Origin of the sequence: Streptomyces sp. MAR4 CNX-425 (genome assembly GCF_048656465.1) — a bacterium.
Classification (GTDB): Bacteria; Actinomycetota; Actinomycetes; order Streptomycetales; family Streptomycetaceae; genus Streptomyces.
Window position 1 is genome coordinate 230,687 of sequence record NZ_JBMDLF010000005.1, and the last position, 224,441, is coordinate 455,127.

General features: G+C 74.0%; 210 protein-coding genes, 5 tRNA genes, 1 other RNA gene and 5 pseudogenes (2 of these 221 running past the window's edge). 115 read left to right on the plus strand and 106 right to left on the minus strand.

Annotation, left to right across the window (positions count from 1 at the left end; all coding sequences use genetic code 11):
* A protein-coding gene (locus ACHZ99_RS16580) for an MFS transporter (protein WP_420305367.1) crosses the window boundary here: on the minus strand, positions 1–423 show its beginning. Its footprint begins 999 nt before the window's first position; only the first 423 of its 1,422 coding nucleotides appear in the window; the start codon lies at positions 421–423; its stop codon lies beyond the left edge, outside the window.
* 131 nt (positions 424–554) lie between these two features.
* Here ACHZ99_RS16580 and ACHZ99_RS16585 point away from each other — a divergent pair, with 131 nt between their 5' ends.
* The 3 genes from ACHZ99_RS16585 (at position 555) to ACHZ99_RS16595 (ending at position 2,919) form a co-directional block, all read left to right on the plus strand.
* Positions 555–1,016, plus strand: coding sequence for a MarR family winged helix-turn-helix transcriptional regulator (locus ACHZ99_RS16585; protein WP_420305368.1), 462 nt, complete (start codon positions 555–557; stop codon positions 1,014–1,016).
* Positions 1,017–1,159: 143 nt separating this feature from the next.
* A complete protein-coding gene (locus tag ACHZ99_RS16590; protein WP_420305369.1) occupies positions 1,160–1,612 on the plus strand; it encodes a GNAT family N-acetyltransferase in 453 nt (150 codons plus the stop codon).
* 152 nt (positions 1,613–1,764) lie between these two features.
* The gene (locus ACHZ99_RS16595) at positions 1,765–2,919 is read left to right on the plus strand and encodes a winged helix DNA-binding domain-containing protein (protein WP_420305370.1); all 1,155 of its coding nucleotides are present in this window, start codon (positions 1,765–1,767) and stop codon (positions 2,917–2,919) included.
* Between the two features lie 141 nt (positions 2,920–3,060).
* On the opposite strand, the gene ACHZ99_RS16600 is transcribed toward ACHZ99_RS16595, so the two are convergent.
* Together ACHZ99_RS16600 and ACHZ99_RS16605 are read right to left on the minus strand one after the other, a co-directional pair.
* Positions 3,061–4,431 carry a serine hydrolase domain-containing protein gene (locus ACHZ99_RS16600; RefSeq protein WP_420305371.1) on the minus strand — a complete coding sequence of 457 codons (1,371 nt, stop codon included), beginning with the start codon at positions 4,429–4,431 and terminating at the stop codon, positions 3,061–3,063.
* A 10-nt stretch (positions 4,432–4,441) separates the two neighbouring features.
* On the minus strand, positions 4,442–5,695 hold the full coding sequence (locus ACHZ99_RS16605) for a DMT family transporter (RefSeq protein ID WP_420305372.1): 1,254 nt from the start codon (positions 5,693–5,695) through the stop codon (positions 4,442–4,444).
* Positions 5,696–5,778: 83 nt separating this feature from the next.
* On the opposite strand from ACHZ99_RS16605, the gene ACHZ99_RS16610 reads away from it, so the two are divergent.
* Positions 5,779–6,711, plus strand: a complete 933-nt coding sequence (locus ACHZ99_RS16610) for a LysR family transcriptional regulator (protein ID WP_420305373.1) — start codon at positions 5,779–5,781, stop codon at positions 6,709–6,711.
* 64 nt (positions 6,712–6,775) lie between these two features.
* A complete protein-coding gene (locus ACHZ99_RS16615) occupies positions 6,776–7,333 on the plus strand; it encodes a GNAT family N-acetyltransferase (protein ID WP_420305374.1) in 558 nt (185 codons plus the stop codon).
* 84 nt (positions 7,334–7,417) lie between these two features.
* Here ACHZ99_RS16615 and ACHZ99_RS16620 read toward each other — a convergent pair whose 3' ends face one another.
* From ACHZ99_RS16620 to ACHZ99_RS16630, 3 genes are read right to left on the minus strand one after another with little or no spacing between them, the layout of a single operon-like run.
* Positions 7,418–8,077, minus strand: coding sequence for an HAD family hydrolase (locus ACHZ99_RS16620; protein WP_420305375.1), 660 nt, complete (start codon positions 8,075–8,077; stop codon positions 7,418–7,420).
* A 45-nt stretch (positions 8,078–8,122) separates the two neighbouring features.
* A complete protein-coding gene (locus ACHZ99_RS16625) occupies positions 8,123–8,848 on the minus strand; it encodes a response regulator (RefSeq protein ID WP_420305376.1) in 726 nt (241 codons plus the stop codon).
* Complete coding sequence (locus ACHZ99_RS16630; RefSeq protein ID WP_420305377.1) at positions 8,845–10,296, minus strand: sensor histidine kinase; 1,452 nt, start codon at positions 10,294–10,296, stop codon at positions 8,845–8,847. Before ACHZ99_RS16630 ends, ACHZ99_RS16625 begins: the two co-directional genes overlap by 4 nt.
* A 143-nt stretch (positions 10,297–10,439) precedes the next feature.
* Here ACHZ99_RS16630 and ACHZ99_RS16635 point away from each other — a divergent pair, with 143 nt between their 5' ends.
* The 3 genes from ACHZ99_RS16635 to ACHZ99_RS16645 all read left to right on the plus strand — a co-directional run bounded on the left by ACHZ99_RS16635 (position 10,440) and on the right by ACHZ99_RS16645 (position 13,898).
* A complete protein-coding gene (locus tag ACHZ99_RS16635; protein ID WP_420305378.1) occupies positions 10,440–11,381 on the plus strand; it encodes an ABC transporter ATP-binding protein in 942 nt (313 codons plus the stop codon).
* The gene (locus ACHZ99_RS16640) at positions 11,378–12,988 is read left to right on the plus strand and encodes an ABC transporter permease subunit (RefSeq protein ID WP_420305379.1); all 1,611 of its coding nucleotides are present in this window, start codon (positions 11,378–11,380) and stop codon (positions 12,986–12,988) included. Before ACHZ99_RS16635 ends, ACHZ99_RS16640 begins: the two co-directional genes overlap by 4 nt.
* Before the next feature lie 82 nt (positions 12,989–13,070).
* Positions 13,071–13,898 (plus strand): ABC transporter permease subunit, encoded by an 828-nt coding sequence (locus tag ACHZ99_RS16645; protein WP_420305380.1) that lies wholly within the window; start codon positions 13,071–13,073, stop codon positions 13,896–13,898.
* 336 nt (positions 13,899–14,234) lie between these two features.
* On the opposite strand, the gene ACHZ99_RS16650 is transcribed toward ACHZ99_RS16645, so the two are convergent.
* The 4 genes from ACHZ99_RS16650 to ACHZ99_RS16665 form a co-directional block, all read right to left on the minus strand.
* The gene (locus tag ACHZ99_RS16650) at positions 14,235–15,950 is read right to left on the minus strand and encodes a PLP-dependent aminotransferase family protein (RefSeq protein ID WP_420305381.1); all 1,716 of its coding nucleotides are present in this window, start codon (positions 15,948–15,950) and stop codon (positions 14,235–14,237) included.
* Positions 15,951–16,021: 71 nt separating this feature from the next.
* Complete coding sequence (locus ACHZ99_RS16655; RefSeq protein WP_420305382.1) at positions 16,022–16,786, minus strand: B3/4 domain-containing protein; 765 nt, start codon at positions 16,784–16,786, stop codon at positions 16,022–16,024.
* Between the two features lie 2 nt (positions 16,787–16,788).
* A complete protein-coding gene (locus tag ACHZ99_RS16660; protein ID WP_420305383.1) occupies positions 16,789–17,406 on the minus strand; it encodes a LysE family translocator in 618 nt (205 codons plus the stop codon).
* 124 nt (positions 17,407–17,530) lie between these two features.
* A complete protein-coding gene (locus ACHZ99_RS16665; protein WP_420305384.1) occupies positions 17,531–18,424 on the minus strand; it encodes a LysR family transcriptional regulator in 894 nt (297 codons plus the stop codon).
* A gap of 126 nt (positions 18,425–18,550) precedes the next feature.
* Here ACHZ99_RS16665 and ACHZ99_RS16670 point away from each other — a divergent pair, with 126 nt between their 5' ends.
* Positions 18,551–19,306 (plus strand): sulfite exporter TauE/SafE family protein, encoded by a 756-nt coding sequence (locus ACHZ99_RS16670; protein WP_420305668.1) that lies wholly within the window; start codon positions 18,551–18,553, stop codon positions 19,304–19,306.
* 4 nt (positions 19,307–19,310) lie between these two features.
* Here ACHZ99_RS16670 and ACHZ99_RS16675 read toward each other — a convergent pair whose 3' ends face one another.
* From ACHZ99_RS16675 to ACHZ99_RS16725, 11 genes are all read right to left on the minus strand, one after another.
* The gene (locus ACHZ99_RS16675; protein ID WP_420305385.1) at positions 19,311–19,688 is read right to left on the minus strand and encodes a hypothetical protein; all 378 of its coding nucleotides are present in this window, start codon (positions 19,686–19,688) and stop codon (positions 19,311–19,313) included.
* A gap of 520 nt (positions 19,689–20,208) precedes the next feature.
* Entirely contained in the window at positions 20,209–21,501 is a 1,293-nt protein-coding gene (locus ACHZ99_RS16680) for a serine/threonine-protein kinase (protein WP_420305386.1), read from the minus strand.
* Between the two features lie 180 nt (positions 21,502–21,681).
* Positions 21,682–22,491, minus strand: a complete 810-nt coding sequence (locus ACHZ99_RS16685; protein ID WP_420305387.1) for an HAD family hydrolase — start codon at positions 22,489–22,491, stop codon at positions 21,682–21,684.
* A complete protein-coding gene (gene serS / locus ACHZ99_RS16690) occupies positions 22,488–23,777 on the minus strand; it encodes a serine--tRNA ligase (RefSeq protein WP_420305388.1) in 1,290 nt (429 codons plus the stop codon). Before serS ends, ACHZ99_RS16685 begins: the two co-directional genes overlap by 4 nt.
* Positions 23,778–24,304: 527 nt before the next feature.
* Positions 24,305–25,240: a prephenate dehydratase gene (gene pheA / locus ACHZ99_RS16695; RefSeq protein ID WP_420305389.1), complete on the minus strand. Its 936-nt coding sequence runs from the start codon at positions 25,238–25,240 to the stop codon at positions 24,305–24,307.
* A 201-nt stretch (positions 25,241–25,441) separates the two neighbouring features.
* Entirely contained in the window at positions 25,442–26,782 is a 1,341-nt protein-coding gene (efeB, locus tag ACHZ99_RS16700; RefSeq protein ID WP_420305390.1) for an iron uptake transporter deferrochelatase/peroxidase subunit, read from the minus strand.
* Complete coding sequence (locus ACHZ99_RS16705; protein ID WP_420305391.1) at positions 26,779–28,902, minus strand: copper resistance CopC/CopD family protein; 2,124 nt, start codon at positions 28,900–28,902, stop codon at positions 26,779–26,781. The genes efeB and ACHZ99_RS16705 overlap by 4 nt, the downstream gene beginning before the upstream one ends.
* 10 nt (positions 28,903–28,912) lie before the next feature.
* On the minus strand, positions 28,913–29,428 hold the full coding sequence (locus tag ACHZ99_RS16710) for a copper chaperone PCu(A)C (protein WP_420305392.1): 516 nt from the start codon (positions 29,426–29,428) through the stop codon (positions 28,913–28,915).
* A complete protein-coding gene (locus ACHZ99_RS16715) occupies positions 29,425–30,096 on the minus strand; it encodes an SCO family protein (RefSeq protein WP_420305393.1) in 672 nt (223 codons plus the stop codon). Before ACHZ99_RS16715 ends, ACHZ99_RS16710 begins: the two co-directional genes overlap by 4 nt.
* Before the next feature lie 85 nt (positions 30,097–30,181).
* Positions 30,182–30,928: a YcnI family protein gene (locus ACHZ99_RS16720; RefSeq protein ID WP_420305669.1), complete on the minus strand. Its 747-nt coding sequence runs from the start codon at positions 30,926–30,928 to the stop codon at positions 30,182–30,184.
* Between the two features lie 185 nt (positions 30,929–31,113).
* Positions 31,114–31,953, minus strand: a complete 840-nt coding sequence (locus ACHZ99_RS16725; RefSeq protein ID WP_420305394.1) for a hypothetical protein — start codon at positions 31,951–31,953, stop codon at positions 31,114–31,116.
* 205 nt (positions 31,954–32,158) lie between these two features.
* Between ACHZ99_RS16725 and ACHZ99_RS16730 the strand changes: the two genes are divergently transcribed.
* A complete protein-coding gene (locus ACHZ99_RS16730; protein WP_420305395.1) occupies positions 32,159–32,623 on the plus strand; it encodes an ATP-binding protein in 465 nt (154 codons plus the stop codon).
* 156 nt (positions 32,624–32,779) lie between these two features.
* Here the strand turns inward: ACHZ99_RS16730 and metG are convergent, their stop codons facing one another.
* A complete protein-coding gene (metG, locus tag ACHZ99_RS16735; RefSeq protein ID WP_420305396.1) occupies positions 32,780–34,504 on the minus strand; it encodes a methionine--tRNA ligase in 1,725 nt (574 codons plus the stop codon).
* Between the two features lie 386 nt (positions 34,505–34,890).
* Here metG and ACHZ99_RS16740 point away from each other — a divergent pair, with 386 nt between their 5' ends.
* Positions 34,891–35,025, plus strand: a complete 135-nt coding sequence (locus tag ACHZ99_RS16740; RefSeq protein ID WP_420305397.1) for a hypothetical protein — start codon at positions 34,891–34,893, stop codon at positions 35,023–35,025.
* 123 nt (positions 35,026–35,148) lie between these two features.
* On the opposite strand, the gene ACHZ99_RS16745 is transcribed toward ACHZ99_RS16740, so the two are convergent.
* From ACHZ99_RS16745 to ACHZ99_RS16755, 3 genes are all read right to left on the minus strand, one after another.
* Complete coding sequence (locus ACHZ99_RS16745; protein ID WP_420305398.1) at positions 35,149–35,961, minus strand: SAM-dependent methyltransferase; 813 nt, start codon at positions 35,959–35,961, stop codon at positions 35,149–35,151.
* Positions 35,962–36,067: 106 nt separating this feature from the next.
* Positions 36,068–37,201 (minus strand): ACR3 family arsenite efflux transporter, encoded by a 1,134-nt coding sequence (gene arsB, locus ACHZ99_RS16750; protein WP_420305399.1) that lies wholly within the window; start codon positions 37,199–37,201, stop codon positions 36,068–36,070.
* Positions 37,198–37,512, minus strand: coding sequence for an ArsR/SmtB family transcription factor (locus ACHZ99_RS16755; protein ID WP_420305400.1), 315 nt, complete (start codon positions 37,510–37,512; stop codon positions 37,198–37,200). Before ACHZ99_RS16755 ends, arsB begins: the two co-directional genes overlap by 4 nt.
* 76 nt (positions 37,513–37,588) lie before the next feature.
* Between ACHZ99_RS16755 and ACHZ99_RS16760 the strand changes: the two genes are divergently transcribed.
* A complete protein-coding gene (locus tag ACHZ99_RS16760; protein WP_420305401.1) occupies positions 37,589–37,990 on the plus strand; it encodes an arsenate reductase ArsC in 402 nt (133 codons plus the stop codon).
* Between the two features lie 112 nt (positions 37,991–38,102).
* Here ACHZ99_RS16760 and ACHZ99_RS16765 read toward each other — a convergent pair whose 3' ends face one another.
* Positions 38,103–38,699: a TetR family transcriptional regulator gene (locus ACHZ99_RS16765; RefSeq protein ID WP_420305402.1), complete on the minus strand. Its 597-nt coding sequence runs from the start codon at positions 38,697–38,699 to the stop codon at positions 38,103–38,105.
* A 94-nt stretch (positions 38,700–38,793) separates the two neighbouring features.
* On the opposite strand from ACHZ99_RS16765, the gene ACHZ99_RS16770 reads away from it, so the two are divergent.
* The gene (locus ACHZ99_RS16770) at positions 38,794–39,837 is read left to right on the plus strand and encodes an NAD(P)-dependent alcohol dehydrogenase (protein ID WP_420305403.1); all 1,044 of its coding nucleotides are present in this window, start codon (positions 38,794–38,796) and stop codon (positions 39,835–39,837) included.
* 35 nt (positions 39,838–39,872) lie between these two features.
* Positions 39,873–39,983, plus strand: a pseudogene (locus tag ACHZ99_RS16775) (SAM-dependent methyltransferase); the annotation flags it as partial.
* Positions 39,984–40,068: 85 nt separating this feature from the next.
* Here ACHZ99_RS16775 and ACHZ99_RS16780 read toward each other — a convergent pair.
* Positions 40,069–41,046 carry a transporter substrate-binding domain-containing protein gene (locus tag ACHZ99_RS16780; protein ID WP_420305404.1) on the minus strand — a complete coding sequence of 326 codons (978 nt, stop codon included), beginning with the start codon at positions 41,044–41,046 and terminating at the stop codon, positions 40,069–40,071.
* Positions 41,047–41,153: 107 nt separating this feature from the next.
* Entirely contained in the window at positions 41,154–42,518 is a 1,365-nt protein-coding gene (locus ACHZ99_RS16785; RefSeq protein WP_420305405.1) for a hypothetical protein, read from the minus strand.
* A 180-nt stretch (positions 42,519–42,698) separates the two neighbouring features.
* Between ACHZ99_RS16785 and ACHZ99_RS16790 the strand changes: the two genes are divergently transcribed.
* The 4 genes from ACHZ99_RS16790 (at position 42,699) to ACHZ99_RS16805 (ending at position 47,184) form a co-directional block, all read left to right on the plus strand.
* A complete protein-coding gene (locus tag ACHZ99_RS16790; RefSeq protein ID WP_420305406.1) occupies positions 42,699–43,613 on the plus strand; it encodes a glycine betaine ABC transporter substrate-binding protein in 915 nt (304 codons plus the stop codon).
* 163 nt (positions 43,614–43,776) lie between these two features.
* The gene (locus ACHZ99_RS16795) at positions 43,777–44,520 is read left to right on the plus strand and encodes a hypothetical protein (protein ID WP_420305407.1); all 744 of its coding nucleotides are present in this window, start codon (positions 43,777–43,779) and stop codon (positions 44,518–44,520) included.
* A gap of 76 nt (positions 44,521–44,596) precedes the next feature.
* The gene (locus tag ACHZ99_RS16800) at positions 44,597–45,733 is read left to right on the plus strand and encodes a P1 family peptidase (RefSeq protein WP_420305408.1); all 1,137 of its coding nucleotides are present in this window, start codon (positions 44,597–44,599) and stop codon (positions 45,731–45,733) included.
* A 74-nt stretch (positions 45,734–45,807) separates the two neighbouring features.
* Positions 45,808–47,184 carry a glutamate decarboxylase gene (locus ACHZ99_RS16805; protein WP_420305409.1) on the plus strand — a complete coding sequence of 459 codons (1,377 nt, stop codon included), beginning with the start codon at positions 45,808–45,810 and terminating at the stop codon, positions 47,182–47,184.
* A gap of 80 nt (positions 47,185–47,264) precedes the next feature.
* On the opposite strand, the gene ACHZ99_RS16810 is transcribed toward ACHZ99_RS16805, so the two are convergent.
* A complete protein-coding gene (locus ACHZ99_RS16810; RefSeq protein ID WP_420305410.1) occupies positions 47,265–48,827 on the minus strand; it encodes an amidohydrolase family protein in 1,563 nt (520 codons plus the stop codon).
* An 86-nt stretch (positions 48,828–48,913) separates the two neighbouring features.
* Here ACHZ99_RS16810 and ACHZ99_RS16815 point away from each other — a divergent pair, with 86 nt between their 5' ends.
* Positions 48,914–49,375, plus strand: coding sequence for a MarR family winged helix-turn-helix transcriptional regulator (locus ACHZ99_RS16815; RefSeq protein ID WP_420305411.1), 462 nt, complete (start codon positions 48,914–48,916; stop codon positions 49,373–49,375).
* A gap of 33 nt (positions 49,376–49,408) precedes the next feature.
* On the opposite strand, the gene ACHZ99_RS16820 is transcribed toward ACHZ99_RS16815, so the two are convergent.
* Both ACHZ99_RS16820 and ACHZ99_RS16825 read right to left on the minus strand, forming a co-directional pair.
* The gene (locus ACHZ99_RS16820; protein WP_420305412.1) at positions 49,409–50,512 is read right to left on the minus strand and encodes a calcium:proton antiporter; all 1,104 of its coding nucleotides are present in this window, start codon (positions 50,510–50,512) and stop codon (positions 49,409–49,411) included.
* Positions 50,513–50,649: 137 nt separating this feature from the next.
* Positions 50,650–51,591, minus strand: coding sequence for an AraC family transcriptional regulator (locus ACHZ99_RS16825; protein WP_420305413.1), 942 nt, complete (start codon positions 51,589–51,591; stop codon positions 50,650–50,652).
* A gap of 81 nt (positions 51,592–51,672) precedes the next feature.
* On the opposite strand from ACHZ99_RS16825, the gene ACHZ99_RS16830 reads away from it, so the two are divergent.
* Complete coding sequence (locus tag ACHZ99_RS16830; RefSeq protein ID WP_420305414.1) at positions 51,673–52,524, plus strand: NmrA family NAD(P)-binding protein; 852 nt, start codon at positions 51,673–51,675, stop codon at positions 52,522–52,524.
* Positions 52,517–53,032, plus strand: a complete 516-nt coding sequence (locus ACHZ99_RS16835) for a DUF1772 domain-containing protein (RefSeq protein WP_420305415.1) — start codon at positions 52,517–52,519, stop codon at positions 53,030–53,032. The genes ACHZ99_RS16830 and ACHZ99_RS16835 overlap by 8 nt, the downstream gene beginning before the upstream one ends.
* 156 nt (positions 53,033–53,188) lie before the next feature.
* Here the strand turns inward: ACHZ99_RS16835 and ACHZ99_RS16840 are convergent, their stop codons facing one another.
* On the minus strand, positions 53,189–53,692 hold the full coding sequence (locus ACHZ99_RS16840) for a PepSY domain-containing protein (RefSeq protein ID WP_420305416.1): 504 nt from the start codon (positions 53,690–53,692) through the stop codon (positions 53,189–53,191).
* 130 nt (positions 53,693–53,822) lie between these two features.
* On the opposite strand from ACHZ99_RS16840, the gene ACHZ99_RS16845 reads away from it, so the two are divergent.
* Both ACHZ99_RS16845 and ACHZ99_RS16850 read left to right on the plus strand, forming a co-directional pair.
* Complete coding sequence (locus ACHZ99_RS16845; protein WP_420305417.1) at positions 53,823–54,515, plus strand: response regulator transcription factor; 693 nt, start codon at positions 53,823–53,825, stop codon at positions 54,513–54,515.
* On the plus strand, positions 54,508–56,109 hold the full coding sequence (locus tag ACHZ99_RS16850; RefSeq protein ID WP_420305418.1) for a sensor histidine kinase: 1,602 nt from the start codon (positions 54,508–54,510) through the stop codon (positions 56,107–56,109). The genes ACHZ99_RS16845 and ACHZ99_RS16850 overlap by 8 nt, the downstream gene beginning before the upstream one ends.
* A 128-nt stretch (positions 56,110–56,237) precedes the next feature.
* Here the strand turns inward: ACHZ99_RS16850 and ACHZ99_RS16855 are convergent, their stop codons facing one another.
* On the minus strand, positions 56,238–57,665 hold the full coding sequence (locus tag ACHZ99_RS16855; RefSeq protein WP_420305670.1) for an aminopeptidase P family protein: 1,428 nt from the start codon (positions 57,663–57,665) through the stop codon (positions 56,238–56,240).
* Positions 57,666–57,905: 240 nt separating this feature from the next.
* A complete protein-coding gene (locus ACHZ99_RS16860) occupies positions 57,906–59,384 on the minus strand; it encodes a PP2C family protein-serine/threonine phosphatase (RefSeq protein ID WP_420305419.1) in 1,479 nt (492 codons plus the stop codon).
* Between the two features lie 535 nt (positions 59,385–59,919).
* Between ACHZ99_RS16860 and ACHZ99_RS16865 the strand changes: the two genes are divergently transcribed.
* The gene (locus ACHZ99_RS16865) at positions 59,920–60,654 is read left to right on the plus strand and encodes a bifunctional DNA primase/polymerase (RefSeq protein WP_420305420.1); all 735 of its coding nucleotides are present in this window, start codon (positions 59,920–59,922) and stop codon (positions 60,652–60,654) included.
* A gap of 372 nt (positions 60,655–61,026) precedes the next feature.
* Here the strand turns inward: ACHZ99_RS16865 and ACHZ99_RS16870 are convergent, their stop codons facing one another.
* From ACHZ99_RS16870 to ACHZ99_RS16880, 3 genes are all read right to left on the minus strand, one after another.
* On the minus strand, positions 61,027–62,004 hold the full coding sequence (locus ACHZ99_RS16870; RefSeq protein ID WP_420305421.1) for a DUF5926 family protein: 978 nt from the start codon (positions 62,002–62,004) through the stop codon (positions 61,027–61,029).
* Positions 62,005–62,095: 91 nt separating this feature from the next.
* Positions 62,096–62,557, minus strand: coding sequence for an ATP-binding protein (locus tag ACHZ99_RS16875; RefSeq protein WP_420305422.1), 462 nt, complete (start codon positions 62,555–62,557; stop codon positions 62,096–62,098).
* A gap of 176 nt (positions 62,558–62,733) precedes the next feature.
* Positions 62,734–63,615: a glycerophosphodiester phosphodiesterase gene (locus ACHZ99_RS16880; RefSeq protein WP_420305423.1), complete on the minus strand. Its 882-nt coding sequence runs from the start codon at positions 63,613–63,615 to the stop codon at positions 62,734–62,736.
* A gap of 615 nt (positions 63,616–64,230) precedes the next feature.
* Between ACHZ99_RS16880 and ACHZ99_RS16885 the strand changes: the two genes are divergently transcribed.
* Positions 64,231–65,454 (plus strand): S1C family serine protease, encoded by a 1,224-nt coding sequence (locus tag ACHZ99_RS16885; RefSeq protein WP_420305424.1) that lies wholly within the window; start codon positions 64,231–64,233, stop codon positions 65,452–65,454.
* A gap of 337 nt (positions 65,455–65,791) precedes the next feature.
* On the opposite strand, the gene ACHZ99_RS16890 is transcribed toward ACHZ99_RS16885, so the two are convergent.
* The gene (locus ACHZ99_RS16890; RefSeq protein WP_420305425.1) at positions 65,792–66,046 is read right to left on the minus strand and encodes a hypothetical protein; all 255 of its coding nucleotides are present in this window, start codon (positions 66,044–66,046) and stop codon (positions 65,792–65,794) included.
* A gap of 4 nt (positions 66,047–66,050) precedes the next feature.
* Complete coding sequence (locus tag ACHZ99_RS16895; RefSeq protein WP_420305426.1) at positions 66,051–66,659, minus strand: GrpB family protein; 609 nt, start codon at positions 66,657–66,659, stop codon at positions 66,051–66,053.
* A 101-nt stretch (positions 66,660–66,760) separates the two neighbouring features.
* Here ACHZ99_RS16895 and ACHZ99_RS16900 point away from each other — a divergent pair, with 101 nt between their 5' ends.
* Together ACHZ99_RS16900 and ACHZ99_RS16905 are read left to right on the plus strand one after the other, a co-directional pair.
* On the plus strand, positions 66,761–67,669 hold the full coding sequence (locus ACHZ99_RS16900; protein WP_420305427.1) for an aminoglycoside phosphotransferase family protein: 909 nt from the start codon (positions 66,761–66,763) through the stop codon (positions 67,667–67,669).
* A gap of 20 nt (positions 67,670–67,689) precedes the next feature.
* Positions 67,690–68,145, plus strand: a complete 456-nt coding sequence (locus tag ACHZ99_RS16905) for a GNAT family N-acetyltransferase (protein ID WP_420305428.1) — start codon at positions 67,690–67,692, stop codon at positions 68,143–68,145.
* A 569-nt stretch (positions 68,146–68,714) separates the two neighbouring features.
* On the opposite strand, the gene ACHZ99_RS16910 is transcribed toward ACHZ99_RS16905, so the two are convergent.
* The 3 genes from ACHZ99_RS16910 to ACHZ99_RS16920 all read right to left on the minus strand — a co-directional run bounded on the left by ACHZ99_RS16910 (position 68,715) and on the right by ACHZ99_RS16920 (position 70,276).
* A tRNA-Ser gene (locus tag ACHZ99_RS16910) sits at positions 68,715–68,802 on the minus strand.
* A gap of 87 nt (positions 68,803–68,889) precedes the next feature.
* A complete protein-coding gene (locus ACHZ99_RS16915) occupies positions 68,890–69,294 on the minus strand; it encodes a VOC family protein (RefSeq protein WP_420305429.1) in 405 nt (134 codons plus the stop codon).
* A 127-nt stretch (positions 69,295–69,421) separates the two neighbouring features.
* Complete coding sequence (locus ACHZ99_RS16920; protein WP_420305430.1) at positions 69,422–70,276, minus strand: bifunctional DNA primase/polymerase; 855 nt, start codon at positions 70,274–70,276, stop codon at positions 69,422–69,424.
* 224 nt (positions 70,277–70,500) lie between these two features.
* Between ACHZ99_RS16920 and ACHZ99_RS16925 the strand changes: the two genes are divergently transcribed.
* The 4 genes from ACHZ99_RS16925 (at position 70,501) to ACHZ99_RS16940 (ending at position 74,410) form a co-directional block, all read left to right on the plus strand.
* Positions 70,501–70,806 (plus strand): hypothetical protein, encoded by a 306-nt coding sequence (locus ACHZ99_RS16925; RefSeq protein ID WP_420305431.1) that lies wholly within the window; start codon positions 70,501–70,503, stop codon positions 70,804–70,806.
* 182 nt (positions 70,807–70,988) lie between these two features.
* A complete protein-coding gene (locus tag ACHZ99_RS16930) occupies positions 70,989–71,909 on the plus strand; it encodes a glycoside hydrolase domain-containing protein (RefSeq protein ID WP_420305432.1) in 921 nt (306 codons plus the stop codon).
* Between the two features lie 135 nt (positions 71,910–72,044).
* Positions 72,045–72,602 carry a SigE family RNA polymerase sigma factor gene (locus ACHZ99_RS16935; RefSeq protein ID WP_420305433.1) on the plus strand — a complete coding sequence of 186 codons (558 nt, stop codon included), beginning with the start codon at positions 72,045–72,047 and terminating at the stop codon, positions 72,600–72,602.
* A gap of 155 nt (positions 72,603–72,757) precedes the next feature.
* A complete protein-coding gene (locus ACHZ99_RS16940; protein ID WP_420305434.1) occupies positions 72,758–74,410 on the plus strand; it encodes a long-chain fatty acid--CoA ligase in 1,653 nt (550 codons plus the stop codon).
* Between the two features lie 171 nt (positions 74,411–74,581).
* Here ACHZ99_RS16940 and ACHZ99_RS16945 read toward each other — a convergent pair whose 3' ends face one another.
* Positions 74,582–81,196 (minus strand): PAS domain-containing protein, encoded by a 6,615-nt coding sequence (locus tag ACHZ99_RS16945; protein ID WP_420305435.1) that lies wholly within the window; start codon positions 81,194–81,196, stop codon positions 74,582–74,584.
* 348 nt (positions 81,197–81,544) lie between these two features.
* On the opposite strand from ACHZ99_RS16945, the gene ACHZ99_RS16950 reads away from it, so the two are divergent.
* From ACHZ99_RS16950 to ACHZ99_RS16960, 3 genes are all read left to right on the plus strand, one after another.
* A complete protein-coding gene (locus ACHZ99_RS16950) occupies positions 81,545–82,813 on the plus strand; it encodes a low temperature requirement protein A (RefSeq protein ID WP_420305436.1) in 1,269 nt (422 codons plus the stop codon).
* Positions 82,814–82,910: 97 nt separating this feature from the next.
* Positions 82,911–83,612 carry a ClpP family protease gene (locus tag ACHZ99_RS16955; RefSeq protein WP_420305437.1) on the plus strand — a complete coding sequence of 234 codons (702 nt, stop codon included), beginning with the start codon at positions 82,911–82,913 and terminating at the stop codon, positions 83,610–83,612.
* Between the two features lie 2 nt (positions 83,613–83,614).
* Positions 83,615–84,211, plus strand: a complete 597-nt coding sequence (locus ACHZ99_RS16960; RefSeq protein ID WP_420305671.1) for a ClpP family protease — start codon at positions 83,615–83,617, stop codon at positions 84,209–84,211.
* A gap of 120 nt (positions 84,212–84,331) precedes the next feature.
* Here the strand turns inward: ACHZ99_RS16960 and ACHZ99_RS16965 are convergent, their stop codons facing one another.
* Positions 84,332–84,814 carry a helix-turn-helix domain-containing protein gene (locus ACHZ99_RS16965; protein WP_420305438.1) on the minus strand — a complete coding sequence of 161 codons (483 nt, stop codon included), beginning with the start codon at positions 84,812–84,814 and terminating at the stop codon, positions 84,332–84,334.
* Positions 84,815–84,936: 122 nt separating this feature from the next.
* On the minus strand, positions 84,937–85,536 hold the full coding sequence (locus ACHZ99_RS16970) for a DinB family protein (RefSeq protein ID WP_420305439.1): 600 nt from the start codon (positions 85,534–85,536) through the stop codon (positions 84,937–84,939).
* 165 nt (positions 85,537–85,701) lie between these two features.
* Between ACHZ99_RS16970 and ACHZ99_RS16975 the strand changes: the two genes are divergently transcribed.
* Genes ACHZ99_RS16975 through ACHZ99_RS16985 form a run of 3 tightly spaced genes read left to right on the plus strand, consistent with a single transcriptional unit; the run spans position 85,702 to position 91,691 of the window.
* Positions 85,702–86,937 (plus strand): methyltransferase domain-containing protein, encoded by a 1,236-nt coding sequence (locus ACHZ99_RS16975; protein WP_420305440.1) that lies wholly within the window; start codon positions 85,702–85,704, stop codon positions 86,935–86,937.
* 49 nt (positions 86,938–86,986) lie between these two features.
* Positions 86,987–91,408, plus strand: a complete 4,422-nt coding sequence (locus ACHZ99_RS16980; protein ID WP_420305441.1) for a DUF6531 domain-containing protein — start codon at positions 86,987–86,989, stop codon at positions 91,406–91,408.
* On the plus strand, positions 91,395–91,691 hold the full coding sequence (locus ACHZ99_RS16985) for an Imm53 family immunity protein (protein ID WP_420305442.1): 297 nt from the start codon (positions 91,395–91,397) through the stop codon (positions 91,689–91,691). The genes ACHZ99_RS16980 and ACHZ99_RS16985 overlap by 14 nt, the downstream gene beginning before the upstream one ends.
* 143 nt (positions 91,692–91,834) lie before the next feature.
* On the opposite strand, the gene ACHZ99_RS16990 is transcribed toward ACHZ99_RS16985, so the two are convergent.
* Positions 91,835–92,671, minus strand: a complete 837-nt coding sequence (locus ACHZ99_RS16990; RefSeq protein ID WP_420305443.1) for a protein-L-isoaspartate O-methyltransferase family protein — start codon at positions 92,669–92,671, stop codon at positions 91,835–91,837.
* Positions 92,672–92,686: 15 nt separating this feature from the next.
* Positions 92,687–92,857 (minus strand): lasso peptide biosynthesis B2 protein, encoded by a 171-nt coding sequence (locus tag ACHZ99_RS16995; protein ID WP_420305444.1) that lies wholly within the window; start codon positions 92,855–92,857, stop codon positions 92,687–92,689.
* Between the two features lie 368 nt (positions 92,858–93,225).
* Here ACHZ99_RS16995 and ACHZ99_RS17000 point away from each other — a divergent pair, with 368 nt between their 5' ends.
* On the plus strand, positions 93,226–93,594 hold the full coding sequence (locus tag ACHZ99_RS17000; RefSeq protein ID WP_420305445.1) for a hypothetical protein: 369 nt from the start codon (positions 93,226–93,228) through the stop codon (positions 93,592–93,594).
* A 39-nt stretch (positions 93,595–93,633) separates the two neighbouring features.
* Here ACHZ99_RS17000 and ACHZ99_RS17005 read toward each other — a convergent pair whose 3' ends face one another.
* Entirely contained in the window at positions 93,634–93,783 is a 150-nt protein-coding gene (locus ACHZ99_RS17005; protein ID WP_420305446.1) for a hypothetical protein, read from the minus strand.
* A 941-nt stretch (positions 93,784–94,724) separates the two neighbouring features.
* Here ACHZ99_RS17005 and ACHZ99_RS17010 point away from each other — a divergent pair.
* Complete coding sequence (locus tag ACHZ99_RS17010) at positions 94,725–96,422, plus strand: AIPR family protein (protein WP_420305447.1); 1,698 nt, start codon at positions 94,725–94,727, stop codon at positions 96,420–96,422.
* 356 nt (positions 96,423–96,778) lie between these two features.
* Here ACHZ99_RS17010 and ACHZ99_RS17015 read toward each other — a convergent pair whose 3' ends face one another.
* The 3 genes from ACHZ99_RS17015 to ACHZ99_RS17025 all read right to left on the minus strand — a co-directional run bounded on the left by ACHZ99_RS17015 (position 96,779) and on the right by ACHZ99_RS17025 (position 98,019).
* Complete coding sequence (locus tag ACHZ99_RS17015; RefSeq protein WP_420305448.1) at positions 96,779–96,982, minus strand: hypothetical protein; 204 nt, start codon at positions 96,980–96,982, stop codon at positions 96,779–96,781.
* 122 nt (positions 96,983–97,104) lie between these two features.
* Positions 97,105–97,539: an ATP-binding protein gene (locus tag ACHZ99_RS17020; RefSeq protein WP_420305672.1), complete on the minus strand. Its 435-nt coding sequence runs from the start codon at positions 97,537–97,539 to the stop codon at positions 97,105–97,107.
* A gap of 72 nt (positions 97,540–97,611) precedes the next feature.
* Entirely contained in the window at positions 97,612–98,019 is a 408-nt protein-coding gene (locus tag ACHZ99_RS17025; protein ID WP_420305673.1) for an NUDIX hydrolase, read from the minus strand.
* A 112-nt stretch (positions 98,020–98,131) separates the two neighbouring features.
* Between ACHZ99_RS17025 and ACHZ99_RS17030 the strand changes: the two are divergent.
* Positions 98,132–98,455, plus strand: a pseudogene (locus ACHZ99_RS17030) (GntR family transcriptional regulator); the annotation flags it as partial.
* Between the two features lie 333 nt (positions 98,456–98,788).
* Here ACHZ99_RS17030 and ACHZ99_RS17035 read toward each other — a convergent pair.
* Positions 98,789–98,861, minus strand: a tRNA-Arg gene (locus ACHZ99_RS17035).
* A gap of 164 nt (positions 98,862–99,025) precedes the next feature.
* A tRNA-Ser gene (locus tag ACHZ99_RS17040) sits at positions 99,026–99,119 on the minus strand.
* A 278-nt stretch (positions 99,120–99,397) separates the two neighbouring features.
* Between ACHZ99_RS17040 and ACHZ99_RS17045 the strand changes: the two genes are divergently transcribed.
* Positions 99,398–100,243 carry a TetR/AcrR family transcriptional regulator gene (locus ACHZ99_RS17045; protein WP_420305449.1) on the plus strand — a complete coding sequence of 282 codons (846 nt, stop codon included), beginning with the start codon at positions 99,398–99,400 and terminating at the stop codon, positions 100,241–100,243.
* A 4-nt stretch (positions 100,244–100,247) separates the two neighbouring features.
* Here ACHZ99_RS17045 and ACHZ99_RS17050 read toward each other — a convergent pair whose 3' ends face one another.
* Positions 100,248–101,825 (minus strand): MDR family MFS transporter, encoded by a 1,578-nt coding sequence (locus ACHZ99_RS17050; RefSeq protein WP_420305450.1) that lies wholly within the window; start codon positions 101,823–101,825, stop codon positions 100,248–100,250.
* Between the two features lie 142 nt (positions 101,826–101,967).
* Here ACHZ99_RS17050 and ACHZ99_RS17055 point away from each other — a divergent pair, with 142 nt between their 5' ends.
* A complete protein-coding gene (locus ACHZ99_RS17055; RefSeq protein WP_420305451.1) occupies positions 101,968–102,192 on the plus strand; it encodes a hypothetical protein in 225 nt (74 codons plus the stop codon).
* A gap of 143 nt (positions 102,193–102,335) precedes the next feature.
* Here ACHZ99_RS17055 and ACHZ99_RS17060 read toward each other — a convergent pair whose 3' ends face one another.
* The 3 genes from ACHZ99_RS17060 to ACHZ99_RS17070 all read right to left on the minus strand — a co-directional run bounded on the left by ACHZ99_RS17060 (position 102,336) and on the right by ACHZ99_RS17070 (position 105,131).
* Entirely contained in the window at positions 102,336–103,487 is a 1,152-nt protein-coding gene (locus tag ACHZ99_RS17060) for an RNA polymerase sigma factor SigF (RefSeq protein WP_420305452.1), read from the minus strand.
* 245 nt (positions 103,488–103,732) lie between these two features.
* Positions 103,733–104,536 carry an RNA polymerase sigma factor SigF gene (locus tag ACHZ99_RS17065; RefSeq protein WP_420305674.1) on the minus strand — a complete coding sequence of 268 codons (804 nt, stop codon included), beginning with the start codon at positions 104,534–104,536 and terminating at the stop codon, positions 103,733–103,735.
* Between the two features lie 415 nt (positions 104,537–104,951).
* Positions 104,952–105,131, minus strand: coding sequence for a hypothetical protein (locus ACHZ99_RS17070; RefSeq protein WP_420305453.1), 180 nt, complete (start codon positions 105,129–105,131; stop codon positions 104,952–104,954).
* Between the two features lie 410 nt (positions 105,132–105,541).
* On the opposite strand from ACHZ99_RS17070, the gene ACHZ99_RS17075 reads away from it, so the two are divergent.
* From ACHZ99_RS17075 to ACHZ99_RS17085, 3 genes are all read left to right on the plus strand, one after another.
* Positions 105,542–106,366 carry an SAM-dependent methyltransferase gene (locus ACHZ99_RS17075; RefSeq protein WP_420305454.1) on the plus strand — a complete coding sequence of 275 codons (825 nt, stop codon included), beginning with the start codon at positions 105,542–105,544 and terminating at the stop codon, positions 106,364–106,366.
* 89 nt (positions 106,367–106,455) lie between these two features.
* Positions 106,456–107,328 (plus strand): alpha/beta fold hydrolase, encoded by an 873-nt coding sequence (locus tag ACHZ99_RS17080; protein WP_420305455.1) that lies wholly within the window; start codon positions 106,456–106,458, stop codon positions 107,326–107,328.
* A 235-nt stretch (positions 107,329–107,563) separates the two neighbouring features.
* Positions 107,564–108,496: a YihY/virulence factor BrkB family protein gene (locus ACHZ99_RS17085; RefSeq protein ID WP_420305456.1), complete on the plus strand. Its 933-nt coding sequence runs from the start codon at positions 107,564–107,566 to the stop codon at positions 108,494–108,496.
* Positions 108,497–108,566: 70 nt separating this feature from the next.
* Here the strand turns inward: ACHZ99_RS17085 and ACHZ99_RS17090 are convergent, their stop codons facing one another.
* The 6 genes and pseudogenes from ACHZ99_RS17090 to ACHZ99_RS17115 all read right to left on the minus strand — a co-directional run bounded on the left by ACHZ99_RS17090 (position 108,567) and on the right by ACHZ99_RS17115 (position 113,141).
* Entirely contained in the window at positions 108,567–108,923 is a 357-nt protein-coding gene (locus tag ACHZ99_RS17090) for a PRC-barrel domain-containing protein (RefSeq protein ID WP_420305457.1), read from the minus strand.
* A gap of 20 nt (positions 108,924–108,943) precedes the next feature.
* A pseudogene (locus ACHZ99_RS17095) lies at positions 108,944–110,558 on the minus strand (bifunctional phosphatase PAP2/diacylglycerol kinase family protein).
* Between the two features lie 272 nt (positions 110,559–110,830).
* Positions 110,831–111,697, minus strand: a complete 867-nt coding sequence (locus ACHZ99_RS17100) for a SigB/SigF/SigG family RNA polymerase sigma factor (RefSeq protein ID WP_420305458.1) — start codon at positions 111,695–111,697, stop codon at positions 110,831–110,833.
* Between the two features lie 183 nt (positions 111,698–111,880).
* Positions 111,881–112,297, minus strand: coding sequence for an STAS domain-containing protein (locus tag ACHZ99_RS17105; protein ID WP_420305459.1), 417 nt, complete (start codon positions 112,295–112,297; stop codon positions 111,881–111,883).
* A 34-nt stretch (positions 112,298–112,331) separates the two neighbouring features.
* Positions 112,332–112,616, minus strand: coding sequence for a hypothetical protein (locus ACHZ99_RS17110; RefSeq protein WP_420305460.1), 285 nt, complete (start codon positions 112,614–112,616; stop codon positions 112,332–112,334).
* Between the two features lie 87 nt (positions 112,617–112,703).
* A complete protein-coding gene (locus tag ACHZ99_RS17115; RefSeq protein WP_420305461.1) occupies positions 112,704–113,141 on the minus strand; it encodes a YdeI/OmpD-associated family protein in 438 nt (145 codons plus the stop codon).
* A 109-nt stretch (positions 113,142–113,250) separates the two neighbouring features.
* Here ACHZ99_RS17115 and ACHZ99_RS17120 point away from each other — a divergent pair, with 109 nt between their 5' ends.
* The 3 genes from ACHZ99_RS17120 to ACHZ99_RS17130 all read left to right on the plus strand — a co-directional run bounded on the left by ACHZ99_RS17120 (position 113,251) and on the right by ACHZ99_RS17130 (position 115,899).
* A complete protein-coding gene (locus tag ACHZ99_RS17120) occupies positions 113,251–113,622 on the plus strand; it encodes an ArsR/SmtB family transcription factor (RefSeq protein WP_420305462.1) in 372 nt (123 codons plus the stop codon).
* A gap of 114 nt (positions 113,623–113,736) precedes the next feature.
* Entirely contained in the window at positions 113,737–115,011 is a 1,275-nt protein-coding gene (locus ACHZ99_RS17125; RefSeq protein WP_420305463.1) for an MFS transporter, read from the plus strand.
* A gap of 84 nt (positions 115,012–115,095) precedes the next feature.
* Positions 115,096–115,899, plus strand: coding sequence for a hypothetical protein (locus ACHZ99_RS17130; protein ID WP_420305464.1), 804 nt, complete (start codon positions 115,096–115,098; stop codon positions 115,897–115,899).
* A 6-nt stretch (positions 115,900–115,905) separates the two neighbouring features.
* Here ACHZ99_RS17130 and ACHZ99_RS17135 read toward each other — a convergent pair whose 3' ends face one another.
* Positions 115,906–117,225, minus strand: a complete 1,320-nt coding sequence (locus ACHZ99_RS17135; protein WP_420305465.1) for an FAD-binding oxidoreductase — start codon at positions 117,223–117,225, stop codon at positions 115,906–115,908.
* A 353-nt stretch (positions 117,226–117,578) separates the two neighbouring features.
* On the opposite strand from ACHZ99_RS17135, the gene ACHZ99_RS17140 reads away from it, so the two are divergent.
* The gene (locus ACHZ99_RS17140) at positions 117,579–118,454 is read left to right on the plus strand and encodes a hypothetical protein (protein ID WP_420305466.1); all 876 of its coding nucleotides are present in this window, start codon (positions 117,579–117,581) and stop codon (positions 118,452–118,454) included.
* Positions 118,455–118,652: 198 nt separating this feature from the next.
* Here ACHZ99_RS17140 and crcB (ACHZ99_RS17145) read toward each other — a convergent pair whose 3' ends face one another.
* A complete protein-coding gene (gene crcB / locus ACHZ99_RS17145; protein WP_420305467.1) occupies positions 118,653–119,027 on the minus strand; it encodes a fluoride efflux transporter CrcB in 375 nt (124 codons plus the stop codon).
* A complete protein-coding gene (gene crcB, locus ACHZ99_RS17150; RefSeq protein WP_420305468.1) occupies positions 119,024–119,587 on the minus strand; it encodes a fluoride efflux transporter CrcB in 564 nt (187 codons plus the stop codon). Before crcB (ACHZ99_RS17150) ends, crcB (ACHZ99_RS17145) begins: the two co-directional genes overlap by 4 nt.
* 439 nt (positions 119,588–120,026) lie before the next feature.
* On the opposite strand from crcB (ACHZ99_RS17150), the gene kdpF reads away from it, so the two are divergent.
* From kdpF to ACHZ99_RS17190, 8 genes are all read left to right on the plus strand, one after another.
* On the plus strand, positions 120,027–120,116 hold the full coding sequence (kdpF, locus tag ACHZ99_RS17155) for a K(+)-transporting ATPase subunit F (RefSeq protein WP_420305469.1): 90 nt from the start codon (positions 120,027–120,029) through the stop codon (positions 120,114–120,116).
* 9 nt (positions 120,117–120,125) lie between these two features.
* Positions 120,126–121,790: a potassium-transporting ATPase subunit KdpA gene (kdpA, locus tag ACHZ99_RS17160; protein ID WP_420305470.1), complete on the plus strand. Its 1,665-nt coding sequence runs from the start codon at positions 120,126–120,128 to the stop codon at positions 121,788–121,790.
* Complete coding sequence (gene kdpB, locus ACHZ99_RS17165) at positions 121,787–123,913, plus strand: potassium-transporting ATPase subunit KdpB (RefSeq protein ID WP_420305471.1); 2,127 nt, start codon at positions 121,787–121,789, stop codon at positions 123,911–123,913. Before kdpA ends, kdpB begins: the two co-directional genes overlap by 4 nt.
* A gap of 15 nt (positions 123,914–123,928) precedes the next feature.
* On the plus strand, positions 123,929–124,528 hold the full coding sequence (kdpC, locus tag ACHZ99_RS17170) for a potassium-transporting ATPase subunit KdpC (RefSeq protein WP_420305472.1): 600 nt from the start codon (positions 123,929–123,931) through the stop codon (positions 124,526–124,528).
* 99 nt (positions 124,529–124,627) lie between these two features.
* Complete coding sequence (locus ACHZ99_RS17175) at positions 124,628–126,040, plus strand: AAA family ATPase (RefSeq protein ID WP_420305473.1); 1,413 nt, start codon at positions 124,628–124,630, stop codon at positions 126,038–126,040.
* Positions 126,037–127,017 carry a DUF7192 family protein gene (locus ACHZ99_RS17180; RefSeq protein ID WP_420305474.1) on the plus strand — a complete coding sequence of 327 codons (981 nt, stop codon included), beginning with the start codon at positions 126,037–126,039 and terminating at the stop codon, positions 127,015–127,017. Before ACHZ99_RS17175 ends, ACHZ99_RS17180 begins: the two co-directional genes overlap by 4 nt.
* A 237-nt stretch (positions 127,018–127,254) precedes the next feature.
* A complete protein-coding gene (locus tag ACHZ99_RS17185) occupies positions 127,255–127,542 on the plus strand; it encodes a hypothetical protein (protein ID WP_420305475.1) in 288 nt (95 codons plus the stop codon).
* A gap of 18 nt (positions 127,543–127,560) precedes the next feature.
* The gene (locus ACHZ99_RS17190; RefSeq protein ID WP_420305476.1) at positions 127,561–127,815 is read left to right on the plus strand and encodes a hypothetical protein; all 255 of its coding nucleotides are present in this window, start codon (positions 127,561–127,563) and stop codon (positions 127,813–127,815) included.
* A gap of 17 nt (positions 127,816–127,832) precedes the next feature.
* On the opposite strand, the gene ACHZ99_RS17195 is transcribed toward ACHZ99_RS17190, so the two are convergent.
* Together ACHZ99_RS17195 and ACHZ99_RS17200 are read right to left on the minus strand one after the other, a co-directional pair.
* Positions 127,833–128,324, minus strand: a complete 492-nt coding sequence (locus ACHZ99_RS17195) for a GNAT family N-acetyltransferase (protein ID WP_420305477.1) — start codon at positions 128,322–128,324, stop codon at positions 127,833–127,835.
* Positions 128,325–128,381: 57 nt separating this feature from the next.
* Positions 128,382–129,821, minus strand: a complete 1,440-nt coding sequence (locus ACHZ99_RS17200) for an ATP-binding protein (protein WP_420305478.1) — start codon at positions 129,819–129,821, stop codon at positions 128,382–128,384.
* 173 nt (positions 129,822–129,994) lie between these two features.
* On the opposite strand from ACHZ99_RS17200, the gene ACHZ99_RS17205 reads away from it, so the two are divergent.
* Positions 129,995–130,753, plus strand: coding sequence for a metallophosphoesterase (locus ACHZ99_RS17205; RefSeq protein WP_420305479.1), 759 nt, complete (start codon positions 129,995–129,997; stop codon positions 130,751–130,753).
* A 33-nt stretch (positions 130,754–130,786) separates the two neighbouring features.
* Positions 130,787–131,530 (plus strand): Clp protease N-terminal domain-containing protein, encoded by a 744-nt coding sequence (locus ACHZ99_RS17210; protein ID WP_420305480.1) that lies wholly within the window; start codon positions 130,787–130,789, stop codon positions 131,528–131,530.
* Between the two features lie 16 nt (positions 131,531–131,546).
* Here ACHZ99_RS17210 and ACHZ99_RS17215 read toward each other — a convergent pair whose 3' ends face one another.
* A complete protein-coding gene (locus ACHZ99_RS17215) occupies positions 131,547–132,959 on the minus strand; it encodes an MFS transporter (RefSeq protein WP_420305481.1) in 1,413 nt (470 codons plus the stop codon).
* Between the two features lie 80 nt (positions 132,960–133,039).
* Between ACHZ99_RS17215 and ACHZ99_RS17220 the strand changes: the two genes are divergently transcribed.
* Positions 133,040–133,924: a LysR family transcriptional regulator gene (locus tag ACHZ99_RS17220; RefSeq protein WP_420305675.1), complete on the plus strand. Its 885-nt coding sequence runs from the start codon at positions 133,040–133,042 to the stop codon at positions 133,922–133,924.
* 72 nt (positions 133,925–133,996) lie between these two features.
* On the opposite strand, the gene ACHZ99_RS17225 is transcribed toward ACHZ99_RS17220, so the two are convergent.
* Positions 133,997–135,475 carry an MFS transporter gene (locus ACHZ99_RS17225; RefSeq protein ID WP_420305482.1) on the minus strand — a complete coding sequence of 493 codons (1,479 nt, stop codon included), beginning with the start codon at positions 135,473–135,475 and terminating at the stop codon, positions 133,997–133,999.
* A 93-nt stretch (positions 135,476–135,568) separates the two neighbouring features.
* Between ACHZ99_RS17225 and ACHZ99_RS17230 the strand changes: the two genes are divergently transcribed.
* Complete coding sequence (locus ACHZ99_RS17230; RefSeq protein WP_420305676.1) at positions 135,569–136,015, plus strand: MarR family winged helix-turn-helix transcriptional regulator; 447 nt, start codon at positions 135,569–135,571, stop codon at positions 136,013–136,015.
* A gap of 5 nt (positions 136,016–136,020) precedes the next feature.
* Here the strand turns inward: ACHZ99_RS17230 and ACHZ99_RS17235 are convergent, their stop codons facing one another.
* Positions 136,021–137,052: a LuxR C-terminal-related transcriptional regulator gene (locus ACHZ99_RS17235; protein ID WP_420305483.1), complete on the minus strand. Its 1,032-nt coding sequence runs from the start codon at positions 137,050–137,052 to the stop codon at positions 136,021–136,023.
* A 75-nt stretch (positions 137,053–137,127) separates the two neighbouring features.
* Here ACHZ99_RS17235 and ACHZ99_RS17240 point away from each other — a divergent pair, with 75 nt between their 5' ends.
* Complete coding sequence (locus ACHZ99_RS17240; RefSeq protein WP_420305484.1) at positions 137,128–138,420, plus strand: hypothetical protein; 1,293 nt, start codon at positions 137,128–137,130, stop codon at positions 138,418–138,420.
* A gap of 84 nt (positions 138,421–138,504) precedes the next feature.
* Here the strand turns inward: ACHZ99_RS17240 and ACHZ99_RS17245 are convergent, their stop codons facing one another.
* Together ACHZ99_RS17245 and ACHZ99_RS17250 are read right to left on the minus strand one after the other, a co-directional pair.
* Positions 138,505–139,872 (minus strand): MFS transporter, encoded by a 1,368-nt coding sequence (locus ACHZ99_RS17245; RefSeq protein ID WP_420305677.1) that lies wholly within the window; start codon positions 139,870–139,872, stop codon positions 138,505–138,507.
* A 57-nt stretch (positions 139,873–139,929) separates the two neighbouring features.
* Positions 139,930–140,823, minus strand: a complete 894-nt coding sequence (locus ACHZ99_RS17250; RefSeq protein ID WP_420305678.1) for an aminoglycoside phosphotransferase family protein — start codon at positions 140,821–140,823, stop codon at positions 139,930–139,932.
* A 68-nt stretch (positions 140,824–140,891) separates the two neighbouring features.
* On the opposite strand from ACHZ99_RS17250, the gene ACHZ99_RS17255 reads away from it, so the two are divergent.
* The gene (locus ACHZ99_RS17255; RefSeq protein ID WP_420305485.1) at positions 140,892–141,023 is read left to right on the plus strand and encodes a hypothetical protein; all 132 of its coding nucleotides are present in this window, start codon (positions 140,892–140,894) and stop codon (positions 141,021–141,023) included.
* Entirely contained in the window at positions 141,005–141,538 is a 534-nt protein-coding gene (locus ACHZ99_RS17260) for a GNAT family N-acetyltransferase (protein WP_420305486.1), read from the plus strand. Before ACHZ99_RS17255 ends, ACHZ99_RS17260 begins: the two co-directional genes overlap by 19 nt.
* A 3-nt stretch (positions 141,539–141,541) precedes the next feature.
* Here the strand turns inward: ACHZ99_RS17260 and ACHZ99_RS17265 are convergent, their stop codons facing one another.
* From ACHZ99_RS17265 to ACHZ99_RS17280, 4 genes are all read right to left on the minus strand, one after another.
* Entirely contained in the window at positions 141,542–142,453 is a 912-nt protein-coding gene (locus ACHZ99_RS17265) for a GNAT family N-acetyltransferase (RefSeq protein ID WP_420305487.1), read from the minus strand.
* Positions 142,454–142,522: 69 nt separating this feature from the next.
* Positions 142,523–142,735 (minus strand): hypothetical protein, encoded by a 213-nt coding sequence (locus ACHZ99_RS17270; RefSeq protein ID WP_420305488.1) that lies wholly within the window; start codon positions 142,733–142,735, stop codon positions 142,523–142,525.
* Positions 142,736–142,802: 67 nt separating this feature from the next.
* The gene (locus ACHZ99_RS17275) at positions 142,803–143,042 is read right to left on the minus strand and encodes a hypothetical protein (RefSeq protein ID WP_420305489.1); all 240 of its coding nucleotides are present in this window, start codon (positions 143,040–143,042) and stop codon (positions 142,803–142,805) included.
* The gene (locus ACHZ99_RS17280) at positions 143,042–143,365 is read right to left on the minus strand and encodes a DUF6247 family protein (protein WP_420305490.1); all 324 of its coding nucleotides are present in this window, start codon (positions 143,363–143,365) and stop codon (positions 143,042–143,044) included. Before ACHZ99_RS17280 ends, ACHZ99_RS17275 begins: the two co-directional genes overlap by 1 nt.
* 187 nt (positions 143,366–143,552) lie before the next feature.
* Here ACHZ99_RS17280 and ACHZ99_RS17285 point away from each other — a divergent pair, with 187 nt between their 5' ends.
* The 8 genes from ACHZ99_RS17285 to ACHZ99_RS17320 all read left to right on the plus strand — a co-directional run bounded on the left by ACHZ99_RS17285 (position 143,553) and on the right by ACHZ99_RS17320 (position 152,018).
* On the plus strand, positions 143,553–145,478 hold the full coding sequence (locus tag ACHZ99_RS17285) for an SPFH domain-containing protein (RefSeq protein WP_420305491.1): 1,926 nt from the start codon (positions 143,553–143,555) through the stop codon (positions 145,476–145,478).
* A complete protein-coding gene (locus ACHZ99_RS17290) occupies positions 145,475–146,827 on the plus strand; it encodes an SPFH domain-containing protein (RefSeq protein ID WP_420305492.1) in 1,353 nt (450 codons plus the stop codon). The genes ACHZ99_RS17285 and ACHZ99_RS17290 overlap by 4 nt, the downstream gene beginning before the upstream one ends.
* 52 nt (positions 146,828–146,879) lie before the next feature.
* On the plus strand, positions 146,880–147,248 hold the full coding sequence (locus ACHZ99_RS17295) for a DUF488 domain-containing protein (RefSeq protein ID WP_420305493.1): 369 nt from the start codon (positions 146,880–146,882) through the stop codon (positions 147,246–147,248).
* A gap of 346 nt (positions 147,249–147,594) precedes the next feature.
* Positions 147,595–148,311 (plus strand): HdeD family acid-resistance protein, encoded by a 717-nt coding sequence (locus ACHZ99_RS17300; protein ID WP_420305494.1) that lies wholly within the window; start codon positions 147,595–147,597, stop codon positions 148,309–148,311.
* 78 nt (positions 148,312–148,389) lie between these two features.
* A complete protein-coding gene (locus ACHZ99_RS17305; protein ID WP_420305495.1) occupies positions 148,390–149,043 on the plus strand; it encodes an HhH-GPD-type base excision DNA repair protein in 654 nt (217 codons plus the stop codon).
* A gap of 135 nt (positions 149,044–149,178) precedes the next feature.
* Positions 149,179–150,711, plus strand: coding sequence for a M28 family metallopeptidase (locus ACHZ99_RS17310; protein ID WP_420305496.1), 1,533 nt, complete (start codon positions 149,179–149,181; stop codon positions 150,709–150,711).
* A 244-nt stretch (positions 150,712–150,955) separates the two neighbouring features.
* Positions 150,956–151,252, plus strand: a complete 297-nt coding sequence (locus ACHZ99_RS17315; protein ID WP_018836497.1) for a type II toxin-antitoxin system VapB family antitoxin — start codon at positions 150,956–150,958, stop codon at positions 151,250–151,252.
* A gap of 94 nt (positions 151,253–151,346) precedes the next feature.
* Positions 151,347–152,018, plus strand: a complete 672-nt coding sequence (locus tag ACHZ99_RS17320) for a LytR C-terminal domain-containing protein (RefSeq protein WP_420305679.1) — start codon at positions 151,347–151,349, stop codon at positions 152,016–152,018.
* Between the two features lie 652 nt (positions 152,019–152,670).
* On the opposite strand, the gene upp is transcribed toward ACHZ99_RS17320, so the two are convergent.
* A complete protein-coding gene (gene upp, locus ACHZ99_RS17325; RefSeq protein WP_420305497.1) occupies positions 152,671–153,303 on the minus strand; it encodes a uracil phosphoribosyltransferase in 633 nt (210 codons plus the stop codon).
* A 150-nt stretch (positions 153,304–153,453) separates the two neighbouring features.
* Here upp and ACHZ99_RS17330 point away from each other — a divergent pair, with 150 nt between their 5' ends.
* The 6 genes from ACHZ99_RS17330 (at position 153,454) to ACHZ99_RS17355 (ending at position 156,050) form a co-directional block, all read left to right on the plus strand.
* A complete protein-coding gene (locus ACHZ99_RS17330) occupies positions 153,454–153,639 on the plus strand; it encodes a hypothetical protein (RefSeq protein ID WP_420305498.1) in 186 nt (61 codons plus the stop codon).
* A gap of 192 nt (positions 153,640–153,831) precedes the next feature.
* Entirely contained in the window at positions 153,832–154,380 is a 549-nt protein-coding gene (locus tag ACHZ99_RS17335; protein WP_420305499.1) for a hypothetical protein, read from the plus strand.
* A 68-nt stretch (positions 154,381–154,448) separates the two neighbouring features.
* Complete coding sequence (locus tag ACHZ99_RS17340) at positions 154,449–154,946, plus strand: nucleoside deaminase (protein WP_420305500.1); 498 nt, start codon at positions 154,449–154,451, stop codon at positions 154,944–154,946.
* 41 nt (positions 154,947–154,987) lie between these two features.
* Positions 154,988–155,074 (plus strand) — tRNA-Ser (locus ACHZ99_RS17345).
* Between the two features lie 137 nt (positions 155,075–155,211).
* Positions 155,212–155,721, plus strand: coding sequence for an ATPase (locus ACHZ99_RS17350; RefSeq protein ID WP_420305501.1), 510 nt, complete (start codon positions 155,212–155,214; stop codon positions 155,719–155,721).
* A complete protein-coding gene (locus ACHZ99_RS17355; RefSeq protein WP_420305502.1) occupies positions 155,718–156,050 on the plus strand; it encodes an ArsR/SmtB family transcription factor in 333 nt (110 codons plus the stop codon). Before ACHZ99_RS17350 ends, ACHZ99_RS17355 begins: the two co-directional genes overlap by 4 nt.
* 57 nt (positions 156,051–156,107) lie before the next feature.
* Here ACHZ99_RS17355 and ACHZ99_RS17360 read toward each other — a convergent pair whose 3' ends face one another.
* Genes ACHZ99_RS17360 through ACHZ99_RS17370 form a run of 3 tightly spaced genes read right to left on the minus strand, consistent with a single transcriptional unit; the run spans position 156,108 to position 160,060 of the window.
* Positions 156,108–158,192: an iron ABC transporter permease gene (locus ACHZ99_RS17360; protein ID WP_420305503.1), complete on the minus strand. Its 2,085-nt coding sequence runs from the start codon at positions 158,190–158,192 to the stop codon at positions 156,108–156,110.
* 3 nt (positions 158,193–158,195) lie between these two features.
* Positions 158,196–159,203, minus strand: coding sequence for an iron-siderophore ABC transporter substrate-binding protein (locus ACHZ99_RS17365; RefSeq protein WP_420305504.1), 1,008 nt, complete (start codon positions 159,201–159,203; stop codon positions 158,196–158,198).
* Positions 159,200–160,060, minus strand: a complete 861-nt coding sequence (locus tag ACHZ99_RS17370; protein ID WP_420305505.1) for an ABC transporter ATP-binding protein — start codon at positions 160,058–160,060, stop codon at positions 159,200–159,202. Before ACHZ99_RS17370 ends, ACHZ99_RS17365 begins: the two co-directional genes overlap by 4 nt.
* Positions 160,061–160,336: 276 nt before the next feature.
* Here ACHZ99_RS17370 and lnt point away from each other — a divergent pair, with 276 nt between their 5' ends.
* Both lnt and ACHZ99_RS17380 read left to right on the plus strand, forming a co-directional pair.
* Positions 160,337–162,100, plus strand: a complete 1,764-nt coding sequence (gene lnt / locus ACHZ99_RS17375; protein ID WP_420305506.1) for an apolipoprotein N-acyltransferase — start codon at positions 160,337–160,339, stop codon at positions 162,098–162,100.
* A 243-nt stretch (positions 162,101–162,343) separates the two neighbouring features.
* Entirely contained in the window at positions 162,344–162,808 is a 465-nt protein-coding gene (locus tag ACHZ99_RS17380) for a phospholipase (RefSeq protein ID WP_420305507.1), read from the plus strand.
* A 218-nt stretch (positions 162,809–163,026) separates the two neighbouring features.
* On the opposite strand, the gene ACHZ99_RS17385 is transcribed toward ACHZ99_RS17380, so the two are convergent.
* Together ACHZ99_RS17385 and ACHZ99_RS17390 are read right to left on the minus strand one after the other, a co-directional pair.
* Positions 163,027–163,326, minus strand: coding sequence for a hypothetical protein (locus ACHZ99_RS17385; protein WP_420305508.1), 300 nt, complete (start codon positions 163,324–163,326; stop codon positions 163,027–163,029).
* Positions 163,327–164,134: 808 nt separating this feature from the next.
* Positions 164,135–164,569 (minus strand): ATP-binding protein, encoded by a 435-nt coding sequence (locus ACHZ99_RS17390; protein ID WP_420305509.1) that lies wholly within the window; start codon positions 164,567–164,569, stop codon positions 164,135–164,137.
* Between the two features lie 241 nt (positions 164,570–164,810).
* Here ACHZ99_RS17390 and ACHZ99_RS17395 point away from each other — a divergent pair, with 241 nt between their 5' ends.
* The 5 genes from ACHZ99_RS17395 to ACHZ99_RS17415 all read left to right on the plus strand — a co-directional run bounded on the left by ACHZ99_RS17395 (position 164,811) and on the right by ACHZ99_RS17415 (position 168,656).
* Positions 164,811–165,662 (plus strand): helix-turn-helix domain-containing protein, encoded by an 852-nt coding sequence (locus ACHZ99_RS17395; protein WP_420305510.1) that lies wholly within the window; start codon positions 164,811–164,813, stop codon positions 165,660–165,662.
* Between the two features lie 10 nt (positions 165,663–165,672).
* Complete coding sequence (locus ACHZ99_RS17400; RefSeq protein ID WP_420305511.1) at positions 165,673–165,864, plus strand: hypothetical protein; 192 nt, start codon at positions 165,673–165,675, stop codon at positions 165,862–165,864.
* A gap of 74 nt (positions 165,865–165,938) precedes the next feature.
* The gene (locus ACHZ99_RS17405; protein WP_420305512.1) at positions 165,939–167,201 is read left to right on the plus strand and encodes an MFS transporter; all 1,263 of its coding nucleotides are present in this window, start codon (positions 165,939–165,941) and stop codon (positions 167,199–167,201) included.
* A 365-nt stretch (positions 167,202–167,566) separates the two neighbouring features.
* Entirely contained in the window at positions 167,567–167,866 is a 300-nt protein-coding gene (locus ACHZ99_RS17410) for a DUF6153 family protein (RefSeq protein WP_420305513.1), read from the plus strand.
* A gap of 124 nt (positions 167,867–167,990) precedes the next feature.
* Positions 167,991–168,656: a DUF305 domain-containing protein gene (locus ACHZ99_RS17415; protein WP_420305514.1), complete on the plus strand. Its 666-nt coding sequence runs from the start codon at positions 167,991–167,993 to the stop codon at positions 168,654–168,656.
* 43 nt (positions 168,657–168,699) lie between these two features.
* On the opposite strand, the gene ACHZ99_RS17420 is transcribed toward ACHZ99_RS17415, so the two are convergent.
* Together ACHZ99_RS17420 and ACHZ99_RS17425 are read right to left on the minus strand one after the other, a co-directional pair.
* The gene (locus tag ACHZ99_RS17420) at positions 168,700–169,284 is read right to left on the minus strand and encodes a hypothetical protein (RefSeq protein WP_420305515.1); all 585 of its coding nucleotides are present in this window, start codon (positions 169,282–169,284) and stop codon (positions 168,700–168,702) included.
* A 133-nt stretch (positions 169,285–169,417) separates the two neighbouring features.
* On the minus strand, positions 169,418–170,503 hold the full coding sequence (locus ACHZ99_RS17425; protein WP_420305516.1) for a DUF5685 family protein: 1,086 nt from the start codon (positions 170,501–170,503) through the stop codon (positions 169,418–169,420).
* Positions 170,504–170,975: 472 nt separating this feature from the next.
* Between ACHZ99_RS17425 and ACHZ99_RS17430 the strand changes: the two genes are divergently transcribed.
* Together ACHZ99_RS17430 and ACHZ99_RS17435 are read left to right on the plus strand one after the other, a co-directional pair.
* A complete protein-coding gene (locus ACHZ99_RS17430) occupies positions 170,976–171,881 on the plus strand; it encodes a nitroreductase/quinone reductase family protein (RefSeq protein ID WP_420305517.1) in 906 nt (301 codons plus the stop codon).
* 319 nt (positions 171,882–172,200) lie between these two features.
* Positions 172,201–172,422, plus strand: coding sequence for a hypothetical protein (locus ACHZ99_RS17435; protein ID WP_420305518.1), 222 nt, complete (start codon positions 172,201–172,203; stop codon positions 172,420–172,422).
* Positions 172,423–172,449: 27 nt separating this feature from the next.
* On the opposite strand, the gene ACHZ99_RS17440 is transcribed toward ACHZ99_RS17435, so the two are convergent.
* Positions 172,450–172,836: an ArsR/SmtB family transcription factor gene (locus ACHZ99_RS17440; RefSeq protein WP_420305519.1), complete on the minus strand. Its 387-nt coding sequence runs from the start codon at positions 172,834–172,836 to the stop codon at positions 172,450–172,452.
* A gap of 117 nt (positions 172,837–172,953) precedes the next feature.
* Between ACHZ99_RS17440 and ACHZ99_RS17445 the strand changes: the two genes are divergently transcribed.
* On the plus strand, positions 172,954–174,327 hold the full coding sequence (locus ACHZ99_RS17445; RefSeq protein ID WP_420305520.1) for an NAD(P)-binding domain-containing protein: 1,374 nt from the start codon (positions 172,954–172,956) through the stop codon (positions 174,325–174,327).
* Here ACHZ99_RS17445 and vanX read toward each other — a convergent pair.
* From vanX to ACHZ99_RS17460, 3 genes are read right to left on the minus strand one after another with little or no spacing between them, the layout of a single operon-like run.
* Positions 174,290–174,985, minus strand: a complete 696-nt coding sequence (gene vanX / locus ACHZ99_RS17450; protein ID WP_420305521.1) for a D-Ala-D-Ala dipeptidase VanX — start codon at positions 174,983–174,985, stop codon at positions 174,290–174,292. The genes ACHZ99_RS17445 and vanX overlap by 38 nt on opposite strands.
* Positions 174,982–176,022, minus strand: coding sequence for a D-alanine--(R)-lactate ligase (gene vanA / locus ACHZ99_RS17455; RefSeq protein WP_420305522.1), 1,041 nt, complete (start codon positions 176,020–176,022; stop codon positions 174,982–174,984). Before vanA ends, vanX begins: the two co-directional genes overlap by 4 nt.
* The gene (locus ACHZ99_RS17460) at positions 176,015–177,022 is read right to left on the minus strand and encodes a D-isomer specific 2-hydroxyacid dehydrogenase family protein (protein ID WP_420305523.1); all 1,008 of its coding nucleotides are present in this window, start codon (positions 177,020–177,022) and stop codon (positions 176,015–176,017) included. The genes vanA and ACHZ99_RS17460 overlap by 8 nt, the downstream gene beginning before the upstream one ends.
* Before the next feature lie 221 nt (positions 177,023–177,243).
* On the opposite strand from ACHZ99_RS17460, the gene ACHZ99_RS17465 reads away from it, so the two are divergent.
* A complete protein-coding gene (locus ACHZ99_RS17465) occupies positions 177,244–178,587 on the plus strand; it encodes a UDP-N-acetylmuramoyl-tripeptide--D-alanyl-D-alanine ligase (protein WP_420305680.1) in 1,344 nt (447 codons plus the stop codon).
* A 199-nt stretch (positions 178,588–178,786) separates the two neighbouring features.
* Here the strand turns inward: ACHZ99_RS17465 and ACHZ99_RS17470 are convergent, their stop codons facing one another.
* A complete protein-coding gene (locus ACHZ99_RS17470) occupies positions 178,787–179,944 on the minus strand; it encodes a lipid II:glycine glycyltransferase FemX (protein WP_420305524.1) in 1,158 nt (385 codons plus the stop codon).
* Positions 179,945–180,083: 139 nt separating this feature from the next.
* Here ACHZ99_RS17470 and ACHZ99_RS17475 point away from each other — a divergent pair, with 139 nt between their 5' ends.
* From ACHZ99_RS17475 to ACHZ99_RS17485, 3 genes are all read left to right on the plus strand, one after another.
* The gene (locus tag ACHZ99_RS17475) at positions 180,084–181,193 is read left to right on the plus strand and encodes a sensor histidine kinase (protein ID WP_420305525.1); all 1,110 of its coding nucleotides are present in this window, start codon (positions 180,084–180,086) and stop codon (positions 181,191–181,193) included.
* 260 nt (positions 181,194–181,453) lie between these two features.
* Positions 181,454–183,043 carry a peptide chain release factor 3 gene (locus ACHZ99_RS17480; protein ID WP_420305526.1) on the plus strand — a complete coding sequence of 530 codons (1,590 nt, stop codon included), beginning with the start codon at positions 181,454–181,456 and terminating at the stop codon, positions 183,041–183,043.
* Between the two features lie 401 nt (positions 183,044–183,444).
* A complete protein-coding gene (locus ACHZ99_RS17485; protein ID WP_420305527.1) occupies positions 183,445–184,200 on the plus strand; it encodes a spermidine synthase in 756 nt (251 codons plus the stop codon).
* A gap of 6 nt (positions 184,201–184,206) precedes the next feature.
* On the opposite strand, the gene ACHZ99_RS17490 is transcribed toward ACHZ99_RS17485, so the two are convergent.
* Positions 184,207–184,608 (minus strand): MerR family transcriptional regulator, encoded by a 402-nt coding sequence (locus tag ACHZ99_RS17490; protein WP_420305528.1) that lies wholly within the window; start codon positions 184,606–184,608, stop codon positions 184,207–184,209.
* Positions 184,609–184,952: 344 nt separating this feature from the next.
* Between ACHZ99_RS17490 and ACHZ99_RS17495 the strand changes: the two genes are divergently transcribed.
* The 3 genes from ACHZ99_RS17495 (at position 184,953) to ACHZ99_RS17505 (ending at position 189,518) form a co-directional block, all read left to right on the plus strand.
* Positions 184,953–186,452 carry a SulP family inorganic anion transporter gene (locus ACHZ99_RS17495; RefSeq protein ID WP_420305529.1) on the plus strand — a complete coding sequence of 500 codons (1,500 nt, stop codon included), beginning with the start codon at positions 184,953–184,955 and terminating at the stop codon, positions 186,450–186,452.
* A gap of 212 nt (positions 186,453–186,664) precedes the next feature.
* The gene (locus ACHZ99_RS17500) at positions 186,665–187,849 is read left to right on the plus strand and encodes an MFS transporter (RefSeq protein WP_420305530.1); all 1,185 of its coding nucleotides are present in this window, start codon (positions 186,665–186,667) and stop codon (positions 187,847–187,849) included.
* Between the two features lie 376 nt (positions 187,850–188,225).
* The gene (locus ACHZ99_RS17505) at positions 188,226–189,518 is read left to right on the plus strand and encodes a cation:proton antiporter (RefSeq protein ID WP_420305531.1); all 1,293 of its coding nucleotides are present in this window, start codon (positions 188,226–188,228) and stop codon (positions 189,516–189,518) included.
* A 6-nt stretch (positions 189,519–189,524) separates the two neighbouring features.
* On the opposite strand, the gene ACHZ99_RS17510 is transcribed toward ACHZ99_RS17505, so the two are convergent.
* From ACHZ99_RS17510 to ACHZ99_RS17540, 7 genes are all read right to left on the minus strand, one after another.
* Positions 189,525–190,250, minus strand: a complete 726-nt coding sequence (locus ACHZ99_RS17510; RefSeq protein WP_420305532.1) for a potassium channel family protein — start codon at positions 190,248–190,250, stop codon at positions 189,525–189,527.
* Entirely contained in the window at positions 190,247–191,620 is a 1,374-nt protein-coding gene (locus ACHZ99_RS17515) for a TrkH family potassium uptake protein (protein ID WP_420305533.1), read from the minus strand. Before ACHZ99_RS17515 ends, ACHZ99_RS17510 begins: the two co-directional genes overlap by 4 nt.
* Positions 191,621–191,754: 134 nt before the next feature.
* The gene (locus tag ACHZ99_RS17520; protein WP_420305534.1) at positions 191,755–192,192 is read right to left on the minus strand and encodes a glutaredoxin domain-containing protein; all 438 of its coding nucleotides are present in this window, start codon (positions 192,190–192,192) and stop codon (positions 191,755–191,757) included.
* Positions 192,193–192,261: 69 nt separating this feature from the next.
* Positions 192,262–193,068: a class I SAM-dependent methyltransferase gene (locus tag ACHZ99_RS17525; RefSeq protein WP_420305535.1), complete on the minus strand. Its 807-nt coding sequence runs from the start codon at positions 193,066–193,068 to the stop codon at positions 192,262–192,264.
* Complete coding sequence (locus ACHZ99_RS17530; RefSeq protein WP_420305536.1) at positions 193,065–194,657, minus strand: radical SAM protein; 1,593 nt, start codon at positions 194,655–194,657, stop codon at positions 193,065–193,067. The genes ACHZ99_RS17525 and ACHZ99_RS17530 overlap by 4 nt, the downstream gene beginning before the upstream one ends.
* A gap of 2 nt (positions 194,658–194,659) precedes the next feature.
* Positions 194,660–195,136, minus strand: a complete 477-nt coding sequence (locus ACHZ99_RS17535) for a MauE/DoxX family redox-associated membrane protein (RefSeq protein WP_420305537.1) — start codon at positions 195,134–195,136, stop codon at positions 194,660–194,662.
* Positions 195,137–195,240: 104 nt separating this feature from the next.
* Positions 195,241–195,828: an SRPBCC family protein gene (locus tag ACHZ99_RS17540; RefSeq protein WP_420305538.1), complete on the minus strand. Its 588-nt coding sequence runs from the start codon at positions 195,826–195,828 to the stop codon at positions 195,241–195,243.
* 201 nt (positions 195,829–196,029) lie between these two features.
* On the opposite strand from ACHZ99_RS17540, the gene ACHZ99_RS17545 reads away from it, so the two are divergent.
* Both ACHZ99_RS17545 and ACHZ99_RS17550 read left to right on the plus strand, forming a co-directional pair.
* Positions 196,030–197,316, plus strand: a complete 1,287-nt coding sequence (locus ACHZ99_RS17545; protein ID WP_420305539.1) for an APC family permease — start codon at positions 196,030–196,032, stop codon at positions 197,314–197,316.
* Between the two features lie 22 nt (positions 197,317–197,338).
* The gene (locus tag ACHZ99_RS17550; protein WP_420305540.1) at positions 197,339–197,725 is read left to right on the plus strand and encodes a VOC family protein; all 387 of its coding nucleotides are present in this window, start codon (positions 197,339–197,341) and stop codon (positions 197,723–197,725) included.
* A 20-nt stretch (positions 197,726–197,745) separates the two neighbouring features.
* On the opposite strand, the gene ACHZ99_RS17555 is transcribed toward ACHZ99_RS17550, so the two are convergent.
* Entirely contained in the window at positions 197,746–198,051 is a 306-nt protein-coding gene (locus ACHZ99_RS17555; protein ID WP_420305541.1) for a PadR family transcriptional regulator, read from the minus strand.
* Between the two features lie 266 nt (positions 198,052–198,317).
* Between ACHZ99_RS17555 and ACHZ99_RS17560 the strand changes: the two genes are divergently transcribed.
* Positions 198,318–199,736: a hypothetical protein gene (locus tag ACHZ99_RS17560; protein WP_420305542.1), complete on the plus strand. Its 1,419-nt coding sequence runs from the start codon at positions 198,318–198,320 to the stop codon at positions 199,734–199,736.
* A 75-nt stretch (positions 199,737–199,811) separates the two neighbouring features.
* Here the strand turns inward: ACHZ99_RS17560 and ACHZ99_RS17565 are convergent, their stop codons facing one another.
* The 4 genes from ACHZ99_RS17565 to ACHZ99_RS17580 all read right to left on the minus strand — a co-directional run bounded on the left by ACHZ99_RS17565 (position 199,812) and on the right by ACHZ99_RS17580 (position 204,320).
* Positions 199,812–200,759, minus strand: coding sequence for a hypothetical protein (locus tag ACHZ99_RS17565; protein WP_420305543.1), 948 nt, complete (start codon positions 200,757–200,759; stop codon positions 199,812–199,814).
* Between the two features lie 149 nt (positions 200,760–200,908).
* Positions 200,909–201,625: an ABC transporter ATP-binding protein gene (locus ACHZ99_RS17570; protein ID WP_420305544.1), complete on the minus strand. Its 717-nt coding sequence runs from the start codon at positions 201,623–201,625 to the stop codon at positions 200,909–200,911.
* A 6-nt stretch (positions 201,626–201,631) separates the two neighbouring features.
* Positions 201,632–203,005, minus strand: coding sequence for an ABC transporter permease (locus tag ACHZ99_RS17575; RefSeq protein WP_420305545.1), 1,374 nt, complete (start codon positions 203,003–203,005; stop codon positions 201,632–201,634).
* A 46-nt stretch (positions 203,006–203,051) separates the two neighbouring features.
* On the minus strand, positions 203,052–204,320 hold the full coding sequence (locus ACHZ99_RS17580) for an ABC transporter permease (RefSeq protein WP_420305546.1): 1,269 nt from the start codon (positions 204,318–204,320) through the stop codon (positions 203,052–203,054).
* A gap of 129 nt (positions 204,321–204,449) precedes the next feature.
* On the opposite strand from ACHZ99_RS17580, the gene ACHZ99_RS17585 reads away from it, so the two are divergent.
* Positions 204,450–205,112, plus strand: coding sequence for a response regulator transcription factor (locus tag ACHZ99_RS17585; RefSeq protein WP_420305547.1), 663 nt, complete (start codon positions 204,450–204,452; stop codon positions 205,110–205,112).
* A complete protein-coding gene (locus tag ACHZ99_RS17590; protein WP_420305548.1) occupies positions 205,103–206,308 on the plus strand; it encodes a sensor histidine kinase in 1,206 nt (401 codons plus the stop codon). Before ACHZ99_RS17585 ends, ACHZ99_RS17590 begins: the two co-directional genes overlap by 10 nt.
* Before the next feature lie 244 nt (positions 206,309–206,552).
* On the opposite strand, the gene ACHZ99_RS17595 is transcribed toward ACHZ99_RS17590, so the two are convergent.
* Positions 206,553–207,794: an MFS transporter gene (locus tag ACHZ99_RS17595; RefSeq protein WP_420305549.1), complete on the minus strand. Its 1,242-nt coding sequence runs from the start codon at positions 207,792–207,794 to the stop codon at positions 206,553–206,555.
* 83 nt (positions 207,795–207,877) lie between these two features.
* Between ACHZ99_RS17595 and ACHZ99_RS17600 the strand changes: the two genes are divergently transcribed.
* From ACHZ99_RS17600 to ACHZ99_RS17610, 3 genes and pseudogenes are all read left to right on the plus strand, one after another.
* Complete coding sequence (locus ACHZ99_RS17600) at positions 207,878–208,420, plus strand: CGNR zinc finger domain-containing protein (protein WP_420305550.1); 543 nt, start codon at positions 207,878–207,880, stop codon at positions 208,418–208,420.
* 1,096 nt (positions 208,421–209,516) lie between these two features.
* Positions 209,517–210,527 (plus strand): Shedu anti-phage system protein SduA domain-containing protein, encoded by a 1,011-nt coding sequence (locus tag ACHZ99_RS17605; RefSeq protein WP_420305551.1) that lies wholly within the window; start codon positions 209,517–209,519, stop codon positions 210,525–210,527.
* Between the two features lie 308 nt (positions 210,528–210,835).
* A pseudogene (locus ACHZ99_RS17610) lies at positions 210,836–211,006 on the plus strand (AraC family transcriptional regulator); the annotation flags it as partial.
* 174 nt (positions 211,007–211,180) lie between these two features.
* Here the strand turns inward: ACHZ99_RS17610 and ACHZ99_RS17615 are convergent.
* Positions 211,181–211,903 (minus strand): NUDIX hydrolase, encoded by a 723-nt coding sequence (locus tag ACHZ99_RS17615; RefSeq protein WP_420305552.1) that lies wholly within the window; start codon positions 211,901–211,903, stop codon positions 211,181–211,183.
* An 86-nt stretch (positions 211,904–211,989) separates the two neighbouring features.
* Between ACHZ99_RS17615 and ACHZ99_RS17620 the strand changes: the two genes are divergently transcribed.
* The 4 genes and pseudogenes from ACHZ99_RS17620 to ACHZ99_RS17635 form a co-directional block, all read left to right on the plus strand.
* Complete coding sequence (locus ACHZ99_RS17620) at positions 211,990–213,735, plus strand: hypothetical protein (RefSeq protein WP_420305553.1); 1,746 nt, start codon at positions 211,990–211,992, stop codon at positions 213,733–213,735.
* Positions 213,732–214,664 carry a hypothetical protein gene (locus ACHZ99_RS17625; protein WP_420305554.1) on the plus strand — a complete coding sequence of 311 codons (933 nt, stop codon included), beginning with the start codon at positions 213,732–213,734 and terminating at the stop codon, positions 214,662–214,664. The genes ACHZ99_RS17620 and ACHZ99_RS17625 overlap by 4 nt, the downstream gene beginning before the upstream one ends.
* A 35-nt stretch (positions 214,665–214,699) precedes the next feature.
* Positions 214,700–215,362 (plus strand): hypothetical protein, encoded by a 663-nt coding sequence (locus ACHZ99_RS17630; RefSeq protein ID WP_420305555.1) that lies wholly within the window; start codon positions 214,700–214,702, stop codon positions 215,360–215,362.
* A gap of 343 nt (positions 215,363–215,705) precedes the next feature.
* A pseudogene (locus ACHZ99_RS17635) lies at positions 215,706–215,902 on the plus strand (site-specific integrase); the annotation flags it as partial.
* Positions 215,903–216,019: 117 nt separating this feature from the next.
* Here ACHZ99_RS17635 and ACHZ99_RS17640 read toward each other — a convergent pair.
* Positions 216,020–216,104 (minus strand) — tRNA-Ser (locus tag ACHZ99_RS17640).
* 71 nt (positions 216,105–216,175) lie between these two features.
* On the opposite strand from ACHZ99_RS17640, the gene ffs reads away from it, so the two are divergent.
* The 8 genes from ffs to ACHZ99_RS17680 all read left to right on the plus strand — a co-directional run.
* Positions 216,176–216,272: signal recognition particle sRNA small type (gene ffs / locus ACHZ99_RS17645), an RNA gene on the plus strand.
* 90 nt (positions 216,273–216,362) lie between these two features.
* On the plus strand, positions 216,363–218,750 hold the full coding sequence (locus ACHZ99_RS17650; RefSeq protein ID WP_420305556.1) for a DNA polymerase III subunit gamma and tau: 2,388 nt from the start codon (positions 216,363–216,365) through the stop codon (positions 218,748–218,750).
* A gap of 201 nt (positions 218,751–218,951) precedes the next feature.
* On the plus strand, positions 218,952–219,287 hold the full coding sequence (locus tag ACHZ99_RS17655) for a YbaB/EbfC family nucleoid-associated protein (protein ID WP_420305557.1): 336 nt from the start codon (positions 218,952–218,954) through the stop codon (positions 219,285–219,287).
* A gap of 158 nt (positions 219,288–219,445) precedes the next feature.
* Positions 219,446–220,045, plus strand: coding sequence for a recombination mediator RecR (recR, locus tag ACHZ99_RS17660; protein WP_420305558.1), 600 nt, complete (start codon positions 219,446–219,448; stop codon positions 220,043–220,045).
* A gap of 110 nt (positions 220,046–220,155) precedes the next feature.
* A complete protein-coding gene (locus tag ACHZ99_RS17665; protein ID WP_420305559.1) occupies positions 220,156–220,818 on the plus strand; it encodes a DUF5063 domain-containing protein in 663 nt (220 codons plus the stop codon).
* 258 nt (positions 220,819–221,076) lie between these two features.
* Positions 221,077–222,348 carry an aspartate kinase gene (locus tag ACHZ99_RS17670; protein WP_420305560.1) on the plus strand — a complete coding sequence of 424 codons (1,272 nt, stop codon included), beginning with the start codon at positions 221,077–221,079 and terminating at the stop codon, positions 222,346–222,348.
* Positions 222,349–222,725: 377 nt separating this feature from the next.
* On the plus strand, positions 222,726–223,289 hold the full coding sequence (locus tag ACHZ99_RS17675) for a SigE family RNA polymerase sigma factor (RefSeq protein WP_420305681.1): 564 nt from the start codon (positions 222,726–222,728) through the stop codon (positions 223,287–223,289).
* On the plus strand, positions 223,286–224,441 hold the 5' portion of the coding sequence (locus ACHZ99_RS17680; protein ID WP_420305561.1) for a hypothetical protein. Its footprint extends 323 nt past the window's final position; 1,156 of the gene's 1,479 nt are visible here — the first part of the coding sequence; it begins with the start codon at positions 223,286–223,288; its stop codon lies off the right edge, out of view. The genes ACHZ99_RS17675 and ACHZ99_RS17680 overlap by 4 nt, the downstream gene beginning before the upstream one ends.

The following is a 224,441-nucleotide window of genomic DNA, read 5'->3' on the forward strand; positions in this document are numbered from 1 at the left end:
GACGTTGGCCACGGTCAGCCCGGTGAACATCATGGCGATGGCCCCGGCCCGCTTGTCCTTGGCGACCAGTCCGGCGGCGACGACCGCGCCGATGCCGAAGAACGCGCCGTGCGCGAACGACGCGACGATCCGGCCGACGAGCAGGATGCCGAAGGCGGGCGCGAGCGCGGAGATGACGTTGCCGATGACGAACAGGCCCATGAGGCCCATCAGCATCCGTTTGCGCGGGACGCGGGTGCCGAGCGCGGTGAGGAGCGGGGCGCCGCCGAAGACGCCGAGGGCGTAGCCGGTGGTGAGCCAGCCGGCGGCCGGGACGGAGACGGAGAACTCGTCGGCGACCTCGGGCAGCAGGCCCATGACGACGAACTCCGTGGTGCCGATCCCGAACGCGCCGATGGCCAGCGCGAGCAGCGCGAGAGGCATGCGGGGACTCCTGGGGTGCGGGGCTTTAACAAGCGCCCACAATAATTGCGTACGCTGGTCATTGCAAACGCTGGCTATTGCGGTGGGGGAGTAAACTCGAAGTCACCTACTCACGGGACGCGGAGGCGCTCATGGCGGCCACGGCCGAGCAGCTCGACGAACTGGCCCGGGGCTGGTCCGCCCTGGCATCCCTGCACGCCCGGATCGAGACCCACGTGGAGCGCGCACTCCAGCGCGCGCACCGGCTGAGCGCCCGCGAATACTCCGTACTGGACGCCCTCAGCCGCCAGGACGACTTCCACCTCCGCATGAACCAGCTCGCCGACACCGTCGTCCTCAGCCAGAGCGCCACCACCCGCCTCGTCACCCGCCTCGAAGACCGCGGCCTGCTCAGCCGCTACCTCTGCCCCGACGACCGCCGCGGCATCTACACCGAGGTCACCGAGGCCGGCCGGCGCCTCCTCGCCGAAGCCAGGCCCGGCTACGAGACCGCGCTGCGCGCCGCGCTGGACGAGGCCGCCAAGCGGCCCGAACTGGCGCCGCTGGTGGCCGCGGTGGAGGCGCTGGAGACCCCGCCGGCGTACACGACGTAGCAGCGCACGCACGGACGGCGGAGACCCGGCGGCGGCGCAAAGCGGGCAGCGGGCGGCGGCACAACTGGCAGCGGCGCAACGGGCGGACAGGGGGCGCGTACGGGATGAGAGCGCGCCCGCGGCGCGCGCGTAGGGTCGACGGCATGAGCGACCTGCACATCCGGCGCGCGACGGCCGCCGACATCCCCGCCGTCGTGGCGATGCTCGCCGACGACCCCCTGGGCGCCACCCGCGAAACCCCCGACGACCCCGCCCCGTACGCGCACGCCTTCGCCCGGATCGACGCCGACCCCGGCCACCACCTCGCCGTCGCCGAACGCGACGGCCGCGTCGTCGGCACCCTGCAACTCTCCGTCATCCCCGGGCTGTCGCGGCGGGGCGCGACCCGCGCGCTCATCGAGTCGGTGCGCGTGCACCGCGACGAGCGCGGCGGCGGGCTGGGGACGCAGCTCATCGAGTGGGCGGTCGAAGAGGCGCGCCGGCAGGGGTGCGCGATCGTCCAGCTGACCTCGGACGCGACCCGCACGGACGCGCACCGCTTCTACGAGCGGCTGGGGTTCGCGGCGACGCACGTGGGCTTCAAGCGCACGCTGTAACGGCGGCGGAGAAGCCGGGCGGCCCGGGGGCCGGGGGGAAACCGGTCGCCCCTTGCGCTGAATACCCGCAGGTCACAGGAGTGCGGGTGGGGCGGGTCCGAAGTTATCCACAGGCCTCAGCGGGCCGGCCCGGGCTTCGGCATACTGCCACTATGCAGATCACCACCGAGCAGCGACGAGCCCGGATCGGCGTGCGGCACGCCCTCGCGGCGACCGCCCGTGCGGCCTCCCCCGTCGACGCGGCGGACGCGGTCGTCGCGCTGCACGCGACGGACGCGGCGACCGTCTATCTCTCCGCCTGCGCGCGCATGCGGGAGCCCGGCGTCACCCCCGTCGAGCACGCGCTGTACGAAGACGTGTCGCTGGTGAAGCTGCTGTCCATGCGGCGCACGATCTTCGCCGTCAGCCGCGAGCTGGCGCCCGCCGTGGACGCGGCGGCGGCGCGCGCCATCGCGGAGCGCGAGCGCGCCACGTTCCTCAAGCACCTCAAGGACTGGAACGGCCTCGACGAGGCGTGGCTGGAGCGCGCCGAGGCCGCCGTGCTGGCCGTGCTCGCAGACAAGGGGGAGGCGACCGGCAGCGAGATATCCGCCGCCGAGCCGCTGCTGCGCACGAAGATCACGGTCTTCCCCGGCACCCGGCAGGAGACGCGGCAGGGCGTGGCGACGCGTGTGCTGCGGATGCTCGCCTGCGACGGGCACATACGGCGCGGGTACCCGCGCGGTTCGTGGACGTCGAGCCAGTTCCGGTGGGCGCCGGGCGAGGACTTCGGCGGGATGGACGTCGCCGTCGCGCAGGCGGAGCTGACCAGACGCTGGCTGTACGCGTACGGGCCGGCCACCGAGGCGGACCTCGTCTGGTGGACCGGCTGGACCAAGACCGCCGCGCGCAAGGCGCTGGCCGCGACCGGCGCGGTGGCCGTGGACCTGGACGAGGGCACGGGGTACGTGCTCCCGGACGACACCGGGCCGGTCGCGGCGCCGGAGCCGTGGGCGGCGCTGCTGCCGGGGCTCGACCCGACACCGATGGGCTGGAAGGAACGCGACTGGTATCTCGACGCCGGGTACCGCAAGGCGCTGTTCGACGGCAGCGGCAACGTGGGACCGACGGTGTGGTGGAACGGGGAAGTCGTCGGCGGCTGGGCACAGCGGCAGGACGGAGAGGTGGTGTGGCGGATGCTGACGGACGCGGGTGGCGAAGCGGAACGCGCGGTGGCCGCGGAGGCCGAGCGGCTTGCGGCATGGGTCGGCGACGCCCGAATAACGCCGAGGTTCCGTACCCCGCTGGAGAAGGAGCTGACGGGGTAGAGCGGACGGGGTAGCCGACGGGGTAGGAGCTGACGGAAGAGGAACTGGCGGGACAGGCGCCGGCCGGGCAAGGGCCGTCGGCGCAAGGGCAGTCGGCGCAGGGGCCACCCGCGTAGGAGCCGCCCGCGCCGGACGACGGGCCTACGTCCAGCCGCGGGTGCCGCCGGGTACCGGGGCGGCCCGGTCGTACGGCTCCCGGGTGAAGACGAAGGTGCCCAGGTCGAGGTGCGAGACCTCGCCGTCCGCCGTCCGCTCCACCCGCAGCGTCTCGCCGGCGCAGTAGCCGTCGACCGCCGTCCACGTGCCGTCCCCCTCCGGGCGGAGCAGCGACGCATAGCCCGCGCCGTTCAGCGGGCTCAGGTCCAGCCAGCGGTCCTCCTTCAACCGCAGCACGTGCGGGTTCGCGCCCCAGTACCACGGCCCCGTCAGCGCGAGCAGCTCCGGATCCACCGCGTCCGCGGCCAGCGGGCGCCACGGCTCGGGGATGCGCGGTTCGTGCCGCAGGACGGTGCCGATCAGATCGGTGGCGAGCCCGGACACGGACACGCCGGACGTGGCGTTCGTGAGGGCGACCGCGCTCACGCCCTCGTCGACATCGGAGAGGAGGCAGGCGAGGAACCCGGGCATGGAGCCGGTGTGGCCGGCGAGCAGCGTGCCGTCGTGGCGGAAGAGCTGGGTCCCCAGCCCGTACGCGACGTCCCAGGACGTGGCCTCGGGCGCCACGGCGGGGGTGCGCATCTCCGCCAGCGAGCCGGCGGACAGCACCCGGTCGTCGCCACGTACGAGGAACGCCGCGAACCGGGCCAGGTCGCCGGCCGTGGACCACAACTGGCCCGCCGGGCCCATCCGGCCGGTGTCGTGCAGCGGCTCGGGCTGCATGACGTCGGCCCACGGGTGGACGGCGAAGCCGCCGGCGTGCGGGGACTCGGGCAGCAGCGTCGTACGCCGCAGCCCCAGCGGGTCCAGCAGCTCGCGCCGCAGCACCTCGCCCCACGGTGCGCCGCGCAGCGCCTCGACGAGCGCGCCGAGGTAGGCGAAGCCGGGGTTGGAGTAGTGGTGCCGTCGCCCCGCGGGGTGGCGGGCGGGGTCGCCGTCGAAGAGTTCGCCGAGGTCGGGGCGCAGGGTGCCCGGGGTCCGCTCCCACCAGGGACCGCGGGGTTCGGCCCCGATACCGGACGTGTGCGAGAGGAGTTGAGCGAGGGTCGCCGCGGGGGCCTGAGTGCCGGAGAGGTGCTTCTCCAGCGGATCGGCGAGGTCGACGAGGCCCTCGTCACGCAGCCGGAGCACCAGCACCGCGACGAACGTCTTGGTGATCGAGCCGATGCGGTACTGGGTGTCGGACGTCGGCGCGTGCCCGTCGATCATCGAGCGGGCACCGGACCAGACGGTCTCCCCGTCCCGTACGACGGCCGCGACGAGCGAAGGGGTACGGCCCTCGCGCTGCGCGACGGCGATCCGGTGGTCCAGCGCGCGGGCGGTGGCGGGAAGGAGGGCGTCGTCATACGGCGGCATGCGCCGCAGCCTAGCCGCGGGCCGCGGAGCGGGGCGACGGGGTTTTGGCGCCGCGGTCGCCGCCGACGCGCGTGGCGTACCAGACGGTGGCGATGACCAGGGCGCAGCCGGCGTACTGCGTCGCCGTGGGGCGCTCGCCGAGGAACGCCACGGCGGTGGCGATGGCGAGCACCGGCTGCAACAGGAGCAGCGCCGCCCCGGTGGCCGGGGCGAGCCGAGGCAGGGCGGGGGTGATGAGGAGCAGGGCGAGGACCTGGCCGAGCGCGGCCATCGCCGCCAGCCAGCCGAGGGCGGCGGGCTCGGGGGTGGCGTCGATGCCGGTCCACAGCGCGCCGAGGACCCCGGAGGCGATGCCGGCGGAGAACGTCGCGGTGCACACGGGGACGGCGATGTGCGCCCGGTGCGGGGGTGGGGTGGGCGAGGAGGCGGTGGGGAGGGGCGAGGGGTGGGGGGAAGGGGGGTGGGGGCCCAGGGAGGGCGCCCCCGGGGAAGGCGCGCCGGGGGAGGGCGGGCCCGGGAAGTGCGGGTCCGGGGAGGGCGGGGTGGTGGTGGGCCGGGGGCGGGGGCGGGTGCCGCCCAGGCGGGTGAGGAAAAGGTAGCCGGCGAAGGCGACGCCGGCGGCGGTGCCGTAGAGGATGCCGGTCACGGGGCTGCTGCCCGGTTCCGGGTCGCCGATCGCGCCGCCCGCGAGCGCCACCCCGGCGAGCAGCACCGGGGCGGTCAGCCAGAAGCCGCGCGGCAGGGGCGTGCGGGTCAGCAGCCGTGCCAGCAGCGGAAAGACGATCACCTGGATGTTGAGCAGCACGGTGGCGATGGAGGCGCCGACGTCCCGGATGCTGGCCGCCCAGAAGACGAAGTCGACGCCGAGCAGCAGCCCGGCCGCCAGGTCCGTGAGCACCGGGCGCCGGGCGCGCGGCCCGAGGCGGCGGAGTTCGGCGGCGGCGAGGGGGACGAGCAGCAGCAGCGCGAGTGCGCAGCGCAGGAAGGCGGCGGTGCCGGCGTTCACGTCGGAGAGCTTCACGAACATCGCCGACAGGGAGATGCAGGCCGAGCCGCCGACGACCATCGCGACCGGGCCGGTGACGAGCCGGTTCAGGGGGTTTTCCCCGTGGGACGACCCGGGTGGCCCGGGCGGGGCGGACAGCCCGGGCGGGGCGGACAGCCCGGGCGGGGCGGACGGTCCGGGCGCGTCGGCCGACGTGGCCGCCCGTGCGCCTATGCCGCTGCCCTCGCCGCCGCTCCGGCCGTCCCCGTCGACTCCCATGCCCCTTACTCTGCCTGACTCTGCCTGCCCTCTCCCCCAAGAAAAAGCGATGATTCGTTAGTCGAAAGCATTAGCATCACTTGATGTTCAGTCTGGAGAGGCTCCGCGCCCTCGACGCCGTCGCCGTCCACGGCACCCTCGCCCGCGCCGCCGAGTCGCTGCACGTCACCGCCTCCGGCGTCTCGCAGCAGCTCGCCAAGCTGGAGCGCGAGTCCGGGCACCGGCTGCTGGAGCCGTACGGGCGCAGCGTCCGTCTCACCCACGCCGGCCGGGTGCTCGCCGCGCACGCGGCGCGCGTGTGCGCGCAGGTCGCCGAGGCGGAGGCGGACCTCGCCGACCTGCAGGACGAGATCCTCGGCCCGTTGCGTCTCGGTGGCGTCGGCAGTTCGCTGCGCGCGCTGCTGCCGGAGGCGCTGACGGCCCTCACCGCCGCGCATCCGCGGCTGGCCCCCACGGTCGTCGACGGCGAGGTCGTCGAGCTGGTGCCGGGGCTGGTCGGCGGCGAGCTGGACCTGTTGCTCATCGAGAGCTGGAGCAGCCGCCCCATCCGGCTGCCGCAGGGGCTGGCGGTGCGGACGCTGGTGGTGGAGGACGTCCAGCTGGCGGTGGCGGACGGCCATCCGCTCGCCGGCCGGGACCGCGTCGGCCTCGCCGAGCTGGGCGGTCCCGCGGGGCCGACCGGGGCGGCGGTGTGGGCGAGCTGCCCGGTCGGCACCGAGCCGTACGAGGGGCTGACGCAGGCGTTGCGGGAGGTGGGTGTGGAGCCGGAGGTGCGGTATCTGGTGACGGAGTACGCCACGCAGCTGGCGCTCGTGCGCGGCGGGTTGTGCGTGTCGCTCGTACCGGAGATGGCGCAGCGGCCGTGCCCGCCGGGGGTGCGGTTCGTGCCGGTGCGGCCGGCGGTGCGGCGTACGGTGCAGGCCGCGTGGCGGTCCCGGGCGGAGAGCCCCGCGGTGCGGGCGTGCGTGGCGGTGCTGGCGGACGCGGCCCGGGCCGGTCTCCCCGCACGTGGGTGACCTGCGGGGTTCTTCCGGCGCCGTGCGAGGATCACGGTGTCGGGCAGAGCGATAGGAGGGCCGGATGTTCGCGATATCCCTGGGTGACGACGGCGCCGAGCTGCGGCCGCTGGAGCCGTGGCAGGCGGAGGAGTTCCTCGCCCACATGGACCGCGGCCGGGACTTCATCGGCCGGCACATCGGCCTCCCCGACATCGCCGCCGACCTCGACTCCGCCCGCGCCTGGCTCCAGTCGTACGCCGACAAGGCCGCCGCGGACACCGGCCGCCTCTACGGCATCTGGCTCGACGGCCTCCTCGTCGGCGGCGTCCTCTTCCGCGTCTTCGACGCGGAGCAGCGCACGTGCGAGGCCGGGTGCTGGCTGGAGCCCGCGGCGGCGGGCCGCGGGCTGGTCACGCGCGCGGTACGGGTGATCGTCGACTGGGCGGTGCGCGTGCGGGGGGTGGAGCGCGTCGAGTGGCAGGTGTCCGCGGAGAACACGCCGAGCATCAGGGTCGCGCAGCGCCTCGGCATGAGCCGGGACGGCGTGCTGCGCGCGGAGTACCTGTACCGGGGGGTGCGGCGGGACACCGAGGTGTGGTCGGTGCTGGCGTCGGAGTGGCTGGCGGGGCCGGGGGCGTAGGGGGGTCTTCGGCTCGTACGAAACGTCGGCGGCCCCGCGCCGCCCCCCGACGCCTCCGCCTGGGCCCGCCCCGCCGTCCCGCCGTCAGTCGGCGCGCAGCAGCTCCGGGAGCTTGCGCATGTCGTCGAACAGCACGGTGCCCGGCCCGGCCAGCCACTCGGCCGGTGACAGCCCGCCGGTGAAGCCGTACGCGCGCATGCCCGCGGCGCGCGCCGCCTGGACGCCGTAGCGGCTGTCCTCCACCACCGCGCACGCCTGCGGCGCGTAGCCCGACTCGCGCGCCGCGTGCAGGAAGAGGTCGGGCGCCGGTTTGCCCCGCCCGCCGACGTCGGCGGCGGAGTAGATGCGTCCGGCGAAGCGGTCGTACAGCCCGGTGCGGCCGAGGGTGCGGCGCATCCGCTCGTGGCCGCCGCTGGACGCGACGCAGGTGGGCAGGCCGGCGGCGGCGATGGCGTCGAGGGCTTCGACGACGCCGGGTACGGCTTCGAGGCGGTCGAGGCCGGCGAAGAACTCCTCGTAGTAGCGGGTGCGCCAGGTGTCGTCCGCGCCCGGGCCGAGGCGTTCGACGACCATGGCGCCCACGGACTCCTGGGACTTGCCCATGAACAGTTCCACGGCGTCGGCCTCGGTGAGCGGCCAGCCGAGCTCCGCCCCGACGGTGACCTGCGCGGCGGCGGCGATGCGCTCGGAGTCGACGAGGACTCCGTCGCAGTCGAAGATGACGAGTTCGATGGCTCCGGGCATGGTCACGAGGCTAACCGAACACGTGCCCGTACGGCCCGGGGGCGGTCAGCGGGCGCCGGGGACGACGAGGCCCGTCTCGTACGCCATGACCACCGCCTGCGTACGGTCCCGCAGCCCCAGCTTGGCGAGGAGGCGGCTGACGTGCGTCTTCACCGTCTCCTCGCCGACGTGCAGGCGGGCAGCCAGCTCGGGGTTGGACAGGCCCTCGGCGAGGAGCCGCAGCACCTCCGTCTCGCGCGGCGTCAGCGCCGCCAGCGGCGCCGACCGGTCCCCGTCCGGCTCCGGCTGCGCCGAGCGCAGCCGCGCGAACTCGGCGATGAGCCGCCGCGTGACCGCCGGCGCGAGCAGCGCCTCGCCCGCCGCGACGACGCGCACGGCGTCGAAGAGCTGCTCCGCGGTGACGTCCTTCAGCAGGAAGCCGCTGGCGCCGGCGGCGAGCGCGTCGTACACGTAGGCGTCGAGGTCGAAGGTGGTGAGGATCAGCACCCGGGGCGCCGGGGCGTCGGCGGCGGTGAGCCGGGCGGTGGCCTCGATGCCGTCGACGCCGGGCATGCGGACGTCCATGAGGACGACGTCGGGCCGCCGTGCCCGGCAGACGCGGACGGCTTCGGCGCCGTCGCGGGCGGTGCCGACGACGTCGAAGTCGGGCTGGGTGGCGAGGAGTCCGGCGAAGCCGGCGCGTACGACCTCGTGGTCGTCGGCGACGACGACCCGCACGGGGGCGGGGACGGCGGGCTCGGAGCGCACGGGGGGCTGCGGGTCGGCGGTCATGCCGCGGTTCCCGACGCGCTCGGGTCCGTGTCCGCGCTCGGGTCCGGGGTCGCGTCCGGGCTCGCGGGGGTCTGCACGGGCAGGGTCGCCTCCAGCAGGAACCCGCCGCCCACGGCGGGGCCGCTGCGCAGCCTCCCGCCGACGGCCGCCGCGCGTTCGCGCATGCCCGGCAGCCCGTGCCCACCGGACCCGGGCCGGACGGGGGCCGCGGGCCCCGGGCCGTTGTCGCGGATGCGGAGGAGGAGGGCGGTGTCGGCATAGTGCACCTCCACGTCCACGGCGGCGCCGGGGGCGTGCCGGCGGGCGTTGGTGAGGGCTTCCTGCACGATGCGGTACGCGGTGAGTTCGACGCCGGTGCCGAGGGGGCGGACGGAGCCGCTGACGATGAGGCGTACGGCGGCGCCGGCGGCGTCCCGGGCGTCGTCGAGGAGTTCGTTCAGCTCGGCGAGTCCGGGCGGGGGGCGGCGGGCCGCGGGGGCGGCGCCGGCGTCGTCGCGCAGGACGCCGAGGAGGCGGCGCATCTCGGTGAGGGCGGTGCGGGCGGTGTCGCCGATGTCGCGGAAGTGGCGGGCGCCGTCGGCGGGGAGGCCGGGGGTGGTCAGGCGGGCGGTTTCGGCCTGCACGGAGATCATCGAGATGTGGTGGGCGACGACGTCGTGGAGTTCGCGGGCGATGCGGGCGCGTTCGCCGCGGGCGGCGTGTTCGTAGAGGGCGTGCGCGATGGCGCGTTCGGTGGCGTCGTGGGCGGCGGCGGCGCTGCGGGCGCGGTGGGCGAGCCCGGTGGCGGTCGCGGCGGAGAGGAGGACGGCGGCGGCTACGGCCAGGAGCCGCCCGGCGTCGTCGAGCCGGCCGCCGTCGGCGGTGCCGGGGTCGCCGACGGCGTACCCCGCGAGCGGCAGCACCAGCAGCACGGCGACGGCGCGTACGCGGCGGGTGCCGTGGCGGGCGAGGCGGTGCAGGAGCAGCGCCTGGGCGGCGGCACCGGCGGCGACGGGGGCGCCGAGGAGGGCGAGGAGCGGGGTGTTCGCGGCGGTGACGAGGACCGCGGCGGGGACGGGGTGGGTGCGGAGCAGCGCGACGGGGGCGGTGGCGCCGAAGGCGAGGAGGAGGGCGGCGGTGAGGCGGTCGCCGGAGTCGGCGCGGAGCACGGTGTCGACGGCGGCGAGGAGGGCGAGGAGCGCGGCGGCGACGACGGGCCCGTCGGGCGAGGCGGCAAGGCGCGCCGCGCGCGCCCTTGTCGTACGGGCCGCGCTTTCGGTGTCGTACGACCGGTCCTGCGCCGTGCTCGGCGTGCGGGCCGTGCTTTCGAGCGGCCGGTCCTGCCGCGTGCTCGTCGTACGTGCCGCGTTCTCGGTGTCGTACGGTCCGTCCCGCCCCGTGCTCGTCGTACGGGCCGCGGTCTCCGCGTCGTACGGCCCGTCCCCCCGCGCCCTCCGTGCTCCCGTCACGCCGCCATTCTCCTCGCGCCCGCCCCTCCCGGCGTCCCTCCCGCTCCGGACACCCGCCTCCCCCGCACGAGCTACTCGCCCGCCCGCAAGACTCCTCCCCCGCGTGACGACCCGCCTGCCGCCCGCTTCGTAGCCTCCTCGTCATGGCAGCGTCAGAAGCAACCATCGAGGTCCGGGAGCTGCGCAAGCGCTTCGGGCCGGTCGCCGCCGTGGACGGGCTGTCGTTCACGGTCGTCCCGGGGCAGGTCACCGGGTTCGTCGGCCCGAACGGGGCCGGCAAGTCCACCACCATGCGGATCGTCCTGGGCCTCGACGCCCCCGACGCGGGCAGCGCGCTGGTCGGCGGCCTCCCGTACGCGGCGCTGCGCCGCCCGATGCAGCACGTGGGCGCCGCGCTGGACGCGGCGGCCGTGCACCCGAGCCGGCGCGGGCGCGACCACCTGCTGTGGCTGGCGCACTCGCACGGCCTGCCGGCCCGCCGCGTCGACGAGCTCCTGGAGCAGGTCGGCCTCGGTGCGGCGGCGCGGCGGCGGGCCGGCGGCTACTCGCTCGGGATGCGCCAGCGCCTCGGCATCGCCGCCGCGCTCCTCGGTGACCCGCCGGTGCTGCTCTTCGACGAACCGGTCAACGGCCTCGACCCGGAGGGCATCCGCTGGATCCGCGGCTTTCTGCGGCGGCTGGCGGCGGAGGGGCGGGCGGTGCTCGTCTCCAGCCACCTGATGAGCGAACTGGAGGACACCGCCGATCACCTGGTGGTCGTCGGCCGCGGCCGGCTCGTCGCGGACACGTCGGTGGCGGAGCTGCTGGCCGCCGCGTCCGACAGCCGGGTCGCGCTGCACACGGGGGCGCGGGAGCGGGCGATGACGGTGCTGTCGGCGGCGGGGGCGACGGTGGCGGCGACGGGGCGGGAGTCGCTGACGGTGTCGGGGCTGCCGGCGGAGCGGGTGGCGGAGCTGCTGGGGGCGGGGGCGGTGCCGTTCTCGGGGCTGGCGGCGCACCGGGCGTCGCTGGAGGAGGCGTACATGGAGCTGACGCGCGGCGAGGCGGAGTTCGCGGCCGAGGCGGAGGGGGAGGGCCCGCGATGAGCGCGGATACGGGTACGGGCACGGGTGCCGCGGCGGCGGCGCGTACGGGTACGGAGGGCGGGGGCGTGGCCCCGTACCGGTCGCAGCTGCCGCCCGCGCGCGACGGGTTCCGGCAGCTGCTGCGCGCCGAGTTCACCAAGCTGCGCAGCGTCGGCCGGTGGCTGCTGACGCTGCTGGCGGGGGTGGTGGTGACGGTGCTGGTGTCGCTGGTGTCGGCGGGCGGCAGCAGCGTGGCGACGTCCGACGACGGGGGCGGCGGCGCTGCGGAGGCGGCGGGGGCGGCGGGCGCGCGGGTGGCGGACTCGTTCCGCTTCGTGCACCGGCCGCTGGCCGGGGACGGGTCGATCACGGCGCGCGTGACGGAGCTGACGACGGGACAGGGCACGGACGCGCCGTGGGCGAAGGCCGGCGTGCTCGTGAAGGCGGGTACGGAGCCGGGGAGCCCGTACGTCGCGCTGATGCGCACGGCGGAGCACGGGGTGCGGTTGCAGTACGGGTTCGAGCACGACATCGCCGGCCGCGACGTGGCCGGCGACGCTCCGGTGTGGCTGCGGCTGACGCGCGAGGGCGACCGGCTGACCGGCTACGAGTCTGCGGACGGCGAACGCTGGGACGAGGTCGGGAGCGTCCCGGCGGCCGGGCTGCCGGAGACGGCGCGGGCGGGGCTGTTCGTGGCGGCGCCGGAGACGGTGCGGGTGGAGCGGTCGTTCGGGTCGCTGAGCATCGGGGCGGGGCCGAGCGAGGCGACGGGGGTCTTCGACCACGTACGGCTCGAAGGCGGCGCCGGTTCCGGCGGCGCCGGTGACCGTCGTACGGCGTGGCGGGACGAGGCCGTGGGGCCCGCGTCCGGTCCGGCGGCGGCGAACGGCCCGGCCGGCGGCGCCGAACGCGCCGGCGGCACGTTCACCGTCACCGGCTCCGGCGACATCGGCCCGCTCCCGCCCGCGGGCGACCTGACGTGGATGAGCCTGGCGGGGGCGCAGGTCGGGCTGATCGCGTTCGCGGCGCTGGGCGTGCTGTTCATCACCGCCGAGTACCGGCGCGGCATGATCCGTACGACGTTCACGGCCGCACCGCGGCGCGGACGGGTGCTGGCGGCGAAGGCGGCGGTGCTGGCGGCGGTGGCGTTCGCGGCGGGGCTGGCGGGCGCGGTGGTGTCGTTCCTGGTCGGGCAGGGGGCGCTGCGCGCGGCCGGGCACCGGCCGCCGCAGTTCCCCGAGGTGTCGCTGGCCGACGGGCCGGCGCTGCGGGCGGTGGTGGGGACGGGGCTGCTGCTGGCGCTGGTGGCGTTGTTCGCGCTGGGGCTGGGGGCGCTGCTGCGGCACACGGCGGCGGCGGTGACGATCGTGGTGGTGCTGTTCGTGCTGCCGCTGGTGCTGGGCGGAGGGCTGCCGCTGGGGGCGGTGGAGTGGCTGTTCCGGGTGACGCCGGTCGCGGGGTTCGGGGTGCAGAGCACGACGCCGCGGTATGAGCAGGTGGAGACGGTGTGCCTGCCGGAGGACGGGTGCATGCCGCAGGGGCCGTGGGCGGGGCTTGCGGTGCTGGCGGCGTGGGCGGCGGTGGCGCTGGCGCTGGCGGCGTGGCGGCTGCGGCGGCGCGATGCGTGAGCGGCGGGGCGCGGCGGCGGTCGGGGCGGGTCGTGCGGAGGGGGCGGCGCAAGGGCTTCGGCAGGGGCTTGGCAAGGAGCGTGTGGAAGGGGCGGCGAAGGGGCCTCCGGCCGGGCGCGGGGCGGGCTTCGACGGGGTACGGGCCGCGGGGCGGGCGGCGCGGGCGGAGTGGACCAAGCTGCGTACCGTACCCGGCACCTGGTGGCTCCTCCTCGCCGTCGCCGCCGTCACCGCGGCGGTCGGGGCGGGCGCGGTCAGCGGGCTGTCCACGGCGCACTGCCCGCCCGCCGGCTGCCGCGAGGACGTGGTGCGGACCAGCCTGACCGGCGTGTGGGCCGGGCAGGCGGCGGTCGCGGTGCTCGCGTCGCTGGCGGTCACGTCGGAGTACGGCACGGGCACGATCCGTACGACGCTGACCGCCGTGCCCGGGCGGCTGCGGGTGCTGGCCGCGAAGGCCGCGGTGGTGGCCGCGGCGGTGCTGGTGGCGGGCGGCGCCGGGGTGTGGGGGGCGCTGCTCGCGGGGCGGGCGCTGGTGCCGGCCGGCTTCACCCCGTACGACCTGGGGGCGGGGCCGGTGCTGCGGGCCGGATTCGGGACGGTGCTGTACCTGGCGCTGGTGGCGCTGCTGGCGCTGGGCGTGGGCGCGGCGCTGCGCGACACGGCCGGGTCGGTCGCGGCGTGCCTGGCGGTGCTGTACGCGTCGCCGCTGGTGGCGGGGATGCTGTCGGATCCGGAGTGGGTGGAGCGGCTCCAGCGGTACGGGCCGGCGTCGGCGGGTCTCGCGGTGCAGTCGACGGTGGACACGGGGGAGTTGCCGATCGGGCCGTGGGCGGGGCTGGGCGTGCTGGCGGTGTGGGCCGTGGCGGCGCTGGCGGTGGGCGGCACGGCGCTGCGGCGCCGGGACGCGTGAGGCCGCGGACCGGGGTGCGGGGGTCGCCCCCCCCCGGGGCCGTGACCTGGGGCGGCGGTCCGGAGCCGCGCGGCGGAGCCCGGCCCGGGCGGGGCGCGTGGCGGGCAGGGCCCGCGGCGGGACGCCCCGGGGCCCGACGCCCGATGCGTGGGCCCCGCGGTGCGCACCGCCGGGCGGGCGCGGTCCCGGCCGCGGAGGGCCGCCCCGCGTGGACGGCAGCGGGTCTGTGCCGCCACCCCCGGTCGAATCACTTGCAGCGAGGCCCCCAGCCGGGTCACCCCCTCCGCCGGGCCTCGGCCCCCGCGGGGGCACCACCGGCCGGGTCCCCCGCCCGGGTCACCCCCGCAGTGCCCGCCCCAGCAGCCGCACCCCCTCCGTCACCGCGTCGGGGTGGCTCGCCGCGTACCCGAGGACCAGGCCCGGCGGTCCCGGGCCGAGCCGGTGCCAGGACAGCGGCTGCACCTTCACCCCGCAGCTCAGCGCCGCCGCCGCCAACTCCGTGTCGGTCACCCCCGCCAGCCCCGCACCGTACGGACCGGCGGCGCGCCCGTCGCCGAACGTCACCGTCAGGTGCAGCCCCGCCGCCGCGCCGTGCACCACCGCGCCCGGCAGGTGCGCCGCGACCGCCGCGATCATCGCGTCCCGCCGCCGCCGGTGCCGGCCCCGCAGCAGCCGCAGGTGCCGCTCCAGCTCCCCCGACTCCATCAGCCGCGCCAGCACGAGCTGCGGCAGCACCGCGTTGCCCAGGTCGGTGAACCGCTTGGCGTTCACCAGCGCGTCCCGGTACCCGGGCGGCGGCACCACCCACCCCACCCGCAGCGCCGGCGCCAGCAGCTTCGACACGCTGCCCAGGTAGCAGACCCGCTCCGCGAGCATCGCGCGCAGCGCGGGCACCGGCGGGCGGTCGTAGCGGTGCTCGGCGTCGTAGTCGTCCTCCAGCACGAGGCCGCCGCCGTCCTCCGCCCAGCGCAGCAGCTCGCGGCGGCGCTCGCCGCTGAGCACCGCGCCGGTCGGGAACTGGTGCGCCGGGGTGAGAAGCACGGCGCGCGCCCCGGTGGCGCGCAGCGCGTCGACACGTATGCCGTCGGCGTCCACCGGCACCGGGAGGATGCCCAGCCCGCCGTTCTCCAGATGCTGCCGCGCACCGAGCGAACCGGGGTCCTCCAGCGCCACCGCCTCCACCCCGTCGGCGCGCAGCACGGGGTGCAGCAGGGTGAGCGCCTGGGCGGTGCCGGCGACGATGAGGACGTCGTCGGGGCCGGCGCGGATGCCGCGGTTGCGGGCGAGCCAGCCGGCGACCGCGCGGCGCAGGGCGGGGGCGCCGTGCGGTTCGCCGTAGCCGAGGTCGGCGGCGGACAGCTCGGCGAGGACGGCCCGCTCGGCGCGGAGCCAGGCGGCGCGGGGGAACGCGGCGAGGTCCGGCACCCCCGGGGTGAGGTCGAACCGGGCGGGGGCGCCGCGCAGGGCGTCGAAGGCCCCCGGCCCGGGAGCGTCCGGGAAGAACACGGCCGCGGTCCCGGCAGCCCCCGCCCCCGCGGCGGAGCCGGAGGCCCGGGCGGCCCCGTTTCCCGGAGCGGCGGCCGCGCCCGGGGCCGCGGATCCCGTACCGGCGGCGGAGCCCGGGACCCCGGAGCCCGGGACCCCGGAGTCCGAGCCCCCGGGACCCGCAGCCCCGGACCCCGGGCCCGCGGAACCCGCGGCCGCGGGAGACGAGGACGCGCCAGGCCGCCGCGGGCCCGCCGTCCCGGCCCCCGCCGGCGCCGCGACCACCACCGTCCCCCCGCGCCGCCGCCCCTCGACGTGCCCGTCCTCCGTCAGCCGCCGGTACGCCTCCGTGACCACCCCGCGCGACACCCGCAGCTCCGCCGCCAGCACCCGCGTCGGCGGCAGGCGGCTGCCCACCGGCACCCGCCCGTCCGCGATCCCCTCCCGCAGCCGCCACGCCAGCCAGTCCGCCATCCCGCCCGCCGGCGCCTCCCCGACGTCGAGCTGGAGGAAATCCGACCCGAACGCTTTGGACCCCTCAGAGTCTCCTTCTTTCACCCCGTTCATGGATCCATCGTGGCACGCGCCACTGACAACGCCCCCCGGACGCCCCAGCACCCGCCCCGGCCCCCGCACCCTCACTCCCCGAACACGAACTCCGCCCCCGCCCCCGCCAGCACCGCCGCCTTCGGCGCCACCCCCCACAGCCGCGCCAGCTCCCCCTCCACCGCGGCCGTCAGCTCCCCCACGTCCGCCGCGGCCGTCTCGTGCACGCCCTCCGCCACCACCAGCACCCTGCGCGTCTTGGCCCCCACCGCCGAATACCCGCTCTGCCGGTTCGTCCAGCGCCGCGCGTGCGCGCGCCCCGCCGAGTCGGCGAACGTCACCTCCCCCGCCGCCGGGTGCTCGGTCCCGCCGCCGAACGCCGTGTACGTCTCGTCGCCGGCGGCGCGCCGCACCTGAAGCCACGGCTCCGCGATCCGGTCCACGTCCAGCACCGCGACCGGGATCGCGTACGCCACCGAGACCGCGTTGCACAGGTCCACCACCGGGTGAATCCGCGGCAGCGACCCCTCCCGCCGCAGCCGCCGCAGCAGCGACTCCGACGCGCACCGGTACTGCGTCGGCCGCAGCCCCAGCCGGGTGTACGTCCGCCGCCACGCCCGCACCTCGGGGAACTCCCCCTCCGTGCCCGCCGTCAGCCGCCGCCGCGCGATGTCCGTGTACGCCGCGATCCGCGCCGCCAGCTCCGCGCCCGCGCCGTCCCCCGCGCCTACGCCCACGCCCGCGCCGTCACCCCCGCCGTCACCACGCCCGAACCCGCCGGCCACGGCCCCGTACACCACCCCCGCCACCAGCTCCGGAAACTCCGCCCGCAGCTCCTCCGCATGCCCGAACCGCATCGTCACGCCACCGCCAGCTTCGCGCCCAGCCCCACGAACGACGCCGCGAACACCCGCCGGATCCCCGCCATCACCCGCGGCCGCCCCAGCACATGCCCCCGTACGGCCGCCGCGCACATCCCGTACGCGACGAACACCACGAACGTCATCCCCGTGAACACCGCGCTCAGCCGCAGCATCGCCGCCACCGACCCCGGGTCGCCCGCCGGCACGAACTGCGGCAGGAACGCCACGAAGAACATGGTCAGCTTCGGGTTGAGCAGGTTCAGCAGCACGCCGGAGAGGATCACCCGCGACGCCGGCGGCGGCCCGTCCGCCGCCGCGCCGTCGTCGCCGACCACCAGGGCCCGCTTGTCGCGCAGCGTCGACCACGCCATGTACAGCAGGTACGCGACCCCCAGATACCTGACCACCTCGAACGCCACCGCGCTGGTGTGCAGCAGCGCCGCGAGCCCGGTGACGGTGGCGAGGGCGTGCGGGACGGTGCCGAGCGTGCAGCCGAACGCCGCCACCACGCTCGCGCGCCGGCCGTGGGACAGCCCGGCGGCCAGGGTGTAGACCACGCCGGTGCCCGGCGTGAGGACCACGACGAGCGTGGTCAGGAGAAAGGCGGTGCTCACGGAAGCCCTCCGACGGTGGGGAAACGGTGCCGACGCCGTCCACCCTCGCCCACCGATGGCCCCTTGGGCAGGACCAAAGAAGGGTGAGATCACCGGTCCATAACAGCCGACCGGTTCACCGCGGCTACGAAGCGGCCGCCTCCGCCGCCACCATGTCCGCGAACGCCCGCGCCAGCGGCGACAGCGCCGCCCACCGCCGCACCGCCCACCCCGCCCACAGCGGCGGCAGCTCCGGTACGGGCACCAGCCGCACCCCCGGATGCCGCCCGTGCCGCCACCCGGGCAGCTCCGGTACGACGGCGTAGCCGAGCCCCAGCTCCGCGAGGAGGATCGCCGTGTCCCAGTCCGCGACCGACGTGTCGAACGCCGGCAGCGGCACCCCCGACTCCGCGAACCACGCCTCCAGATGCGCCCGCGAACTGGAGTTGCCCGGCAGCCCTATGAGCCGCACCGCCGCCAGGTCCGCCGCCCCCACCGCCGGCCGCGCCGCCAGCGGGTCGCCCTCCCGTACCGCCAGCACCCACGGCAGCTCCGCCGCGCGCCGCAGCTCCACGCCCCGCACCGGCGCGGAGATCGTGATCCACGCCAGGTCGGCGCCGCCCGCGGCCAGCGCCGCCACGCAGCCGCGGCTGGAGTTCTCCGTCTGGAACTCCAGGCTCACCTGCGGATACCGCTCGCGGAACGCGACGACCGCCGCCGACATGAAGTGCCGTACGGTCGTCGCCCCCGTCGTGACCCGCACCGACCCGCCGTCCCCGCGCGCCAGGTCGCCGAGCCGCCGCAGCGCGTGGTCCACGCCGCCGATGCCCTCGGCGGCGGCGGCGCGCAGCAGCTCCCCGGCGTGCGTGGGGACGACGCCGCGCGGATGCCGCTCCACCAGGCTGAGCCCGACCTCCCGCTCCAGCCGCTTGACGTGCTGGCTGACGGCCGACTGCGTACAGCCCAGCTCCCGCGCCACCGCGCTCAGGCTCCCCGCCCGGCACACGGCGACGAACACCCGCAGGTCGTCCAGAGTCATGCGCCTCAAGCTAGCCCTTGGGAATGCCCAAGAACACCCGAGGATTGACTTGGGCGGAGCGCCGCGCCCACGATGACCACGATCTTCGCCGCGCCCGGCACCGACGCAGGCAACGAGGAGGACCCCGTGGAACCGCTCGAAGCCGCCGCGCTCGCCGGCGCCGGCCTCGCCGCCGGCGGCATGAACGCGGTCGTCGGCTCCGGCACCCTCATCACGTTCCCCACCCTCCTCGCCCTCGGCTACCCCCCGGTCCTCGCCAACGTCTCCAACACCGTCGGCCTCGTCCCGGGCGTCGCCGGCGCCGTCTACGGCTACCGCCGCGAGCTGCGCGGCCAGCGCCGCCGCATACTCCGCTTCGGCACCGCCTCCCTCCTCGGCGGCCTGACCGGCGCGCTGCTGCTTCTGCAACTGCCGGCGGAGACGTTCCAGGCCGTGGTCCCCGTCCTCATCCTCACCGCCTGCGCCCTGGTCCTCCTCCAGCCCGTCCTCAGCCGCCGCCTCGCCGCCCGCGACGACGACGGCGACACGGACGGCGGCGCCCCGATGTGGGTCGGCGTCCTCGGCACGGGCGTCTACGGCGGCTACTTCGGAGCCGCGCAGGGCGTCATCCTCATGGGCCTGTTCGGCACGTTCGTCCGCGACGACCTCCAGCGCCTCAACGCCGCCAAGAACGTCCTCGCCGCCCTCGTCAACGGCGTCGCCTCGATCGTCTTCGTCCTCGTCACCGACGTCGACTGGACCGCGGCCGGCGTCATCGCCGCCGGCTCCACCGTCGGCGGCTTCCTCGGCGCCCACCTGGGCCGCAAGCTCACGCCGGCCCTGATGCGGACCATCATCGTCGCCGTCGGCACCACCGCCGCCCTCACGATGCTCATCAGCTGACGGGTTACGGCTGCGCGGTGGTGGCGTTCCGCCAGACGGTGATGTCGAGGGCGATGTAGCTGCTCGGGTCGCTCTGCGGCGAGACTCCCTGGTAGGTGATCAGGGCGATGTGCCCGGCCGTGGTCTCCAGGCAGATGTTCGCCCCCTCTGCGACATCCTCCAGGTAGATCGATTCGGCGTAGCGGGTGACCTCGCGGCAGGTGCCGAGCGTGGGCTCCTCGTTGGGCTGGAGAAGGACGAACCGGCCGTTGTCGGTTTCCAGATATGGCCCGCTGACGTACTCGATGTCGCCATCGCCGTCCGACTCCGGGCGGGGCGGTTCGTCCTTGAGGTTGAGGTGGTATGACGCGGGCAGTTCGATGCCCTCGTACGTCTCCGGCACCGGGTCCGCCGGCGGCTCGGTCGTGGGCGGGTCCTCGGCGGGCTGCCCGTCGCCGGTGTCCTGCTGCTTGTCGTCCTGCTTGCTGTCCTGCCTGCCGTCGCCCTTCGCCTGGGGCGAGCTGCCCGACGAACGGTCCTGGCGGCCCGTACCGCCGTCGCCGTCGTCGTCCTGGAGGGTGCTGACGAGGTACGCGCCCCCGGCGGCGCCCAGCAGCAGCGCGCCGGCCAGCAGCCCGGCGATCAGCCCGGTGCGCCGCTTGCGGGGCCGGGGCGCGGGCTGCTCCTGTGCGCGCGCCCGCGGCCGGGGGTGCGGCCGGGGCGGGCCGGGCTGCGCCGGGGCGGGTGCGCCGGCGGGGCCCGCGGCCCCGGTGGGCGGGTGGTACGGGCCCGCGGCGGCGGGCCGGGTCGGCTGGTCCGCCCGGGCGTACAGGTCCGGCGCGGCCGGCGGAGCGGGCGTGTCCGGGGCCGTCGGCGCGGGTGGCGTGGTCGCGGCGGACGGACTCGCCGCCGGTACGGACGACTCAGGCGGTCCGGATGAGGCGGCGGTCGGCGCCGGCGGGCCGGACTCCGGCGACGCCGCGGGCGCCGGCGACGCGGCCGCCGCAGGCGACCCGCCCGACGCCGGTGGGCCGGCGGGCGGCGACGGCGGGTTGGCGGCCGCCGCCTGCGCACCGGCGGGCGGCGTCGGCGGCGCGGCCGGCGTGGCCGGTGCCGGTGACGTGCTCGGCGCGGGCGGGACCGCCGGGGCCGCCGGGGTCGGGGAGCCGCCGGCGTCGGCGGCGCGGCGGGGGCGGGCGGCGGCGCGGCGCTGCCGGGGCCGGTGGCGTGCCCGGGGCCGGGGCCGTGACCGGCGGTGCCGGGGCCGTGGCCGGCGGCGGGGCCGCGGCGGGCGGCGGGGGCGCCGAGATCCGGCGCGTACGCTCCGTGATCGCCGCCGCGACCGGCCCCGGCAGCCAACCCTCCCCGATCCGCAGCTGCGTCTGGCTGCCCGCCGCCTCACACGCCCTGATGACCTCCGTGAGCGCCCCGCGCTCCGCCGGGTCCTTGGCCAGGCACAGGTCCACCACCGGCCGCAGCGCGTCCGGCACCCCGGTCAGGTCGGGCTCCTCGTGGACGATCCGGTAGACCACCGCGTGCGAGGGCCCCTCGCCGTGCGCCGGCCGCCCGGTGGTGGCGAAGACGGCGACCTGCCCGAGGGCGAAGACGTCGGTGGCCGGGGTGAGCTTGCGGCCCGCCGCCTGCTCGGGCGACATGAACGCCGGGGTGCCGATCAGCAGCCCGCTGCCGGTCAGCGCGGTGGCGTCGGCGGCGCGGGCGATGCCGAAGTCGATGACGCGCGGGCCGTCGGCGGCCAGCAGCACGTTCGACGGCTTGAGGTCCCGGTGCACCACGCCCGCGCCGTGGATCGCGGTCAGCGCCTCCGCCACCCCGGCGATGAGCAGCAGCGCGCTCTCCAGCGGCAGCGGCCGCTCCTCCGACACCACGTCGGCCAGCGCGGGCCCGGTCACGTACGCCGTGGCCAGCCAGGGCTGCTCGCCCTCGGTGTCGAAGTCCACGACCGGCGCGGTGTAGAGGCCCTGGACGCGCTGCGCCGCGTGCACCTCCTGGGCGAAGCGGCGGCGGAACTCCGGGTCGTCGGCGAACTCCGGCCGGATCACCTTGATCGCCACGGGTCGGCCGCCGGGGGTGTACGAGAGGTAGACCTTGCCCATGCCGCCCGCGCCGAGGCGGCCGGCCAGCCGGTACGCGGCCACCGTCGCCGGGTCCTCCGGGCCCAGCGGCCTCAGGATCCGGTCGAGCCCGCCCACGTCCATCCCGCCGTCCCCCTCGCTGGATCCCGGTGTCCCCCGCCCTTCACAAGGGCGGTTCCGCATCCTACTCAGGGACCGACTGCCCGGTGGCGCCGCCCGGTTGATTCCCCGTCACCCCGCGGCCCGTACCCCCGCCCGGCCGACCCCCGCCCGGCGGTACCCCCGCCCGGCCGCGGACGGGCCCTACCCGAACACCCGGTCCAGCACCGCCGCGATGCCGTCCCCGTCGTTCGACCCGGTCACCTCGTCCGCCACCGCGGCCAGCTCCGGGTGCGCCCCCGCCATCGCCACCCCGTGCCCGGCCCAGCGGAACATGGGTATGTCGTTCGGCATGTCCCCGAACGCGATCGTCTCGGCCCCCTTGACCCCGAGCCGGCGCGCCGCGAGCGACAGCCCCGTCGCCTTGGTCAGCCCGTGCGGCAGCATCTCGACGGTGTCGGCGCCGGCGAGGACCACCCCGACGAGGTCGCCGGCGGTCTCCCGGGCGGCGGCCGTGAGCGCGTCGTCGTCCAGCTCGGGGTGCTGGAGGTAGAGCTTGCCGACCGGCTGCGCCAGCAGCTCGTCCCGGTCCGCCACCCGGCGGACCGGCAGGTCCCGCTCCGCCACCGCGCGGAAGCCGGGGCCGAAGAGCACCTCGCCGTCGAGCCCGTCCGTGCTGGCGGCCACCGCGACCTCGCCGACCTCGGCCTCCAGCTTCGCCACGGCGTCGGCGGCGAGGCGCCGGTCGAGGGTCACGGAGGTCAGCAGCCGGTCCTCGCCGGCGTGGTACACCTGCGCGCCCTGGCCGCAGACGGCCAGTCCCGCGTAGCCCAGCTCGTCGAGGATGTGCCGGGTCCAGGCCACGGCGCGGCCGGTGACGACGATGTGGGCCGCGCCCCGGGCGCACGCCGCCTCGATGGCCGCGCGGGTCCGCGGCGAGACCGTCTCGTCGCTGCGCAGCAGCGTGCCGTCGAGGTCGGTGGCGATGAGCCGGTACGGCAGCGGGCGGCTCACTTCGCCACCGGCTGAAGCACCTCGCGCCCGCCCAGGTACGGCCGCAGCACCTCCGGTACCGCCACCGAGCCGTCCGGCTGCTGGTGCGTCTCCAGCAGCGCCACGATCGTCCGCGGCACCGCGCACAGCGTGCCGTTCAGCGTGGCCAGCGGGCGGGCCGCCTTCTTCTGGCCCTGCCCGTCGCGCATCCGCACCGACAGCCGCCGCGCCTGGAACTCCCCGCAGTTCGACGTCGACGTCAGCTCGCGGTACCTGCCCTGGGTCGGGATCCACGCCTCGCAGTCGTACTTCCGCGCCGCCGACGCGCCCAGGTCGCCCGAGGCCACGTCGATGACCCGGTACGCCAGGCCGAGCGCCGAGAGCCACTGCTTCTCCCACTCCAGCAGCCGCTCGTGCTCCGCCTCCGCTTCCTCGGGGGCGACATACGAGAACATCTCGACCTTGTCGAACTGGTGCACCCGGATGATGCCGCGGGTGTCCTTGCCGTGCGAGCCGGCCTCGCGGCGGAAGCAGGGCGAGAACCCGGCGTAGCGCAGGGGGAGCCGGTCGGCCTCGATGATCTCGTCCATGTGGTACGCGGCGAGCGTGACCTCGGAGGTGCCGACGAGGTAGAAGTCGTCGCGCTCCAGGTAGTACACGTCCTCGGCGGCCTGGCCGAGGAAGCCGGTGCCCTCCATGGCGCGCGGCTTGACCAGCGCGGGGGTGAGCATCGGGGTGAAGCCTGCGGCCGTGGCCTGCGCGATCGCGGCGTTCACCAGCGCCAGCTCCAGCAGGGCGCCGACGCCCGTCAGGTAGTAGAAGCGCGAGCCGGAGACCTTGGCGGCGCGTTCGGTGTCGATGGCGCCGAGGATGCGGCCCAGCTCCAGGTGGTCCCGCGGCTCGAAGCCCTCGGCGGCGAAGTCGCGCGGGGCGCCGACGGTCTCCAGCAGCGTGAAGTCGTCCTCGCCGCCGACGGGCACGGCGGGGTGCACCACGTTCCCCAGGCGCAGCAGCAGCCGCTGCGTCTCGGCCGCGGCCTCGTCCTGCTCGGCGTCCGCGGCCTTGACGGCGGCGGACAGCTCGCCGGTGCGCCGCAGCAGCTCCTGCTTCTCCTCGCCCTGCGCGCGCGGGATGAGCTTGCCGAGCTGCTTCTGCTCGGCCCGCAGCTCGTCGAAGCGGGTACTGGACGACCTGCGCCGCTCGTCGGCGGAGAGCAGCGCGTCGACGAGGCCGACATCCTCTCCACGGGCGCGCTGCGACGCGCGCACTCGGTCGGGGTCCTCACGGAGCTGGCGAAGGTCAATCACGGAGCCAGGTTACCGGGGTTCGCGGACCGCCTCGCAGCCGATTTCCACCGCTGTGGATTTCCCGGCGCTTTGCGGCGAATAGACCGTTTTACGGGCCCCACTTCCCGGCGACCGAAGAAAAGGTGCGGGATGGTGCAATCGGGACATAAAGCCGGGCTAAGTCCGTGGCGCGCAGGGCAGTTGGGGCACGCTTTTCCACAGGTGGCCGGGGATCCGCAAAGTTATCCACAGGTGGGGAGGGCGGCCTGTGGAAGCCGGGGAAGATCGTTCCATGCGGCCGGTGCTGGCGCAGGAATTCCCCGATGTCGCCCCGGCTACACACCCTTTGGAGCGGAATTGCCTACCGCCTTGGAGTGGATCAAGAGAATTGCCGTGACGAGTAACCATCTCAGCTGCTGTATGCCGATAATCGGTCACCGTCGGTCACTAGACAGATTTGTCGACATTGCCCGTCCGGGCGCCGAAGTTATGCACAGCCAGGGCCCGCGCCCTGTGGATAACTCCGCGAACTGTGCACAGACCCCAGGTCAGGCGCGGCCGTCCAGACACCGCGTCAGCCAGTCCGAGGCCGCCGCGAAGGCCGTGTCCGACGTCCCCGCCCGCAGCGGCTGCACGTCCGCCTGCGCCAGCCCCGCGCGCGGGTACGAGCCGAGGAACCGCACCTGCGGGCAGACCCGCTTCAGCCCCATCAGCGCCTCGCCCACCCGGCGGTCCGTGATGTGCCCCTCGCAGTCCACCGAGAAGCAGTACCGCCCGATGCCCTCACCCGTCGGCCGCGACTCGATGCGCAGCAGGTTGACGCCCCGCACCGCGTACTCCTGCAACAGCTCCATCAGCGCGCCCGGGTGGTCCTCGCCGAGCCAGATGACGACCGACGTCTTGTCCGCACCCGTCGGCGCCGCCGGCCGCGCCGGGCGGCCGACGAGCACGAACCGGGTCTCGGCGTTCTCCGCGTCGTGGATGTCCGAGACCAGCGGCTCCAGCCCGTACACCGCCGCGGCGAACTCGCCCGCGAACGCCCCGTCCACCCGCCCCTCCTGCACCTGCCGCGCCCCGTCGGCGTTCGACGCCGACGACTCCCACACCGCGTCCGGCAGGTGCGCGGCCAGCCAGCGCCGCACCTGCGGCTGCGCCACCGGGTGCCCGGTGACGGTCTTGAGGTCCGCGAGCCGCGTCCCCGGCCGCACGAGCAGCGCGAACGCGATCGGCAGCAGCACCTCGCGGTAGATCATCAGCGGCTCGCCCAGCGCCAGCTCGTCCAGCGTGGCGGTGACGCCGCCCTCGACGGAGTTCTCGATCGGCACCAGCGCGCCCGCGGCCTCCCCGCCGCGCACCGAGTCCAGCACCGCGGGCACCGAGACCATCGGCACCAGCTCGCGCGTCGCCGCCTCGGGGAGGGTGCGCAGCGCGGCCTCGGTGAAGGTGCCTTCGGGGCCGAGATAGGTGAAGCGGCTGGCGGACATGGCGGCGGCTCCTCGTGCACGGTCGGGGGGACGGCCACGATACCCACGGGACGGGAGCGCGGGGTGCCCGTCCGGGTTACGGACGATCATGGACAGGCCCGTACGGTACGGACCGGGGCGGGCCCGCACCGTACGCACGGACAGCACCGGGCACACCCGTTCCGTACGGGATCCTTCTCTTTAAGGAGAAGGCCCGCCCGCTCAGCCCTCCAGCAGCCGCTGGCCCACGTACTCGCCCTCCCCGGCCCCGCCCGGCACCGCGAACAGCCCGCTCGCCTCGTGCCGCAGGAAGCGCGACAGCCCGTCGCCCCGGTCCAGCTTGCGCTGGACGGGCACGAAGCCGGTCAGCGGATCCGACTGCCAGGCGACGAACAGCAGCCCCGCGTCCGGCACCGGCCCGTCCCGGGTGTCCAGATAGCCGTCGTGGTACGAGAACGAGCGGCGCAGCATCGTCGCCCCGCCGTTCGACTCCGGCGCCGCCACCCGTACGTGCGCGTCCCCGGGGATGGCCAGCGATCCGTCCGCGCGTTGTTTGTTCATGTCGACCGGCGTCGACTCCTCCCCGCCCGACAGCGGGGCGCCGTCCGACTTGCGGCGGCCGATGACCCGCTCCTGCCGCTCCAGCGACAGGTGGTCCCAGGCGTCGAGCAGCATCCGGATCCGGCGGAAGACGGCGTACGAGCCGCCCGCCAGCCACTCCGGATTACTGTCCGCGGCGGCAAAGACGTGCCCGGCGAAGTCCGGGTCCCCGGGCTTGGGGTTGTTGGTGCCGTCGACCTGTCCCATGAGGTTGCGCGCGGTACGGGGCCGGTCGGTGGCGCCGGGGGTGCGGTTGAAGCCGCTCATCTGCCAGCGCAGCACCGCCGCGTCGCCGGCCCGGCGCTGGAGCGTACGCAGCGCGTCGAACGCCACGAGCCCGTCGTCGGCGCCGATCTGGAGCCACAGGTCGCCGTCGCTGCGCCTCTTGTCCAGCGCGTCGGCGGAGAACGGCGGCAGCGGGTCGAGCCCGGCGGGGCGCAGGGCGGCCAGGCCGGTGCGGTCGAAGAACGTGCGCCCGAAGCCGAACGTCACGGTCAGCGCCGCCGGCCCGGCGTCGAGCGCGCTGCCCGTGCCGTCCGCCGCCGCCCTGTCCCGGCCCTCGGCCAGCGCGCGGGCCGTCGCCGACCAGCGCTTGAGCAGCGCCGCCGCCTCCTTGCGGCCGGCGCCCGGGGCGAGGTCGAAGGCGGCGAAGTGGCCCGCGGCCTGCACCGGGGTGGTGATGCCCGCCTGGTGCGGGCCGTGGAACGGCACCCCGGTCACGCCGACCGCCGTCAGCGGCGTGGGCGGCTCGTCGCGCAGCGCCTCGGCGCCGGCGGCGCCGGAGGCCCCGCCGGCGAGGAGCCCCGCCGCACCGGCGGCGCCCGCGGCGCCGACGAGGCGGCGGCGGGAGACCGGGTACCGGGGGGCGGCGGTGCCGGTGTCTGTGTCTGTGTCCGTGCCGGTGCGGGGACCGGTGTCCGGGTCGGTGTTCGGTTTCGTACGGGAGGGGCGTGTCGAACTCACGGGATCGTCATTCTCTTCTCTTCCGTCACCTGGTCGATGGGCGACGTACGCACGGTCAGCTGCACGGTCCACTCCCCGGCCATCGGGAGCTGGACGGCGGTGGCGGCCCAGTGCCCCTTCTCGACGGGGACGACGGCGACGTCGAGGGGGCCGAGGTTCTTCTCTTCGAGGGTGAAGGCGAGTTTCAACTCGGGGACGTTCAGAAGCTGATTGTTCGCGTCGGTGACATAGATGTGCAGTTGATTCTCGCCCGCCCGCCCCGGGTCGACGGTGATCTCCGCGGTTCCGGCGCCGCCCTGCCCGCCGGTGTCGTACGGGATCCGCACCTTCACCGGCCCGGCCGGCTGCGCTTGCGCCTGCTCGGCCGCGGCCTGCTCGGTCTCGGCCCGGCCGGGCTGGGTGCCCGTCAGCAGGGTGACCACGGAGAGCAGTACGACGGCGAGGAAGGTCTCGACCAGGACGGACTGGCGCAGGCCGCGGCGCACGGGGTCGGAGTCGCGCTCCTTGCGCGCGCGGTTCGCGGCGACGGCGGCCCGCTGGCGGGCGAGCTGGGCGGCCCGGTCCGGGTCGTCGGCGGCCGCGCCGCCGCCCGCCTCCGCGCCGCCGCCCGCCTCCGCGCCGCCGCCCGCCTCCGCGGCGGCCGCGGCGGGCACGAGCGGCGCCTTCGCCGCCTCGTCGGCCTCCTGGGCGTCATCGGTCGCCGCCAGGCCCGTACCGGCGAGCTGCTGCGTCCAGCGCCGCGACGTCCACCCCGCGGTGACCAGCACCGCGACCAGCCCCAGCTTCACCAGCAGCAGCTGCCCGTATCCCGTGTCCGTCAGCGCGCCCCAGCTGCCGAGCCCGCGCCACGCCTGGTACAGCCCGGTCCCGGCGAGCACGGTCACCGACGTCAGCGCCAGCCGCGAGAAGCGGCGTATGACGTACGACGGGACCCGCGGGCCGAGGCGCAGGCTCAGCGCCAGCGAGGCCAGGCCGCCGAGCCAGACCGCGACGGCCAGCAGGTGAACCATCGTCATCGGCACGGCCAGCCACGGCTGGATGCCGGTGGAGGCGTGTTCGGCCATGCCCCAGGTCGCGGCGAGACCGACGGCGACCACGCCGCCGCCGATCCCGAGGCCGATGGCCAGGTCGCGGTCGCGGGCGGAGCCGGGACCGGCGCCGGTGCCGGTGTCGTCGGGGGTGTCGGCGTCGTCGGTGTCGTCCGCGGCGGGCTCGTCGTCCGTACCGGATTCCGCGTCCGCGCCCGTATCCGTTTCCCCGGCCCTCTCCGCGCCGGCCGCCGCCTCGCTCTCCCGCCCGTACATCCCGAACAGCACCGCCAGCACCACCGACGCCGCCCCCAGCAGCAGAAGGCGCGACAGCAGCGCCGTCCCCGGCCGGGTCTCCAGCACGTCGCGCACCGAGTCGAGCCCGAAGTCCGCGCCCGTGTACGGGCCGCGCAGCAGCAGCAGCGCCACGGTGGCGGCGAACAGCAGCACCCACCCCCCGCTCGCCACCCGCCGCACGACCCGGTAGCGCCCGCCGCACACGCCCGCGAAAACGGCGCCGCCGACGAGCAGCACGAAGCCCGCGTACGCGACGTAGCGCCCGGTGTCGTAGAGCGCCTGGGCGCTGCCGTTGTCCTCGCCCGCCTCGGACACCTCCACCGCCGTCTTCGACGGCTTGCCGACGGAGAAGGTGAACGCGCCGGAGATGGGGTGGCTGTCGGCCGAGACGGTCTTCCAGACCACGGTGTACGTGCCGTCCGGCAGCCCGGAGCGCAGCGCGGTCGTCGCCGTCGCGGCGTCGCCGTCGACGTGGCCGGCGGTGCCCTTGGTGACGTTGTCGCCGCCCGGGTCGAGGACGCGGATGGCGTCGTCGGCCAGCTGCACGGACTCGGAGAACGTCAGCGAGACGGCCGCCGGCGCCTCCTGCACCACCGAGCCCTCGGCGGGGTCGGTGCCGGTCAGCGCGGCGTGCGCCGCGGCGGGGGTGGCGCCGGGCACGAGGACGCACAGCACGGCGGCGACGGCGGCGCACAGCACGCCGGCCAGCCGCCCGCGGCGGGCCCGGCGTACGACGCGGGCCCGCCCGGACGGGGACGGGGACGAGGGCTGGGACGGGGGCTGGGACGGGGTCATGACACGCCTCTCACTTCGCGGGGCGGTACGTCGTCGGCCGCACCGGAACCTCGACCTCGATCGGCTCCGACGTGGCGAAGTGCAGCACGGAGGACACCTTCTCGCCCACCTCCGGTCTGCGGTCCAGCTTCTCCAGCATCAGATGCGCGCCCCCGCGGGCGAGGGTCAGCTCGCCTCCCCCGCCGACTACGCCCTCATTGGCGGGGGTACCCCCACTCGCGGGCACGTCGAGGCCGTCGACGGCGCGCATCCGCTCGCCCTCGCTGGTGTGCAGGGTGACGTCGGCGGCCAGGTCGGTGCTGACGGCGGTGAGCCGGTCGTCGGCGGCACCGTCGTTGCGTACGGTCAGATAGCCCGCGGCGAGGTCCTTCAGCACCGGCCGCGGCACGAAGCCGCCCTCGGCGCGCAGCCGCGGGCCGTCCCCGGACCGCGAACCGGAGTCGTCGCCGGCGGAACACGCGCTCAGGCCCAGCGCCAGCGCCAGTGCGACCGCCGCGACGGGTGCCGTGGAGCGCGTACTGCTCACGGGATCTGTCCCTTGACCAGCTTCGGCATGTCCTTGGTGTACTGCTGGGGCGTCACCCCGGCGAGATACACGACGTGCGCCTTGTCGTCCTTCGGCGAGAACGCCAGCACCGACGCGCCGTGGCTGACGGTGATGCTGCCGTCCTTCTCCTTGACGGGCTTCTCCAGGTGCACGCCGACGCTCCGCGCGGCCTTCGCGATCGTCTCGTAGTCGCCGGTGAGGCCGATGAAGTCCTTGTCCATGGCGTCGAGCCACTTGCGCATCCGGCTCGGGGTGTCGCGCTTCGGGTCGCTGCTGACCATGACGACCCGGAGCTTCTCCTGCTCGGCCTCGGGCAGCTTTTGCTTGGCGATGGCGAGGTCGCTCATCGTCGTGGGGCAGACGTCGGGGCAGTTGGTGTAGCCGAAGAAGAGGAGGGTGGGCCGGCCGGCGGTCTCGGCGACGAGGTCGAACTTCTCGCCCTCGGTGTCGGTGAGGACGAGCTCCGGCTTCTTCTTGGGAACGTCGAGGACGACGCCGGGCTTGGAGCTGCCGCCGGAGACCTCGAAGGCGGACTTGGCGGCGCCGTCGCCGGAGCCGGAGTCGGAGCCGCAGGCGGTGAGGGTGAGGGCCGCGGCGGCGGTGAGGGCCGCGGCGGCGTAGGCGGTGCGGGTACGGGTTGTGCGCATGCTGTGTCCCTTGAGGGGTCGGGCGGCCCGGCCGGGGTCGCCGGCCGGGCCACCTGCGTATCGCGAAGGTGGTGCGGAGGTGCTGCTACTGCGCCGCGGACGAACCGCCCGCGCCGCCGCGCCGCCGCGACAGCGCGCCGAACGCGACGCCGGCGGCGCCGAGCGCGATACCGACGACGGCCAGCGTGCGGGCCGTCGTGTCGGAGGAGCCGTCGTCGTCGGCGGCCGTGTCGTCGGTGCCGGAGCCGGCCTCGTCGGCGTCGGTGGCGGCGGGCTCGGTGTCGTCGCCGTTCCCGGCGTCGCCGGCCGCCTCGGCCGGCTCCAGGGCCAGCACGGGCGCCGGGCTCTCCGGCTCCTCGGCGCCCTCCTCGGGCACCTCGATCCAGCGCACGACCTCGCCGCTGTCGTACGTCTGGATGGCCTTGAACACCAGCCGGTCGGCGTCCTCGGGGAGGGCGCCCATGGAGACCGGGAACTGCTGGAACGTGCCCGGCTCGACCTTCCCGCCGGACCAGGTGACCTTGCTGGGCGCCTCGGTGATCTTCTCGCCGTGCGACTCGATCGGGGTGTCCAGCTCGGCCTGCTCCACCTTCACGTCCCAGCCGGGCACCGGCTGGGGCATGACGGACGTCAGCGGGTGGTCGGTCGGGAGGGTGACCTCCAGCTTGACGGTGGACGCGTCGTCGCGCTCGTTGGGCACCTTGAAGTTGACGGTGGCGTACCCGCCCTGCTCGGCCTCGCCGGGGTCGATGCTGACGTGCGCGGCGGCCGGTCCGGCGGCGACGAGGACGGCGCCGGCGGCGAGGGCCGTACCGACGGACATACGCCGCATACGGGATGACTTCATGAGTGACACACTCCGGTTGCTCTGGATGGATGAGGTGGGGTGGCGCGTGCGGCGGTGCCGCGACCACCCGCTCATCCGGGACCGGCGGGCCGCGCCCGCGCCCGCCCGTGTCGACGTCCGTACGGGGGGTGTGGCGGGGCGTGCACCGGAACCGGAGAGGTGCCGTCGCGTCAGGCCGCGAGGGCGAGCGCCGGGGGCCCGCGCCGTACGACGGCGTGCTGCAGGGCGCGTACGGTACGGGCCGTCTGCCCGTCGTACGCCGTCGCCGCCCCTGGGCGCACGGCCGGGCGGCCGGCGTCGTCGAGCCCGGTGGCGAGCACGCGCGCGTAACGCACGGCGGCGCGGAGCGGCGCGAGGCCGACGCGGGTGGCGGCGGCGAGGCGCAGGAGGGTGGTGACGGCGGCGTCGCCGCGGCGCAGCAGCCAGCCGGCGAGGAGGGCGGCGAGAAAGTGCCCGATGATCATCGACGGGGAGTACGTGGAGATGTGGAACGCGGCGCCGAGGCCCTCGCCTATCCCGCCGCCGTGCCCGACGTGCGCGCCGGCGCCCCCGGCAAGGCCGGAGTCCGGGTCGAGGCCGGCGCCGGCGACGATCTCGCGGGCCCGGCCCTCGGTGAGGTTCATGGCGGCGTCGTTGCACAGCACCCGGCGGGCCAGCTCGACGGCGGCGTCGCCGCCCCCGCCACCGCCCCCGGACACCCCCGCGCCGGAGCCCGCAACCGCCCCCGCGGCACCGGCGGCGCAGTGCTGCCCGAGCCCGTAGACCCCGTGCAGCCCGGTCTGCCCCACCGCCAGCAGCGCCGCGATCCCGGACAGCGACCGCTCCCGCCCGGCCAGCGGCGCGGCCACCGCGAACACCAGCGCCGCCGCGACCCCGAGCGCCCACAGCGGCACCGTCTGATCCGACGCCAGCAGGTGCCCCCCGGCGGACAGCACGACGCAGACCGCGGTGAACACCGCGGCCCGCAGAAGACGCAGCTCCGTACCGGCGGAGGCGTGAGGGGCAGCCATGGCGGCCGCCATCATCTCACCGCGGGGCCGCACCGGCCCGGCGGGGGCGCCGAAAAGCGCCATCCGCGCGTTGTCATGTCCCACCCCCAGGTGCGGAAGAAACCACTCCGCCGAATGAGGGTTCTCACGCAACTCGCGTGCTTACGGTGCCGACACAAGGGTTATACGTACCGTATGTCGGGGTGGCGGCCAGGAGGCTGAACGCATGAGCATGTGGTGGTCCCTGCGACTGCGCCGGGAGGCGGCCAGCGTCCCGCTCGCCCGCCGCCTGCTGGTCGGCGCGATGGAGACGGCCGGGGTGGACCCCGACGTCGCCTTCGACCTCGCCCTGGCCCTCACCGAGGCGTGCGCCAACGCCGTCGAACACGGCGGCACCGCCGCCGGCGAGGACTACCGCGTCACCGCCTACTTCGACGGCGACCGCTGCCACATCGAGGTCATCGACTCCGGCCCCGGCTTCGCCGCCCCCACCCCACCCCCCGAAACCCCCGCCACCCGCCCCACGGTCCCACCCCCCACCGACACCGGCGCGGAGGGCGGCCGGGGCCTGTTCCTGATCGCCGAGCTGAGCGACCACGTCGACATCCGCGACCGCCCGGGCAGCGGCGCGGTGGTGAGCTTCGACAAGATCCTCAAATGGCGCGAGGACGCCCCGCTCCAGGCGGCGTGACCGGCTCTCTGGTGATCAACGACGGGACCACCACCGGCCCCGGCCGAGTGGCGCCCTGCCCGTCGATCCGAGTGCTCTCCGCTCCGGCTGCCAGGGCAGCCTCGACACCCCGGCGGGGCGGCGAAAGCCGGGATCATGGCATCGCAGGCAGTCCGGTCAGGCGTCCGGAGCTCCGCCGAAGCGCTCACGGTAGGACTCCAGGTCCTCCTCCGTGATCTTCGTGAAGAGCACCGGCGGCACCGTGAACGCGGTGCCGGCCGGGACGGCGTCCAGTACCGTGGCCTGCTCGGCGGTCACCCAGGTCGCGGTGTCGTTCTCCAGGCCGAAGGCCCCGCGCATGGCGGCGGCCGTGGCCGGAATGAACGGCTCGGAGACGACCGCGTACAGGTGGATCAGGTTCATCGCGGTGCGCAGGGTCAGCGCGGCACCGTCGGCGTCTGCCTTGATCTCCAGCCAGGGAGCCTTCTCCTCCAGGTACGAGTTGCCCGCGGACCACAGGGCACGCAGGGCGGCAGCGGCCCTCCGGAACTGGAGCGCCTCCATCTGCTCCTCGTACTCGGCCAGCAGCCGCGCGATCTCCTCGCCCAGCTTCGCCTCCGCCTCGCCGGCGGCGCGACCGGCCGGGACCTCGTCGCCGAAGCGCTTCCGGGAGAAGGACAGCACGCGGTTGACGAAGTTGCCGAGGGTGTCGGCCAGGTCCTTGTTCACCGTGGCGGTGAAGTGCTCCCAGGTGAACGACGAGTCATCCGACTCGGGGGCGTTGGCGATCAGGAAGTAGCGCCAGTAGTCACCGGGCAGGATCTCCAGGGCCGCGTCCGTGAAGACGCCGCGCTTCTGTGAGGTGGAGAACTTGCCTCCGTAGTAGGTCAGCCAGTTGAAGCCCTTGACGACGTCGACCTTCTTCCACGGCTCCCGCACACCGAGTTCGGTGGCCGGGAACATCACGGTGTGGAACGGGACGTTGTCCTTGGCCATGAACTGCGTGTACCGGACGGTGTCGTCGGCCTCGTACCACCAGGACTTCCAGTCGCGGATCTCGCCGTCCGGCGCGGCGTCCGCCCACTCCTTCGTCGCGCCGATGTACTCGATCGGGGCGTCGAACCAGACGTAGAAGACCTTGCCCTCGGCCGCGAGCCCAGGCCAGGTGTCGGCCGGGACGGGCACGCCCCAGTCCAGGTCGCGGGTGATGGAGCGGTCGTTCAGGCCCTCGGTCAGCCACTTCCGGGCGATGGACGTGGACAGATGCGGCCACGCGTCGCTGACGGTGGCGATCCACTCCTCGACCTCGTGCTGGAGCTTGGACTGCAGCAGGAAGAGGTGCTTGGTCTCGCGGACCTCCAGGTCAGTGGAGCCGCTGACCGCCGAGTGCGGGTTGATCAGATCGGTCGGGTCGAGCACACGGGTGCAGTTCTCGCACTGGTCGCCGCGGGCCTTGTCGTAGCCGCAGTGCGGGCAGGTGCCCTCGACGTAGCGGTCCGGCAGGAAACGGCCGTCGACGGGCGAGTACACCTGGTGCACCGCGCGCTCCTCGATGAAGCCGTTCTCGTTCAGCTTGCGCGCGAAGTGCTGCGTGATCTCGGCGTTCTGCTGTGAGGAACTGCGCCCGAAGTGGTCGAAGGCCAGCTCGAACCCGTCGTACACGGCCCTCTGCGCGTCGTGGGCCTGGGCGGAGAACTCGGCGACAGACAGCCCGGCCTCCTTGGCGGCCAGCTCGGCCGGCGTGCCGTGCTCGTCGGTGGCGCAGATGTACAGGACGTCATGACCGCGCTGACGGAGGTACCGGGAGTACACATCCGCCGGAAGCATCGACCCGACCATGTTGCCCAGGTGCTTGATCCCGTTGATGTAGGGAAGCGCGCTGGTTACCAGGTGTCGAGCCATCCTCGGATGCTCCATTTCGTGCGTATGGCGCCGGCGACAGTGCCACGGCGGGCCCAAGTCGGGAGGCTGCAGCCGATGCGATGCGAGCACTCAGATCGCCCACTGATGTCACACACCGTGACGAAACGGGTCTGCAAGCCGCCGTCATCGTATCGAACCGGAGGTCTGCTCAGCCCGTGGGTTTTCCGGTCGGCGCGAGCCGCGTTCGCAAAACGCTCGGCCGTCCGAGACAGGCGGCCAAGCGAGTCCCGTACGGCCGAGGCGCCACCCATCTTAGAGCCACCGCTGACGCTCATCCCGGTGCGGCATGTGCGTGCCTCGGGGTGCTGGTGTGGTCGGCGGGCAGATGACGACGAGGGGCCGCAAGCTTTATGGGATCTGTACGGATGCCGCCTCGTACTTCGTACAGCTCGCGTTCCTACCTTGGCCCCGGCAAGACCAAGACCGTCGACGCCGAGATCGAGAACGGCCCCATGGGCGCCATCACGGCCGTCCAGGTCACCCGGGTGAACCTGACCTGACCGGTCTCCACACCTCCGTGGCCGTCCCGCCTCGTCCCAGCCGCGGCGGGGTCCCCCGCGCCGGACCATGGCGTTCGGCAGCCGCGCGTGCCCGCTCCTCAGGGGCCGGGCCGCTCCCGCGTGTCACGCCGGCGGTTTGCGGGCCACGGCGCCGAACTGCGGGACCACGGCGGGCTCGCCGAAGGCGTTGGGCTCCGGGCGCCACTGGGCACACGAGACGATCCCCGGCTCCAGCAGGTCGAGGCCGTCGAAGAACCGCGTGACCTCTTCGCGGCTCCTGGCGGTGATCGGCGGGGTGGCGTTCTCGTTCCAGAACTTCATCGCCGCCACGTTGCCCTCGCCGCCCAGTTCCACCGTGGGATGGGTGAGCACCAGGTAGCTGCCGGGCGGTGCCGCGTCCACCAGCTCCCGTACGACTCTTTGCGCGTCGTCGTTGTCGAGGATGAAGTTGAGGATCCCCAGCATCATGACCGCCACCGGCTGACCGAAGTCGAGGGTGCGCGCGGCCTCGCGCAGGATCACCTCGGGTTCGTGGGCGTCGGCGGCGAGGTAGTCGGTGGCCCCCTGCGGGGTGCTGGTGAGCAGGGCGCGGGCGTGGGTGAGGACGAGGGGGTCGTTGTCGACGTAGACGATCCGGGACGACGGCGCTACCTGCTGGGCGACCTCGTGGGTGTTGTTCGCGGTCGGCAGGCCGGTGCCGATGTCCAGGAACTGGCGTATCCCCGCCTCGCCGGCGAGGTATCGCACCGCGCGGCCGAGGAACACCCGGTCGGCGCGGGCCACGTCGCGGATGACGGGGAACATGCCCGCCACGTGGTCGCCCACCTGGCGGTCGACCGCGTAGTGGTCCTTGCCGTTCAGCCAGTGGTTCCAGACGCGGGCGTTGTGCGCCACGCTCGCGTCCACCGGACCGCTCGCTTCCGGGCCTTCCTCCATCGTCCGCCTCCCCTGGCCGAATCCGCCGACGCCATTGTGCTCCACGGGCCCGTGCGCCCGCTCCTCACCCTCACCGCGAGCCCGGTCGGGGTCCGAGGGCGTTCGGTCAGGCCGTACCCCGCGGTGCGGCCTCCGCGGACGTCGCGGCGGGGGTGAACTTCCGGCGCCAGGCGAGGGAGACGTAGACCAGGGCGACGAGGACGGGGACTTCGATGAGGGGGCCGACGACGCCGGCGAGGGCCTGGCCGGAGGTGACGCCGAAGGTGGCGATGGCGACGGCGATGGCGAGTTCGAAGTTGTTGCCCGCGGCGGTGAAGGCGAGGGTGGCGGTGCGGTCGTAGGCCAGGCCGATCGACTTGCCGAGGGCGAAGGTGCCGAACCACATCAGCGCGAAGTACGCCAGCAGCGGCAGCGCGATGCGGGCGACGTCGAGCGGCTGCGAGGTGATCGTCTCGCCCTGGAGGGCGAAGAGCAGCACGATTGTGAAGAGCAGCCCGTACAGCGCCCAGGGGCCGATACGGGGCAGGAACCGGGACTCGTAGCTCTGCCGCCCCAGCTTCCGCTCGCCGATGCGGCGGGTGAGGAAGCCGGCCAGCAGCGGGACTCCGAGGAAGATGACGACGTTGAGCGCGATCTTCCACATCGAGATGTCGAGGCTTTCGCCGTCGCCGAGGCCGAGCCAGCCGGGGAGGAGGTCGAGGTAGAACCAGCCGAGGAGGCCGAAGGCCAGGACCTGGAAGAGGGAGTTGAGGGCGACCAGGACGGCGGCGGCCTCGCGGTCGCCGCAGGCCAGGTCGTTCCAGATGATGACCATCGCGATGCAGCGGGCGAGGCCGACGATGATCAGTCCGGTGCGGTACTCGGGCAGGTCGGGCAGGAAGATCCAGGCGAGGGCGAACATCACCGCCGGGCCGGCGAGCCAGTTGACCACCAGGGAGGAGACCACGAGGCGCCGGTCGCCGGTGACGGCGTCGAGGCGGTCGTAGCGGACCTTGGCCAGCACCGGGTACATCATGATCAGCAGGCCGAGGGCGATGGGCAGCGAGATGCCGCCGATCTCCACCTTCGCCAGCGCGTCGTCCAGCCCGGGAACCGCCCGGCCCAGCCCGAGGCCGGCGGCCATGGCCAGCAGGATCCACACGGCCAGGAAGCGGTCCAGGGTGGACAGCCGGGCGACGACGCTCGCGCCGTCCTCCCGGGACGGCGCGCCGGCGGGGCCGGTGGCTCGGGCGGTGGTCACGGGCAGGCCCTCTTCCGGTCGGCGGCGGCGGTGGTGCGCGCGGTGGCGGCGAGCCGGGTGAACGCGCCGGCCATGCCTTCGATGACCTCCGGGCGCAGCTTGTAGTACGTGAAGCGCCCGCACGGCTCCGTCTCCACCACGCCGGCCTCGCGCAGCACCCGCAGGTGGTTGGACAGGTTCGTCTGCCGCGCGCCCGTCTCCTCGACCAGGTGCGTGGTGCACAGCGTCTCCACGGCCAGGAGCTCGACGATCCGGAGCCGGAGGGGGTCGGCCAGCGCCCTGATCACTTCAGTATCGACTGACGTCAGCATGGGCTGATACTGTCACATCAGGCGAAGCTGATGCCACCCCGCTCCGCCGTCGTGCGATGAGGGAGACGAGACCGCGATGCCCGACAAGCCCACCGTCCTGTTCGTCTGCGTCCACAACGCCGGCCGCTCCCAGATGGCCGCCGCCTGGCTCACCCACCTCGCCGGCGACCGCGTCGAGGTCCGCTCCGCGGGCTCCGCCCCCGCCGACAGCGTCAACCCCGCCGTGGTCGAGGCGATGCGCGAGGCCGGGATCGACATCGCCCACGAGCAGCCCAAGGTCCTCACCGTCGACGCCGTGCAAGCCTCCGACGTCGTCATCACCATGGGCTGCGGCGACGCCTGCCCGGTCTTCCCCGGCAAGACCTACCTCGACTGGAAGCTCGACGACCCGGCGGGCCAGGGCGTCGAGGCCGTACGTCCCATCCGCGACGAGATCCGCACCCGCGTCGAGGGCCTGATCGCCGACATCGCCCCGTGAGGGAGTGAGCGGGGGGCCGCGGACGCGGAGGTGGCCGGATCCGAGGCGGGGGGCCGTACGGCGCGGGCCCTCAGCCCGGGTTCGCGGGCCGCGCGCGGTCGCCTCGGTGTGCTCAGGCTCCCCGGTCCGGAGCGACGGCACGTCGTACGCAGTCGTGGAGCAGGGCGCGCCGCCGGTCGTGCGCGTCCGCGGGCTCGTCGGCGGAGGCGGCGTAGACGTTGCTCACGGGCGACCAGGCCATGGACATGGCGATGACCAGGGCCATCACGTCGAAGGGGTCTCCCTGCCTGACGCGCCCGGCGGCCTGGGCCTCCGCGATGGCGCGGAGTTTGTGGTCGTCGTAGCGGTCGTGGTCCGCCACGAGATTCCCGGTCGGGCGCCGCTCCAGGCGGGCCCAGGTTGCGAGCCGGATCAGATCCGGACGGCTGAGGTACTCGTCGTAGAGGCGCACCGCCCAGTCGGCGAGGTCCGTGGCGTCGATGGGGACGACATTGGTGATCCGCTCCAGTGAGGCGAAGAAGATCGCGTCGAAGAGCGCGTCCTTGTTGCCGAAGTAGCCGTAGAGCTGCGCCTTGTTGGTGCGCGCGGCGGCGATGATCCGCTCGATGCGCGCGCCGGCGATGCCGTGCTGGGCGAATTCCCGGGTGGCGGCGTCGACGATGCGCTGGTACGTCGCGGCTCCGCGGCTGCTGGATGGCTGGGCAGGCATGCCCCGAAGCCTACAGACCGACTCGTCTGTTTGCTTCTCGGCTCCCGTGCGCTTACGGTCAAACAGACCGAACAGTCTGTCTGAGGAGATCGTGATGCGCCCTACGACCGGATGGCGCGCGGACAGCGCGACGCGGACCCTGCGCCGGGCGCCGCTGGAGCGGCGGGACCTGCGGCCGGACGACATCGCGGTACGTGTCGAGTACTGCGGCGTCTGCCACACGGACCTCCACGCGCTGCAAGCGCACCGGAGCGACGCGAACGGCGTGCTCGTCCCCGGGCACGAGTTCACCGGGGTGGTCACCGATGCCGGCAGCGCCGTTTCCGGCTTCGCTCCGGGCGCCCCCGTGGCCGTCGGCAACATCGTCGACTCGTGCGGCGTCTGCCGCATGTGCCGGGCCGGGCAGGAGAACTTCTGCCGGAGCTTCCCGACGCTGACCTACGGCGGAGCCGACCGGCAGGACGGCACGACCACGCTGGGCGGGTACTCCCGCGAGTACGTCGTGAGCCATCGGTTCGCCCACCACCTCCCCGCGGGCCTCGACGCGGCCGCCGCGGCCCCCCTGCTCTGCGCCGGGGTCACCGTCTGGGAACCGTTGCGGGCGCTCGGAGTGGGGCCGGGCAGCACCGTCGCCGTGGCCGGACTGGGCGGCCTGGGGCACCTCGCGGTCAAGATGGCGACCGCGCTCGGCGCCACGACCACCGTCATCAGCCGGACCCCGGACAAGGCCGGCGAAGCGCGCGGCCTGGGGGCGCAGGAATTCGTCCTGTCCACCGACTCCGAGCAGACGGAGGCGAACCGCGACCGGTTCGACGTGGTCGTCGACACCATCTCCGCCCCCCACGACCCGGCCCCGTACCTGCGGATGACCGCCATGGACGGCACCCTCAGCCACCTCGGCCACCTCGGGCCGGTCACCGTGGACACCTTGGACCTGCTCATCGGCCGCAAGAAGCTCAGCTCCGCCGGCAGCGGCGGCCGCCCCTCCACCGCGGCCATGCTGCGCTTCTGCGCCGAACACGACATCACCGCGGACATCGAACTGCTGCCGTCGTCCCAGGTGAACAGCGCCCTCGAACGCCTGGAGCGCAACGACGTCCGCTACCGCTTCGTGCTCGACATGTCGGACCTGGATTGAACGACGTGCCCTGAGTCCCATCGACTAGGTTGTGGTTCCCGAGCATTGCCTCCATCGCCCGTCAGCAGCGGTCCTTCCTCGCCCGCGCGGTCTCCTTCCTGGTCCACGAGGCGGGCGTACGGCAGTTCCTGGACATCGGAACCGGACGGGCAGGCGTCCTTGAGCGCGGGCGGGACGGCCCGCGGGTACGGGGCCGGGCGGGGCCGGGTGTCGCGGGGGTGTGCGGCGGGGTCAGCCGTACTGGGGGGACGGGGGCTGGGCCGCGCCCAGCCAGTCCTTGAGCCACCGGTCGTAGCTCTCCTGCCACGCGCCCCCTCGGGCCTCTTCCAGGGCCGCGTTGACCACCCGCAGCAGGTCGTCCGACCCGTCCTTGACCGCGATGCCGTAGGAGACCTCGCCGACCTGCTGCCCGACCAGGCGGGTGCCGTCCTCCTGGGCGGCCATGCCCGCGGCGAGCCCGCTGTCGGTCAGGACCGCGTCCGCGCGGGAGAGCTGAAGCAGCATCAGGCAGTCCAGGGCGTTGGTCCGCCCCCGCATCCAGGCGCCGTGCTCCTCCTGGCCCGCGCCGCTCAGCAGCTCGTAGCCGCTGGAGCCGTAGGCGGTGCACACCGTCTTGCCCTTGAGGGTGTCGTTGAAGCCGGTGATGTCGGAGTGCTCGGGGACCAGGACGAGCTGCCCGGTCTCGAAGTAGGGGCTGGAGAAGTCCACGGCGGGCTCCTCCGGGGTGCCCTGGAGCGCCTGACAGGTGATCGGCATGGCCTGCACCAGGACGTCCACCTCGCCCTCCGCCAGGGCCTGCTGGCGGCGGTCGATCGGCACGGTGCGGAACTCCACCGCCCCGGGGTCGCCGAGCAGGGCACCGGCCAGCAGCTTGACCAGGTCGATGTCGAAGCCCTTCAGCTCGCCCTCGGCGTCGCGGTGGCTCCACAGGTAGCTGTTCTGCGCCACCCCGGCGATCAGCCTGCCCCGGTCCTTGATCTCCTGGACGGCGGGCCCGTTCTGGCTGCCGGTCTCCGGGTCCGGGCTCACCTGGAGGTCGCAGTCCTCCCCGGCGGGCGTCGCCTGCCCGGGGGCCTGCGCCGGCAGGCCCGCCTGCGCCGCGGACGGCGCTCCCGCCGCCGGTTCGCGCTGCGGTGCGGCGCCGCTGACCGCGGCGACGGCCACCAGCGACGCGGCGGCCAGCCACGCCGCGGCCCAGCCCCCGGCCACGCGGCGCCGGTCGCGCGGCGGCGGGGCGCCCGGTGCCGTACCGCCGGGCCCTGATACCGCGTTCCCCACTGCCGTCGCCTCCCTCGTCCCGACGCGGTCGCCGGCGGTCACCGGTACTCCGCCAGCCGCTTGCCGACGCCCAGGATCACGCCGGCCACCCCGAGCAGGCAGAGCGCCGCGCCGCCGACGGGCAGCCCGGTGAGCGCGCCGCGTGCGTTCTCGACCTGCTCCTGGAACTGCTTCCGCTCGTGGTCCACCGCCGCGGCGAGCTTGCCGTCCATAGCGGCGAAGCTGGCCTCGGTGGTGTCCTCGACGGTCTCGCCGCCGGACTCGCCGCCGATGGTGCGGGTCACGGCGTCCTCGTGGTGGCCCAGGTCGTCCTGCCTCCGGACCTGGTCGTGCAGCTTCTTCCAGTCCTTCAGCTCCGCCCAGGCGTCCGTCACCAGATCCTGCCCGGCCGCGTCCTCGGCCTGCCCCCTGGAGCGCTGCATGAGCCGCTGGCCCTTGTCCTTGTCGTCCATGGCGCCGGCCCAGTAGTCGAACTCCCGGGAGTACGCGGCGCCCTCTCCCCGCGCCACCAGGGCCATGTTCTCGCTCGCACGGGCCTTCAGACCGGCGATCCGGGACTGGGTCAGCAGCTGCACCGAGGCCGAGCCGTGGGTGTCGGAGTCCGCCAGCGAGGAACGGGTCACGGAGTGTCCCCCCGCCATCCAGACCAGCGAGACCAGCACCGCCGCGGCCGCCGCCACCAGGCCCAGGTTGAGCCGCCGGTTGGTGGCCAGATAGAGCCGGTACGAGTAGAAGCCGATCACCGCCAGGACGAGCAGCCCGGCGCCGTAGGCGGCCCAGGGCGGCGCGGAGGCGTCGGCGCGGATCGCGGCCATCCGCCGGGTCTCCGCGTGGTACATGTCCTCGGCCGCCGGGAGCATGGTGGAGCGCATCTGCTCCGAGGCGTAGCGCATGTAGGAGTTGGCGACCGGCTTGTTCTCCCGGTTGGCGGAGCGGGCCGCCTCCACCAGGGCGGTGTAGCCGGGCAGTTCCTTGTTCAGGATGGTGATCTGCCGCTGCGCGGCGAAGGAGTCACCGGTGCGTCCCGCCGCCTTGGAGAGCAGCCGGGAGGCGGTGCGGATGTTCGACTGGTAGGCGACGCGGTCCGCGTGGGACTCCTCGCTGCCCCGCAGGAAGCCCGCCGCGGCGGTGGCGTCCGCGTCCGCCAGCGAGCGGTATATCTCCCCCACGTCCGCGCTCAGCGGCGCGGACCGCTCCGCCAGCTCGCGGGCCGACGTCTGCCGCTCGTACACGGACGTGGCCAGCAGTGCTCCGAAGAGCACCGTCACCAGGGTCATGACCAGTGCCGCCAGCCGCAGCCGGGCGGGTGGCGTACCCGTCCCGACGACCTTCACCACGGCGGAGGCCGCGACCCGCGCCCTCCCGGTCCGCTCCTCCGGAACTGTCTGAACGGCCGCACTCATCGGTGCGGACACTTGCGCGGATGTATCTGATCCGGACGTGCCCCCGCCCCCCTCGGCGTCACCACACCGGCCCTCCCCCTCGAATTCGTTGCCCCGTAACGCTGTTGGGAACAGTAGTGCTTCCACCCCGAGGGGCACTAGGCTGACGAAATGTCCACCGGGGGAGAGGTTACGCGCGCGTTGGATCGACGCAGGTTCCTGGGAGCCGTGGCCGCGGGGGCGCTGGCGCCCACCGCCCTGGCCGCCTGCGGTGCCGATGAGGCACCGGGCCTGGCGAAGGCCCCGGCGCAGAAGGACCGGGGGACCGTCACCATCGGCTTCGTGGCCTGGGACGAGGACATCGCGGTCACGGAGCTGTGGAAGCAGCTGCTCGAATCCAAGGGGTACCGGGTCGAGGCCGTCCAGCAGGACGCCGTTCCCGACCTGTTCCGGGGGGTGGCCGAGGGCCGGTTCGACGTCTTCATGGACGCCTGGCTGCCGAGCACCCACACCGAGCCGTGGGCGCGGTACGGCGGCTCGGTCGTGGACATCGGCCCCTGGTACGAGCCCGGCGATCTGGGTCTGGCCGTGCCCCACTACGTCGACGAGGTCGAGTCCCTGGTCGATCTGCCGGAGCACGCCGACCTCTTCGACGGGACGATCGTCGGGATCGAGCCGACCGCGGGCCTGACCAGGACCATCGACAAGTCGGTGATCCCGGAGTACGGCCTGGCCGACACGTACCGCCAGCAGGCCGAGGACACCGGCACCATGCTGGCGGCCCTGGACAGCGCCTACGCCGAGGAGCGCCCCGTCCTGGTGGGCATGTGGCGCCCCCACTGGGCGTTCTCCAAGTACGACATCCGCTACCTCGACGACCCCGCCGACGCCTTCGGCGACCCGGACAAGCTGCACACGATCGTCTCCCGGGACTTCCACGGCCGGGGCGACAACGAGGCCCTGGAGTGGCTGCGGAACTTCCGGGTGACGCCGAACCAGCTGCAGGGCCTGGAGGCCGCGATCCAGGAGGCCGGCGGCGCGGAGCGCAAGACCGGCGCGGTGGAGAGCTGGATCGGCGACAACGAGCCCCTCGTCCGGCAGTGGCTGCCGATCTGACCCTCCCGTAGGCGGTGGCGGGTGGCGCGGGCCGCCTCCGGACCGGGGGTGTGGGCGCCGCCCGGGGCCGGGCCGACCGCCGCCCGCTGCTCCGCCCATGCGGGTGCTTTGCCCTGAATGTACGATTTTGGCGTTGCCCTTTCCTCCCAAGGAAGGAAGTCCGATGCCCCGTACGCGGAAAGCGACCCTCGGCGCCCTGGGCGCCGCCGCGCTCTGCGCGACCGCCCTGGTCGGCACCGCAGGCGCCGCCCCGGCACAGGACGACAACGGCGTCGCCGACCAGAGCGCCGCGGACATAGCCGCCCAGGCCCGGGACGCCTTCGCCGGCGCCCGGTCCATGCACCTCACCATGGAAACGCAGGGCTCGGGCCTGGAGAGCGACGACCCGACCCGCCTCGACCTCTCGGCCGACCGCTCGGAGAACTGCGTCGGCACCGTCGACTACGCCGCCGGTGGCGGGAGCCTGGAGCTGATCCGGCACGGCAACGACGTGTGGGTGAAGCCCGACGCCGCCTGGCTGGAGACCAACCTGCCGTCCGGCCGTTCGGAGGACGTCCAGCGGCTCGCGGGCAATTACCTCCAGGGCACGGTCCAGGACCGGGGTCTGGGCGACATTGCGGAGCTGTGCGGCATCGACGAGCTGGACGACGCCGTGGAGGACGCCACCACCGCGGACAACCTCCAGAAGGGCGCCGAGACGACCGTCAACGGCACGCCCGTCATCGAGGTCACCGGGCAGCACGACGGGGCGGACGTGACCGTCTCCGTCGCCACCCGGGGCACGCCGTACCCGGTGCAGGCCACGTCGCGGGGCGACGGCGAGGAGACCACGGCGAACTTCGCCTTCGACCAGCCGGTTCCGAACAGGACCCCGGCGCCCGGCGACACGGTCCCCTGGGGCGGCTGACGCCCGCCGGGCCCCGTTCGCCCGCCCGCTTCCCCGCTCTGCCGCGTTGTCGGTCCCGGGTGTGAGACTGGGGCGCATGAGCGAAGAGCGCGGGCGGGCGCGGGACATGGGCGTTCCGCTGGCCGGGGAGCCCGGGGAGTGGAACGCGGTCACGGACGTCCCCGGCGTCCACGTCGGGTACGTGACGCTGGTCGAGGGCGAGGACGTACGGACCGGGGTCACGGCCCTGCTGCCGCGCGGCCGCGACGGCGTCGGCACGCCGTGCGCGGCGGGGTGGCACTCGCTCAACGGCAACGGCGAGATGACCGGCACGGCGTGGCTGGAGGAGAGCGGCGCGCTCGCGACGCCGGTGCTCCTCACCAACACGTACGCGGTCGGGCCGGTGCACCGCGGCGTCGTGGAGTGGATGCGCGCGCACCGCGCGGACGCGGCGCCGGAGTGGCTGCTGCCGGTGGTCGCCGAGACGTGGGACGGGTATCTGCACGACATCCACGGCGACCACGTGGCGCCGGCGCACGCGGGCGCCGCCATCGACGCGGCGGCCGGCGGCCCGGTCGCGGAGGGCGGCGTCGGGGGCGGCACGGGCATGCGGTGCTACGGGTACAAGGGCGGCTCGGGGACGGCGTCCCGGATCGTGCGCTACGGGTCCGAGCGGTACACGGTCGGCGTGTTCGTGCAGGCCAACTTCGGGGCGCGGCGCGAGCTGGTGGTGGCGGGGGCGCCGCTGGGGCGGGAGCTGGCGGAGGCGGCGCGCCGCGGCGACCCGGGGCCGGGGGGCGGCGCCGGGCGGCCCGTGCCGCCGGGGGCCGGGTCCGTCATCGCCGTCGTCGCGACCGACGCGCCGCTGCTGCCCGGCCAGTGCAAGGCCCTCGCGCGGCGGGTGCCGCTGGGCCTCGCCCGTACGGGCACCACCGGCAGCCACTTCTCCGGCGACCTCTTCCTCGCCTTCTCCACCGCCAACCCCGGCGCTCTCACCAGCACGTTCCCCCCGCGCGTGGACCGGGACAGCGCCGACGACGCGCCGTACGAGACCCTGCGCTTCATACCCTGGGGCCGCGTCGACCCCTTCCACACCGCCGTCGTCGAGGCCGTCGAGGAGGCCGTGCTCAACGTGCTCACCGCCGCCGGGCCCATGACCGGCCGCGACGGGCACCACGTGCCCGCGTTCCCGCTCGCCGCCCTCGCGGGGCTGCCGCGGGCGCGTACGGGCTGAGCCCCGCGTGTCGGTCCGCGCCCCGCCGCGCCCGGCGCCCACGATGGGGGCGCCGAGGCGAGAGGAGCCGAACCGTGGCCCTGCACCAGACCGACCGCGCCGCCGCCGCGCCCTACGACGACGTCTACGCGACGCCCATCAGCGAGCACGCGCTGTCCCGGTACCGGATGCCGGAGGGGGTCTCCGACCCGCGCGCCGTCTACGCCCTCATCCACGACGAGCTTGCCCTCGACGGCAACGCCGCGCAGAACCTCGCGACGTTCTGCACCACCTGGGCCGAGCCCGAGGTGCACACGCTCATGGACGAGTGCCTCGACAAGAACATGGTCGACAAGGACGAGTACCCGCAGACCGCCGGCATCGAGAGCCGCTGCGTGCACATCCTCGCCGACCTGTGGCACTCCCCGCAGGGCGGAAGCACCATGGGCTGCTCCACGACCGGCTCCAGCGAGGCCGCGATGCTCGGCGGCCTGGCGCTCAAGTGGCGCTGGCGCAAGCGCCGCGAGGCCGCGGGCAAGCCGGCCGACCGGCCGAACCTGGTGTGCGGCCCGGTGCAGGTGTGCTGGGAGAAGTTCGCGCGCTACTTCGACGTGGAGCTGCGCCAGGTGCCGCTGGAGCCGGACGCCACCGGGCTGCGCCCGCACCAGCTGCGCGGATACGTGGACGAGAACACCATCGGCGTCGTCGCGATCCTCGGCGTCACGTACACCTGCGACTACGAGCCGGTGAAGGAGATCGCCGCCGAACTCGACGCGATCCAGGCCGACACCGGCCTCGACGTGCCCGTGCACGTGGACGCCGCCAGCGGCGGCTTCGTCGCGCCCTTCCTCCGCCCCGAGCTGGAGTGGGACTTCCGCGTGCCGCGGGTGGCCTCGATCAACGCCTCCGGCCACAAGTACGGCATGGCGCCCCTCGGGGTCGGCTGGGCGGTCTGGCGCTCCGCCGACCTGCTGCCGGAGGACCTGATCTTCCGCGTGAGCTATCTGGGCGGCGACATGCCCACCTTCGCGCTCAACTTCTCCCGGCCCGGCGGCGAGGTCGTCGCGCAGTACTTCAACCTGCTGCGCCTCGGCCGCGAGGGCTACCGCCGCGTCTACCGGGCGGCGGCCGGCAGCGCCGAGTGGCTGGGCGGGCAGATCGCCGCCATGGGCCCGTTCACGCTGCTGTACGACGGCCGCGGCGCGCTGCCGGCGGTGTCGTGGACGCTGACGGACCCGGCGCGCGCGGGCTTCACGCTGTACGACCTGACGGAGCAACTGCGGGTACGCGGCTGGCAGGTGCCGGCGTACCCGCTGCCGCCGCGGCGGCAGGAGACCGTCATCCAGCGGGTGCTGGTCAGGCACGGGATCAGCCACGACAAGGTCGAGCTGCTGGCGGCGGACGTCCGGGCGGCGCTGGCCCGGCTGGAGGGCGGCCCGGGCGCCCCGGCCCGCCCGGGCTTCCACCACTGAGACCGGGCCGGGCGCCGCCCGTCCGGTCCGCCCGCCCCGGGTCCGCCGGGCGCGGACCCGGCGGGCGGGGGCGCCGCGGCTCAGGCGAAGAGGTCCCGGTGGACGCCCACCGCGCGGAAGAGGCGGTCGCGGGACGCTTCGAGCTCGTGGCGCAGCCGGCCGGGGTGCGTGCCGAGGAGCCGGCCGCGCCACTTGCGGATCCGGCCGGCGACGATCACGGTCTCGACGTTGGTGCGGTCCATGAGCGAGACCACCGCGCCCGGCACGTGGTTGAGCGGGGCGACGTGGGGGGCGGTGGCGTCGAGCAGCACGATGTCGGCGTCCTTGCCGGGGGTGAGGGTGCCGGTGCGGCGGTCCAGCCCCAGGTGCGCGGCGCCGTTGACGGTCGCGTACCGCAGGACGTCCTGGACGGTGAGCAGCGGCGGGGTGCCCGGGGCGGGGACGGGGTAGGCGTTCGGGGGCGTGAAGTCGCCCTGTTCGAGGACCATCTGGTTGACGAGCATCCGCTGCATGGTCATCGCGGAGCGCATCAGCGTGAAGGGGTCGGCGGCCATGGTGGTCTCGACGTCGGAGCTGAGCGAGGGCTCCATGCCGAGCCGCTGCATCGTCAGGATGGGCGGTTCGCCGTGCCGCATGGACATCTCGATGGGGAACGCGACCGAGACCCGTACGCCGGCGTCGCGGGCGCGGCGCCAGGCGAGGTCGGACATGCCGGTCATGTGGATGAGCAGGACGTCGGGGCCGAGGCCGAGGTCGTTGCCGGTGCCGCCGGTGCCGCGGGCCAGGTCGTCGATGATCGGCCGGTATCCCGCGCTGGAGACGGCGTGCGCGGCGATCGGCAGGTCCAGCTCGCGGGCGATGCGCCAGGCGCGGGTGTAGACCTCCTCGGGCTGGTGGATCTCGCCGCCCATGACCATGGTCAGCAGCTGGTCCGCGGAGGAGAACCAGCGGTCCCGGAGGCGGTACGCGTCCTCGGGGTAGCGGGCTCCGGCGCGCCCGTCGCCCTCGAAGAAGCCGAACGCCGCGCGGCGCCCGGTGTCGGCGAGCGCCTGGACCGCGGCGTCGCTGTGCTCGGGGGAGTGGTGGATCTGGGAGACGTCGAGCACGGTGGTGACGCCGGCGTCGAGCTGGGACAGGCCCGCGGCGAGGGAGCTGAGGTAGACGTCCTGCGGCCGGTAGGCGGGCGCGAAGCGCTCCAGGACGTAGGCGACGTACGAGGGGTCGGCGCTGGGTGAGCCCGATCCGTCGTCCAGCAGCAGCCCGTTCGGGAGGAAGGCGCGCAGCGCGGTCTCGAACTGGTGGTGGTGCGTGTCGACGAAGCCCGGCATGACGATGCGCCCGCGGGCGTCGACGACTTCCGCGTCGCCGGCCTCGACGCGGGGCCGGACGGCGGCGATCTTCTCGCCCTCGACCAGGACGTCGGCGGTCTCGAAGTCGCCGACGCGGGGGTCCATCGACATCACGGCGCCGCCCCGGATGACGTACCGGCGGCCCCGGGGCGGCGCCCGGTGGCCGCGGTCCTCGCGGTCGCGGCCCGGTGCCGGCGCGGCCGGGCCCGCGGCGAACAGGCCGGTGCCCGCCGTGGCGGCGGCGGCCGTCGAGGCCCTGAGGAACGTACGGCGTCCGTGCCGGCGGCCGGTCATGCGGCTCTCTCCTCCATCGAGTTGATGTGTCACCTCGAAGCCTAGCCCGTTGAGTTGATTCGTCAACTCCCCGTAGGATGGCCCCCATGGCGGCGCACGCACTGACCGAACGCGAACTCCGCGCCTGGCGGACGTCCTTCCGGATGCTGGAGCTGCTGCGGACCCGGCTCGAACAGCAGCTCCAGGCCAGCAGCGGCCTCTCCAACGCCGACTACACCGTGCTCGCGCTGCTCTCCGAGGCGCCCGGCGGGCGGCTGCGCGTCTACGAGCTCGGCCGGGCGGCCGGCTGGGAGAAGAGCCGCCTGCACCACCAGCTGACCCGGATGGGGACGCGCGGGCTGGCCGCCCGGGAGCGCTGCGGCTCCCGCGGGATGTACGCGGTGATCACGGAGAAGGGCCGTACCGCCCTGGAGGAGGCCGCGCCCGGCCACGCCCGGGAGGTCCGGCGCCTGTTCGTCGACCGCCTCACGCCCGAGGAGCTGGACCGGTTCGCCGACCTCGCCGGCACGGTCCTCGACCACCTGCGGGCGGACGACCAGGCGCCGTGACGGCGCAGCGCTCGCGGGCGGGCCGCTACCCCGTCACGGCATCACGGCCAGCACGAGGTACGCGGCGAACAGCGCCAGGTGCACCCCGCCCTGCTGGAGCGTCGCCCGCCCGTGCGTCACCGTCAGCGTCCCCACCGCCACCGTCATCGTCAGCAGCACCAGCTGGTTCTCGCCCAGCCCCAGCTTCAGCGGCCCCTCCAGCCAGATCGACGCGACCGCGACCGTCGGGATCGTCAGCCCGATGCTCGCGATCGCCGAGCCGTACGCCAGGTTCAGGCTCGTCTGCACCCGGTCCCGCCCCGCCGCCCGCATCGCCGCGATCGACTCCGGCAGCAGCACCAGCAGCGCGATCGCCGCGCCCACCGCCGCCCGCGGCAGGTTCGCCGCGTCGAGGCCGTCCTCGATCGCCGGCTGTACGCCCTTCGCCAGCCCCACCACGCAGACCAGCGCGAGCAGCAGCAGCCCGAGGCTGAGCCGGGCCGCGCGCGGCGACGGGCGGTGCGCCGGGTCGTCCAGGTCGTCGATCACCTCGCCGCCGGGGGTCACGGGCAGGAACTTCTCCCGGTGCCGCACCGTCTGGGTCGCGACGAAGATCCCGTACAGCGCGATCGACGCGAGCGCGGCGAAGGCGAGCTGCGGCGCGGAGAAGACCGGGCCCGGCTCGCTCGTCGTGAACGTCGGCAGGACGAGGCTGAGGCCGGCCAGCGTCGCCACCGTCGCCAGCTGCGTGCCCGTGCCCTCGGCGCTGAAGAACGCCTCGCCGTGGCGCAGCGCGACCAGCAGCAGGCTGATGCCGACGATCCCGTTGCAGGTGATCATCACGGCGGCGAAGACGGTGTCGCGGGCCAGCGCGCTGGACTTGTCGCCGCCGTCGGCCATCATCGTGACGATCAGCGCCACCTCGATGACCGTCACCGCCACCGCCAGCACCAGCGCCCCGTACGGCTGGCCGATCCGCTCGGCGACCACCTCCGCGTGGTGGACGGCGGCGAGCACGGCGGCGATGAGGAAGAACGCGACGACGCCGGTGACGGCGCCGGAGAGCGAGCGCTGCCAGGTGAGGGCGAGCACCACGGCGGCGGCCACCGGCACGACGGCCGACCAGTGGAGGCGCCGGACAGCCGTGCGGACGGTCATGTTCCGACCCTGGCAGACGGCGGGTGCCGCTGCTCATCGTGAGCGGCCGGACGGCGGTCGTCCCGTACGCCCCCGGCGCGCCCCCGGTCCCGTACGCCCCGGTCCCGTACGCCCCCGGGCCGCGCCCGTACGTTCCCTCAGCCCGCCGCGCCCGCCAGCCGGTGCTCCTGCGGGCTCACCCCGTGCACCCGCTTGAACGCCGTGCTCAGCGCGAACGGGCTCCCGTACCCCACCCGCCGCGCCACCGCGCCCACCGTCGCGTCCGGCTCCCGCAGCAGGTCCGCCGCCAACGCCAGCCGCCACCCCGTCAGATACGCCATCGGCGGCTCCCCCACCAGCTCCGCGAACCGCCGCGCCAGCGCCGCCCGCGACACCCCCGCCCGCACCGCCAGCTCCGCCACCGTCCACGGGTGCGCGGGGTTGTTGTGCAGGAGCTTCAGCGCCCGCCCCACCACCGGGTCGCCCTGCGCCCGGTACCACCCCGGCGCCCGCGCCTCCGGCCGGGCGAACCACGCCCGCAGCGCCGCCACCAGCAGCAGGTCCAGCAGCCGGTCCAGCACCACCCGCTGCGCCGGCCCGTTCCGCGCGATCTCCTGCTCCAGCACCGGCAGCACCGGGCAGTCGCACATCTCCTTCGTCACCACCACCAGCCGCGGCAGCGCGGACAGCAGCCGCGCGCCGATCTCGCCGGTGTTCTCGTACGAGCCGATGAGCATCCGCGTCGTGCCGCCGCCGCCGTGCGCCCAGGTCCGTACGTCCGCGTCCAGCTCCGCGGCGAGGCTCTGCCCGTCCGGCGTCTCGCAGTGCCCGCCCGGGTGGATCACGGCCTGCGGCGCGGTGGCCGGGTCGTCGGCGAAGACGTACGGGTCCGGGCCGCGCATGATCGCGATCTCGCCCTCCCCCACCCGCACCGGCTCCGCGCCGTCGTACACCACCCAGGCCGTGCCGCTCGCCAGGGCCACGAGGGACAGCGGCGCGCGGTCCACGACCCGCACCGACCACGGCGGCTCCACGAGCGCGCGCAGCATCAGCGCCTCGTGCGCACGGGGGCTGTCGAGCAGTCCGGCAATCGAGTCCATACGCCTCAGGGTAGACGCTCGCGTATGCGATCGAGCCTGTGAACCATGGAGCGTCCAGCCCGCCGCGGCTTGACTGAGGACATGGCAAACCACAGCGAGCACAGCGACGCAACCGAGCGCAACGTCCACCTCGTCGTCGGCGGCACCGGCAAGACCGGCCGCCACGTCGCGGCGGCGCTGGCCGGGCGCGGCCACGCCGTCCGCGCCGTCTCCCGGCACAGCGAGACCCCCTTCGACTGGCACGACGCCGCCACCTGGGCGCCCGCCCTCCGCGACGTGCGCGCCGCCTACCTCACCTATCCGCCCGACCTCGCCGACCCCGCCGCGGCCGCCGCGATCCGCGCGTTCACCGGAACGGCCGTACGCGCCGGGGTGCGGCGGCTCGTCCTGCTCTCCGGGCGCGGCGAGCCCGAGTGCCACCCCAGCGAGGACGCCGTGAAGGAGTCCGGGGCCGAGTGGACCGTCGTCCGCTGCGCCTGGTTCATGCAGAACTTCGACGAGGACTTCCTCCTCGCCCCCGTCCTCGCCGGCGAACTCGTCCTGCCCGCCGCCGACGTCCCGGAGCCGTTCGTCGACACCCGCGACATCGCCGACGTGGTGGTCGCGGCCCTGACGGAGGACGGGCACGCTGGGAAGACGTACGAGCTGAGCGGCCCCCGGCTGCTCACCTTCGGCGAGGCCGCCGCCGAGATCAGCAAGGCCACCGGGCGGGAGGTGCGCTACGTGGCCGTCACCCCCGAGGAGTTCCGCGGCTTCGCCGCCGGGCACCTGCCGCCCGAGGTCGTCGGCATCTTCGCCGAGCTGTTCACGCGGATCCTCGACGGCCGCAACGCCCACCTGTCCGACGGCGTGCGGCAGGCCCTGGGGCGCGCGCCCCGCGACTTCGCCGACTTCGTGCGCGAGGCGGCCGGGAGAGGAGCCTGGAATGTCTGACTTCCGCACGGCGGTGCTGTTCGCGGCCGTCCTGACCACGGGGCTGAGCGCCGGGCTGTTCTACGTCTGGTCGTACTCGGTGATGCCCGGCCTCGCCCGCGCGAGCGACCGCAGCTTCGTCGAGACCTTCCAGCACATGAACCGGGCGATGATGAACGGCTGGTTCGCGCTCAGCTTCGGCGGCGCGATCGTCTTCCTGCTGCTGGCCGGCGGGCTGCTGCTCGGCGCGGACGGGGACCAGCGGTCGAAGGCGCTGCCGTGGGTGATCGCGGCGGTCGTGCTGTACGTGGCGATGCTGGTCATCACCTTCGCCGTCAACGTGCCGATGAACGACGAGCTGGACGCGGCAGGCACCGTGGACCGGATCAAGGACCTGGCGGCCGTGCGCGAGCGGATGGAGGACAGGTGGGTGCGGTGGAACAACGTCCGCTCCGTCGTCTCCGTGCTCTCCTTCGGCTGCGTGACCTGGGCGCTGCTGCAATACGGACGTGCCACCGGCAAGGGCTAGCGCCGGTGGCGGCCCCCGGCGGGTACGGGGGAGGGCCCCCGGCGGGGGCGCCGCGCGCGAAACGGGGAGTGGCGCGGGGCGGCCCGCCGGGGGCCCTGGGGGAGAGGGTCGGGGGTGCGGGGGTCGGGGACGGTGCGCGGCGGTGCGGCCGGGGGGTCAGTCGTCGCCGCGGTCGTCGTCCCGGTCGTCCCGGTCGTCCCGGTCGCCGTCGTCGTCACCGTCGTCACCGTCGCCGGTGCGGTCCGCGACGACCTCGCCGCTGTCGGCGTCGACGCCGACCTCGTACCAGGTCCCGTCGTCGCCCAGGATGTCGATCTCCCACCGGTGGGCCCCGCGGTCGTCGTCGTCGAACTCGGCCGACTCCACCGTGCCGGCCCGCTCCTGGAGCGCCGCCGCGACCGCGTCGTCGACGCTCACCTTCGCCGCCGCGAGCGCCTTGGCCTCGTCGCGGTCGTCGCGGGCGTCGTCGCGGTCGTCCCTGCCGTCGTCCCGGTCGTCGTCGCGCCCGTCGTCCCCGTCGTCGTCGGCCACCCGCACGTCCGCCGGCATCGCGGCGGCCTCCGCCCCGTCGTCGCCGTTCGAGACCGCGACCGCGGTCACCGTGCCGCCCGTGACCAGCGCGGCGGTGGCGACGGCGGCGATGACGATGTTGCGCTTCATGAGGGTTCCTCCCGCTTTCAGCGGCTCCTGCCGCTCTGTGCTGACGGAGACCAACGTGCCTGAGCGATCCTGAAGGCACCCTGAAGCCACCTGAAGAGCTCTTCAGCTTCGGTTTGCGACCCTGGTGGGCATGCGACTGCTGATCGTCGAGGACGAACGACGCCTCGCCACCTCCCTCGCCCGCGGGCTCGCCGCCGAGGGCTTCGCCGTGGACGTCGTGCACGACGGCGTGGAGGGCCTGCACCGGGCCACCGAGACCGACTACGACCTCGTCGTCCTCGACATCATGCTCCCCGGCATGAACGGCTACCGCGTCTGCTCCGCCCTCCGCGCCGCCGGCGACGAGACCCCGATCCTCATGCTCACCGCCAAGGACGGCGAGTACGACGAGGCCGAGGGCCTCGACACCGGCGCCGACGACTACCTCACCAAGCCCTTCAGCTACGTCGTCCTCCTCGCCCGGGTACGCGCCCTGCTGCGCCGCCGCGGCCGCACCGCCGCGCCCGTGCTGCGCGTCGGCGCCCTCGCCGTCGACCCGGCGGCCCGCCGGGTGCACGTCGGCGGGACGGAGGTGACGCTGACGACCAAGGAGTTCGCGGTCCTGGAGGTGCTGGCGCAGCGCGCCGGCGAGGTGGTCAGCAAGGCCGGGATCCTCGACCACGCCTGGGACTTCGCCTACGACGGCGACCCCAACATCGTCGAGGTCTACGTCAGCGCGCTGCGCCGCAAGCTCGGCGCCCGCACCATCCAGACCGTACGCGGCGCCGGCTACCGCCTCGCCGACCCCGAGCGGCACGGCGCCGGCGGCGGTTCCGGTGCGTAGTCCGTTCTCCTCGGTACGCGCCAAGGCCGCGGTCGGCGCGACCGCCGTCGTCGCGCTGGCGCTGGTCGCCGCGGGCGTCGCCGTGCTGCTGGTGCTCCGCTCCAACCTGCACGACCAGGCCGAGCTCCAGGCCGAGGTGAACGCCCGCCGGGTCGCCACCGACCTGAGCAACGGCATCCCGCTCGCCGACGCCGACCTCCCCGACGACAGCCCCATGGTCGTACGCGCCGACGACGGCGCCATCCTGAAGGTGAGCGACGACCTCACGCACCTCGACGGCGCCGGCGGCGGCGCCGTCGACCCCCCGCCCGAATCCCGCGCGGAGAGCGCCCCGGCCCCCACCCCCTCGCCCACCCCGTCGCCCACCGGCGACGACGACGCGGACGACGCGGACGACGACTCCGACGACACCGACTCGGATTCGGACTCGGACTCGGACTCGGATTCCGACGACGACGCGGACGGCTCCGACGGCTCCGGCGACTCCGGCGACGACCCCGGCGACCCCCGCCGCGGCGAGGTCTCCGACGAGCCGGAGCGCGACGAGGGCCGGGCCGTCCTCGACGGCGAGGTCGGCGACTACAGCTTCGCCGGCCTGAAGGTCACCACCCCCCGGGACCAGACCTACACCGTCTGGGCCGGCGTCCCCCTCGACACCGAGCAGAACGCCGTCGGCACCGTCGGCCGCGCCATGCTCGCCGGCCTCGTCCCCCTGCTCGCCGTCGTGGCCGCCGTGACCTGGCTGGTCACCCGGCGCGCGCTGCGCCCGGTCGAGGGCATCCGCGGCGAGATGGCCGCCATCACCGCCTCCACCGACCTCTCCCGCCGCGTCCCCGAGCCCGCCAGCCACGACGAGGTCGCCCGGCTGGCCCGTACGACCAACGAGACCCTCACCGCGCTGGAGGAGTCCGTCGAGCGCCAGCGCCGCTTCGTCGCCGACGCCTCCCACGAGCTGCGCAGCCCCATCGCCTCGCTGCGCACCCAGCTGGAGGTCGCCGCCGCCCACCCCGACCTCCTCGACCTCGACGGCGCGGTGGCCGACACCGTGCGGCTCCAGGGCCTCGCCGCCGACCTGCTGCTGCTGGCCCGGCTGGACGCCGGTGAGGAGCCGGCGGGCAAGCCGGTCGCGCTGGCCACGCTGGTCCGCGGGGAAGTGGAGCGGCGGCGGTCGGAGGACCGGGGCCGGGTGCCGGTCGTCGCCGGGGAGGTCGCCGACGCGACCGTGACCGGCTCGCGCGGCCAGCTGGCCCGCGTCCTCGGCAACCTGCTGGACAACGCCGTACGCCACGCCGCCGCCCGGGTCGAGGTGCGGCTGCGCCGCGAGGGCGCGTGGGCGGTGCTGGAGGTCGCGGACGACGGCGCGGGGGTGCCGGCGGCGGACCGGGAGCGGATCTTCGAGCGGTTCGTACGCCTCGACGACGCGCGCAGCCGCGACGACGGCGGCGCGGGCCTGGGGCTGGCGATCGTGCGGGACGTGGTCGTACGGCACGGCGGCTCGATCGGCGCCGGCGACGCCCCGGGCGGCGGGGCGCTGTTCACCGTACGCCTGCCGCGGACGGACGCGGACGCCGCTCCGGACGCCCCCGCCGACTGATCCTTGGCCGCCGCGCCAACCTTCCGCGGCCGTCCTGCGTCTACTCAGACGCACCGGCCGGTGTCCGCCCGTACGCACCGGCCGGTGCTCCGCGGCCGGTTTGCGCCCGGCCACGGCCACTCCGGTCGTCAGGCGCGCAGCCGCGCCATCCACGCCTCCACCTCGTCGGCCTGCCGCGGCAGGTGGTCCGACAGGTTCCGGCGGCCGTCCTCCGTCACCAGGATGTCGTCCTCGATCCGCACCCCGATGCCCCGGTACTCCTCGGGCACCGTCAGGTCGTCGGGCTGGAAGTACAGCCCGGGCTCCACCGTCAGGCACATCCCCGGCCGCAGCGTCCCGCCCACGTACTGCTCGGTGCGGGCGGCGGCGCAGTCGTGCACGTCGATGCCGAGCATGTGCCCGGTGCCGTGGAGCGTCCAGCGCCGCTGGAGCCCCAGCTCCAGCACCTTGTCGACGTCGTCGACCTGGAGCAGCCCCCACTCGACGAGCTTCGCGGCCAGCACCCGCTGCGCCGCGTCGTGGAAGTCGCGGTACGCCGCGCCCGGCCGGACGGCGGCGATGCCCGCCTCCTGCGCCTCGTACACGGCGTCGTAGATCCGCCGCTGGAGCGGCGTGAACGTGCCGTCGACGGGGAGGGTGCGGGTGACGTCGGCGGTGTAGAGGTTGCGGGTCTCGACGCCGGCGTCGAGGAGGAGCATCTCGCCGGCGCGGACCGCGCCGTCGTTGCGCACCCAGTGGAGCGTGGTGGCGTGCGGGCCGGCGGCGCAGATGGAGCTGTAGCCGACGTCGTTGCCCTCGACGCGGGCGCGGAGGAAGAACGTTCCCTCGATGTAGCGCTCGCCGGTGGCCTCGGCCCGGTCGAGGACCTTCACGACGTCCTCGAAGCCGCGCGCGGTCGACTCGCAGGCGTACTCCAGCTCCGCGATCTCGAACTCGTCCTTGACGAGCCGCATCTCGGAGAGGAAGACGCGGAACTCCTCGTCCCGCTCCTTGGTCACCTTGTCGGTCAGCGCCTTCTCGACGCCGGCGTCGTGGCCGCGCAGCAGCCGGACCGGCCCGGTGGCCTCCGCGAGGTGCTCGGTCAGCTTGCGGACGTCCTTGACGGGCAGGCCGAGGAGCTTCTCGTTCTCGGTGAGGCTGTTGCGCCGGCCCACCCACAGCTCGCCCTGGCCGGAGAGCCAGAACTCGCCGTTCTCGCGGTCGGAGCGGGGCAGCAGGTACGCGGTCGCCTCGTGCCCCGGCGCGCCGTCGGCGCCGGTCACCGGCTCCAGGACGAGGACGCCGTCCTCGGTCTGGTCGCCGGTGAGGTAGGCGTAGTCGGAGGAGGGGCGGAAGGGGTAGTCGGTGTCGTTGGCGCGGGTCTTGAGGTTGCCGGCGGGGACGACGAGGCGTTCGCCGGGGAAGCGGGCGGAGAGCGCGGCGCGGCGGCGGGCGGCGTACGGGGCCTGCGGGACGGGGCCGAGGTCGTGCCGTTCGGTGTCGGCCCAGCCGGACTTCATGTTCTCGGCGAGCTCGTCCGACAGGGCGCCGTAGAGGCCGTTCTTGCGCTGCTTCACGGCGGTCTGCTCCTCCCCGCCGTCCGCGCCGTCCGTGCCCTCCGCCCCGTCCGCGCCCTCCGTCGTCGCCGCGGTCTCCACGGGCTCCGCGGTCTCGGGCGTCCGGGTCTGCGGCTGCTCCTCGGTCACGGCTTCCTCCTCTGCGATGCGTCGGCCGCCTCCCAGCGTACGGCCGGGGGCGGGGCTCGTGGCCCCCGCGAGCAGTGACGTTTCGTACGCGGACGGGGAGCGGGCGCGGGCTCAGCCGGTGAGCTGGACGGCGAGCAGGACGACGTCCTCCGGGTGCCCGTCGCCGTTGCCGTCGCCGTCGCCGGGGCCCGCGGCGGGCAGGAGGCGGGCGAGGACGTGGTCGGTGAGGGCCTCGGGGTTGTCGCGTACGTCCGCGGGGGCGGTGGCGGCGGCGTGGGCCAGCCGGGTCATGGCCTGCTCGGCGGGCCGGCCGGTGCGGGTCAGCAGGCCGTCGGTGTACAGCAGGACGGTTTCTCCGGGAGCCGGGTCGATGGTGACGCTGGGCGCTTCCCAGCAGGTCAGCATGTTCAGCGGGGCGGACAGCGAGGTCTCCGCGTACTCCGTGCGCCAGGGGCCGGTGACCAGCGGCGGGCAGTGTCCGGCGCCGGCGACGACGATGCTGCGGCGGCCGGGCGGGGCGTAGGCGAAGAGGGCGGTGGCGCGGCGCGCGGGCTCGGTGAGCCGCATGAGCAGTTCGAGGTCGGAGAGGACGGCGACCGGGTCCTCGCCCTCCATCACCGCGTACGCGCGCAGCCCGGCCCGCAGCTGCCCCATCGCGGCGACGGCGGCGGGGCCGCCGCCCCCGGCGGAGCCGACGGCGAGGCCGAGGGCGCCGTCGGGGAGGGGGAGGACGTCGTAGAAGTCGCCGCCGCCGAGGGGCCCGGTGCGGTGCCGGACGGCGACGCGGGCGCCGGGGACGCGCGGGAGGCGGGCGGGGAGCAGGGCGGCGCGGACGCCGTCGGCGGCGGTGCGGGCGCGGGTGAGGTCGAGGAGGCGGGCGAGGTGCTCGCCGGCGTGGCGGGCGTAGAGGCCGGCGGTGCGGCGGCGGCGGTCGGTGGGGCGGGCGGGTTCGTCGTAGAGCCACTCGACGGCGCCGAGGAGGGTGGCCGCGGGCTCCGGCCGCCCGGCTGCCGGCCGGCCGGTTCCGGGCCGTCCGGCTCCCGGCTGGCCGGTTCCCGACTGGCCCGGCTGTGCCATACCGCCCTGGTCCGGCTGTCCCGGCCCCGGGGGCGCCGTCGCGGCGAGCGGCACCGCGTAGCCGGCGGCGTAGCCGAGGCGGCCGGCGACGTCCCGGTGGCGGGGGTGGAGGCCGTCCTCGGCGGTGAGGTCGGGGCGGCAGACGTCGGCGGGGCGGACGGCGGCGGGGGCGTCGAGGATCCGCCCGTACGACGTGGACGCGCGCGGCACCGTCTCCAGGGCGCCCAGCTCGGCGGCCCCGATGCCGTAGCCCACGCGGATGTCGGGGCCGCGGCCGTCGGCGGGCTGGAGCACGGCGAATCCCCGGCGGGCCCCGATCAGTTCCGCGCCGGCGCGCACGACCTCGTACAGCGCCTCCGTCAACTCGGTGGTGCGGGCGAGGCGTCCGGTCAGCGCGTGCAGCGCGGTGAGGTCGCCGGCCCATGCGGAGAGGCGGTCGTACGAGGCCGCGGAGGACTCGGAGGGGTGTGCGATCGCGGGTCGCAGCAGCCTCTGTAGCTCAATTCCAGCCACATTCGGGAACGGTGGGGTACTCAACGCCGACGGCCTTCGGGCAGCGGTCGCGCACCCGCGGCCCGCGCTCCGGCCCGGCCCGTCCGTACGGGCCTGACCGGCACACGCATCGCGCTCAACAGCATCGCAGACCCCCATCTCATGCTGTACCACTCGCAATAGATCCACATTTACACGGACTGGTGAGGCGATGTCCAGTGTTGTCGCCTTGGGCATGCTGGTGTCCGCGGGGCATGTGAGATTGGCTGAAAACCGATGGGTGCTCTGTTCAACTGCGGTCGACTGGATTTCGACACGGAGGTCCCCACACAAGCCGGCAACGGCAGGAACCCGCCCAGGCGGCAGTGCGTCCTACAGATACAGAGCCCGGGCTCCGCCCCGCGTGCCGCGGCATCGCGCACGCCCCGACGCACCGAAGCAGCGCACCGACGCAGAGACGACGCAGCAGAGACACCGCACCGAGAACGCAGTGACTGCATGACCCTCGCAAGGTGATCGGCCAGCAGACCCTGGTGCCACGGAAGGATGAGCGCTCATGCGCGAATATCCCGGAAAGCGGCGCAGGCGTAACGGGCAGCGGGAGCTGCCGGACGCGGCGCTGACGTTCGCTTCGCAGTGGCAGTGGCCCGTCGTGCCCGGAGCGGGCCTGGAATCCCCGCGGCGCGGCCGCAAGGACCGGACGCGGTGGCAGGGCCGGCCGCGGACCGGAACCGAGAACCCGGCCCCCCGGCCGCGTGGCCGGGCGTGCGCCTGCCCCTATCCGGAGTGCGCCGCACCCGGCGCCCATCCCCACGACCCCGGCGTGCTTGCCGCGACCACCGACCCGCGCATGGTGCGCTGGTGGTGGGAGCGGCGGCCGGACGCGCCGGTGCTGCTCGCCACCGGCGGCCGCGCGCCGAGCGCGGTCAGCCTGCCCGCCGTGACCGCCGCCCGGGCGCTGACCAGGCTGGACCGGCTCGGGGTGCGTACGGGCCCCGTGGTGGCCACGCCGGAGCGCTGGGCGCTGCTGGTGGCCCCGTACGACTACGACGAACTCGGCGAGCTGCTCGGCGAGCACGGCTGGGTGCCGGCCTCGCTGGGCTTCCATGGCGACGGCGGCTACCTGGCGCTGCCGCCCTCGGCGACCGGCGCCGGGCGGGTCCGGTGGGAGCGGGCGCCGCGGCCGGACGGCGGGGCGGCGCCGTGGCTGCCGCCGGTGGCGTCGGTGGTCGACGTGCTGGTGGAGGCGGTGGCGGCGGCCCCGGGCGGCGGCAGCAGACTCGCCGGCTGAGGAGCAGAGCGACCTGAGGATCGGAGCGATCGGAGCGACCTGAGCGGTCCGTACGGGCGGCGGGGGCGGCAGCGGCGGCTGCGCGGTCCCCGCCGCGCCGTATACCACTGGAATGGCCCCGTCCGCCGGGCGTCCTTACCGGCTTCCCCGGCATACCCCGGCGCCGCGCCCCGGTTCGCGGGCTTCGCGACAACCGGTGAAATTCCAAAAACCGCGCGTGGCCGGGCATATAAAGACCCGGCCGCTGGCGACGGGGGATGCACCAGCGACCGGGCTACAAGAGACGGTAACAACACTTTGGCGTTTCGCAAATTCGAACGCAGTAATTCCCGTCAAATGATGGACCCGTCATACCACTCGGTATGCAGTTGATCAGCTGAGCGTCACTTGGCGGTTCGCGAGCCCCCCGCGGGCCTTGCGCTCCGCGCCCGTCAGCGGCTCGGTCACGGCCAGCGCCTCCGCCAGCCGCTCCCCGAACTCCGCGGCCGGCTTCTCGCAGTCCGCCGCCGTCATCGCCGACGGCAGGTCCCACACCGGCACCACGAGGCCGTGCGCGCGGAACGACCCGACGAGCCGGGTCTCCTCCGCCAGCGCCGAGCTGCCGGCCGCGTGCAGCCGGGCGAGCGCGTCGAGCAGCCGCTCCTCGGGGTGCGGCATGACCCAGCGCAGGTGGTTCTTCTCCGGTGCCCGGCACCAGTACGCCGCCTCCACGCCCGCCAGGCGGGCGGTCGGAATGGCCGCCTCGTTGGCCCGTTCCAGCGAGGCGGCGACGTCGCCGGTGGCCGACTCCGCGTCGTCCAGCCAGAACTCGAACCCGTCGTGCACCACCGGCTCCAGCGGCACCGAGGTGTCGAGAAGGTCCTGCAACCGCGGCCCGTCCGAGCCGCCCGCCGGCGCGGCCGGCTCCACCGGGGAGCCGGGGGTGGCGGTCAGCGCCCGCTGGAGCACGTCGGCCAGGTCGCGGCTGACGTCGCCGGAGGCGGTGTCGTTCTGCAGCCCCAGGAGCACCGCGCCGTCGTCGCGGCGCAGCGCGGGCCAGGCCATGGGCAGCACGGTGGCGAGGGTGAGCGACGGTACGTCGTCGGGGAGGCCGGCGGCGAGCGTCAGCCCGGCGGTGCCGGCGGGCACCAGCTCGCGCAGCGCCACCCAGTCGCACTCGCCGGCCAGCCCCTCGAAGGGCCGGCGGACCAGCTCGGTGACGGCCTGCGCGGCGGCGCGCCCGTGGCACGCCTTGTACCGCCGGCCGGAGCCGCACGGGCAGGGCTCGCGGGCGCCGACGACGGGGATCTCGCCGGCGGGCACGGCGGCGGGCGGGGATGCCTTCGGGCGGGGGCGGCGCTTCTTCGCCATGGCTGGAATGCTCCGTTCGGGGCGCGGACGCTGTCACGTACCGCCGGAGCCTAGTCCCAGCTCCGGCGGGCCCGGCCCCGGGCCACCGGACTCAGTGCCCGCCCAAGGACGCCCAGACCGTGACCTCGCCGAGGGCGCCGGCGTCGTAGCGCACGCCCCACTCGCAGGCGAGGGAGGAGATGATGGCCAGCCCGCGGCCGCCCTTGGCGGTCACCGAGGGTGTGGCGGGAAGTGGCCGGGTGGGTCCGCCACCGTCCGTGACGGAGACCGTGACGCGGCCGTCCGGATCCAGGTGCCAGTCGGCCCGTACGCGCGTGTCCGCGGCACCGGCGGCCGGGGCGGCGTCCGGCCGGGCCCGTACGAGCACCTCGGCGTCCTCGGTCGCCGCGGCCGCGGCCAGCGGCCGGGCGTGCCGGCAGGCGTTGCTGAGCAGCTCGGACAGCACCAGCACGGCGTCGTCGACCGTCGCCTCCGACGCCCCCCGGGCGCGCAGGTCGGCGCGCAGCCGACGCCGCGCCAGCCCCACCCCGTCCGGTCCGTGGGGAACGGCCATGGACGAAGCCGGCGCCTGCCGTGCCACCACGAACATCACCACCCCCAGCGATCTCCTCGCCCCGCAACAGGGAGTCAATGCCCCCGCCGGGTGGATCGGAAACCGGCCAACCGCAGGCCGTTGACGCACTCGTTACGTAACCGGACGCAGTGCGCACGCCGGTGCACTACGCGTAGTCACGCACCCCCGGTCGGCGGAGTGTCGTAGCCGGTGCGGTCCAGCTGGGCCCGCACCTGGCGCGGGCGGTTGGTGATGACGGCCTCGACGCCGAGGCGCGCGCACAGGTCGACGTCGTCGGGCTCGTCGACGGTCCAGACGTGCGCGCGGTGGCCGGCGCGGTGGAGCCGGGCGACGTAGCCGGGGTTGCTCCGGACGATGCGGATACTCGGGCCGGCGATGCCGACGCCGCGCGGGAGGCGGCCGTCGCGGAAGCGGGGAAGGAGGAACTGCATGAGGAACACGGTCGGGACGTCGGGCGCGGCGGCGTGGACGCGGTGCAGCGAGCGGGCCGAGAAGCTCATCACCCGCACGAGGGAGGGCCCGCCGCCGGCCAGGCCGAACCGGCGCAGCAGCTCCACCAGCCTCTCCTCCACCTGCCCCGCCCAGCGGGTCGGGTGCTTGGTCTCGATGGCCAGCTCCACCCGCCGCCCCGCGTCGGTCACCAGCTCCAGCAGCCGCTCCAGGGTGAGGACCGAGGTGCGTTCCCAGTCCGGCTCCTCCGGCGTCTCGCGCTGCCGCCGGCCCACCTCGTCGCCGCGCTCCTCGCGCGCCTTCCACGAGCCGAAGTCGAGCGCGGCGAGGTCGGCGAGCTCCAGGGCGGAGACGGCGCCGCGGCCGTCGGAGGTACGGTTGACCCGCCGGTCGTGGACGCAGACGAGATGGCCGTCGGCGGTGAGCCGCACGTCGCACTCCAGGGCGTCGGCACCCTCCTCGATGGCCTTGCGGTACGCGGCCAGCGTGTGCTCCGGCGCGTCCTCGGACGCGCCCCGGTGCGCGACGACGGCGGGCGGGCCCGGCCCCGTACGCCCGGACGGCCGATCCGCTGGTGCTTGGCTCACCGGCTCATCGTCCCACCCGGTCCGGCCCGTAGCCCGGCGCTCGTCTGCCACCCAGGGGATGCGCCGGATATGCCCGAAGTAAAGGATGTCAGCGAAAGACTAGGTGCGGTTTACCGTCCGCTGACAACCGGTGCGCGAACCTGGTTGTGCGGGTAGGCGCAACCAGCACCTGGCGTGAGACGTGAAGGAGAGAGCTGTGAGCACCGAGAACGACGGCGCGACGCCTCCGCGGCCGGATTTTCCGCCGCCGGATGCGGGAGCGAGGTCTCCGGTCGAGTCTCCTGAGCGCGCGAGCGGCGGGGCCGGCGGAGCCTGGCCCGCGGGACCGGAGGGACCGGGTGGTTCGGACGCTGCCGCCCCTCCGGGCGGCCCGGGCACCGGGGGCCACGGTGGGGAGCGTACGGAGCAGTTCGCCGCGGTACCCCCCGCGGGCGGCACGGGCTCCGGCCACACCGGGCCCACCGGAGGTCAGACCGGGCCCACCGGCGCCGCCGGTCCCCCGGCGGCGCCGGCCCCCAGTGGCCCCCGCCGCCACACCCCGGGCAGCCGCACCCGGGGCAGCCGCACCCCGGACCGCCGGACCCCGGCGCCGCGGGCCCCGGGCCCGCCGGTCCGGTGCCCCCCACCCAGCCCGGCTGGGGCGGCGCCCCGCCCCCCGGCGGCGGCGGCTGGGACGCCGCCCCCCGCCCGTCCGGCAACGGCCGCCGGCGCATGGGCACCGTGCTCGCGGCCACCCTCGTCGCCGCGCTGCTCGGCGGCGGGATCGGCGGCGGCATCGGGTACTGGGCGGCCGAGAACGACGACTCCGACGACACGTCGACGACCGTCTCCGGCACCCAGGACGGCCAGAAGATCGAGAACCCGCCCGGCTCGGTCGCCGGCATCGCCGACAAGGCCCTGCCCAGCGTCGTGACCATCGAGGCCAGCGGCGACGGCGGCACCGGCGGGGAGGGCGCCGCCACCGGCACCGGCTTCGTCTACGACAAGCAGGGCCACATCCTCACCAACAACCACGTCGTCGCGGGCGCCGAGGGCGCCGGCTCGCTGACCGCGACGTTCTCCAACGGCAAGACGTACGACGCCGAGGTCGTCGGCCAGGCCAGCGGCTACGACGTGGCCGTCATCAAACTCGCCGACACCGCCGACGCCACGCTGACTCCCCTGCCCCTCGGCGACTCCGACAAGGTCGACGTCGGCGACCAGACCATCGCCATCGGCTCGCCGTTCGGCCTGTCGGGCACGGTCACCACCGGCATCGTCAGCGCCAAGAACCGCCCGGTCGCCTCCGGCGACGCGACCGGCCAGCAGGAGTCGTACATGAACGCCCTGCAGACCGACGCCTCCATCAACCCCGGCAACTCCGGCGGCCCCCTCCTGGACCACGCCGGCAACGTGATCGGCATCAACTCCGCGATCCGGCCGGCGGACAACGGCGGCCCGTTCGGCGGCGGGCAGGGCGGCAGCATCGGGCTGGGCTTCGCGATCCCCATCAACCAGGCCGACTGGGTCGCCGGCAAGCTCATCGAGACCGGCGAACCCGTCTACGCCATCATCGGCGTCTCCGTCGACAACTCGTACCAGGGCAAGGGCGCGAAGGTCAGCGAGACGGAGAGCGCGGCCGGCGCCCCGGTGACGCCCGGCGGGCCGGCGGACGAGGCCGGGCTGGAGGCCGGTGACGTGATCACCAAGCTGGACGACAACATCATCGACAGCGGGCCGACGCTGATCGCGCAGCTGTGGTCGCACAAGCCGGGCGACCAGGTGGAGATCACCTACGAGCGCGGCGGCGACGAGCAGACGACGGAGGTCACCCTCGGCGAGCGGGAGGGCGACCAGTAGGAGGCACGCGGCCGACACCGGCAGCAGCCCGGCAGACGCCCGGCAGAAGCCCGGCAGAAGCCCGGCAGCGGCGGCCGGTCACCGGAAGGGTGGCCGGCCGCCGCCGCGCGTCCAGGGGGAAGGCCCGGGCCGGGTGTTCAGGACCGTCCCTCACGCGGCCCCGCCCCGCACCCGGCCCGGACCGGCTCGCGGCCGGGGCCGTCACCGCCCCGCCCGGAACCTCCCACCGGACCCGTCCCCCGAGCGGGTCCGGCCGGCGCGGCGGCCCGCAGAGGAGACGAACCGCCGGCGCGGCGGCCCGCGGGGGAGACGAACCGCCGGCGCGACCGCCCGCCCGTCACCCCTCGCGGGCGCTCTCCGCCCGCACCTCCGCCCAGGCCGCCTCCTTGAGCGCCATCCGGGCCGCCGGCTGCCGGCCGCCCGCCGTCTGCCAGTACGGATGGGTGGACACCCGCACCGACAGCCGCAGCAATCGCCGCCGCAGGACCGCGGTTTCGCTGGCGCTGTGCCGCGGCTCCTCGGCGAGTCTGCGATACACCGCGTACCAGTCGCGCTGGGTCTGGACGAGGTCTTCGGGGAAGGTGTGGGTCACGGGTTTATTCTGACACGTGTTCGATTTTCGAGTCACGCGTCTTCCCCGGTTCCCACCCGGTCGCGGCCGCCCACCGCTCCGCCGCGATCATCAGCACCTCCGTCGCCGGCGCCTTGACCTGCCCGTACTCCCTCAGGTCCGGCCTCCCCTCCGCCAGCCGGGACTTGAACTCGCCCCACGCCCGGCGCGCCGCGCCGTCCGCGCGCAGATAGTCGCGGAAGAGCAGCGCGAAGCGGGCGTTCGGCCCGCCCTCCTCGCGTACGTGGACGTTGCACCGCCGCGCGCCCGCCGGCGGCGCGAACACCAGCTTCCGGCACTCCCGCCCCCCGGCGGCCTCGGTGCGGTTCCAGGGCTCGGGGCGGAGGCGGTAGCCGGCGGCGCCGAGGAGGCGGGCGGGCAGCGCCTCGTCCAGCGGCGCGGGCACACGCACCTGGACGTCCACGCAGTCCTTCGCGCGCAACCCCGGCACGGACGTGGCCCCGACATGGTCGACGGCCAGGGCGTACGGGCCGAGCACCGCGCGCAGCTCCGCGGCCAGCCGGGCGAACTCCCCCGGCCACGCGGGCCGGTACGCCACCACCTCCGCCGTCTGCGGTTCGTCGGGGAAAGGCATGCCGTCAGTGTGCGTCCCGCACGGCTCCGGAAAACCGTTCGACACCGCCCGCCTCCGGAAGATGGGATGAGGCGGAACGCGCGCGCCGGGAGGAGACACGTTTGTCGGCCGAGACCACCGGAACCACCGGGAGCGCAGTCGACGAGGCGCTCGCCCGCCGCCTGCTGGCAGCGCAGTTCCCGCGGTGGGCCCACCTGCCGCTGCGGCGCCTGCGCCCCGGCGGCTCGGACCACGTCATCTTCCGCCTCGGCGACGCCATGTCCGTACGCCTCCCGCGCGGCGACTGGGCCGCCGGCCAGGCCCAGAAAGAACACCTCTGGCTGCCCCGCCTCGCCCCCCACCTCCCCCTGGCCGTCCCGGCCCCGCTGGAGGTCGGCGAACCGGCCTTCGGCTACCCCTGGCACTGGTCCGTCTCACGGTGGCTCGACGGCGAGACCGCGACCCCCGACGGCCTGGCGGACCCCGAAGAGGCGGCGGCGGACATGGCGGCGTTCCTCGCCGCGCTGCACGGCCTCGCGCCGCCCGCCCCCACCCCGTACGGGCACCTCTCCCCCGCCGTACCGCTCCGGGACCGCGACCGTACGACGCGGGAGGCGATCGCCGCGGTGGGCGCGGCCGGGACGTTCGACGCCCGCGCGCTGACGGCGGTGTGGGAGGCGGCCCTCGCGGCGGGCGACCGCACCGGCCCCCCGCAGTGGTTCCACGGCGACATGCACAACGGCAACCTCCTCACCCGCTCCGGCCGGCTCAGCGCCGTCATCGACTTCGGCGGCCTCGGCACCGGCGACCCGGCCTGCGACCTGGTCGTCGCCTGGACCCTGCTGGACCCGGGCCCGCGCACCACGTTCCGCCGGACGCTGGGCGCCGACGACGCGGCGTGGGCGCGGGGCCGCGGCTGGGCACTGACGACGGCGCTCAGCGCCTACACGACGTACGCCGCCACCAACCCCCTCGTCGCCCGCAACACCACCCGCCAGATCACCGAGGCCCTGGCCGACGCCACGCCGTAGCCGCCGACCGTGGAGAGACAATGCCCAGCGACGACACCCCCCTCGAACCGGCGACCCCGGCCGACTTCCACCGCGTCCTCGCCGACCACCCCCGCTACTGGGGCGAACGCGACCTGCGCCCGCTCCACCTCCTCGCCCTGGTGCAGGAGTTCGGAGACACCTGCCTGGTAGCCCGCGCCCCCGACGGCATCCGCGGCTACGTCTTCGGCTTCGTCACCCCGTCCCGCACCGGATACGTCCACCTGATCGCCACCCGCGACGACACCCGCACCACGGGCCTGGGCCGCCGCCTCTACACCGCCTTCGCGGCGGCGGCGACCCGGCAGGGAGCGGAGCGGCTGAAGGCGATCACGTCGGTGTCGAACACGGGGTCGCGGGAGTTCCACCGCCGACTGGGATTCGAGGCCCGGGTGGTGGACGACTACGACGGGGAGGCCCGACCAATGGTGGTCTTCACCCGCCCCCTACCCCTCTGAGCCCCCGGCAGAGGCGCGTCCACCCCGCCCGCCGGAGCCCCGTAGTGAGCGCAGCGCCAAGTGCGGGATGGGGCCGTGGGATTCGAACCCACGGTGACGGGTCACGCCACGACGGCTGATCCCGCCGGGGCTGGTCGTGATTCTGCGGGCTCGCCTGGACGTCGGCGGCACCGCACCCGGTGGCCGGCTGTTCAGCGCCGTACGCGGTGGGCCGATCCGGTCGCAGGAGTACGGCGCCGTGTGGAAGGACGCACGGCGGAAGGCGCTGACGGCCGCGCAGGTCGCCTCGCCGCTGGCGGCCATCCCGTACGACCTGCGGCACGCCTGCGTCTCGGGCCGAGACCGCCCGCCGTGGGGGGCAGAGCGTCGCCGTACTCCAGCGCTCCTACGTCGAGGTGCTGGACGGCGAGGAAGCCAAGATGAACGCACTCATTGACCGGGGCTTGGCCGAGCACGGGGACGGCGCGGAGCGACCCTGAATCCTGGCCGTCAGGAGTGGGAAACCCGCGAGTCGGCGCCGTCCGGGCATGATGGCGCTGCTTCTGACCTGCAAGGATGAGGCTTCTCGGCGGAGAGTGTGGGATTCGAACCCACGGTGACGGATCACGCCACGACGGTTTTCAAGACCGTTCCCTTAGGCCACTCGGGCAACTCTCCCCGCCGCCGGCCCGCGGCGGCAGGGACCAAGGCTAGCGGTTCGGGCGGCGGCGTCGCGTGCGGGTGGGGAGTGTGACGGGGGCGGGGTCAGGAGGTGGCGGCGGCGGGGTCCATCCAGAAGATCTCCCACTGGTGGCCGTCCGGGTCGAGGAAGCTGCGGCCGTACATGAAGCCCTGGTCGTTGGGCTCGTTCGCGACGGCGCCGCCCGCGGTGAGGGCCTTGTCGACGATCTCGTCGACCGCCGCGCGGCTGTCCGCGCTCAGGGCGAGGATCGCCTCCGTGGTGGTGGTGGCGTCGGCGATCTCTTTCTTGGTGAAGCCCTTGAAGAAGGGCTCCGTGAGGAGCATCGCGTAGATGTCGTCCGTGATGACGAGGCAGGTGGCGTTCTCGTCGGTGAAGTTCTCGTTGAAGTTGTAGCCGAGGGCGGTGAAGAACGCCCGTGAGCGGTCCAGGTCCTTCACGGGCAGGTTGACGAAGATCTTGTGCGGCATCGTGGTGGCCCCTCTCCGGGCTGCGGCGTCGGCTTCTGGAGCGCGCTGTCTGGGGGGTAGACGGGGTGGGCGCGCGGAACTCATCGGTGTGGGGGAGGGGATTTCGCGGGCTGCCGGCGGCGGTCCGTTACGGGGGCGTGTGCCTTGCCGCCGATGCCACCGTCGCCGCCGCTTCCCGTTCCGGCAGGCCCGTGCCGATCGCCGCGTGGACCAGTGCCGTCGCCAGGTCCGGGCCCTGGCCCGTTTCGTACGCGCGGCAGGCGGCCCAGAACAGGCGGGCGTTGCGTTCGCCGGGGCGGGAGGCGGCGACGAAGCGGATGAGGGCGTCCGCGCGGCGCTCGGGGTGCGGGTGGCCGGGTGGTGGCGGGGGGTGGGGTGGGGGTGGGGTCAGGAGGCGGAGCAGGGCGCCGGGGGCGGGGGCCGGGGCGCGGGTGGCGCGGGGTGCCAGGCGGTACGTGCCGTGCAGGGTGCGGGAGCCGGGGCCGGCGAGGTAGCCGCCGGTGCCGCGGATGTCGACGCCGGGGGCGAGGCGGCCCGCGGAGTTGGGGACGGTGTGGCCGGGGCGGCCGGTGAGCCATATGTGCCGGCCGCCGCTCGGGGTGCGGACGACGACCGTGGGCGGCAGCACGATTCCGTGGGTGGCGAGCAGCGACTCGAACACCCCGAGGGTGTCCGTCCCCGACTTCACGTCGAGGTCCAGCCCGATCAGGTGATGCGGGGGGCGGCCGCACGCGATGCCGTAGCCCGTCGCCCAGGGTGCGGCGGCGAAGAGGGTGTGGACGGCGTCGGCGTCGGTGGTGGCGTCGTACACGCCGTGGCCGATGCGCCCGCACTCTCCGCGGCAGGGCACCCGGGGCCAGTCGGCGTGGTGCGGGGAGCGGACCGCGGGCTGCTTCGCGCGGGACAGCGGGAAGACGGGCAGGCCGCGGCGGGCGGCGGCCAGCGCGGCGGTGAGGGCGTGGCTGTGTACGGAGCTGTCCATGCCCCCAGTCTCGTACAAATGTTCGATAGCCGAAAGTGGCCCGCTGTACGGGTTTACCCGGCGCCGATCATGCCTGCGGGGGAAACGGGCACCGTTCGGCGATAGTCCCGGGATCCGCGGGCAACGATGCTCTCGCGACGTCGCACACCGCCGGTGAGCGGGCCGGAACCCCGGTCAACTCCCGGCCACGGAACCGTCTTTCCGTTACACAGGAGGAGAAGCAGATGGCACGCACTCGCACGGCCCGCATCCTTGCCGCGGCAGCTTCACTGCCGCTCGCTGTCGCGCTGTTCGGAGGGGTCGCGCACGCGGACAACGGGGCCGGGGCGTTCGCCAACGACGACTCCCACTCCGCGATCGTCGGCCAGCTCGGCGGCGTCGGTGACGACAACTTCGGCAACAGCGCCCAGACCCAGCAGGTCAACAACGGCGACGGCGGCTACAACGAGTCGAACACCGCCAACGTCCAGGGCTTCGGCAACGCCGTCGACCAGTCGGACACGGTGATCGCCTTCACCAACCTCTGGTAGGAGCCGGGTAGTTCGGGGTGCTCTTGGGGATGGCCGCGCGGCCGCACCGTCACGGTGCGGCCGCGCGGTCGTGTCCCGTGCCGTACGGCCGTCACGCCTGACGGGGCCCGTCGGCGGCCGTACGGCCCACCGGCGCGTGTCGTACCGGGTCTCCGGTCCGGTCCGGCCCTTCACTGCTCGGCATGCCCTCCGCACCTCCCCGCCACCTCGCCGGCCGCGTTACGAGCCGCGTCCCCAGCCGCGTCGCGAGCCGCGTCCCCGGCCGCGTCCTGCGCCGCGTCCTCGCCGGCCTCGTCGTCCCCCTCGCCCTGCTCGCCGCGGCGCCCCCCGCGGCCACCGCCGTCCCCGACGACCCCCGCGACCCCCGCGCCCACGGCGCCGAGGTCTTCCGCGGCCGCGCCTTCGACACCTGCCACACCCCCTCCCGCGCCACCATGGCCGCCTGGCGCTCCTCCCCCTACCGCGCCGTCGGCGTCTACTACGGCGGCCGCGGCCGCCACTGCGCCGAGCAGCCCCACCTGACCCCCGCCTGGCTCCGCGCCGTCGACCGCATGGGCTGGCGCGTCCTGCCGCTCTACGTCGGCTCCCAGTCCCCCTGCGTCACCGCCGCGAGCAATCGCGACGTACGTATCGACCCCGCCCGCCCCCGCGCGCAGGGGCGCGCCGAGGCGCGCGACGCCGTCCGCGGCGCCCGCGCGCTCGGCATGGCCGCACGGAGCGCGCTCTACCTCGACATCGAGCACTTCAAGGGCTCCGCCTGGTGCGTACGCACTACGCTCACGTACGTCCGCGCGTGGAGCAGGGAGGTGCGGCGGCACGGCTGGTTCCCCGGCCTCTACAGCAGCGCGAACTCCGGCATCCGTATGATCGAGAAGGCCCGCCGGGCCGGCCTCGACGGCATGCCGTCCGCGATCTGGGTGGCCCGCTGGCGCACCAGGCCCTCGCTGTACGGTGAGCCGCACGTCGACCCCGCCGCCTGGCGGCCGCACCGCCGCCTCCACCAGTACGCCGGTATGGTCGAGGAGCGGCACGGCGGCAGGCGGATGGTCATCGACCGCAACGTCGTGGACGCGCCGGTCGCGATCATCGGACCCGGGACGTAGTACCCCGAAGGGTCCCCCGGCCGCCCCTCCACCTACGGGAGGTCCGGCCGGCCGTGCACCTACTCCCTCGGGTGGAGCACGCATCGCGACTTACGGGCGATCCGCGGAGCCGGGTGCCGCTCCTAGCGTGGAGCCATGTCCACAGCCAGCAGTACCGACGCCCCCGCGGCGGACACCACGCGACCGCCCCTTCCGACCTTCGCGGCGTACGTGAACCTGCGGGGGCCGGTGCTGCTGCGCACGGCACGCTCCCTGACCACCAGCCCGTGGGACGCCGAGGACCTGCTGCAGACCGCGCTGGCGCAGACCTACCTGGCCTGGGACCGCATCGAGGACCCGCGCGCCCTCGACGGCTACGTACGCCGCGCGCTCCTCAACACCCGCACCTCGCAGTGGCGCAAGCGGCGCCTCGACGAGTACGCCGCGGGCGACGACCTCCCCGAGCCCGCCCCCGTCCCGGGCCCCGACCCGGCGGAGCACCAGGCGATGCGCGACGCGATGTGGCGCGCGGTGCTGCGGCTGCCGGAGCGGCAGCGGGCGATGGTGGTGCTGCGCTACTACGAGGACCTGAGCGAGGCGCAGACGGCGGCCGTGCTGGGGGTGTCGGTGGGGACGGTGAAGAGCGCGGTCTCGCGCGCGCTGGCGAAGCTCCGGGAGGACACGGGGCTGGGGGAGCTGGCGCAGGCGGCGTAGACACCCCTTCCCGAGGTAGTGACAAGGTGCCGGGCCACCAGCAGAATCAGCGCCACTGATTACTGGCGCGTTATTGCCGGGTGTCTCCGCGTGCCCGTGCGCGCCCGTACGCGCCCGTGCCTGTGTGTACGTGTCCTACCCCCGGGAGGCCCTCCGTGCTGAGCACGATGCAGGACGTACCGCTGACCATCTCGCGGATCGTGACCCACGGTTCGACCATCCACGGCGCCGCCAGGGTCCTCACCTGGACCGGCGCGAACGAGCCGCCGCAGACCCGGACCTACGCCGCCGTCGGCGCCCGCGCCGCGCAGCTCGCGCACGCGCTCCGCGACGAGCTGGGCGTACGGGAGCAGGAGCCGGTCGGCACCCTCATGTGGAACAACGCCGAGCACCTGGAGGCGTACCTCGCCCTCCCCGCCATGGGCTCCGTCCTGCACACCCTCAACCTGCGCCTCGACCCGCGCCAGCTCGTCTGGATCGTCAACCACGCCGGCGACCGCGTCGTCCTCACCAACGGCACCCTCCTCCCCCTCCTCGTGCCGCTGCTGCCGCAGCTGCCCGGCGTCGAGCACGTCGTCGTCGCCGGCCCCGGCGACCGCGCGCTCCTCGACGGCACCCACGTCGCCGTCCACGAGTACGAGGACCTGATCGCCGGCCGCCCCGAGTCGTACGACTGGCCCGTCCTCGACGAACGCGAGGCCGCCGCCCTCTGCTACACCTCCGGCACCACCGGCGACCCCAAGGGCACCCTCTACAGCCACCGCTCCGTCTACCTCCACTCCCTCGGCGTCCTCGCCGCCGAGTCCTTCGGCATCACGCCGCACGACCTCGCCCTGCCGATCGTGCCGATGTTCCACGTCAACGCCTGGGGCCTGCCGCACGCCGCCTTCATGGCCGGCACCTCCCTGCTGATGCCCGACCGCTTCCTCCAGCCCGGCCCGATCGCCGACATGATGGAGATCTGCCGGCCCACCATCAGCGGCGCCGTCCCCTCCATCTGGCAGGGCCTGCTGGCCGAACTCGACGCCAGGCCCCGCGACGTCTCCGCCATGCGCACCGCCATCATCGGCGGCTCCGCCTGCCCGCCCGAGCTGATGAAGGGCTTCCAGGAGCGGCACGGCATCCGCGTCGTGCAGGCGTGGGGCATGACGGAGACCTCGCCGCTCGGCTGCATCGCGCACCCGCCGCCCGGGCTGGAGCCGGCCGACGAGTACCCGTACCGGCTGATGCAGGGGCGCTTCCCGGCGAGCGTGGAGGCGCGGCTGCGCGGCCCGGACGGGAACCTGCTGCCGCACGACGGCGCGTCGGCGGGGGAGCTGGAGGTGCGCGGGCCGTGGATCACGGGCGCGTACTACGGGGGCGCGGACGGGGAGCCGTTCCGGCCGGAGGACAAGTTCAGCGAGGACGGCTGGCTGCGTACGGGCGACGTCGGCACGATCACGGCCGAGGGCTATCTGACGCTGACGGACCGGGCGAAGGACGTCATCAAGTCGGGCGGCGAGTGGATCTCGTCGATGGAGCTGGAGAACCACCTGATGGCCCACCCGGACGTGGAGGAGGCCGCGGTCATCGCGGTGCCGGACCAGAAGTGGGACGAGCGGCCGCTGGCGGCGGTGGTGGTGCGCGAGGGCGCGGAGGTCACGGACGAGGAGCTGCGGGCGCACCTGAGGGAGCGGATCGCGAAGTGGCAGGTGCCGGAGCGGTGGGTGCGGATCGGGGAGGTGCCGAAGACGAGCGTGGGGAAGTTCGACAAGAAGGTGCTGCGGAGGCGGTACGCGGACGGGGAGCTGACGGTCACGCGGCTGTGAGGCGGGGGCGGGGCCGGGTCCGGGGGCCGGGGCCGGGGGCTGGGGCCGGGCGGTCAGGCGGGGGCGGGGCCGGGGGTGTCGGCGGCCGGACGGGCGGCTGAGCGGCGGGGGTGCGCGGCCCGGCCGGGGGCTGTGACGTTTCTGCTGAGAAGGTCGGCGCGGGGGTGCCCGCTATGTCGTACCGATCTTGGCGAGGAGGTCGACGATCCGGTTCTGCACCTCCGCGCTCGTCGACCGCTCCGCCAGGAACAGCACCGTCTCGCCCGAACGCAGCCGCGGCAGCTCGGCACGGTTGATGTCGACGGCCGTGTAGACCACCATCGGCGTCCGGTTCAGCAGCCCGTTCGCGTTCAGCCAGTCCACGATGCCCGTACGCCTGCGGCGGATCCGCATCAGGTCCATCACGACCAGGTTCGGCCGGAAGCGCGTCGCCAGGTCCACCGCCTGCTCGTCCGACGCGGCGTGCATGACCTGCATCCCGCGCCGCTCCAGGGTCGCCGCGAGGGCGTCGGCGATGTCGGGGTTCTCCTCGAAGAGGAGCACCCGCGGCGGATGCTGCTCGCTGTCGCGCGGCGCGAGCGCCTTCAGCAGCACCGCCGGGTCCGCCCCGTACGCCGCCTCCCGCGTCGCCTGCCCCAGCCCGGCCGTGACCAGCACCGGCACGGACGCCGCCACCGCGGCGGTGCGCAGCGACTGGAGCGCGGTACGGGTGATCGGGCCGGTGAGCGGGTCCACGAACAGACCCGCGGGGGAGACGGAGATCTGCGCGTCCAGCTCCTCGCGGGAATGGACCACGACGGGACGGTAGTTGCGCGCCGTCAGCGCCTCCTGCGTGGCGGAGTCGGGCTCGGGCCAGACCAGAAGGCGGCGCGGGTTGTCCAGCGGCTCGGGCGGCAGCTCGTCGTCCAGGCGCAGCGGCGTCGTCTCGGGGTCCTGCGCGGCGACCTCCACGACGCCGTGGCGGCCGTCGAGCGGCTCGGGACCCTCGGCCGCGGAGGCGTCGGGGGCGCCGATCGCGAAGGCGCGGCCGATGGCGTCGCGCCGGGTGGACGAACCGGGGCGGGGCGGCGGACGGTGGCCGGGCTCGGGCGGAGGCTGCGCCTGGGGGCCGGGGGGCCCGGGGGTGTGCGCGTCCGGCGGCGGGCCGCCGTGCGGGGGTACGGCGTCCGGCGGGGCGCCGGCGCCGAGGCGGCGGCGGTGGCCGCCGGTGTGTTCGTCGGCGGGGTCGTAGGGGGCCGGGGTTTCGGGGTTCTCGCGAGTCCCGGGGTGCTCGGGGTGCTCAGGGTTCTCGGCGGGGTGGGCCGGGGTGCCGTGGTGCGGGCCACCACCCTGGCCGCCCTGACCGCCCTGACCGCCCTGGCCGCCCTGTGAGGGCGGGCCGGAGGGCTGGTCCACGTAGGCCACGCCCTGACCGAGGGTGCGCACGCTGATCGGGCCGGACTGCTGCGTGGGCAGGGCCGGCATCGCGGGCGTCGCGGCGGAGCGGGCGAAGCGGGTGGCGCCGCCGCGGGTGCCGGAGGCGTCGGCCTGGGCGGCGGCCGGGGCGGCCGAGGTGGCGCGGCGCGGGTCGACGCCGCGGGCGGGGGTCTGCATCTCGTGCCGCGGGTCCACGGGCGCGGGGGCGCCGCCGGTGCGGGGGTCGCGCTGGGCGGGGGTGCCGCCCCGGGGACGGGCGTCGGCGTCTTGTGCGCGGGTGTCGCCCTGCATGCGGGTGTCGCTGTGCGTGCGGGTGTCGCCGTGCGTGCGCGGGTCGTGCTGCGCGGGGACGCCCGGGGCGGGGGTGCCGTGGGCGGGGTGCGGGGTCTGCGAGGTGCGTACGGCGCGGACTTCGCCGGTGTCGCCGGTGACCTCGGCGGCGTCGGCGGTCTCGGGGGCATCGGTGCCGGTGGGAGCGCCGCGGGCGCCGTCGTGGGGGTAGGGGCCGGTGTCCGGCTCCGGTACGGGGCGGCCGGTGGGCCGGCGCGGGTCGCGGGTGGCGTAGGGGGGCGGGGCGTCGTCGTAGCCGCCGGGGTGCGGTGCGGGGCCGGCGCCTGGGGAGTGGGGGTACGGGCCGGTGTCCGGTTCCTGCGGCGCGGGGGCGGGACGGCGCCGGCGGCCGGTGGGGTGCTGCGGCCGGGCGGGGGCGTTCCGTACGGCCGGGTCGGTGGTGCCCTCGGGGAGCTGCGGCGCCGGTGCCTGCTGCGCCGCGGGGAGGGCGGCGGGCTGGTGCGGCGCGGCGGGGCGGTGCCCGGCGGGGTCGGCGGGCTCCAGCCGGTCGGCGGAGGCCCCGGCGGGTCCGGCGTGGGGGGAGGCGGGGTGTGCGGGGTCTGCGGTGTCCGCCGGGTTGGTGTAGTCGGTGGGCTGGGCCTGCCGCGGGGGGCCGTTGGGCCCGGTGCCGGGGGCCGGGGGGCTGGCGTGGTCGTCCCGCCGGGGCGGGCCGCCGCGGCGGCGGGCGGGCGCAGACGCGTCGTCGTACTCGCCGGGCCCCGGCGTGTACGAGGGTCCGGCCTGCGGGCCGTGGGGCGCGGCGTCTTCGTACGCGGCGGGGTCGATCGGCTCGACGCCGCCGGGCGCGTGGCCCGTACGAGCGGCGTGGCCGGCCGGGTCGACCGGGGCGCCGGGGCCCATGTGCGTGCCCGTACCGGCATGCGCGGTGGGGCCACCGGGCGCCACCGGGCCGCCGGGCCCGACCGGGCCCGCCGGACCCGGGCGCCCGCCCGGGCCCCCGGGCGCCGCCGGGCCGGAGGGACCCGGCGCACCGGGCCCGCGCGGTCCGGGCCGCCCGCCGGGGCCGCCGAGTCCGCCGGGCCCCGCAGGGCCGCCGGGCCCGCCCGGGCCCAGGGGACCGCCGGGTCCCGCGGGGTCGTCGTCCGGTCCGCCGGGCTCGCCGTGCTCGGCGGGGCCGTTGGGTCCGGGTTCTGTTCGGTCTGGGGTTGTTGTGCCGCCGGGTGTGCCGTACTCGGCGGGCCCGCCCGGACCGCCCGGTCCGCCGGGGCCACCGCGACCGGGCGCGCCGCGGTTGGGACCGGGTTCCGTTCCGCTTGGGGCTCCTGAACCGCCCGGTGCGCCGTACCCGGCGGGTCCACCTGGGCCGCCGTGACCGGGTCCGGCGGGGCCGTTGGGTCCGGGTCCCGTTTCGTCTGGGGTTGCTGTGCCGCCGGGTGCGCCGTACTCGGCGGGCCCGCCCGGACCGCCCGGACCGCCGCGGCCGGGCCCGCCGCGGTTGGGGCCAGGTCCCGTTCCGCTTGGGGCTCCTGGGCCGCCGGGAGTGCCGTACCCGGCGGGTCCACCTGGACCGGCCGGTCCGCCGTGACCGGGTCCGGCGGGGCCGTTGGGTCCGGGTTCCGTTCCGTCTGGGGTTGCTGTGCCGTACCCGGCGGGTCCGACCGGACCGCCCGGCCCGCTGGGACCACCGCGGCCGGGCGCGCCGCGGTTGGGGCCGGGTTCCGTTCCGCTTGGGGCTCCTGAGCCGCCGGGAGTGCCGTACCCGCCGGGCCCGACCGGACCGCCTGGCCCGGCGGAGCCACCGCGGCCGGGCGCGCCGCGGTTGGGACCGGGTTCCGTTCCGCTTGGGGCTCCTGAGCCGCCCGGTGTGCCGTACCCGGCGGGTCCACCTGGGCCGCCCGGCCCTCCGGGGCCGCCGCGACCGGGTCCCGCGGGGCCGTTGGGTCCGGATTCCGTTCCGTCTGGGGTTGCTGTGCCGCCCGGTGCGCCGTACCCGCCGGGGCTATCCGGACCGCCGGGGCCGGGTGCTCCGCCGTGTCCGCCCGGCCCGCCGGGACCGGCCTGGCCGCCATGTCCCTCCGGGCCACCTGCGCCGCCCGGCGCGCCGTACCCGCCGGGGTCATCCGGACCGCCGGGCCAGCCGGGTCCACCCGGATCCCCTTGCTCGCCCTCCCCGCTCTGTCCGTCCGGCCCGCCCGGGGCCCCGGGGGCTTCCGGTCCCGCCGGTCCACGGCCTACGGGCCGCCGCCGCGCCCCCGTCGCGGGCTCGCCCGGCTCCGTAAGGTCGCCCTGCTGCTGGCTGCCCGGGCCCTGGCCCACCGGCCGCCGCCGGCGGCCGCGACCCTGCGTCCCGTGGAGAGCGTGTCCGAGCGCCGCGGCGCCGGTCTCCACGGCGCCGGAGTCCCCGGCACCGCCGTCCGTACCGCCCATCGGCACACCCGCGCCGCCGGCCGTACCGCCTACCGCGCCACCGCCACCGTCACCGGCAGCGACGTCGCCCCGCGCACCGCCGGGCCCGCCGGGGACGCCCGTACCCGCGCCGCCACCCGGCGCCGGCACCCCGCCCCCACCGTCGTACGCGACCGGCTCCGCCTCCGGAGCCGCCCGCCGCCGGCGCCCGCCGGCCGTGCTCCCGCCGCCCGCCGGCGCCGGACCACCGCCGGGCGCCTGCCCCGCGCCGCCGCCGACCGACTCGGGCGCCACCGCGCCCTCCGGCGTACCCGGCCCCGGCGCGCGACCCGGCTCCGCGGCGCCCGCCGGCCCACCGGCCTCCGCCGCCACGGCCCCGTGGCCGCCTACCGCACCCGGCGCACCGCGCCCCGCACCGCCGTGCGCACCCTGCCCCGGCGGCAGCCCCGCCGCCGGAACGCCGTCCGCAGCCGCCCCGGCCCCGGGCACGGCCCCAGCCGCAGCCCTGCTCCCAGCCGTGGCCCCGGGCTCCGCCGGGACCCCGCCCTCGGGCCCAGCCTCCGCCGGCGCCCCCGCGCCGGACCCGCCACCGACCCCGGGGCCGCCTCCAGGCCCGACCCCGGGCCCGGCTCCCGCCGGCACCCCCGCCGCCGGTGTCGCTCCACGCCGCCGCCGGCCCGTGCCCGTACCGCCGACCCCGGTACCGCGCGCCGGCGTTCCCGCTCCGTCGCCCGGCTCCGCCGCGGGCGCGGCGCGTCGCCGCCGCCCACCGGCCGTACGCACACCACCGGCCGTACCGCCTTCGCCTCCACCAGACCCACCGGTCCCAGCAGGCCCACCAGCTCCGGCAGGGGCTCCCAGCCCGATCAGCTCCCCCGACTCCCCCGACTCCCCGGTCTCTCCCGGTACACCCGGCTCCCCGGGCTCCCCCGACCCGCCGGCCACGCCCGCCGACCCGACCGGCCCGCCCCGACCCGCCGCACTGCCCCGCGTCAACGCCTCCGCGCCGGGCATCACGGTCGTCTCGTTCCCCGTCTCCCGCCCGCGCCCGGAGGTCTCCCGGTTCCGCGCCGCCCGCGCGGCGGGTCCCGCGGCCTTCACCGGCACCTCCAGCAGGTACGCCCCGCTGTTCTGCCCCGGTACCTCGTGCGTTTGCAGGATCCCGCCGTGCAGCAGGGCAACGCCCCGCGCGAGCGGCTCGTGCACGGAACCCGGCCCCGGGACACCGGCCGCCCCCCTGGCACCGGCCCCGGAGCCGCCCGCGGAACCGGCCCCGGCACCGCCCCCGGCGGCCCCCGGCCCCCGCGGCCCCTGCACCTCTATCCGCACCACGTCCCCGCGCTGCGCCGCCGCCACCACGACCGGCGCGTCCGACGCGCCCGCCGTCCGCTGCCCCGTGGCGTCGACGCCCGCGACCTCCGCGATCAGGTGCGCCAGCGCCAGCGCCAGCCACCGCCCGTCCGCCTCGATCTCCAGCCGCGGCGCGTGCACCACGAACTGCGCCCGTCCCGGCCCGATCAGCTCGTCCGCGCCCTCGGTCGCGGCGTGCACCACGTCCTCGACGTTCACCGGCTCCACCGCCAGCCGCTCCCGGCCCGCGTCAAGCCGCTGGAAGTCGAGCACGCTGTCGATGAGCGCGGTCATCCGCCCGTACCCGGCCGAGAGGTGGCGCAGCGTCTGGTTGGCCTCCGGCCACAGCTGCCCGGCCGGGTCGTCGGCCAGGGTGTTGAGCTCCGCGCGCAGCGTGTTCAGCGGGCCGCGCAGCGCGGTGTCCAGCACCGCCTGGAGCTGCGCGAGCCGCGTCTCCAGCGCGTCGCGCCGGCGGCGGTCGGTGAAGGCGAGGACGGCGCCGACGAGTTGGTCGCCGTCGCGTACCGGGGCCGTGGTCATGTCCACGGGCACCGGCCGCCCGTCCCGCCCCCACAGCACCTGGCCGCGTACGCGGTGCTTGCGTCCGGAGCGGAGGGTGTCGGAGATCGGGGTCTCCTCGTACGGCAGGGGGGTGCCGTCCGGCCGCGAGTGGTGGATGAGGGGGTGGAGGTCGGCGCCGCCGAGTTCGCTGGCGCGGTAGCCGAGGATCTGCGCGGCGGAGGGGTTGACCAGGACGACCCGGCCGGTGGTGTCCGTACCGACGATGCCCTCGGCCGCGGCGCGCAGGATCATCTCGGTCTGCCGGCGCTGCCGCTGCAACTCGGCCTCGACCTCGGCCGTGCCGGTGAGGTCGCGTACGACGAGCATCAGCAGCTCGTCGCCGGTGTAGTGGTGGCCGGGGGCGTACGGGGACTCGCCGTTCGGGCCGTCCTCCAGGTCGGCGCTGGTGACCTCGGCGGGGAAGCCGCTGCCGTCGGTGCGGCGGGCGGCCATGCGCAGCGGCTTCGTACGCTCCTCCGCGCGCGTCTCCGCGTCGGGAGCGACGGAACCCGGCGCGACCGAACCCGGGGAGTCGCCGCGCGGGCGGCGCATGGAGCCGGGGATGAGCTGCGGGTCGAAGTCCGGCAGCAGGTCGAGCAGCCCGCGCCCGACGACGGCGGCGCCGGGCCGCTCGAAGGTCTCCAGCGCGACGCGGTTGGCGGCGACGACCGTGCCGTTGGTGTCGACGAGGAGCAGCGCGTCGGGGAGCGCGTCGAGTATGGCGGCGAGGCGAGCAGCGCCTCGGGATGGCCTGCTGCTCACGACGAACTTCCTCCTCGACTACCGTTCTTGCCGTGCTCCGCGGCCGGCCGTTCGTGCCGTCGCGCCCTCTCGTGCGCGTGCCGTACGCGCCCCCGTGCGCGCCGGTGGCCGTGCCACGAGAGGATTCTACGATCCCCCGTTGCCCGGGGGACGGCGGATGAGAATCGTCACGCCCCCGCCACAACTCCGCGGGGCGGCGTCCGGGCGGGCCGGGTATCGTGCGGTCCGCGGCGGTAGGGGGTACGTGGTGGGGCCCCGGCCGCGGCCGGGCACAGGTCGTGCGCCTGACCGGCACGTGCGGCAGGCTACGCGACGAACACGTGGCCGAATGTGGGGGGACGGGGCGGCATGACGACAGAACGCGACGCGACGAATGACACCGGAAAGACCCATCCCGCCGGCCGCGGCGGCCCGCGCCGCGGCGACGCCCGAAGCACCCCGCGCCGCCGCCTCGTCACCACCGGCGCCGACCACCGCGTCACGCCCGCCGAGCTGTTCTTCGACCTCGTCTTCGTCTACGCCTTCACGCAGGTCACCGTGCTCCTCGCCGCCGACCCCACCCCCATGCGGCTGCTCGGCGGCTGCGTGGTGCTCGCGCTGCTGTGGTGGTGCTGGTGCTGCTTCGCCTGGCTCGGCAACGTCGTACGCGCCGACACCGGCCCCCTCCTCGGCGTCCTGCTGACCGCGATGGCGGCGGTGCTCGTCGTGTCCCTGACCGTGCCGGAGGTCTTCGCCGGCGGGGACGGCGACGTCAACGCCCCGCTGATCTTCGTCCTCGGCTACGGCGCGCTGCGCGTCCTGCACCTCGTCGCGTACTGGATGGCACACCCCGGCGACGACCGGCTGCGCAGCACCATCCGCACCACCGCGCTGACGTCCGTCGCGCCGCCGTTCCTGCTGCTGGTCGTCGGCAGTTTCTTCACCGGCTGGGCACAGATCCTCATCTGGCTCGCCGCGGTCCTCATCGACTACGCCGCCATCTACGCCACCGGCGGCTCCGGCTGGCGCGTCGCCGCGCCGGGGCACTTCGCCGAGCGGCACGGGCTGATCGTGATGATCGCGCTGGGCGAGTCGATCATCGCCATCGGCGTGGCGGTACGGGGCTACTCGACGACGTACGGCGTGCTGGCCGCCTCGGTCGTCGGGCTGCTGGTCTCGGCGGCCCTGTGGCGGCTGTACTTCCACCGGGTCGCGGAGCCGGCGGAGGAGGAGCTGACCCGGGCCGTGGACGACGGGCGGACGCGGCTGGCGCGCGACGTGTACACCTTCCTCCACCTGCCGCTGGTCGGCGGCGTGGTGGTCTCCGCGCTGGGCGTGAAGGAACTGCTGCACCAGATCGCCGACACCGGGCACTACGACCTCTCCGAGCCGCTGCACGGCGTCGGCGCGTGGGCGCTGGCGGGCGGCGCCGGGCTGTTCCTGCTGGGCGCGGCGGCGATCCGGTGGCGTACGACGGGCGGCCGGGCACCGGCGGTGCCGGCGGCGGGCGGGGCGGTGTGCCTGGCGGCGGGCCCGGCCGTGGAGCACGTGCCGGGGCTGGCGGCGCTGGGGGCGCTGGCGGTGGTGACGGCGGCGGTGGTGTGGCTGTACGGCCGGGAGGCGGGGGCGACGGCGTAGCTCTGCCCAGGGCGAATCTGCCCCCGGCCAAGAACCCTCCCCCCGCGCCGCCTTCCCACCGACCGTGGAGGCAACGCACATCCACGAGGGAGGCACGATGACATCACCACCCCGCACCGGACCCGGAACCGGAATCGGAACCGGAACCCACGCGGCCTTCCGGGCCGCCGGCCCGGACCTGGCTCCCCGCGCCGAGGAGGGCGAGGCCGCCCCGTCGCGGTTCGACGACCACCTGTCCGCCCAGCTCCTCGGCCAGCGCATCGTCTTCCTCGGCACCGAGGTCACCGACGCCTCCGCGAACCGCGTCTGCGCGCAGCTCCTCCTCCTCTCCGCCGAGGACCCGCGCACCGACATCGCGCTCTACGTCAACAGCCCGGGCGGCTCCGTCCACGCCGGTCTCGCCATCTACGACACGATGCGGCTCATCCCCAACGACGTAGCCACGCTCGCCATGGGCTTCGCCGCCAGCATGGGGCAGTTCCTGCTCACCGTCGGCACGCAGGGCAAGCGCTTCGCGCTGCCGCACGCGCGGATCATGATGCACCAGCCCTCCGCGGGCATCGGCGGCAGCGCCGCCGACATCGAGATCCAGGCGGACAACCTCGAATACAGCAAGACGCTCATGGAGCGCCTCCTCGCCCAGCACACCGGCCAGGACCAGGAGACCATCTCGCGCGACGGCGACCGCGACCGGTGGTTCACGGCGGAGCAGGCGAAGGAGTACGGGATGGTCGACCATGTCGTCGAGTCGCTCGCCGACGTGCGCCCGGCCGGTTCGAAGCGACGGATGGGGCTGTGACGATGAGCCAGTACACGATTCCGAACGTCGTCGAGCGCACCGCGCACGGCGAGCGCGCGTACGACATCTACAGCCGGCTGCTCTCGGAGCGGATCATCTTCCTCGGTACGGAGATCGACGACGGCGTCGCGAACGTCGTCATCGCCCAGCTCCTCCACCTGGAGTCGGCGAGCCCCGGCAGCGAGATCTCCGTCTACATCAACTCGCCCGGCGGCTCGTACACCTCGCTGATGGCGATCTACGACACGATGACGTTCGTCGGCGCGCCCATCTCCACGTACTGCGTCGGCCAGGCGGCGTCGACGGCGGCGGTGCTGCTGGCCGGCGGGGAGAAGGGGCGCCGCTTCGTGCTGGAGCACGCGCGCGTGCTGCTGGGGCAGCCGGCGAGCGGCGTGCGGCGCGGGACGGTGTCGGACCTGAGCCTGGAGGCGAAGGAGATCCTGCGGATCCGGACGCAGATGGAGGAGGTGCTGTCGCGGCACACGGGCCACGAGGTCGCGACGCTGCGCGCGGACACGGACCGGGACAAGGTCTTCACGGCGCAGGAGGCGGTGGCGTACGGGCTGGCGGACCAGGTGATCAGCAAGCGCCACCTGTAACCGGCGGGACCTCCGGCCGGGACACGGGCCGGGGCGGCGGACGGCGGGGCGGGGGACGGCGGCCCCGCCGTCTGCCGTGCCGTGCGCGGCGCGGCGCGGCCGGCCCGCCCCCGGTTCGGGTCAGGCGGCGAGCCGTACGTCCCCGGGCCGGGAGGAGGCCCCCGGCCGGGAGCGGGTCCCGGGCCCGGGGCGGGCGGAGGGCAGCTCGGTGACGGACGAGACCGTGGAGGTCAGGCTGCCGGCGGCGCGGCGGCGGCGCTCGGCGGCGGCCTGCTCGCCGTCGCGTACGGCGGAGAGGCGGACGATCTCGCCGTGGACGAGCACGAGCAGGTCGGCGAGGCGCAGCCCGAGCGCCTGCGCGGCGGCGCCGAGGACCTCGGACGACGCCTCCTTGAGGCCGCGCTCGACCTCGGAGAGGTACGGCATGGAGATGCGCGCGGCGTCGGCGACGTCCTTCAACGTACGCTCCTGGGCCAGCCGCTCCCGCCGCAGCACGCCCCCGACGACCTGGCGCCACAGGGGCTCGCGCCCGTCACCGTCCGCGGGCGCGGGCGGGCGCAGGGGGAGGATACGGGCCTGGTGGTGGGGCGCGTCGTTGGTCACGGTCTCAGCGTAGGAGGGCGGCGGGCGGAGGGAAGGGGCGCGCGGTCTGCTGATGGCAGAAATCGCCGGTGGCGAACGCGCGGAGCGCCGCGCGCGGGAGCCCGCCGCCGCGGGCGGTGGCCCTACTCCCTCCCCTGGGCCTCCCGGGCGGCGTCCTCGACCCGCCGCCGGTAGGCCTCCCACCAGCCCCGGTCCCCGGGCGCCAGCCTGTTGCTGCCGGGCCGCAGGCCGGCGGCCCCGTCGACGAGTTCCCGGACGATGTCCGCGTGCCCGGCGTGCCGGTGGGTCTCGGCGTGCAGGTGGACGAGCGCCCGGTGCAGCGACACCTCGGCGCGCCCCTCCGGCCAGTGCGGTACGTGCCCGAGGTCGTCCAGCGCGAACGCCGCGACGGTGGCGTCGGAGTGCGCGCAGGCGCGCCCGTAGAGCCGGACGATGTCCTCGCGGGACTCGTCGGCCGTGGCCCACATGTCGGCGTTGGGTTCGGCGGCGGCGGGCCCCTCCAGCCAGGGCAGCGGTTCGGCGAAGGGCCGTCCGAAGGCGTCGCCGAGGTAGCGGGTCTCGCAGCCGATCAGGTGTTTGACGAGGCCGAGCAGGTTCGTGGCGGTCGGCGTCAGCGGCCGCCGTACCTCGTACTCGGACAGCCCGTCGAGCTTCCACAGCAGCGCGTCGCGGGCGGCCTGCAAGGAGAGCTGGAGGTCCGCCTTGGGATCGGTGTCGGCCATGCGGAACAGCATCGCACCGCGGCGCGGCGGCTCCCGTAAGATCGGCGGCATGTACTTCTTCCACCTGCGCTAGGCGCCGTCGGCGAGGCGAGGATCCCCCGTCGCCGACGAGGCGGGGCGGCGTGGCGCCGTCCCGGGCCTTGGCGTGGGAGAAGAAGAGCAATCATGCGCGACGACGCACATTTCGTCGCTCGGTGCGCGCGCGGTCTGGAACCGCAGCTGGCCGCCGAGATCCTGCAACTCGAACTGGGCGGCGTCACCGCCGTCGGACACCGCACCGTGCGCTTCCGGGCGTGGCGCCCGTACGACCCGGGGGTGACGGAGCTCCGTACGGCGGACGACGTGTTCCTGCTGGCCGCCGCGGACCGCGAAACCGGAACCGGAACCGGAAGGTCGACTCTGTCGGCCCTGCACCGACTCGCCACCAGGACGAACCCGGAACAGCTGCTCCGCCACCGCGACGCGCTCCTGCCCCACCCCACCGGGCGGACCGCCGGGGTGGAGGTCTCGGCGTCGCTGCTGGGCAGGCGGAGGTTCAACCGGTACGACGCGGAGGACGCGGTCGGCCACGCGCTGGCCGCCCGGCTCGGCGTGCCGTACCACCCGCGCCGCACCGAGGGCGCGCCCCCGCCCGGCTACGCGGCGTGGCGCCTCACCCTGGACGGCACCGGCGCGACGCTGCTGCTCCGCATCACCCCCCGCCCGCTCCACCGCCGCCCGTACAAGCAGCGGTCGGTGCCGGGCACCCTGCACCCGCCGCTGGCGGCGGCGATGACGACGCTGGCGGACATCGGCCCGGGCCACACGGTCCTCGACCCCTGCTGCGGCGCGGGCACCCTGCTCATCGAGGCGGCCCTCGCGCACCCGGAGGCGGCCCACTACCGCGGCTACGACATAGCCCGGACCGCCCTGGAAGCCGCCCGTGCCAACAAGAAGGAGGCCGCGACCGACCACATCCGCGTCCACCGGGGGGACGCCGGAAGACTCCCCCTGGCCTCCGCCACGGTCGACCGCGTCGTGTGCAACCCCCCGTGGGGCACCCAGGTCGACCCCCGGGCCCGGCTGGCCGAGTCCCCCGCCGCCTGGTGGCGGGAACTCCGCCGGGTCCTCACCCCCACCGGCAGCGCCGTCGTCCTCCTCCCCACCCCGGCCCCCCTGGCCGAGGCCCTCCGATCCGGCCTCCTCCCCACCCACATCCAACGCGTCCACCTGGCCGGCACGCCCACCTACCTGGTCAAACTGATCCCCACCCCCGGCCAGTCGCCGCCGCCGGGCCCGACCCCGCCCCCGGCCCCCGGCCACCTCGGCGATCGGACACCCCGGCCCACCGCACAAAGCCACAACCCTGCTACAGCTGGACACAGCAGTCGTTCACGCTTCTTGCGTGGTCTTAATAATTGATGTGAGCAGCGGCGCGGCACAGCCGACCGAGTGAATGGGGGACAGCACGGTGGGAAGTCGTCCGACGGACTGGCACGTACTGGACCTGGACGAGGATCCCACGCCGGGGGATCCGGACCGGGTCAAGCAACTCGCCCGTGAGCTGCATGACTTCGCCGACGACGTCGCGGACGCGCTGCGGCAGATCAAGGGGATGGCCGGTGAGGACGCCCTGCTGCGGTGGGCGGGGAAGACGGCGAAGGCGTTCCAGGACGAGTTCGACGAGGTTCCCAAGAACCTGAAGAAGCTTCAGCGTTCGTACGACCTCGCGGGCGACGCGCTGGCCGCGTACTGGCCGAAGCTGGAGCGTGCGCAGTCCCTCGCCGACAAGGCGCTCGCCAAGGGCCGCGAGGCCCGCAACGACCTGAGCGCCGCCAACGGCCGCCTGGACTCGGCGAACTCCTGGGTCGAGCGGGCGACGGAGAAGACGGAGAAGTACGACGAGGCGGAGGGCAAGGAGAAGCCCGACGACTCCGAGGTACGGGCCGCGACCCGTAACGCCACCGACGCCAAGTCCGCTCAGTCCAGTGCCCAGACGGCCGTCGACAACGCCCAGGGCGGCCTGGAAGCGGCCAAGAAGATGGCCGCGGACGCGAAGAAGATGCGTGAGGACGCCGCCTCTGAGGCCAAGGACAAACTGGAGGACGCCTCCGACGCGGGGATCCAGAACCGTAAGTGGTGGGAGAACGCGGTCGACTGGGTCAAGGACAACTGGGACACCATCGTCTCCGTCTGCAAGGTGATCGTCGCCGTCCTGGGCATCGTCGTGCTCATCATCGGCGGGCCGCTGGCCTGGGTGGTGCTGGCCGCCGCCCTCGTCGTCCTCGCCGACACCCTCTACAAGTACATGAACGGCCAAGCCTCCCTCTGGGACGTCGCCTTCGCCGCCCTCGACTGCATCCCCGGCATGAAGGGCATCACCTCCCTCGCCAAGCTCGGCAAGATGGCCGGCGGCATGAAAGCGCTCGCCAAGGGCGGCCTGAAGGCCATGTCCACGGGCGTGAAGGGCCTTGGCAAAACGTTCCGCCAGAAGGCCGTGCAGATGTTCAAGCGCAACTCCTGCGGTGACCCCGTGGACGTCGCCACCGGGGAGATGACCCTCTCGGCCACCGACCTGGAACTGCCCGGCGTGCTGCCGCTGGTCCTTGAGCGGCACCACATCACCACCTACGCCGACGGCCGCTGTTTCGGCAGCTCGTGGGCGTCCACCCTGGACCAGCGCCTGGTCCTCGCCGACGACGCGGTGCACCTCCACACCGCCGACGGGATGACCCTCGTCTACCCCACCCCCCTCGCGGACGGGGAGCACGCCGTCTTCCCCGTCACCGGCCCGCGCTGGGGCCTGACCTGGGACGGCCGGCCGGGCACCCCGCTCGTCGTCGAACAGCCCGAGACCGGGCGGGCGCTCCTCTTCGCCCCGGTGCCGAACCGGCCGGGGCACGAGCTGCCGATAGCCGCCGTCGTCGACCGCAACGGCAACCGCCTCGACTTCCGCTACCGCGACGACGGCGAGCTGCGCGAACTCGCCCACTCCGGCGGCTACCGCGTCGGCGTCGCCGTCTACGACGGGCGCGTCACCTCACTCCGCCTCCTGTCCGACCCCGCCGAACCGGTGCTGCTCACCTGCGACTACGACGACAACGGCCTGCTGGAGAAGGTCTTCAACTCCTCCGGCCTGCCCCTGCTCTTCTCCTACGACGAGGAGGCCAGGCTGACCCGCTGGGAGGACCGCAACGGGACCTGGTACCGCTACGAGTACGACGATGCCGGCCGCTGCGTCTTCTCCACCGGAACGGACCGCGCCCTGGAGTACACCTACCGCTACGAGCCCGAGCACCTGCGCACCACGGCGACCGACTCCCGCGGCCACGCCACCGTGTACGAGTTCAACGACGGCTTCCTGCTCGCCGCGCGGACCGACGCGGCCGGCCGTACCGTCCGGCACGAGTACGACCCCGACGAGCGGCTCAGCGCCCACATCGACCCCCTCGGCCGCACCACCCGCTACGAGTACGACGCCACCGGCAACCTGGCCGCCCTGGTCCTCCCCGACGGCAGCCGCAAGGAGGCCGTCTACAACGAGCTGCGCCTGCCGGTGGAGCTGGTGGAGGCCGACGGCTCGCGCTGGGAGTTCGCGTACGACGCCCGCGGCAACCGCGTCACCAGCCTCGACCCCGCGGGCCGGCGCACCCGCTTCGGCTACGACGCCCGCGGCGGGCTGACCTCCGTCACCGACCCCGCCGGCGGGCAGACCCGGGTCCGGTGCGACGCCGCCGGCCTGCCGCTCGCCGTCACCGACCCCGTCGGGGAGACCACCACCCTCACCCGGGACCCCTTCGGCCGGCCGGCCACCCAGACCGACCCGCTCGGCGCACGTACCAGCAGCCGATGGTCCGTCGAGGGACGCCTGCTGGAGCGCACCGACCCGCTCGGCGAGGTGGAAACCCTCGACTGGGACCCGGAGGGCAACCTGCTCGCCCGCCACGCGGCCGGCGGGGCCACCACCACGTACACGTACGGCGCCTTCGACCAGCTCACCTCCACCACCAACCCGGACGGCACCACCTACCGCTACACCCGCGACACCGAGCTGAACCTCCTCCAGGTCACCGACCCGGCCGGCCGCACCTGGGACTACACCTACGACGACGCGGGCCGGCTGGTCTCCGAATCCGACTTCGACGGCCGCGTCACCCGCTACACCTACGACGCCGCCGACCAGATACGTACCCGCACCAACGCCGTGGGCCAGCGGCTGTCCCACGACTACGACCTCCTCGGCCGCATGACGGCCACCACCTCGGAGCAGGGCGTCAGCCGCTACGAGCACGACGCGCTCGGCCGGGTGACCCGCGCCGTCACCCCCGGCGCCGACCTCGCCCGCACCTACGACCCGCTGGGCAACCTCCTCACCGAGACCGTCAACGGCCGCACCCTCACCTTCACCTACGACGCCGCCGACCGGCCGCTGACCCGCACCACACCCTCCGGGCACCACAGCGAGTGGACCTACACCGCCGACGGCCTCATCGCCACCCTCACCACCGACGGGCGCACCCTCGCCTTCGACCACGACCCCCTCGGCCGCGAGACCGCGCGCAGGGTCGGCGACCGGCTGACCTACACCCAGCAGTGGGACCCGGCCGGCCGCCTCACCCGCCAGACGGTGGGCGGCGCCACGGCCGGGGCGGCCGCCGCCGTACGCGCCTACCGCTACCGCCCCGACGGCCACCTCACCGCGCTCGACGACGGCCGCACGGAGCCCACGACGTACGACCTCGACATCATGGGCCGGGTCCTGGCCGCCACCGGCCAGGAGACGTACGCCTACGACGCCGCCGGCAACCAGACCGAAGCCCACTGGCAGACACCCGGCGACGACGCCGCGGGCGACCGGGAATTCCAGGGCACCCTCCTCACCCGCGCCGGACGCGTCCGCTACGAGTACGACGCCGCCGGCCGCGTCGTCCTGCGGCAGCGCCGCCGGCTGTCGAAGAAACCCGAGACGTGGCGCTACACCTGGGACGCCGAAAGCCGCCTCACCCACGTCGTCACCCCCGACGGCACCACCTGGCGCTACAGCTACGACGGCCTCGGCCGCCGCGTGGCGAAGGAACGCCTCGACACCACGGGCGCGGCCGCGGAACGTACCGACTTCACCTGGGACGGATCCACCCTCGTCGAACAGGCCACCACGGGCGGCGAATCCGCGGCCCCGGTCGTCCTGACCTGGACCCACCGCGCAGTCCAGCCGCTCACCCAGACCCGCCACACACCGGGCCAGGACGCGATCGACCGCGAGTTCTACGCCATCGTCACCGACCTCGTCGGCACCCCCACCGAACTCGTCGACGAGGACGGCACGACCGCCTGGCGCCAACGCTCAACGCTCTGGGGCCTGCCCCTCACCACGGACGGCGACATCCACGAGATGCCCCTCCGCTTCCCCGGCCAGTACGCGGACGCCGAAACCGGCTGGCACTACAACGTCCTCCGCCACTACGACCCCGCCACCGGCCGCTACACCACCCTCGACCCCCTGGGCCTGACCCCCGCCCCCAACCCGTACACGTACCCCCACAACCCCACCACCTTGACCGACCCCCTCGGCCTCGCCGCCCACAGCCCCCCGGCCGGCGGCGGAAAGGGCCGCAAAAAGGGCCTCCGCCCGGACCCCGACGCAACCGGCCCCCACACCACCTTCCGGCGCGACGCCTCAACCGGCCGCGTGGTTCACTACGCGGAGTGGGCCCCGCAGACCAACCCCAAGAACCCGGCACCGTGGGAGATGGTGAAACGCGCCGACATGCAGGGCCAGCCCCACTTCGACAAGAAGACGGGCCAGGTCATCCCCACACCCCACATCAACATGCCGGACGGCTCCGCCCGGCCGGCCGAACCCTGGGAGATAACCCCCGGTGGAAACCCCTGACCCACTCGGCGCACTGGCCGCCTGGTACGCAGAACAGTGCGACGGCGACTGGGAACACGAATACGGGGTGAAGATCCACACCCTGGACAACCCCGGCTGGCTCATCAAGGTCGACCTCCCCGGCACCAGCAAGGAAGGCGCCACCCTGCCCCCCGAGTCGGAGGAAGGCCCCGACGGCTCCTGGCTCCACACGTCCGCGGACGGCCGCCACCTGCAAGTAGCCTGCGGCCCAAAAGACCTCAAAAAAGCCCTCCAGTCCGCCCTCACCTTCCTCACCACCTGACCCCCCGCAGGGGGCGGCGGTCACCCCTCGGTGACGCGAACCCGCCAGGAGTCCCCTGCGCGCTCCAGTTCGGCGTGGAGTTCGTGCGTGCGCGGAGCGCCCCCGGCCCGCCATCGGCGGACGAGGGCCCGGCTCGTCGGTGATCAGGAGTCGGTCGGTGACGAGTGCGGCATGCGGTCTGCCGTTGTCGAAGGTGCCGAGACCGATGCCGGCACCGTCGGCGAGGGTGGCTTCGAGAAGGCCCTCGGGCGCGGCAGCCACGAGCCGCCGGGGGCCGTGGTGGGCTCGACGTGGGGCTTGCCGTCCAGTGCGGCGAGAAGCGCGGCGGCGCTGGCCCCGGAGCGGGCTCCGAGAAGGGCGATCGCACACGGGGGCTTCCCGGAACCGGTTGCCTGGGTGAGAGGAGCGGTCGCCCCGGGTGCGGACATAGGGGTGTAGCCGCCGTGGTGGATCCCGACGTGGGCTGGCCTGCGGTGAGCATCGACGGTGATGCGGGCAACGGCGTAGGCCCCGGGCAGGTCGCCGACGCGGACACCGGTGATCAGCACTCCGTCAGGAGCCAGTTGCCGCAGCCAGGCGCCGGGGACGTCCGGCGGAGTGGTCCCGACGAACATCCGGTCGTACGGACCGTCCCCCGGGCGGCCGACGAGGCCGTCGCCGACGACGACGTCCACGGGGAAGGCGTGTGCGGCGTAGAGCTGCTTGGCACGGCGGGCGAGGCGGGTGTCGATCTCGACGGTGGTGACGCTGCCGGAGGAGCCGACGAGGTGGGCCAGGAGAGCGGCGGAGTAGCCGGAACCGGTGCCGATCTCCAGGACGTTCATGCCGGGACGTACGTCGAGCATGCGCACGTGGCGACGGGTGACGGAAGCAGGGGTGCAGGGGCGTACGGCCTGACCGCCGGCGCCGTGGAAGATCGCGGCCGGCACGGCGTCGGTTGCGCGATCGAGGGCATCTGGTGTCGGGCTGGTGTCGGGCATCGGCGGGTCCTCGTATCAGACGCGGAGGGTGAGGTGAAACGGGCGGTCGGGGGGCTCGGGTTCGCCGACCGGCCGGTTGTCGGCTTCGATCCAGGCGTGCGACTCGCATGGGTCGAAGCGGCAGCCTATGCACCAGCCCACGGCACGACCGCGGAGGCAGACGGCGAGAAAGGCGGCCAGGGACATCTCCAGCTCCCCGGAAAGTCGTCGTGGTGGACGTTGAGTGCTGGAGCGGATCTGTCATGTCCTGCGGGCCTGGGCGATCACAGTTAGTAGCCGTCGGGATCGTGAGTCTGGGCGCGAACGGGGGGCCTGCCGTGTGCCTCCGGCGCGGGAGCGATGTCCCGCGAACAACCGTTGGGGCCCCCTCCCCGGCACGATCTGTTAGAACGGGCATTCCGGAAGAGTCGAGACAACTGGAGGTCCATTCACTCATGCGCATCCGACGGTGCAGTCGCTTATCCGTGCCCTTGGCCGCCTGTTGTGGTCTGCTACTTGCAGCATGCGGCTCCAGCGAATCCACTCAGGAGAAGATCGAGAGTTCTTGTTCCAGCGTGAGGAAGGAGGTGAAAGAGATTTCTCCCATAGCGAGGGACGATGCGATGCAATTTGAGATAGCCCGCAAGATTGACGCTCAGCACACCCTTGCTATGCGGGCCAGGGAAGAATTCTCGGAGCTTGACACGCCGGGTGATGGGAAGCTGCACGCCGAATTCGTGACCGCATGGGGCGAGTTCACCACGTCCCTCAGCAGTTTCCATCACACCCTGGTGAAGGGTTACGGGAACGTGTCCGCGACACTCCTAGCCATGCATTTTGCCGAGGAAAGAGGAAAGACTGTAGACGTCCAGAAGAAGATGGAACAAGCTGCGCGAGACTACGGTGTTACGAAGTGTGCGAAAATCCCATGGCGCATCAGATAGTCTCTAAATCCGGAGGGATTTCGCGCGATTCCGTGATCATTACTTCCCGGTGATCGGATTCCAGGTCTGTGGATCGACGAGTTCCACGCCGCCGCCACGCACGTTGATCGCGGCGTCGGCGCGGGCCTTGTCGTGGTGGTCGACCTGCCCGCCGAGGGCGATCGGTGTGCCGACCGATCCTGTGGTCACCGTCCCCATCGCCCGGCCGCCAGACCGACCTCCGCATGGCTTGCCGAGCGGAGTTGCAACTCGATCGGGGCTCTCCAGAGCGAGGGGCTGATCTCGGCTGCACGGGAACGGAGGACTCGGACGGCTTCCCGCCTCTGCCCGCGCTGTGCGTTAAGGCGCTGTGGATGCGCCACGTCCAGCAGGTCGGCGACCCGAAGGCGGGCGGAGAGTTTTGGTGGGGCAGCCACGGGCGCATCCTTACGACCAGGTACGGCACACCCAGCCTGGGGCCCCACTCGCATGTTCGCCCTCCGGGCTCGGTGCGCCGGCCTTCGCGTCATCCCGCTGCGGAACGCCCGGCACACGTGCAGCTCGCTCCTTGTCCCTCTCAAGGTGTACCCGAAGGTGGCGGGGCCGGTGGGAAAGCGGTACGGGTCGTGATCGGGCAGGTGTCGGACGGCTTGGGCGGTTCGGCTGACGGTGTTGCCGTGCTTCGCCGCTGTACGGGCATGCGAAAAGCCCCGCAGATGTCGTCTGCGGGGCTTCTACCTGCGCGCTCGGCAGGATTCGAACCTGCAACCTTCTGATCCGTAGCTCCAGCCAGATCGGTCAAGAGAGGCCACACAGGTCACCATGGATGGGCCGAAGGGTGCTGCGGGGTGGAGTCGGCTGCTGTGGCTACTGTACTCCGCTGCTGTCCAGCCACAACTGATCACGTGCGCACGGCCCTAGTTGTGCTGTCCCGGGAGGGCGTTCGCTTGTCGGTTGGTCTTCCCCTGCAGTTGGCCAACGGGACGAAGCGGGCTTCTCCGTTGCCGGGTAGCTCCGCGAGTGATGATCCGGACGGGAGAAAAATGCCCAACTGGACCGTATGGAAGTAGCTTTGCCCTACCCTTGAGTCCCAGTTCTCAAGGACCGACGGTGAGGCAGGTAGTCCTGTGCCAAGTAATGAGCTCGTGCTGTTGGACCAGATCATGCAGCAGCGACAGGCAGAGCGCGCTACTCCTCTGCCGGCAGATGAGGCATTCGAGATTTTTGCATGTGAGCAAGCCTTGCGAGATTTTGACTTGTCTGCAGATGAGGTGGTCACCGGTGTTGTGGGAGGCGGGAACGACGGCGCGATTGACGGCGTATATGTCTTCCTTGGCAGCTCTCTTCTTGAGGAAGATAGCGATGTATTTGACGCTGAATTCTCACCATCGAGTATTGCGGTAGGTACACGGCTCCTTCTCTGGCTTGTGCAGGCCAAGCAGGAAGACTCGTTTACTGAGACTGCAATCGATCTGGTATCTTCCTCGGCTTCCCGACTACTCAATTTGGGCGAACCTGAAGACGACCTCAAGCTTTTGTATTCCAATGCAGTGGTCGATAGAGTCGCTATTTTCAGGCGAGCGCTGCAGAAGCTGGCAATTCGACACCCTAGCGTCGAAGTGCGTTTTTCGTACGTAACGCGTGGCAAGAAGAGCGAAATTAACGCCAAAGTCGAAGCCAAGGCTAAGCAGCTCGAAAGTCAATTTACTGGTCTTGTTCCTAATGCCGTTGGGTACGCGGAATTTCTCGGCGCTGCAGAGCTCTGGGCGGCCGCCAGTCGCGTTCCTTCATATACCTTGAAGCTGACTTACTTGGAGAATGCCACGAGTGGGACCAGTCACGTAGCTTTGGTAACGCTAAAGGATTATCTGGGCTTCCTGAGCGATGACGCGGGATTGCTCCGGCGCCATATTTTCGACTGGAATGTCAGAGACTATCAAGGTGATGTCGAAGTAAACCAGGAGATCCGAGAGTCCCTACTAGACGAAAATGGCGCCGAATTTTGGTGGCTGAATAACGGAGTGACAATTATTTGCTCCAAGACTTCCATTGTGAGTAAGACCTATATCCTCGATGATGTACAGATCGTAAATGGTCTTCAGACTTCACATACGATCTACAGGGCCCTGACTGATCTGCAACAGCACCACCCTGCCTTCTCCCGCTCCGTCCTGGTCCGAATTCTCGTAACAGAAGATCCCGGAGAGAGGGATCGGGTTATCAGAGCAACTAATCGGCAGACGGCTGTGCCAGCCGCCTCGCTGAGGGCAACTGACGAGATTCAGCGTGAGATCGAGGCATACTTCCTGGCCAACGGTTGGTTTTACGACCGTCGCAAGAACTACTATCGCAATATTGGTAAAAGTGCTGAACGAATCGTGGGAATTCCTCTCCTCGCGCAATCGGTCATGGCTATGGGATTGAGTCAACCGCATAACTCCCGGGCTCGGCCGTCGAGCCTCTTGAAGCGAAACGACGAATATTCTCGTATTTTTTCGAAGAAGATTGATCTGCCTATCTACCTCTGGGTGGCTCAGCGGCAAAAGGAAATCGACCTATTTTTGCTTACCACTCATCAGCAGACTTCGGCGAGCGAGCGTACGAATCTCCGTTTTCACCTATCCATGGTGGCTGCGACCAGGCTGCTTGGCAAGCGCATTTATGCTCCGACGGAGCTCCGTGAATTGGCTGCAGCGCAGACAGATTTCAGCAGTTTGGATCTCAATAGCGTCTTGGGTGAACTTAGGGAACATTATAGCGAATATGCCAAGGTGAAGCCGGGTTCTATGGAGAAAAGCGCGAAGAGTGGAGATTTCGTTTCCTATATTTTCGCGCAGATCGAATTCTAAGGCTGCGGCGATTACTTAGGTCGGTGGAGCGGCTTTGGGCGGGAGCTGTCATGGGGTGGGAGATCATGGGGCCTTAAGCTGACCGGCGATCGGGCTGGCACCTGGCCTGCCCCGCAATGGACCGATGTGGCCCCATGATCTTAGGGCCCCGCCCCATGGTGGCTGCCTAAAGCCGCGGAGCCGACCGGACCCGGCCATGAGTCGTTTCTCCCGAGTGCGCTCGCCCTCTGTAGCGCGGGCCGGTGGACTGGGCCGGAACGGGGCGGAGACAGGAGCGGCGGCCCGGGGAGCCGGACCGCGCGGCGAGCGGTAGCGAGCCGCCTTGAAGTCGTAGAGAAAGTCGTTACGCATGGGGCTCACATGCTGGTGTCTGCCAGGTCCGGTGGTGGGAGGTAGGGCACTGGTGTGACTGTCCAAGTCGCGTGCGTCGTGCCCTGCTTCAGCATGAGCGTGTGGGCCTGGCCCTCCGACAGGTCGCGGGTCGCCTCGTCCTGGTCGTGGTCGATCCAGTCGCGGGCCTGGCAGTAGGGCTCCTCGTCCATGTTGATCGCGATCATCATCAGCGCCGCCTTGAACCAGCGCAGTGCCTCGCCTGTGCTCTATGCGTCGAAGGTGCCTAACCGGCGCTCGTTGACGTGGCACTCGCAGTGAAACCGGCGTGGCTCTGGGGGAGTTTGATGGTTCATCGGAGCCGCTCCCGCGCGGTGGGTCGCAAGCTGGCGGCCGGCTCCGGCTCTGTCGTGCCGGGGTCCAGTTCGACCGTGACCGTGTAGCCCTCGTCGTCTGTGCTTACCTCCATGCGTCGGCCGAGCGCCGAGACGAGAGTGAGTCCGCGGCCGTGGGCGTCTCCTTCTGCCGCAGCTACTGCATGGGGTTTCGTCCGGCCGCCGCCGACGTCGGTGACTGCCAGCACGACCGATCCCGATCTGTGGAAGAGCGAGATGCGCATGCTCCTGCTCGCTGTTCCGCTCGCGGAGTGCAGGAGGGCGTTCGTGCTGAGCTCGCTCACAATCAGTGCGGCCTCTTCCGCGCACGTGCTGTCGCCGAGTACGTCTCTCGTCCAGCGGCGGACACGGCCGACCTCTTCGGGAAGACCCGGGCAGGTGAGTTCCCAGATTCGACCTCCGCTCGTGTACTCGTCCGTACAAGTTCTTTTATGCTGGTGGCCGCCATGGGGCGTGGGTTCGAGCTAGACGAGTCTCACGCCGTCATGCGCGCGCACGGCCGGCGGGGATGCGGCGTCGAGTGCGTCCAGGACGCGGATTGCGTAAGCCTCGTCGGCGAGTTCGGTGACCTCTGCGCGGGTGGCCCAGCGGAGGGCGTAGGTTTCGTCGCCGGTGGTCGGTGTGCCGTCGATGGCCTTGCAGCGGAAGACGAGCGAGACGATCAGGCCCATCATGTTTTTGTACACGCCGGTGAGGGCGACGGGGAGAGCGATTTTGATGCCCGTCTCCTCCAGGACCTCGCGCTGAAGCGCTTCGAGGATCGTCTCCCCGGGCTCAAGGACTCCGCCGGGCGGCTCCCACTGGCCGTTGTCGCGGCGCTGGATGAGCAGGGCGCGGCCCTCGTCGTCGACGATGACTCCGGCGACGCTCACGGAGTGGGGGCGCTCTGCGGTACTCACGGTCCTCGGTCCCCTCGGCTGGCTAGGCTCTCCACCGTAGTAACAGCACTCAGCCTCTCGTCTCGAAATGCAGAGGGGTACGCGCCTGGTGCCCGTTCCGTCCGGTGTTCTCGGGGCTGTCGACCCCACCAGCGACCGTGCCGTCTTCCGGTAGGTCGCCGACCAGCTCCGGGAAGCCATCGACAGGGGCCGCTTTAAGGAGGGCTCCAGGCTGCCGTCCGAGGCGGAGCTTGTCGAGCACTTCGGTGTCTCGCGAATGACCGTTCGCAACTCGATCGGGGTTCTCCAGAGTGAGGGGCTGATCTCGGCTGAGCACGGGAAGGGCGTCTTCGTTCGGCCTCGGCCGCCTGTGCGGCGGCTGGCGTCCGACCGCTTCGCGCGTCGGCATCGTGATCAGGGCACGTCCGCGACGTACGGCGCACCCCCATTGAGCCCGGGAACCTCACCCGCACGTTCGCCCTTCGCGCTCGTCGTGCCAGCCTTCGCGTTATCCCGCTGCGGACGCCCGGCACACGGGCAGCTCGCTCCTGGCCTCCCTCAAGGTCCACCCGAAGGTGGCGCGGCGGATCCTCCGGCGCTCGCAGATCGCGGTGGCGATGGCGGTCCACGTCGAGGCGGGTGGGGAAGCGGTGTGGGCAGGTGTCGGACGGCTTGGGCGGGTCGGCTGACGGTGTTGCTGTGCTTCGCTGCTGTACGGGCATGAGGAAAGCCCCGCAGATGTTGTCTGCGGGGCTTCTACCTGCGCGCTCGGCAGGATTCGAACCTGCAACCTTCTGATCCGTAGTCAGATGCTCTATCCGTTAAGCTACGAGCGCCCGCTTTCGGGCATTAAGGGCCCTGCTGCGTTGCGGGAACTACCTTACATGACCCCCCGCGCCAGGTGAAATCCGATTCCCGCACCCCCTCCGACCTGCCCGGCAGCCTCGGCGGGCGACGCAGAGAGCCCGCGCCGCGGGTGCGGGCGGGCTCGCTGGTCGGGTGGCGGAGGCGGAGGGATTTGAACCCTCGATGGGGGGTAAACCCCAAACCGCATTAGCAGTGCGGCGCCATAGACCAGACTAGGCGACGCCTCCCGCACACCTGCCGGTCAAGCAGGTGTGTGCAGATGATGGCACAGGCGGCGGGGCCGCTGCCAATCGGACCCACCGTACCGGTCACCGGGGCGCCGGGGCAAAGGGCTTGTCGGGGTGGTGGGGGCTTGCCGGGGGTGGGTGGAGGGATGGGGGCGGTGGAGGGGGTAGGGGCGGTGGAGGGGAGGGGGTGGGGTGGAGCGGGCATAGCATCGGTGTACGGGCCGTTTCGGTTCGCAGGCCGAGTGTCACGAGGCGACAGCACCGCTGGGAGGCGCACGATGGCGTCCGTCCGCCGCAAGGCCCGCCGTGCCCGGGTGAGTGTCTGGTTCACCGGGCGGGCGGACCGCCGGGTGGCCGGGGGTGGTGCGGGTGAGGCGGGTGGGCTGGATCTGGGGAAGGTGGTCGCGGCCACCGTGCGGTTGCTCGACGCGGAGGGGCTGGGGCGGCTGTCGATGCGCCGGCTCGCGGCCGAGCTGGGGGTGACGGCGATGTCGGTGTACTGGTACGTCGATACCAAGGACGAGCTTCTGGAGCTGGCCCTGGACCGCGCGTACGCCGAGCTGGACCTCCCCGGTGACGACGGCGGCGACTGGGCCGCGCAGCTGCGGCAGCTCGCGCACGGGCACCGGCGCGTCCTTGCCGCGCACCCCTGGGTGTCCCGCCTCGCCGGGGAGTATCCGAATGTCGGGCCGCGCGCCATGGCGTGCGTCGCCGCCGCGCAGCGGGCGATGCGGCGGGCGGGGTTGCCGGAGGAGTGTCTGACGGGCGGGTTGTCGCTGCTGTTTCCGTTCTCGTACGGGTTCGGGGGCGCCGGCCTGCGCTGGGCGGAGCTGTGCCGGGCGGCCGGGGTGCCGGAGGAGGAGTGCTACCGGAGGTTCGTGGAGACGCTGCGGGAGCACCCCGAGGACGTGGTGCCGCCGGCCGCGGGCGGCGGCGGCCCCACGGCCGCACCGGTGCCGGAGGTGCCGGTCGACCCCGTGCCGGTCGCGCCCGTCGTGCTGCCCGGGGGGCAGGAGCAGCGTGATCGCGACTTCAACTTCGCCCTGGAGTGCGTCCTCGCCGGCATGGCCGCCATGCGCGACCGGGTCGCGGAGCAGGTGCGGCCCACGATCAGCCCCGCGTGAGCGGCTAGGCGCGGGCTTTCGTCGTCGGCTGCTCCTGGCGCGGGGCGCCGCCGCCGTCCGGCGGGCCGGCCTGTTGCAGGCCGCTGCGCGTCCGCAGCGCCACCTCCTTGATGCCCGCCACCGTCGCGAAGGCCAGCAGCGCGGCCGGTGCCGCGTACAGGAAGATGTCCGCGAGCCCGTGCCCGTACGCGCTCTCCACCACCGTCCGCACCGGCGGGGGCAGCTGGGCGAGGTCGGGGATCGACGAGCCGCCGCCCGCCTCGGCCGCGGTGCGTGCCGGGGGGATGCCGAGGTCGGTGAAGCCGTCGCGCAGGTAGCCGGAGACGCGGCCGCCGAGGGCGGCGCCGAGGGCGGAGACGCCGATCGCGCCGCCGAGTGAGCGGAAGAAGGTCACGGCCGAGCTGGCGGCGCCGAGGTCGGCGGGGTCGACCTGGTTCTGGGTGCAGAGGACGAGGTTCTGCATCATCATGCCGACGCCCGTGCCGAGTGCGGCCATGAAGAGGGCGATGTGCCAGTAGGGGGTGTCGTAGCGCATGGTGCCGAGGAGGGTGAGCCCGGTGGTGAGGAGCAGTCCGCCGGTGACCAGCCAGATCTTCCAGCGGCCGGTGCGGGTGATGACGCGGCCGGAGATCGTGGAGGCGAGGAAGATGCCCATGATCATGGGGATGGTCAGCAGGCCGGACGTGGTCGGGCTCTCGCCGCGCGCGAGCTGGAAGTACTGGCTGAGGAAGACGGTCGCGCCGAACATCGCGATGCCGACGAAGAGGGAGGCGAGGGAGGCGAGCGTGACGGTGCGGTTGCGGAAGAGGCGCAGCGGGAGCACCGGCTCCGGCACCCAGGTCTCGACCCAGACGAACGCCGCGCCGAGCGCCAGCGCGCCGCCGGTCATCAGGTAGGTCTGCCAGGACAGCCAGGCGTACGACTCGCCGGCCAGCGTCACCCAGATCAGCAGCAGCGAGACGGAGGCGCTCATGAGCATCGCGCCGCGCCAGTCGAGGGAGACCTGGCGGCGTACGACCGGCAGCCGCAGGGTCTTCTGGAGGACGACGAGCGCGAGGACGGCGAACGGCACGCCCACGTAGAAGCACCAGCGCCAGCCCAGCCAGCTCGTGTCGGTGATGACGCCGCCGAGGACCGGGCCGCCGACGGTGGCGACGGCGAAGGTGGCGCCGAGGTAGCCGCTGTAGCGGCCGCGTTCGCGGGGGGAGATCAGCGCGGCGAGGATGATCTGCGCGAGCGCGCTGAGGCCGCCGACGCCGATGCCCTGGACGACGCGGCAGGCGATGAGCATGCCGGTGGTCTGGCTGAGGCCGGCGACGACCGATCCGGCGACGTAGATCACGAGGGCGATCTGGACCAGCAGCTTCTTGCTGGCGAGGTCGGCGAGCTTGCCCCAGAGGGGGGTGGAGGCGGTCATCGCGAGCAGGGCGGCGGTGACGACCCAGCTGTACGCGCTCTGCGTGCCGCCGAGGTCCGCGATGATGCGGGGCAGCGCGTTGGTGACGATGGTCGAGGAGAGGATGGCCACGAACATGCCGAGCAGGAGGCCGGAGATGGCCTCAAGTATCTGCCGGTGGGTCATGCCGGAAGGCGCGGCTTTAGTTTGTTGCACTAAGCAACTGTATGTCGAATGGTTGCCGAAGGCAATCGACGGCCGTCGCGGTCCGGAAGGCGGGGTTCCCCCTGCTGACAGGCGTCCGGGGCGTTCGCTAGGGTCCTGCCCCATGGCTCACAATCCGCAAGGTCAACAGCCCGATCCCCACAACGACCCGGCCGGGAGCACGCAGATGTTCCGCGCCTTCGTGGACGAGGGTGGCGGCCCGCAGGCGGGGCGGCCGCAGCAGCCGGCGGCGTCGGCGGCGGGTGCGGGGCCGCGTATCGGGCTGATCGTCGGGATCGTCGTCGCGGCGGCGGTGCTGGCGGGGGTGGTGTGGCTCGCGGTCGGCTGAGCCGCGCGCGCCGGGGGCGGATCCGCCGCGGTTTCGCAGCGCCGCCCGCACTTCTCTAGACACGGCGTATCCGGCGTCTACGCCTGGCGCGCACGCCGTACGTCCGTTACGAACCGGGGCCGGCCCCGCGCCGGCCCCCGTCGTCAGTCCGCGATCAGCCCTGCCCGCAGCTGCGCCAGCGTGCGCGTCAGCAGCCGGGACACGTGCATCTGCGAGATGCCCACCTCGTCGCCGATCTGCGACTGCGTCATGTTCCCGAAGAACCGGAGCATGATGATCCGCCGCTCCCGCGCCGGGAGTTGGGCCAGCAGGGGCTTCAGCGACTCGCGGTACTCCACGCCCTCCAGCGCCGTGTCCTCGTACCCCAGGCGGTCCGCGAGCGAGCCCTCGCCGCCGTCCTCCTCCGGGGCGGGGGAGTCGAGGGAGCTGGCCGTGTACGCGTTGCCGACGGCGAGGCCGTCGACCACGTCCTCGTCGGACACCCCGAGGTACTGGGCGAGTTCCGGCACGGTCGGGGAGCGGTCGAGCCGCTGCGCGAGGTCGTCGCTGGCCTTGGTGAGCGCCAGGCGCAGCTCCTGGAGGCGGCGCGGGACGCGCACGGACCAGCTGGTGTCGCGGAAGTAGCGCTTGATCTCGCCGATGACCGTGGGCATGGCGAAGGTCGGGAACTCGGTGCCGCGGCGGCAGTCGAACCGGTCGATCGCCTTGATCAGGCCGATCGTGCCGACCTGGACGATGTCCTCCATGGGCTCGTTGCGGCTGCGGAAGCGGGCGGCGGCGTAGCGCACGAGGGGGAGGTTCAGCTCGATCAGGGTGTCGCGCACGTACGTCCGCTCGGGGCTGTCCCCGGGGGGCAGCTCGGCGAGGCGGAGGAAGAGGGCGCGGGAGAGGGTGCGGGTGTCGATGCTGCCGGACGAGACGGCGTCGGGCGCGGCGGCGCCGGGGTCGGCGGCGGCGTCGGGGTCCGGGGCGTCGGGGTCCGCGACCTCGTCGTCCAGCGGGCCGGCGGGGGCCGGGACGGCCGCGGCGAGGGCGGCGGCGGGGACCGGGACGGCCGCGGGGCCGCTGTCGCCCGGGTCGGCCGCGTCCGCGGAGGGCGGTACGGGGCCCGCGGCGGCCCGGCCGTCGGGCGCCGCGTCGGCCGGGTCGAGAGCCGCGTCGAGGGCCGGGTCGGGGGTCGGGTCCGGGGTGCGGCCCGGGCCCCGGGCCGTGCCCGGGGCGTCGGGGAACGCCGCTTGTGCGCCGAGCGGCGCGACTTCGGTGAGCATCTGCGAGCTGCCCAGTTCTGCGGACATGCCACCCCCTTGAGGTCGCGGACGGTTCCTGGCCGCCCCTCCCATTGAACCGGAAGAAGCCTCGGCTTCCACCGGACCGCTGAGAGAAGCAGCCTTCGACTCCATACCGGCTGCCGGGGCGCGCCAAACACGGTTCCAGCAGAATGTCACAAGTCGGCAACGCGCTGTAGCGCCAAGTCGACATATACGCGCAGATACGGAGCCTGCGCGTCAGGGACGGCCTCGAAGCGTCCTACCCGATCCGGTTAGGAATCGATCCGGTTTGCGGATCGCAGTCGCGCGAAGCTGCGCGACAGCAGCCGCGACACGTGCATCTGGGACAGCCCGAGCTCCGCGCTGATCTGCGACTGGGTCATGTTGCGGTAGTAGCGCAGCATGAGGATGCGCTGCTCGCGCTCCGGCAGTTGGACGAGGAGGTGGCGTACGAGGTCGCGGTGCTCGACGCCGGCCAGCGCCGGGTCCTCGTACCCGAGCCGGTCCAGCAGCCCGGGCATGCCGTCGCCCTCCTGGGCGGCCTCCAGGGAGGTGGCGTAGTACGAGCGGCCCGCCTCGCGGCAGGCGCGCACCTCGTCCTCCGCGACCCGCAGGTGCGCGGCGATCTCGGCGGTGGTGGGCGCGCGGCCGTGGCGTACGGTCAGGTCCTCGGTGGCGCCGCTGACCTGGGCCCACAGCTCGTGCAGCCGGCGGGGGACGTGGACGGTGCGGACGTTGTCCCTGAAGTAACGTTTGATCTCGCCGACCACGGTGGGCATGGCGAAGGTCGGGAACTGCACGCCGCGGGCCGGGTCGAAGCGGTCGATGGCGTGGATGAGGCCGATGGTGCCGACCTGGAGGACGTCCTCCATGGGCTCGTTGCGGCTGCGGAAGCGGGCGGCGGCGTAGCGGACGAGGGGCAGGTTGGCCTCGATGAGCGCGGTGCGGACGCGGGTGTGCTCGGGGGTGCCGGGGTCGAGGGCGGTGAGCTGCTCGAAGAGGGCGCGGGTGAGGGCGCGGGAGTCGGGTTTGCGCGGCTCCCCGGCGTCCGTCTCCACCTCCGCCTCGGTCTCGATCTCGGGTTCCCGCTCGGGCTCGGCCTTGGCCCTGGCCGCGTGCTCCGGCCCGGCCGCCCGCTCCGCGGCGGGCGGGGCGGTACGCGCGGACAACGGCTGCACCACACCACCACCCCTTCGCGACCACGTGACGTACGACCGGCGCCCGGCGCCCGGCGGCGCGCAGCACGACCCGGCAAATCCGGAAAAGCGGTCATAGCATCACAAGAGATGCGCACTCTGTGCAAGCACCGTAATTTGCCGTGTTGGCAGCCAGTTGGCCGCCCCCGCGGCCCCCGCGCGGGAGCCGTTCGGCCAGGCGGGAGCGCTGAGGGCGTACGGGGGTACGGGGCCGATCGCGTGGTCGGCGATCACCCGGGTGGCGAACCGCGGCGGAACGCCCCCCCGGCGCGCGGCCGCCCGCGTCACCCCGCCGTCACTCCGATGACGAGGCGTCGTCCAGCAGATCCGACATGACGTCGCCGATGCCCTTCGCCAGGTCCGAGATCCCCTCGAAGACGGTCTGCATGACGTCAGCCGACTGCGAGGGGGAGCTGATGATGGAGTAGATCGCGAAGAGCCCGAGGACCGCCAGCGCTATCTTCTTGTAGTCCACGTGCGTCGATGCCTCCCCTGTGCGGCACACGCCCGTTTCCCGCTCTCTCCCCAGGCGCAGTCGCACGATTCTATCCGCGCTGGGACTTGTACCCACGTTTTATGGACTAAAGGCCTGGCCGCAGGGGGCTTTTGCCGCACCGTGCCGCCGTGCGCGGGGGCGCACCATGGACGGTGAGCCCGCCGGGCCTGGCAGGACCCCGGCGGGCTCGGGGCGGGCTCACTGCGCGTCCGCCGCGGCTACTCCCCCCTCGCCGCGGCGTGTCGTACGGCCCGCCCTTCGCGGGGGGAGGCGGCCGGTTCCCCCCGGGGCCGCCTCCCCCTCCGCCGTCGTACGGGCCGGGTCCCACCGCCTGCTATAGGTTGGGACTCGATTCGCCCCCGACGCAGCCGACGAAGGATGGCCGGGCCATGCCAGCCGACGCACCTCCGCCCCGCAGGTCGTACGCCGACGTCATCGACACGACGGTGTCGCACTCGGCGCGCATCTGGAACTACTGGCTCGGCGGCAAGGACAACTACGACGTCGACCGGCGGGTCGGCGACGAGATCCTGGGCTTCGTCCCGGAGTTGGTGCGCTCCGCCCGCGCCGACCGCCAGTTCCTCACCCGGGCCGTCCGCTACCTGGCCGGCGAGGCGGGCATCCGGCAGTTCCTCGACGTCGGTACCGGGCTGCCCACCGTCGACAACACCCACGAGGTCGCGCAGCGCGTGGCGCCGGAGTCGCGCATCGTCTACGTGGACAACGACCCGCTCGTCCTCGCCCACGCCCACGCCCTCCTGACGAGCAGCGACGCCGGGGCCACCGCGTACATCGACGCCGACGTACGCGACCCGGACACCATCCTGCGCGAGGCCGCCCGCACCCTGGACTTCGACCGCCCCGTGGCGATCACCATGCTGGGCATCCTGAACTTCGTCCTCGACGACGACGAGGCCCGGAGCATCGTCCACCGCCTCCTCGACCGCGTACCCCCGGGCAGCTACCTGGTCATCTCGCACCCCACCACCGAGGTCGACGGGGAGGCCATGACCGGGGCGGTCGACTACTGGAACTCCCAGGGCACCGCGCAGATGCGGCTGCGCACCCGGGACGAGCTGGCGCGTCTCTTCGACCGCGTGACGCTGGTGGAGCCGGGCGTGGTGTCGTGCTCGCGCTGGCGGCCCGCGGAAGACGTCGAGCTGGGCCGGATCGTCGACGTGACGCACTTCTGCGGCGTCGGCGTGAAGCCCTGACCCGGGGCCCTTTTCGCCGACCTCTCCCCCGCGGGCGCCGCCGCCCCCGGGTGCGATGAGTTCTCGGCGTTCGAGGCGTCTGCACGGACATGGACACTCACACGCTGGAAACCCCCGACGCCGACCTCGTCTACGACGTGCGCGGCCCGCTTCCGCCCGCCGGCGGCCGGGAGCCGCTGATGCTGATCGGGCAGCCCATGGACGCCTCCGGCTTCCGCGCGCTCGCCGCCCAGTTCCCCGACCGGACCGTCGTCACGTACGACCCGCGCGGCCTCGGCCGCAGCGTCCGCAAGGACGGCCGGCACGACCACACCCCGCAGACGCAGGCCGCGGACGTGCACGCCGTGATCGCCGCGCTGGGCGCCGGGCCCGTCGAGCTGTTCGGCAGCAGCGGCGGGGCCGTGACGGCGCTGGCGCTGGTGGCCGCGTACCCCGGGGACGTGACCACGCTCGTCGCGCACGAGCCGCCGCTGATCGCGGCGCTGCCCGACGCGCCGGCCGCGGAGCGGGCGCGGCAGGGGGTGACGGACGCGTACAACGCCAAGGGCTGGGGCACCGGCATGGCGGCGTTCATGGCGCTGGGGGCGTGGCAGGGCGAGTTCACCGACGCCTACTTCGCGCAGCCCGCGGCCGACCCCGCGGCGTTCGGCATGCCCGCCGGGGACGACGGCACGCGCGACGACCCGCTGCTCTCCGACCGCTCCTGGGCGGTCAGCGGCTACCGGGCCGACCCGGCCGCGATCGCCGCCGCGCCGACCCGCGTGGTGGTGGCGGTGGGCGAGGAGTCGGGCGACACGTTCACGGCGCGTACGGCGCGCGGCACGGCGGCGCTGCTGGGGCAGGAGGCGACGGTGTTCCCGAGCCACCACGGCGGCTTCCTCGACGGGGAGTTCGGCTATCCGGGGCAGCCGGAGGCGTTCGGGGCGAAGCTCCGGGAGGTCCTCGACGCGGCGCGGGCCTGAGCCGGCCTCGTACGTCGGGCGCCCGCCGCGTCCCGGCGGCCGGGGCGCGGGCCGGACACGGGGCCGGTCCGCGCCCCGGCGTACGTTCGAATCTCCGCCTCCGTTTCGCCCGGCCTGTTACGGGCAACGGCCACCCACGCGATAGACAGGGGCAGGGACGGGCCACGGGGCCCGCCCGCGCCCCGGCCGCCGGGCGGGCGGGCGCGCGGTGCGAGCGAGGATCGGAGTCGGGCCGATGAAGCGTGGGGTGCACGCGCGGAGCGGGCGGACGGAGCGGGCGCGCTACCGCGCCGCCCTGCGCCGTACCCCGGTGGCCCTGTGGAACGACGACGTCACCGACTGGGCCGCCGCCCTCACGTACTACGCCATACTCACCGTCCTCCCCACCCTCTTCGTCACCCTCACCCTCATCAGCGTCGCCGACCCCTCCGGCACCGAGGCCCTCATCGCCTACGTCGCCGGCCTCGCCCCCGCCGGCTCCGGCGCCGCCCTCAACGACGCCCTGCACGACGTCTCCCGCGGCCACTCCGCCACCTGGATCCTCACCGCCGTCGGCGCCGCCAGCGCCCTCTGGTCCGCCTGCAGCTTCCTGTCCGTCTTCCGCCGCGCCCTGCACGCGATGTACGGCACCCCCGACAGCCGCCCCGTCCTGCGCCGCGCGCCCGCCATCCTGGCGACGGCGCTGCTGCTGCTGACGCTGCTGGTCGCGGCGGCGCTCACGCTCGTCGTCACCGGGCCGGTGGTGCAGGCGCTCGGGGGGCCGCTGGGGCTGGGCGCGCAGTCGGCGGCGGCGTGGGAGTTCCTGCGCTGGCCGTTCCTGGTGTTCGTGGCGGGGCTGCTGGTGCTGCTGCTCTTCCGCTCCGGCCCGCCGGAGTCGCGCGCGGTGTCGCACGCCGTGCCGGGCGGGCTGCTCGCGGGCGGGCTGTGGCTGCTGGCGTCGGCGGGCTTCGCGCTGTACGCCTCGTACGCGGCCGAGGCGTACAGCAGGCTGTACGGGTCGCTCGCGGGGGTCGTCGTCTTCCTGATCTGGCTGTGGTTCTCGAACCTGGCGCTGCTGGCGGGCGCGCAGTTCAACGCGCTGCTGGCGCGCAGCGCCGCGGCCGAGCCGGCGGCGGAGGAGCCGGCGCGGCCGTCGCGGCGGCGGGCGGTGCCGGCGGTGCCGCGGTAGCGGGCGGCAGCGGGACGGGGCGTCGGCCGCGTCGGGTGCGTCGGTCGTGTCGGGTGCGTCGCCGGGCGCGTCAGCGGCGGGCCAGGCGGCGTTCGCCGGCGGCGCCCGGCTCGTACGCCAGCTCGTAGTGCCCGAAGACCGCCGGCTCCTCCTCACTGGCCAGCTCGCCGTCCGTGTCGATCGACGGCGCGCCCTTGACCACGCCCTTGTCGTACGCGACCGTCAGGTGCTCCGGGCTGACGGAGGCGCCCGTCAGCGGCACGAACAGCAGCCGCTTCCGCCCCGGCACGCCGGCCTTGACGGTGGCGAAGGCGGGGACGTCGGTGCGGGTGTCGACGTAGACGGCCTCCAGCTCGCCGATCTTGCCGCCGTCCGCGCCGCGGACGGGGTAGCCGCGCCATTCACGGATGTCGTGTGCCTCGAACATCGGGCCTCCCGGGGGATGCGTCAGTCCTGGGCCGGCCGGTAGACGGTCAGCGCTCTTTCGAGCTTATCCAGCACGAACGCGGTCGGCGCGGGGACGACCTCCCCGTCGTAGGCCATCCGCGTGCCGTCCGGCAGGCCCGAGACGGCGACGCGGCGCAGCCGCCCGGTGGCGTAGAGCGGAGTATGAGCGAGCCCGCCGGCGAGCGCGGTGGCCAGCAGCCGGACGCGGCCGAGGCGCCCGGCGCGGGCGATGCGGACGTCGAGGACGCCGTCGGCGAGGTTGTCGCGGCGGACGGGCGCGAGGCCGACGCTGCGGTACGCGCCCGAGCCCGCGAACAGCAGCCACAGCTCCCCCCGCCGGCCGTTGACCCGCGCGCGGAGGGGCTGGGCCGGACGGGCGGGCCGCAGGACGCGCAGCACGGCGGCGGCGGTGCCGAGGGGGGCGCCGAGGCGGGGGGAGAAGTGCTCGCGCAGGCGGACCAGCTCGGGGTAGATGCCGAGGCTGAAGGTGTTGAGGAAGTACGTGGCCGGGGCGCCCGGCTCCGTACGCGGCCCCGGGCCCGCCGCCGCGCGGACGCGGCCGACGTCGACGGCGACCGCGCTGCCGGCCGCCACCGCCCGGCACGCCTCGGGGACGCTGCCGACGCCGAGGTCGGTGGCGAAGTGGTTGAACGTGCCGGCCGGGAGCACCGCCAGCGGCACCCCGTGCCGCAGGGCCGCCACCGCCGCCGCGGCCACCGTGCCGTCGCCGCCGCAGGCGCCGAGGGCGCCGCCGCGGCGGGCGGCCTCCGCGGCGGCGGTGTCGAGGAGCCCGGGCAGGCCGGGCGGCTCGGGCCGGTCGCGCGGCCCGGGGCCCTCCGGCGGCGGGCCCGCGGCGTCGCCGCCGGCCCCCACCACGGCCCCCACCACGGCGACCTTGGCCTCCGGCAGCACGGCCGCGAGCTGCCGCACGGGGTCGAGGAGCTGCGGCTGCGCGCCGGGGGCGGGGGTTGACCACGACGTACAGCCCGGCCCCGTCGGGCAGCGCCGGGGCCGCGGCCGGCGGCGGCGTCGGGTGCGGGGGCGGCCCGCCGCGGGAGCGGGGCGGCGCCAGGCGGCGGACGGCGAGCGCGGCCCCGAGGCCGAGGCCCATGCCGGCGAGGACGTCGCTGGGGTAGTGCACGCCGGTGTAGATCCGGGAGAACGCGACCGACCACGCGACCGGCGCCAGCACCACGCCCCACCGCGGCGACTCCATCGCCACGCCGCACACGAAGGCGGTGGCGGAGGCGGCGTGGCCGGAGGGGAAGGACGAGGTGACCGGCTGCCGGGCGAGGTGCCGGATGACGGGTACGGCGTCGAGGACGGGCCGGGCGCGCCGGAACGCGCCCTTGCCGACCGTGTTCACCGTCGCGGACGCCAGCGCCAGCGACCCGGCGCCGCGCACCGCGGCCCGCCGGCTGCGCGGCCCGCCCAGCGCCGCCAGCGCGGCGGCGGTGGCGAACCACAGCGCGCCGTGGTCGGCGCCGCGGCTGAGCCGCGGCAGCACGGGTTCGGCGCCGGGCCACCGGGTGTCGGCCACGCGCGCGAAGAGGACGCGGTCGGCCCGCCGCAGCCGCCCGGCGACGGCCCGCGCCCGGCCGCGCCGGGGGCCGATGAGGTCCTCGTACGCGCCCCGCACCCCCCGCGCCGCCGCGCGCACCCCCGCGCCGACCGGCACGGGGCGCCCTGCGGGCCCCGTGTGCCCCGGGAAGGCGTCCCCGGCCCCGGCGGCCCGGGTCGGCCCGGCCGCCCTCCCACGCCGGGCGCGGCCCGAACGCCCGCCGCTCCGGGACCGCGCGGAACGCGCCGAGCCCGCTGCGGCCCCGCCGGCCCCGGCGCCGAGCACGCCGCCGGCCCAGGCGGTCCGCGCTCCGCGCGCGAACGCGCTCACGCCGGTTCGGTCAGCCCCTCGCGCAGCCGCCGCAGGATCCCGCTCAGCAGCCGCGACACGTGCATCTGCGAGATGCCCAGCTCCGCGCCGATCTCGCTCTGCGTCATCTCGGCCCCGAACCGCAGGTCGAGCACCTTGCGGTCCCGCTCCGGCAGCGCCTCGACCAGCGGCTTCAGCGACACCAGGTTGTCGACCTTCTCCAGCTCCGGATCCGTCGCCCCGGTGCGCCGCGCCAGGAAGGACTCGCCCTCCTCGTCGGCGGCCTGGTAGTCCAGCGACGATGTCGTGTACGCGTTGGCGGCGACCAGCCCCTCCACGACCTCGTCCGCGTCCAGCCCGGTCTGCTCCGCCAGCTCGGCGACGCCCGGCCCGCGGCCGAGCGTCTGCTCCAGCCGCGCGCTCGCCTTCGCCAGCATCAGCCGCCGCTCCTGCATGCGGCGCGGCACCCGCACCGCCCAGGAGGTGTCGCGGAAGTGGCGCTTGATCTCGCCGACGATCGTGGGCAGCGCGAAGGTGGGGAACTCGGTGCCCTCGGCGAGGTCGTAGCGGTTGATCGCCTTGATGAGGCCGACGGTGCCGACCTGGACGACGTCCTCGCGGGACTCGCTGCGCAGCCGGAAGCGGCCGACGGCGTAGCGCACGAGCGCGAGGTTGAGTTCGACGAGGGTGTTGCGGACGTAGGAGTACGCGTACGTGCCCTCCTCCAGCTCCGCCAGCCGGGCGAAGAGGACGCGGGACAGGGCGCGGGCGTCGTCCGTACTCGCCTCGCGCAGCTCGGTCAGCGGCGGGAGGTCGAGTCCGGCGAGCGGGTCGGCGTCCAAGCCGGTGCCGGAGCCGCGGTCGCGCGTCACGAATGTCGTCATGGTGTCCCCCAGATGTGGACTTCTGCTCGACAGGCGTTGTGGTCAGCTACCCGTCATCACGGCGCCTATACCTGACCGTTACTTTGCCGCCGTAACCAGCTGGACCGAACATCCCCTCTTCCAGCTGGTGCTCCGGCCCTTCCCTGGGCCATTTGCAGCAAGCCGGAAGCGGCCGGACCGGTCCTAGGGAGCCGGGGGCCGCGCGGACCCCGGGACCGTGCCCGGCGGCCAGCCGGCCCGCAGCCTCTCCGGCACGTGGTCCAGCGCCTCCCGGACGCTGCGGTACGTGGCGATCATGTCGCTGCCGCCGGTCTGCTCCAGCAGGTACGTCAGCCGCCGGCCGACGGCGGCGAGGAGGAGTTCGCCGCCCTGGCGGCGCAGCAGCCAGCGCACGGCGAAGAGGCAGTTGAGGCCGCGGGAGTCGCAGAAGGTGAGCGTGGTCATGTCGAGGACGAGGTACCGGTGCCCGGTGTCCACGCTCTCCCCGAGGGTGTCGAGGAACAGCCGTTCGCCGCCGTGGTCCAGCTCGCCGCCGACGCGGATCACCGCGCAGTCCGCGCTGGAGCTGAGCACCCTCAGTGTCAGCCGGGGTCCCCTCATCGGCCCTCCCTGCGTCGGGGGCGTTCGGCTCAGGTCACCACCGTCTGACCGTCCTGGCCACCGTATGGCCGACCGCGAGGTACACGGTGGCCGCAATCCCGTAGTTGAGGGTGACGTTCCACCAGTCGGGGTCGACGGTGAACATGTCGCGGGACCAGCCGGCGAGCCAGCTCGCGAAGTCGTGCACGAAGTCGACGAAGTCGTTGGAGCGGTTCGCGTCGAGCACGTACAGGAGTATCCACAGTCCGATGACGATCGCGGCCAGATCCGCGATCGCGGCGAGCACCGCCGCCGCGCTGGGTCTGCTTCTGTTCGCCATGGACGGCGTCTTGCCGGGTAACGAATCGATAAACGCGCCGCCGTCGTGGACCGCCGCACGCGCCCCGCGGACCCGTCCGGGCGGTTCTCAGCCAGCCGTCAGCTCCGTCACCGCCTTGGCGATCCGCCGCTCCCGCGTCGCCTGCGCCTTCGCGCCCTCCACCGAGGTGACGTACGCCTTCTGCCGGCTCGGCGACAGCGCCCGGAACGCCTCCGCCGCGCCCGGCGCCGCGGCCAGCGCGGCGGCGAGGTCCGCCGGCGGCTCCACGGTGCGGGGCGCCGTGTCGAGGGTCAGCTCCACCTCGATGGGGTCGCCGCCGCCGATGCCCGTCTCCTCGCGCCGGTCCGCGCTGAACGGGATCAGGACCCGGCCGCCCATCGACGCGAGGGTCGAGCGGTACGTGTAGCCGTTCACGACCACCGTCACCGCCGCCCGGCGGCCGCCGCCGAGCCCCTCGACCACCTCCTCGGGCACCGGGATGCCGGTGTTGTTGCCGGTCTGGAGCATCTCCGTGGTGAACTTCACCGTTCTCGTCCTCTCCTCGGCTTCCCTCTGGCAGAGAAGACGGCGTCCGGGCCGTGAACTCATCGGCCGGCGCCACGCCGCGCGGCTCGCACGGCCATACGATGAGCGCATGCCGGAGCGCGACACCGCCCCCCAGCCAGCCGGGGCCCCCGTCCACCGCCACGAGTGGACCCCCGACCGGGAGCAGCTGGAAGCCGCCAGCTCGGTCTTCGCGCTGCTCGCCGACGCCACGCGGCTGCACCTGCTGTGGCTGCTCGCCGAGGGCGAGGCCGACGTCACCGAGCTGGCCACCGCCAGCGGCGCCGCCCGGCCGGCCGTCAGCCAGCACCTCGCCAAGCTGCGCCTCGCCCACCTGGTGCACGCCCGCAAGGAGGGGCGCCGCGTCGTGTACTCGCTGCGGGACGGGCACCTGCGCGGCCTCGTCGTCGAGGCGCTCAACCACGCCGACCACCTCATGACCGGCGAGCCCTGGCACTCCTGAGCCCGGGAAATCCTGACCCCGGGAGGTCCTGACCCCTCCGGGGAATAGCGTCCGCGCCCTCCTCTGTTCAACGTGTGCGTATATGCGCACACGAGCAAGGGAAGAGGCCCGGTCATGTTCTCCGTACTCCGCAACCGCACCTACCGCCACCTCTTCGCCGCCCAGGCCATCGCCCTCCTCGGCACCGGCCTCGCCACCGTGGCGCTCAGCCTCCTCGCGTACGACCTCGCCGGCGGCAACGCCTCCGCCGTCCTCGGCACCGCCCTGGCCGTCAAGATGGTCGCCTACGTCGGCATCGCCCCCGTCGTCGGCGCCCTCGCCGACCGCCTCCCGCGCCGCACCCTGCTGGTCGCCGCCGACCTGGTGCGCGGCACCGTCGCGCTCGCGCTGCCGTTCGTCACCGAGGTCTGGCAGGTCTACGTGCTGATCTTCCTGCTCCAGTCCGCCTCCGCCGCGTTCACCCCGACCTTCCAGGCCACCATCCCCGACGTGCTCCCCGCCGAGCGCGACTACACCCGCGCGCTGTCGCTGTCGCGGCTCGCGTACGACATGGAGAGCCTGTTCAGCCCCGTGCTCGCCGCCGGGCTGCTGACGCTGATCACGTACGACCGGCTCTTCCTCGGCACCGCCGCCGGCTTCGCCGCCTCCGCCGTGCTGGTCGTCTCCGTGGCGCTGCCGAAGCCGGCGCCCCGCGAGCGGGCCGCGGGCCAGGGGGCGCTCGCGGGGGCCGCGTACGGGATGAGGCTCCTCGGGTCCGCGCCCCGGCTCCGCGCCCTCCTCGCGCTCAACCTCGCGGTCGCCGCGGCCGGCGCCATGGTCGTCGTGAACACGGTCGTGCTCGTCCGGGACCACTTCGCCCGCTCGGTCGGCGACGTGTCGCTCGCCCTCGGCGCCTTCGGCGCCGGGTCGATGGCCGTCGCGCTGGCGCTCCCGCGGGTGCTGGAGCGGGTCGGCGACCGGGCGGTGATGCTCCCGGCGGCGTTCGTGCCGGCGCCGGTGCTGGCCGTCGTCGGCGCGGGCCTCGCGGCGGGCGTGCGGAGCTGGCCGGCGCTGCTCGGCGCGTGGGCCGTCCTGGGGGCGGCGACCTCGGCGATGGTGACGCCGACGGGTCGGCTGATCCGCGGCGCGGTGCCGGGGAAGGCGGACCTGCCGGCGGCGTTCGCGGCGCAGTTCTCGCTGTCGCACGTCGCGTGGCTGCTGACGTACCCGCTGGCCGGCTATCTGGCGGCGCGGGCCGGCACCGCCGCGGCGGCGGGCGCGCTGGCGGCCGTCGGGCTCGCGGCGGCGGTGGCGGCGGCGCTGCTGTGGCGGCCGGAGCGGGCGGCCGGCGCGTACCGGCCGGCCCGCCGGGCACGGCTGACCCGGGAGCGGGCGGCCACGGCGGCGTAGCATGTCGCTATACCCCTAGGGGGTATCTCTGTTACGCTTTCCCGCACAGAGCCGGAACCGGACACGAAGGGCAGGATCCGCATCATGAACACCACGCACCACCAGGACCACACCGGCCACGCCGGGCACGGCGGTCACCACGCAGGTCACGCGGGCCACGACGCCCACGCCGGGCCCGCCGGGCTGCAGAGCTCCCAGGACGGCTACACCCTGGCCCTGGAGACCACCGCCCTCCCCGAGGGCACCGCGACCGAGCTGCGCTTCCGCCTCCTCGGCAGCGACGGCCGCCCGGTCGCCGACCTCACCCCCCTCCACGACGAACTCGTCCACCTGATCGTCGTACGCCGCGACCTCACCCGCTTCCTCCACGTCCACCCCGTCCAGGCGGACGACGGCACCTGGTCGGTCCGCGTCACGCTGCCCGAGCCGGGCGCGTACCGCGTCTTCGCCGACTTCGCCCCCGCCGCCCTCGGCCGCACCCTCACCCTGGGCGCGGACCTCGCGGCCGGCGACGGCCCCGGCCCCGTGCGCGAACTCCCCGCGCCCGCCGCCGCGGTCGCCGTGGACGGCCGCGAGGTGACGCTCACCGGCGAGCCGGCGGCGGGCGAGGGGCGGCGGCTGGAGTTCGCGGTCGCGCGGGACGGGAGGCCGGTCACCGACCTGCAGCCCTACCTCGCCGCGTACGGTCACCTGGTGGCGCTGCGCCTCGACGACCTCGCCTACGTCCACGTCCACCCGGACGGCGCCCCCGGCGACGGCACGACCGGGCCCGGCCCCGTCGTGGCGTTCCACGCGCAGGTGCCGGGCCCGGGGACGTACCGGCTGTTCCTCGACTTCAAGCACGAGGACACGGTGCGCACCGCGGCGTTCACCCGGGTGGTGCGGTGACCCCGCTCAGTCCTTGCCGACGGGGAAGTTGCTGCGGAAGACGCCCTCGGGGTCGCGGGCCCGCTTGACGGCCCGCAGCCGGGCCAGGCTCTCGGCCCCGAAGGCGTCGGCCGCGCGCTCGCCCGCGCCGAGGAACGTGTACGGCTTGCGGCCCGCCACGTACGAACCGAGGGCCTCCAGCAGCGCCCCCCGGCGGGCGACGACACCCTCGGTGACCTCCGGCGAGACCGGCACGCCGAAGAAGTAGAGGATGTACGGCTCGGTCAGCGCGCCGTGCGGCGAGTCGGAGGGGCGGGCCAGCGCCCCGCCCGCGTGGCGCAGCTGGACGCCGAGCAGCGGGGCGATCGGCTCCGCGAGGAGCGTGTCGACCACGGTGTCGTCGAGCGCGGTGAGCAGCTCGCCGCGGGTCAGCCCGGGGCTGGGGTCGGTGGGCTCGTTGGTGATGGTGCCCAGCTCGTGCACCGGCAGCACGGCGCGGCTGTCGTCGAGCCGGCCCTCGATCGCGTCGAACGGCCGCAGCAGCCCGGGCCCCGCCTCGCCGGCGCCCTCGCCGAGATACGTGGCGTGGACGGCGATCACCGGGTCGGCCCCGGGGAAGCTCAGCAGCCCGGTCCAGACGGTGAGTTCGGCCGGCGCCCCGGCGGTCACCTCGCGGAAGACGTCGAGGACCTCCCGGGACCGCTCCATCGGCCACAGCATCTGGCCGCCGTAGAGGGCGGGCGCCGGGTGCAGCCGGAACTCCGTCGCCGTGACGAGCGCGTAGTCGCCGCCGCCGCCGCGCAGCGCCCAGAACAGCTCCGGGTCGGAGTCCGCCGTCACCCGGGCGGGCTCGCCGTCGCCGCCGACGACCTCGAAGGCGGTCACGGAGTCCGCCGCCCAGCCGTGGGCGCGGCTGAACCAGCCGACGCCGCCGCCCAGGGTGTACCCCGTGACGGAGACGACGGGCGAGCTGCCGGGCAGCCCCGTCAGCCCGTGCCGCGACGCCTCCTCCTGTACGCGCCCCCACGTCACCCCCGCGCCCACGCGCGCGATACGCGTCGCGGCGTCGACCCGCACCTCGTCGAGGCGGCCGGTGCGCAGCAGCACGGCGCCGTCCACGTCCCCCGAGGCGCCGTGCCCGCTGGGCTGGGCGGCTACGGGGACGCCGGCGCGGCGGGCGTAGCGGACCAGCGCGGCGACGTCGTCGGCGTCGGCCGCCGCCACGACGGCGGCGGCGGGCTGCGGCACGGCGGCGTTCCACGGCTGGACGGCGGGCTCGAACCCGTCGTCGCCGGGCAGGAGCACCCGGCCCCGGACGGCGGAGCGAAGCTCGTCGAGGTTGCTCATTCTGGGATCCTTACGGGTCTCGCGGAGAAGTGGTCGGAATTCGAGCATCGCGCGCGGGTCTGACATCGGGGGCACGGGGGGCCCGTGGCGCGGCGGAGGGGGACTCGCCGGCGCCGGGGCTGTCGCCGATCACGGACGCGAGCCGAACCGGTATCGGTGCGGTCTCGCAGCCGCACACGCGCGCGTGCGATGTCCAGGGGAGAGACGGTCTGTGCCGGTTCCCCGCGTGTGAGATGGGACACACCCCCGCAGTTCTTATGGGGATTCTTCGTGCTCCGCGGGATTCCTGCGCTGGCACATTGTTCGCTCGTCGAGCACCCCTGCCCCCAAGGCGACCGAAGGGACGGCGGAAAGTGACGACGATCTACTGCCCGCGTTGCGACAGCCGGCACGACCCGGCGGGGGCGCCCTGGTGCGCTCCGCCGCGCAGCGTTCCCGAGGCCGGTTCCGCCGACGTGTACGGGACGCTGGAGAGACCGGCGCTGCACCTGCCCGCGGCGGCCGCCCAGGGCGGGCCGGGGCCCGCGCCCGGGGACCTGGAGCTGTTCGCCGACCGCGCCAGATCGTCGGACGCCGACCGGGACGAAGCGGAGAGCGGTGCCGGCGGCGGCCGGGTCAGCGGCGTCGGGGCCGAACTGGTGCCCCTCCAGCCGCGGTCGCGGCACCGGCGGTACAAGCCGCGGAGCCGGCGGCTGGCCGGGCTCGCGGCGGCCGGGATGTCCGTGCTGTCCGGCGGCCTGCTCGCCGCGAACGCCATGGGCGGCGGGAGCGGCGGCGCCCGCACCGAGGGCGCCGTGGCCCGGGCCGACACCCCGGTGCAGCCGCTGCCCTCCAAGGAGCCCGGCGCCGGCGACGGCGCCACCCCGGACGGCGACCGGCGCTCGGACGCGGCGACGCGCGACGCGGAGCCCACCCCGGAGCCGACCCGGCCGGCGCAGCCGGACGGCGAGGCGGAGCGGCCGCAGGCGGAGAGCGCGGCGCCGACGACGGACAGCCCGGCGCCGTCGACCACGGTCCCCGAGGAGGGCCGCGTCACCACGCCGGACAGCTCCGAGACCGGATCGGCGTCCCCGTCCACCGGCACACCGACGCCCACGCCGAGCACCGAGGACGGTTCCGGCGGCGGCGACGGGTCGGGCGGCTCCGGTTCCGGCGGCGACTCGGACGACGGCTCCGACCGCGACCGCGGCGGCCTCGGCATCGACCTGCCCCTGCTCCCGGGCCTCTGACCCGACCGGGCCCGCCCACGGCGTACGTACGACAGGGCCCCCGGAGCCACGCGCTCCGGGGGCGTCGGCCGCGGGACCGGTTCGCGCGAACCGGCGGCGGCTCAGCGCCGCTCCGCCGCGTTCCCGGTCACGCGCCCCGTACGCGCGCCGCCCGTACGCCGTCGCCCCGCGGCCCGCGGTCCGTACCGCCCTGCGTCCTCAGCCCCGCACCTCAGCCCCCAGCCCCGCGCCCAGGACCGCCGCGCCCAGCCCCGCCGCCAGGCTCACCCCCACGTACGCCGCCGCCGCGCGCCCCCGCGCCGTCTCGGCCAGCCGCAGCGTCTCGTACGAGAGCGTCGAGTACGTCGTCAGCGCCCCGCACAGCCCCGTGCCCAGCAGCATCTGTACCGACTCCGGGGCCGCGCCGGCCAGCGTCGCCCCCGTGAGCGTGCCCAGGATCAGGCAGCCCGCGACGTTCACGGCCAGCGTGCCCCAGGGGAACGCCGAGCCGAGACGCAGCTGCACCGCCCGGTCGGCCACGTACCGCAGGGGCGCCCCGGCCATCCCCCCGGCGATCACGAGCAGCAGGTTCACGCGTCCCCCTCACCCGCGGCCGACAGCACCCGCGCGCCGCCCGACGACGACCGCCGCCGCACCGCCCACCGCGTCACCGCCTGCGCCGCCCACACCGCGCCCAGCGCCACCACCGGCGTCAGTGCCAGGTACGCGACCCCCGCGCCCACCCGGTCCTCCGCCACCAGCCGCCGCACGTCCACCGCGTACGTCGAGAACGTCGTGAACCCGCCCAGCACCCCCGCGCCCAGGAACGGCCGCACCAGCCGGTGCGCCGTCCGCGCCTCCGTCACCAGGACCATCAGCACCCCGATCGCCGCGCACCCGACGGCGTTCACCGCCAGCGTCGGCCACGGGAACGCCGCCGGCGCCGTGGGCCACGGCAGCCCCGCCCCGTAGCGCGCCGCGGCGCCCAGGCCGCCGCCCAGCGCCACCATCGCCACCGGCGCGCCCTGGCCGCGCCAGCGGTCGCCGGGCGGCGGCGCGGGGAGCGCCACCTCGACGTCGGGGTCGACCGGTTCGGCCGGGTGCTCCCGCCCGGCCGGGTTCCCGGGCCGCGAGCCGTCCTCTTCCCTCGTCACCCATCTCACCCACTCGCCGCGGCGCACGCGTACCGCGCGCGCCTTCCGTCGCAAGCAGGGACCGTTGGCGGCATCCGTCGCCGCGGTTCGGGTACGGCGGGCCCCACCGCCGTCCGGGACGGCCCGCCGGGCCCGCCGGCGGCCGTCTCGGTCACCCCCAGGCTACCCGCCGTACCCCCCGCGCCCGGCCCCGCGCCGCCTCTGTGCCCGCCCGGTGCCGCCCGCCCGCTCGTCCCCGTAAGCAACCCGTCAACACCGCCCCCCGCCTCGTCAGAGCCCCGTCAACGACCGTCCCGCCCGGCCCGCCGCGGGGTTTCGCTGGACCCGTCCGTTCCCTTCGCACCGTTCAGGAGCACCCGATGGCCGACGCGGCCTTCGTCGTCATCACCCTCGCGGTCTTCGCGCTGGTGGCGCTCATCGCCCGCGGGGTGGGCAAGCTGTGACCGCCGACAACGTCGCGGGCCTCACCGTGGCGGTCGCCCTGCTGGGCTACCTGGTCCTCGCCCTCCTCTTCCCCGAGAAGTTCTGAGGGCCCGCCGTGAACCCGACACTCGCCGCCGTGCTCCAGGTGACGGCGCTGGTGGCCGCCCTCGCGCTCGTCCACCGCCCCCTCGGCGACTACATGGCCGGGGTCTACTCCGGCACGCGGCACAGCCGCGTCGAGCGCGCCGTCTACCGCGCGATCGGCGCCGACCCCGACGCCGGGATGCGCTGGCCCGCGTACCTGCGCGCCGTCCTCGCGCTCTCCGCCGCCGGCGTGCTCCTCCTCTACCTGCTCCAGCGGCTCCAGGACCGGCTGCCGCTCTCCCTCGGCTTCGCCGCGATCAGCCCAGACCAGGCGTTCAACACCGCGGCCTCCTTCGTCTCGAACACCAACTGGCAGTCGTACGCGGGCGAGTCGGCGATGGGCCACCTCACCCAGACCGGCGGCCTGGCCGTGCAGAACTTCGTCTCGGCCGCCGTCGGCATGGCCGTCGCGGTGGCGCTGATCCGCGGCTTCGCGCGCTCGCGCGGCGGCGAGCTGGGCAACTTCTGGGCGGACCTGGTGCGCGGCACGCTGCGCGTCCTGCTGCCGGTCGCCGCCGTGGCGGCCGTGCTGCTCGTCGCGTGCGGCGCGATCCAGAACTTCTCCGCCCCGCAGTCCGTGACGACCGTGACCGGCGGGACGCAGCACCTCACCGGCGGCGCGGTCGCCTCCCAGGAGGCCATCAAGGACCTGGGCACCAACGGCGGCGGCTTCTACAACGCCAACTCCTCCCACCCCTTCGCGAACCCGACCGGCCTGTCCAACCTCCTCGAAATCTTCCTCCTGCTCGTCATCCCGTTCTCCCTGCCGCGTACGTTCGGCACGATGACCGGCAGCGTCCGGCAGGGGTACGCGGTCGTCGCCGCCATGGCCGCCGTCTGGTTCGCCGGCGTGGTCGCCGTGACCTGGCTGGAGGCCGCGCACCCGGGCACCGCCGCGCAGCTCGCGGGCGGCGCGATGGAGGGCAAGGAGCAGCGCTTCGGCGAGAGCGCGTCGTCGCTCTTCGCGGTGTCGACGACGATGACGTCGACCGGCTCGGTCAACTCCTTCCACGACTCCTACGGCGGCCTGTCGGGCGGCGTGCTGCTGTTCGGCATGATGATCGGCGAGATCGCCCCCGGCGGCGTCGGCTCCGGGCTGTACGGGATGCTGGTCATGGCGGTCGTCGCGGTGTTCCTCGCCGGGCTGATGGTGGGCCGCACGCCCGAGTACCTGGGCAGGAAGATCGGGCCCCGCGAGATCAAACTCGCGGCCTGCTCCCTCCTCGTCACCCCCGCGCTGGTCCTCACCGGCACGGCGCTGGCCATGGGCACCGGCACCGGCGAGTCGTCGATGACCAACACCGGACCGCACGGCTTCTCCGAGGTCCTCTACGCCTACACCTCCGCCGCCAACAACAACGGCAGCGCCTTCGCGGGCTTCGGCGCGGACACCGACTACCACAACACCGCACTCGGCCTGTGCATGCTGCTGGGCCGGTTCCTGCCGATGGTGTTCGTGCTGGCGCTGGCCGGGGCGCTCGCCCGGCAGCGGCCCGTACCGGCGTCGGCCGGGACGCTGCGTACCGACAAGCCGCTGTTCACCGGCGTGCTGGTGGCGTGCGTCGCCATCGTCGCCGGGCTCACCTTCTTCCCGTCGCTCGCGCTCGGGCCGCTCGCCGAAGGACTCGCCGCATGACCCCCCGAACCCCGACACCCGCTCCCGTACGGAACGGACCCGCCCCCCGCGTCGCGGCGGGCCCGTTCTCCGCCGGCCGGCTGGCCCGTTCCGTACCCGACGCGCTGCGCAAACTGGACCCGCGGGCCATGGCGAGGAACCCCGTCATGTTCGTGGTCGAGACCGGCTCCGTGCTGACCACGGTCCTCGCGCTCACCGACCCCGGCGACGGCTTCGGCTGGGTCATCGCCGCCTGGCTCTGGCTCACCGTCGTCTTCGCCAACCTCGCGGAGGCCGTCGCCGAGGGCCGCGGCAAGGCGCAGGCCGCCACCCTGCGCCGGGCGAAGACGGACACGTACGCCCGCCGCCGCACCCCCGCCGGGGAGGAACGCGTCCCCGCCGCCGACCTGCGGGTCGGCGACCGCGTCGCCTGCGAGGCCGGTGACGTCATCCCCGGCGACGGCGACGTCGTCGAGGGCGTCGCCTCCGTCGACGAGTCCGCGATCACCGGCGAGTCGGCGCCCGTGATCCGCGAGTCGGGCGGCGACCGCTCCGCGGTCACCGGCGGCACGAAAGTCCTCTCCGACCGCATCGTCGTCCGCATCACCGCCAAGCCCGGCGAGACGTTCCTCGACCGCATGATCGCCCTGGTCGAGGGCGCGGACCGGCAGAAGACCCCCAACGAGATCGCGCTGAACATCCTGCTCGCCTCCCTCACGGTCGTCTTCCTCCTCGCCGTCGTCACCCTCCAGCCGTTCGCGGTGTACGCGGGCGCGGAGCAGTCCCTCGTCGTGCTCACCGCGCTGCTCGTCTGCCTGATCCCGACGACCATCGGCGCGCTGCTGCCGGCGATCGGCATCGCGGGCATGGACCGGCTGGTGCAGCGCAACGTGCTCGCCATGTCCGGCCGCGCGGTCGAGGCCGCGGGCGACGTGTCGACGCTGCTCCTCGACAAGACCGGCACCGTCACCCTCGGTAACCGGCAGGCCGCCGCGTTCCGGCCGGTCGGCGCGACGGAGGCGGCCGAACTGGCCGACGCCGCGCAGCTGTCGTCCCTCGCCGACGAGACGCCCGAGGGCCGCTCCGTCGTCGTCCTGGCGAAGGAGAAGTACCGGCTGCGCGAACGCCCGCCGGGCGAGCTGGCGCACGCCGAGTGGGTGCCGTTCACCGCCCGGACCCGGATGTCCGGCGTGGACGTCGACGGCCGGCAGGTCCGCAAGGGCGCGGCCGCCGAGGTCACCGCCTGGGTCCGCGACCGCGGCGGCGAGGTCGCCGCCGAGGTGCACGAGGTCGTCGACGCCGTCGCCGGGACCGGCGGCACCCCGCTGGTCGTCGCCGTGGCCGACGCCCGCGGGGCGCGGATCCTCGGCGTCGTCCACCTCAAGGACGTCGTCAAGGACGGCATGCGCGCACGCTTCGCCGAACTGCGCCGGATGGGCGTACGAACCGTCATGATCACCGGCGACAACGCCAGGACCGCCGCGGCCATCGCCGCCGAGGCCGGCGTCGACGACTACCTCGCCGAGGCCACCCCCGAGGACAAGATGGCCCTCATCAAACGCGAGCAGGCCGGTGGGGGAGGGGATACCCCCGCCGGCGAGGGCGCAGCCGGCGGGGGAGGCAACCTCGTCGCCATGACCGGCGACGGCACCAACGACGCCCCGGCGCTCGCCCGGGCCGACGTCGGCGTCGCCATGAACACCGGCACCTCCGCCGCCAAGGAGGCCGGAAACATGGTCGACCTCGACTCCGACCCCACCAAGCTCATCGAGATCGTGGAGATCGGCAAGCAGCTCCTGATCACCCGCGGCGCGCTGACGACCTTCTCCCTCGCCAACGACGTCGCGAAGTACTTCGCGATCATCCCCGCGATGTTCGCCGCCGCCCACCCGGGCCTGGACCGGCTCAACATCATGCGGCTGTCCTCCCCCGAGTCGGCGATCCTCTCCGCGGTCGTCTTCAACGCGCTGGTCATCGTCGCGCTCGTGCCGCTGGCCCTGCGCGGCGTGCGCTACCGGCCGGTCAGCGCCGACCGGATGCTGCGGCGCAACCTCGCCGTCTACGGCCTCGGCGGGCTGGTGGCCCCGTTCGCCGGCATCAAGCTGATCGACCTCGTCGTCTCACTCATCCCCGGAATCGGCTGAGGAGGCCGCGTCCCCATGAACCCATCCGCCCGGCTGCTCCTCAGCGCGCTGCGCGCGCTCCTCGTCCTCACCGTGGTCACCGGCGTGCTCTACCCCCTGGCGATCACCGGGGTCGCGCAGGCCGCGTTCCCCGGCAGGGCGAACGGCTCGAAGGTCACGTACGAGGGCCGGGAGGCGGGCTCCAAGCTGATCGGCCAGACCTGGAACAAGCCGGGCACCGACACCCCCGACCCCCGCTGGTTCCAGCCCCGCCCCTCCCACAGCGGCTACGACCCGCTGGCCACGGGCTCCTCCCAGCTCGGCGCCTCGGACCCCACCCTGGTGACGACGGTGCGCGCGGCCCGGAAGCAGGTCGCCGCGTTCAACGGGGTCCCGCTCGCGGACGTCCCCAAGGACGCGGTCACCGGCTCGGCTTCGGCGATCGACCCGCACATCTCCCCGGCGTACGCGGCGATCCAGATCACCCGGGTGGCGAAGGCGAACGGCCTCACCGGGGCCCGGGTCGCGGCCCTGGTCGACGACCACACCGAGGGCCGCGACCTGGGCTTCCTGGGCAACGAGCGCGTCAACGTCCTGAAGCTGAACCTCGCCCTGGACCGCCTGACACGCACCTGACCCCGACCGAACCGGGAAAGGGCCCTCCGCGGCGGGCCGGAGCAGTGAACCGCCCGGGCACCGGGAGGGGTCCCCGCGCCGCCTGTCCAGAATTCCGGCATGCGTGAGACCAGCAAGGCGGAAGTCCGCCTGATCGCAGACGCCGTCGCGAGCGAGGCCATCATGCGCTACGCCGACGCCCTCGCCAGATCCCCGTACGCCCGGCAGACGACGGAGACGACGGCGCAGCGCGCGGCCACCGAGACGGCCCGCGCCATCGCCGACGAGCGCGTCGCGCACGCCGAGGAGATCGTCCGGGCCGCCGAGGAGGCGGCGGCGGCCTCGGCGACCCGGACGGCGGAGCGGGTCGCCGAGGCGACGGCCGCGGGCGTCGTGGCCGGGGCGCAGGCGGAGGCGCGCGAAGCGGCGGGGGAGGTGCTGGACAGGGGGCGGGGCGAGCTGGACGAGGCGGTCGGCAAGGCCCGCGCGGAGCTGGACGAGGCGCTGGGTACGGGGCGCGCGGAGCTGGACGAGGCGCTGGGCACGGGGCGCGCGGAGCTGGACGAGGCCCTGGGCACGGGCCGCGCGGAGCTGGACGAGGCGCTCGGCAAGGTCCGGACCGAACTGGCCGAGGCACAGACCGAGGCGAAGCAGTCCGCCTCCGCGTTCGTCCGGAAGGAGGCGGCCCGCGTCGTCGCCGAAGCCGTCGCCGAGGCCGTCGCCGACGTGCCGCACGTCGTGGACGTCAGGATCGGGAAGGCCGCCGACCCGGTCCGCGTCCGCGGACACACCCACGCGCTGCTGCCGGACGTGCTGCTCGCGCTCGGCGCCGGCTGCCACGTCCTGCTGGTGGGCCCGGCCGGCACCGGGAAGTCGATGATGGCGCAGCAGGCGGCGGAGGCGTTCGGGCGGGAGTTCCACGCCCTCTCCCTCGGGCCGACGACGCCGATGAGCAAGATATTCGGCTACTACGACGCGCACGGCCACTACCACGACACGCCGTTCCGCCGCGCCTTCGAGCACGGCGGCCTGATGCTGCTCGACGAGCTGGACAGCGGCCACCCGGGGCTGCTGGCGGAGCTGAACCAGGCCCTGTCCATCGGGTCCTGCGCCTTCGCCGACGGCATGGTCGAGGCACACCCGGACTTCCGCCTGATCGCCACGGGGAACACCTACGGCACCGGCGGCGACCGGCAGTACGTGGGCCGGCAGGCGCTGGACGCGGCGACGCTGGACCGGTACGTCGTCATCGACGTACCGGTGGACGAGAAACTGGAGGAGCGCGTCGCGCTGGCGTACGCGCCCTCGCGGAAGGCGGACGCCCGGCGGGTGATCAAGAACGTGCGGAAACTGCGCGCCACGGCGGCCGAGAAGCGGCTGCCGGTGATGTTCTCGCCCCGCGCCAGCATCGACGCGGCCCGGCTGCTGCAGGCGGGGGCGAGCGTCGAACAGGCCGTCCGGTGGCGGGTGGTGCGCGGGATGTCGGCGGCCCACCGCGCGGCTCTGGGGCTGGACGAGGGCGCCGGGACATGAGCCGGCGGCACCCGGGGCCGGAGGACACCGTCCACACCCTGCCGCCGATGTGGTCCTGGCAGGAGTTCGTGGACGCCGCCCGCGCGCCGGACACCATCGACGATGGGGAGGGCAGATGGAACGAGGGCGACTGGCCGGGCGCGACGTGGAGTGGAGCGCTGCGCCTTGCCGAGGACGGCTGGACCACCGTGCTGCCCGACGTGGACGCCGAGGTGGCCCAACTGCGCGAGCGGATCGGCGACGAGGTGCTGACGACCGCCCTGGTGCCGACGTGGGACGTCACCGGCAGCGAGGTCGACATCGGCGCCTACCTGAGCGGCGTGCCGGAGTGCATGGTGGACGCGGTGCCGCAGCGGATCTCCGCCCGCGGCCGCGTGGTGACGTTCCTCGTCCCCGCCGGGTACGTGAACACCACCACGCACTCGGCCATCCACAACCGCGGGGTGGCGCTGTCCGCCCTGTGCTCCTCCATCATCGCGGCGGGCCACAGCGTCGAGATCTGGTCCGGCTTCACCCCGTACGTCAGCGACACGGACCGGTTCGCGGCGGTGGCGCGGGTGATCTCGGCCGCGGAACCGCTGGACCTGGGGCGGCTGATGTTCGTCATGGCGCACCCGGCGATGCTGCGCCGCCTGTGGTTCGCGGTCTGGGACAGCGCCCCGACCACGGTGGCCCGCCGCATGTGCGACACCTCGTACGGCAGCGGGCCGTACGACTGTTACGCGGAGGACCTGCCCGAGGGCATCGTGGAGCCGTACCTCCTGCCGTACCTGTCGGACGGAGACCGGCAGTGGGAGACGGTGGAGAGCGCGCTGGAGTGGTGCTGGGACATGTTCACCAGCCTGGGCCTGCTGCGTGCCGCGCGAACCCCGGAGCACGCGGCGGCACCCCGCCGTAGTCCTCCCGCCCGCACACACCGCCGGCTCCTCCTGGAGGACCCCGGGCTCCAGAAGTACGCAAAAGGCTTCCGCGAGTGACACGGGCCCGGGTAGCCGACGTAGAAACCAGCCCGGACAGGACCCCGCATGACCGAATCCGAGCGGACCCGACTCCGCGAGGAGCCCGGGGGCCTCGCCCAGCCTCCGCGGATGGCCGTTCCCCAGCACGGCGGCCAAGTGGCCGCCCCCCTCGGCTAGACTCGTCGCACACGAAACCGTGACGCGCTGTCGGTGGGCGCGCAGGGCGCAGTGGATGTACTCAGTCGGGAGTCCAAAATGAGCACTGACACCCCGTGGACGATCGAACGGATCCGTGACGCCCTCGGCGCCCCCAGCCTCGTCCAGCGCTTCCTCGCCGAGATCAACACCACGCCGGCTCACCAGCTCCTCACCGTCTTCGCCAAGTGGGAGCGCATCGCCAAGAACACCGTTGCCGCCCTTGAGCGCGGCAAGGAGGTGATCGCCGCCGAAGGCCGCGGCGAAGCCCCCGCCGGCGAGTGGATCGACGGCAGCGAACGCCTCGACGCCATCGACGAGCGAATCCGCTCACGCGGCGCCGCCTGACCTGGCAACCTCTACGGGGTGTACAAGCTCCGCTACGAGGCGTCCGTCGAAGCCGTCTGGGACGCGCTCCCTGGTGACGCACGCAACGAGTTCGAACAAGCGCTCAGCAACGTCTGCCTGGACCCCTGGAACACCACCGAGGCCCACCCGGCAGCCGAGCACGAACAACAGCGGATCCTCGTGCTCCGGCACTCCACAGCGGTGCTGGTCATCATTGAAGGCCCGGAAGGCGTCCGGCGCGTCCGCGTACTTGAACTGCAGTTTTTCGGCTGACGGCAGATGGGTCCGGTCTACTGCTGGGCCGTCAGGTCGCGCTGATACCACAGGCCATCTTTTCCGCCGGAGACACCGGGGTCGGCCGGGGTGAACCCGGCCTTCGTCAGGACCCTTTGGGACGCGACGTTCTCGCGGGACGTGCCCGCGCGCAGCGTGCGCAGGCCGTGGCGCGTCGCCGCCAGGCGGCACAGCTCCCGCACCGTCGCGGTCGCCACGCCGCGGCCGGCGACGTGCTGCGCGACGCGGTAGCCGAGTTCGGCGGTGCCGTCTTCGAGGTCGTAGAGGTTGAACCGGCCGAGGACGGCGCCGTCTTCGGCGACGAGCAGGTAGAAGGCGGAGATTCCCGCCTCCTGCTCGGCCAGCAGGGCGCTGTACCTCTCGGTGAACTCCGCGAAGAACTCGTCGCCGCGGTCGGCGATCGAGGCGGCGAAGTAGGCGCGGTTCGCCCGTTCGAAGGCCAGGACCGCCGGGGCGTGGGCGGCGGTCAGCCGCTGGAGCTCGGGCACCGTCCGACCCTAGCCAGGCCGTACGTTGCCGGTCACCCGGGTTTTCCGGCGGCGGCCTCAGCCGGTACGGCTCTCGTCCCGCCGGTGCCAGGCGCTCAGCAGTTCCTCCGGGCCGTACGCCGCCTGAAGGCCGGGACAGCCGGCCCCGCTCCGGGAGACCGCCACGAGCGGTACCGGCTCGTCGGTGAGGGCCGCCCGGTGTTTCTGCAGCGTGGCGAGATCGTGGCTGTCGAACGCGGAGTTCTCCAGCCACTTGACCGAGCCGAGGAAGAGCAACTGCTTGGCCACCGGCTGCCGGTCGGCGCCCACCAGGTCGATTTCGACCTCGTTGCCGCGGGTCCAGTACCCGCCGATCGCCGGGGCTGCGGGCAGGTACTCGTCCGGCAGGAGGCGGGCGAGGGACTCCCGGACGAGGGGTTCGATCGCGCGGCCCCGCCAGCTCGTCCACTGTTGCTTGATCCGGCGCAGCGTGAGGTCTCCGCGTAGCCGCTCGATCTCCGCCATGTGCGGATCCAGAAACGCGAGCCAGAATCGCAGGTACGGGTCGGCCACCCGGTAGCGGCGTTCCTTGGAGGGCCGCTGGGAGAGCGGCAGCTCGGCGGCCACGGCTCGTTTGCCGGTCAGGACGTCGGTGGCTCTGGTGAGCGTGCTGTGGGAGATGCCGCCGGCCGCGCGCGCGATGTTGGTGAACGTCCGCTCGCCGGACCCGATGGCCCGCAGGACCTCCCTGCTCATCGCCTGCGGTGGAAACTCCGCGGCCAGTGAGCGTTCGGCGGAGACCAGCAGCGCCGAGATCGGGTTGTCCAGGGAATCGCGGAGGAACGTCCAGACGTCCGCTCCGGCCTCCCATTCGGCGCAGATCAGGGGGAGTCCGCCGGTGATCAGAGCGGCGTCGAACGCGGCTGCCGGGGACAGGCCGAGCATCTCGCCGATGTCGGCCGGGTTGAGAGGCCCCACGACCATTTCCCGGCCCCGTTGGTGAAAGGGGCGGTCGTAGCTGTTCAGCGCCTCCATCATCGACAGGTCGGACCCGACCAGGAGGAGAAGCACCGGCTTGCGGCTGAGCTGCCGGTCCCATGCCCGCTGGAGCATGCCTTCGAAGGCGTCGATACCGTCCATGAGATACGGAACCTCGTCGATGACGACGACGCTCGGGCTGTCGTCGGGCAGGATGTCCGCGAGCAGCCGCAAGGCCGCGTTCCACTGCCCCGGGGTCTCCTCCGAGAACAGTCCCCGATCCGGCAGGGTGGAGGTGGCGACGGCGTCGACGAGTTCTGACAGCTCGTCCTCCGCGGGGCCGCCCGCCGCGGTGAAGAAGAGGTTCGGCGTCCCGGAACGCCGGAGGAACTCCTCGACCAGGCTGGACTTGCCGACGCGCCTCCTCCCCCGCATCAGGACGCACCGTCCTGGCTTCGCCGACCCGACGGCGTCCTGCACCGCGTGCAGGGCGTCGCGGAGTACACGCAGCTCGTGGTTCCGCCCGATGAAACGGCGCATCAAGACTCCCGAATGGAATGGTATCGATAGAGATACTATTGCTGTCGATACTATCGCGCCCTGGGTCGCCGGGCCACCTGCGCGCCGGTGGCCGTTCTCCGGGGGCGGGGCGGGACGTAGCGTCGGCGTCGGCGGGGCGCCGACGGCGGCGGGCCCGGGGAGGGAACGACAGCATGGCCGTGATCGCGCATCTCAGTGACATCCACATCGACGACGAGCGCAGTGTCCAGCGCACCCGGGCGGTGACCGCGTATCTGGAGGACCTGCCGTACGACCTGGACCTCGTCCTCGTCACCGGCGACATCGCCGACCACGGCACACCGGAGGAGTACGCGACCGCCCGCGGGCTGCTCGCGTCGCGGCACCCCGTGCTGGTCTGTCCCGGCAACCACGACGACCGGGCCGCGTTCCGGCGCGGGCTGTTGGCGGAGCCGGGGTCCGAGGGGCCCGTCGACCAGGTGTACCGGGGGGCCGGGTTCACGGTGGTGGCGTGTGACTCGTCGGTGCCGGGCAAGCCGGAGGGGTGGCTCGGGGACGGGACGCTGGCGTGGCTGGAGGAGCAGGTGGCGGGGGCGCCGGAGGGGGACGCGGTGCTGGTGGCGTTCCACCATCCGCCGGTGGCGCTGCACGTTCCGTACGTGGACGGGATCCGGCAGTTCGGCGAGGGGCGGCTCGCGGAGCTGGCCGGGCGGCAGCCGCGGCTGACCGCCTTCCTCGCCGGGCACGCGCACACCGCGGCGGCCACGACCTTCGCGGGCCGCCCGCTGCTCGTCGGCCCCGGGGTCGTCAACACCATCCGGCTGCCCTGGGAGCGCCACACGCACGCGGACGACCACGCGCGGCTCGACCAGCCGCCGGGCGTCGCGTTCCACGTGCTGCACGAGGACCACCGGCTGACCACGCACTTCCGTACGGTGTCAACCGAAGGTTGACGCCGCCGCAAGTGTCAACCTACGGTTGTCAGCATGACGGAACCGACGCGCTCGACGCATCCCGTACGCCTCGACGACCTCATCGACGCCATCAAGAAGGTCCACACCGACGTCCTCGACCAGCTCACCGGAGCCGTCGTCGCCGCCGACCACCTCGGCGACGTCGCGGACCACCTCATCGGCCACTTCGTCGACCAGGCGCGGCGCTCCGGCGCCTCCTGGACCGACATCGGCAAGAGCATGGGCGTCACCCGGCAGGCCGCCCAGAAGCGGTTCGTGACCAAGGGCTCCGACGAGGGCCTGACCCTCGATCCGAGCGAGGGCTTCGCCCGCTTCACCGCCCGCGCGAAGAACGTCGTGATGGCGTCCCAGAACGAGGCGCGGGCCGCGGGCAACACCGAGATCACCCCCGCCCACCTCGTCCTCGGGCTGATCGCCGACCCCGGCGGCATCGGCGCGGCGGCCATCGCGGCGCAGGACATCCTGCTGGACACCGTGCGGCAGGAGGCCGCCGCCGCGCTGCCGCGGCCGGCGGAGGGGGAGGTCCCGGAGCTGATCCCGTACAACGCCGAGGGGAAGAAGGCGCTGGAGCTGACCTTCCGGGAGGCGCTGCGGCTGGGCCACAACTACATCGGTACGGAACACATCCTGCTGGCGCTGCTGGAGCAGGAGAACGGCGACGGCGTGCTGTCCCGGCTCGGCGTCGACCGGGCGGCGGCGGAGGACCACATCGCGGCGGCGCTGGCGCCGATGCAGTCCGGCGGGGGCGGGGCGTAGCGCCGCCCAGGGGGCGTCAGCCCCGGAGCCCGGTCCCGGCTCCGTGACCGGCCGCGCGCCCGCGCCCGTCCCCGGTCCCGGTCCCGGTCCCGGTTTCAGTCCCGCGCCCGGTCCCGCTCGCGGCCGGGGTCCCCTCCGGCTCCCGGGCCCCGGCCAGGTCCCGTACGGGCCCCCCGCCCGGCTCCGCCCCCGGCCCCGGCCCCGGCCCTGACCCCGGCGCCCGCGCGGGGTCCGGGGCCCTCCGCGCCTCCCGGGCCGCCGCCACCCGCTCCGCCACCCACAGCACCACCGTCCCGCCCGCCAGCACCGCGCCCAGCGCCGACACCGCCGGCCACCCGCCCCGCGCCCACACCACCGACGTCAGCGCCGACCCCACCGCGCCGCCGGCGAAGAAGCTGGTCATGAACGCAGAGTTGACGCGGTTCCGGGCGTCGGGGCGGATCGCGTAGACGACGGCCTGGTTGGCGTTGAGCACCGCCTGCTGCGCCACGTTCAGGCCGACGATGCCCGCGACCAGCCACGGCAGCGACTCGCCCGCCACGCCCAGCACCACCCACGAGCCGGTCAGCAGCACCACGCCCGCGCCGGTCACCGCCTGCACGTGCCCGCGGTCGTTGAGCCGCCCCGCGAACGTCATGGTCGCCACGCCCACCGCCCCGACCAGCCCGAACAGTCCGATCGCCGACTCCGACCAGCCGTAGGGCGCCCGCGCCAGCAGGAACGTCAGCGCCGTCAGCTGCACGCTGTACGAGGCCAGCGACAGCGCCGCGAGCGCCGACCGCCGCCGCAGCACCGGCTCCGCGCGCAGCAGCGCCACGGTGGAGCGGAGGAGCGTCCCGTACGGCATGCCCGGGGACGCGGCCGGCAGCCGCGGCAGGTGGCGGTGGAGCAGCGCCGCCATTCCGGCCATGAGCAGGGCGTTGACCCAGTAGACGGTGCGCCAGCCGCCGAGTTCGGAGAGCGCCCCCGACGCCGTACGGGCCAGCAGCCCGCCGAGCAGGATGCCGGACATCACGACGCCCACGACCCGCCCGCGCTCCGCCGGCGCCGCGAGCCCGGCCGCGTACGGCACGACGACCTGCGCGCCGACCGACGTCAGCGCGGTGAGCACCGTGCCGGCGAGCAGCACCGGGCCGTTGGGGGCGGCGGCGGTGAGGGCGAGGAAGGCGGCGGTGGCGGCGAAGAGGCCCACGGCCAGCCGCCGCCGGTCGGTGATGTCGCCGAGGGGGACGAGGAGGATGAGGCCCAGCGCGTAGCCGGTCTGGGCGGCGGTGACGACGAGGGCGGCGAGGGTGCTGCCGACGTGCAGGTCGCGGCCGATGAGGTCGAGGAGGGGCTGGGCGAAGTAGTTGCCGGCCACGGACAGGCCGGTGGCGGTCGCCATGAGCAGCAGCAGGCCGCGGCCGGGGGTGGAGGGCTGCGTTGTCATGGATCCAGGGTCGGGCCGGGACCATTGATGAGTCCAACACATAGTTGTCATCTGATCCATCTCGTATGACGATGGATCGCATGGAGTTGCAGCAGATGCGCTACGTCGTCGCCGTCGCGGACACCGGCGGGTTCACCCGCGCCGCCGAGCGCTGCCACGTCGTCCAGTCGGCGCTGAGCCACCAGATCGGCAAGCTGGAACGGGAGCTGGGCGCCCGGCTGTTCGACCGTACGAGCCGGAAGGTACGCCCCACGCGCGCCGGCGAGGCGTTCCTGCCGGCCGCCCGCGCGGCGCTCGCCGCGGCGGAGCGGGCGCGGGCGGAGGTCGCGGCGGCGACGGGGGAGGTGCGGGGGCGGCTGGCGATCGGGGCGATCCCGACGGTGGCGGCGGTGGACCTGCCGGGGGCGCTGCGGGCGTTCCACGACACGTACCCGCAGGTGCGGATCAGCCTGGCGACGGGGGCGAGCGAGCACCTGGTGCGGGCGGTCGCGGAGGGCACGTACGACCTGGCACTGCTCGGGGTGCCGGCGGGCTTCCGGGCGGACAAGGTGCGCGAACGGGTGCTGGTACGGGACCCCCACCTCGCCGTCGTGCCGCCGGAGCACCCGCTGGCGGGGGCGGCGGAGACGGATCTGGCGCGGCTGGCGGAGGAGACGTTCGTCGACTTCGCGGCGGGCACGGCGGCGCGGGCGCAGACGGAGGAGGCGTTCGTGGCGGCGGGGCTGCGGCGGACGGTGGGCTTCGAGGTGTCGTCGATGGACTTCCTGGCGGACCTGGTCCGAGCGGGGCTGGGGGTGGCGCTGCTCCCGAGCACGTTCGCGCCCCGGCTCGCGGGGCTTTCGACGGTGCCCATCGCGGGCGGCCCGTCGCGCGAGGAGCGGCTGGTGTGGCCGCTCACCCGGCCGTCGCCGGCGGCGGCGGCGTTTCTGCACAGCCTGGGGGTGGACCCGGACGGGGAGGAGTAGCGGACAGCGGACCCGGGCCTGGCCGGCCCGGGTCCGCTCACCCCCGATTCCCCGTGCTTGGGTGCGCGGCGGTCAGTCGGCCGCGTAGACGAACTCGCGCTCCTCCAGCGGCTTCTGCCCGTCGTCGTCCACAGCCGCCGCCCGCGGCCCGCGGATCCCCGTCAGCGCGATGACCAGGCCGATCACCGCCATGGCCGCGACCACGTACAGCGCCGGGTCGAAGCCGTTCAGCAGCGCGCCGGAGCCGGTGGCGCCCTCCGCGTTCGCGGTGAGCACCGCCGTCACGACGGCCAGCCCGATCGCCCCGCCCACCTGTAGCGAGGTGTTCAGCAGCCCGCCCGCGAGGCCCTGCTCGTGGTCCGGGATGCCCGCGGTGGCCTGGATGTTGAACGAGGCGAACGCCAGCGTGAAGCCGATGCCCAGCAGGATCATGCTGGGCAGGGTGCCGACCACGTACGGCGCGTCGCGGTCGATGGCGAGGAAGAGCACGTACGCCAGCAGGTGCGCCAGCACCCCGCCCGCGATGGTGCGCCCGGTGCCGAACCGCATGATCAGCGGGACCATCCGCGGCGAGCCGAACGCGACGATCAGCGCCGCCGGCAGGAAGCCCATCGCCGTCTCCAGCGCGGACCAGCCGAGCACCGCCTGGAGGTACTGCATGACGAGGAACTGGAAGCCGAGGTACCCGCCGAAGAACACGGCCGCGCCGAGGTTGGCGCGGGCCAGCGGGCCGGAGCGCAGGATGCCGAGGCGGATCAGCGGGTGCTTGCTGCGCCGCTCGATGGTGAGGAACGCGGCGAGCAGCACCGCGGCGGCCGCGAACTGGAGCAGCGTACGGGCCGCGCCCCAGCCCACCTCCGGCGCCTCGACGACGGTGTAGACGAGCAGCAGCATGGCGCCGACGCCGGTGACCGCGCCGGGGAGGTCGTAGCCGCCGTTGCGCTCCTGCGGCCCCTCCTTCGGCAGCACGCGGAAGGCGGCGATCAGCGCGATGACCGCGACGGGGAACGGCAGGAAGAAGGTCCAGCGCCAGCCGGCCTCGGTGAGCAGGCCGGAGAAGACGAGCCCGGCGCTGTAGCCGCTGGCGCCGAAGACGGCGAAGATCCCGAGCGCCTTGTTGCGGGCGGGGCCCTCGGCGAAGGTCGTGGTGATGATGGACAGCGCCGCGGGCGCGGTGAACGCGGCGGAGACGCCCTTCAGCAGCCGGGTCGCGATCAGCAGCCCGCCGTCGTCGACCAGCCCGCCGAGCAGCGAGGTGACGGCGAAGACCGCGACGGCGACGAGGAACACCCGCCGCCGGCCCAGGAGGTCGGCGGTGCGGCCGCCGAGGAGGAGCAGGCCGCCGTAGGTGAGGACGTAGCCGCTGACGACCCACTGGAGGGTGCTGGTGGAGAGCCCGAGGTCGGCCTGGATGGAGGGGAGTGCGACCCCCACCATCGACACGTCGAGGGCGTCGAGGCCGACCACGAGGGAGACGGTCAGCAGGATGCCCCAGAGGCGGGCGTCCCACTTGGTCGAGGTCGTGGACAGATGTGGTGCGGAAGAGCTCATGACCGAAGACACTACATGCGTGAGCATCTAATGCCAACGCATTTAATGAAGTCGCATTAGGTTCACGCGCATGTTACTTTGGCCTACGTGAGCGTGAGCGACGTCGGCGCCGAGCGCGCCCTGGTGGACCGCTGGCAGCGCCTCCTGGCCTGTCACGCGGCGGTCTGGGGGGCGCTGGAGCGCGAGCTGCAGAGCCGGCACGGGATCGGCGTCAGCGAGTTCGAGGCCCTGGAGGGCCTGGCGACCTGCGACCACGAGAAGTGCCGCGCGGCCGAGCTGGCCGACGCGGCGCACCTGAGCCAGAGCGCGACGTCGCGGCTCACGGCGCGGCTGGAGCGGGCCGGGCTCGTCCAGCGGGCGATGTGCGACATGGACCGGCGCGGCATCTTCGTCCTCCTGACGGAGAAGGGCCGCCGGCTGTACGAGGACGCCAGGCCGACGCACCGGGAGGTGCTGGCGCAGGTGCTCCCGGAGCCGCCGGAGCCGCGGCCGGGGCCGCAGCCGGGGCCGACGTCAGCGCCGGTGCCGGACGGCGGCTGAGGCGCTCACGCCTCCCACGCGCCGTCGCGGGCGGCCTGAAGGCCCGCCTGGAAGCGGGTACGGGCGCCGAGGCGCCGCATCAGGGCGCTGACCCGGCGGTTGAGGGTACGGGAACTCACCCCCAGGCGCCGCGCGACGGCCTCGTCCTTCAGCCCGGCGGCGAGGAGCGTGAGGAGCTGCCGCTCGGCCTCGGCCTCGGCGTCCGACTCGGCGGCGGCGGTGGCATCGGCGGCGCCGTCGGCCTCGGCCTCGGACGTTTCTCCGGCCCCGGCGGCGCGACGCGGCACCGGCACGGGCACGGCCGTCGTCCACAGCAGCTCGAAGAGCCGTACCAGCGCCTCCAGCAGCGCGCCCTCGTGGATGACGAACGCGCTGTCGACCATCTCGTGCGCCTCGCGGCTGAACGGCAGGATCGCCGTCGACGCGTCGGCCACCGCCAGCTTGAGCGGCACGTCCGTATGGACCCGGGCCTCCTCGCCCGCCGCGACGACCGCCTCGAAGACGTCGTACGCGCCCGGCACCGCCAGCGCCTCCGGCGCGTACAGCCCGCGCACGCGCACGCCGCGCGCCAGGATCTCCAGCTCCGCCCGGTTCGGCTCGGCCGGCTCCTGCGCGTACGGCGGCCGGTCCAGGACCAGCAACTCGCGCTCCACCGACCGCTGGAGCCGGTCGAAGCGCGCCGCGACCGAGCCGCGGCCGAAGAGGATCTCCACCTGGTCCTCGGGCCGGTGCCGGCGGTCGACCGGCAGCTCCGCGAGCAGCGCGGCGGCCGCCGTCCGGGCCCCGGCGACCCGGTCCTGCCAGCGCGCGGCGAGCTGGTCGACGGCGGCGTCCGGCCGGGTCGCGACCAGCCGGACCGGGGCGCCGGGCAGCAGCGTCAGCAGGCCCAGCTCCGTGAGCCGGTCGACCGCCGGGGCGATCCCGGCGACCGGGCGGCCGGCCGCCGCGGCCAACTGGGCGGCGTCGAGGGGCGGGTGCCGGAGCAGCAGGCGGTACAGGGCCTCGTCGGACGCGAGGACGCCGAACGGTTCGAACATACGGAGCGGCCCCCCTCGGGCACGTATCGGAAATGTCCCGTCTGGTGGGGGCAGAGCGAGCGGCGCATGGATGCCATGGCGTCCGTTCGCCAGCCGAAGGACGTGGACATCCCGACGATCACGGTACTTCCTGGTGAGGACATCGTCATCGAGGAGGAGATCCGGGTGAGACCTCGCCACCGTCCGCACCGCGTACCCCGCGTGCTCACCGCCGTGGCGGCCGGCGCGGCGCTCGTCGCCGGCCTGTTCACGGCCGCCGCCCCCGCACACGCCACCGGCCACCACCCCCGGCACTGGCAGCCGCCGAGCTGCGAACGGGTCGTCAGCGACGGCTCGCTCTCCCACACCCGCGACGGCGGCGCCACCTTCGCCCCGACCACCACCGCCGAACGCCCGCCCTACTACCAGCTGGTCACGGGCCTGGAAACGCTCGCCACCCCGAACCGGCTGCTGGCCACCGACATCAACGGCCGGGTCACCCGCTCGACCGACTCCGGCTGCCGCTGGCGCACCATCGCCTCCCTCGGGAACGGCCACTGGTACGTCACCCCGGCGCGCGACGGCAGCGCCTACGTGTGGGAGCTGCGCGGCGACCGGGTCTACCGGGTCTTCGGCAGCCGGGTCGTCGAGATGCCGGCCTTCGACGCCGAGAAGCTGGGCGGGCTCTCCGGCCTCGGCGCCCACCCGCGCAACCCCCGCCACCTCAGGGCCGTCACCGGGGACGGCCGGGTGCTGGAGTCCTGGAACGGCGGGCGCAGCTTCCGCGCCGTCGGCACCCCCGTCCCGCTGGAGTCGGTCGGGCCGTACACCTCGCTGTACGACGTGCAGGTCTCCACCCGGGACCTCGACCACATCGTCGTCGGCGTCAGCACGGCCGGCGGCTTCACCAGCGACGACGGCGGTCGCACCTGGCAGCGTTCCCGGCTCGGCGCCCCGGGCGACCGGGTCAACGGCTTCTCCGTGGCGATCTCGCCCGCCGACCCGCGCGTCGTCTACGCGAAGGCGCTGAACCTCACCGAGCTGGACGCCGGCGAGCACGGCCGCCACCTCTACCGCTCCACGGACGGCGGGCGCACCTTCCGGGCGGTGGTCGACCAGTTCCAGGACGGGCGGGACGTGGTGATCTACAACGGCGGCTGGATCCGCCCGGATCCGGACGACCCGGACGTCGCGTACTTCGAGTACGGCGACCCGTGGTCGGGCACCAACCTGTACCGCCACGACGCGGACAGCGGCAAGCTGACGATCCGCCACTCCGGCCACCACGGCATCGGCTCGCTGGCCGTCAACCCGGCGGACCCGGACGTGCTGCACGTGGGCCTGACCTCGGTGCCGGGCCACACGCCGGTGGCGGGGGACGACGGGTAGGGAGTCGAGTCCGCTGTACGGAACCGGGGCGGGGACGGCGCCGCGTTACGCCGCGCCCCCCGCCCCGCGCCGCCGGTGCCGCCCCTATCGCCCGCGCCGCCCGCCCCGCAGCAGCCACGGCACGGCGACGGCGACGGCCAGGTACGGGACGGCGCACACCGCGAACGCCGCCCCGTGCCCGAGCCCGGCCGCCGAGCCGAGCAGCCCGTACGCGCCGTACACGGCGACCGTCCCCAGGTCCGTACCGACCCCGGCGAGCGAGGTCAGGGTGGCCCGGCCCGGGCCGGTGATCCGCTCCTGCAACCGGGCGTCCGCGAGCACCGTCGCCACCTGGAACCCGCCGAAGGCGACGCCCACCAGCGCGATCCCCGCCCCCGTGCCCAGCAGCCCGCCCGCGGCCAGCGCGACCGCCGCCGCGGCGAGCAGCGCGGCGAGCGCCCCCGCCGGCGCCCGCCCGGCCCCGCCCCGCTCCTCGACCCGGCCGGCCAGCAGGCCGCCGGCGGCGGCGCCGGCCCAGACGAGCAGCAGGTAGAGGGGGACGGCGGGGTCGGGGGCGCCGGTTTCGCGGACGAGGTAGGGGGTGTACTCGTCGAGGGCGCCCCAGACGGCGGAGGCGGCGGGGACGAGGAGGAGGGCGCCGCGGACGGAGGGGTCGGCGCGGAGTTCGGCGAGGCCGGCGCGGAGGGTCGCGGCCCAGCCGAGGGAGTCGGGGTCGTCGTCGGAGCCGGAGCCGGAGTCACCGGAGCCGGGACCGGAGCCGGGGTCGTCGGCGCCGGAGTGACCGGAACCGGGACCGTGACCGGGGTCGTCGGCGCCGGAGGCGGGCCCGGCATCGGCGGCCACGTCGGCGACTTCGCCGTCGCCGTCCCGGCCGGTCGGCCCCCGGCCCCGTACCGTGTCGGCGGTGGCCGCCCGGCTCTCCGGGAACCGCGTCGCCACCCCCGCCCCCAGCAGGCACGCCGCCACGCTCGCCGCCCCCACCGCCGCGTACCCGCCCGCCGCGAACACCGGCGCCGCCACCGCCATGGACGCCATCACGCCGACCGTGCCCGCCGCCCGGGCCCGCCCCATCGTGCGCGCGTAGCGGTCCGCCGCGCCCGCCCGGCCCAGCTCGTCGTAGACCAGCGCCTCCAGCGCCCCGGACGCGAACGCGCCCTTCGCGCCCCACAGCACGAACCCCGCCGCGAACGCCCCGTACGACGGCGCCAGCACCCACAGCGCGAAGCCCGCGCCCGTCAGCAGCGGCCCGGCGCACAGCAGCAGGCGGCGGGAGAACGCGTCGGCCCAGGCCCCCGAGGGGATTTCGAGCAGGAGCGACGTCAGCGACCAGAGGACGAACAGCGAGGAGACCTGCCACAGCGACAGGCCGTGGTCGGCGAAGAGCAGCGCGTACACCGGGTAGAGCAGGACGAAGTCGTCCAGGAAGGTGTACGCGTAGAGGGAGGCGGCCAGCCGCCGCCCGCGCGGGGTCCCGCTTGTGAATCAATGTCGCCGGATCATGCCCCGACCCTACCGTTCCGCCAGCACCTCGTCGATGACGAACTTCGAGCTGGCGACCAGGAACGGGTTGGTGTGCCGGTAGTACGGGAGCTGGATCAGCGAGATCGACAGCGCCCAGCCGCGCCCGCGCGCCCACGCCGCGTCGTCGACGCCGCAGTCCGCCAGGGCGGCGCGGAAGGCCGCGCGCGCCGGGCCGGTGAACAGGTTCCAGCCGGCGATCAGGTCGACGGCGGGTTCGCCGAGGCCCATGCAGCCGAAGTCGAGGACGCCGCCGAGGTGGCCGCGGTCGATGACCAGGACGTTGCCGGGGGAGAGGTCGCCGTGGAGCCACACCGGCGGCCCGGTGTGCGCGGGCGCGCGCAGGGCGGTCTCCCAGGCGGCGGTGGCGGCGGGCACGTCCACGCCGTCCTCGGGGCGGAGCCGGGCGAGGGCGTCGCGGGTGCCGGCGTCGCGGTCGGCCAGGGTCTCGCTGCGGTACGAGGGCGGGGCGCCGGCCGGGTCGACGGCGCGTACGGCGGCGACGAAGGCGGCGAGTTCGCCGGCGAGCGGGCCGGGGGCGGCGACGCCGGCGTCGGGCGGCGGGGTCGTACCGTCCAGCCAGCGGCACACGCTCCACGGGTACGGGTAGCCCGCGCCGGGCTCGCCCTTGGCCAGCGGCTCGGGCACGGGCACGGGGACCGCGGCGGCGAGCCGGGGCAGCTGCCCGTACTCCAGGTCGACGTCCTGCGCGCCGGCGGCGGTCAGCGGCAGGCGCACGCTCAGCTCGTCGCCGAGCCGGAAGACGGCGTTGACGGCGCCGCCGGAGCGGACCCGCTCGACGGGCAGCCCGGCCCAGCGCGGGAACTGGGCGGCGATCAGCCGCCGCACCAGATCGGCGTCTATCTCCGCCTCGTCGGCGTGCATCCGGACTGCAGACATGGGCGCGACCCTACGCCGGTCGCTCCCCCGCGCCGCAACGTATATTCGGCGGGATGCGTACCGCCGACCCCGAGCAGCACGCGCGCAACCGGGCCCGCGTACCGGCGGCGGTGGACGACGGCCGCGACCCGCGGGGGCACGCGGCGGAGCTGCGGGAGGTGACGGCGTGGCCGACGGGACGGTAGCGGCCCCGGGCGGGTCCGGTGCCGCCTGGGTGATGCGCGCGGCGGGGCCCGAGGACGGCGACTTCCTGGCCGACATGCTCACCGAAGTCGTGAACTGGTCGCCCCGGTGGAAGCGGAAGAGCCGCAGGCGGGTGCTGTCCGCCCCGGGCACGGCGCGGTACGTCGCCGGCTGGCCGGGGGAGACCGATCTGGGAGTGGTCGCCGAGGCCGGCGGGCAGCCCGTCGGCGCGGCCTGGCTCCGCCGCTTCCCGGCGGCGCACCCGGGCTACGGCTTCGTGGCCGCCGACGTCCCGGAGCTGACGATCGGCGTGGCCCGGGACTGGCGCGGGAGAGGCGTGGGACGAGGGCTGCTGCGCGCCCTGGCCGCCCGCGCGGAGGCGGCGGGCATCACGAGGATCAGCCTCAGCGTCGAACGGGAGAACGTCGCGCGGAAGCTGTACCTGTCGGAGGGCTACCGGGTCGTCGGCGAGAGCTACCCCGGGGCCGACACCATGGTGGCCGACCTCACCCGCTGACCGTCAGCCGCCCTCCCGAGCAGCAGCGGCGGACGTGGCGCCGGCGGCGGTACGGCGAAGATCCACCATGTCCGGCAGCCGCCGGAGCCCGGCGGACTCGTACGTGGCGACGGCGGCGGAGTTGGCGGCGGCCGTGTCCACGATGACGCTGGAGGCACCCATCTCCCGGAGCGTACCGGCGGCGGCGACGGTGATCGCGCGGCCGTAGCCGTGCCCGCGGTGGTCGGCGTGGACGCCCATCGGCTCGATCAGGCCCGCCCGGCCCTCCCCCGCCGACCACACGGTCACGGTGGCGACGGGCTCGCCCCGGCCGTTGCGGGCGAGCAGGCAGCGGGCGTCGGCGTAGGCCGGGGCGGCGGCCATCGTGCGCCAGCGCTCCTCGGTGAACGTGGACCCGCTGCCGAACGCCGACCGCTGGACCGCGACCCGCTCCGCCACCTGCCCCGGCCCGGCCACCTCGACGTGCACCCCCGGATCCGGTACGGGCCCGGAGAGGTCGCGGCGCAGCGGCGTCCACGGCTCGTCCAGCGCCCAGCCGCCCCCCGCGAGCAGCAGCTCCGGCACGAGCGCGCCGGCGGGCGCGGCGACGTACACCTCACCCCCGGGCAGCACCCCCCGCTCCGGCGCGGCCACGTCCGCGGCGATCCGCCGCGCCAGCTCCTCGTCCCCCAGCGCCCAGGGCGCCACCCCGAGCCGCAGCAGCTCCGCCCCGTCCAGCAGCCCGACGGCCAGCGCCTCCCCGCCCCGGCTCCAGATCCGCACGGCGGCCGCCGTACGCTCCGCCCCGAACCGCCAGAACCACCCGAGGTCCCCGGGGTGCAGCTGCACGGGCCCGTCGTCGCGCTGCCAGGTGCCCAGCACCCGTACGGCGTCGTCGAGTTCCCCGACGTCCGGCGTACGCATAGTGATCGCCATCCCCCGATTGCACACCACCCCCGCCCCCGCGCGCACCCGAATTCGGCGGCGGCAGCGATGCGGGTGAGGTCACGCGGCGAGGCGTTCGCGGGCGTACTTGCGCAACTCGACGAGGGGGCGTTCGGTGCGCCCGTCCAGGCGGCTGATGAAGGTGGTGACGAGGTCGACGCAGCGGGCGGCTCCGGTGTCGAGCGCGGTGTCGAGGGCCGCGCGTGCGCCGTCGGCGGCGGCCGGGGCGTCACGGGTACGGAGCGCGGCCTCGGCGCGAGAGGTCGGGAACACGGCTCTGCGGCGGATCAAGAAAGCTCGTCAGCGTTGGACCCCGCGGCTCCGGAAGACGTGGGCCGAGTCAGTAGCCGACGACGGCGATCACGTTGATGACCAGGTGTCTGTTCGACACGATGTAGGTGATCACGCCGCCGGTGAAGGCCGCCGACCAGCTGTTGTCCCGGTTGCTCTGGGCGCCGTGTCCGTACGGGTTGCCCGCGAGCCGCTTCTCCAGCGCCTCTAACGACGTCCTCTGCTCCGCGGAGAGGCTCTGTTTCACCGACCGCGCCCGGTCCGCGTAGCGGATCGTGTACGTCGCCATCAGTGCGAGTCGTCCCTCTCGGGCACCCGCTCGTTGTCCGCCGTCCAGGCCCGGCCGGCGTCGTCGTAGAACACGATGCCCTCGGTGTCGCCGCTGCTCATCCGGCGCGCCATGTCCTCCACCTCGTCCATGTGCCCCGGGGTGGCGCACGCCACCGCGAACGGATGCCACCTGTCCAGCACCTCGTCCAGCGCCTGGCCGGAGAAATCCGTGGCCGCGGCCATCCACTCCTGCTGGAAACCTTGCAGCCACTCCGGCTTACGCTCCAGCGCACGACGGATGTCCTCCGGCGTGCGGGGGCACACCACCTGCTTCGTCGTCACCTCGCCCCTCCCTGCCCGCCGGGCACGCTTCGGCGTGTGGAACATCCTACGGGGACCGGGGTCCTCGCTGCCGGGATCGTGCAATGACCACGTACCCGTGTTGTCACGATCCGCAACTGTGATTGTGCACAACCGCGCGAAAGAGTTGTGATTGCGGAGGGTGATCGCACGACCGAAGGAGGGGGACATGGCACGATCGCGAGCGCAGACCATCAGGGGCGCCGCACAGGCCGTCATGCAGGGGACCGACCCCCGGCAGCTGGCCCAGAACGAGCTGCGCAGCCGCGGAGTGTTCACCGAAGGTGAGCACAACTCCGGGGCCGGGGCCGGGGCCGGGGGCGGAGAGGCCGGGCGCGGGCGGCCGGTGGCGCGGGAGGACGGGATGGACCCGGCCGACTTCCCCGCCGCCCGGGACCAGGGCGGCAGCCTCGACACCGTCATGACCCAGCAGTCCGTGCCGCTCGACGAGGCCGGGGAGGTGCTGAACCGCAGCGAGCTGAAGCGCGAGGGGCTGGAGCAGGTGCACGCCATCTGCCCGATGGTGCTGCCGCGCGGCCGCTCGTTCCTCAGCATGCTGCCGGTGTCGCTGCTCCTCGTCATCGGCGCGATCGGCACCATCGCGGTGGCCGCCGCCGGCGACGACGTGGTGACGAACCCGGTGTTCGGCGCGCACTACTGGGTGCTGGCGATCTTCGCGGTCGGGTTCGTGTGGTGGCGGCAGGGCATGGTGATGGTGCCCGACGGGTGTCATGCCCTGATCACCAAGTTCGGCAAGCTGGAGCAGGTCGTCGGCCCCGGCCGGGTCATCCTGCTGAACCCGTGGAAGCGGGTCTCGTACATCCTCAACACCACCCGCGAGTACCCCTTCAACGCGCCCGTGCGCGAGGCGCCGACGAAGGGCGGGGTGAAGGCGTCCATCGACCTGTTCATCCAGTTCCGGATCAGCGACCCGGTCGAGTTCGTCTACACCCTCGGCGCCGTCCGCGGCTTCCAGGAGAAGCTGAACAACGCCGTCAGCGAGACGATCCGCAGCCTCATCTACGAGCAGGAGGCCGCCGGCATCTACGACATGGTCGGCGAGGACACCACCCGGCTGCTGGACGCGCTCAACCACCAGTTCCGGCCCGCGGTCGAGCTGACCAACGCCAACATCACCCACGCCGAGCCCTCCTCCCAGCCGTACCGCATGGACCTCGCGGCGCCGGAGATGGTGCGGATGGCCAAGGAGGCGTACACCCACGAGTACGGGCTCCAGCTCCGCAAGGAGCAGGACGAGGGCGACCTCAGCAAGGAGCTGGCGAGCCGCGAGGAGGAGCTGTCCGCGATCCAGGCGGACATCGCCCAGTACCAGGCGCAGATGGACACCGCCGTGGAGCGCGAGACCAACCGGGCCGAGGCGCTGGCGCGGCAGCGGTACGTACAGGCCGAGTCGGAGGCGCGCGCGAACGCCGCCCTGCTGGAGGCGCAGGCGCTCGACATCCGCGCGGTGACGACCGCGGAGGCGCCGGAGATCCTGGAGTACCGCTACCAGCAGCAGGTGCTCGACACCCTGGAGGAGGTCGCCGACCACCTGCCGCAGCTGCTGCGCATCGGCGGCCCGGTGGACGGCGCGGACGGCGGCGGCGCCGGCGTCGACTTCCTGGCGCTCGCCCGCGAGCTGATCGGCGAGCACGGCGCGGACCTGTTCTCGGAGGCCGAGATGGCGGCCGTACGGGAGCGGCTGGTCGAGGTCGCGGCGCGGATCGCGGAGCGCGAGCCGGAGATCCGGGCACTGCGCGAGGCCGAGCGGCCGGCGCCGGTGCCCGCGCCCGCCCCGGCGGGCGGCGGCGCGGAGGGGGCGCCGTCGCCGGCCGGCGGCGGGACCCCGGCCGCGATCGCGGCCCCGGCCCCGGAGCCGGAGCCGGACCCGGGTCCGGTCGCGAACGGGGGCGGCGGACAGCAGGGGTTCGGCCCCGCGCATGAGAGCTACGGACACGAAGGCTACGGAACCGAGGGCTACGGAACCGAGGGCTACGGAACCGAGGGCTACGGAACCGAGGGCTACGGGCCCGAGGGCTACGGAAACGAGGGCTACGGGCCCGCGAACCACGGGCACGAGGAGGCGGGGGCATGAGCACGGCGGCCACGAAGCGCAGGTCGGTCATCTCCGAAGCCATCGCGGCCTGGGGCGACATCCCCCAGCTGCTCCGCGGCGGCGAGGCCGGCACCCTCATCCCCGTCATCATCCCGCGCCACCGCCGCCGCCTGTGGTGGATGGTGCCGCTGTGGCTGGCGCTGCTGGCGCTGGCGACGGGCGTGATGGCCGGGCTGCAGAGCGGCAGCGAGGACGGCTGGAGCGCCGGCGCCTACGACGCGCTGGCCGCCGCCTCGTACGTCACCGGCGTCCTCCTCCTCGTCGTCGGGGTGCTGTGGTGGTGGCGCTCCTCGATCGTGAAGATCGAGCAGGGCACGAACGGCGTCCTCACCCGCTACGGCGCCATCTCCCGCACGCTGGGCCCGGGCCGGCACTTCGTCTGGCACCCCTGGTCGCGGGTCGACTTCGTCGTCGACACCGCCACCGAGATCCCGTACTCGGCGCCGGTGATGGCCTGCCCGACGCAGGAGAACGTGCCGCTGCGCTCGATCGAGTTCTTCCTGAAGTTCCGGATCACCGACGCGGTGCTCTTCGTCCGCACCATCGGCGCCGGCAACTTCGACCTGGTGCTCTCCAGCGCCGTGCAGGACGCGATCCGCCAGCGGGCCCGCCGGGTGCGTACGGAGCGCGCGTACGACCTGCGCGGCTCGGACGTGGCCGACATGCAGGAACTCCTCACCCGCCAGCTCGCCCGCTACGGCGTCCGCATCACCGGCTCCAACATCCCCGACGTGCAGCTGCCCGCGCAGTACCAGCAGCACCTCGCCACCCGCGAGCGGGTGGCGAAGGAGCGGACCGCGTACGAGCAGGAGTGGGGCCTGACGCGCAAGCGCCGCATCGACAACCTCCAGATGGACATCGAGCGGGCGAAGAAGGCGCGCGACGCCCGGTTCGTCGAGGTCAAGGCCGCGCTGAACCGGGCCCGCGAAGAGGTCGCACGGCTGCTGGAGCAGCAGGAGACCGAGGCGCAGAAGGTCCGCTTCGAGATCGAGACCCGCGGGCGCAGCGGCCTCATCGCCGCCGAGAACGAGGCGAAGGCGCAGCGCCGCCTGGCGCAGGCGTACCGCGACAACCGCGCCGTGCTGCAATACGAGCTGGCCCGGCGGCGGCTGGAGGTCGGCGCGGTGCTCGCGGGCAGCGCGCCGCAGCCGACGGTCATCCGCACGGACGGCGGCGGAAGCGGCGACGTCTCCGCGCTCTCGACCCTCCTCACGGCACAGCTGCTCCCCCGGCTCACGGCCGGTTCGCAGACGGGCGGCCCCATGCCGCCGGCCGGCGGCCTGCTCCGGGCGGCGGGAGCGGAAGGACACGGGGCCGACGAGGAGTGAGCGGAGCCGTGCGGCGGGCGCGGGGGCCCGCCGCACGGCTACCGTGGAACGTATGGCGACAAAACACGCACCCCCGCGGATACGGCGGATCTACGACGCCCCCGACCCCGACGACGGCACCCGCGTCCTCGTCGACCGGATCTGGCCCCGCGGCATGGCCAAGGACCGGGCCCACCTCGACGAGTGGCTGAAGGCCGTCGCCCCCTCCGACGAACTCCGCCACTGGCTCCACGCCGACCTCGACCGCTACCCCGACTTCGCCAGGCGCTACCGCGCGGAGCTGGCGGAGGGCGAGCGGGCGGAGGCGCTGGCGCATCTGCGCGAGCTGTACGACAAGGGGCCGCTGACGCTGCTGACGAGCACGAAGGAAGTGGAGCGGAGCCACGTCCCGGTGCTCGCGAAGGAACTGGAGCGAGGCTGAGGCGCGACCGGCGCTGGAAGCGCGACCGGCGGAACGGCGGACCCGGCGCCGAAGCGTGACCGGCGCTGGAAGGCGACCGGCGGAACGGCGGAACCGGCGCACCTCCCGCAACTGTCACAACTCCCGCAACTGCCGGAACCGGCACCGAAGCCGACACCACCCCCAGCCCAACGTCCCCAGCACAACGCCCCCGCACCTTCCCCGCACTCCCGCCCCAGGGTAGGCCGCCCCGCTGACAACCGCGGGTCCCCGCCCTCACGCATGTTTCCCCTGGCCACACCCGCCGGAGTCACCCGTTCGGCCCACGCCGGTGGCCGCCGGACCCGCACTGCTCACAGCCTGGAGCATGAGCACCGACCCGGCATCCACCCCGTACGAGCGCCGCCTGACCGTCGTCGAAGGCGACGACCCCCGCGGCGACACGGAAGGCGCCCACCCGCCCCCGGACCGGGACCGGGACCGGGACCGGGAACGCGACTCCCTCCCCGAAGGCCCTCTCGCCCTCCTCGCCCGCGGCGCCTGGCAGACGGTCCTGCTCGCCGGCATCGCCGCCCTCGTCCTCGGCGTCCTCGCCCTCGCCTGGCCCGGCGAGACGCTCCTCGTCGTCGGCGTCCTCTTCGGCGTGTACCTCGTGGTGAGCGGCGTGATGCAGCTGGTCGCCGCGTTCGGTACGCACGCCGCCACCGGACTGCGCGTCATGGCCTTCATCAGCGGCGCCCTCTGCATCCTGCTGGGCCTGCTCTGCTTCCGCAGCGCGCTGCAATCCATCCTGCTGCTCGCCCTGTGGATCGGCATCGGCTGGCTGTTCCGCGGCATCACCCAGGCGGTGGCCGCGGCCTCCGACGAGGCCATGCCGGCGCGCGGCTGGCAGATCGCCCTCGGCGTGATCTCGGCGCTGGCCGGCATCGTGCTGATCGTCTCGCCGCTGGAGTCGATCGCGGTCCTCACCTACCTCGGCGGCGCGTGGCTGCTGGCGGTCGGGGTCATCGAGATCGCCACCGCGATCCGTATCCGCCACCGCGCGAAGCACCTCCGGGCCGGGCACCACCCCGCCGCCGCCTGAGCCCCCCTCGCGGCGCGCCCCGCGGGGGTCCGCGTGTTGCCGGGCGGGTGTGGGGAGACCGGCTGTCATGATGCTCGTATGAACGTCACCGTCCGTCTTGCGCAGCAGCCGGAGGCCGACGCGCTGCTCGGCCGCAGCCCGCTGGCCGCCCTGGTCGGCATGCTCCTCGACCAGCAGGTGCCTATGGAGTGGGCGTTCTCCGGCCCGTACACGATCGCTCACCGCATGGGCGGCGACGACCTCGACGCCCACGCGATCGCCGCCCAGGACCCCGAGGCGTTCGCGGCGCTGCTCTCCGAGAAGCCGGCCGTGCACCGCTACCCCGGCTCGATGGCCAAGCGGATCCAGCAGCTCTGCGCGTACCTCGTGCAGGAGTACGACGGCGACGCCGCCGCCGTCTGGCGCGACGTCGACAGCGGGCGGGAGTTGCTGCGCCGGCTGGAGGCGCTGCCCGGGTACGGGAAGCAGAAGGCGCAGATCTTCGTCGCGCTGCTGGGCAAGCAGTACGGTGTCGCGCCGGCCGGCTGGCGCGCGGCGGCGGGCGCGTACGGCGAGGAGGGCAGCCGGCGGTCGGTCGCGGACATCACCGGGCCGGAGTCGCTGGCCGAGGTACGGGCGTACAAGCAGGAGGCGAAGGCGGCGGCGAAGGCCGCGAAGGCGGGCCCCGCGGCGGGGAAGGCGGGGAAGGCGGGGAAGGCTGCCGAGTCGGCCGGGGCGAAGAAGAAGTCCTGAACCCGCGCGGGTTGTTCCCGGCCCATTCCGCAACGCCGTTCGAGTCGCTAGGTTGCTCGCACCCGTCCGCCTTGCGGACAGGAGACCCCACACGCCGGACAGGTACGCCCAACCTTTGACGTCGGAAGGACTCCTGTGTTCCCTCGAAGACTGACGGCTGCGCTGGGCGCGGCCGCCCTCGCACTCCCGCTGCTCCTCGCCAGCTCCGCCCCCGCCGGCGCCGCGCCGCCGGCGAAGGACGGCGCGAAGCTGGCCCGTGAGCTGGTGCGCAAGTCGAACGCCGCGGACGCGTACAAGCACCTCAAGCGCTTCCAGCGGCTCGCGGACCGCAACGGCGGCCACCGCGCCGCCGGTTCGCCGGGCTACGAGGCGTCCGCCGCGTACGTCTACAACCAGCTGCGGAAGGCCGGCTACGACGTCTCGTACGACTACTTCGACTTCACCTACTCGGAGACGCTGAAGGACGAGTTCGCGGTGGTCGCGCCGGAGGCGCGGGACATCGAGATCCACGCGATGACCTTCTCGAAGTCGACCCCCGAGGGCGGCCTCGACGCCCCGCTGGCCGCCGCGCCCGTGGACGCCGACAACACCTCCGGCTGCGAGCCCGGCGACTTCGCGGACGGCGACTACACCGGCACGGTCGCGCTCGTGCAGCGCGGCGGCTGCAACTTCTCGGTCAAGCAGGCCAACGCCGCGGACGCGGGCGCCGTCGCCACCGTCATCTACAACAACACCGAGGGCGCGCTCAGCGGCACCCTCGGCGACCCCGAGGCCGTCAAGGTGCCCACCGGCGGCATCTCCAAGGCCGAGGGCGAGGCGCTGGCCACGCTGCTGACGCAGGGCGAGGTCACCGTCCACGTCGACATCCGGATGCTCGTCGAGCCGCGCACGACGCGGAACGTCATCGCCGAGACGAAGCGCGGCGCCGAGGACCGTACCGTCATGCTCGGCGCGCACCTCGACTCGGTCCCCGAGGGCCCCGGCATCAACGACAACGCCTCGGGCTCGGCGGCGCTGCTGGAGGTCGCGAAGAAGCTGGCGAAGGCGGAGAAGAAGCCGCGCAACCAGGTGCGCTTCGCGTTCTGGTCGGCGGAGGAGCTGAGCCTCGTCGGCTCCACGGACTACGTGAACCGGCTGACCCCGCGCCAGCTCCGCGACATCGAGCTGTACCTGAACTTCGACATGGTCGCCTCGCCGAACTACGGCCTCTTCGTCTACGACGGCGACGACTCCGACGGCGTCGGCGAGGGCCCGGGCCCGGAGGGCTCGGCGCAGCTGGAGCGGCAGATGACCGACTTCATGGACCGCAGGGGCCTGCCGCACGAGGGCACGGACTTCACCGGCCGGTCGGACTACGGCCCGTTCATCGAGGTCGGCATCCCGTCCGGGGGTACGTTCACGGGCGCGGAGGGGATCAAGACGGAGGCGCAGGCCGTGAAGTTCGGCGGCACGGCGGGCGTGGCGTACGACCCGTGCTACCACGCGGCGTGCGACGACCTGGACAACATCAGCATGCCGGCGTTCGACGCGAACATCGACGTCATCGCGAACGCGGTCGGGACGTACGCGCACGACGTCAGCTCGCTGCGCGAGCCGGTGGCGTTCACGCCGACCGAGGGCGCCGAGGGCAGCGGCGGGGGCGCGCACGACGACCACGTGGCGCGGTGAGCGTGTGACGGCGCGGTAGGACGTACGCGGCGCACGCGGCGGATGTGACGTACGCGGCGGACGCGGCGCGTGCAGCGGACGCGGGGGAGCCCGGGCGGGCAGGCGGCCCGGGCTCCTCCGCGTCCCGTCCCGTGATCCTGTGCGCCGCTCGGCTTGCCCCCGTCTTGCCCCGCGCTTGCCGCTGACTTGCCGCTCCTGTGCATCACTGCTGCGCCCGGAGGCGCATCCCCGGTAGGCTTTCCGTGTGATCTTCAAGCGCATCGGAAACGGGAGGCCGTACCCCCACCACGGCCGGGAGTCCACCCGCCAGTGGGCTGACGTCGCGCCACGCCCGGTACGCCTCGACCAGTTGGTGACGACGAAGCAGCAGCTGGATCTGGAGACCCTCCTCGCGGAGGACTCGACCTTCTACGGAGACCTCTTCGCGCACGTCGTGAAGTGGCGCGGCGACCTCTATCTGGAGGACGGGCTGCACCGCGCGGTGCGGGCGGCGCTGCAACAGCGCCAGGTGCTGCACGCGCGGGTCCTTGAGCTGGACTGACCAGTCCGTTGCCCCTTTAGAGGGGACCCGGGGCCATCCCGTAGATCATTTAGTAGGCACGGCCCCTTCCGGCTACTACGCTGCCGCCATGAGCATGCTGACGCCTCCCGAGATGGGCGGGCCGTACCGCATCAAGGGCACGAAGTACCCGCGAATGCGGCGGAACCGCCGGCGCCGGAAGGTGCTGCCCCTGCTCGGTGCCGTGCTCGCGGTGGCGGTGGCCGGCTGGGGCACGGTGCAACTCGTCGACGTCTTCACGGGCGGCGAGGAGGAGAAGACGGTACGGGCCGGCAAGTCGGAGGACTGCGGCGCGCGGGACACGGGCGCGAAGTCGGGCGAGGGCCGGAAGCCGGGGGAGCCCGGGCGGCCGGAGAGGGCCGGGAAGCCGCTGGAGCTGCCGGCGCCCGCGCGCGTCGAGGTCAACGTACTGAACGCCACCACCAGGACCGGCCTGGCCCAGAAGACCGCCGACGAGCTGGAGAAGCGCGGCTTCAAGATCGGCAAGGTGGCGAACGCCCCGGCGCAGTACGACAAGAAGGTGCCCGGCGCCGGCGTGCTGCTCGGCGCCCCGGCGACGGTGAACGGCGAGCTGAAGGTGCTGGGCGCGCAGCTGGCGGAGGCGAAGCCGAAGGCGGTGGAGCGGAAGGGCGCGGTGGTGGACCTGATCATCGGGGACGGCTTCCGCGGGCTGACGAAGCCGGCGGAGGCGAAGGCGGCGCTGAAGGCGCTGGCGACGCCGTCGCCGAAGCCGGGCGCCTGCCGCTGAGGGCAGCCTGCGGCTGAGGGCAAGGGCAAGGGCAAGGGCGTGGGCGCCGGTGGCGCACGCGCCGCGGGCGTTCACACGCGGGTACGGCGTCCGCCCGGTACTGGTGCCGAGCCGGTGCCGGGCCGGTGCGGCCCGATCCGGCACGGGGTCGCGCCGGTGCCGCCCGCCGCCCGGGCGCCCCGGTACCGGTACCGCCGGACCCGAGACCGCCCGGCCGGCGGCGGTCTCGCCCGCGACCGCCGGCCCCGCGACGCCCCGGCCGACGCCCGTCCGCCCGCGCCCGCCACGCCCGTCCGCCCGCGCCCGCGCGCCCCGGCCGACGACCGTCTGCCGCGACCGCCATGCCCGACCGCCCGCGCCCGCGCGCCCCGGCCGACGACCGTCTCCCGCGACCGCCATGCCCGACCGCCCGCGCCCGCGCGCCCCGGCCGCCCGCCGCCGGGCGTCCCCGCGCCGCGCGCCCCGGCACTCGCCGCCGGACCGCCGGACGGACCCACCGTCCGCCGCGACGCGCCCCGGCGCCCGCCGCCAGGCGGGCCCGCGACCGCACGCCCCGGCCACTCGCCGCCGGACCGCCGGACGGACCCACCGCCCGCCGCTACGTGCCCCGGCGCCCGCCGCCAGGCGTCCCCGCGCCCCGCGGTGCCCGCCGCTAGGCGGTCCCGTACATCCGGTCCCCCGCGTCGCCCAGCCCCGGCACGATGTACCCGGCCTCGTTCAGCCGCTCGTCCATCGCCGCCGTGACCACCGTCACCGGCGCTCCCGCCAGCTCGTGCTCCACCGCTTCCGTGCCCTCCGGCGCCGCCAGCAGGCAGATCGCCGTCACGTCGTCCGCCCCGCGCCGGATCAGCTCGCGGATCGCCGCGACCAGCGTGCCGCCGGTGGCCAGCATCGGGTCCAGGACATACACCTGCCGCCCGGAGAGGTCCTCCGGCAGCCGGTTCGCGTACGTGCTGGGCTGCAGGGTCTCCTCGTCGCGGATGAGGCCCAGGAACCCCGCCTCCGCGGTCGGCAGCACCCGCATCATGCCGTCGAGCATGCCGAGCCCGGCGCGCAGGATCGGCACGATGAGGGGCTTGGGGCGGGCGAGGTGCACGCCGGTGGTCTGGGCGACGGGGGTGCGGACGTCGACCTGTTCGGTGCGGACGTCGCGGGTCGCCTCGTAGGCGAGGAGCGTCACCAGTTCGTCGGCGAGCCGACGGAAGGTGGGGGAGTCCGTGCGCTCGTCGCGCAGCGTGGTGAGCTTGTGTGCCACCAGGGGGTGGTCGACCACGTGAATCCGCATGCTTCCGAATCTATCCGAGACCCGGCCGCCGCCGGATACCCGTGTGGGCCAGGGGGTACGCGTGGAGGAACGGGCCGGGTTCGCACACAACCGCCAACCGGGTGCAAGGTGGATATGTCCCCCGGCTCGCCCGGACGCGGGAGGTGCCTGATGCCGGATCGTGACCTGCGCAGCGGCGAACCTCTGCCCGAGACCCCGGAAGCCCGCCGCCGGCGCCGCGCCGCGTTCCTCCGCGACCTGCACGAAGCCGAGGAGCTGCTCGCGCGCGTCCAGCCGCGGCGCGCCCGGGCCGCGCGCCGGCGGCACGTGCACCGTATGCGGATGTTCCGCTGGTAGACGGCGCACGGACGGCGGAACGGGGGCCTCGGGGCGGCCCAATTCACGACGCACAGCGGAAGACCCCGCAGACCGCGCGGGTTTCTGTCACGATTCCGGTGAGGGCGGGTCCCCCGCCCCAGGTCGGGGGGAGAGCGCAGGCACGGCTCGACCGCCCGGCCCGGCACACCTAGGACCAGTGGGAGAGTCACGGTGTACTTCGCCGCACTGCTCGCGCGCACCGAAGACGGGTGGGAAGCGAGCGATACAGAGCTCGACGACGTGGAGACGCTGGACGACCTGGCCGACTTCGCCCGCGGGGCGACGGCCGACGACGACGAGACCGTGCTGGTACTGCTCGAACAGGAGGACATCTGGTACGGGGTCGTCCGCATAGACGGCGAGGACGACCCGCGTGTCTTCGTCTCGAACGCCGCCGCGGCCGCCCGCAGCGCGTACGGGGAGCTCCTGCTCACCCCCGAGTTGCTCGGCCGCGAGCCCGAGGACGACAGCACGCTCGACAGCCTGACGGATCTGGACGGCACCGAGGACGGCGAGCCGGACGCCGACACCGGCCCGGACACGGACGCGGACGCCGGCCCCGAAGCCCCGGCCGGTACGCCGGCGGGCCCGGTGGGCGACACGGAGCTGCTGGACGACCTCGGCGTCTCGGAGAAGCAGCTGCTGGCGCTGAACGGCGACGCGGTCAACGAGATCGCGGAGATGCTCGGCGCGGCCGACGTGCTGGAGACGGTCCGCTGACGGAGCACGGCAGCGGAGAGGAGCCCGCCGGGGAGCGCGGCCCGTACGAAAAGCTGTGGGAGCCGCCGATGCGGCTGGCGCTGGCGGAGGCGGCACGCGCGCTGGAGGCGGGCGACGTCCCGGTCGGCGCGGTGGTGGTGGCCCCGGCGCGTACGGACGCGTCCCCCGGCTCGTACGAGGCCCTGATCGAAGCCCCGCCCCGGGGCCGGATCCTGGCCCGCGCCGGCAACGAACGCGAGGCGGCGGGCGACCCCACCGCCCACGCCGAGGTCCTCGCCCTCCGCGCCGCGGCGGCGGCGCTCGGCGGCTGGCGGCTGACGGGCTGCACCCTGGTCGTGACGCTGGAACCCTGCACGATGTGCGCCGGCGCCGCGGTCCTCGCCCGCGTCGACCGCGTCGTCTACGCCGCCCGCGACCCGAAGACCGGCGCGGCGGGCTCCCTGTGGGACGTCCTGCGCGACCGCCGCCTGAACCACCGCCCCGAGGTCATCCCCGACGTCCTGGCCCCGGAGTCCACCGCCCTCCTCACCGCCTTCTTCCGCGGGGGCCGGCGGCCGGGCCCGTAACGATTTCTGATCACGGCGGCGGGTGGGCTAAGCTGCGTGGCGGTAGCGTGTCCGAGCGGCCGAAGGAGCTCGCCTCGAAAGCGAGTGAGGGGGCAACTCCTCCGTGGGTTCAAATCCCACCGCTACCGCAGAGAGACGAAGGGCGGACCCGACCGGGTCCGCCCTTTCGCGTTGGTGGGCACCCACACGGATGTGCAATCGCAAGGTTGCAATAAGGTGGACTCGTGTGCAATGCTGTGGTTGCAGATCGACGTGAGGAGAAACCGTGAGCGACATCGCCTACACCGACGCGGAACTGGCCGAACTCGACCGGATCGCCCGGCAGATCGACATCGACGCCCCCGCCGACCGGGTCTGGGAGCTGGTCGTACGCCCCGGCTGGTACATCAACGACGGCGACGTCGACCCGGAGCCGGACCTCAGCTACGAGGGCGACGTGGCCGTCGTCCGCCACGAGTCGCTCGGCGAGTTCCGGTTCCGCACCGTGGAGCTGGACAAGCCGCGCTACGCGGCCTTCCGGTGGCTCTCCACCCCGTACCGGAACGGGTCCGGGGGCTCGACGCTGGTGGAGTTCTGGATCGACGAGCGCCCCGGCGGTGTGACGCTGCGCGTCGTTGAGAGCGGCTTCTCCGGGCTCTCCGACGACCCGGCGGTGTGGCTGAAGGAGCGCGAGGGCAACGACAAGGGCTGGCTGGAGGAGCTGGCGGCCGGCAAGGCGTACGTCGAGAAGGCCGGGGAGGCCGGCGAGTCCGGCGCCGCGGTGGCGCGTTCGTGACCGCCGCGCCCCTCCCCGTCGTGTGCGCGGCGCTCGGCGAGCCGACGCGCTGGACGGTCCTCACCCACCTCGGCGAGGGCCCGATGTCGGCGTCGGCGCTGGCCAAGGTCATGCCGGTGAGCCGGCAGGCCATCGGCAAGCATCTGGAGGTGCTGCGCGAGGTCGGGCTGGTGGTGTCCGAGCAGCGCGGACGGGAGGTCGTGTACGTGGCGGTGGGCGCCCGCCTCAACGCGCTCGCGCGCGAACTGGACCGGATCGGCCGCGCCTGGGACACCCGGTTGCAGCGGATCAAATCCCTGGCCGAAGAACCCGACGCGGACCCTGGCTGACCCCACGGCCCCGGCGGCCCCGGACCGGGGCCGCCGGAGCGGGGGCGGTGCCCGGGGCTACCGGGCCGTGCGGCTTCGTACCAGCAGGTACAGGAAGTACGGCGTGCCGATCACCGCCGTCATCAGGCCCGCGCCCAGCTGGGCCGGGGCGATCACCGAGCGGCCTATCACGTCCGCCGTGCACACCAGCACCGCGCCCAGCAGCACCGCCGCCGGCAGGACGCGGGCGTGCTGGCGGCCGACCAGGGCGCGGGCCGCGTGCGGGGCGACCAGGCCGACGAAGCCGATGGTGCCCGCCGCCGAGACCGCGGTGCCGGCGAGGACGACGCTGAGGACCAGCAGCCACAGCCGGCTGCGGCTCAGGTCCAGGCCCAGCAGCCGGGGGGTGTCCTCGTCCAGGGAGACGAGGTCCAGCTCCCGGCGGCGTACCGCCGTGATCGCCAGGCCGGCGGCCAGGACGACCGCCAGGGGTACGACGTCCGGCAGGGTGCGGCCGTACGTCGAGCCGGACAGCCAGGTCAGCGCCATCGTGGCGTTGAAGGGGTCGGTCAGGACGATCAGCAGGCTGATCAGCGCCGTCGAGGCGGTGGCGAAGCCCATGCCGACCAGGACGAGGCGGTTCTGCTGGAAGCCGCCGCGGGCGGCGAGGCCGAAGACGCCGATCGAGGTGATCGCCGCGCCGGCCAGGGCGGCGGCGGACAGGCCCCAGGAGGTCGGGACGTCGACCGTCGTGACCAGCAGGACCGCGCCGAGGGCGGCGCCGTTGGTGACGCCGAGGACGCCCGGTTCGGCGAGCGGGTTGCGGGTGACGGCCTGGACGATCGTGCCGGAGAGCGCGAGTGCGGCGCCGGCGGCGAGCGCGGCGAGGACCCGGGGCACGCGGGTGTCGAGGACGATGTCGGTGGTCGGGCCGGCGCGGCCCTGGAGCCAGTTGGCGACGTCGCCGAGGAGCAGTTTGGTGTCGCCGACCAGCAGCCCCGTCAGCGTCACGGCCACCAGCGCGGCCAGCAGCACCGCCGTGGTGACGACGAACCTCCGGTGGCTGCGGATACGCAGTGTGTCGGTGTCGGCGGCGCCCGCGCTGTCGCGCAGCCGGGTGGCCATCACCACGAGGAACACCGCGCCGACGAGGCTGGTGACCACGCCCGTCGGCACGGCGACCGCCGTGTCCGCCGGGACGAGGGCGCGCAGCAGCACGTCCGCGCCGAGCACCAGCCCCATGCCCAGCAGGGCCGCCAGCGGAATGCCCGCCCGTGCCTTCCCGTACGTACGGAACCGGACGGCGATCCCGCGCGCCAGCGCCGGCGCGCACAGCCCGACGAAGCCGATCGGCCCGGCGAGTGTCACCGACGCCGCGGACAGCAGCACCGCGAACAGCACCGCCGTGACCCGGGTCGGGCGCACCGGGACGCCGAGGCCGCGGGCGGCGTCGTCGCCGAGGGCGAGGGCGTCGATGCGGCGGGTGAGCAGCAGCAGCCCGGCGAGGCCGGCGAGGACGAGCGGGAGCATCGTCACGACGCCGTCCCAGCCGCTCTGCGCGATGCTGCCCTGCTGCCAGTCGTAGAGGCCCTCGGTCTCCTCGGGGAAGAGCAGCAGCATCCCCTCGGTGACGGCGAAGAGTCCGAGCGTCAGCGCGGTGCCCGCGAGCACCAGCCGTACGGTGCCGGAGCCGAGGCCGGACAGCCCCAGCACCACCGCCGCGGCGGCGAGCCCGCCGGTGAAGGCGACGCCGGAGGAGGCGAGCATCGGCAGCGACACCCCGGTGGCGGCGGCCAGCCCGAGGGCGGCGTACGCGCCGGCGTTGACGGCGAGGGTGTCGGGCGCGGCCAGCACGTTGCGGCTGACCTTTTGCAGGGCGGTGCCGGCGATCGCCAGCGCCGCGCCGACCATCAGCCCCGCGACCATCCGGGGCAGCCGGGAGGCGATGACGACGGAGGCGTCGCCGGAGTCTGCCCGGCCGGTGAGCGCCTTGACGACCTCGGCGGCGCCGACGTCGGAGGTGCCCTGGGTGAGGTCGATGACCGCGAGGACCGCGACGAGCAGCGCGAGCCCGGCGGCCACCGCGGCCGCGCCCGTCCGGGACCGCACGGTCGGCGGCGGGGCGGGCGCGGCTTTGGGCGTGGTCGGGGCGGTGACGGCCATCGGCTACTTGGTCAGCGCGCCGACGAGGGAGTCGACGTACGCGGTCATGGTCCCGGTGCCGCCGAACATCCAGATGCCGTCGTCCATCCGGTGGACGTCGCCCGCCTTGACGAACGGCAGGGACTTCCAGACCGAGTTGTCCGCCAGCTCGCCGCCCTTGGTGAACGGGGTGCTGGCGTCGTCCTCATCGTTGGCGATGTAGACGAACTGCACGTCGTCGGGGAGCTTCGTCAGCCCCTCGACGTCGGTGGAGCCGAGGCCGTAGTCCTTGTCGCCCTCGACGTCCCAGGCGTTCTTGAGGCCGAGCCGCTCGTTGACCCCGCCGATCAGGGAGCCGCCGGTGAAGGGGCGGACGGAGACCTGGTTGGAGACGACGTAGCCGTCGGCGAAGGCGATGTTCGCGCCGTCGAGGCCGGCGTCGGCGAGCGCCTGCTTGCCCTCTCGAAGCTTGGCGTCGAAGTCCTTCTTCAGCTTCTCGGCCTGCTCGGTGGTGCCCGTGGCCTTGGCGACCAGGTCGAGGTTCTCGATCATCTGGCCGACGGGGTCGGAGGCGTCGGCGGACCGGAGGGTGAGCACGGTGGTCTTGCTGCTCAGCTGCTTCACCGCGGACTTCGGCAGGTCGTTGGTGGCGATGACGAGGTCGGGGTTGAGCGAGGCGATGGTGTCGATGCTGGGCTCGCCGCGGGTGCCGATCTCCTTGGGCTCGTTGGTGAGCGGGACGGCGGAGTCCCAGGTGTTGTAGCCCTTCACGTCGGCGACGCCGACGGGGTCGACGCCGAGCGATATGAGGTGCTCGACGACGTTCCACTCGGTCGCGACGACCTTCTCGGCGGGGCCGTCCTCCAGCGTGACCTTCTTGCCGGTGTAGTCGGTGAGGGTGATCGGCTGCGCGGCGCCCTTGCCGGCGCCGCCCTTGTCGTCGTCGTCCGCGGCGTCCTCGGTGGTGCCGCAGGCGGCCAGGGTGAGCGTCGCGGCGGTGGTGACCGCCGCGGTCAGCAGGAGGCGTCTCATGAGGAAGTGCTGAGCCTTTCGCTTCGCTGGTGGTGTCGGCCGATGGCGCGGGTGCGCAGATGGCCCGTCAGGGGGTCGTCGTCGACGTCGATGCGGATGCCGTACGCCTTGCTGAGCAACTCGGGGCGCAGGACGTCCTCGGGCCGGCCGTCGGCGGCGACGCGGCCGTCGTCGAGCAGCACGATGCGGTCGGCGACGGCCGCCGCCTGGTCGAGGTCGTGCAGGACGGCGCCCACCGCGATGCGGTGGTCGTCGGCCAGGTCGCGTACCAGGTCGAGGAGCTCGACCTGGTAGCGGAGGTCGAGGTGGTTGGTCGGCTCGTCGAGGAGAAGCACGCCGGTGTCCTGGGCGAGGCAGCCGGCCAGCCAGACGCGCTGGAGCTGGCCGCCGGACAGGTGCTCGGCGCCGCGCTCGGCGAGCTCGGTGACGCCGGTCATGGCCAGGGCCTTCTCGACGGCGGCCCGCCCGCCGGGGTCGGAGGCGCCCCAGCGGCCGCGGTACGGGTAGCGCCCGAACTCGACGACGTCGCGGACCGTGAGCCCGCTGGGCGTGGGCCGGCCCTGGGTGAGCAGCGCGACGTGCCGGGCGAAGTGCCGGGTGGACAGCGCGAAGCCGTCGGTGTCCTCGTCGATGAGGAGGCTCGCGCGGCGGGCCCGCTGGAGCCGCGCGAGGGTGCGCAGGAGGGTCGACTTCCCGCTGCCGTTGGGCCCGACGAGGACGGTCACCTCGCCCGGGCGCAGCCGCAGGGAGGCGTCGTGGACGACGTCGACGCCGTCGTACGCCACGGTGACGTCGGCGGCGGACAGGGCGTGCCCGCGGGGTCCCGCGGCGGCTGGCGTGCTCTCTCCGGCTCTCACGGGAGCTTAGGCTAACCTAACCTCACCCGGTCCCGGCAGGGTGGTGGGCGAAGAAGCACCTCGCGGGCCGGACCGAGGCGTACGTCACTGGCGCGCGAGGGGGGTCGGGGGGCGAGAATACGGGTGGGCGGCGCGCGGCTGCCGGAACGCCGGCGGCGAGCGCCGCCCACGCCCGGCACCCGGCCGCGGGTGCCCGAAGCCCGGCACCAGGCCCCGGGCGTCCGAAACCCGGCCCCGGCCGCGGGCGCCCGACCACGAGCACAGCCAGGAGGCTCCGTGACCGCCGCACCACCGCGTACGACCGCCGCTCCCGCCGCCGGCGCCGCCGAGGGGCCGGGCGGGCCGTCGGACGGCGGCGCGCCGTGGGCCTCGGCCGGGCGGCTCCGGCCGCCGTGGCTGGCGGCGCTGAGCCGCCGGACGTGGTTCCGGCCGGCGCTCGCCGCCGTGGCCGGGGTGCTGCTCGCGATGGCCTTCCCGCCGTACGGGCTGTGGCCGCTGGCCGCCGTCGGGCCCGCGGCGCTGTTCGTGCTGCTGCGCGGCGCGCGCCGGAAGCGGGACGCGTTCTTCACCGGCACCGCCTTCGGCGTCGCGTTCTTCGTCCCCCTGCTGTGGTGGCTGTCCAACCTGGGCCTGCTGCCGTGGCTGCTGCTCAGCGTCATCCAGGCGCTCATCCTCGGCGCCCTCTGCCTCGCCGTGCCGCCGCTGCTCCGGCTGCCGGCGTGGTGGCTGTGGGCGGCGGCCTGGTGGGTGGCCGTCGAGGCGCTGCGCTCCCGGGCGCCGCTCGGCGGCTTCCCCTGGGGCCGGCTGGCCTTCAGCCAGGCCGACGCCCCGACGCTGGGCTGGGCCTCGGCCGGCGGCGCCCCGCTGGTCAGCGCCGTCGTCGCGCTCGCCGCCGGCTGCCTCGCAGCGCTCGTCACGGCCCCGGCCGCGCGCCGCCTGGTCCCGGCCGCCGCGCTGGCCGCGGCGGTGGCGCTGGGGGCGTGCGGCGCGCTGCTGGTGCCGAGCGCCGGCGGCGCGGGCGACGAGCGGGCGAACGTCGCCGTCGTGCAGGGCAACGTACCGCGGGCCCGCAGCCTGGAGGAGCAGGCCCGGGTCGAGATGGTCGCCGAGAACCACATCGCCGCCACCCGCGAACTGGTCGAGAACATCGAGGCGGGCCGCGCGGAACAGCCCGACCTCGTGCTGTGGCCCGAGAACGCCACCGACCGCGACCCGCGCAACGACCCCTACCTCAGCGCCGAGATCTCCAGCGTCGTGGACGACCTCGGCGCCCCGGTCGTCATCGGCGCCATCCTCGACGCCCCGGGCGACCGCATCCGCAACGCCGGGCTGCTGTGGCTGCCGGGCAGCGGCCCCGGCCCGTACTACGCGAAGCGGCAGCTCGTGCCCTTCGGCGAGTACATCCCCATGCGCTCGCTGCTCGGCGGCTTCGGCGACCTCCAGCTCATCCCGCGCGACTTCGAACCCGGCGACAAGGCGGTCCGGCTCGACGCCGGGAAGGTCCGGCTGGCGGAGTCGATCTGCTACGAGGTCGCCTACGACGGCCAGGTCCGCGACCAGGTGCGCACCGGCGCCAACCTCCTCGCCGTGCCGACCAACAACGCCACGTACATGCGCGACGGCAACCTCGGCGAGCCCGAGCAGCAGCTCGCGATGTCCCGGCTGCGCGCCGTCGAGCACAACCGCTCGACGCTGGTCGCCTCCACGACGGGCATCAGCGCGATCGTCACGCCGGACGGCGAGACGGTCGACGAGACGGGCCCGTGGCAGCGCGAGGTGCTGACCGCCCGGGTGCCGCTGCGGACGGACGAGACGCTGGCGACGCGGGTGGGGGCGGCGCCGGAGTGGGCGATCGTGGCACTGGCGGTGGGGGCGCTCGGCGCGTCGGTGTACTTGCGGCGGCGGGCGGTTGACGGCGGGGCGGGTGCCGGCGGGGCGGTTGGCGACGCGGGGGTTGGCGGCGCGGCCGATGCCGGTGACGGCGGCCGTGACGGTGAGGCGGCGGCCGGCGAGGGCCGTACGGCGTCGTCGGAGGGCTGAGCGGCTCCGGAGGCCGGTCCGCGGCAGTCCGTACGCAACCGGGGCAACGCGCCCCGGTTGCGCCGTGGTTGCGCGGCCCCAGGGCGTAGTCCGACTTCATGATTATGTCAGGAACATGACTTCCCGACGTCAATCTACGCGCATAGCCTGAGCGCCGGCACGGCCGACTGCCGCCACGTGGGCGGCAGTCGGCGCACCCCCCAGGCCGTGCGCCGAGCCAGGCGCACCGACACGAGGAGTCCCATGCGCCCCACCGCAACGAAGGGTCTGGTCGCCGCCGGCGTCACCGCGGCCGCCCTCCTGGCCACCGCCACGACCGCCGAGGCCGCCACCTCCGCCACCACCGCCAGCAAGGCCCAGGTGCTCGCGAACTTCACCCAGACCAGCGCGTCGAGTTACCAGGCGTGGGCGTCGGCCGAGGCCAACCGCGGCGCCTGGGCGTCGTACGGGTTCAACTGGTCGACCGACTACTGCAGCAGCTCTCCGGACAACCCCTTCGGCTTCCCCTTCCAGAAGTCCTGCCAGCGCCACGACTTCGGCTACCGCAACTACAAGGAGATGGGCGCCTTCTCCGCCAACAAGTCCCGCCTCGACAGCGCCTTCTACGCGGATCTCAAGCGCGTGTGCGACCGCTACTCGGGCGCCACCGAGGGCGCCTGCAACAGCACGGCCTGGGTCTACTACCAGGCCGTACGCGCCCTCGGCTGACCCCGCCGACCCCGGCCCCGGCGGTGACCCCCATGCCGCCGGGGCCGGACCCGCGCGGTGGTGGGGGCGGTGACGGGGGGGGCGGTGACGGGGGGTGCGATGACGGGGTGGGCGGGCGTGCGTGTGGCCGCTCACCCCGACGCCGCCCCCTCCCCCGACGCCGGGCCGCCCGCCGCCCCGGTCACCCCCGGCGCGGGCCCCGTCGGCGGCTCTCCGCGTCATCGGGCGTGGAGGCGGAGCCCGGCCACGACGGCCTTGCCGCAAGCGTGGCGGGGCACGACGGCCCACGCGGCGGCGAGTGAGTCGACGAGTCGGAGTCCCCGTCCGCCGCAGGCGTCGGCGTCGGGCGCGACGGGGGCGGGGGCAGGGGTGCCGGGGCCGGGGTCGGAGACGGCGAGCCAGTAGTGGCCGTCGGCGGGCCAGAGGAGGAGTTCGACGAGGTGGTCCTCGCGGGTGCCGTGGGCTGGGGCGATAGGGGCGGAGCTGGGCGGCGATCGGCCCTCGTATCGCGTCCGCACCGCAGGGCGCCCCACTGGCGCTGCCGCTCTGCGGCGATGCGCTTTCTGCGGCTCGCCGCCCCGGGAGGGGCGCGCCGCGTGTCACAACTTGCGGTAACCCCTCCCCGAACCCGGGCAAACCGCCCACCGAGGCCGAGTTTTGACCATCCACGTGCGTGCGGACGCTCGGGGTGCACGTGGCGGTGACGAACTCGCGGTAACCCACCCGTCAAACCGGCCCGAATCGCCCACCGAGGCCGAGTTTCGACCACCCGCGTGTGTGCGGGCGCTCGGGCGCACGCGGCGGTGACGAACCTGCGGTAACTCACCGTCGAAACCTGAGCAAATCGCCCACGGGGGCCGAGTTTCGCTCGCCGACGTGCGCCCCGGCGGGCCCTGGCCGCCCAGGGGCCCGTGTGGTCCCCGGAGGGCGGTGCGGGCGAGTGCCGCGGGGCAGGGTGCGGGCCCCGGGCAGCGGCGCGTTCCCTCCCGGGGGCGGCGAGCAGCCGCAGGCGCATCGCCGCAGAGCGCCAACGCCAGTGGGGCGCCCTGCGGTGCGGACGCGATACGAGGGCGTATCGCCGCCAGTTCCGTGCCAATCGCCGACCAGGCCCGACGCCCGCACTCCTGACACGCCGGGCAGCAGGGCCCCGGGGACAAATGCTCCACACCCCCGACGCCGCGCGCCCGTACGCCCGCCCGCCCACCCCGACGCCGCCCCTCCCCGACGCCGGGCCGCCCACCGTTCCCGGCTGCCCCGACGCCGCCCTCTCCCCCGACGCCGGACCACCAACCGCCCCCGACCGCCCCCGACACCGACCCCCGTCCGTCACCGGGCGGGGAGGCGGAGTCCGGCGACGACGGCTTTGCCGCGGGTGCGGCGGGGGACCACGGCCCAGGCGGCGGCGAGGGAGTCGACGAGCAGCAACCCGCGCCCGCCGCAGGCGACGGCTCCGGGCGCTCCGGGTGTGGCGGGTGTGGGGGTGCCGGGGCCGGGGTCGGAGACGGCGAGCCAGTAGTGGCCGTCGGCGGGCCAGAGGAGGAGTTCGACGAGGTGGTCCTCGGTGGGCCGGGTGCCGTGACGTACGGCGTTGGTGACGAGTTCGGAGGTGAGGAGTTGCAGGTCGTCGCCGAGGTGGGGGTGGTGGGTGCGGGGCAGGGCGTCGAGGACGGCGCGGCGGGCGCAGGCGACGGAGCGGGGGTGGGCGGGGAAGGCCCAGCGTGCGGGGAGGGCGGGGATGGGTGGGCAGGGGCGTGGGGGCATGGCGTGCTCCTGGGCGGGGGGTTGGTCGTTGACGCGCCGGTGGCCTGCCTCCCTGGGCGCGAGCACACCTGCCCCAGGGAAGGCGGGCATGCTCGCGCGGTGCGCTTCCGGCATTGCTGTGAGTACCTTGCGTGTTACTAACCGTAGAGCATCGGAATCACATGTGAAACCTCTTCGGGGGAAGGCTTGGCCCATGACGAGAGGCGAGGCAGACTGACTGCTGCATACGGAGAGGAAGCGGATGCCGCCAAGGAGTAACCCAACCGCTCGCCAACGGCGCCTCGGCGCCGAGCTACGCAAGCTGCGTGAAGCTGCCGGACTGTCCACCGAGCAGGCCGCTGCCGTCCTGGCGACGGACCGAACCGTCATCACCAGCACCGAGGCTGGCCGGACGGGCGTCAGTCAGGAACGCGTTCGCAGGCTCGCCTGCAACTACGAGTGCGTGGACGAGGAGTTGACCGACGCCCTGGTTCGTATGGCAGCGGATCGCACCAGAGGGTGGTGGGAGGACTACCGCGGGGTGCTGCCGCCCACGTTCCCGGACATTGCTGAGCTGGAGTGGTTTGCCACCGCGCTGCGCATCGCGACGATCACGCACATCCCGGGCCAGCTCCAGACGGAAGCGTTCGCCCGCGCGCTCTTCGACGCCTCTATCCCACCGTTGCCCGCGGACGAACGTGATGCGCGGATTGCCCACCGCGTGCGGCGAATCCAGATGATCACGCGGCCGGACGCCCCCGCGTACACCGCCGTTGTCCACGAAGCCGCACTGCGGATGGAAGTCGGGGGCCGCAAGGTATTGCGTGAGCAACTCCAGCTCATCCTCGCGATGGCCGACCGCGACAACGTTACGGTCCAGGCCATACCGTTCTCGGCTGGCGCGATCCCGGGCTCGGGGCAGTCCATCCTGTACGCCGCGGGCGAGGTGCCGGATCTGGATACCGTCGTGCTGGACCGTACAACCGCCGGTGAGTTCCTGCACCTGGACGGGCAACTCCGCAAGTATCGACTCCACCTGGACCGGATGCAGGACATCGCGCTGTCGCCCGTGCAGACCCGTGATCTGATCCGCTCCATCGTCCATCAGCTCTGAGGAGGTACCCATGCCTGATATCACGTGGGAGCAGCCGTTCTGCCAGGACGCGAGTAACTGCTTCCGCATAGGCACTGATGAGGAAGGCAACGCGCACATCGCCGTGGCGGGCAGCGAAGAGCACCACATCACCGACTCCGTGGAAGCCCTCCGCACCCTCATCCGCGACATCAAGGCGGGCAAAGCCGATCATCTGCTCTAGCCGCACCCCCGGCCCGCCCGGGCGCCACAATGGCGCCCGGGCCCGGATCTACGGCGTACGAGGGGCGGTGTGCGGTGACCGGTGCGGAGAAGGCCCGCGAGTTGCGGGCCGACGGACCCCCTCCCGCCGTCCCGCTCTGGACGGCCGACTTCCGGCTGTTCTTCGCCGCCCGCACCACCTCGCTCCTCGGCGACGCCATGCTGCCCGTCGCCATCACCGCCGCCGTGCTGCACGCCGGCTACGGCGCGAGCGGCGTGGGTTACGCCCTGGCCGCGCTCGTCGCGCCGTTCGCCGCGCTGATCATCTTCGGTGGCGTGCTGTCCGACCGGTTCGGCGCCCGCCGGCTGATGGTCGTCTCGGACGCGGCACGGCTGGTCTTCCAGTCGGCGCTCGCGCTGCTGTTCCTGCTGGGGACGCCGCGGCTGTGGCAGATCCTCGTGCTGCTGGCCCTGGTCGGCGCGGGCAGCGCGCTGTTCCAGCCCGGCGTCGCGAGCGTCACGCCGCGCGTCGCCCGGGACGTGCAGAAGGCGAACGCCGTCCTGCGCGTCTCCGAGTCCGTGACCCTCGTGCTCGGCCCCTCGTTGGCGGGCCTGCTGCTGGCCGCCTCGTCGCCCGCCGTCGTGGTCGCGCTGGACGCGGTGACGTACGCGGTGAGCGGCGTGTGTCTGCTGCTGCTCCGCGCGGTCCCGATGGGCCCGGGCGGGGTACGGGAGGGCGCGGGCGTGCCGTCGTCGTTCCGGGCCGATCTCGTCGAGGGCTGGCGGGAGTTCACGGCCCGGACGTGGCTGTGGAGCGTCATCGTCGTGTTCATGCTGTGGCAGCTCGCCGGTGCCGGACCGGCCACGACCCTCGGCAACAGCACGCTGGTCACCGACCACGGGTCCACGACGTTCGGCCTGGTGATGTCCTCGCTCGGGGCGGGCAGCGTGCTGGGCGGGCTGGTCGCGATGAGGCTGCGGCCGCGGCGTCCGCTGCGGGCGGGTGCGCTGGCGATGACGCTGTGGGCGCTGATGCCGCTGGGGGTCGCCCTGGGGCTGTCCGCGCCGCTGGTCGCGGTGTGTTACGGGATAAGCGGGATCGGCGGGGCGTTCTGGATCGTGATGTTCCACACCAGCGTGCAGACGCACGTGCCGCAGGAGGTCCTGGGCCGGGTGCACGCCTACGACGCGGCGGGCTCGCTGGTGATGAAGCCGGTCGGGCAGGCGGCGGCGGGGCCGTTGGCGGGGGTGGTGGGGACGGTGCCGCTGCTGCACGTGTCGGCGACGATGGCGGTGCTGACGTGCGGTCTGCTGCTGGCGATCCCGGCGGTGCGGGGGCTGCGGCGCGTGGAGCGCTAGGGGGCCGGGGGGTTGTCGGTGGTGGTGCGTAGGGTGGCGGCATGATCGGCAGCATCCGACCGCGCCGCCGCCCCGGGGGGCGGCTGTTCGTGCTGCTGGTGCTCGCGGTGCTGACCGGTGTGCTGGGTATGCACGCGCTGGGTCCGGGGGGCGCGCCGGCCCCTGCGGGGCGGGCGACGACGGAGGCGGGCCACGCCGCGGCGGCGGGGCCGCAGGTGCTGACGCGCGGGGCGCACGCGCGCGCGGCGGGGCAGGTCCCCATGACGCCACCCGCCGCCCCTGGACCTCCAGCTCTCGCGACGCGGCCTGCGTCTGCCGCACCTGCGTCTGCCGCGTTTGCGACGCGGTCTGTCGCGGCGTCCCCCGTGCCCGCGTCCGCCGCGCCCGCGTCAACTACCCCCGCGACCCGGTCTGTCGCCGCCGCCGTCCCCGTCGTGCGGGCCGGCGAGACCTGTGCGCACGGCGACGGCGGTGCCGGGCACCCCGCCCACGCGGACCGTACGTGCGCGGCGGCCGGCGTCGCCTCGGCGTACGCGCCGCCCGCCCTCGCCGGCGCCGCCGGCGGCGCCCCGGCCGTCGAGCGCGCCCCGACGGCCGCTCCCGCGTCCGCGGTCCGGGGGCGGGCGCCGCCCGACCTCTCCGAGCTGCAACTCCTGCGGATATAGAGCCGCCCGCACGGCACCCGCGTACGCCCCGGACGGGGGCCGGGTGCCGCGCTGCCGCCTGCCTTCAGATCCGTACGAACCGCTCGCGCGCCGGCACCGGCGCGCGTGAAGGAGCTGCACTTCCATGATCCGTACACGTACACGCACGCGTTCCCTGATCCGCCGCGGCGCCGTGGCCGCGGCCGCCGGCGCGGCCGCCCTCGTCCTCGCCGCCTGCGGCAGTGACGACGGCGACCCGGCCGCGGACGGCGGCGGGAGCGGCGGCAAGAAGGGCGCCTCCGCCTCCCGGCAGGAGCACAACGCCGCGGACGTCGCCTTCGCCCAGGGCATGATCCCGCACCACCGTCAGGCCGTGGAGATGGCGGACCTGGCGCCGGACCGGGCCGGGTCGGACGAGGTGAGGAAGCTCGCCGCCGCCATCGAGAAGGCCCAGGCGCCGGAGATCGAGAAGCTCTCCGGGTGGCTGGCCTCCTGGGGTGAGGACGTGCCCGCCGCGGGGGAGTCCGGCCACTCCATGCACGACTCCGGCTCCGGCTCCGGCTCCGGATCGGGCTCGGCGGCCGGCATGATGTCCGCCGCCGACATGGCGAAGCTGGAGAAGGCGTCGGGCGCCGCGTTCGACACCGCCTTCATGGAGATGATGATCGAGCACCACGAGGGCGCCGTGGCCATGGCCGGGACCGAGCGGGCCGAGGGCGCGTACGGCCCGGCCCGGAAGATGGCCGGGGAGATCATCAGGACCCAGGAGACCGAGATCGACACGATGAAGTCGCTGCTCGACAAGGGCTGACGGGCAGTTCGCGCGCGGGGCGGGCGCGGGCACCGCGCCCGCCCTACGCGTACTGCACCACCCGCCGCCGGACGGAGACGACGGCGACGAGCGTGACGCACAGCGTGAGGACGTACGCCGCGAAGGCCCAGGCCGCCGGCTCCCGGGTGGTGATCGTCAGCAGCGTCACCGCGGCGCCGGTGCCGACGAGGACGTAGAAGAGGAGGTTCTCCGAATCGGGGTCGCGCCACGCCTTGACGAGGGTCGGCAGCGCCGCCGCCGCGTCGGCCGCCACGGCGAACCCCACCGCCGCAGACGCCCGGCCGAGCCCCAGCCACACGGCGACCGCGGCGCCGGCGACGACGGCGCAGGCCAGGTCGAAGACCCCGAGCCGGGCCAGGTTCCGCCGCGTGGCCACCCCGGCCCCGACCACCACGAGCGGCCCGGCCCCGGCCGCCAGCGTCTGCACCGCCGGCAGCCCCACCCCGGAGTCGAGCTGCGCGGCGAACGCGATCAACGGCACCGCGGCCCACAGCGACCACGTCACGAGGTTGGGCCGCGCGGTACCGGCGACCACGGCGCAGGCGTACCGGACGCTGCCGGCGACACCGAGCAGGGCGCTGGCGAACACCCAGTGCGGATCGATCACCCGAACCCCCTCCCCGTCCACCAGAACACGCCCGCCGGCACACCCGCCAGAGGCCGTCCCGGTGGGCGCAGCCGCCGGCGGGCCGCGGCAGCCGCCGCACGCGGCGCCGGACGGCCCTCAGCGGTTGCGGCCCTCAGCAGTTGCAGTCGCAGCCGCAGCCGCAGCCGTCGCAGTCGCAGCCGCCGTCGCCCCCATCGCCGCTGTCGCCCCCGCCTCCGCAGCACTGGCAGCAGCTGCACAGGTCACCGCAGCCTCCGCAGTCGCACCAGCTTCTCCGCTGGTGCTCCTCCGCCGGCCCGCCCTCCTGCCCCAGCGGTACGAACTCGGGCGGCGGCGCGCCGAATTCGCCGCCCGCCTGCGCGAACGTGCGGCGTACCGCGCGCTCCAGCTCGCCGGAGAGCAGCGCGCGGACCAGCCGGTCGTCGGTGAACTCCGCGTCCGCCAAGGCGAGGGCGACGCCGTGCGTCGCGTCCTCGCAGAGCTGCCGGACCCGGGCGGGTGGCGTTGCGGTCGCCGTGACGGGGTTCCACGCGCCCGTGCGGCGGTCGTCCTCGATGTCCTGCACCGCGTCCAGGAGGTGCGCGATCCGGCCGAAGAGGCGGCCGGCCTCGGCCAGCGCCTCCGCGTTCCCGGGGCGGCCCGCCAGCCGGGCGGTGTGGGCGAACGCCGCCGCCGTCGCCAGCTCCGTGGGCTCGGTCACCGTCAGCAGCGGCGTGCCCGGCCCGGCCAGGGCCTCCACCTCCCGCTGCCGCTCCACCGCCTCGGTCAGCACCGCGGTGTCGAACCCCAGCCCGGCCCCGCCCCGGGCGCCGGCCGCCTCCCAGCCGCCGGCCACCCGCCGCGCCGGGCCGGCCAGCACCGGCCGGGCGAGCGCGCCGTCGCCGTCCGCGACGTGGTCCCGGATCTTCGCGGAGGCCAGCAGCAGCGACACCACCGCCGCCAGCCGCGCCCCGTCGCCCCGCGCCACCTCCGCCCGCCGCATCCGGCGCAGCGGGCACGGCCCCGCGGTGCGCCAGCCGCCGCCGCTCCGGCCCTCGGCGGGGGCCGCCTGCGCGTCGTACAGCACGGATATCAGCAGCCCGTCGTGGTTGGTGGCCGCCCGCGCGACCTGCCCGCCGGTGCCGCGCAGCGCCAGGCACAGTCCGCACAGGTGCCCCAGCCACTCCTCGGCGAGCCCTTTGGGCAGCCGGCACCGGCACGGCCGGATGATTCCGAACATGCGTGTCTTCCCCTCCCCTTGGTCCCCTGGCCGCGGCGGTGCGGTCCGGTCCGCCGCGGCGGCTCACGAGGTTACGCGGACGGGGCCGCCGGCGGCAGCCGCCCTTTCGGCCGGTGCGCGACCCGCGCGGCGGGCCGCTCCGCCGTGGCCGAGGTGGCCGGGCCCGGCCGGTGGTGGAGAACGCGCGGGCCGCCGCCCACGTCGGCGGGTTAGAGTGAGCGGGTGCCGGGTGGCCGCCGACGCGTCGGCGGGCGGGCGGCACTCGACCTGAAGGGGATGATCTTGTGATGGCCTGTGCCATGAGGACCGTCTGATCCGCTGACGTTCGCGGACGCGCTCGTCCCCCGCGTCCGGTGGTCCCGTGTTCCGTCCGGGCCCGCCGCTCCTTCACCCCGCCGGTGTGTCCGGGGGCTCTTGCGCTGTCCGCGTGCCACGACCTCGTACGCGTGCGAAAAAACCCGGACAGGAGACCATGAACCACATACAGGAAACCGGCACCCAGCAGGTCATCGACGAGTTCCGCGCCAACTCCGGCCGCGTCGGCGGCCGTTACACCGACCGCCGGGTGCTGCTGCTCACCGCCGCCGCCCGCACCACCCCGCTCGTCTACGCGCCCGACCACCGGCCCGGCGCCGAGTCCCGGATGCTGGTCGTCGCCGTGCCGGACGCCGGCGGCGCACCGCCCGCCTGGTACGGGGAGCTGGCCGCCGGCCGGCGGGTCGAGATCGAGACGGGGACGTGGTCGTTCTCCGCCGAGGTGGAGATCCTCGGCGGCGCCGAGCGCGACCGGCTCCTGGCCCGCGCCGCCGAGGCCGACCCGGACCTGCGCGCCGCCGTCCGGGCCGCGACGGCGGGACAGGTCCACGTCGTCGCGCTGGCGCCCGTCGACGACGGCCCTCCGGCCGGCCCCCTGGGCGACGCGCTGGTCACCATCCACCGCGCCTTCCGCCAGGAGCTCGCCCTGCTCCGCGCCGAGGTCGCGCGCGCGGCGGCCGGCGGGGCGGCGGCCGGGGGGCTGGTGCTGCAACTGCGGGTCAACTGCCTCTCGTTCTGTCACGGCCTGGAGTTCCACCACACCGGCGAGGACCAGCAGATCTTCCCCTGGCTGGCGGGGCAGTTCCCCGAGCTCGCCGAGACGTTCGCGCGCCTCGGGCGCGAACACGAGGCGGTGGCCGACCGCGTCGACCGGCTCCGTGCCCTCGTCGGACCGGACGACGCGGGCGCGGAGGACGCGGGTGCGCGGGACGCGGCCCCCGCGCCGCCGGCGGCGGAGGTGCTCGGCGAGGTGGACCGGCTGGTGTCCGAACTCGAAGCGCACCTGGACTACGAGGAGGAGCACCTGGTCGCCGCCCTCAACGCGGCCACCGCCGCCCGCTGACCGGCGGGCGGCGCCGCTGACGGCCCCGGCCCGGCCGGGCGGTCCGGGCCGGGCGGCCGCTCGGCCCGGAGGCGATCGGGGGCAATGCTTCACGGCGACCTGCACGAGATGCGGCGTGCGCAAGCGCCGCCGCCCCCGGGCCCGCCGCCGGTGCGATCCCGGCGTCGACCGGGTGGACACGGCCGCGGCCGCGGTGGACACGGGCGTGGCCACGGGGGCGCTCGGATGGCTCAGGCGGCTGCTCCCGCGTGCGCTCGACTGACGGACCTTGTGACGCGATGGGTCACACGGGGCGGCCCGGGGGGCCATACTGCCTTCGATGAGGAAAGCATCCGCGCCCCGGCGTCACCTGCCCACCAGTCCCTTCAAGGCCCCCGCCGCTCCGGCGGCCAAGAGCTTCGCCCCCGGCGACCGGGTCACCCATGACCGGTACGGCCTGGGCACGGTCGTGTCCGCCGAGGACGGCGTGGCGATGCTCGTCGACTTCGGCGCGCGCCGGGTCCGGGTCACGGCCCCGTACGCCGCGATGGAGAAGCTCTGACGGCGGCCCCCCGCCGGGCCGCCCGGCTCACGCGCCCGCCGCGGACGGGACGGGCGGTGCGTACGGACGCAGCGCCTGGCCCATGGCCGCGACCACGGACGGCTCGACGCGGTAGAAGACCCAGGTGCCGCGGCGCTCGGAGGTGAGCAGCCCGGCCTCCCTGAGCTTCTTGAGGTGATGGCTCACGGTGGGCTGGGACACGCCGACGTCGGAGATGTCGCAGACGCACACCTCGCCGCCCTCGTGCGAGGCGACCAGGGAGAACAGCCGCAGGCGCACCGGGTCGGACAGCGCCTTGAACATGGCGGCGGTACGCACCGACTCCTCGGCCGTCAGGGGCCGCTCGGTCAGCGGCGGGCAGCACGGGGCCGCGGGCTCCGGCGCCACCCGCGGTGCGGTCTTGGTGTTCGGCATGCGTCAATGGTCACACAAAGAGATTCGACAAGCATCTATGTTGACGTACGTCGAAACGGTTGCCATGCTGGCTGGGAAGGATATCGACGGATGTCGAATCAAGGAGGAACCGCCGTCATGGACACCGCGCAGGAGCTCCCCGTAGCCGTCGTCGGCGCCGGCCCGATCGGCCTGGCCGCCGCCGCTCACCTGCTGGAGCGCGGCATCGAACCCCTCGTCCTGGAGGCCGGTCCCCGCGCGGGGACCGCCGTGCGCGAGTGGGCGCACGTGCGGCTCTTCTCCACCTGGGCCGAGCTGACCGACCCGGCCGCCGAGAAGCTCCTCGCCCCGACCGGCTGGACCAGGCCCGACGAGGCCGCGTACCCCACCGGCGGCGAGTGGGCCGACCGCTATCTCCAGCCGCTCGCCGACGCCCTCGGCGCCCGCGTCCGCTACGGCGCCACGGTCACCGGCGTCGCCCGCGCCGGCCGTGACCGCGTCGTCGACGCCGGCCGCGACGCCCAGCCCTTCGCCGTCCACACGGTCCGGGCCGACGGCGCCGAGGAGCGCATCGCCGTACGGGCCGTGATCGACGCCTCCGGCACCTGGTCGACCCCCGGCCCGCTGGGCGCGACCGGCCTGCCCGCGCCCGGCGAGCGCGCGGCCGCGGATCGCATCAGCTACCGCATCCCCGACCTGGCCGACCCCGCCGTACGCGCCCGCTACGCGGGCCGCACCACCGCCGTCGTCGGCTCCGGCGCCTCCGCCTTCACCGCCCTGGCCGCACTCGCCGGGCTCGCCGAGGACGCGCCCGGTACCCACAGCCTGTGGATCCTGCGCCGCGGCATCGGCGCCGACACCTACGGCGGCGGCGACGCCGACCAGCTCCCCGCCCGCGGCGCCCTCGGCCTCGCCGCGAAGGCCGCCGTCGACGAGGGCCGCGCCACCGCCCTGACCGGCTTCCGCACCGCGGCCGTCGAACGCGACGGCGACCGCCCCGACCGCCTCGTCCTCGTCGCCGAGGACGGCCGCCGCAGCCCGCCCGTCGACGAGGTCGTCGCGCTGACCGGGCTGCGCCCCGACCTGTCGTTCCTCGGCGAACTGCGCCTCGCGCTCGACGAGCGCCTCCAGGCCCCCGTCGCGCTCGCCCCGCTCATCGACCCCAACGTCCACTCCTGCGGCACGGTCTACCCGCACGGCGCCGCCGAGCTGGCCCACCCCGAGACCGGCGTCTACCTCGCCGGCATGAAGTCCTACGGCCGCGCCCCCACCTTCCTCGCCATGACCGGCTTCGAGCAGGTCCGCTCCATCGCCGCCGCCCTCGACGGCGACCACGAGGCCGCCGCCCGCGTCGAACTCACCCTGCCCGAGACCGGCGTCTGCGGCGGCACCGGCCTCGCCGAAGCCGCCGATGCGCAGGAGCCGCAGGGCGGCGGCTGCTGCGCGCCGGCCGCCGCCGCGGAGCCCGCGGAGCTCATCCAGATCGGCCGGCTCGCCGGCCCGCCCCGGTGACGCCCCGGGACCCGGCCGCGCCCGCCCGCGGGCGCGGCCGGGTCAGCACCTGGGCGACGGGGAAGTCGAAGTAGGTGTCCGGGTACGGCTCGCCGTCCAGCGTGTAGTGCCACCACTCGCTCTCGTACGCGCTGAAGCCGCAGGTCTCCATGAGGGAGCGGAGGGTTTCACGGTTTCCCGCCTCGCGGGCCGTGAGCCCCGCCGCCCCGTGGTGCGAGAGGGGGTCCATCAGGTCGTGGTCGCCTCCCATGGGGGCGAGCCCCCCGGTGTCCAGCCGGTAGAGGGTGAGGTCGACGGTGCTGCCCCGGCTGTGGCCGGACCTGGCGGCGACGTATCCCCGCTCGAACATCTCGGCCCTGCCGATGTTCGGGTAGTGCCGTTGCTTCGTGCGCCCGTCCTCCGGCTGTTCCGACCACCGCAGGAAGCGGTCCACGGCCCGCTGCGGCCGGTAGCCGTCCCAGAGCAGCAGGCCGAAGCCGCGGGCCGCCGCCTTTTCCCGCACCCGGCCGAGGGCCGCGCACAGGGCTTTCGTGCCGACGATGCGGTTGGCCAGGTACCCGTCCACGGGTCTGCCGGTGAAGTTGTCCCAGGTGGCGTACTTGGCGTCCCACCGGATGCCGGGCACCAGCTCGTCCACGAAGGCGAAGTCGTCGTTCATCGGGGCTTGTCCGCCAGCGCCGACGCCACCAGCCGGTCGATCACCGCGGCGGGCGGAAGGCCCGCCGCCGCCATCATTCTCGGGTAGCGGCTGTAGGAGGTCATGCCGGGAAAGGTGTTGACCTCGTTCAGGACCACCCCGCCGTCCTCGGTGAGGAACAGGTCGACCCGCGCCAGCCCGCGGCAGCCCAGCGCGCGGTACACGGCCTTCGCGGTGTCCTGGACGAGCGCGCGCGACTCCGCCGGGATGTCGGCGGGCACGACGGGGGTGGAGTTCTCGGAGCCGCTTTCCGGGTCCTCCTCCTGGTGGATCTTGAAGAAGCCGTGCGACAGCGCGATACGGTCCACCTCGCCGGCGATGACCCCGGTGCCGTCGTCGAGCAGGGCGCACCCGACCTCGCTGCCGGCCACCGCTTCCTCGATCAGCACCTTCGTGTCGTACTGCCGGGCGGTGACCACCGCTCCCGGCAGCTCCTCCGGCCGGGACACCTTGCTGACCCCGAACGACGAGCCGGACCGGGCCGGCTTGACGAACACGGGATACGTCAGATCGCCGGGGAGGACGTCGTCGTCCGCCGTGACGGTACGGAACTCCGGCGTGGCGATTCCGGCGCCGGCGGCGACGCCGTACGTGAGGGACTTGTCCATGCACAGGGCGGAACTCGGGACGTCGCAGCCCGCGTAGGGGATGCCGGCCAGCTCCAGCAGGCCCTGGATCGCGCCGTCCTCGCCGAGCTTCCCGTGCAGCACGGGCAGTACGACGTCCAGCCGGACCGTTCCGTACCGCCCCTGCTCCAGCACGAGAAGCCCGTGCACGCCGCGGTCCGGGGACAGCAGTGCCGGGCGGCAGTCGCCGTCCTCCCAGCCCGGGCCGGGGGCGTCGCAGAGCTTCCAGGCGCCGTCCCGCGTGATCCCGACAAAGAAGGGCTGGTACTTCTCGGGATCGAGGTGCCGCGCGACCTCCTGCGCGGACTTCACGGAGACCGGGTGCTCCTCGGAACAGCCCCCGAATATGATTCCGGCCTTCAGCCTAGTCATGCCTTTTCCCGCTTTCGAATTCCAGACAGTTGGTGAGGGAGTTCTCGACCGCGTCGCTCAGGGCGTGGTCCGTGTAGTAGGCGGTGTGCGGGCTGACGAGCACGTTCGGCATCTCCTGGAGCCGCGCCAGCGGCTTGCTGTCCAGGGGCCGGTCCCGGCAGTCGGCGTAGAAGATCCCTTCCTCGCCCTCGACGACGTCCAGCGCCGCGCCGCCCAGCCGGCCGTCCTCCACCGCCGCGAGCAGGGCCCCGGTGTCGAGCAGCGCGCCCCGCCCGGTGTTGACGACGACCGCGCCGCGCTTCATCCGCCCGATGCGCCGGCGGTCGAGGAGGTGGTGGGTGTCGGCGGTGAGCGGGGTGTGGAGCGTGACGACGTCGCTCAGCCGCAGCAGTTCGCCGAGCGGAACGTACGCGGCGTCGGCGGCGGCGCCGGCGGTGGCGGGGCGGGCGTCGTGGCAGAGGATCCGGCAGCCGAACCCCCGCAGCCGGCCGACGACGGCGGTGCCGATACGTCCCGTGCCGACGACCCCGACGGTCAGATCGCGCAGCTCCCTGCCGCGCGCCTCGGGCAACCGGTAGTCGTGGACGTCCGCGCGGCGGACGGTGGACTTCGCGTGCCGCAGCGCCATCAGCATGAGCATCAGCGCGTAGTCGGCCACGCTGTCGGGCGAGTAGGAGACGTTCCCCACGGTGATCCCGACGCGCGCCGCGTACGCCACGTCGATGTGATTGCACCCGATGCTCCGGGTGGAGAGGTAGCCGACGCCGGCCCGGCTGAGCGCGAGCAGAGCGGCCTCGGCGATCGGCGTCTTGTGGTCGACGCTGACGCACCGGTTCCCGGACGCGAGCGGGGCGCTGGCCGCGGACAGCGGTTCCGCCGTGATGGTCGGCACCGCGCCGAGGCGCGGCGCCAGCTCGCGGACCAGCAGTTCCTCGTCGCGTCCGCAGCCGTAGACGGTGATTCCCGCCGTGGCGGGGGCCGCCGGTTCGCTGTAGGTCATGGACCGAGCCAACGGGAAGCGGTGTTGCCCGGGGGTATGCGGATTTCGATACGCCCGCGATACACCGGCGGTACGTATCGTCGGCGTATCGGAATCCGCATACGCGCCCGCAACACTCCGCCGCCTCGACTGGAGGCGTGACCCACAGCGAACGAGCCCCCTCCTACCTCTACCTCAGCGGCCTCGACCCCGCCCCCCGGCTCCCGCGCCGCGCGGGCGCGATCCCGCTCGGCCTCCGCGAGATCGCCGCCGTCGTCGGCGGGACCGTCGAGGGCGACGCGGCCGTGACGGTGACCGCGCCGCCCGTCCTCGACGGCCGGCGGGCCGAGCCGGGCGGCCTCTTCGTGGCCGTCGCCGGCGAGCGGGCCGACGGCCACGACTACGCCGCGCAGGCCGGACGGGCCGGCGTGGTGGCCGTGCTCGGCTCCCGGCCCACGCCGCTGCCGACCGTCGTCGTCGACGACGTCCAGGCGGCGCTGCAAGCGCTCGCCGCGCACGTCGTGGCGCGGCTGCGGCGCGGCGGGCTGACCGTCGCCGCGCTGACCGGCTCCCAGGGCAAGACCGGCACCAAGGACCTGCTGGCGGCGGTGCTTTCGGGCGTCGCGCCGACGGTCGCCGCGGCGGACTCGTTCAACAACGAGCTGGGGGTGCCGCTGACCATGCTGCGCGCCGGCCAGGGCACCGAGTTCCTCGTGCTGGAGATGGGGGCGCGCCGCGTCGGCGACATCGCCGCGCTCACCGGCCTGGTCGCCCCCGACGTCGCCGTCGTCCTCAACGTCGGCCAGGCCCACCTCGGCGAGTTCGGCTCCCGCGCGGCCATCGCCGAGGCCAAGGGCGAGCTGGTACGGGGCCTGGCGCCGGGCGGCACCGCCGTCCTCAACGCCGACGACCCGCGGGTCGCCGCCATGCGCGCGCTCACCACCGGCCCCGTACTCACCTTCGGCCGGGCGGCGCACGCCGACGTACGGGTCCGCAGCCTGACGCTGGACGACCGCGGCCGCCCGTCCTTCACCCTGCGGACCGCCGACGCCTCGGCCCGGGTCGCGCTGCCGCTCGTCGGCGCCCACCAGGCGCTCAACGCCGCCGCCGCGGCGGCGGCGGGGCTGGCGGCCGGAGTGGCCCTGGAGGCCGCCGCGCCGGCGCTGGCCAGCGCGTCGCTGTCGAAGTGGCGCCTGGAACCGCGCGACCTCGCCGGCGGCGCCACCCTCCTCAACGACTCGTACAACGCCAACCCCGACTCCACCCGGGCCGCCCTGGACGCGCTGGCCGCCGTCGCGGGGGCCCGCCGCATCGCCGTCCTCGGCGCGATGCTGGAGCTGGGCGAGGAGAGCGACGCCGGGCACCGGGCCGTCGGCGCGTACGCCGCCGCCCGCGCCGACCTGGTGCTCGCGGTCGGCCCGGGCGCCCGGCCCCTCGCCGAGGGCGCGGGGGACCGGGCCGTGGCGCTGGCCGGCAACGACGCCGCCGTCGACTGGCTGCGCCGGAACCTCGCCGCCGGCGACGTGGTGCTCGTCAAGGCGTCCCGGGCCGCGGGCCTCGACGAGGTCGCCGCCGCGCTCACCTAGGGCCTGTCGTTTGGATCTTGTCGGATCAGGGAGCGGCGGATGGTGCTGTGCATCGCAAGGCGGAGGAGGGAGGCGACGCGGAGCGTCGTCGACCGACGACAACGCCGCGAGGTGCAGTGCCAGGCGTCGCGAGCCCGGCGAAGATCCGAACGACAGGCCCTAGCGGCGGCGGCCCCGCGCGCCGCGGCGGGAGTCCCGCCTACGTCCGCGTCCGCCGCCGGGCCGACTCGCGCCGCCGCAGATAGAGGTCGAACGCCCGGTAGACCACCGGCCGCAGCGGCAGGTCCCACTCGCCGACGTACCGCACGGCCCGGCCGCCGGTGCCCGCCTTGAAGCGGATCAGCCCGACGTGCGGGTCGTCCGCGTCCAGGGTGGGGGTGATGCCGCGCAGGTCGTAGATGTCGCAGCCGGCCGCCAGCGCGTCGCGGATCATCGCCCACTGGCAGGCGTTGGAGCCGCGCACCTCGCGCTTGCGGGTGGCGGAGGCGCCGTACGCGTACACCGCGTGCCCTCCCACCCGGACCAGGACGGCGGCGGCGACCAGGTCGCCCTCGTGGTGGGCCAGGTAGAGCCGGACGCGGCCGGGGTCCTCGGCGCCCAGCGCCGCGAACATCGTCTCGAAGTAGCGGAGCGGCCGGGGGGTGAAGCCGTCCCGCGCGGCGGTGTGGACGTACAGGTCGTGGAACGCCGCCAGGCCGTCCGGGCCCGCCCCGGCCGTGACCTCGACGCCCGCCCGGGCCGCCGTCCTGATGTTGCGGCGCCAGAGCTGGTTCATGCCGCGCAGCACGTCGTCCTCGGTCCGGCCGGCGAGCGGGATCTCGTACTTGAACTGCGGGTGCCCGGTCCCGAAGCCGTCCTCCGGGCTCTGCGGCAGCCAGCCGCGGGCCGCGAGCCGGGCGGTCACCCGGGCGCCGACCGGGTCCGCCCAGCCGCCGGAGACCTCGGTGAGCCGCCTGCTGCCGGGGTCGGCGATGCCCTCCTTGACCCGGCCGGCGCTCCAGGTGTGGGTACGCACCGGGGGCCCGAGCCGGATCGCGAACGCGCCGTGCGCCTTCAGGTGGGCGGCCAGCGGATCCAGCCACGCGTCGATGTCGCCGGTCCAGTCGACCGCCGGGCCCTCGGGCACGTAGGCCAGCGTGAAGCGGTCGAGCCGCGGCACCGGGCGGTGCAGGACGAGCCCGGCGCCGACCAGCTCCCGGCCCGCGAACCAGCCGAGGGACTCGCTGCGCCACTCGGTCTTGACGCGGCCCCACGCCGGGGTCTGCAGAAAGCTGACGGACCGCTGTTTCCGCACGAACGCCAGGTGCTCGGCGGCGGTGATCGGTGCGACGGTGCGCCCCGGCTCGCTGAAAGACATGCGACCAGCCAAGGGAGCGGGGTGTTGCGGGCACGTATGCGGTTTTCGATACGCGGACGATACGCGGCGGCTCGTAGCATGGGCGGTATGCGTATTTTGGTGGTCGAGGGCGTGCCCTGCCGGGCCGGGGGCCGCCGCCGTGGATAGGCGGCCGGGCCTGAGCGTCCGCGTCAAACTCACCCTCAGCTACGCCGGATTCCTCCTGCTCGCGGGCGCCCTGCTGCTCTCCGCCATCGGCTTCTTCCTGGTGCGCGAGGGGTGGCTGCGCGTCAACGAGGAGGGGGTGTGGCGGGCCACCCCGGGCACCGACTTCGTACGCGGATTCGCCCCCCTGGCGGCCGCGGTCATGGTGTTCCTCCTGGTGTTCGGCCTCCTCGGCGGCTGGATCCTCGCCGGCCGGATGCTCGCCCCCCTGGCACGCATCACCGACGCCACCCGCATGGCCACCACCGGCTCGCTCTCCCACCGGATCCGGCTGCCGGGCCGCCGGGACGAGTTCCGCGAACTCGCCGACGCCTTCGACGCGATGCTCGCCCGGCTCGAAGCGCAGGTCGCCGAGCAGCAGAGGTTCGCCGCCAACGCCTCGCACGAGCTGCGCACGCCGCTGGCGATCTCGAAGTCCCTCCTCGACGTGGCGCACAACGACCCGACCCGGGAGCCCGGCAAGCTCGTCGACCGGCTGCGCACCGTCAACACCCGCGCCATCGACCTCACCGAGGCGCTGCTCCTGCTCAGCCGCGCCGAACAGGGGGCCTTCACCCGGGAGTACGTCGACCTGTCGCTGCTCGCGGAGGAGGCCACCGAGACGCTGCTCCCGCTCGCCGAGGAGCGCGGCGTCACCGTCGAGACCTCCGGCGACATCACCCCGGTGCACGGGTCGCAGGCGCTCCTGTTGCAGCTGACCACGAACCTCGTGCACAACGCGATCGTCCACAACCTGCCGGCGGGGGGCACGGTCCGGGTACACACCGGCGTCCACCCCGGCGGCGCGGTGCTCACCGTCGAGAACACCGGCGAGGTGATCTCCCCGCGGCTCGCCGCGACGCTGACCGAGCCGTTCCAGCGCGGCACCGAGCGGGTCCACACCGGCCAGGCGGGCGTCGGCCTCGGCCTGGCCATCGTCAGAACCCTCACCCACGCCCACGGCGGCACCCTCACCCTCACCCCGCGCCCGGCCGGCGGGCTGCGCACCACGGTGCAGCTGCCGCCGGCGGCCCCGGGCGCGGCCGGGCCGCCCTGGCCCGCGTAGCGCGGCGGGCCCGGCGGCGTTCGTGGGCCGGGGAGACGGCGACAGGGGACGGAGACGGTCCCCGATCGCGCGATTGCGAACCAACCCTCACGTCAGGGTAGGTTTGTGGCGGGTCGGGTTCCCGGGCGGCGACGGCGCAAGAGGCCCACGCGCGGGTACCGGGTGGCGGCCGAGGACCTCGCCCGTACGCTGCATACGCAGTCGGCGCGGCTGATCGACGCCGCCGGCGGGGACGCCGGACCGGCGCAGGAAGGGGCACGATGAGTGCGGTGGCCGTCGAAGCGGCGCGCAGGCGTACGTTCGCGGTGATCAGCCACCCGGACGCGGGCAAGTCGACGCTGACCGAGGCGCTGGCGCTGCACGCGCGGGCGATCACCGAGGCGGGCGCGGTGCACGGCAAGGCCGGGCGCCGCGGGGTGGCCTCCGACTGGATGGAGATGGAGAAGGCCCGCGGCATCTCCGTCACCTCCGCCGTGCTCCAGTTCGCCCACCGCGGCCACGTGCTCAACCTTCTCGACACCCCCGGCCACGCGGACTTCTCCGAGGACACCTACCGGGTGCTGGCCGCGGTGGACTGCGCGGTGATGCTCGTCGACGCCGCCAAGGGGCTGGAGGAGCAGACCCGCAAGCTGTTCGACGTCTGCCGGCACCGCGGCATCCCCGTGATCACCTTCGTCAACAAGTGGGACCGGCCGGGCCGGGAGGCGCTGGAGCTGCTGGACGAGATCGAGCGCGAGTTCCGCCTCAAGCCCACGCCGCTGACCTGGCCGGTGGGCATCGCCGGGGACCTGCGCGGCCTGATCGACGTACGCGACGACACCCACCTGCTGCGCTACACCAAGGCCCCCGGCGGTGCCAGGGAGGCCGTCGAGGAGCCGGTGCCCGCCGACCGGGCCGCCTCCGAGGAGGGCGAGGACTTCGCCCGGGCGCGGGAGGAGATCGAGCTGCTGGCGGCCGACGGCGCGGTCCACGACCGCGACAGCTTCCTGGCGGGGAAGTCCACGCCGGTGTTCTTCGGCGCCGCGCTGTCCAACATCGGCGTACGGCTGCTGCTGGACGCCGTCGTCGACCTCGCCCCGCCGCCCGGGGCGCGCGAGCTGGCCGGCGGCGGCAGCCGCCCGGTGGACGCGCCGTTCGCCGGGCTGGTGTTCAAGGTGCAGGCGAACATGGACCGTTCGCACCGCGACCGCGTCGCCTTCGTGCGCGTCTGCTCCGGCGTCTTCACCCGCGGCATGACCGTCACCCACGCCGCGTCCGGCCGCCCGTTCGCCACGAAGTACGCCCACAGCGTCTTCGGCCAGGACCGCTCCTCGGTCGACGTCGCCCACCCCGGCGACGTCGTCGGCCTCGTCAACGCCGCCGCCCTGCGCGTCGGCGACACCCTCTACGACGGGCCGCGGGCGGTGTTCCCGCCGATGCCAACCTTCGCGCCCGAGCACTTCGCGGTGGTCCGGCCGGTCGACATCGGCCGCTCCAAGCAGTTCCGCCGCGGCATCGCGCAGCTGGACGAGGAGGGCGTCGTGCAGGTGCTGGTCTCCGACCGGCGGGGCGAGCAGGCGCCCGTGCTGGCGGCGGTCGGGCCGATGCAGTTCGACGTCGTCACGCACCGGATGGAGAACGAGTTCTCCGCGCCCGTACGGCTGGAGCCGCTGCCGTACCACCTGGCGCGGGGCACCGACGCGGCCGGGGCCGCCGCACTCAACCGCTCCCGCGTCGTACGCGGCGAGGCGCTGACCCGGCTCCGGGACGGCAGCGTGCTGGCGCTGTTCCCGGACCGCTGGCAGGCCAACTCCTTCGAGCGGGCCTTCCCCGGCGCCCGCCTGGACCACCTCGTAGCCGCCCACGAGTAGCGGCGCCCGCCCGGCGGACGGCCGCACCCGGCGGGCCCCGGCCGACCTCAGCTCCGCCCCCGACGCCGCCGCCTTCGCCGCCGGGGGCGCCGGACCCGGTACGCCGGCCACCTCACCGGTCCACGGGGCCGACACCGGCAACTCTACCCTTGCGTTAGAGTAGGGCCGCTCGCCGGCGTTCGCGCCGGCCTGCTTCCGATAAGCCGTTCCCGGGCGGGGCGGGCATCGGTTCGCCGCGTGATCGTCCGGGGACGGCGAGGCGCATTCTCCGGCACGATCCGGTGACGGGCGGCGGCCCCGGCCAAACTCCCCGGCCCGCCGACGGCTCCCGTGGTGCTATGGAAGGGGGTACGGGCCGGCCACGGCCGGCCGCCGGAACACCTCCACCCGTACGGAGCCGCATGAGCGCACGTTTCGAAGAGATCGACTGGCAGCCCACGCCGCTGGGCGACATCAGCCTGCGCCGGCGCAGGGAGCCCGCCTCGGGCGCCGACGTCTACGAGGTCAGGCTCGGCGACGAGTTCCTCATGTCCAGCATGTTCACCGCGGGCGAGGTGGCGCTCGCCGAGCTGGGCCTGGAGCCGCTGACCGGCGCGGGCCTGGACGTCGTGGTGGGCGGCCTCGGGCTCGGCTACACCGCCCGCACCGTGCTGCGCGATCAGCGGGTGGCCTCGCTGCTCGTCGTGGAGGCGCTCGGCGAGGTCATCGACTGGCACAAGCGGCACCTGGTCCCGCTCGGCGCGGACCTGACCGGCGACGAGCGCTGCCGGATGCTCCACGGCGACTTCTTCGCCCTCGCCGACGACGACCGCGGCTTCGACCCCGTGGCCCCCGGGCGGCGCTTCGACGCCGTCCTGCTGGACATCGACCACTCGCCCGAGCACGTGCTGCACCCCCGGCACGCGGCCTTCTACCGGCCCGCGGGCCTGCGGAAGCTGGCCGCCCGCCTGCGCCCCGGCGGGGTGTTCGCGCTGTGGTCCAACGACCCGCCGAGCCGGGCCTTCACCGCCGTGCTCGCCGAGGTCTTCCCGGAGTTCACCGGCCACGTCGTCACCTTCGGCAACCCGCTCCAGGGCGGGACGGCGGCGAACACCGTCTATGTGGCCCGTACGGCGTCCGCGGCCCCGCCGCCGCGGCCGGCCGACCCCGGGCCGTGACAGACCTCAGCCCGGCTCGGCGAGCTTGCCGCGGAGGGTGGCGGCGAACTCCTCGGCCATCTCCAGCCGGGCGCGCAGCGTCTCGCAGCGCGCCTCGGCCACCTTGCGGTAGGAGTCCAGCCGCTCGACGAGCCGCTCCCGCTCCCCGGCGGCGGGCGGGTCGTCGGCGGCGGCGAGCCGGTCGGTGACCTGGAGCAGGTCGCGCATCTCCTCCAGGGAGAAGTCGAGCGGCTTCATCCGGCGGATCACCTTCAGGCGGTCCACGTCCGAGTCGGTGTAGAGCCGGAAGCCGCCCTTGCTGCGCGCGGACGGGACGACGAGGCCGACCTCCTCGTAGTGGCGGATCGTGCGCAGCGACAAGCCCGTGCGCTCGGCGACCTCGCCGATCTGCATCCGCCCCTTGGTCATCGTCGCGAACTCCCGTCCGTCTCCACGCGTCCGCCGCTTTCCGAGTGTGTGAATTCCTACCTTACGGTGAGCAGGATCACAGGATCCTGCCCGGCGTTCACCTGGGATCCCCAGGCTGCGGGTCGCTCTCTTCCCTCACGTCAGGGTAGAGTTCCGGCGAGGACGCACCGCCGTGTGCCGCGTCCGCAGACTTCCGGGCAATGATGCCCGACCGGCAGCGCCGGCCTCCCCCCGACGTCCGCGGGGCCGAGCCGTGCCGCGCCGGTGCCCCCGCCCCTCCCGGGCGCGTACGACGCGCGTGCGTCCGCAGCAAGGACCGCAGGCGCTTGATGAGAAACGGTTGCATGAGCGCACTGCTGTCCGCGGCTGCCCGGCCGCGCCTGTCCCGCCCCGACTTCCTCGCCTCCGGCAAGGTCTTCCGCACCGAGGTGCTGGCCGGTCTCGTCGTCGCCCTCGCGCTGATCCCCGAGGCGATTTCGTTCTCGATCATCGCGGGGGTCGACCCGAGCGTCGGCCTGTTCGCCTCCTTCACGATGGCCGTGGTGATCTCCGTCGTCGGCGGCAGGAAGGCGATGATCTCCGCCGCCACCGGCGCGATGGCGCTGGTGATCGCGCCGCTGAACCACGAGTACGGCCTCGGCCACCTCATCGCCGCCGTCATCCTCGGCGGCCTGATCCAGATCGCGCTGGGCGCGCTGGGCGTGGCCCGGCTGATGCGCTTCGTACCGCGCAGCGTGATGGTCGGCTTCGTCAACGCCCTGGCCATCCTGATCTTCCTCGCCCAGGTGCCCGAACTGCACGACGTGCCGTGGCCGGTCTACCCGCTCGTCGCCGCCGGGCTGACCCTCATGGTGCTGTTCCCGAAGGTGACCCGGGTGGTGCCCGCGCCGCTGGTCTCCATCGTCGTCCTCACCGTCCTCACCGTCGCCGCGGGCATCGCCGTGCCCACCGTCGGCGACAAGGGCGAGCTGCCCTCCGCGCTGCCCGTGCCGGGCGTCCCCGACGTGCCGTTCACGCTGGAGACGCTGACCACCATCGCGCCGTACGCCTTCGCCTTCGCGCTGGTCGGGCTGATGGAGTCGCTGATGACCGCCAAGCTCGTCGACGACCTCACCGACACCCGCTCGGGCAAGACCCGCGAGTCCATCGGCCAGGGCGTCGCCAACGTCGTCACCGGGTTCTTCGGCGGCATGGGCGGCTGCGCCATGATCGGCCAGACGATGATCAACGTGAAGACGTCGGGCGCCCGCACCCGCGCCTCGACCTTCCTGGCCGGCGTCTTCCTGATGGTCCTGTGCATCGTCTTCGGCCCGGTCGTCTCCGACATCCCGATGGCCGCCCTGGTCGCCGTGATGGTCCTGGTCTCGGTCGGCACGTTCGACTGGCACTCCGTGCGGCCGCAGACCCTCAAGCGGCTGCCGCTCGGCGAGACCCTGGTCATGGCCGTCACCGTGGTGTGCGTGGTCGCCACCCACAACCTCGCGATCGGCGTGGTCGTCGGCTCCCTGGCCGCCATGGTCGTCTTCGCCCGCCGCGTCGCCCACCTGGCCGAGGTCTCCGGCGTCGTCGACCCCGACGGCGGGCACGTCGTCTACGCCGTCACCGGCGAGCTGTTCTTCGCCTCCTCGAACGACCTGGTCTACCAGTTCGACTACGCCGGCGACCCCGACGACGTCGTCATCGACCTCACCGACGCGCACATCTGGGACGCCTCCTCCGTCGCCGCCCTCGACGCCATCGAGAACAAGTACGCCCGGCGCGGCAAGACCGTCACCATCGTCGGCCTCAACAAGCCCAGCGCCGCCATCCACGACCGCCTCGCCGGCGAACTCACCGGCCACTGACCCCCGGCCGTCTTCACCGCGGCAGCGCCGCGGGCGACCATGAACGGACCACCTCCGCCGTACCCGCCGACCGCAGGGAGAGCCCTCTGAACCCGCCCGCCGACGCCGCGCGGTCCGCCGGCCGCCGCCCGCGCCGCCCCCGCAAGGAGCGCGCCCCGGGCGGCGGCCGCGGCTTCTACGGCTGGCGGATCGTCGCCTTCAGCGCGCTGGCGATGGCGCTCAGCGCCCCGGGCCAGACCCACGGCGTCTCGCTGTTCATCGACCCGCTCATCGCCGACCTCGACATCAGCCGTACGCAGATCTCCACCGCGTACCTGACCGGCACCCTCGTCGGCGCCTGCGCCATGCCCGCGGTCGGCAGGGCCGTCGACCGCTACGGGCCCCGCCGGATCATGGCCGCGATCGGCGCGGTGTTCGGCGCCGTCCTGCTCGCGCTCTCCTTCGTCACCGGCGTCGTCGGCCTGACCGCCGGGTTCGTCGGCATCCGCATGGCCGGTCAGGGCGCCCTCACCCTGGTCGCCACCACCACCGTCGCGTACTGGTTCGACCGCCGCCGCGGGCTGGCCCTCGGCATCACCAGCGCGGTCGGCACCGCCGGCATCTCGCTCGCCCCGCTGCTCGTCGAGCGGCTCATCGCGGACGTCGGCTGGCGCCAGGCGTGGGCCGTCGAGGGCGTGGTCGTCTGGGCGCTGGTCATCCCGCTCGCCGTCTTCGGCATCCGCGACCGGCCCGCCGACGTCGGCCAGCACGTCGACGGCGACCCGCCGCCCGACGGCGCACCCGCCGACGCGCCGCTGACCGGCTGGCCGCTGCGGAAAGCGCTGCGCACCGGCATGTTCTGGGCCGTCGCCGCCTGCCTGGCCACCTCCAGCATGCTCACCACCGGCCTTAACTTCCACCAGGTCGCCCTCCTCGGCGACCGCGGGCTGACCGCGACGGAGGCCGCGGCCAACTTCGTGCCCCAGACCGCCGCCGCCCTCATCGCCACCCTCGCCACCGGCGCCGTCATCGACCGCGTGTCGCCGAAGACCGTCCTCGTCGCCTCCATGGCCGTCCTGGCCGCCGCCGTCCTCGCCGCCCGCTTCGTCGCCCCCGGCTGGAGCGCGCTGGGCTACGGCGCGCTCCTCGGCGCCGCCAACGGCCTCCTCCGCGCCGTCGAAGCCGCCACGTACCCCCGCTACTTCGGCACCGCCCACCTCGGCGCCATCCGCGGCAGCGCCCACACCGTCACCGTCGCCGCCAGCGCCTTCGGCCCCGTCGCCGTCTCCCTCGGCCACGACGTCACCGGCAGCTACCCCGTCACGCTCCTCACCCTCGCCGCGCTCCCCGTCCTCGCCGCCCTCGCCGTCGTCGCCGTACGCCCCCCGGCGGAGGCCGCACCGCCGAGCGGGAAGTGACCGGCCCGTCAGCGAGCGCGCCCGTACGGCGCCACCACCCCCGAGCCGGACCGCCTCCCGCCCTCTCCGTGACGGCCGCGCACATACGGCGCCGCCCCCTGACCCGGGTCGCTCCCGGCCCGTCCGGTGGGCGGTCCGAGGCTGGAGGAGTGCGCGTACGGCACCACCACCCCCGAGCCGGACCGCCTCCCGCCCTCTCCGTGACAGCCGCGCACATACGGCGCCGCGCCCCGACCTGGGTCGCTCCCGGCCCGCCCGGTGGGCGGTCCGAGGCTGGAGGAGTGCGCGGGGCGTGGGATAGGGTTCCCGGCGGTGTGCCGGGAAGTCGGGTCGGCGAGCAGGGGAATGGTTTCTTTGCTGATCGGGGGCTTCTGTCGTGGTACTCATCGCGGTCTTCGGGGTGGCGCTGCTGGTGGCGGTGCTGCTGTCGGGCCTGGCGGCCCGCTCCGTACTCTCCACGTCGCTGCTGTTCCTGGTCGGGGGCGCCCTGGTCAGTGACGGCTTCCTGGGTCTGATCCACATCACCCCGGAGAGCGACCTCGTCAGGATCACCGCCGATCTCGCGCTGTTCGCCGTGCTGTTCACCGACGGCATGCACGTGTCGTTCCCCGCGCTGCGCAGCGCCTGGAAGAACCCCGCCCGCGCCCTGGCCCTGGGCATGCCGCTGGCCTTCATCGGTGTGACGCTGCTCACGCACTTCCTGGTGGGGCTGGACTGGACGACGTCGTTTCTGGTGGGCGCGGTCCTGGCGCCGACCGACCCGGTGTTCGCCTCGGCGATCGTGAGCCGCAAGGAGGTCCCGGCGCGGCTGCGTCAGCTGCTGAACGTCGAGAGCGGGATCAACGACGGGCTCGCGCTGCCCGTGGTGCTCATCCTCATCGCCGCCGCCGGGCCGACCGCGCACGGCGCCGAGGCGGACCTCGGCAAGATCGGCTTGGAGCTGGTCGGCGGCCTGGCGCTGGGGATCGCGGCGCCGGTGGTGGTGAACTGGCTGGTGCGGTTCCGGCTGCTGGGCGCGGAGCCCAAGCTCCAGCCGCTGCTGCCGCTGGCGGTGGGGGTCGTGCTGTACGCGGTCTGCCACCTGACCCACTCCAACCCGTATCTGGCGGCGTTCTCCGCCGGCGCGGTCCTCGCCTCCCTCTCGCCGGAGGCCAAGGGCGCGTTCGAGCCGCTGGGGGAGCAGCTGGCGGAGCTGGCGAAGTTCGCGGCGCTGCTGGTGTTCGGGGCGCTGCTGACGCCGGAGCTGTTCGGCGACCTGTCGTTCGGCGGGTACGTGGCGGTGGTGCTGGCCATCGTGCTGATCCGGCCGGCGTCGCTGCTGCTGTCGCTGGTGGGGACCAGCTTCGACCGGCGCGAGCGGCTCACCGCGGCGTGGTTCGGGCCGAAGGGCTTCGCGTCGGTGGTCTACGGGCTGCTGGTGTTGCAGGCCCAGGTGCCGCAGGGCCAGGAGGCGTTCACCCTGATCGCGGTCTGTATCGCGTTCTCGATCGTCGCCCACTCCAGCACCGACGTGCCGATCGCCCGCATGTTCGACGTCGGGGACCTCGTCGGCCTGTCCGACGACACGGGCAAGAAACCCCAGGAAGACAAGAAGGACAAGCAGGATAAGAAGGCCGGCGGCGCCGTCCCGCGGCAGCCGCGGGAGGGCGCGGACCGCACCCGGTCGTAGCCGCGCTCAGGTGAGTTCGGCGAAGGTCTCGACCGCCTGCGTACGGCCCGTGACGATGATGACGTCGCCCTTCTCCAGCACCGTCTCGGCCGTGGCGTACGTGAACTCCTCGCCCGGGCGTTTGATGCCGACCACGGTGACGCCGTGGTGGGTGCGGACGCGGCTCTCGCCGAGCGGGACGCCGATGGCGAGCCTCGGCGCCACGGTCTTGGCGAGCGCGAAGTCGTCGTCGAACTGGATGAAGTCGAGCATCCGGCCGGTGACGAGGTGGGCGACGCGCTCGCCCATCTCGTGCTCCGGCAGGATGACGTGGTGCACGCCGAGCCGTTCGAGGATCTTGCCGTGCTGACGGCTGACCGCCTTGGCCCAGATGTTCGGCACCCCGGCGTCCAGGAGGTTCGTGGCGACCAGGATGGACGCCTGGATGTCGGTGCCGATGCCGACGACCACGTGGGTGAAGTCCTGGACGCCCAGCTGCTCCAGGGTGTGCGGGTCGGTGCAGTCCGCGGCGGCGGCGTGGGTGAGCGCGTCGCTGTACTTCTGGACGAGCCGGGCGTCGGTGTCGATGCCCAGGACGTCCCACCCGCGGCGCGTCAGCTCGTCGGCCAGGGAGCCGCCGAAGCGGCCCAGCCCGATGACGGCGATCCTGTCCGCCCCGCCCGGGCGGCGCGCGGCGGCCTGCTGCTTGCCGCGCCGGCGGTGGAGGTGGTGCCGGTAGTTGCTCATGGTCATCCAATGACGGGGCGTTCTTCGGGCAGTTGGTAGCGGCGCGTGCGCTCGCGCAGCGCGAGGGCCGAGACGAGGGTGATGGGACCGACGCGGCCGACGAACATCAGCAGGACCAGGACGACCTGCCCGGCCGCGGGGAGGTCGGCGGTGATGCCGGTGGACAGGCCGACGGTACCGAAGGCGGAGACGGCCTCGAAGAGCACCGCCTCGAACCTCTCCTCGGTCATGGTCAGCAGTACCGCGGTGGCCGATATCACCAGTCCGATGGCGAGCAGGGCGACGGTCAGCGCCTGCCGCAGCGCGGCCGGCGGGATGCGGCGGCCCATGGTCTCGGCGGCGGGCTCGCCGCGTACCTCCGCGGCCATCGCGACCGCGAGCACCGCGAAGGTGGTGACCTTGATGCCGCCGGCGGTCCCGGCGCTGCCGCCGCCGATGAACATCAGCACGCAGGTGACCAGCAGCATCGCCGGGTGCAGCGCGTCGATGTCGACGGCGTTGAAGCCCGCGGTGCGGGTCATGGCCGAGTGGAAGAAGCCGCCGAGGAGCTTCTCGCCGGTGGCGTACGGGCCGAGGGTGGCGCCGTTCGTCCACTCCAGCGCGCAGGTGAGGGCCGTCCCGGCGGCCAGCAGGGCGGCGGTGGTCGTCAGCGTGAGCTTGGCGTGCAGCGACCAGGTGCGCCGGCCGCTCACCCGCCGCCGGTGCCGGTGCCGCAGCACCTCCAGCAGCACCGGGAAGCCGAGGCCGCCGCAGATGACGGCGGCGGCGACCGGCATCGTCACCCAGGGGTCGGTGGCGTAGCGGGTGAGGCTGTCCGGGTGCAGGCCGAAGCCGGCGTTGTTGAAGGCGGAGACCGCGTGGAAGACCGCGGAGTACACGGAGTCGCCGACGCCCTGGTCGTAGCCGAAGCGGAAGCGGAGCGCCAGCAGCGCCCCCACCGACAGCTCCACGATCAGCGTGGTGCCCGCCACGCCGAGGAGCACGCGGCGTACGTCGCCCAGGCCGAAGGTCTTCGTCTCCGCCTGCGCGGTCAGTTGCAGGCGCAGCCGGAGCCGGCCGGCGACCAGCAGCGCCAGCAGCGACGCCAGGGTCATGATGCCGAAGCCGCCGACCTGGATCAGCGCGAGGATCACGCCCTCGCCGAAGGCGCTCCAGTGCGTCCCGGTGTCCACCACCGTCAGGCCGGTCACGCACACCGCCGAGGTGGCGGTGAACAGCGACCGCACCGGGCCCGTCGCCGAGCCGTCCTCGGCCGCCACCGGCAGCGACAGCAGCAGCGTGCCGAGGAGGACGACGAGGCCGAAGGCCAGGACGACGAGCCGCGCGGGGTGCGTGGCGGCCAGTGACCGGCCGGTCGAACGCAGCCAGTCTCCCACTACGGCCCCTCTCCCTGCCCCGGGGCTGCCGCGCAACCGGCGTCAGGACTCCGTCAGCACCCGTCTCCCTCTGATCTCTTCCTCACCCTAGCCGCCACCGGGGCTTCCGGCTCCGCGTGGCTGCGCCGCCTCCCTTACGCGGACGAGGAGACCTGCTCCCGTACCCAGCCGGGATCGGGGTTGGTGTGCGGCTCGCCCGCGACGACGACCGTCGGCACGGTCTCGTCGCCGTCGTTGGCCGCCCGCACCGCGGCGGCTCCGGCCGGGTCACGGTGGATGTCGACCCAGTGCAGCCGGTGGGCGCGGCGCCCCAGCCGGAGGCGCAGCCGCAGGCAGTAGGCGCACCCCGGCCGCCAGAAGACGACGGGCCGGCCGTCGGCGGCGCTGCGGCGCTGTGCCTCCAGCGCGCCGATCGACCCCGGGAACAGCAGGGGCGAGTTCACCGCCGCGAGCAGCGCGAACACCAGCAGGACGGCCACGGCGGCGGCGGGGCTTCCGCCGAGGCCCAGCGCGGCCGCGGCGGCTGAACCGCCGAGGAGGAAGAGCAGGGGCCGGATCCACACGGGCCTCATGATGCCGCATGCGGGCACCTCCCGGCCCGTACGTGAGCGGACTCACGTGCGGGCCGGGAGGTGCGGCCGTCAGGGGGACTTCTCGGCGATCAGCAGGGCGTAGCCGAGGGTGCCGTCCGCGACGGCGGCGCGGGCCGCGGCCAGGGCGGCGGGGGCGGCGCCGAGGTCGATGCCGGCGGCGGTGAGCCGGTCGGCGGCGGTGAGGCGCAGCAGGTTCAGGCGGGCCTCGATCTGGTCGACCATGCGGGACATGGCCGCGTCGTGGCGCTCGGTGCGTACGGTGCGCAGCCCGGCCGCGGCCAGGAGCCGGGTGTACGCGGCGGCCGGCCGGGCGTCGGCGATGCAGGCGATCCGCGCGGCGAGGCCGGTCAGCGCGGGCGGGAGCCGGTCGGGTGCGGCGGTGACGTCGGTGAGGCCGAGCCGTCCGCCGGGCCTGAGGACGCGGGCGAACTCGGCCGCCGCCCGCTCCTTGCCGGGGAACGTGCACAGCGCGCACTCGCAGACGACGGCGTCGAAGGCGCCGTCCGGGTAGGGCAGGCGCTCGGCGTCCCCGGTGGTGAAGACCGCCCGGCCGGCGAGCCCGGCGGCCTCGGCGGCGGTCCGGGCGTGGGCGGTGTTGGCCGGTGCGTAGTCCACGCCGTCGACGCGGCAGCCGTGGGCGCCGGCGAGGAGGAGGGCGGTGGTGCCGCGGCCGGAGGCCACGTCCAGCACCCGGCTGTCCGGGCCCGGGTTCAGGTGGCCGGCGAGGCGGCGGGTGAGGGCGGTGCCGCCGGGGTGGTAGGAGTCGCCGAGCAGCAGGGCGACGGCGTCGGAGGAGTACGCGGCGGCGCAGCAGGCTTTCAGCTCGTCGGCCGCGGCGCCCGCCTCGCCGGTCACCGCCCGCCCTCCTCTGCTTCGGGTACGGGCCCGGCGGGGGCGGCGGTCTTCGAGCCGTACGGGGTGTCGGCGAGCCGGCCGGCGAGCGGCAGCGCGTTGGGGGCGACGTCGGCCACGGGGACGCCGGACATCTGCGCCCGGACCTCCTCGCGGTAGCCGACGGAGTTGTAGGCGCAGAAGGGGATGAGCCTGCCGTCCGGGGTGATCTCCTCGACGCAGCACTTCATCAGCTGCTTGACGTTGAGGGTGTACGGATCCTGGAAGTCCTGCACCACGATCATGAACGCCTTGTCGTCCAGCTGCCTGACCGCCTCGGGCAGGTCGATGCCGCACGTGTCCGTGCAGTCCAGCGCCTCGGCGGCCGCGCGCAGCTGCTCCTCGGTGGTCGCGGTCCCCATGAACGCCGACGCCGACCACAGCTTCTCCAGCGCCTCCCGGATCCCGGGGTCGGGCATGACGCGGTTGGTGACGTAGTCGAGGTGGTCCTCGACGTTCAGCAGCCGGGGGATGGGCACGACGGTGCGGTTGCCGGGCTCGCCGTCGACCAGCAGGTACGTGATGGCGCGGCAGGTGGGGAAGCAGCAGGGGACGGGGAAGAAGTCGCCCTTGCGGAACCAGCCGGGCAGCTGCTCCTCGACGAGGCGGATCACGTCGGGGTTGGTGAGCCGGTTCAGCGGGTCGAAGGGCACGTGCCGGCCGGCGTGGGTGACCGGCTGGAAGGCGACCGAGCGCACCGCGGGGTGGTCCACGCCGTACTCGATGATCGCGCCCAGCTCGTGCTCGTTCAGGCCGCGCTCGATCGCGGCGACGAGCGTGACGGTGAGCCCGGCCGCCGCGCAGTTGTCCAGCGCCCGCTGCTTGAACGCGCGCAGGTCCCGGCCCCGGATCTCGGTGTGCGTCCGCGGGTCGAAGCCGTCGAACTGCAGGTAGACGTTCACCGACTTGCCCGGCACGCGGTTGCGCTTGCCCAGCTCGGCGGCGAAGTTCCGGTCGGTGGCCAGGCGGATGCCGTTGGTGTTGAGGGTGACGTTCCTGATGGGCCGGTCCTGGGCGAGGTCGACGAAGTCCAGGATGTGCTTGTGGATGGTCGGCTCGCCGCCGGAGAACATCACCACCTCCGGCTCGCCCTCCGCGGCGACGAAGGCGTCGAGCATGGCCGCGCACTGCTCGCGGGTGATCGAATAGCCGTCCGGCTGGTGGCCGGAGTCGGCGAAGCAGATCGGGCAGTCCAGGTTGCAGCCGGTGTTGACCTCGATGATGCCCAGGCAGGCGTGCTGCTTGTGCTCCGGGCACAGCCCGCAGTCGGCCGGGCAGCCGTCCCGTACCTCGGTCTGGAAGGCCAGCGGGAGGGTGCCGGGCTTGTTGAAGCGGGCCGAGGACAGGTACTCCTCCGCGTCGCCGTAGACCAGGGCCTCGAACTCGCCGTGCTCGCGGCAGCGCTTGCGCAGGAAGACCTGGTTCCCACGGATGTTGACCTGGGCGTCCACGGGCGTCTTGCACAGCGGGCAGACGGACTTGGTGAACTCGATGAACACCTCCTCCCGGTCCCGCTTCGTGTCCCGCCGGGCCGAGCCTGCGGTGGGGTCCACCGTCATCGCGTCCTCGCCTTCGCCGTGCCGTCGTGGTCGATGGAGCGGTCGGAGCGGGTGCGGTCGCTGTGCTCGCGCCGGGCGACGCGGACGCCGCGCAGCAGCAGCGCGGCGTACAGCAGGGTCAGCGCGTCCTGCGCCAGAACGGCGGGGCCGAGCCGCTGGGCGAGATGGGCCCCGAAGCAGCCGCAGTTGTCCACCGTCAGCCCGCGGGCGTACCCCTGCACCGCGAGCGCGCTCCACACCAGCGACACGGCCGTGTACGCCGCCACGGGCGCGAGGGCCGCCGAGCGCGGCCGGGCCAGGAACCACACCCCGCACCCCAGCTCGCCGGCGATCAGCAGCACGGCCAGGGCGCGCGCCGCGGCGCCGTGCACCACGTCGTACGCGCCGAGGATCTCCGGCATCTCGCCGAAGGCGGCGAGCTGGCCCAGAGCCATCGCGGTGTAGATCACGCCGAGCACGAGGCGTAGCACCATGCTCACCACGGTACGGGCCCGCGGGGGCGCGGGAAATGCGGCCGCGCGGGGGCGGACGCCGCCCGTGCGGCGGGCGGTTCAGCGGCGGCCGCGCCGCGGGCGGTTCAGCGGCGGCCGGCCCGCCGCTCCGCCTCGGCGGCGACGGCGGCGAGGGAGTCGGCCACCGCCGCCTCCCACCGCCCGGCGACCTTCGCGCCCCACCACGCGCCCAGCCCCCACAGGTCCGTGCCCAGCTCGCCCTCGTACACCAGCCGGGTCTCCCCCGGCGGCTCCTCGGCGAGGACGAAGGACTCGGTCACGTGCGGCACCGGGCCGCGCACGAGGCGGAAGTCGACGCGCTCGGGGCGGGTGAAGCGCACCGTCTCCACCGTCACCGCGGTCAGCCGCCTGCCCGCGACCGGCGTGAAGTGCTCGGCGAGCACCAGGTCGCCGCCGCGCTCCAGCACGTGAAGCTTGTCGCGCATCGCCCGCGGGGTACGGCCCAGGTACGGGCCGGCGACCACGTCGAACACCACCTCCCGGGGCGCCGCGACGCCGACGGTCCGCGGCCCCAGCGGCCGCGTCCGCCGCCCCGCCCCGACGTCGACCGGGACGGCCCCGGTGACCAGTCCGAGCCACCCGGCGGCCGCCCCGGCGCCGAGGCACGCGGCGGCGAGCGCCGCGTTCCGTACCGGCCGGGTCCTTCGCGCCATGGTTCCTCCAGGTCGTCTCCCGCGCCCTTCCGGACGGTTCACGCTACGGCACCCGTGGCGGAACGGCCGTTCTCGACCGGCCGTTTCCCGATCCCGCACCAGGCGGTCGTCGTCGAGGCCGGCGGGCCCCGCGGCGGGGTGCTTCTATCGTGTTCCGATATCGGATACCGTAAGGACCCGTTTCCGCGGAGGAGTGCACCCATGAGCAAGCCGTCGACCCCCGCCGGGACGCCGGACGAGCTGCGGCGGCGGCTCGGGGTGCCCGACGCCGTGACCGTCGGCCTGGGCGCGATGATCGGCGCGGGGATCTTCGCCGCGCTCGGCCCCGCCGCGCGCGCCGCGGGCTCCGGGCTGCTGCTCGGCCTGGCGCTGGCCGGCGCGGTCGCGTACTGCAACGCCACCTCCTCCGCCCGGCTCGCCGCCCGCTACCCGGCCTCCGGCGGCACGTACGTCTACGGCCGCGAACGGCTCGGCGACTTCTGGGGCTACCTCGCCGGCTGGAGCTTCGTCGTCGGCAAGACCGCCTCCTGCGCCGCGATGGCGCTCACGGTCGGCTCGTACGCCTGGCCGGACCACGCCCACGCCGTCGCCGTGGCCGCGGTGGTGGCGCTGACCGCGGTCAACTACGCCGGGGTGCAGAAGTCCGCGCTGCTGACCCGCGCGATCGTCGCCGCCGTCCTCGCGGTGCTCGCCGCGGTGGTGGTCGCGGCCCTCACCTCCGGCACCGCGGACGCGGCCCGGCTGGACATCGGCGCGGACGCCACCTTCGGCGGCGTACTCCAGGCGGCGGGCCTGCTGTTCTTCGCCTTCGCCGGATACGCCCGCATCGCCACGCTCGGCGAGGAGGTCGCCGACCCCGGGCGCACCATCCCCCGGGCCGTCCCGATCGCGCTCGGCATCACCCTCGTCGTGTACGCGGCCGTCGCCGTCGCCGTGCTGGCGGTCCTCGGGCCGGCGGGCCTGGCGGACGCCGAGGCGCCGCTGTCCGACGCGAGCCGGGCGGCGGGCGCCGGCCGGCTGGAGCCGGTCGTACGCGCCGGCGCGGCCGTGGCCGCCCTCGGCGCGCTGCTCGCGCTGATCCTCGGCGTCTCCCGCACCACCCTGGCCATGGCCCGCGACCGGCACCTGCCGCACGCGCTGGCCGCGGTCCACCCCCGGTTCCAGGTGCCCCACCGGGCGGAGCTGGCCGTCGCCGCCGTGGTGGCGGCGGTGGCCGCCACGGCGGACGTACGCGGCGCCATCGGCTTCTCCTCCTTCGGCGTCCTGGCGTACTACGCCGTCGCCAACGCCTCCGCCTGGACCCTCACCCCCGACGAGGGCCGCCCCCCGCGCGCCGTCCCCGCCCTCGGGCTGGCCGGCTGCCTGGCGCTGGCCCTCGCCCTGCCCCTGTCCTCGGTCGTCCCCGGCGCCGCGGTGCTGGCCGCCGGGGCCGCCGCGTACGCACTCCGCCGGAAGACGGCGGCCCGCCACGACCGGGACGCCCCCTGAACCCCCGAAAGGACCGGAACCCATGAGCCGCGTATCCGTCCGCTACATCGTCGACGACGTCGACGCCGCGGTCACCTTCTACACCGCCCACCTGGGCTTCACCCTCGACCGGCGGCCCGCGCCGGAGTTCGCCGCCCTGGCCCGCGGCGACCTGTACCTGCTGCTGTCCGCCCCCACGGGCCCGGGCGGCGCGGCCCAGACCATGCCCGACGGGCGGCGGCCCGAACCGGGCGGCTGGAACCGTATCCAGCTGACGGTCGACGACCTGGACGCCACGGTGGCCGCCCTGCGCGCCGCCGGGGCGGAGTTCCGCAACGACGTCGTCACCGGCAGAGGCGGCCGGCAGATCCTGCTCGACGACCCGGCAGGCAACGCCGTCGAACTCTTCGAGCCCCCCGCCCCCCGGTAGCCGCCGCGCGCCTCCGGACGCTACGCCGTACCGTCGCCGAGGACCTCGCGGGCCAGCTCCGCGAGCGCCGCGCGGTCCTCGGCCAGGGCCTTCCTCCCGGCGTCGGTCGCCCGGTACACCCGCCGGGCCCGGCCGTCGACCACCCGCTGCTCGGAGACGAGCAGCCCGTCCGCCTCCAGCCGGTGCAGGGTCGGGTACAGGGTGCCGGGGCTGATCCGGTAGCCGTGGGAGGCCAGTTCCTCGGTCATCCACGCACCGTGGATCTCCTCCTCCGCCGCGTGGTGGAGGATGTGCAGCCGCACCGCACCACGCTGGAACTCCCGCACCGAGCCCACCTCCGGCAGTGACGAAACCGATATCGGCCCCCGATTCTACGCCCCCGCCGAATCCCCGGGCCGCGCCTCCCGGCCCGGGAGCGGTCCCCGCCGCGGCGTACCGCTACTGGGCGGGCTGGTGCTCCCCGGCATGCCGGCCGTGTCGCTGCTCCGGAGAAACCTGTTCGACAGTGATCACCCCGCGGTCGGTAGGGTGCTCGCAGTGTCGGCCCTCGGGGTGGGCCGGGGGCCGGGGGTGCGGGATCGAGGGGGAGCGCATGCGGGTTGCGAGGCCGGTCGTGGGGGCGCTGGCCGTGCTGGGCCTGGTCGCCGGCTGCGGGTCCGACTCCGGCGGTGACGGCGGCGGCTCCGGCGGTGCGGGCAAGGCGGAGACGGACGGCGGGCAGGCGGCCGGGCCGGTGGGGGAGGCGCCGGTGCCGGAGGCGTACGACAAGGGCAAGGGCTGGTCGCAGCCGCTGGAGTGGATGTCGGGGTCGACGTCCCCGGCGATGCCCGTGACCGCCGCGCCGCGAGCGGACACCGTGGCGTACCTGCTCGGTGCCTCCGGGGGCTACACCGTCGAGGCCCGTGACGCCGGCTCCGGTGAGCTGCGCTGGTCGAGCAAGCCGTGGACCCCGCCGCCGCCCGTCGAGGAGGCGTCGGGGGACGGCGCGCCGAACATCCCGAGCGTGACCACCGTCGAGCAGGACGGCCGCGAGTACGTCGTCGTCTGGGCCCACGGGATGCAGGGCAAGGACGAGTTGCACGACGGCAAGGAGGTCGTGCGGCTGGCGGCCTTCCCCGCGGACGGCTCCGGCGCGGGAACGGCGCCCGTACGGCAGGTCTCCGTACCGGTGGACGCCACTTCCGGCGTGCAGGTGCGCGACGGCGGCGACGGGGCGCTGGTCACCTGGGAGCCCGTCGGGTCGGACACGTACGGCGTGGCCGTGGACGTGACGACCGGCACGAGCACCGCCTTCGGCTACGAGGACCTGAAGCTGCCGCAATGCGGCCCGCTGTCGTGTATCGCGGGCAGGGTCGTCGCGGCGGGCGACGACGGCCCGCTGGTGGGCATGGAGAGCGGTGGCTTCGGTGTCCCGGGCGTCTGGTTCAACGAGGACTTCGCGCCCGAAGGGGTGTGGAAGGACCCGTACGGCGACGAGATCAACGGCCGGGTGACGGCGGCTTCCCCCACGCACGTGGCCGCCGTCTGGCGGGTCGGCGAGGCCGGGTTCGACGCCGACCACGCGTGGTCGGTGCACGACGCGCGGACCGGGGAACTCCAGGCGCGGATGGACTGCGACGCGGAGGACGTGGCGGAGCAGGGGAGCGTGTGGGAGCCGGCGTCCGGCGAGATGCCGGAGCTGTCGGTGTCGCCCAACGGCCGCTACGCGGCGGCGGGCCCGGCGGCGTTCGACCTGGAGACCGGCGAGGGTGTCTGCCTGGCCGGCGACGGCGACCGCAAGGAGATCCACTTGCTCTCCGTCACCGACGACGGGATCGGCTACGGGTACGTGGCCGAGGAGGCGGAGGGCCCTCAGACCGTGGTGCAGGTCGCTCTCGGCACCGGCGAGCCCGAGGTGCTGCCGACGGGCACCGACCTCCCGTTCCGTCCGCTGCGGGACACCGCGCTGTTCCTCCCCCTGATCGGCGGCGGCGACACCCCGGTGGTGCAGGTGCTGCACCGGCGCCGGTAGGGCTCCGTGAGGTGTCGACGAGGCGGCCGGGCAGGCCGCCTTGATCCCGCTCGTTGACGAGCTTCACCGGGGACGCTAAATCTCCCGCACGTGGGGTGCCCGCAGGGGGCGCGGGTCCGTGCGGACGTCGCGACGGGCGGCGTCCCACTCCGCCGCCCCGTTGGGTGTCGCCAGGTCGTCGGGGACGGGGCGACCGGTCACGGCCAGATGCTCGGCGAAGCCGTACCGCATCCGTCGCAGGTCCCAACCCGGCCACGCGGCCCGGACATCTGCGAGCAGCCGGGCGGGGAGGTAACCATGGGGCCAATACCGCAGCACGCGCCGGTCCAGATCGATGACCAGCCCCGCACGGACGTACTCTCCCTCCTCCGGAGTCGGGTAGGGGATCTGTCCGCGAAGCCTGTCCACAAACGGGTGTCCGTGGATGAGCCAGGGCAGCAGCGTGTCGGTCCAGTCCCAGGTCTGGGTGAAGAACTGGTAATCGAGAACGCGGAGTTCGGCGGTGATCAGAGTGACAAGGTCAGATTCTTCGTACCAGTCGTACCAGTTCGTAAGGGCGACGTCCTGGTGAACCACGAGCTCGAACCGGTCGGCGTTCCAGGTCGAATGCCCCTGGTCCCGCTCCCCGAACGGCAGCTCGGCCAGCGGCGGGACCTCCAGCCCTCGGTACGGGGCAACCACAGGAAGCGCCTCGGGGATCACCTCGGCCAGTTCCTCGCGGCCGCCCCACGCGAACCCGGCGTCCCACCCCGCCCAGACCGGCGCCGTCCGGAACCGCAAGTCCAGGCTTTCCCGGTGATGGTTGTCCCCCGGACACGAGTAGGCCCGGAACACGCGATCCCGCAGGTCGATGGCGACGCCCTGGCAGTACCAACCATGGAAGCGACCGGCCCCGACCTCGTCGAGCGGCACACCCTCGCGGCGCAGCCCCGCGATGACCTCCGCCCGGCTGTCCTGGTCGAGCAACTGCCAGGTGCCCCATTTGGCGTGGCGGAACCGGCACGACCCGTCGGTGTCCCGCAACAAGTACCCCGTCCAGCACCCCACCGGCACACGATATCGAGGGGCGCGGCTCGGGGATGGTCGAACGGTTGGTACGGGCCCCGCCTCCGCCGCCGCCACGCACCTCCATGATTCGCCGCAGGATCCCTTGCCGTGTCGGCCGCGACCGTTCACGCGTTGAGCTGTTCCGTGAGCTTCCCTTTGCGCAGGGTCAGCACGCGGTCGGACTGAGTGGCCAGTTGCTGGGAGTGGGTGACGACGACCACGCAGGTGTGCCGCGTGTGGGCGAGGTCGCGGAAGGTGTCGACGATGCCCTGGGCGGTGTCCTCGTCGAGGTTGCCGGTGGGTTCGTCGGCGAAGAGGATGTCGACGTCGCAGGCCAGGGCGCGGGCGATGGCGACGCGTTGCTGCTGGCCGCCGGAGAGCCGCTGCACGTTGCGGGTGGCTTCGGCCTTGTCCAGCCCCAGGTGCGCCAGCAGGTCGAGGGCGCGGGCCTTGCGGCTGCCCTGGGCCGGCTTGACGCCGGTGATCTCCATGGCGGTGGTGACGTTCTGCAGCGCCGTCATGTAGGTGAGGAGGTTGTACTGCTGGAAGACGGTGGCGGCGTGCCGGTTGCGGTAGCGGCCCAGGCCGATGTCGGCCAGGTTCCGGCCGTTGAAGCTGACGGTGCCCTTGGTGGGTGCGTCCAGGCCGCTGGCGAGGCTGAGCAGGGTGGTCTTGCCGCTGCCCGAGGGGCCGAGGATGGTGTAGAAGGTGCCGCGCTGGAAGGTGTAGTCGATGTCCTTTAGGACGGCCGTCCGGCGGCGCTGGCCCGCGTAGATGTGGGAGACGCCCGCCAGGCGCAGCAGCGGGGCGGGGCCGGAGGCGTGGGTCGCGGTGGTGGTCATGGCGGGTCACGTGCCTTTCGTGAGGATGGTGCGAGGGTTCAGGCGCAGGACGGCGGCGGCGGGGATCGCGGTGGCCAGCAGCGCCATGCCGAGGCCGATGCCGCCGACAGCGGCGAGGTCCGCCGGGTCGGGCTCGACGGTGATCTCGTCGACGGGGTCGGCGTTGTCGACGGGCCGGTCGTCCGGACTGAGCCCCTGGTCGAGGCCGGTGCTGCCGGGGGCGGGGGGCTCCCATGAGTCGATCTTCTTCTGGGCGGTGGCCGCTTCCCTGTCCAGCAGCCGCTGGCCGGCGCTCTGCGTCAGGTCCGGTGCGCACAGGGAGCCGAGGCCGATGGCCAGGGCCGCGACCACGGCGATCTCCAGCGCCTGCTGAGTGATGAGCTTCCACTTCTTCTCGCCCAGCGACAGCAGTACGCCGTACTCCCTGCGGCGCTGCTTGACGGCCAGGTTGACGAGCAGGGCCAGGACGACGGCGCCCGCGACACCGATGAGCCACATCGCGAGGGTGGCGGTGGAGCTGATGCTCTTCAGCGGGCCGGTCATCTGCTGGACGGCCTTGTCGTTCGCGTCCAGTTCGAAGCCGTCCAGCTGGGAGCCGGCGAGCTGCCGCGCCTCGTCCTTGAAGGCGTCCTGGGCCTCCGCGTCGTCCAGCAGGAAGGCGGCCTCGCCGACCTGCGTCCCGCCCTGTCCGCCGCCGGAGCCGAGAGCGGCCATGCCGCCCAGCGTGACGTAGACCCTGTCCGCCGGGCTGATGCCGTAGTCCCGGTCGAGCTCATTCGTTCGGGCGGGGTCGCGGTAGATGCCGGCCACGGTGAAATCGGCCGTGGTGTTCTCGTCGTTGCCGGTCACCGCGACCTTGTCGCCGGTGTTGAGGCCGTTCTGGCGGGCGAACCGCTCCTCGATGAGGATGCTGTTCGCTTTCCTGTCGGCGGAGGTCAGGTGGTGCCCGGACAGGAGCGTGAACGTGCCGCTGCGGAAGTCGTCCAGCAGCGAGGAGTCCAGGACGCCGATGCCGGCGGTGCCGCCCGGCCCCATGGGGCTGCCGGCGCCGACCAGCCGGGAGTCCCCCGTGAAGAGCACGCGGTCGTACGTCCAGTACGTGTACTTCCGCACCTGGGGGAGGCGGCCGAGCCGGTCGAGGGTGCCGGTGGCGATCCGCGGGGCCTGGAGCGTTCCGCCGCCCAGCGCCTCCAGGTCCATGCCCAGGTTGACCTGGGCGCCCACGGACCGCTTGGCCGCCTGCTCGGCCCGACCGGTCGCGGCGTTGACCAGGACGCCGGCCAGCACCATGACGGAGATGACGAGGAAGGTCGCGAAGGTGGTCAGCGTGCGGCCCTTGCGGGCCCGCAGGCTGAATCCGGCGCGTTTGACGAAGTTCATGGGGAGGGGGTCTCTCCGATCCGTATCGGTGCTGTGGGACGGGGCTTTACTCGGTGTCGGCGAGGATGGAGCGCGGGTGCAGGCGCAGGATCCCGATGCCGGGGACGACGGTGGCGACCAGGGAGATGCCCAGGCCGACGCCGGCGACCCTGGCGACATCCGCGGGCTCGACGCGCGGGTCCGGCGGCGGGACGGTCGCGTCCACGCCGTCGGCGGCGGCCGCCCGCCGGTGCTGCGAGCCGCCGCCCGGCAGGGCCGCACCGGCCGCGGGGCCGGCCAGCTGACCCGCCACCGCCGCGACGGCGACGGCGGGCAGCGCGAGCGCCGCCACCTCGACGGCGTGCTGGCCGACGAGCTTCCACTTCCTCTCGCCCAGCGACAGCAGCACCCCCAGCTCGTCGCGGCGCTCGCGGATCTGCGACATCACCAGCAGGCCGAGCACCAGTGCGCCGGCCACCGCGATGACCAGGACGATCAGCGAGGCGAAAGCGCCTACCCGCTGGATGGGACGGACCTGATCCCGGTACGCCTTGTCGTTGACGCGGAAGTCGAAGCTCCCGGCGCCGAGCAGCGTGTCGGCCGCGGCGTGCAGCCGCTCGGCCTGATCCGGGGAGCCGACCCGGTAGACGGCCTCGCCGGTGGTGCCGGGGCTGCCGAGCTGCCGCGCGGTGCGCACCGGCACGTACAGCACGTTCCCCGGCAGCTCGTGCGGCGGCGCCGCGCCGGTCGGGTCCCGCGTCGGGTCGGCGAAGATCCCGACGATCTCCACCGGCACGGTGCGGGTGCCGGCCGTGGAGCGTACGCGGAGGGTGTCGCCCACCTTCAGCCCGTTCTCCGCGGCCAGCCGCTCCTCGACCATGGCCACGTGCCGGCCGGCGTCGGCCGGCGTGATCCCGCGCCCCGAGGTGATCCCGGTGGAGCCGTACGAGAACGGCAGCAGCAGCCCCGCGTCGCGCACGCCGACCACCGCCAGCGGGCCCCCGCCCCCGGCGCGGGCACCGCCCGGCGCGGGCCGCCGGGAGGTCAGCGCGGCGAAGCCGTCCGCCCCGGCCCGTACCGGAAACCGCGGGTTGTAGCGGTGGACGACGTCCAGCGCGCCGAGCCGGCCGGCGTCGGCCGCGCTCATGCCCTTCTTCCGCACGGTCACATCGACGCCGATGGCGCGCTGCGCCGCGGCCTCCCGGCCCTCGGCGGCGGACCGCAGCAGGAACCCGCCGAGCAACAGCGCGCAGATGACGACGAAGATCCCCAGCAGGGCCGCGGTCCTGGATTTCCTGGCCCTCAGGGACATCCCCGCACGCTTGACGAAGTTCATGCCCCAGACAGAAGCAGCCCGGTGTGTGCGCCGGGATAAATGCGTTACGGCGGCATAAGCACCGCACCGGATCCGTGCGCGGAATCCGGCCTTACGCGGCTGCAATCACGGTCCTGCTTTCATGGCGGCATGAGAGTTCTGGTCGCCGAGGACCACCGCATCCTGGCCCGTACCATCGCCACCGGCCTGCGGCGGCAGACCATGGCGGTCGACGTCGCCCACGACGGCGCCGAGGCCGAGCGGATGTGCCTGCTCACCGCCTACGACGTCCTGGTCCTCGACCGCGACCTGCCGGTCCTGAGCGGCGACGACCTGTGCCGCCGGCTGCGCGACCTCGTCGACCCGCCGCCCGTCCTGATGCTGACGGCCGCCGGCGAGGTCGAGGACAAGGTCTACGGCCTCACCACCCTCGGCGCCGACGACTACCTCGCCAAACCCTTCGACTTCGCCGAACTCGTCGCCCGCGTACGCACCCTGAGCCGCCGCCCGCCCGGACCGCCACCCGCCGGCCTGGACTACGCCGGCATCGCCCTGGACCCGGCCCGGCGCACCGTCCGCGTCCACGGCCGCACCGTGGAACTGACCGCCCGGGAATTCGAGGTCCTGCACCTGCTGCTCCAGGCCCGCGGGGCGCCGGTCCCCCACGACACCCTCGTCCGCACCGTCTGGGACGAGCACCTCGACCCGCGCACCAGCGCCGTACGGGCCACCGTCAGCCGGCTGCGCGGCAAACTCGGCGACCCCGGCCTGATCACCGCCGACACCGGACAGGGCTACCGGCTGTGCGACTGAACGCACGCCGGTGGCTCGCCCGGCTGCCGTTCCGCGCCCGGCTCGCCGCCGCCATCTCCGCCCTCTTCCTGCTCACCGGCGTCGCACTGCTGACCTTCGTCGTACTCCTCGCCCGCCACGGCACAGCCCGGCGCGTTCAGGGCATGGAGATCACGTACGGCGACGACGGCTACCGCCCGACCACCGGCGAACCGGCCGCCCCCGTGACCCCGCCGCCGTCGTCCCCGCCGCCCGACAGCCCCTACGACACCGCCGCGATCAGGCAGATCGACCAGACCGTGCAGGCCGTACAGGACACCGCCCTGCGCCAGATGGTGCTCTGGTCCGCCATCGGCCTGCTGGTCCTCGCCCTGCTGGCCGGCCTGCTCGGCTGGTGGCTGGCCGGACGCGCGCTGCGGCCGGTCGCCTCCATGACCCGGGCCGCCCGCCGCATCAGCGAACAGAACCTCCACCAGCGCCTGGCGCTGACCGGCCCGGACGACGAACTCCACCGCCTCGCCGACACCTTCGACACCATGCTCGACCGCCTGGAAAGATCCTTCGAGAGCCAGCGCCGCTTCGTCGCCAACGCCTCCCACGAACTCAAGACCCCCCTCGCCGTCCAGCGCACCAGCCTCCAGGTCGGCCTCGCCGAGCCCCTCCCCGGACACCTCCGGGACGTCCGCGACGACCTGCTGGCCGCCAACCAGGACGCCGAACAGCTGATCAACGCCCTCCTCCTGCTGGCCCGCAGCGACCGCGGCCTGGACGAGACGGCGGACGTGGACCTCACGGCCCTCGCCAGAACCGCCACCTCCGCACTCGCCCCCTCCGCACGGGACGCACACGTGGACCTCGGCCTCCCCGCCGAGAACCCCCTGACGGTCCGGGGGGACCGCATCCTGCTGCGCCATCTCCTGACCAACCTCATCCGCAACGCCATCCAGTACAACCACCCGGGCGGCAGGGTCCGGGTGGCGGTCGAGCGGGACACCCTCACCGTGACGAACACCGGCCCGCCCGTCCCCGCGGACACGATCCCGGCCCTCTTCGAACCCTTCCGCCGCCAATCGCCCGACCGCACCGCCACCACCGGCCACGGCCTCGGCCTGCCCATCGCGGCCTCCATCGCCGAAGCGCACCACGCCGAACTGACCGCAACGCCCGGCAGCCACGGTGGCCTGACCGTAGCGCTGCGATTCCCTCCGCCCCGCTGACCGCCACCCGCCCGCCCGGCCCGGCCAACACGACGAAGGCCCCGACCGACAACCAGGCCGGAGCCGCCTGGACAGCGGTGACCCCATCGCAGCCGAAGGCACCCCGGCGCCGCCATGATGGGCGGACGGAGGCCGCGCATGCGGTGTCACCCGCCGGCCGGGGCGCTCCGTGGTGCGTACAAGCCGTCAAGCGCTTGCTCGCCCCGGATCCTCCGGGGGCGTGAACGTATGCCCTCGCACCACGTCAGCCGGGCTGAGTGCTGCCCGCAGCCACATCCTGGATGGCGCGGACCCGCCGGACCGGCGACCACAGCACGGGCAGGGTGGCGGCGGCCATGACCAGCGCGCCCAGCGCCGCCGCGCGCAGGGGACCGGCCGCGGTGGTGAGGAGCCCCCCGGCAAGTGCCCCGATCGACAGGGCCCCCCAGGAGAGCAGCCGGTACCCGGCGTTGACGCGCCCGCGGAGTTCACCGGGGACCGCCAGCTGCCGGATGCTGGACGACTGGGAGTTGGCGACACCGCTGCCGGCCCCGGAGGCGAGAAACGCGGCACACAGCACCGGCACCTCCACCGCGGGCGGCCCGCCGAGCACGACGAGAACGCCGAGGAACGGGGCGCTGTTGCCGAGGACCAGGCTGGCCAGGAGCGACGGGCCGTAGCCGTGGCGGGCGGTGAGCCGGGAGCTGCACAGGCTGCCGATGAACGACCCCGCGCCACCGCAGGTGAGAATGATGCCCAGCACCAGGGGCCCCGCCGCCGCGCCGTCGAGGACGTGAACGGCGAGGGCGAGCATCAGGATCTCGTTGCCGAGGTTCCAGACGGACGCCTCCGCCACCAGTGCGCGCAGCACCCGGTGCCGGCGCAGGACGCGCAGCCCGGCACGGGCCTCGGCGACGACCCGGCCACGTCCGGCTCGTGCCGGACGTTCCTCGTGGACGCGTATCCGCCCGATGAGCGTGGCGGACGCCAGGTAGCCGAGAGCGTTCGCCGCGACCGCGAAGGGGGCGGTGAGAAGTTGGACGAGTGTCCCTCCCACGCCGGTGCCGGTGATCGAGATCGCCGACTGGGTCGCGGTGATCTTCGCGTTGGCGTCGATGAGATGCCGCTCCGGGACGATGTGCGGGACAAACGAGAAGTCAGCGAGTTGGTAGAGGACCGTCAGCGTCCCGAGTCCGAAGGTCGCCACGATGAGCGCGGGGACCCCGAGCCGGTCGAACAGGGCGAGCACGCACACCAAGGCCAGGATGGCCCCCCGCCCGATGTCGGCCACGAGCATCAACGGCCGCCTGCGACACCGGTCGACGAGGACCCCCAGCCAGAGGGTGAGCAGGAGGAACGGGGCCAGGAGCGCCGCCCGCACCCAGGATGCCTCGGCCGCCGTGGCACCGAGCGTGAGCAGCGCCAGCGAGGGCAGCGCCAACTCCCCGATCTCGGCCCCGAGCCCGGAGCACGCGCCGGCGCCCCAGAGGCGGTTGAACTGGGGCACCCAGGATGACTCCGTAACCTTCATCATGCAGACAGAGGTTATGGAGTGACCGTCATCCGGTCAACGAGGGTTAGCATCGGTGCATGGCCACGCCGGACCGCTCCCCGCACGCCCCCGGGAAGCTGGAATTCGTACGCACGTTCATCAACACCCGCGACATCGACCAGGGCACCGACCAGCTGCGCGACGCCGACGCGTGGGCGGAGTGGGCGAAGTCCCAGCATCTGACGGGCCCCGCTTCGGCCGATACGTTGCAACGGGCCGTCCGGCTCCGCGAGGCACTGCGCCGGGGACTCCTGGCGAACCACGACCGGGCACCGCTGCCGCCGGAGACCGCCGCCGCGCTCACGGAGGCCGCCGGCTGGTCCGGGGTGACCGTCGCGTTCTCCCCCGACGGGCTGAACCTGACCTCCCCGTACGACGGCCTGAGGGGCGCCGCAGGGCGCGTCGTCGGCGCGGTCGCGGACGCCCTCCGCGACGAGACGTGGAGCCGGCTGAAGGCGTGCGCCGCCGACGACTGCCACTGGGCGTTCTACGACCACTCCCGATCGCGCACGGGCCGCTGGTGCTCCATGGGACTCTGCGGCAACCGCAACAAACAGTCCCGATGGCGCCGCCGCAGCTGACACCGACGGCGGTGACCCGCACCACCGGAGTGCGGCCCCGGCGGCCCCAGGTGCTGAAGCAACGCATTCGATTCCGGGGCGGGGTACATGAAGAAGCCACGGCCGCCGACGATGTCGGAGTGCCCGGGCCCACCCCCGTGGGCGGGGCCTCGTCCGGCTGCCGCAGCGTCGTGTCCGAGGGCGGTGAGCTGTTCTACGAGCCGCTCCACCTCGACAAGCTCGCAGCGGGGTGGTCGTGCTCTGCGCGGAGGTTTGCTCGGCAGCTCGGTCGAGGTGCTCGGCGAATACTGGAAGCTGTGCCGGGGCGATCTGGGCGATGGCGGTGCGCAGGGCGGCCGGGGTGAGTGCGGGCATGGATACCAGCGGGCCGGAGGCGATGCGCTGCTCGGCCATCGCTTCGCTCCACGGCACAGACGAGGCCCCGGCCGACAAGTCGGACGGGGCCTTCGTTGTGCCTGGTCAGGCGGGGTGCGGAGGATACGAGATTCGAACTCGTGAGGGGTTGCCCCCAACACGCTTTCCAATCCGCCGTGTTGCTGTCCGGGCCAGGTCGACCGCGTCCTGACCTGTTGTGGAGCAGTCGCCGCTTCGAGCTGAGAACCAGGACGGACACCGGTGAACGAGACCAGAACTGAGACCGTTCCCGGTGTCCGGTCCGCTCGACAACCCCGACGAGGAGCGGTGCTCCGAGCCACACCTGCGCCTGCACGGCCCAACCGCCCGCGCTCGCGTACGCCGGCAACTAGGAAGGCGGCACTCGCCGTCGCAGGAGTCGAAGGAGGCAAACTGCCTTGCTCTCGACTTGGGTTGTCACCCCACTGCGGGGGATCCCGCGAGACATTGTCGGACCTGTGGGGCACACTTCAGTTCCATGAGTGTCAGATCAGATTTTTCACTGGACTTACAACTTGAGTACGTTCGCGAGCAGGCGTCAGATGAAGGGGTTAAAGGAGCGGTCACCGCTGCACTTCGGCACATGAGGAGTGGGCGGAGCCGTCGTAGAGGCGGAAAGGCGTTGGTGCAACTTCTGACGGAAGCACGCCGGCAAGCGGTTGAGATCGGCGAGTGGAGGGTCGTGAGGCTGCTGCAGGACTCCGTGGACTATGCTGAGGAGCGGATCCTTCAGCCAGACTTCGCTGAGAAGTATCGCCTGTTTCAGGAGGGCATACGAAACGAAAGCTTGCGGAGATACGTCGGTCGCACGCTTGAGATCAACTTCAAGTACATCGCCGATGCAGGGCGTGAATTTCTGGATAAACACCCGGATGCGGATATGAAGGACCTGCTTTCCCATTTCGATTCGCTCAGTCGTGACGCGCGGCATCTCGTCGCCCCAGAAGGTCAGCCGGGCCGCTACAAGCTCATTCGGGGCCGGGCGGAGGTAGTGCTGTGGTTGGAGCGTGCGCTCCACGAGCGAGTCGATATCGAGGACTCCGAGGAAGCTGCCCGTCGAGTCGCTGCCTTGCCGGAGACATGGGCTCTCCTTGCAGACGACCCTGATGGCCAGATGATCCTTCGGGCAGCGCAACTGCAACAGCGAGCGGATCGCCTAGGTGATCTACGCAGAGTGGTTGAAGACAGAAAAGCCGCAGAGTTGGATCTGCAACGGGTGCTGCAAGGGCAGCATTGGATCTTTGGGGGGCGCTTTATCGGGGAAGCGGCCCACCGCAGGTTGGTCCAGGGCGACGAGATTGATCTTCCTCTAATTCGTGGCGACGGAAGTCTTCACGTTGTTGAACTAAAGCGAGCTATGAGTATGAGGGGCCCCTTGGTGAAGCGGTACCGCGGGGCCTGGGTTCCTACCGCTGCGGTACACGACGCCGTCGGTCAAGCTGTCAACTACCTTGTCGGGCTGGACGAGGACCGTCAGCGGATCTTCGAGGACCTTGGTATCGAGACGCGCCGAGCGAGTGCCATCGTTTTGATTGGCCATCCAGCCCTCCAGCCGGATGTACCTGAGAGGGAAATAAATGAAGCGCTTCGGACATTCAACACCCATGTGAATCGAGTTGAGGTTATCACCTATAAGGAACTCCTCGATAATGCCGAGCGCTCGCTCGGTAGCTCGGAGGTGCGCAGCCGCCGAGCCGATGCAGGCAGTGAATGAAGGAAGAAAATGGGCACCCGCCAGCGCCACGTCACCGCGAAGGCCGAGCTCTCGTCATCAAAAGGTTTGTGGCCTGGAGTTGGCGTGTGCCACGGGGGCATCCACACGGTCGGAAGGTCGCGGATTGAGGAGCTGACGTCCTTCGCATCTGAGGAAGTCGAGGTGACGGCTCCAAGCCAGGGCTGGCGACGTCCCTCGCGCACTGAACGGTTGTCGGGCACCCCTGTGCCGGTGGAATACGTCGGCCGGGTGGCCTGTCCGCCCCTCGACCGGTTCGTCGACGACACCGTCGCATGAACATGCCGCCGATGCCGTCTGCGCACCTGTTCCTCAACCTGGGCGGGCCGGTCCGCCTGTGGGACTTCGACCCTGCGGTGCCGCCGGCTGTGTTTGCCAATGGGTGGTTCATGGGCGTATGGACCAGGCGTTTCCTCGTCGAGTACCCCGCGCGGGTTCGGCTCGTCGGGGTGCTCTTCAAGCCGTGGGGGATGTCGCCACTCGTCGACCTGCCGGCGAGTAAGCTTCGGGACCGATGGGTGCCGGCCGACGCCGTCTGGCAACGGTCGGTGAAGCGGATTCGCAATCAAGTCGGCGACATCGCGTCGGCGACCGAGACGCTGCGGGTGTTGGAAACGGAGTCAGCCGTGGGCAGGCTATGTGCCGTGTCCGTTGCTTCGCAACAAAGGCGGGCTGAGCAGCCACGCTTCCCCCCGGCGGTAGAGGGCGGCTGGGCGTCCGGTGGGTGGGAGTCGCTGTTCCCCGGTGGCTCGCACGAAGCCCTTGGTGTTGAGTACCTTGCGGCGAAAGTTGCTCGGGTCGAGGGGCTGCCCCCAGACCACCTCGTAGACCCTGCGCAGCTCGCTCAACGCGAACGACTCCCCGCAGAAGGCCGTCGCGATGGCGGTGTGCTCCAGCTTCCTGCGGACCTCCTCCAGGGCGTCCGCGATAATGTCGGAGTGGTCGAACGCCAATCGGATGGTGGCGCTCGTGATGTTCGATACCGGGGCCCAGTAGGCGTGCTCGGCGTCCGTGCCGCCCACCGGCACGGGGAGGTCCGGCCCCAGGGCGAGGTAGGCGATGGTGACCACGCGGCCTCTCGGGTCACGTGGCGGATCCCCGTACGCGCCGAGCTGCTCCAGGTGAAGCCGGCTGCCGTCGATCCCGGCCTCCTCCCGTAGCTCGCGCAGGGCCCCGGCGCGCAGGGTCTCGTTCTTACGGACGTAGCCGCCAGGCAGCGCGGCCCGGCCGAGGTACGGCTGCCGCCCGCGATCGACCAGGAGCACCATCAACCGCTCGCTCCTGACGGTGAAGATCGCCAGGTCCACGGTGACCCACGACGGCTCCACCTCGGCGGCGCCCTTCAACTGGTCGTTCATCAGAACCCCTAAAGGTCATATTGACTTAAAGATGCCCAGGCATTTATGGTCTCATGGACCTTAACTCTGCGAGGTAGGGGCACAGCATGATCAGTACACATGCGCTGCCGGCCAAGGAAACGGTCGATGAACCCACCGCGGCCACGCGTCACCTATGCGCGGGGATGTACGTCGACGAACGCTTCCGCGACCTTGTGATCGACGAGGTGTGCACTGCCCCGTACCGGAGGGTCGCCCCCTCCTACGGGTTCGACATCGTCCCCGTCATGCGCCACGCCTGGCGGGCCGCGGCGCTGTCCACCGTCCTGCGCGTGGCTCTGGTGGGAGCGGTGGCCGTCCCGGCCCTGGCCGGCGCCTTGCCGTGCGCCGTCCTCCTCGGGTGCGGCCTCGCCCTGCTCTGGCTGCTGCGCGTCACGAGGATGCTGCGGGAAGCCGATCGGAAGCGGCAGCCGAAGAGGACATCGAAACGCCGCTATTGGAAACTCGTGATCTTCGAAAGCGACCTCCTCAGGCTGGTCTTTCCTCGGTGGAAGGCCGAGAAGCCGCCCGTGTTCCGGCATATTCGTGTCGTCGCGCTCTCGGTGACCGCGACCGGGGTGGTCGTCGCGGTCTCCCATCCGGGCCAAGCGCTGGTGGCCTTGGCCGTGGCCATGGGCACGGCGGTCTTGTGCCTCGCGGTGGGGGCCACGCGGCAGTTGATGCTCAACCGCATCCACCGGGCGCGGAATCTCCGGCCCGCTCGACTGTCCGGCCGGCAGAGGGCGGCGGACCTCCAGCAGCGGCACGCCTGCGCGGTCTACCGCCGGCCCCGCCACAGCGAGGACGACGACGATGAGGAGGAGGGTCTCACCTTCTTCACCGTCTTCGGGGACAGATCACCCTTCGTCGGGGCCGGTGAACTCGTCTATCAGTGGAACCCGCCGATGAACATCCAGCTGTTGCGCCCGAGCGAGGACGACGGTGCGCAGCTCCATGACCTCGAACACCGGGAACCGCCTTTCCAGACGCACGAACTGGTCGATCACCTGCGCGAGGCGATGCGACTACTCGACACCGACAGCCAGGATGTCCGGCTCCCCATCCAAGTCCGCGACCGGGTCTACGTGGCCGAGACCGACGTGGCGGCCGATCCGTCCCTCGCGCTGTCCCTGGACGACGCCGAGTTGCAAGCCGTCATCAACACGCCCGGAGCCAGACGGCACCACTTCCTCGAAGTCACAGCCCCCATGGCGGGTTCGGAGTTCGTTGCGACCGTTCTGCTGCGCGTCAGCGTCCAGGGAAGGACCTTGAGTATCTTCATGGCGGCCTGCGTTCTCGCACACACGCCGCGCTCCTTCCAGCGGACCGAGGAGTTCGGTCAGCAAGGTGCCATGGCCGTGGTCTTGTCCGCGTTCTGCGAACTGGGTGCCCTGCCAAGGGAGATCCAGAAGTCGTGGCGGGTCGTCCGTCACCTCCGTGCTCTGGGAAAGGCCGCCGTACTCCCCCGCGGCCTCACCAGCGAGCCGAGGCGCAACATCTTGACGGGGAGCCGGGTGAGCATCAGGGAGAAGGCGAGTCAGGCGTGGTCCAAGGTGCAGTTGGAAAAGAGCGACATCCTGGGCCAGATGAAGACGATCGAGCTGAGGTTGCTCCGGGCCGCCAGTGACTTCCTGTCCACTAAAGACGTGGACATATCCGAGTTCACTAATCGCGCCCTGAAGATCATCAACAGCGGGATTTTCAACTTCGGCGACAACAACAACTTCAACAACAATGCGGTGGGTGACGGGGCCCACGCCGGCGCCGCGGGGACTCAGCCCGCAGGCAACTCAAGTGAAGGTGGAAAAAAATGACCGGCAACCGAGGCATCATCAGTAACGGGAGCAACAATAGTTTCAGCAACAACGCCGTCGGAGATCATGCCAAAGTCCTCGGGGGTGCTGCCTCCTCTCACGTCGGCGCCGCTGCTGGCGGCGACAGGGGCGACACCGAGCCCACGTCCACGTGGGACATCGGAGTAGTCAGCATCCTCAGCGATGAATTACGGGCCGTGGTAAGCGAGTTGGACCTACGACGCCGCAAGGAACCCGGCGGCCTCTACTTCTACCGGGGCAGCCTCACCACTCAGGATTCGACCGTCCGCGTGGTGGCCACCCAGAGCCAGAGCCAGGGCCAGCGGTCGGCAATGGCGGCCCTTGAGAATCTGCACCGCCACTACGCGCCGCGGCTGTGGGCCATGGTCGGCGTGGGCGGCGGCATCGACACCGAGCGTGCCCGCATCGGCAACGTCATCGTCTCCACCGATGTCGTCTACTACGAGAACCGCAAGATCAACCCACACGGTGACGTCCGGCGCCGCGGGGAGCACCGCCAGGCACCTGCCCCGGTCGTCCACGCCGTCAACGCCTTCTTCGCGGAGAACGGGATGCCGGCACACTTGCGCCGACGTCTCCGTTCAAACGCTCCGGAGGAATTCGACGTCTACCCCGGACTGATCGGGTCGGGCGAGGCTGTCATCGCGGACCGGGACAGCGAGATCCGGCACTACCTCAAGGGCTACCACGAGAAGGTCATGGCCGTGGATATGGAAGCCGGAGGGCTCAGCCAGTACTGGCAGGAGCACTCCGTCCACGGCGCGGAGAACCCCGGCTGGATCGTTATCAGAGGCGTTTCCGACAACGCCGATGAGAAGAAGGGTCACGAACATCACGAACTCGCGGCCCGGAACGCCGCGCACGTCCTGCGGGAGCTCCTTCCCTTCATCTGCTCACCGCAGTCCTGACGGGTGATAACAGGCAGTCACAGGAGATGGTCCGGATGACCCCTTTCCTCCTCGGGATAGGCAGTTCACTGATAGCCAGCGTGATTGCCCTCGGGTTCGGCCTCCTCCGAGGCTCACGTCCGCTGTGGTGGCTGATTGCCGCCTGCTCCTCGTTCACCGGCACTGGCCTCCGTCGCGTCTACCATCGGCAATCGTCCGCCGAACAGGACATCGCACGCGACCTCCGCCGCGCCCGCTGGATCAAGGTGTTGGCGGGACGCGGAAACGTGCTCACCCGCGAGGCGTTCTCTCCTGTGTGGTCCGGGGAATTGGCACCCGACTCCGTCCAGGTCCTTCTGCCCGACTCCCAGGCCCAAGGGGACTCCTGGCTCGATCGACGCTCGCATGACATCGAGCGGTTCGATCCCGGTTACACTCCTGACCTGCTCAGGAGTCAAGTGCGGACGAACGTGGACTACCTCGTCCACGTCACGTCCTGGCGGAGCAACGTCGAACTCCGCGAGTTCAACATGCCCAACACCTGCCGTGTGATCGCAACGGACCATGCCGCCTTTCTGACCTTCTACAGCAGCTCCACACACGGCAGGAACACGCCTTGCCTGTACGTCCGGGCGCCGAGCCTCTTGTACAGCATCGCCCTTCAGCAGTTCGACATAGCCTGGATGCACAGTTCCCCCACCCACCCCACCCATCTCTGATGTGCTTCTCTGAAGCCGCCACGAATGCGAGCGTCGAGACACAAGGTGGGGACTGCTGCGTGATCAGGTGACAGCAGGACTTACGCAGCCAGGGCTGCGGTTGGGGTCATGATGGTCCTGTACTCGACGGGGACAAACGGCCACCCGTCTCTGCCGTCGCCGCCGGTGGTGGGTGCGCTCGATCCAGGTCACGATCGCGAACCGCAGTTTCCGCGCCCGCCGCCGGCTCACCACCGACCCGCTGCTTCTACGGATGATCCTCAGCAGCACTGCCCCTCGTCGTCATCGATCTCGCGCACCCGTAGTCGTTCTGACACTCGCACAGCGTGACAATCAGGGGGATGGGGTCCGGAACGGCCGGCTGCACGACGCCCGGCACACCGCGGCCACGGTGCTGATGCTCCTTGGTGCGCCGGATCGGGTCATCGGCATGATCACGGAGTGGGAGCCCGGTACGTCCGTGCGCATGCGGCGCGGTACCTGCACGTGCCCGATGCCATGCTCAAGGACGTGGCCCGGTAGATCGCCCGCGTCATCTGAGGGCCGCCCGAGACACCGCCTGTGGACAAGAACCAGGACAACGAGGACTGAGAGCCATGACGAAGGGCCCTGCTGGCGAACAGCAGGGCCCTTCGTTTTGCCTGGTCAGGCGGGGTGCGGAGGATACGAGATTCGAACTCGTGAGGGGTTGCCCCCAACACGCTTTCCAAGCGTGCGCCCTAGGCCTCTAGGCGAATCCTCCGCGGGCCACATTACAAGACGGGGCGGGGTGGTAGCGAACTCGTTCGCGAGGGGTGGCATCGGTTAAGGTGGAGGCGCCCCTCACGCGGCGCTAACTCGCTGAACTCCCCCAGGGCCGGAAGGCAGCAAGGGTAGGTGGGCTCTGGCGGGTGCGTGGGGGGCGCCTCGTTGTCCGGGGCGGGGGCGTCCCGGGTGGGGCGGAGGGGTGGGTTTCTGCGGGTGGGCGCCGTTGTCGGCCGTCACCTATATCGTCGTAGTCGTGTCGCAGCTCGCTCTCTACCGCCGCTACCGGCCCGAGACCTTCGGCGAGGTCATCGGGCAGGACCACGTGACCGACCCCCTGCAGCAGGCGCTGCGGAACGGGCGGGTCAACCACGCGTATCTGTTCAGCGGGCCGCGCGGCTGTGGGAAGACGACCAGCGCGCGCATCCTCGCCCGCTGTCTCAACTGTGAGCGGGGGCCCACGCCGGAGCCGTGCGGGGAGTGCCGGTCGTGCCGTGACCTGGCGCGGAACGGACCGGGGTCGATCGACGTCATCGAGATCGACGCCGCGTCGCACGGTGGCGTGGACGACGCGCGCGAGCTGCGCGAGAAGGCGTTCTTCGGGCCCGCCGCCAGCCGGTACAAGATCTATATCGTCGACGAGGCGCACATGGTCACCTCCGCGGGGTTCAACGCCCTGCTGAAGGTGGTCGAGGAGCCGCCCGAGCACCTGAAGTTCGTCTTCGCCACGACCGAGCCGGAGAAGGTCATCGGGACCATCCGGTCCCGGACGCACCACTATCCCTTCCGCCTCGTCCCGCCCGCCACCCTGCGCGACTACCTCGCGGACGTCTGCCGCGTCGAGTCCATCCCCGTCGAGGACACCGTCCTGCCCCTGGTCGTACGGGCCGGGGCCGGATCCGTTCGGGACTCGATGTCCGTCATGGACCAACTCCTCGCCGGCGCCGGTGCGCAGGGTGTGACGTACGCCATGGCCACCGCCCTCCTCGGGTATACGGACGGGGCGCTGCTCGACTCCGTCGTCGACGCCTTCGCGGCGGGCGACGGGGCGGCGGCGTTCGCGGTCGTGGGGCAGGTGATCGAGGGCGGGCACGATCCGCGGCGGTTCGTCACCGACCTGCTGGAGCGGCTGCGGGACCTGGTGATCCTGGCCGCCGTTCCGGACGCCGTGGACACGGGGCTGATCGACGTTCCGGCGGACGTGCTGGAGCGGATGCGGCGCCAGGCCGACACCTTCGGCGCGGCCGAGCTGAGCCGCGCCGCCGACCTCGTGAACGAGGGCCTGACCGAGATGCGCGGCGCCACCGCGCCGCGCCTCCAACTCGAGCTGATCTGCGCCCGGGTGCTGCTCCCCGGTGCGTACGGGGACGAGCGGTCGGTCATGGCCCGGCTGGACCGCCTGGAGCGCAACGCCGCCTCGGGCCCGCCGTCCATGGGGTACGTACCGGGGCCGGACGCCCACCGGCCGGCCGGCGGGGGTGGGGGCGAGGCCGCCGGTGGGGCGGAGGAACGCGGAGGGGCCGAGGCCGTCCGCGCTGCCGTCGCGGAGCGGGGCGGTCCGGTCACTCCCGGTTCTGGGGCTGGTGCTGGCGATTCTGGGGCTGGGGCCGGTTCCGGTTCTGGGGCTGGTGCTGGGGTCGGTTCTGAGGGTGGGCCGCGGGACTCTGGGGCTGGTTCTGATGGGGCTTCCGGGGTCGGGGCTTCCGGGCCCGCCGGCGGCGGGACCGCCGGGGGGCAGGGGCGTCGGCCCGGGGCCTGGCCCGGGAGCGGTGGGGCCGCGGCTTCCGCGGCGCCGGCCGCCGCGGCGGCGCAGGTCGCCGCTCCCGCGTCGGGGGCGGCTTCCGGGGGCGGGGCTCCGGGGGAGGGCGCCGTTCGGGCGGCGGCGGGTGGGGGCGTTGCCGCCGCGACCGCCGGGGGAGTGCCCGCGCAGCAGGGGGGCGCCGCCGCGGGGGCCGCTTCCGTACGGCAGATGTGGCCCGACATCCTGGAGGCCGTCAAGCACCGGCGGCGCTTCACCTGGATTCTGCTGAGCCAGAACGCCCAGGTCACCGGGTTCGACGGCGGGACGCTCCAGCTCGGTTTCGCCAACGTGGGCGCGCGGGACAGCTTCGTCAACGGCGGCAGCGACGAGGTGCTGCGCGAGGTGCTGGCGGAGCGGTTCGACGTGCAGTGGAAGGTCGAGGCCATCGTGGACCCGACCGGCGGCTCGGGCGGCGGCCCCGCGGGCGGGCCCGGGCCGGGCGGCGGCCCCGGCGGGCCCGGCGGTGGTGGCGGGCCGGGCGGCGGTCCCGGTGGCGGTGCGGGTGGGCCCGGCGGGGGGCCGGGAGGCGGGGGCGGTGCCGGGTTCGGCGGGGGCGGGGCCGGGGTGCGGCAGTCCGTACAGACCGCGCCCGCGCCCTCCGTGCCGGCCCCCGCTCCCCAGCAGCCCCGGCCGCCGGCCGGTCCCGGCGCCGGCGGCGCGTCCCGCGGCGCGCCGCCGCCCGACCCCGCGCCGCCCCCCGACCCCGGCCCGCCGCCTCCGCCGCTGGACGAGGACATCCCCGACGACGACGACCCCGACCTCGACGACACCGCCCTCTCCGGCCACGACCTGATCGTCCGCGACCTGGGCGCCACCGTCATAGAGGAGATCCGGCACGACTGAGGCGGTCGCGGGCGGCCCGCCCGGTTCCGTACTCCGCAAGGATGACCCCGGCGGGAGTCGCCGCGACTCCCCCCGGGGCAACCGCACCACCGCACGTCCTCCCTGCGATGGACGGCGGCGCGGCGGGTGAGAACGTAGGCTCGCCTGAACGGCCCGTACGACGGACAGAGAACCGCAGTAGCGCGACAAGGAGCGAGCGACGTGATGCCTGGTGGTGGCCAGCCCGACATGCAGCAGTTGTTGCAGCAGGCCCAGAAGATGCAGCAGGAGCTCGCCTCCGTCCAGCAGGAGCTGGCCGAGACCCCGGTCGAGGGGAGCGCGGGCGGCGGGCTCGTGAAGGCGACGGTGACCGGGTCCGGTGAGCTGACCGGACTGGTGATCGATCCGCGTGCTGTCGACCCCGAGGACACCGAGACGCTGTCCGACCTCGTCGTCGCCGCCGTGCGGGACGCGAACAACGCCGCGCAGCAGCTCCAGCAGGAGCGGCTCGGCCCGCTCGCCCAGGGGCTCGGCGGGATGCCGGGGCTGCCCTTCTGACCACCCGCCCGTATCGGCCGCCTGCGGGGTGCCTTTCCGGCCGTCCGGATCCGCCGGGTTCCGGAGCCGGGCGCCGTCCCCGGAGCCCCCGGGAGCGGGTTGAACCCGGCGGTAGCGGCTAGCTTGGTGCAGGAGAGCGGACACGAGAGAGGCATCGCGTGTACGAAGGCGTGGTCCAGGAGCTGATCGACGAATTGGGCAGGCTGCCCGGCGTCGGTCCCAAGAGTGCGCAGCGCATCGCCTTCCACATCCTCCAGGCCGAGCCCGCCGACGTCCGCCGGCTGGCGCACGCGCTGTCCGAGGTGAAGGAGAAGGTCCGCTTCTGCGCGGTCTGCGGGAACGTCGCGCAGGAGGAGCAGTGCCGCATCTGCGCCGACCCGCGCCGCGACCCCGCCGTCCTGTGCGTCGTCGAGGAGCCCAAGGACGTCGTCGCCATCGAGCGGACCCGTGAGTTCCGCGGGCGGTACCACGTGCTCGGCGGCGCGATCAGCCCCATCGAGGGCGTCGGCCCCGACGACCTGCGGATACGGGAACTCCTCGCCCGGCTCGCGGACGGCGCCGTCACCGAGCTGATCCTCGCCACCGACCCCAACCTGGAGGGCGAGGCCACGGCCACGTACCTGGCCCGCATGGTCAAGGCCATGGGCCTGAAAGTGACCCGGCTGGCCAGCGGCCTGCCGGTCGGAGGGGACCTGGAGTACGCGGACGAGGTCACCCTCGGACGCGCCTTCGAAGGGCGGCGACTGCTCGATGTCTGAAACGGAACGACGTGCCCGCCGGCTGGATCCCGGCGCAGCGCCCAGCAGCCCGGCAGGCCGCCACCCGCGGCCGGGCGGCGCGCGGGGCGCCGACACAGGAGGTCTGCTCGATGTCTGACGCCACCTTGCACCAGGCCACTCCGGACCCGGACAGCTTCGCGGTCCAGATCGCCGACTCGATCGAGAGCTTCATCGTCGCGGTCACCGAGGTCGCGAAGGGTGACGAGCCGAACAGCGCCGTGCCCTTCCTGCTGCTGGAGGTCTCGCAGCTGCTGCTGGCCGGCGGCCGGCTCGGCGCGCACGAGGACTTCGTGCCGGACGAGCGGTACGAGCCGGACACCGGCCCCGAGCCGGACGTCGACGAGCTGCGCGAACGGTTCGCCGAGCTGCTGGACCCGGTGGACGTGTACTCCGAGGTCTTCGACCCGTACGTGCCGCGCAGCACGCCCGTCGCCAGCCGGATCTCCGACGACCTGGCCGACGTGATCACCGACCTGCGGCACGGCCGCGCGCACTACGCCGCGGGGCGGGTGAACGAGGCGCTGTGGTGGTGGCAGTTCTCGTACCTGTCCAACTGGGGGCCGACGGCGAGCGCCTGCCTGCGCGCCCTGCAGTCGCTGGTGGCGCACGTGCGGCTGGACACGCCCCTGGGGGAGCTGGACGGGCTCGACACCGACAGCGACGCGGCGCTGGACGACGGCCGGCTGGAGGAGGAGGCGGGCCGGGTGATGGCGGCGGAGATCGCGGAGCCGCTGGGGCTGCGGCGCAGCTGAGCGCGGGGGCGCGGGGGCGCGGGGGCGCGGAGGGGCGCCGGGTGCGCAGGGGGCGTACGGCCCGTACACCGGGCGTACGCCCCGGGTTCCGCGGCCCGTACCGTACGCGCCGGAACGCGGGCCGGATGGTGTGAGCTGTCTTACGTTTCCGTGTGCCCGCGGTGGTCCCGGGCAGGTACGTCACCGAGCCGGCCCGCGCAAGCGGAATCGCCGGCTCGGTAGACTGAGCCGACCGAAACACCATTGCGAGGAGCGCACGTGGGCCTTGTCGTGCAGAAGTACGGCGGCTCTTCCGTCGCCGACGCCGAAGGCATCAAGCGCGTCGCCAAGCGGATCGTGGAGACCAAGAAGGCAGGCCACCAGGTCGTCGTCGTGGTGTCCGCGATGGGCGACACGACGGACGAGCTGATCGATCTCGCCGAGCAGGTCTCGCCCATCCCGGCCGGGCGCGAACTCGACATGCTGCTCACCTCGGGTGAGCGCATCTCCATGGCCCTGCTGGCGATGGCGATCAAGAAGCTGGGCCACGAGGCGCTGTCGTTCACCGGCAGCCAGGCGGGGCTGATCACCGACGCCGTGCACAACAAGGCGCGGATCATCGACGTCACGCCCGGCCGGATCCAGGAGGCGGTGGACAAGGGCGCCATCGCGATCGTCGCCGGGTTCCAGGGTGTTTCGCAGGACAGCAAGGACATCACGACCCTCGGCCGCGGCGGCTCGGACACCACGGCGGTGGCGCTGGCGGTGGCGCTGGAGGCGGAGGTCTGCGAGATCTACACCGACGTGGACGGCGTGTTCACCGCCGATCCGCGGGTGGTCAAGAAGGCCCGTAAGATCGATCGGATCCCGTACGAGGACATGCTCGAACTGGCCACCAGCGGGTCGAAGGTCCTGCTGCACCGCTGCGTCGAGTACGCCCGCCGGTACAACATGCCCATTCACGTCCGCTCCTCGTTCTCGGGGCATCCGGGCACCTGGGTAGGCAATATCCCTGAGGGAGCAGAAGGCATGGAGCACGCGATCATCTCCGGAGTCGCGCACGACGTCTCCGAGGCGAAGATCACGGTGGTCGGCGTCCCGGACAAGCCGGGCGAGGCCGCCGCCATCTTCCGGGCGATTGCGGACGCCGAGATCAATATCGACATGGTGGTGCAGAACGTCTCGGCCGCCGCCACCGGCCTGACCGACATCTCCTTCACCCTTCCCAAGACCGACGGCCACCGCGCCATGGGGCTGCTGACCAAGGCGCAGCCGGCGATCGGCTTCGAGTCGCTGCGCTACGACGACCAGGTCGGCAAGATCTCCCTCGTCGGCGCCGGGATGCGCTCGCACCCGGGCGTGACGGCCACGTTCTTCGAGGCGTTGTCCAACTCCGGCGTGAACATCGAGCTGATCTCGACGTCCGAGATCCGGATCTCGGTGGTGACGCGCGAGGACGTCGTCAAGGACGCGGTACGCGCCGTGCACACGGCGTTCGGCCTCGACAGCGAGAGCGACGAGGCGGTCGTCTACGGGGGTACGGGCCGCTGAGCCGTCCGTCGCCCCCGCCGTCCCGCTGTGCTGCCGTACCGCTCTGTCGCCGTACCGCCCAGTTGTGACCGATCCGTTGGTCCATACCGCTTGCGTCGCACGCCCTCGCCGTTCGAGGATTTCGGTTCGCGCCGTTTGCAACCGCGGCGGCGCCGCGAAACGTCTCTGTCCCTGCCCGCGGTGGCCGGCTGGTCGGGTAGCGAGGGAGTGTGCATGGCATTGCGTGCGGCAACACGACCGGTGCCGCGGCCGTGCGCGTACAACCCTGACGGGGGTCGGTGTGTCCAACAGTCGTGGCAGAGGCACTCAGCATTGCGACCCTTCCGGCAGGTCCCGCGCTGCGCCGCGGTCCGTCCGCGGCGCCCAGCGGGCTGCCGGTGATCGCGCCGTGGTCCGCGCGGCCGGCCGCGCAGAAGAACGCGGCGGACGCTGACGACGCCATGGCGGAGGGCACCAGCGTCGACCACCTCACCGAGACGTACCAGACCCACTACCGGTCGCTGCTCGGGCTCGCCGCGCTGCTGCTCGACGACCTCGCCTCCTGTGAAGATGTGGTGCAGGAAGCCTTCATCCGCGTGCACTCGGCGCGCAAGCGGGTCAAGGATCCGGACAAGACCCTCGCCTACCTGCGGCAGACGGTCGTCAACCTGTCACGTTCCGCGCTCCGCCGACGCATCACCGGGCTGAAGCTGCTCTCCAAGCCCATGCCCGACATGGCGAGCGCGGAAGAGGGCGCGTACGAACAGCTGGAGCGCGACCAATTGATCAAGGCTATGCGCGGGCTGCAGCGCCGGCAGCGCGAGGTGCTCGTGCTGCGTTACTTCGCGGACATGACCGAGGCTCAGGTGGCCGAGGCGCTGGGCATCTCGCTCGGCTCCGTCAAGGCGTACGGCTCCCGGGGCATCGCCGCACTGCGAACAGCCATGGGAGCGCGGGCATGAGCGAGCGTTTCTACGAATCGGGGCCCCCGTGGGAACGGGGCTCCGAGGGATCCGGCGGGTCGGGGTCCGGCGGGTCGGGATCGAAGACGAGCGGCGCGGTGGACGTGGCCGAGACGGCGGAGCTGCCGGCGGAGCCGGACGAGGCGAAGGCGGCGTCGGGCGCGGATACGGGCCCGGGTGCGAGCGCGGACTCGGGCGCCGGTACGGGCTCGGGTGCGGGTACGGGCTCGGGTGCCGACGAGCCGGGGGTGCCGGGTGGCGCCGCCGGAGCGGACGACGGCCCGGGTGCTGCGGCCGGACGGGACGGCTCCGCCGGGTCGGACGGCTCGGCCGGGTCGGACGGCTCCGCCGGACCGGGTGCTTCGGCCGGTTCCGGCGGTGCGGGCGGTTCCGGCGGGGCCGGGAACCCGCGCCGACCCGGCGGCCACGGCGACGGGGACGGCGGCGACGACGCCGACGGCGAGGAGGAGCTGCGGCTTCTGCTCCACTCCGCGGTCGACGGCCTGGAGCCGGCGCCCGGCACGCTGGAGTACTTGCAGCGGGCGGTGCCCGCACGGCGTACGCGCCGCCGCCAGCTGGTGGCGGTCGCCGCCGTCGCGGTGGTCGCGATCGCGGTCTCGGTGCCGGCGCTCATGACGATGACGGGCTCGACGGGGGAGAGGAGCCCGCGCCAGGACGTCGCCAACAGCCGGTACCCCGGCGGCGGGCAGGGCGGGGGCGGCGCCGTGGAGGGCAGCGACTCCGAAGCCACCGCGGGCAGCAAGGAGCCGAGCGGCCAGGAGGAGGAGCCGCGGAGCCCGGGGCCCGACGAGGACAGCCCCGCCCCGACCGGTGGCTCCGAGGACGGGGTCGAAGCGGAGCCGTGCGCGCCGACGCAGATCAGCGAGCCGGTCGCGGCGAGCGATATGCCGGACGAGGCCGGCCGGGTCACCGGATCCTTCACCGTCACCAACGTCTCCACCTCCTCCTGCGCGGTCGGGTCGTCCGGCGGCGTGCGGGTGGGCGGCACGTTCGGCGCGGCGAGAGCGAGCGAGGTCGACGCCCGTACGCACACGGAGGGCGACGCCGCGACGGACCTGCTGCCGCCGCCGGCGCCGGCGGCCGACGCGCTGGTGCTGGCGCCCAGCGAGTCGTACGTGGTGGCGTTCGCCT

Coding starts and splice junctions, on each gene's coding strand:
- ACHZ99_RS16585 (WP_420305368.1), top strand. CDS start 555: ATGGCGGCCACGGCCGAGCAGCTCGACGAACTGGCCCGGGGCTGGTCC.
- ACHZ99_RS16590 (WP_420305369.1), top strand. CDS start 1,160: ATGAGCGACCTGCACATCCGGCGCGCGACGGCCGCCGACATCCCCGCC.
- ACHZ99_RS16595 (WP_420305370.1), top strand. CDS start 1,765: ATGCAGATCACCACCGAGCAGCGACGAGCCCGGATCGGCGTGCGGCAC.
- ACHZ99_RS16600 (WP_420305371.1), bottom strand. CDS start 4,431: ATGCCGCCGTATGACGACGCCCTCCTTCCCGCCACCGCCCGCGCGCTG.
- ACHZ99_RS16605 (WP_420305372.1), bottom strand. CDS start 5,695: ATGGGAGTCGACGGGGACGGCCGGAGCGGCGGCGAGGGCAGCGGCATA.
- ACHZ99_RS16610 (WP_420305373.1), top strand. CDS start 5,779: ATGTTCAGTCTGGAGAGGCTCCGCGCCCTCGACGCCGTCGCCGTCCAC.
- ACHZ99_RS16615 (WP_420305374.1), top strand. CDS start 6,776: ATGTTCGCGATATCCCTGGGTGACGACGGCGCCGAGCTGCGGCCGCTG.
- ACHZ99_RS16620 (WP_420305375.1), bottom strand. CDS start 8,077: ATGCCCGGAGCCATCGAACTCGTCATCTTCGACTGCGACGGAGTCCTC.
- ACHZ99_RS16625 (WP_420305376.1), bottom strand. CDS start 8,848: ATGACCGCCGACCCGCAGCCCCCCGTGCGCTCCGAGCCCGCCGTCCCC.
- ACHZ99_RS16635 (WP_420305378.1), top strand. CDS start 10,440: ATGGCAGCGTCAGAAGCAACCATCGAGGTCCGGGAGCTGCGCAAGCGC.
- ACHZ99_RS16640 (WP_420305379.1), top strand. CDS start 11,378: ATGAGCGCGGATACGGGTACGGGCACGGGTGCCGCGGCGGCGGCGCGT.
- ACHZ99_RS16650 (WP_420305381.1), bottom strand. CDS start 15,950: ATGAACGGGGTGAAAGAAGGAGACTCTGAGGGGTCCAAAGCGTTCGGG.
- ACHZ99_RS16655 (WP_420305382.1), bottom strand. CDS start 16,786: ATGCGGTTCGGGCATGCGGAGGAGCTGCGGGCGGAGTTTCCGGAGCTG.
- ACHZ99_RS16665 (WP_420305384.1), bottom strand. CDS start 18,424: ATGACTCTGGACGACCTGCGGGTGTTCGTCGCCGTGTGCCGGGCGGGG.
- ACHZ99_RS16680 (WP_420305386.1), bottom strand. CDS start 21,501: ATGGACGTGGGCGGGCTCGACCGGATCCTGAGGCCGCTGGGCCCGGAG.
- pheA (WP_420305389.1), bottom strand. CDS start 25,240: ATGTCCGCCAGCCGCTTCACCTATCTCGGCCCCGAAGGCACCTTCACC.
- ACHZ99_RS16705 (WP_420305391.1), bottom strand. CDS start 28,902: ATGACCCCGTCCCAGCCCCCGTCCCAGCCCTCGTCCCCGTCCCCGTCC.
- ACHZ99_RS16715 (WP_420305393.1), bottom strand. CDS start 30,096: ATGCGCACAACCCGTACCCGCACCGCCTACGCCGCCGCGGCCCTCACC.
- ACHZ99_RS16720 (WP_420305669.1), bottom strand. CDS start 30,928: ATGCGGCGTATGTCCGTCGGTACGGCCCTCGCCGCCGGCGCCGTCCTC.
- ACHZ99_RS16725 (WP_420305394.1), bottom strand. CDS start 31,953: ATGGCTGCCCCTCACGCCTCCGCCGGTACGGAGCTGCGTCTTCTGCGG.
- ACHZ99_RS16730 (WP_420305395.1), top strand. CDS start 32,159: ATGAGCATGTGGTGGTCCCTGCGACTGCGCCGGGAGGCGGCCAGCGTC.
- metG (WP_420305396.1), bottom strand. CDS start 34,504: ATGGCTCGACACCTGGTAACCAGCGCGCTTCCCTACATCAACGGGATC.
- ACHZ99_RS16740 (WP_420305397.1), top strand. CDS start 34,891: ATGCCGCCTCGTACTTCGTACAGCTCGCGTTCCTACCTTGGCCCCGGC.
- ACHZ99_RS16745 (WP_420305398.1), bottom strand. CDS start 35,961: ATGGAGGAAGGCCCGGAAGCGAGCGGTCCGGTGGACGCGAGCGTGGCG.
- ACHZ99_RS16755 (WP_420305400.1), bottom strand. CDS start 37,512: ATGCTGACGTCAGTCGATACTGAAGTGATCAGGGCGCTGGCCGACCCC.
- ACHZ99_RS16760 (WP_420305401.1), top strand. CDS start 37,589: ATGCCCGACAAGCCCACCGTCCTGTTCGTCTGCGTCCACAACGCCGGC.
- ACHZ99_RS16765 (WP_420305402.1), bottom strand. CDS start 38,699: ATGCCTGCCCAGCCATCCAGCAGCCGCGGAGCCGCGACGTACCAGCGC.
- ACHZ99_RS16770 (WP_420305403.1), top strand. CDS start 38,794: ATGCGCCCTACGACCGGATGGCGCGCGGACAGCGCGACGCGGACCCTG.
- ACHZ99_RS16785 (WP_420305405.1), bottom strand. CDS start 42,518: ATGAGTGCGGCCGTTCAGACAGTTCCGGAGGAGCGGACCGGGAGGGCG.
- ACHZ99_RS16795 (WP_420305407.1), top strand. CDS start 43,777: ATGCCCCGTACGCGGAAAGCGACCCTCGGCGCCCTGGGCGCCGCCGCG.
- ACHZ99_RS16800 (WP_420305408.1), top strand. CDS start 44,597: ATGAGCGAAGAGCGCGGGCGGGCGCGGGACATGGGCGTTCCGCTGGCC.
- ACHZ99_RS16810 (WP_420305410.1), bottom strand. CDS start 48,827: ATGACCGGCCGCCGGCACGGACGCCGTACGTTCCTCAGGGCCTCGACG.
- ACHZ99_RS16815 (WP_420305411.1), top strand. CDS start 48,914: ATGGCGGCGCACGCACTGACCGAACGCGAACTCCGCGCCTGGCGGACG.
- ACHZ99_RS16820 (WP_420305412.1), bottom strand. CDS start 50,512: ATGACCGTCCGCACGGCTGTCCGGCGCCTCCACTGGTCGGCCGTCGTG.
- ACHZ99_RS16825 (WP_420305413.1), bottom strand. CDS start 51,591: ATGGACTCGATTGCCGGACTGCTCGACAGCCCCCGTGCGCACGAGGCG.
- ACHZ99_RS16830 (WP_420305414.1), top strand. CDS start 51,673: ATGGCAAACCACAGCGAGCACAGCGACGCAACCGAGCGCAACGTCCAC.
- ACHZ99_RS16835 (WP_420305415.1), top strand. CDS start 52,517: ATGTCTGACTTCCGCACGGCGGTGCTGTTCGCGGCCGTCCTGACCACG.
- ACHZ99_RS16840 (WP_420305416.1), bottom strand. CDS start 53,692: ATGAAGCGCAACATCGTCATCGCCGCCGTCGCCACCGCCGCGCTGGTC.
- ACHZ99_RS16845 (WP_420305417.1), top strand. CDS start 53,823: ATGCGACTGCTGATCGTCGAGGACGAACGACGCCTCGCCACCTCCCTC.
- ACHZ99_RS16865 (WP_420305420.1), top strand. CDS start 59,920: ATGCGCGAATATCCCGGAAAGCGGCGCAGGCGTAACGGGCAGCGGGAG.
- ACHZ99_RS16870 (WP_420305421.1), bottom strand. CDS start 62,004: ATGGCGAAGAAGCGCCGCCCCCGCCCGAAGGCATCCCCGCCCGCCGCC.
- ACHZ99_RS16875 (WP_420305422.1), bottom strand. CDS start 62,557: ATGGCCGTTCCCCACGGACCGGACGGGGTGGGGCTGGCGCGGCGTCGG.
- ACHZ99_RS16895 (WP_420305426.1), bottom strand. CDS start 66,659: ATGCCTTTCCCCGACGAACCGCAGACGGCGGAGGTGGTGGCGTACCGG.
- ACHZ99_RS16905 (WP_420305428.1), top strand. CDS start 67,690: ATGCCCAGCGACGACACCCCCCTCGAACCGGCGACCCCGGCCGACTTC.
- ACHZ99_RS16915 (WP_420305429.1), bottom strand. CDS start 69,294: ATGCCGCACAAGATCTTCGTCAACCTGCCCGTGAAGGACCTGGACCGC.
- ACHZ99_RS16920 (WP_420305430.1), bottom strand. CDS start 70,276: ATGGACAGCTCCGTACACAGCCACGCCCTCACCGCCGCGCTGGCCGCC.
- ACHZ99_RS16925 (WP_420305431.1), top strand. CDS start 70,501: ATGGCACGCACTCGCACGGCCCGCATCCTTGCCGCGGCAGCTTCACTG.
- ACHZ99_RS16930 (WP_420305432.1), top strand. CDS start 70,989: ATGCCCTCCGCACCTCCCCGCCACCTCGCCGGCCGCGTTACGAGCCGC.
- ACHZ99_RS16935 (WP_420305433.1), top strand. CDS start 72,045: ATGTCCACAGCCAGCAGTACCGACGCCCCCGCGGCGGACACCACGCGA.
- ACHZ99_RS16950 (WP_420305436.1), top strand. CDS start 81,545: ATGACGACAGAACGCGACGCGACGAATGACACCGGAAAGACCCATCCC.
- ACHZ99_RS16955 (WP_420305437.1), top strand. CDS start 82,911: ATGACATCACCACCCCGCACCGGACCCGGAACCGGAATCGGAACCGGA.
- ACHZ99_RS16960 (WP_420305671.1), top strand. CDS start 83,615: ATGAGCCAGTACACGATTCCGAACGTCGTCGAGCGCACCGCGCACGGC.
- ACHZ99_RS16970 (WP_420305439.1), bottom strand. CDS start 85,536: ATGGCCGACACCGATCCCAAGGCGGACCTCCAGCTCTCCTTGCAGGCC.
- ACHZ99_RS16975 (WP_420305440.1), top strand. CDS start 85,702: ATGCGCGACGACGCACATTTCGTCGCTCGGTGCGCGCGCGGTCTGGAA.
- ACHZ99_RS16990 (WP_420305443.1), bottom strand. CDS start 92,671: ATGCCCGACACCAGCCCGACACCAGATGCCCTCGATCGCGCAACCGAC.
- ACHZ99_RS16995 (WP_420305444.1), bottom strand. CDS start 92,857: ATGTCCCTGGCCGCCTTTCTCGCCGTCTGCCTCCGCGGTCGTGCCGTG.
- ACHZ99_RS17015 (WP_420305448.1), bottom strand. CDS start 96,982: ATGATGATCGCGATCAACATGGACGAGGAGCCCTACTGCCAGGCCCGC.
- ACHZ99_RS17045 (WP_420305449.1), top strand. CDS start 99,398: ATGGCGTCCGTCCGCCGCAAGGCCCGCCGTGCCCGGGTGAGTGTCTGG.
- ACHZ99_RS17050 (WP_420305450.1), bottom strand. CDS start 101,825: ATGACCCACCGGCAGATACTTGAGGCCATCTCCGGCCTCCTGCTCGGC.
- ACHZ99_RS17055 (WP_420305451.1), top strand. CDS start 101,968: ATGGCTCACAATCCGCAAGGTCAACAGCCCGATCCCCACAACGACCCG.
- ACHZ99_RS17060 (WP_420305452.1), bottom strand. CDS start 103,487: ATGTCCGCAGAACTGGGCAGCTCGCAGATGCTCACCGAAGTCGCGCCG.
- ACHZ99_RS17075 (WP_420305454.1), top strand. CDS start 105,542: ATGCCAGCCGACGCACCTCCGCCCCGCAGGTCGTACGCCGACGTCATC.
- ACHZ99_RS17080 (WP_420305455.1), top strand. CDS start 106,456: ATGGACACTCACACGCTGGAAACCCCCGACGCCGACCTCGTCTACGAC.
- ACHZ99_RS17085 (WP_420305456.1), top strand. CDS start 107,564: ATGAAGCGTGGGGTGCACGCGCGGAGCGGGCGGACGGAGCGGGCGCGC.
- ACHZ99_RS17090 (WP_420305457.1), bottom strand. CDS start 108,923: ATGTTCGAGGCACACGACATCCGTGAATGGCGCGGCTACCCCGTCCGC.
- ACHZ99_RS17100 (WP_420305458.1), bottom strand. CDS start 111,697: ATGACGACATTCGTGACGCGCGACCGCGGCTCCGGCACCGGCTTGGAC.
- ACHZ99_RS17105 (WP_420305459.1), bottom strand. CDS start 112,297: ATGAGGGGACCCCGGCTGACACTGAGGGTGCTCAGCTCCAGCGCGGAC.
- ACHZ99_RS17110 (WP_420305460.1), bottom strand. CDS start 112,616: ATGGCGAACAGAAGCAGACCCAGCGCGGCGGCGGTGCTCGCCGCGATC.
- ACHZ99_RS17120 (WP_420305462.1), top strand. CDS start 113,251: ATGCCGGAGCGCGACACCGCCCCCCAGCCAGCCGGGGCCCCCGTCCAC.
- ACHZ99_RS17125 (WP_420305463.1), top strand. CDS start 113,737: ATGTTCTCCGTACTCCGCAACCGCACCTACCGCCACCTCTTCGCCGCC.
- ACHZ99_RS17130 (WP_420305464.1), top strand. CDS start 115,096: ATGAACACCACGCACCACCAGGACCACACCGGCCACGCCGGGCACGGC.
- ACHZ99_RS17135 (WP_420305465.1), bottom strand. CDS start 117,225: ATGAGCAACCTCGACGAGCTTCGCTCCGCCGTCCGGGGCCGGGTGCTC.
- kdpB (WP_420305471.1), top strand. CDS start 121,787: ATGACCCCCCGAACCCCGACACCCGCTCCCGTACGGAACGGACCCGCC.
- kdpC (WP_420305472.1), top strand. CDS start 123,929: ATGAACCCATCCGCCCGGCTGCTCCTCAGCGCGCTGCGCGCGCTCCTC.
- ACHZ99_RS17175 (WP_420305473.1), top strand. CDS start 124,628: ATGCGTGAGACCAGCAAGGCGGAAGTCCGCCTGATCGCAGACGCCGTC.
- ACHZ99_RS17180 (WP_420305474.1), top strand. CDS start 126,037: ATGAGCCGGCGGCACCCGGGGCCGGAGGACACCGTCCACACCCTGCCG.
- ACHZ99_RS17185 (WP_420305475.1), top strand. CDS start 127,255: ATGAGCACTGACACCCCGTGGACGATCGAACGGATCCGTGACGCCCTC.
- ACHZ99_RS17200 (WP_420305478.1), bottom strand. CDS start 129,821: ATGCGCCGTTTCATCGGGCGGAACCACGAGCTGCGTGTACTCCGCGAC.
- ACHZ99_RS17205 (WP_420305479.1), top strand. CDS start 129,995: ATGGCCGTGATCGCGCATCTCAGTGACATCCACATCGACGACGAGCGC.
- ACHZ99_RS17210 (WP_420305480.1), top strand. CDS start 130,787: ATGACGGAACCGACGCGCTCGACGCATCCCGTACGCCTCGACGACCTC.
- ACHZ99_RS17215 (WP_420305481.1), bottom strand. CDS start 132,959: ATGACAACGCAGCCCTCCACCCCCGGCCGCGGCCTGCTGCTGCTCATG.
- ACHZ99_RS17220 (WP_420305675.1), top strand. CDS start 133,040: ATGGAGTTGCAGCAGATGCGCTACGTCGTCGCCGTCGCGGACACCGGC.
- ACHZ99_RS17225 (WP_420305482.1), bottom strand. CDS start 135,475: ATGAGCTCTTCCGCACCACATCTGTCCACGACCTCGACCAAGTGGGAC.
- ACHZ99_RS17235 (WP_420305483.1), bottom strand. CDS start 137,052: ATGTTCGAACCGTTCGGCGTCCTCGCGTCCGACGAGGCCCTGTACCGC.
- ACHZ99_RS17240 (WP_420305484.1), top strand. CDS start 137,128: ATGGCGTCCGTTCGCCAGCCGAAGGACGTGGACATCCCGACGATCACG.
- ACHZ99_RS17250 (WP_420305678.1), bottom strand. CDS start 140,823: ATGCACGCCGACGAGGCGGAGATAGACGCCGATCTGGTGCGGCGGCTG.
- ACHZ99_RS17255 (WP_420305485.1), top strand. CDS start 140,892: ATGCGTACCGCCGACCCCGAGCAGCACGCGCGCAACCGGGCCCGCGTA.
- ACHZ99_RS17265 (WP_420305487.1), bottom strand. CDS start 142,453: ATGGCGATCACTATGCGTACGCCGGACGTCGGGGAACTCGACGACGCC.
- ACHZ99_RS17275 (WP_420305489.1), bottom strand. CDS start 143,042: ATGGCGACGTACACGATCCGCTACGCGGACCGGGCGCGGTCGGTGAAA.
- ACHZ99_RS17285 (WP_420305491.1), top strand. CDS start 143,553: ATGGCACGATCGCGAGCGCAGACCATCAGGGGCGCCGCACAGGCCGTC.
- ACHZ99_RS17290 (WP_420305492.1), top strand. CDS start 145,475: ATGAGCACGGCGGCCACGAAGCGCAGGTCGGTCATCTCCGAAGCCATC.
- ACHZ99_RS17295 (WP_420305493.1), top strand. CDS start 146,880: ATGGCGACAAAACACGCACCCCCGCGGATACGGCGGATCTACGACGCC.
- ACHZ99_RS17300 (WP_420305494.1), top strand. CDS start 147,595: ATGAGCACCGACCCGGCATCCACCCCGTACGAGCGCCGCCTGACCGTC.
- ACHZ99_RS17305 (WP_420305495.1), top strand. CDS start 148,390: ATGAACGTCACCGTCCGTCTTGCGCAGCAGCCGGAGGCCGACGCGCTG.
- ACHZ99_RS17320 (WP_420305679.1), top strand. CDS start 151,347: ATGCTGACGCCTCCCGAGATGGGCGGGCCGTACCGCATCAAGGGCACG.
- upp (WP_420305497.1), bottom strand. CDS start 153,303: ATGCGGATTCACGTGGTCGACCACCCCCTGGTGGCACACAAGCTCACC.
- ACHZ99_RS17330 (WP_420305498.1), top strand. CDS start 153,454: ATGCCGGATCGTGACCTGCGCAGCGGCGAACCTCTGCCCGAGACCCCG.
- ACHZ99_RS17340 (WP_420305500.1), top strand. CDS start 154,449: ATGCGGCTGGCGCTGGCGGAGGCGGCACGCGCGCTGGAGGCGGGCGAC.
- ACHZ99_RS17360 (WP_420305503.1), bottom strand. CDS start 158,192: ATGGCCGTCACCGCCCCGACCACGCCCAAAGCCGCGCCCGCCCCGCCG.
- ACHZ99_RS17365 (WP_420305504.1), bottom strand. CDS start 159,203: ATGAGACGCCTCCTGCTGACCGCGGCGGTCACCACCGCCGCGACGCTC.
- ACHZ99_RS17380 (WP_420305507.1), top strand. CDS start 162,344: ATGCGCCCCACCGCAACGAAGGGTCTGGTCGCCGCCGGCGTCACCGCG.
- ACHZ99_RS17390 (WP_420305509.1), bottom strand. CDS start 164,569: ATGCCCCCACGCCCCTGCCCACCCATCCCCGCCCTCCCCGCACGCTGG.
- ACHZ99_RS17395 (WP_420305510.1), top strand. CDS start 164,811: ATGCCGCCAAGGAGTAACCCAACCGCTCGCCAACGGCGCCTCGGCGCC.
- ACHZ99_RS17400 (WP_420305511.1), top strand. CDS start 165,673: ATGCCTGATATCACGTGGGAGCAGCCGTTCTGCCAGGACGCGAGTAAC.
- ACHZ99_RS17415 (WP_420305514.1), top strand. CDS start 167,991: ATGATCCGTACACGTACACGCACGCGTTCCCTGATCCGCCGCGGCGCC.
- ACHZ99_RS17425 (WP_420305516.1), bottom strand. CDS start 170,503: ATGTTCGGAATCATCCGGCCGTGCCGGTGCCGGCTGCCCAAAGGGCTC.
- ACHZ99_RS17430 (WP_420305517.1), top strand. CDS start 170,976: ATGAACCACATACAGGAAACCGGCACCCAGCAGGTCATCGACGAGTTC.
- ACHZ99_RS17435 (WP_420305518.1), top strand. CDS start 172,201: ATGAGGAAAGCATCCGCGCCCCGGCGTCACCTGCCCACCAGTCCCTTC.
- ACHZ99_RS17440 (WP_420305519.1), bottom strand. CDS start 172,836: ATGCCGAACACCAAGACCGCACCGCGGGTGGCGCCGGAGCCCGCGGCC.
- ACHZ99_RS17445 (WP_420305520.1), top strand. CDS start 172,954: ATGGACACCGCGCAGGAGCTCCCCGTAGCCGTCGTCGGCGCCGGCCCG.
- vanX (WP_420305521.1), bottom strand. CDS start 174,985: ATGAACGACGACTTCGCCTTCGTGGACGAGCTGGTGCCCGGCATCCGG.
- vanA (WP_420305522.1), bottom strand. CDS start 176,022: ATGACTAGGCTGAAGGCCGGAATCATATTCGGGGGCTGTTCCGAGGAG.
- ACHZ99_RS17460 (WP_420305523.1), bottom strand. CDS start 177,022: ATGACCTACAGCGAACCGGCGGCCCCCGCCACGGCGGGAATCACCGTC.
- ACHZ99_RS17470 (WP_420305524.1), bottom strand. CDS start 179,944: ATGTCTTTCAGCGAGCCGGGGCGCACCGTCGCACCGATCACCGCCGCC.
- ACHZ99_RS17480 (WP_420305526.1), top strand. CDS start 181,454: ATGAGTGCGGTGGCCGTCGAAGCGGCGCGCAGGCGTACGTTCGCGGTG.
- ACHZ99_RS17485 (WP_420305527.1), top strand. CDS start 183,445: ATGAGCGCACGTTTCGAAGAGATCGACTGGCAGCCCACGCCGCTGGGC.
- ACHZ99_RS17490 (WP_420305528.1), bottom strand. CDS start 184,608: ATGACCAAGGGGCGGATGCAGATCGGCGAGGTCGCCGAGCGCACGGGC.
- ACHZ99_RS17495 (WP_420305529.1), top strand. CDS start 184,953: ATGAGCGCACTGCTGTCCGCGGCTGCCCGGCCGCGCCTGTCCCGCCCC.
- ACHZ99_RS17500 (WP_420305530.1), top strand. CDS start 186,665: ATGGCGCTCAGCGCCCCGGGCCAGACCCACGGCGTCTCGCTGTTCATC.
- ACHZ99_RS17510 (WP_420305532.1), bottom strand. CDS start 190,250: ATGACCATGAGCAACTACCGGCACCACCTCCACCGCCGGCGCGGCAAG.
- ACHZ99_RS17520 (WP_420305534.1), bottom strand. CDS start 192,192: ATGAGGCCCGTGTGGATCCGGCCCCTGCTCTTCCTCCTCGGCGGTTCA.
- ACHZ99_RS17535 (WP_420305537.1), bottom strand. CDS start 195,136: ATGGTGCTACGCCTCGTGCTCGGCGTGATCTACACCGCGATGGCTCTG.
- ACHZ99_RS17540 (WP_420305538.1), bottom strand. CDS start 195,828: ATGGCGCGAAGGACCCGGCCGGTACGGAACGCGGCGCTCGCCGCCGCG.
- ACHZ99_RS17545 (WP_420305539.1), top strand. CDS start 196,030: ATGAGCAAGCCGTCGACCCCCGCCGGGACGCCGGACGAGCTGCGGCGG.
- ACHZ99_RS17550 (WP_420305540.1), top strand. CDS start 197,339: ATGAGCCGCGTATCCGTCCGCTACATCGTCGACGACGTCGACGCCGCG.
- ACHZ99_RS17560 (WP_420305542.1), top strand. CDS start 198,318: ATGCGGGTTGCGAGGCCGGTCGTGGGGGCGCTGGCCGTGCTGGGCCTG.
- ACHZ99_RS17570 (WP_420305544.1), bottom strand. CDS start 201,625: ATGACCACCACCGCGACCCACGCCTCCGGCCCCGCCCCGCTGCTGCGC.
- ACHZ99_RS17575 (WP_420305545.1), bottom strand. CDS start 203,005: ATGAACTTCGTCAAACGCGCCGGATTCAGCCTGCGGGCCCGCAAGGGC.
- ACHZ99_RS17580 (WP_420305546.1), bottom strand. CDS start 204,320: ATGAACTTCGTCAAGCGTGCGGGGATGTCCCTGAGGGCCAGGAAATCC.
- ACHZ99_RS17585 (WP_420305547.1), top strand. CDS start 204,450: ATGAGAGTTCTGGTCGCCGAGGACCACCGCATCCTGGCCCGTACCATC.
- ACHZ99_RS17600 (WP_420305550.1), top strand. CDS start 207,878: ATGGCCACGCCGGACCGCTCCCCGCACGCCCCCGGGAAGCTGGAATTC.
- ACHZ99_RS17615 (WP_420305552.1), bottom strand. CDS start 211,903: ATGAACGACCAGTTGAAGGGCGCCGCCGAGGTGGAGCCGTCGTGGGTC.
- ACHZ99_RS17620 (WP_420305553.1), top strand. CDS start 211,990: ATGATCAGTACACATGCGCTGCCGGCCAAGGAAACGGTCGATGAACCC.
- ACHZ99_RS17625 (WP_420305554.1), top strand. CDS start 213,732: ATGACCGGCAACCGAGGCATCATCAGTAACGGGAGCAACAATAGTTTC.
- ACHZ99_RS17630 (WP_420305555.1), top strand. CDS start 214,700: ATGACCCCTTTCCTCCTCGGGATAGGCAGTTCACTGATAGCCAGCGTG.
- ACHZ99_RS17665 (WP_420305559.1), top strand. CDS start 220,156: ATGTCTGACGCCACCTTGCACCAGGCCACTCCGGACCCGGACAGCTTC.